We start from the raw sequence: 229,363 nt of genomic DNA, 5'->3' as shown, positions 1-229,363 counted from the left end.
GCCACGGTCTGCCCCGCACCGTTGACATTGGCCGGGGTGAGCCCGGCCGCGGCAATCGCGGCCAAGACCTCGACGGGGTCGCCACCTAGCACGGCGCTCATTCCGGTCGGGGTGACGGCGGCCGCCTTTGCCATTCCATTGGCACGTTCCCGGACGAAGGTCATCGCCGCCGTCTCGTTCAAAAGCCCGGTCAGCGCGGATGCGGTAATTTCGCCTACCGAATGACCCGCGGCAAGAGCGTGAGGATTAGCGCTGCTGAGCAGCTGATCGCCGAGCAGCGCCCGGCCAGCAATCAAGCCCGCGGCCACGATCAGCGGCTGCGCGATGGCGGTGTCTTTAATGGTCTCAGCGTCAGAGCTGGTACCGTGTGCAGCTAAGTCAACACCGGCGACCTCGCTGAGCGCGGCTAATTGTTCCGCAACGCCAGGCAACTCGAGCCAAGGAGCGAGGAAGCCGGGGGACTGGGCGCCCTGTCCAGGGCAGAGGATTGCAAACACGTTATCTAGCTTTCCAAAAAGAACCGGATTTTCCGGTGTTTGTCGACACCAAGCTGCTGCAGGCATCTTGTAGGTTGTCTACAAAAAGTATCAGTAGTTGCCACGAAAGCAGTCCGAGTTTTAGTTGACTGTCCATCATTGGGCTTTCATGGGTTGTGCCAGTCTACCGACCGCAAGGGCGGTTTGCAGGACAAAAGCCTCCCGGGGCAGCAGCGGATCCCAACCGGTAACATCGGTCACCCGCCGCAAGCGGTAACGCACCGTGTTGGCGTGGACGAATAGCTCGCGGGCAGTTGCTTCAAGCGAATGGCCCAGGGCGAGGTAGCTGCTGAGCGTCTCGACCAGCCCATTTGAAGCCGCTAACAGCGGACGATAGATCCCTCGCACCAAGGCTCGCCGCGCATCGTCGTCACCGTTCATCACCCGCTCAGGCCATAGGTCATTAGCGGCAGCGGGGCGGGGCGCTTGGGGCCAGGCGCGGATCGCTGCCAGCCCGGCGAAGGCTGCCCTAGCCGAATGGCTGGCTTCCACGAGCGAAGCCGCCTCCGGGCCGTAAACCACCGGACCCTGGCCGAATAGTTCGCTAATTCGGAAGTAGGCGCTTTCAGAATCGTTCACCCCGCCAAGCACCACGATCAACCGGTCACCTTGGATGCCCACTAAGGCGTCTTCGGCGTGTCGGCTGGCCGCTCGACGCAACTCGTTGACAAAGCCTTGGCCAGCTCCCTCCGGCGCCGAGCCGACCATCACGGTGAACCGGTCGTCTGATTTCCAACCGAGGGCGGCAATCCGGGAACGCAGCACATCGGTATTCTCGCCGCGCAGGATCGCATCGACGATCAACGATTCCAGACGGGTGTCCCACGCGCCACGTGATTCGGCCGCCCGCGCATAGACATCCGCAGCCGCAAACGCCACCTCCCGGGCGTAACGCAAAACGGCTTCCCGCAGTGCAGCCTCATCGCCGGGGGCGGCTAAATCGGGGACTTGGTCTTCGACTGTCTGAACCACAATCCGAATTACCTGGAGCGCTTTTTGCAGGCTAATCGAACTAGCTAGCTCGGTTGGTGCGTTTCCAAAAATATCGGTGAGAACCCAGGCCGGTGAGGCGGGCTTTTCATAGTAGCTAACGAACGAAGCGATGCCGTTTTGGGCCAGCAGGCCCAGGGCGCTGCGCTCTTCGGCGTCCAGGCGACGGAACCACGGCAGCGAGACGTCGAGTTGTTTGGTCGTGGTAGTGGAAAGGATGCCAATGCTGGAGCGTAGTTTAGCCAAGGTCTGCGGATTACTCAGGGCACTAACCTTGGCAGGTTTTAAAGAAGGCATGAAGAGAGTCTAGACCTAGTTCTTGTATGAATCTAACAATCATTCAGTTGTTATGGAGGAATAAGCTCAACTATTTTGTGTGAATCCGACAAGCCTTGTCGAGAACGACGGAGGCCTCGAAGGGCAGTCGAAGACTCGTGATCAGCCTTGACCGGCCTTGATCAGGTCTTGAGAAGTTCCCATCGTCCTTCTGAAACGAGTTTTACCTCAGTGTTCTCGACCCGGATCGCTGATTGATCATCGAGGGCATAGGCAGGCCCCGGAATATTCCGTGCCCACCGCTGCGCGTGTTCGATGGTGTGATCCGGCCAACCGGGATAGTCGAGGTGAGGAAATATTGAGAAATCGACCAAGCCGAGCGTTTCGTCGCCTTGCTCGGGACGCCAATTGAGGAACTCCCGGCCAACTCTTGGTGTCAGCGCCATGCTGCCTGCGCTGACACCAAGCCACACGGTTTCCTGCAACTCGGGCAACAGTTGCCCAAGACCTGATTGTTTGATCCAGTGGCTGAGATAACTGGCTTCGCCGCCATCGACGAGCAGTGCGTCGGCATCTCGCACCCAGCGGGTCCAGCGTTCCTCATCGATGCTTGGTAAAGCAGTTAGTTCTAGCACACCAATCGACTTCCAACCCAGACCGCACAAACCTCCTGGGGCGTCCCAGCCATCTGCAATGGTTTTCCAGACCGTCTGGGCTGAACACATCGGCTGACCCCATTGTGCGGTGGGTACCACGAGCGCGCTGGACTCCTCGATAGGCTTGTCCAAAAGTTCGGTCAATGCCTCACGGATGCTCGCGTTGGTGACTCCTCCGGAGGTGAGTAGCAGTTTCACTGGCTTGGTCCATCGCTCGGTGCCGAGGAGCCATTCGCCCGGCGATAGCGTTCATAGATCACGTTTGGGCTGAAGACTCGACTTTCCACCAGGTCCAAGGTGATTGGCGTGGGAACGGCGGGAAGCAAAGGTGTGCCACCGCCGACGATAATCGGATACCGAAAAATCCCCAGTTCGTCGACCAGGCCAGCCTCGATCGCCGGGCCTGCCAACTCCGCGCCACTGATCTCGATATCCTTATCGGTGGATGCCCGAAGGCTCTCGATCTCTTCACTCAGCGTTCCGGTGGCGAGGCGCGCATTCCCTTCGACTCGATCCAGGCTACGGCTGAAGACGACTTTCGGTAGCGCTTTCCAGACCTCAGCGAATTCTGCGTCGAGCGGTGTTCTAATCAGCGTTGGATCGGTCTCCCAGACTTGCATTGTCTGGTACATTCGTCGGCCCAAGAGGCAGCCGCCAAGTTGGCTGACTCGGGCGAGATGGAAGGCGAACAACTCATCGCTCGGTACTGTCCAGCCGATACCGCCACTGCGGTCGTTGATATACCCATCAATCGATACACCCATCGATACCAACAGCATCTCGCTCCTTCGCGGTCCGGGAATCAGCGGCCGGTAGTTTGTCCTTGGCAGAACGATGCCCCGGTCAGAACAGCCGGAACTCGCGAGCCGCTGAGGTGCTCTTATCCTACTCCGCGCGGATTTTCTCGGCACGGCCTTCAGGAGCACAGTTATCCAGGGTTTAATGCAGTCTGGCCTCAGTGAATCGTGGATTCACTGAGGCCAGATAACGGCACCTTGGTACGGCCTGCTGAACTAGCTATCGCCGCCAGCGTTGCCGGTAGTGCCAGCGTTCACATCAAGCAGCCGGTACTTTTCGATTGCCTGCGTAGGAGCCTGCCAATCGATCTCACCGCGACGCGCCAGCATTTCTAGCGCTCGCACCACGATGGAGTGCGAATCGATCTTGAAGAAACGACGAGCCGCGGCCCTAGTATCCGAGAAGCCGAAGCCATCGGCGCCCAGGGTGGCAAACTCATTCGGCACGAATTGGCGAATCTGATCCGGTACCGCCTTCATATGATCGGTCACCGCGACAATCGGACCGGTCGCGCCAGCCAATTGCTGGGTGACAAAGGGGGTGCGAGCCTGAGCTGCCGGGTTGAGGAACTGTTCCTCTTCCGCAGCGAGGCCATCGCGACGCAATTCGGTCCAGGAAGTGACCGACCAGACGTCCGCCGAGACACCCCATTCCTCAGCGAGGATCTGCTGTGCTTCGAGCGCCCACGGTACCGCCACGCCACTAGCTAGCAGCTGTGTGCGCGGACCATCGATCTTGGCCGGGGCGAGCAGGTAGATACCCTTCACGATGCCATTCACGTCGAGTTCTTCGGGAGCTGCCGGCTGCAGGATCGGCTCGTTGTAGACGGTCAAGTAGTACATCACGTTCCGCTGCTCTTCGGTCAGCGAGCCGTCCTTGCCGTACATCCGCTCCAGACCGGAACGCATGATGTGACCGATTTCGTAACCATAGGCCGGGTCGTAGCTGACCACCGCAGGGTTAGTCGAAGCCAGAATCAGCGAATGACCATCCGCGTGTTGCAGACCTTCACCCGTCAGCGTGGTGCGGCCAGCGGTGGCCCCAATCACGAAGCCGCGGGTCATCTGATCGGCCGCAGCCCAAAGCCCGTCACCGGTGCGCTGGAAGCCGAACATCGAGTAGAAAACATAAATCGGGATCAGCGGTTCGCCGTGAGTAGCGTAGGAAGTCCCCGCTGCGGTGAAGGCCGCAACAGAGCCAGCTTCATTAATGCCTGCGTGCACAATCTGACCGGCCGGGGATTCCTTGTAGGCCAACACCAGATCCCGGTCCACCGAGAGATAATTCTGACCCTTCGGGTTGTAGATCTTAGCGGTCGGGAAGAACGAGTCCATGCCGAAAGTACGTGCCTCATCAGGGATGATCGGCACCACTCGCTTGCCGAATTCCTTGTCCCGCATTAGGTCCTTGAGTAAACGGACGAAGGCCATCGTGGTGGCAGCTAGCTGTTTGCCGGAACCACGATTGGCTACCTCATAAGCCTTATCGCCCGGCAGCGTCAGCTCGGTGTGCTGGTGCCGACGCTCGGGCAGGAAGCCGCCGAGTGCCTGACGTCGCTCCATCAAGTACTTGATCTCCGGCGCATCCATCCCCGGGTGGTAGTAAGGCGGGCTGTAGGGATCGGCCTCGAGCTGCTCATCGGTGATCGGGATCCGCAGGTGATCTCGGAAATCCTTGAGGTCTTGCAGAGTGAGCTTCTTCATCTGGTGGGTCGCATTGCGGCCCTCGAAGTGGGTGCCCAAGCCGTAACCCTTGACGGTGTGCGCCAGAATCACAGTTGGCTTGCCCTTGAACTCCACGGCAGCCTTGTACGCAGCGTAAACCTTGCGATAGTCATGACCGCCGCGCTTGAGGTTCCAGATCTCTTCATCGGTCATATCGGCGACCATTTCCTTGGTCTGCGGGGACTTTCCGAAGAAGTGCTCGCGGACGAAACCGCCGGACTCTGCCTTATAGGTCTGATAGTCGCCGTCGACAGTGGTGTTCATGATGTCGACCAACGCGCCGTCGTCGTCCTTGGCCAGCAGGCTATCCCACTCGCGGCCCCAGACCACCTTGATCACATTCCAACCGGCGCCACGGAAGAAAGCTTCAAGTTCTTGCATAATCTTGCCGTTGCCGCGCACCGGACCGTCAAGGCGCTGCAGATTGCAGTTGATCACGAAGTTAAGGTTGTCCAGCTTGTCATTGGCAGCGAGCTGCAGCAGGCCACGGGATTCCGGCTCGTCCATTTCGCCGTCACCCAGGAAAGCCCAGACCTGAGCATCGGAGGTGTCTTTGATGCCGCGGTTCTCCAGATAGCGGTTGGACTGCGCCTGGTAGATCGCATTCATCGGACCGATGCCCATTGAAACGGTGGGGAATTCCCAGAACTCAGGCATTAGTCGTGGGTGCGGGTAGGAGGAGAGTCCGTGACCTTCTTTGGATTTCTCCTGACGGAACCCGTCGAGATCTTCCTCGCTCAATCGGCCTTCCATGAAGGCGCGGGCGTACATGCCGGGGGAGGCGTGACCCTGGAAATACACTTGGTCGCCGCCGCTGGGGTGGTCTTTGCCGCGGAAGAAGTGATTAAAGCCCACTTCGTAGAGCGTTGCCGCGCCAGCGTAGGTGGAGATGTGCCCACCGACACCAATGCTGGGCTTCTGCGCCCGGTGCACCATTACGGCAGCATTCCAGCGCAGCCAGGCGCGGTATTTACGTTCGATTTCCTCGTCGCCGGGGAACTCGGGTTCCTGATCGGCGGGGATGGTGTTGACGTAGTCGGTGGTGGTCACCATCGGCACACCGACGCTTTGCGCTCCGGCGCGCTGCAGCAAGGAACGCATAATGAATTGCGCCCGTTCGGTGCCCTGTTCCTTAATCAGCGAATCAAGGGACTCAATCCACTCAGCCGTTTCCTCCGGATCTCGGTCAGGCAGCTGATTCGTCAACACGCTCAGAATGTGAGAATTTTCTTCCCCAGCAGTCACGTTCAACCTCTCTTGTGAAGCATGCTTTTGCAACATTGGTCTGAAGCATTCATGGGTTTAACCCATCGTTTACTCTAGTCCTCCAAGGCGAGGGATGCGTAGCTGAGGGCCGGACTATGAAGCGAGCGGCGGCGGGATTCCGGGCATTTGAGAACATACTGAGGCCGAGCCGCGGGGCTACCTGAGGCCTTGCTGAGCGGTTCCGAGCTATTGCGGAGTGGCAACGAGGGACTTGAAGCTGGCGGGATTAGGGTGTTGTCTTGTGATCAAACACATACTGCAGAAAGGTTCGGTAAACACCGTGAGCGAGGCCGACGCCGGCACATCGGCGAATGTGGCGGTACCACTTGGGTTCAAAGCAGGCGATCTGATTCAGGAGTTCGGATACGACGAGGACATTGATTTTGACCTCCGTGACGATATTGAGGATCTGATCGGTTCCGAGCTTCTCGAGGAAGATGATCACGAGGTTGTCGATGCGGTTTTACTTTGGCATCGGGCCGACGACGGCGATTTAGTGGATGCGCTGATGGATGTGCTGACTTCCTTAGAGGACGGCGGAGTGGTCTGGGTCCTGAGCCCCAAGTCGGGACGCGAGGGCTACTTGCCGCCCGCTGAGATTCAGGAAGCTGCGCCCACCGCTGGCTTGCATGTCACCTCCTCGGTGGGTGTTTCGGAAGACTGGGCGGCTACTCGCTTGGTTCCCCGCCGCAATAAATGACAATGCTCAAGCCCGGCGCCAGGCTCCCTGATTTCAACCTTGAGAATCAGTTTGGCGAGCGAGTCCTGAGCGATGGCTTGCTAGGCCGTCGGTTGCTGCTGGTCTTTTACCCCTTCGCCTTCTCGCCTACTTGCGGTTCCGAATGGTTTGAGTTGAAGGAACATGCGGAGAGCTTCACCGCTGCCGCGGTAAGCGTGCTCGGTGTCTCGACAGATACCAAGTATGCACTCAGAGCATATGCTGAGGCCGCCGAACTCCCTTTTGAGTTCTTAAGCGACTTCTGGCCGCACGGTGAGGTGTCCCGGGCCTTTGGCGTCTTTAACGAGACACGCGGGATGGCCGAACGCGGCAGCTTTCTGTTCGATGAGTTAGGTCTGCTGCAGGTCAGTTTCGGCAGCCCGAGCAGCACCGCCCGTAGCTGGGAAAGCTACCAGGATGCCCTGACCGCTTTGGCTGCGAAGTGAGCGATGCCAGGGTCCGGCGGCCAGGTCTGGGCTTGACCGGCTTCGTGGCGACCGACGGTGCCGATTCGAGCGTCGAACTGACCGAGCCGCAACGCGAACTCCTCGAACAAGCCGTTGCGCAGTTGCAGGGGCGGCAAATCGCTTTACTGACCGGTGCCGGCCTGAGCACAGACTCGGGCATCCCGGATTATCGAGGTCCTGGAGCGCCGGTTCGCAATCCTCTGACCTATCAGCAGTTCACCCAGGATGAGTCGCTCCGCCGTCGTTATTGGGCGCGAAACCAGTTAGGTTGGCGGCACTTGCACCATGCCAAGCCAAATTCCGGTCATTTTGCGGCTGCCCGGTTGGAGGCACGCGGCCTGCTGAGCGGGACCATCACCCAGAATGTCGATAGGTTGCATGAGGATGCCGGGGCGAGGAACGTGGTTGATTTACATGGCCGCTTCGATCGAGTGATCTGCCTCAACTGCGAAACCGAGTTCGGCCGGAATCAGATCGCCCTGCTGATTGACCAGGCCAATCCTGGTTTCGTGGAGAGGGCAGAGGCGAGCGGGGAGATCGACTTAGCTCCCGATGCCGACGCCGAACTGGATAGCGCCGAGCTGATCGACTCGTTCCACATTCTGGCTTGTCCGGTCTGCGGGGGCATGCTGAAACCAGATTTTGTCTTTTTCGGCGAGAATGTGCCGAAGGAACGAGTTGAGCGAAGCTTTGAGATCCTCAATCGGGCGGAAGTGTTGTTGGTCGCCGGTTCATCGCTCACCGTAATGAGCGGACTGAGGTTTCCACGACGCGCGGTGAAGGACGGCAAATCGGTGGTGATTATTAACCGCGGCCAGACCCGAGGCGACGATCTCGCAACGCTGAAAATCGATCTCGGAGTCGGTGCAGCATTGGAGTACCTCGCCAATGAGCTGCCCGATTTGCGATAAACAAGTCAACATCGGGTAGAGTAGTACTTCGTTGCGCGGCACAGCCGAACAACGATCAAGCACTATGGGTCTTTAGCTCAGCTGGTAGAGCGCCACGTTTACACCGTGGATGTCATCGGTTCGATCCCGGTAGGACCCACCAACGAAGCCGCCGTTCAGACGTATTACACGTCAAAACGGCGGTTTGTGGTTTAAGACTTGCAATTCACCGTTGGCAAACGAAATACCCAAAACCGTAGAAGGACAATCAGGGTCAGCTCACTTTATGAATTGCTGAGTCCTCGAACCGGAGCATCGCGGGCCAGCAGCGCCCAGATCTGAGTGTCGTCGAAACCGTCCTCGAGTTGCCAGGCTTGCCGCATCGTGCCGTCCAAGGTCATCCCGAGTCGCTCGGCGGTCGCCGCGGAACGAACATTAGTGGCTCGGCAATGCCATTCAATCCGGTGGATACCGCGCTGATTAAACGCCCAGTCAATAAGGAACTGACAGGATCTAGTGATCAGGCCATTGCCCTGAGCTGAGGGCTCGAGCCAGCAACCCAACTCGGCGGTGCGTCGCTTTGCGTCGAAGGCCACAAACATCACGCCTCCCACCAAGATTTCGTTCAGCCAGATCCCGATCAGCCGGCCACCGTCCTCGGCGCTCGCCCGGGCATATTTGGAGAGCGTGCCACGGGCCGCTTCAACCCCGTCAGCGACGAAGGAAGGCCCCACCCATGGCCGGATATGCTCCCGCGCCCGATCCATATGTGCAGAGAACTCCTCGGCATGCCAAGGTTCAAGAGCCCGGAGTACGGTACCCGGAGCGAGTTGATGGCTCAACATAACATCCACCCGCTAAGCAATTGCGGGGTCTCGGGGCTGAAAGTCTGGAATTTTCAGACCAGACCGTTCGTCGTCCCAGGCCATCGCGCTGATTCGCCATTCGTCCCCGGTGCGAATTAAGTGAACTGTCTTCATGCCATGTTCCAGGTGCTCTTCACCCGCCTCGGTCCAGGATTTCGAATACCGGCACCAGGCTTGGGCGATGTCCCCGAAGACCTCGATCTGGCTGGACACCAGCCATTCCCGAAAGTTCTCGAATCGACCCGAGCTAAGTAGCTCAATTCGTGGCGCGATGAACTCCTCAACCGAGTAAATCGCTGGCTGCTGGCCGCAGGTACGGACGATGATCGCCTCCGGTAGCAACACCTCGCGGAGTAGTTCTGCCCGCTGCGCCGCCTCTGTACCGGAGACAAAAGCGCTGAGGAACCTTTCGACGACCGCAGAAATCGCGGAGTTCGTGCTGGCCTCGGATTCTTGCTGAGGTGGTGTCACAGATACCCGCTCTCGACGATTCGACGTGTGATTGCAATGGTCAGAACTCAGTCTATGAGTACTCAAAGCTATTCCACCAGCTTTCCGCACGTCCTGACACCTTGCTTGCTTTGCCCTCGACGATCGTCCCTACTGCGGCCTGCCGCGATCTCGACGAAGCCGCAGCGCGGGAAAAATTGCTATCAATGCCACCGCCGCGAGAGCTAAGAAGATGTCTGAATAGGCGTCCGCCTCGACGGACGCTAGCGGGTTCAGCGTCGCTCCGGGAGCCGACTGTCGCCAGGATAAGAGTACGCTGAAAAGTGCCGGCCCCGTTCCCGCTCCGAGGAACTGCGCACTTTGGAAGATGCCGATGCCGCCTCTGGCAAGCTCGCTAGGCAGCAGCTGACTAACCGCGTTAGTGGTGAGAGTCACCACCAGAGCGAAGCCGGTACCAAGGATGGTAACGGCGAGCGCAGCGAGCAGGGGAGGGCGCCCGGCGACCGTCGACATGAGCAGCATCGCCAGTGCAATGAGAGCCAAGCCAATAATGCTCACCGAGCCTTCGTTGGCGCCAGCTTTGCCGAGGCGGCCAGCCAAAACGGAGGTCAGTGCTAAGGCAATGCCTCCCGGGACCATCACTAAACTTCCCTCGCCCGCGCTCAGCCCGTTCACATTGATAATCAGCAGCGGGATCAATACCAAGGCTGAGAGGTTAGCTACCATCGCCAAAAAGATCACTCCGGCAGCGCCGAGGAATCCCCGTTGACGGAATAGCGCTGGAGACACGAAAGGATCTGCTGCGCTGCGACTGCGCAGGGCGACCAGGCTCAGCCCGATCGCTCCGAGCAGCAGTGGTGCCCACGAGGTGGGTTTCGTAAACCCACCGACCCCTTCAGCCTGGGTAACACCGAAAAGCAAGGCTCCAGTGCTCAGCCCTAATAATGCTCCGCCGATCAGATTCAGTCGGGCTCGGGAACGCGGCCGGGCCTGCCCGAGCACGGTGCGGAGGGCAGGGACGAGGGCGAGAGCGGCGAGAAACATGATCCAGAACAATGCCCGCCAGCCCAACAGCTGCCCTAGACCGCCCCCGATTGCGGGCCCGAGCGCGGCCCCGATTCCGCCCGCTGCCGCGATAGCGCCAACCCCAAGCGGGACCTCTCGGCGGGGTAGCAATCGCGAGGCGGCGACAATAGCGAGTACCGGAATAGCGGCTCCACCGAACCCACTCAGTACCCGTCCAATAACAAGCGTGAGGAGAGATGGTGCGAGCGCGCAGATCAAGCTGCCCGCAGCGTAGGCCAGGATCGCTGCGATAAAAACGCGCTGCAAGGACCATCGATCGGCCAGTCGCCCATACAGTGGGATACCGATGGCGCAGGCCAGTAGGAAACCGGTGACCACCCAGCTTGCTTGCGCGGTTGAGCTGGCAAATTCCCTGGTGATGGCGGGAAGGACCAGAGCAACCATGTCGCTGGCAATCGGAATCAACAGCATTGCTGGCATCAATACGGTCAGCAGGCGCGCCAGAGAGGGAGGCACTGGGATTGGTTTTTGGGCGGGCATATTTTGTCCTCGCAGCAGCGAATCCGGCTACCGAGAGATGGAGAATTGTTGTTCAAAGCGCGCGGTGTAGATATCGGTGCCCTTGTACTCAGAAACCAGTTCGGCTCCGGCGAACGCTGGTCCATTCTCCGAAGGGAGCTGGCCGACACCTGCCCGGCTGCCAAGCGGCAGCAGAATCATCGGGTAGTCATGGGGTAGGTAGGTCTCCGTCGGCTCTCTTCCGGCCAGCTGAGCGAGGATGTTCTGTGCGACAACTGCTGCATGTTGCCCGGCATAACCAGCCATCTTGGCTTCAGCGATATTGGTGATATCCCCAATGGCATAGACATGGCGATGCTCTCCGACGCTGAGGTCTGGGTTCACCGCCACCTCAGCACGGTCGGTGAGCTTGGTGAGCTTGCCATCATCGAGGTAGCCGGTGTTCAAAACGGCGCCATAAGCGCGGAAGTAGATGTCGGCCTCAATTATTTGGCCCTTGTCGGTGGTTGCTGAAATGGCCGCCAGAGTGCCAGCGGCAGCATCAGAAAGTTTCTCAATCCGGGTGCCGGTGAGTATCTCGATTTTCAGGGCACCGAGCTGCTGCAGCAGCGATTCTTGAACTTCAGGGAGGAAGGCCGGGAGCAACTTTGAACCTGGTTCGACCACGGTGATGAGCTTATTGGGCCAGACCTCGCGGATCTCTGCGGCGAGTTCCAGGCCGACCGGCCCACCGCCAAGGATCAGCACCCGTGGGGCTTGAGCGAGGGCCTGATGAGTCGCCTGGAAATCGGTCAGCGCCGCCGCGGTTTGATCGGAACTGGGATTGGCCGGATACGGGTAGCTCGAACCGGTAGCCAGCACGATGTAATCGGCCTCAACCCGATCACCCGAGGCTAAACTCACGCCGCCGGGGTCGACAGAGATGGCTTTGTCTCTAAGGTGCTTTCCTCGAGGCAAAATCTGTTCGAGCGGGAAGAAGATATTTGCCGCCCAGTCGGGGCGGGTGAGTGCCCGGAGAGAGCCAGCAATATTGACAAAGGCATCGCGCGGGTCGATGAGGGTGACCTCGGCGTGGTCCTGAAGCTGATGCGCCAGGGCGCTGCCGCCGTAGCCTGCGCCGACGATGACGATTCGTTGAGACATCCGATAAGGCTCCTTGTTGATGGCTATCGGTCATCCAATAGCGGTCTTCTGGTACCTTTCAAGGCTCGGATCAGAAGTCATCAGCAGCCAGACCGCTCTGAGACTAGCCCCATTACGGCCACCCTCGGGGCCATTCTGGCGGCGTAGGATGCAGAGATGGGCACACCTTTGGGAGACTTCATCCGCGCCAAGCGCGATGCCACGTCACCAGCAGATCTGGGCTTGCCCGATGACGGCCGACGTCGTGCGCCGGGTCTGCGGAGGATCGAACTCGCCACCCGCGCTGGGATGAGCGTCGAGTATCTTACCCGGATCGAGCAAGGCCGAGACCGCAATCCGACTCTTCCGGTGCTGCGCGCCATTGCGGACGGGCTAAGCCTTAATGTGGCGGAGCGACGGCATCTGACCTTCCTCGCTAAGATCGCTGGCGGGGCCTGCGTTGGCCAACGCCAGCTCAATCCCGCCCCGTTACGTCAAGAAGTTAGGCCTGCAACCCTCGAAACTCTCCGGCTGCTCGAGCCGGCTGGGGTCGCGATGGTTACCAATAAATTGGGCGATGTGCTGGCCCACACCAGCGCCTTTAATCGGCTGCTGCAGCCCACCGGCTTACTGGACGCTGAAGATCCGAATCTGCTTCGCTACCTTTTCACTGATCCCCGGGCTCAGCAGGCGCTGCTCAACTGGGAATATGTGGCCGATGTACAGACCTTCGACCTTTGGCATGCCCCTACCCTCACCGCCGCAGAGTGGCTCAAAGCTGAGATAGCGGCTCAGGCAGGCCCAGAATTTACCGCCCGGCTCAGCCGAAATCTCCCGCCGGAATCGCGGCCCTGGCAGATCCGTCTACCCGGCGGCATCGTCACGAAGTGGCAACGTGAAGTGCTAGAGACGCCAGCCGAGCCGGAGCAACAGATTGTGATCCTGATCCCAGCGGATGAGCAAACGCGGAATGCCTTTGCGCAAGGTCAACTTGAACAAGACCATTCTGAACAGGACCGCTGGGGTCAGGTAACACCGCTTCGCGCCGTTTGAAGGTAGTCCCAAGCAGATGCTAGGAGCCGTGAGCAGCTCGGTGCGACGGAGCTACTCCACCAGTTTCCCGGCCACCGAATCATCGGCGCTGGCGTAAGCGAGGTCTCGGAAGGAGTCGGGTGCCTCTTTAGCAGCCTCGAAGCTCACGCCGTTGTTCGGTTCCCAGACCATATTCCCGCGCAGCGCCTCGTCTTGTTCCGGGAAATCTTCTCGGTTATGGCAGCCCCGGGTTTCCCTGCGTTCTAATGCGCATTCCAAGGTGGCTCTGGCAGCCAAGAGCGAACCAAGCAGGTCAAAAGCATGAGCCAAGTCATCGAATCCGGCAATGTCTGGATAAGCAGTAACCTGGGGGAGCCGCGCTTCGAGTTCCTCGAGCTTGGCCAGCCCCGCCCTCAAGCCTGCTTCGCTGCGCACGACTCCCGCGTGCTCGGTCATCAGATCGCGGACCGCTCGCTGCATCCGACGTGGACTTTCCTTACCATCACCGTTCAGTAGGCCTTGCATTTCGGCGCGGGCGGCTTCCACGGCGGCCGGGTCACGCTGCACCTGGCTCCGGTTTCGTGAATACTCGGCTACTTCCTCGCCGACAATCCGGCCATAAACCATTAGCTCAATCAAAGAATTGCCGCCGAGTCGATTAGCCCCGTGCAGGCCGCTTGAAGCTTCCCCAATGGCGTAGAAGCCCTCAACACCGGTGCCGTGATCTTCCGGCCGAACCCAAACCCCGCCCATTGAATAGTGTGCGGTGGGTGCAACCTCGATCGGAGTTTCGGTGATGTCGAGCATTTGCAAGTCGATCAAGCTCCGGAATAATCGAGGCAACTTGGCCCGAATCTGCTCTTTCGGCAGATGCGAAACGTCGAGATAGACGCCACCTTTTTTGGTGCCGCGTCCCGCGGCGATCTCGGTGTAATTAGCTAAGGCGACCCGATCCCGGGTGGAAAGCTCCATCCGTTCAGGATCATAACGATCCATGAAGCGCTCGCCCTGCGCGTTACGCAGCACGCCGCCTTCGCCGCGAGCCGCTTCGGAAACCAGGGTGCCCGCCGCATCCTCTGGTTCCAGTAGGCCGGAGGGGTGGAACTGGACCAATTCAGCATCGCGGATCTTGCCACCGGCGAGAGCAGCGAGGCGGAAGGAGTCGCCGGTGTTTTCGTCGCGACGCGAGGAGGTGTAACGCCAGATTCTGGTGTGGCCACCAGCGGCTAGGATGACGGCATCGGCGTGAATAACCACCGGAGTTCCATCGATCACATCAAAACCGTAAGCACCAAAAACCACCCCGTCGCTGACCAGAATCCGAGTGATGTACATCGTGTCCACAATCTCAACCCCAGCGGAGCTGGCCCGGTTCACCAAGGTGCGCTGAATCTCCAGGCCGGTGTAGTCCCCGGCGAAACAAGTCCGACGGTACCGGTGCGCCCCGAAGAAACGCTGACTCAGCCGGCCGTCGGCCTCCCTGGCAAAGGGCATTCCCCAACGTTCCAGGTCTGCAATGCCACGGGCGGCGTTCTTAGCGACGATTTCCACAATCTCCGGGTCAGCCAGATAGTAGGACTCGCGTAGCGTGTCTGCGGCGTGTTGCTGCCAGCTGTCCTCAGGATCCATCGTGCCCAGGGCGGCATTGATGCCACCGGCAGCGAGTGTGGTGTGAGCGTCGTGCTTACGACGTTTGCCGACCGCAAGTACCTTCACACCCCGTTCGGCGAGTTCGATGGCGGCGCGCAGCCCCGCGCCACCGGTGCCAATGACCAGCACATTGGTAGCTAATTGACGTTCAGAATTGGTCGATGTCTTCATACTGTCAATGCTAGAAATCTTGACATGATTACTCCAATGAATAATTTGAGTAGTTATCATGCATTTATGCTATTGACATGAACCTCGAACAGCTTCGCAGCTTTGACGCGGTCGCACGGATTGGCCACTTCACCAGAGCCGCCGAGCAACTGCATTTAGCGCAACCGTCCTTGAGTAGACAGATAGCCACCCTTGAACATGATTTGGGCGCCGAGCTTTTCCATCGGGTCCGAGGCCACATCACCCTTACCGCTGCTGGCGAGCGTTTGCTGCCGCTGGCCCGTCGGATGCTCGCCGACGCTGAATTGGCGCGTCTGGAAATGGCTGAATTGGCGGATCTGCGTCGGGGAGCGGTGCGACTGGGGGCAACCCCGACCTTGTGCATCAGCCTGGTGCCCGAGGTACTCGCCGCCTTTCGACAGAAATTTCCGGGTATTGAGCTGCGCATTACCGAGCGGGGCTCGAACGGTCTAGCCGAGGAACTTGAGGAGGGGGCATTGGACCTTGCCTTGATGACCGCAACCGAAAGTATCGCGCCTTCCGCGATGAGCCTGAATCGACTTCCGCTGCTGAACGAGCAACTAGTGGTGATTGGGGCGGTATCTGATACAAATTTATCCTCGCGTCAGATCATCAGTCTTGAAGAACTCGCGACCTTCCCGCAGATCGCTTTTCACCGCAGCTACGATTTGCGGCAAGCCACCGACGCCGCCTTCCGAGCCGCCCATCTCGCACCCTGGAACGCAGTTGAAGGGGCCGAAATGGATGCCGTGCTGCGCTTTGTCGAGCGCGGTATTGGGGTGGCTGTGGTGCCCGCTATGGTGCTCCTGGACAGACCGAAGCTGCACTCCTTGCGGCTCAGTCAACCGCAATTGAGTAGGACGATCAGTCTGGCTCATCGTCCCGACTTCAGGCTCAGCCGAGCCGCTCTCGCGATGCAGCAATTGATTGTTTCAACCATTGAGCAGATTACCTCGGTTGGCGCCCCGCTCGCTGAGCTACTCAGCAAAGCTGATTGAGGATGAGTGACGGGGGAGTTGCTGTTAGGCCACGTTTTGACTAAGCGTCGAGAGCTCGTCTAGATCAAGGGATAGCATCTGGAGAGAACTGTTTTTCGATTCATTAGATCCAGAGGTCATCATGTCGGACTTTCCGCAACTACCTGGCGCGCAACCGCAGAATAATCAGCCCTATCAACCGGCTCCAGGTAACCAGCCCGCAGGCTACCCGCAACAGGGACAGAACGCCTATCCACAATCCGGGCAGCAATCCGGACAGTACCCCTATCAGCAGGCCAATTACCGAGGCGGCTACCCATCAGCAGGCTATCAGCCCGCGCCACCGTCCGGGGCGGGGAACGCGCTCGGCATTGTGGCCTTGGTACTCGGGATTATTGCGCTGGCCTTGTCCTGGATCCCTTTCGTCGGATTAATCAGCGTGTTGCTAGGCCTGGCCGCGCTGATTTGCGGTGGCATCGCGTTGGCTCGGAAGGGTGCCGCCAAAGTGATGCCCGCGATTGGCGCTTCGCTTGGTTTGGTAGCCATGGTGGTGGCAATTGTGGTGACGATTGTGACCACCATTGCGATTGGTAATGCAGTGCAGCAAAGCGTCGATCTGCCTTCTGGGTTCCCGACTAGCCTGCCTACTGAGCTCAATAAGGAACACAGCTTCAAGTTGGTAGTCAGTTCAGATGTTGCCGCCGAGATCAGCTATTCGGCGGCTAATGAGAGCGAGAGCAAAATCCCGGTGAACGGAAGCTGGGAGAAGGCCATCGCCGGTAAATCAGTATTGGGACTTGCCACGATTTCGGTGAGTGCCAAGGAATACACCGGTAATGGCAAGTTGAGCTGCGAAATTTTCGTCGACGGCCAGAGCGTGGACAAGAAGTCAGGCGTTGACTATGTCAGTTGCTTCGGCTCGCTGAAGTAATGCCTGAGCTGACCCTGGCAGTAGGGACGTTTTGCTCAGTGCTAAGCCTAGGTTGTCAGCTCGGGCACTAAAAAACTCCTGACCGTCGTTATTGGGGGATACGACGGTCAGGAGTCATGTTTAAGCATAGTCCGGCTTGGCCAGGATGCAAACCCGGCACGGCATGTCGTGAGCTTTTTTGGGACTGAATGTTGCGAAAACCTCAGAGGGGCTGCCACGGTCCGATGATGCGTGCGAATATGGGGATCCGATGAGCTACTTGAGCAGTGTCCCGGAACAGCTGGATTTCAGCCAAAATAAAAGACCTTCTGCGCTGACTATTGGGGGATGCCAGCGCAGAAGGCCATAAATAAATATACAAGCTTTTGCATACAAGTCAAATCGCTTCCGTCCACCGAGAGTTGCGTGGCGTCACGTAGCGGTACCAGACCGGCAAAGCGCTTCGAAGGGCACTAGGCTTTAACTGTTAGGACTTTTATGATCCATGGAGGAAGAATGTCTGCACAGATCGGTGTAACCGGACTGGCCGTAATGGGCGCGAATTTGGCTCGAAATCTGGCCCGGAATGGCTTCACAGTAGCCTTGCACAACCGTTCGGTGAGCCGAACCGATGAACTTTTGGCCAAACACGGCAGCGAGGGCGACTTCGTCCGCACCGAAACCCTGGAAGAGCTGGTCGGTGCCCTGGAGAAGCCGCGTCGGGTGCTGATTATGGTCAAGGCTGGAGCGCCGGTTGACTCCGTGGTGGATCAGCTAGTTCCGCTGCTTGAAGAGGGCGATATCGTCATCGACGCCGGAAACTCACATTTTGAGGATACCCGCCGTCGGGAGGCAGCGCTCGCCAAGCAGGGCCTGCACTTCGTTGGCATTGGCGTCTCCGGTGGTGAGGAAGGGGCGCTGAACGGCCCGTCGATTATGCCCGGTGGCTCGCAGGAGTCATACCAGGCGCTCGGGCCGTTGCTGGAGAAAATTTCCGCTCACGTCGACGGCCAGCCTTGTTGCGCCTGGATTGGCACCGACGGTGCCGGTCATTTCGTCAAGATGGTGCATAACGGCATTGAATATGCCGATATGCAGGTGATCGGTGAGGCTTACGACCTACTGCGCAGCGGTGCCGGCCTGGAGCCTGCGGAACAGGCCGAAGTGTTCTCGGAATGGAACAAGGGTGAACTTTCCTCGTTCCTGATCGAAATCACCGCCGAAGTGCTTGGCCACGTTGACGCTAAAACCGGGAAGCCGTTTGTCGATGTGCTGGTTGACCAGGCCGGGCAAAAAGGTACCGGGCGCTGGACGGTGATCTCGGCGCTTGAACTCGGCTCACCAACTTCGGGCATCGCTGAGTCGGTCTTCGCACGCGCGTTGTCATCTAAAGCATCCCAACGGGTCGAAGCACAGCAGTTGCTAGTCGCGGAGACGAGCGAAGTGAGTATTCCGGAGAGCTTTGTCGAGGATGTTCGGCAAGCGCTCTACGCCTCCAAATTGGTCAGCTACGCTCAGGGGCTCGATATGCTCACCGGTGCTGCAGCCGAGTACAACTGGGATTTGAAACTTGACGAGATCGCTTCGCTCTGGCGTGGCGGCTGCATCATTCGTGCTGAACTGCTCAAAGACATCACCAAGGCTTATGCTGCCGAGGAGAAACCGGCCAATCTGCTCTTCGCCCCGGCTTTTGCGGAGGCCATTGCACAAGCATTGCCGGCCTGGCGTCGAGTGGTCTCGATTGCTGTCCAGCTGGGCATTCCGGTGCCGGTTTTCTCGGCCTCGCTCGCCTACTATGACGGGCTGCGCCGCAAGCGGCTACCCGCTGCGTTGACCCAGGGCTTGCGCGACCTCTTCGGTGCGCACACCTACCAGCGTGTCGACGCCGAGGGCACCTTCCACACCCTATGGGGCGAGGACAAGTCTGAAATCGAAGCCGTCGATAGTCACTAGCTTCCTGGTGTACGGCTGAGGGCCTGGGGTTCGCTCGCGAGCGAACCCCAGGCCCTCAGTTCTTGTTTCGAGTTAGATATACATTGCCGGATCGATATATTCAGCCGGATCAACTGCCGGAGCGGTCTCTCGCTTCGCATCTCGATGCCGCCAGGTAGCCGGGATGCCGGTCAGAATCGACTCTGCCGGGGCATCCTTGACCACCACGGCATTTGCGCCGATTGCGCTGTCTGAGCCAATCACGACCGGGCCGAGCACCTTGGCGCCAGCGCCAACGGTGACTCGATCTCCTAGCGTGGGGTGGCGTTTCACCTTCGCTAGCGAGCGTCCGCCCAGGGTGACGCCCTGGTAGAGCATGACATCATCGCCAATTTCGGTGGTCTCGCCAATCACCACACCCATTCCGTGATCAATGAAAAAGCGCCGGCCAATGGTGGCCCCGGGGTGAATTTCAATTCCGGTCAGCGCCCTGGTCAGCTGGGAGAGCGCCCGCGCCGGGAATCGCAGCGCAGGGTTCTGCCACATCTTATGGGTCAGTCGATGCACCCAAATGGCGTGCAGACCTGAATAGATGAAAAAGTTCTCCGCCGTGCCGCGGGCCGCCGGATCGTGGGAGCCAGCAGCTTGCAGGTCTTCGCGCAGTCTGGCGAAGAATGTCATCTTTAGCCTCGGATATCGTCGTACAGAACGGTGGAGATGTAGCGCTCACCGAAGTCGCAGACCACTGCGACGATCAGTTTCCCGGCATTTTCCGGTCGCTTTGCCAATTCTAGAGCAGCCCACACAATGGCGCCGGAGGAGATGCCACCGAGAATGCCTTCCTCGGTACCCAACGCCCGCGCAATCCGTAGTGAATCCTCGATGGTGGCGTCGAAAACCTCATCGTAGACCTCGGTGTCCAATACCTCGGGAACAAAGTTAGCGCCGAGACCCTGGATCTTGTGCGGTCCGGGGCTGCCACCGTTCAGGATGGGGGAGTCTTTCGGCTCTACAGCGACAATCTGCACGTCCGGCTTGCGTTCTTTCAGCACCTGGCCGACGCCGGTAATAGTACCGCCGGTACCAACACCCGAGACGAAAATATCGACAGCACCGTCGGTGTCTTGCCAGATCTCTTCGGCGGTGGTGGCACGGTGGACAGCCGGGTTTGCCTGGTTAGCGAACTGCTGGGCCCAAATAGCATTCTCGGTGCTGGCGACGATCTCCTGCGCCTTTTCAACCGCACCGCGCATGCCCTCAGAACCCGGGGTGAGCACGATTTCCGCACCATAAGCACGCAACATCACTCGACGTTCGGTAGACATGGTTTCCGGCATCGTCAGAATAACCTTGTAGCCACGGGCCGCGCCGACCATGGCCAGCGCAATGCCGGTGTTTCCAGAGGTGCCTTCTACGACGGTGCCACCGGGTTTTAGCGCCCCGGAAGCTTCAGCGGCGTCGATGATGGCCTTACCGATGCGATCCTTCACACTGTTTGCCGGATTATAAAATTCCAGCTTGACCGCGACCGTGGCGTCCAAGCCCTCGGTCAGGCGGTTGAGTTTCACCAGGGGGGTGCGTCCAACGAGTTCGGTGACGTTTTCGTAGATGGCTGCCATCGGATTCCTATCTGAGTCGCTTTGGGTCGTGCCTAGCTGGTCTGCTTGAAGTCCTTGCAAATTTTAGCCAGCCGAGCCGCTCTCGCCTAAGCCACTAGCCACGAAGAGTAATATTTCCGGGCTTTCGCCAGCTTCGGATTAATGATCACCTGGCAATAACCTTGCTCAGGGTGCTTGGCGTAGAAATTCTGGTGATATTCTTCGGCTCGGTGGAAGGTTGGCAGCCGGGTGACCTCGGTGACGATCGGATCGTTCCAGAGCGTTTGTGCCCGAGCTATGGCCGCTTGAAAACTCGCTTGCTGCTCGCCGTCAACATAGAACATCGAGGAACGGTATTGGGTGCCAACATCGTAGCCCTGCCGGTTGAGGGTGGTGGGATCGTGAGAAACGAAGAACAGGTCGAGGATCACCTCTTCCGGAACAATTGTCTCGTCAAAGCTCACCGCAACCACCTCGGCGTGTCCGGTCACACCCGAGCAGACCGACTCGTAGTCTGGGTGGCTGGTGTAGCCGCCGGTATAGCCCGAAACAACCTCAGTGACGCCAAGGGTTTTTTGATAGATCGCGTCCAGGCACCAGAAACAGCCGCCGCCTAATACAAAAGTCTTCACAGTACTCTCAATGTTCCTCGACGACAGAAGATTCCCGTGGCTGTTCCGATCAGCGACATAGGATGGGGCTATGGACCAGCTTGAACCCGAAGAAAGCCAGTCAGCGGAGCCCGAATACCAGGCTCAGACGGCGACTCTTGCCGAAGTGCAGCTTGCCGTGGAGGAGTTATGGCCGGAGTCCTTGGCTGAAGAATGGGACGCTGTCGGACTTGTGGTGGGCAGACCCGCCGCCCAGGTGCGGAAGATACTCTTCGCGGTAGATCCAACTCTCGAGGTGGTCGATGAGGCCCTTGAATGGGGTGCCGATCTGATCATTACCCACCATCCCTTGCTCTTAAAGGGCGTGACTTCGGTCGCCGCTAACACCGGTAAGGGGCAGGTGGTGCATGCCTTGATCGAATCCGGCTGCGCCCTGTTGGCGGTGCACACCAATGGCGATTCCGCGGTGGGCGGTGTCTCCGACGTGATTGCTGATGCCTTGGGTCTAGAAGAGGTAAAACCCTTGCAGGCGGCCCGGCACGGTCTGCCGGAAGAAGGCATCGGCCGGATCGGAGACTTGCCACAGGCAATGCAACTGGGCGATTTCGCTGCCCTGGTCTTTAGCGTGCTGCCGGCAGTGGCCGGTGGCGTGAAGGTTGCGGGGGATCGGCAGGGGCTGGTGCGCCGCGTCGCGGTGTGCGGAGGAGCCGGGGACTCGCTATTGGAATTGGTGCAGAACCTGGGTGCTGACGTCTACCTGACCGCAGATTTACGTCATCATCCCGCCTCTGAAGCACGCGAGGGGCGCCCTGGTGGCCGACCCTACCTCGTTGATCTCTCCCACTTCGCCTCGGAATGGCTGTGGCTACCGGCGGCCGCTCAAGCTTTGGGGAACGTACTCGGGGATCAAGGATTTGATGTCGAGTTGCGTGTCAGCCAGGTCAACACCGATCCCTGGGATTTCATTTTGACTCCCGGGGAGGGCTGAGAGGCCGTAGGCTTAGAACACTGGTTTTTATGGAGAAGAGGGTACTGATGGCGAAAGCTGCTCCGGCTGAGCAATTGAGGTTATTGGATTTGCAGGCGTTGGACGGCCGAGTCAAAAGCCTCGACAAACAGGCAAAAACCTTAAAGGCCGATCCACGGCTGACTCAGTTACAGGCCGAGGTGGCGGCGGCCCAGTCAGCGCTCGGCCAAATAAGCATTGAACTTTCAGACACTCAGCTCGAATTGAAGCGCTCCGAGGGCGATGTCGAACAAGTTGTCAGCAGAATGGAACGCGACGAAGCCAGGCTGAATGCCGGCGGACTGTCGAAAGACCTGATGGCGTTACAGGCGGACCTCGCCTCATTAGCTAAGCGTCGTTCTGATCTAGAAGATGCCGAACTGGAAGTGATGGAGCGGCTCGAGGATGTCACCGGCCGCCAAGCCACCCAACAATCAGTGGTGCAGGGCTTGCAGGGGCAATTAGAGCTTGTCCAGAGCGAGATAGATGCTGCACTCGCTGAGGTGCTGGCAGACCGCGAGGAAACTCAACAGAAACGCACCGAACTGGCTGAAACTTTTGAGGCAAGCTTGCTTGGCGTCTATCAGAAAACCCTTGAACGCCGTGGCATTGGCGCAGCTCGTCTTTTCCACGGTACTTCGGAGGGATCAGGTATGCAGCTGAGCCCCGGTGACCTGGCAGATATTTCTAAAGCGGCTGACGACGACATCGTGTTCTGCCCGGACTCCGGCTGCATCCTGGTGCGCTCCGGCGAGTGGAGCTAACTCGGTCCTCAGCAGGCCGCCGGAATCTTCGATGGGCCCAGCATCAGTAACTCTATCTAGTTCTTGTCTAGTGCCTGACTAGTTCTGTTCTAGTTCTGTTTTAGTTTGCCGATTTTGCCTTAGCAAAGCTCACGCCCGCTGCCAGGATCAGGTTCAGACTATGAGGCTTCTTTGCTGTTCCCGGGGTAAGTTCAGCGTTGAAATACCGTTGGGCTACCTTGAGTAGCTCGCGCGGGGTCTGCGGAGCTGATCCGCGCCGTCGCAATAGCAAGCCCGCCAGTTCGCCTCTGGTGTGTTTTGCGAAGTGAGAGACCACTGTCCGCTTGCCGTTTCGTTCCTGGAAGACATTGACTTCGACGGTGTTCTCAGCGGGCGGGGCCCAGGCCGCGGTGTAGTTGCTGGAACGGCAATCGACAACTAATTCATTGCTGGCTCGCTCGTCCATGGCCTTACTGAGAAGTGGCCGCCAAAACGATGCCAGTCTGCCCAGCCCAGGCAGACTAACCGACATCGACAATCGATAGGCGGGAATCCGATCGCCGAACCGGACGACGCCCCAGAGTCCTGAGATGATCAGCACCGCTTCGTCGGCCCGGGCACGTTGCGCTTGCGTCATTGCCTGGTAACCCAAGGCGTCGTAAAGAACGCCGCTATAAACCTGGTGCGCCGGAGCAGCAGCCTCCTCTAAAAGCCGAGTGTTGCGCGCGACTTCCGCCGCCAGGGAGGGGCCGACGCCGAGATGCTTTAGCGCCTCGGGGTGCAGGGAAGCTTGCCGTAGCGCTTCGAGGACTTGCTTGCGCGGCTCTGAGAGTTCGGGGAAGGACAGTTCCGTTAGCTCGACCGTGCGGCTATCGACGGCAGCAGTCTTACCTTCAGAGGGCGGCAGCAAGATCAACACGAGACGAGCTTAGTCGTTTCGCTGGCATGATTTTGACGGCGTGAGACGGATCACTGGAATAGCTTCTGTGATTGCGATGTTGCGCAGAGCAAGTGGACCACGGTGCTGGTGATGCCCCGCAAGCTGTTGTTCTGCTCAGCAATAATACGATTTGACCTCGTCGAAAGTGCCTCAATGAATCTCTTTAGCCCGCTTGACCTCGGACCGCTGACTCTGCCCAACCGGATCGCGATGGCGCCTTTGACGCGCCTGCGTGCCGGTTCAGATGGAGTGCCCGGTGAGTTGATTGCTGAGCATTATGCGCAGCGCGCCAGCTTGGGTCTGCTGATCAGTGAGGGCACCTACCCGAGCTTCGAATCTCAGTCCTACGCTGGTCAGCCGGGAATCGTCAGTGAGCAGCAGGTGGCCGGCTGGGCCAGGGTTGCCGAGGCGGTACATCAGGCTGGCGGTCGGATCTTTATGCAATTGATGAACGGCGGGCGCACTGGCCATTCAAAGATCAGCGGTGTTGATCGCACTGTCGCGCCGAGTGCTATAGCTATTTCCGGTGAAGTTCGAGTGGGCGCTGAAAAACTGCCGCACCAGACGCCGCACGCCTTAACCACCGCTGAAGTTGAGCAGGTTCGCGATGAGTTTGCGGCAGCTGCGCGTCGAGCCATTGAGGCGGGTTTTGACGGTGTGGAAATTCATGCTGCCAACGGCTATCTAGTTCACCAGTTCTTAGGCCCCTCATCGAATGTTCGGGAGGACCGCTATGGCGGATCGGCGGAGGCAAGGGCCCAGTTCGGCATTGAGGTTGCTACTGCCGTCGCTGCCGAGATTGGCGCTGAACGAGTAGGCATTCGGCTGTCCCCAGAGCACAATATCCAGGATGTTTTTGAAACCGATGCGGCGGAAACCGCCGCTACCTATCACGCACTTTTGGCCGGAATTGCGCCCTTGGACTTGGCATATTTGAGCATCTTGCACCAGGATCCAGAGGGCGAGTTAGTGCAGGACCTGCGGTCTCGTTTTACTGGCGTTTTCATGATTAACAGTGGCTTTAGCTCGCTGACTTCACGGCAGGAGGCGCGGATGGTGGTCGCTGAGAACATTGCCGACGTGATCGCGGTTGGCAGACCGGTGATCGCGAACCCGGATCTTGCGGAGCGCTGGATGGGGGACCACCCGGAGAACGAGGCAAATCCGGCGACGTTCTACGCGGCTGGAGCTGAGGGGTATAACGACTACCCGCTGCTGAGCGCTTAGTCGGGGGGCCGGACCCTGGCATCATGGGCGCCTTCCAGAACGTGAGATTGACCACGATGGTCATTGAGCGTTCTCAGCTCACTTTAGAATTGATAAGGCTTTTATTCGAAAGTGTTCTGACTGACTTCAATGAGGAAGGCGCCCCTAAGTGACTGCAAACCCCGAGCTGGCCTACCAAAGCTGGGCAAAACGGGAGGCGATGGCTGAAGCCATGATCCCGCTGATCGGTCAGTTGTACCGCGAGAACAACGTACTGACCAGTGTCTATGGACGGTCGTTAATCAACCAGTCGGTGGTCGACATTCTCAAGGCGCATCGCTGGGCCCGGCAGATTGATGACGTCGAGCTGCCGATTGAGGACACCCTGCCATTGCTGCAAGGTCTGGCAAAGCTCGACTTGGGCGCTGCTTCCATTGATCTGGCGAAGTTGAGTCGCAACTTCAAGGCACAAAACGCCGAGCTTGATAGTTTCCTACGCACCGAACTTGCCGAGGTGGTGAATCAGCGCGGTAATGATTCACGCAGTAGCACCGATGTGGTGCTCTACGGTTTCGGCCGGATCGGCCGATTACTGGCCCGAATCTTGATTGAGCACGCCGGTGGCGGGAACGGTCTGCGCTTGCGTGCCATCGTGGTTCGTAAGGGCTCAGAGCAGGATCTAGTGAAGCGCGCCAGCTTGCTCCGCCGCGATTCGGTGCACGGTCCCTTCGACGGCACCATTACCGTCGACCAGGAAAACAACACCATTCTGGCCAATGGCACCTTGATTCAGGTCATCTATGCGGATAACCCGGCCGCGGTGAACTACACCGCCTACGGCATTGAGAATGCTCTGGTAGTGGATAATACCGGGCGTTGGCGCGATGCTGAAGGCCTCTCTCAGCACTTGCAGAGCAGGGGAGTGGCGCGCGTACTGCTCACCGCCCCGGGCAAGGGTGATTTGAAGAACATTGTGCATGGTATTAATCACCAGAGCATCTCCGCCAGCGACAAGATCATCACCGCGGCCTCTTGCACAACGAACGCGATCACCCCGGTGCTGAAGGTCATCAACGATAAATTCGGGATTGCGCACGGCCACGTGGAGACCGTGCACTCTTTTACTAACGATCAGAACCTCACCGATAACTTCCACAAGGGAGACCGGCGCGGACGGTCGGCAGCCTTGAATATGGTATTGACCGAGACCGGAGCGGCTAAGGCGGTGGCGAAGGCGCTACCTGAATTGCTCGGCAAACTGACCGGTAATTCGATCCGGGTACCAACCCCGGACGTCTCGATGGCTATTCTGAACCTCAACTTGGAACAGGAGACCAGCAAGGAAGAAATCAACGGCTACCTTCGCGATATCTCCTTACACTCCGAACTGCACCGGCAAATTGACTACATCGATTCTCCGGAAGTTGTTTCCACCGATTTCGTGGGTTCCCGGCGGGCTGGCATTGTCGATGGTCTAGCAACTATTTCCAATGGCAAAAACCTAGTGCTCTACGTCTGGTACGACAATGAATTCGGTTATAGCTGCCAGGTTGTTCGGGTGATGGAGGAAATGGCGGGCGTACACCCCAAGCCTTTTCCTCGTACCGAAAGCTGAGCTTAGCTTCCATATCTCAAACAGCTTCGCCCAGAATTCTGTCGGTGCTGGGCGATAATCTAGAGAAATGACGACGGCAAAAGGCTATTTGGCGGGGCGGGCGAGAGCCATCGCTCGCTTCGCCTCAGCTTTAGCCATGCTGGCAAAAGTGTTGAGCATAGCCGCTCCCGCCGGGGCCACCGTACTTTTCTTCTGGGCACGGGACAACGCTTCGCTGTTCTGGCTGGCGGCGGGTATTCTGGCGCTCAGCTTGCTGGTGCAGTTGAGCAGTTCGTTCTGGGAGCGTCGGGTCGCCGCGCGGCAATTGGTGAGCAGCAATCTGCTGAACACTTATATTTCTCAAATGGCCGCAGCGGTGGCCGAGATGCCAGCGCAATCGGCGGCGGAACGGGTTGGCACCCTCAATGAGCTCGGCCGCTACGCGGTGACCGCCTTGGTGAACGTGTTTCACGATGCCAAAGATGTCAGGGCAATTGCCTATGCGCTCACGCCGCAGAATGACCGGCTGGAAGTCTTTCGTTACGCCGGAGTTCGGCAACCCACCGGTTCCTTTGTCCGCGGTGATGCGGGGCGAGGAGATAAGGCACTTGACTTTCTCCGCAATTCGAACTCCTCATACTTATTCATTCCGGACCTCAAGAAGGAAAAGCCGGAGGACTATGGGGGCAGCGGCCGCGGCTATCGCACCTTTATCTCGGTGCGCATCGACAGCACCAATGAAGTGCACGGCATGCTCACGCTGGACGCCGCCGATGTCGGTGACCTGACCGAGGACGACCGGCATGTGGTTCAGGTGTTTGCGAATATTCTGGCGATTGCCTTTGCCGAGACTATGTACCGGGAAATGCGGACAAGCCTGCGGTCAGCCGATAGAATGATCCTGAAGGAGGAGGGAACATGACGGCTATTTCTTTTGGTAGTGTGAAGCCGCTTCACCCACGTTCGGCGAAGCTTCCCGATCTCTCCGACCCGCAGGTTGTCGCTGAGATTTACGCGCAGGCCGAGGAGTCAGCTAAGGCGTCAATGCGTCGTAAGCGGTTCTGGGGCTTGTTCGCAAGCACCAAACCGGTTCGAGGCTGAGCGGGCGAGCCGCTAGAATTGAAGTTCGGATGGGATAGCCAGACGATCGCGCGCTGCTCTGCGGAGTGGCTCGAGGAACGTCCGGGCTCCACAGAGCAGAGTGGTGGGTAACGCCCACTCGGGGTAACCCGCAGGCTAGTGCCACAGAAAACAGACCGCCTTCTTCGGAAGGTAAGGGTGAAACGGCGGTGTAAGAGACCACCAGCCGCCCAGGTGACTGGGCGGGCTAGGTAAACCCCACTCGGAGCAAGGCCAGACAGGTCACGCTGAGGGCTGCTCGCCCGAGTGACCGGGTAGGCTGCTAGAGGGCATCGGCAACGGTGTCCGTAGATGGATGATCGTCGTCGCGGTGCTGGTAACGGCACCGCTTCACAGAACCCGGCGTATCGGCTATCCCATCCGCTCTTGACCTCTAATTTCGCTTGGAATCACGGGAAAATGCCCCTACATGTAGGGGATCCAGTCCAATTTTGTGACCTGACGACTTCCGCGCATTTCAGCGTATTTTGTCAAAAAAGTAGACTATTCTCATTCCCCCTGATTACCACTGGCGAACCACTTAGTTCCTGCCTCAAAACGACAAGCGTAGAATCTTGGCATGTGTGGGCGGACCGGTCAGAGTGAAGAGTAAGCAGGATATGAAGGATCGGCTAAGGATGCTGGCCGACTCGAAGTATTGGGCTTGGGTAACGAAGTTTTGGGCGGAGTTTGATCAGCGTATCCGGTCGGGAATTTCAATGCTGGACAGATACGGGAGCCCCTAATCATCCGCGAGCAGATCATTGATGGTGAACCGCAGGGGCAGCATTGATATGGCTTGGTGGGGTCCCCAGCCGGTTTGGGCGAAGGAGAAGAAGCAGGCCGTCTGTGCCGTCAGAAATCCGCATCAAAATAACCGCAGGCACTGGTTGGCTGGCGAACTTCATCTTGCAATGCGTCTCGATGTACTCAGCGCGCTGCGCGAAGGGTAGCTCTTCCATCCGGCCAGGCTCTCAAACCGGTCTGACACTTTAGACTTGAAAACGTGGAAATCATCGGCACCGTGCGCAAAGACAACGAAACCCAAGACATCACCGCCGAAGGCGCCGACTACGAAGCCGCCAGAGCCGCACTAGACGCTGCCACCCGAGGGATGGACGCTCATCGTCATCAATGCCGACCCCACCCGCTAAAGACCGCCTGCCGCCTACTGGAGTACTCACACACTTGGTAGGCGGCATGTCTGTGGTTTGATGAGTTGTGATCAACTCTGCATCTGAATTCATCCGCTGGTTAGACGCGCCAGCCTCAGTCGAACGCACAAACTACCTGTACCGTGAGGAAGCGAAGACCTCGGTCTGGTTGCAAATCATCGAGGAATATCCTCGCGCTCATCGAGCAGTCATTCGTAACCGGAACGTGCCACTAGAGGCCCTGGAGAAACTCCGAAATGACGGCGACTACGGAGTGCAATGGTGGGTTCGCAGCACTGGTATTTGGCAGAAGTCGTACCCCGACGATGAAAAGCCGTTTGACTTCAACGAGGACGAACTCGTCAACTATGACCTGACAGCTCTTGAACGGAGACTTCTGTGGGAGGGGTTGATGCAATGGGGTGGGCCAGCTCGGTGCTCCGAAGAACTCGCTGTCGCCATGGGGTTCGAGTCCGTCGCCGATCTATACGAAGAAGGTCGCCGAATCCGCGCGTCACTCCGAGCCCACGAGCCGATGAAGCATGTTGATTGGACCAGAGCGATGATCGCGGCAGAGATCATATTCATCAGCAGCTCTCTTGGTGCCGCGTCTGATTGGGACGGGGTCACTGGCATTAATGATGCGGACACGTTTAAAACGATTCGAGATCTCCAGCAGCATCTCGTCATTTGGCCGCCAATCGGCACATATTCCCCGCCTAAGTGACTGGAGACCGCCTGCATCAAGATCGCTGCCCTTAATGACGAAAAGCCCCTGCGCAAGGCGGGGGGCAGAGCTAAGATTGTTCAGCTCTCGGGTGCCTGCGTCCTCTCTCAACGGCAGCATCTCTGAGAGTTTTCGCAGCTCTGTTCTTTTGGTTCTTGCTTAGGCCACTGAAAGAAATCGATACATGAGCAGCAGGCAGTCCATCTGTGCCACCAACGCAAATATTCGTCAGACCGGTCTTTGCAGATTCGTCGGTAGCTACTGACCATGTGTCAACGGAGTCACCAACATTTGCGGTATGCCAATCAAAAGACACCTTCGCATCGAGGATCCTTTCTCCCTATGCTGTAAGAGTCCCGAGTCTTGGCGACACCTAGCAGCCCACCAATCCACGGCCACTTCCGATCCAATTGCCGGACGAGCCCGAAGTAGGCGGCAGATGTGACAGCAGTCAAGCCCGCAATTAAGGCTGGCTCCACGGTGGTGTCTACCTGGATACCCAGGCTGAGCAGCCAAGCAATAAAAGCTCCGATAATGATCGGCACATAGGTGCGAATAAAGGATGCTGGGGTGGGGTTGGTCCCTTATCGGCTCCGTTCTTGATGTTGCCCGGGCCTTGCCTGGTGGAGATGCCGTCCAGCGTTGCGCAGGTCATCGATTCGTCTGCCCGCTGACGATTGGCGACCGGCTGGACTGCTTGGGTGAGTGCTTTCCGGACGTCGATAGTCCGAGCTGCGAACTGTGCAGTGCAAGCTTTGTAGCTCATCCCCATCCCAGTGATCAGCACTTTCTGTGCAGCTCGCCCCGCGCCCGGATTCACTATTAGCACCAGCCAAGCAGCACCTTGACTTCAGAGTCGCCGGGCAAGTCCCGCCCCCATTTGGCTTAAGCCAAACTTCCAGCGGCAAGCTCTTGAGTTAGGAAAACTTCCAATAACTTCCAATAAAACTTCCAATTACTTCCGTTTGATGTCCGGCCCAGTCTGCCTAGGCTGGACAAAGATCCACTCATCGGTGTTTTGGAAGGACATAGACATGAAGAGAAGAATCTTTGCCGTACTGGCAACTCTGGCATTGCTGGTGGGGGTGAGCGGCGCGATAGCATCGCCAGCGAATGCGGCTTCGTCAAAGTGTGCCAATACGCTAGTGGGAACAAATAATGTCTTGGCTTGCTCAGTATGGAGCAACAATTATGTACAGGGCAGAGTCGATATTTTGGTACCACCCGGTGTCGTTATCGTTCCGGGCAACGTACCGTATGTCTATTACCTCAACGGTGCGCAGTTGGCTAGCGGTCAGGTGCCTTTCCTCTTTGGGAACCCGGGTTCATATGGTCCAACAATTCAGGTTCCGCATGGTTCGTACTTCCAGGCGGTTTTCTACATGGGTAATCAAAAGGTTTATACGCCGACAATCAAGGTACCTTGAGCAAACCTGAGGTGTTGCCCTGTGCAGATCAATGCTGACTTATCGTCCGAGGGATCCTAGCGGATCCCTCGGACGTGCCTCTGCTGCACAGGCGTATCAGTGATTCTTCATTGGTTGTGTCAGTGGCCGAGGAGGGCGCAACGCCGAATGACTTCAGCTTCGTTCGCTCTCTCCGAGCCCAGCAATTTGTTGTGAAGCTGCTCTCGAATTTGAGCAGGACGCTTAGCTAGCGCTTACTCCCGAGACTGAGGAGATCCAGCTGGCCCCATTAGGTACTGAGGTGTAGTAAGAGTCAGCGTTCGGGTCGGTACCACCGCTGCCGCTGGTTGATGCTACGCCAACCACCTTGCCGTTGATCACCAAGGGGCCGCCGGAGTCGCCCTTCCAAGCCTGACCGTCAACGCCGTAGTGACCGATGGCAACGCCACCATAAGCGTCCGTGTCTAGGCCTGCCACCTCGACCTGAGCGGTTTTCAAGTTCGGTGCGGCAGGACCGTTAGTGGTTTCCCGACCCCAGCCGTAGATCCGGCCGAGGGTGCCCTGGCTGGGATTGCTTGCGCCCAGCTTGGCGAAGGTTGTGTTGTACGGGCTGGAGAGCTCAACCAGCGCGAGGTCGCCGCCGCTCCAAGTGACTACTCGCTTGCTGGAAATCAAAGTTCCTTGGCCGAGTGCGCCACTGCCAACGCGAACGCTCACCGTGCCTCCAACACAGTGCTTCGCGGTGAGCACCCAGGTGGAGGAAATCAGTGAGGAAGTGCAGTTGAACTGCCCATTGACGTAGAGCTGCGTGGCATAGGGGACACTGCTGTAATTGGCGACGCTGCCACCAACAATCTCCGGTGCCGGTTGCACGGCCTGGGCTTGGGCTGCACCGACAACGCCGCCGGTAGCGACTAATCCGGCGAGTGCGGCTGCGGAAACGAACTTGGTAAATTTCATCTATCTCTCCTTGTGGGGGGATGACAACCTACGTTGATAAGTGCGCTTTGTGGCACTTATAGCTGGCAAGTTTAGGTGGGCCTTACTCTGGATGGAGCAAATTCCAGCAAGTTCCCAGCCTTTCAGGTGCTGGTTGTCAGCAAGCGAATGTGCGGTATCTATTGGGTATCTATTGGCTTAGGCGATTGCTGCTGGCTGGCTCTGAGGCTTTCATGCAGGACAGCCAGCAGCAATCAAAATCGCGGTTCAGCGAGCTTGGCTAGGCTTAGTGACGGCTGATTTTTGCGTAGAGTTCGGCTGTCAGTTCGTTACTGACTAGCTGAGGGGCAATGGCTCTGCTGCGTTCTGCAATAGCGCCAGAGCTGGCGCCCACCGCTCCTGCTTTGTATCGCAAATGAGACCAATCGTCGTAACCGGCAAGGCTTTGCTGGTTGCCGCCCTCGCCGTTGATATCCACTGATACCGGAGCTGCGTCGATCACCCCATTACCGTTCCAGTCGATGGGCCCGCTGGCGTCGCCGCTAGTTACCACTGTCTTGCCGAGCCCGTTCTTGTAGCTGGTTTTGAAACCGGCACCGGCCGCGCCAAGACCTGCTGATTCATCGAGCGCCGACTCGTTCAAGGTAGCCGCGGCGGTGGAGGAGTAGCTGTAAAGCTTGCCGCCGCCAGAGAGCGGAATGCCATCGATTTGATAGGCGTAATTGAGGATGCTCAGATAGTTCGGCTTGCGGTTGATGTTGTCACCACCACCGTGGCCTAAGCCGAGCGTGTGTCCTAGTTCGTGAACAAAGGTGCCAGCCTTACCATCGTCGGAGATGTTCTTCCAATAGGTCTTGCCGACGGTAACTAGGAACGTATCGCCGGGCTGGTAGCCCTGTCCGCTGCTGGAACCGCTGCCATATTTATCCGCCCACCACATATAACGGAAGATCGGTTTACGAGCCGCAGCAAGATTGCTGCTCTTGGCGTTCGCCACGGTCGAGACACCAGCGACAGTGGTCACATTTGCGATCTCATTCCCGCCACCTAGGTTGTACCGGGCCGCCGGCGCGGCGGAGCCAGCGTCAAGGTGAATATTGATCCCAGTGCTACCGTCGGGGTTTTGCACCGGGGCGTCGGCGAAGATCTGCACGATCTTGTCATACACCGCGACGCTCGGCAGTTCGCCTGGAAGGTAGTCGGTCTCTACGAAGATGTCCTTTTTCCGTGGATCTGCCCCCAATGCAGGCAGATCCACATCAATCACACCGTCCCCGTCGGAGTCATATCCATCGGTTTCCCAAAGATCGGGCAAGCCATCCCCATCAGTATCGGTGACCGCCTCGGCGCCGGGCGCCTTATTGGGGCTTTGGGCAAGGGCAACTGCTGGGGCCGTCGTTAGGGCGACTGCCAGGGTCGCGGCAACTATCAGTTTGCTCTGCAGTTTCACGAAAATTCCCTCCAATTCATTAACCGATTTAGTGTTGCGAATGCTGTGCAACTCCTTTGGTTCTTTCATGGAAACCTGGGAAACTGCTGGATGCTACAGTAATCTCGCAACTGTTTGTCACATTTTTAGTTGGCCGAAATTTTGTTTGCTAAATCGCTTAAGTTTTTCCAGATTGCAATAGCAATAAGCTAACGTGTCCACTGATAAGCCGCTATACGGCCCGATCTGTGGCAGAGCGAAGGCCGGTTTTCCACCATAATTGGCGGAAAACCGGCCTGTTCGCTAATTACAGGGGGCCCGGCAGCCGAATTGCTGGCCGAGGCTAGTCCTTCTTGAACTTGTCGGTAAGGTTTCCGGCCGCGTCCTTCAGCTTATCGCCGAGATCTTGGGCGGTGTCCTTGATTTTTTCCCCGACATCCTTCAAACCGGCCTCGCCCTGATCTGCCACGCCTTCGGCTCGCAGATCTTGATTATCGGTGGCCTCACCAATTTTCTCCTTGGCCTGGCCAGTCAGGTCCTGCGCTTTGTTCTCTGCCTTGTCGAAAAGACCCATGATCTTCTTCCTTCCAGTGCTTGAACAACGAGTTAGTCACTCGCCCTACTGTTGTGCAGGTGCTTTCCACGTTATCGATCTAGCCTGAACGTGCGCTGTGAAAGCGCGACGCTGAGACATTTGTCTTATCACACCCGGTTTGTCCACATAGCTCCCTGATGTTGAGTACAGGGCTGCAATCGGCACTCTCTCTTCCTTACCCTGAAACCGTGAATCGAAACTCACCCCAGTGGCGGTGCAAGCGGCAATACGAGCGGCAATACAAGTGGCAATACAAGGGCGTTCGACGGTTTTCGGTGAGGAAGATTGTCGCTGGGGTGGTCTTCTTATTCCTACTGGGAGCGGGGCTTGGCTGCTGGCAAACCAGCCAAGAGCTGCCGAACTGGCTGGCAGCGGAAAAGGCTCCTGTCGAGCTATCGCCGTTCTCCGAGGCAGGACCGGGTCCGGTTTTTAGTGTTCGCAGCACCGCGGCTTTAGCTCTGCTACAGAGACTTCCGGTGCGTGAGAGGGCCAGTAAGTCCGGATACCGACGTGAGGAATTTGGTGAAGCCTGGACCGATCTGGATCACAATAGCTGCGACACCCGCAATGACATTTTGCGTAGAGACTTACAAGATGTTGAAGTAACACCTCACGCGGCTTGCCTGGTGGCCGCCGGGCGACTGTCCGATCCTTATACCGGGCAACAGCTCACCTTCCGAAGGGGCCCGAGCAGCTCGAGCTCGGTCCAGATTGATCATGTGGTGGCGCTCAGCGATGCTTGGCAAAAAGGTGCTCAGCAGCTCAGCCCGGCGCAGCGCCTGGCCTTCGCCAACGACCCGCTGAACCTGATGGCGGTAGATGGTCCTAGTAATCAGGAGAAAAGCGACGCCGACGCAGCCGGTTGGCTACCGAAAAATGTTGCCTTCCGCTGCGAGTACGTGGCCCGGCAGATCTCGGTCAAGGCCGCCTATCGCCTTTGGCTGGATGCAGCGGAGAAAGCGGCGATGCTTTCAGTGCTCAGAAGTTGCCCTGTGCAAAGCACTTTCGCCTCCGGCTTCTCCTGAGATTGTGAGTTAGCTGAAGATGTCAGTAAATCCGCGTGAGGGACTGGTAAGCAACACAAAACAGGTCCATCCTGAAAATATGAATGAGATGCTCAACCCGGTAGAACTAGCGCAACAAAACCTCAAGGAGGCCGAGCGCCAGCTTCATAAGGCACAGGCAGACTACGCGAGTGGCGAGCTAACCGAGGCGCGCCTCCAACAACTGGAAAAACTGCATGCTGCTTGTTCGGATGATTTGCAGCGGGTGATCCGGGAAAACTGAAGGCTCCGCTAGAGCGATAGGTAGCCTTTGCCTACCTGCCAGGCTCCGCCGTGCTCGATCCGGCCAGCCACTACCTGCTGCAGGATGGTGTCGCGCGGTAAATCGCTGACCTGAGAGAAATCTCGGCGGCGAAAGGTGAAATAGACAGCATCGCTAGGGGTATCCACTAACTCGCCATAATGGCTGAAGAGTGCCGCAAAGCGGACAATATTTGACTCCGCCGGCAAATTCGCGGACAGATAGGGGTCCAGCAGCCAGGAAATACAGTTGGCAAGCCTTACCGGCTGCGCAGGAAAATACCTCGCGAAGAAGTCCTTTGCCTTCGCAAGGGAGTCTTGAACGGCAGAGGGGCTTAGTGGGCTGCCTTGGATCTCCGGGATGTGAATGCCGAGAATGTGTTCTCCCGATTGCAATCCGGGGAGTGCGGCCGGCCCTGGATGGATCTGGAACTGCAACCGGCCTAACTGATAAAGCGTTCCGGTGGCGTGCTCGGTCAGCCAGCGCCAGGTCTGCAAGCCGAAGCGCCCATTAGTGACCCGCGAAATTGCGATATGGCGGCCAATATCGGCAATGGTGGCTTGCACCACCTGATCGGGGATGCCCTGCTGCTGATACCAGGCAAGTTGTTCCGGCAGAAAGCGCAGCAAGGCGTTCATCCACACCAGCTCCTCCTGATCACCTGAGGGTGGTGGCTCGCCAATGCTGCCGAGCCTATCTCGCAAGATCTGCAGAGCTTGGAAAACCGGCGCGGTCGGTTCCTGAGCTAGTAGTTCGCTGACCTCCCGCTGATCCGCAGGACGAATCTCGGCAAGTTTCAGGAGCGACTGAATATCCATCGCTCAGTGTCCGAAAGGATCTGGATCGACACCCGGCATCCAGCTCAGTCCCGGCACGCCCCAGCCGTGTTCCTTGGCGACTCGTCGGGCTTTCCGTTTATACCTGTCGACCAGTTTGTCGACATACAGTTTGCCGTCAAGGTGGTCGTACTCATGTTGCATGCAACGCGCGAACCAACCGGTTGCCTCAAATTCAATTTTCTCGCCGAAACCGTCATAGCCGCTGATTCGTACCCACTCCGCCCGCTTGAGCGGAAAATGATAGCCAGGTACTGACAAGCAGCCTTCGGCCTCGTCATCAGGATCAGGCGAATTGCCCGAAACTTTCCCGGTCACCAATGAAGGGTTAACCAAGACGCCTTGGGGGGCGACGCCGTCCTCATTGTCCATTGCGTAAACAAAGACCCTCAAGCCGATGCCAATTTGCGGTGCGGCCAAACCAGCACCATTGGCGGCGGTATTAGTCTCATGCATATCAGCAATGAGGGTGCGCAACTCATCGTTGAAGTCGGTAACTTCAGCGGCCCGACGATGCAGCACTGGATTGCCTTGGATCACTACCGGATGGATGGTCATTAGCGCTCTCCAGTGAGATCGCGGCCAATGACTTCGTGCATGATCTCATTAGTACCGCCAAAGATGGTCAGTAGCCGTGCAGCTAGGAAGGCTTGTGCCACCGGGTATTCCAAAATGTAACCGTAACCGCCATGCAGTTGAAGACAGCGGTCGGTGACAGCCTTGACCCGTTCGCTCGCCCAAAGTTTCACTTTTGCCGCTGAGACAGCGTCCAACTCACCCTGATTGAAGGCATTAATGGCCTGATCTACATAACTTTCGGTGGCTTCCACCTCAGTTTGTAAATCGGCGAGTACGAAGCGAGTGTTTTGAAAATCTGCGACTCGCTCGCCAAAGGCGGTGCGTTCCTTGGTGTAGAGAACGGTGGCATCGACGATGGAGCGGGCGACGGCCGAGCCGGCTACCGCGATCGCCAGCCGTCCCTGTGGGAGCTGATGGGCCACATATTCAAGGCCGCGCCCCAGCTCACCGACCAAATCGCCGCCGGGAACCCTGACATTTTCAAAGAAGAGTTCGGCCGTGTCAGAGGCTTTGAGCCCCATTTTGTCCAGTTGCTTGCCGGTGTTGTAGCCCTCGCCTTTGCGGACCATGAACAGCGAAAATGAGTCCGCCTGGCCGCGGCCGCTACTGCCGTCCGTGCGGGCCAGTACGAGCGCGGCATCGCCTGAAATACCATTGCCAATGAAAGTCTTCTGACCGCTAATCAGCCAGTCATCACCGTCACGCACCGCCCGAGTGCGAATGCTGCGTAGATCAGAGCCCGCGCCGGGCTCTGTCATGGCGATTGAACTGACGATCTCTCCGGAAGCCATGCCAGGCAACCAACGCTGCTTGAGTTCATCGGAGCCATAGGCGAGTAGGTGCGGCAGCACCATATCATCGTGCAAGTGAAAGGCTAAGCTGACCGAAAAATGGTTGGCTCGGGCGAACTCTTCGTCAAGAACGGCGCGGAAACGGTAGTCCGTCATGCCCATTCCGCCGAACTCCTCAGGAATCGCTAGACCGAGCAGGCCCTGCTCACCGGCGCTGGTCCATAGTCCGCGGTCCATCAGTCGGGCGGCGTCCCATTGTGCATAGTGCGGGGCGATCTCGCGCTGATTGAATTCTCGGGCAACTTCGCGGAATAACTCGTGATCTTCCTCGAAAAGCGAGCGCTTCATCTCCAGGGCCTCTCAAATAGGTCAGCAGGGTTTATTCAGCACGAAGGCCGCACCGGTAAACCGATGCGGCCTTCGCTTGAGAATGCTTTTGCACTCCTTGGGGTGAGATACGGGACTTGAACCCGCGACCCTCTGAACCACAATCAGATGCTCTACCAACTGAGCTAATCCCACCAGGTGCGTTCCCGCAGCGACAATTAGTCTACAGCTTTCGAGGCGGTGCTCATAACCGAGGCTGAAATCTGTTGTGATGTCGCGGTATCCGGGCCGGGCGCGGGTACAAAAACTGCCTCTCGGTAGTAGCGCAGTTCGTTGATCGAGTCGACGATATCGCCCAGCGCGCGGTGTCCGCCGAGTTTGGCCGGCGACTGGAAGTAAGCGCGAGGGTACCAGCGTCGTGCCAGTTCCTTAATTGTTGAAACGTCAATGATTCGATAGTGCAAATGTTCGATCACCCGAGGCATATCTCGGGCCAGGAAGCCCCGGTCGGTGCCTACAGTATTACCACCGAGCTGCGCTTTACCCGGATCCGGAACGTGCTCGGTGATGTAGGCGAGCACCTTGTCCTCGGCCTCTTTCATGCTGCTACCGTGAGGGAGCTCATCTAGCAACTTCGAGGTGGTGTGCATCTGCCTGACGAAATCGTTCATCTGCGCTAACGCGGCGTCGTCAGGTTTGATCACCACGTCGACGCCATCACCAAGAATATTGAGCTCAGAATCGGTTACCAGCACGGCAACTTCAATGAGCGCATCAGCTGCCAAGTCGAGCCCGGTCATTTCACAGTCGATCCAGACAATGCGATCAGCAGATATAGAGGAATTAGCCACCCGTCTAATGTACCGTGCGGTTTGACGCCGCGCTTTCGACGGACTGGTCTAAAATGGTCTGAGCTTTACTGCTTTCCTGTACTTCTTTGTGTTTTCCTGGTTTTCCGGCACTGTCGGCGAGCTGGGAGCACACCGCCAGATCGGATACCTGATATGACAACGCCTGAGTCAGCAACTGGAGCAGGCGCGCGCCAGAAGACCGAAGCGGTGTCAGCGGGAGGTAGTGAGACAGCGCTGCCAAATGACTATTGGAAGCCACTGACCGCTGGGCTGATTGGCTCACTATTGATGATGTTTGGCTCGGTTGGCATTGGCTGGCTGGCGCAGTCCTCGGCTCTGGTAAGGAATCCTTTTTTCATTTGGATGCGCGCCGAGCCGGTCGGCATCGCCATCTCGGTCGCCTGTATTGCGGTGGGCGGTATGGTATTGGTGCGGGCTTGGCTCAGGCTGGGCCAACGGTTCAAAAGCTGGCCTCCGGAGTCAGGACCAGTGGTTAAGAAGGCGATCATCTTCTGGTCCCTACCTTTGATGCTGACCATCCCACTGTTCAGCCGTGATGTTTACGCCTATATCGGCCAAGGGCGGCTGATGCAGGCCAATCTTGATCCCTATGTCAATGGGATTTCTGCGATCTCGAACTGGTACCAGCTGGGAGCGGATAAATTATGGGCCGAGGCTCCCACTCCTTACGGGCCGGTTTTCCTCTGGATTGAGCAGTTCGTGGTCTCGATTAGTGGCGGGATCCCCGAAGTATCAGTCTTCCTTTTCCGTTTGTGTTCAGCTGTCGGTGTAGTGCTTTGCATGATCTATGTACCCCGGCTCGCGGTGCTGCACGGCGTTAACCCGCATCGGGCGCTCTGGCTGAGCGTTGCCAATCCGCTGCTCCTGGTGAACTTCCTAGCTGCAGTGCACAACGATGCACTGATGATCGGCCTGGCCATTGCCGGGCTCTATTATTCAGCGACGAAGCGAAATGTGCTCGGGATCGTGCTGATCACGGTCTCGATAGCGATTAAGCCGATCACCATCATCCTGCTGCCCTTCGTGGGGTTGCTGTGGGCTGGTAAGAAGGCGAACTGGCCGCGGAAGTTTATCTACTGGGGGCTCACCGCGGCGCTCTCGCTCGGCATTCTGGCCGTACTCGGTTGGATTAACGGCTTCTGGTTTGGCTGGATTAATGGTCTCTCCGCGCCGGGTAGCGTCTGGATTTGGTACGCCCCGGTGGGTGCCATCGGCTGGGTGATCGCAAGCCTGACCAACACCTTCGGCTGGGACGGTTGGGCGCTGGCCCGGCAATTCTGGCTGGCTGCCAAGGTGGTCGCCGTCGGCATTGTGGTGTGGTTGATGTTCCGGGGGAGTTACGAGCGCATCATGCGCCGTGCCGCGCTCGCGTTAGGCGCCGTGGTGCTACTGTCCTCGATGATTCAAAGTTGGTATGTGGTCTGGTTGATTCCGTTGTTTGCGATCACCGGCATCCGTAATGACTGGCAGGTCAAGACGCTTTATTTCGTGCTGTCCTTCTTCATGATCTACGCCATCTCGGATCAGCTGAACGTCTACCCCTACCTGCAGCAGGGGGAGTCCTGGATCAATTTGGATAGCGCGCGATTTGCGGCCGCGCTTATTGCTCTAGGCTTCGCCATCTATGTGGTGTTCATTGACCGAAAGACCCGAGAGCTGTTCTTGAGCAGCAGCCGCTCTGGCCGCGAGATTATCTAGTCGCCACGAGTCGTAGCCGATTGTTCAGGGCCTGACGGACCGAATGTTTCGCTCGGCTTGGTTGCTCAGCCCTGTTTTCTTCAAGACAGCTGGCTCAGTTCTTTCCGGCCGGCTCTAGCCAACAGAATGACCTGACGGATCGCCCAGCCTAGCAGTACCAGCAGGGCGATATTACGCAGCGTGAGGACGACGGCGATAACCGGATTGAGCTCGTAGAGCTGCACATAGAAGATCGGGTATACCAAGGTTGTCAGCGCCGCGATAGCGAGCATGAGATACCCCGGGAATCGCCAGCCACGACGATTAATGAAAAGGCCTACCGCCACGATCGCGACCAGCCAGAGCTGGAATTGCGGTGAACCAACTTTGTTGAACACGATGAATGACGCGACCAGGGCGAGGGATCCGGCTGCGATCAGTTGGGACACCTCAGCGCCGCGACGCAGAGCCCAGAGTAGGAGCAGCAGAATCACCAGGGCAGCCAGGGCTAGCAGCGGATTCATCACCGCGCCGATGGCCTCGCTCATACCGCCGCGTACCTCTCGGGTATTGATGATCACATCTTCAAAAACGTAAGTATCACCGAGATGGAGGATTGCCTGCCAGAGGCCGGGGGTGGTGAACGGCGCTTCCAATTGCATGCCGCGCCCGCCCTGGGCATTGAGGAAGCCAAGTAGGTATTGCAGACCGCCGCCCGTCGCCACTATTGCCACCACTACGGCAGTCACCGCAACGCCAGAGAGGATTACTTTGAGCCGGTGCTTGCTGGCTACCACGACGGCGAAAAGAACCGCGGCTGGCCAGACTTTGATCCAGGTGGCCAGGCTGAGTAAAGCTGAGGCGAGATATGGTCGCGCTCCGACGATGAGTAAGGCTGTGATCACCATCGGCGCGGTCAAACCGTCGATCCGTCCGACCGCGACGGCGCCGAGTATCGCGGTTGCGCCAAGCCACCAGTAAGCTGCAAAGTATCCGTTGCTGCTGCCAGATTTAGTCAAGGTTCGAACCGCCATGAAGTTCAGCGCGGCGAAGAGCAGGAACCAGGCTAGCTGGTAGAGGTAGTGACCGAAGACAGCGCTCAGCACGATGGGGAGCAGTGCACCAACCGGGTAGACCCAAGCCTGACTGATGCCTTGCCAAACGCCGTTCTGGATACCTTCAAACGCCCAGGCCCGGTAATAGCCGATATCGCTCAAAACTTGGCCGCTGACGATGAGCGGTGAGAGTAGGGCAAGGATCAGCAGGTGCAGGACGCCGAAGCTGAGCCAAAGCGCCCGTGGTTGGTGAAATTTATGCTGCAAGGTCTCAGACAAGCGCCGGTCCTACTACTGGGAGTGAATGCTTCAGAACATAGGAAGGATAGCATCGCGGCTCTTCAACAGTGCCTATCTCAGCCGTTTGAGGGCTTCGCGCTGTGAGAGTGGGCTGAGCGTGGAAGTCCGCGCGGCGACGAAGGCGCTGACCCACTGAGGATCCGTTTTTGAGTATTCTCGTAGTGCCCAGCCAATGGCTTTCCGAATGAAGAACTCTTTATCTGCTGCGTTGGCGTCAATGACCGAGCTGAGCAGATCTAAATCGGTAGCAGTTTTGAGTTGTAGCTGAGAAATAATCGATAGCCGCCGGAACCAGAAATCCGAAGCTACGCTCCATCGACGAATCAATGGCTTCATCGTCGCTGGCTGACTTTTCAGTAGCTCCTGGATTCGATGTGACACTTCATCGACGTAATCCCACCATGCGCCCGTGCTGACCATCTCTTCGTAAAGCGGCAAGAAATTCAGATTGCCGCGGGCTGGCTTGAGCGCGGTGAGGGCCAGGGCCACATACCGCAGCTCGCGGTACTCGGCCTCGCGCCAGAGCACCTCAGCCGTCGCGAGTAACTGCTCAGCCGACGCGAAGGGGAAAGCGCGCACCGCGGCACTGGTGAGTTTTCGAACCTGCGGCATCGGAACCCCGAGGTAAGGCATTGAGGACTTCATATACGCCTGCATTTTGATCGCCCGATCGGGGTCGGCTAGTTCTCGGAGGTCTTGCTCGACCTGATCGATGAGTCGTTGCTGCATCTAATTATTAAACATCTTGTTATTAAACATTGGCCGGCGAGCAATGGTCGTCAACTAGTGACCGCTGAACAATAAAGGTGACTAATGACGGTGATTGCTGCGTAAAGTGGTGGCATGGTCGAGTTGAAGTCCAGTAAGGAAATTCAGGCGCTGCGTGAAGCGGGTCGAGTGGTTGCGCAGGCCCTGGCTGCGGTGCGAGAACAGGCTCTGATTGGTACCTCGCTCAAAGAACTGGATGAAGTCGCTGCCACGGTGATCGCGGAGGCGGGGGCGAAGCCAGCCTTTTTGAATTACCATCCGCGCTGGGCACCAAGCCCTTTTAGCGGGGTGATCTGCGCTAGCGTGAACGACGCTATTGTGCACGGTGTGCCGAGCGATTATCGGATTTCCGACGGCGACTTAGTGTCTATAGACTGCGGTGCTTTCTTGGACGGTTGGTGCGGCGACTCAGCAATAAGTTTTATTGTCGGCGCCATCAATCCGGCTGACCAGGCGCTTATCGACACCTGTGACACGGCGCTAGCGCGGGGGATTGAGCAAGCCCGAGTGGGGAATCGGATTGGTGACATTGCCGCCGCAATCGGTGCCACAGCGGTTGCGGCGGGCTACGGCATTCTGGCCGACCACGGAGGGCACGGCGTCGGCCGGGCGATGCATGAGGAACCGCACGTTCCCAATCAGGGCAACGCTGGTCGTGGGTTGATCCTAGAGGCCGGATTAGTTATTGCTATTGAACCAATGCTGATCGCTGGCGGTTCCGGTGACTACCGTTATGACGCCGATGGCTGGACACTTCGCTCGCCCGGTGGCCAGCGGGCTGCGCACAGTGAGCATACCGTTGCGATTACCGATCAGGGACCGATAGTGCTGACCGCTTTATAGGCTCTCGGCTAGATTCATGGCTCATTAGCCGGTGCCGTCTGGTGGTTGCTGTGACTGTCGCGAAGCGCGCGAATCCAGTACCTCAGGCTGAGTCCAAAGCCGATGATCAGGCCGAAGCCTGTGATGATATTCGGCCAACGCGAGGTGAGGGCCCCAATGATGACGTTGAAAATCCCCACCGCGATTAAGATCAGCGCCACCGCGATCAGCAGGTAATACCATTTGGGGTTCATTTATCCAGTGTATTCCGAGCAACTCCCAGTTAGCTGTCGACCTTAGCTATTAACCCACCTCATTCAGCTATGCTCGCATCATGCTGAAGCTGGCCCGTGTCATTACTGAAGTATTTGCACCAACCGTACTGGTTACCGTCTTCTTGCTGGCGACTGGCGGACTGACCGCCGGTTGGTTCGGACTGTTGAGCGGATTCGTAGCCGCCATCTTCACTGCGCTGGGGCCATTCGCTGGGATCGTCGTGGCCACCCGTAAAGGAAAACTCAGCGACCACCATGTGGGGGAGCGGAAGCAGCGCGCCCCCATTATTATCGCTTCCTTGGTTTCCTCAACGGTCGGGCTGCTGGTGCTTTTGCTGATGCAAGCCCCGAGAATCTCAGTTATTGGTCTGCTTGCTGTCAGCCTCGGCATGATCGTCGTCGGCGTTGTTAACGTCTTCTGGAAACTTTCAGTCCATACCGCGGTGGCAGCCTTCTTCGTCCTCGGGATGGCAGATGTGCTGGGGCTCTGGTGGTATCTGAGTGTTGTCGTGGTGCTGGCAGTGGCCTGGTCGCGCGTAGTCCTCAAGGATCACACAGTGGCTCAGGTGTGCGCTGGTGCGCTGGCCGGTGCTGCGGTCGGGGTCTGTTTTGTTTTTATCCTCTAAGGCGGAGAGGCTAACCGGGCCGGTCAACTAGCCTCAGAGACTGCTGATCGCGGCGAGGTGCTATTACGGTTACCGATCGGCTGAGGAGCCGGCACCCGCTTTGGCGGCAGCGGCGATAAGTACGGCTAAGATCAGCCCTAAAATTAGTCCCCACGTCATGCTGCTCAGTAGTAGGCCGATAAATGCACCGAGTAATAGTCCAACCATGAGTGAGGCTAGCCAGCGTTTTAGCACCTAACTCGACCGGCGGGTATTTGCGGAGCTAGTTGAATAGATTTTCCCAGCATCAGCTATCTCAATTTCCGTCGCGCTGGTTGTACTCCAGATTCAACCTGAGGTTGCTGTAACTTAAGCGATGCTGCCGCTAAGAGCAGCAGCATGGCGGTGATTACTTCTGATGTGATGAGACGAAAATTTGGCTCTTTGAAAAAGAATTGAGCGGCTGCCGTGAGAAGACAAAGACCCGCGATGGTGCACAGCACAATTGGTTTGCTGAAGAATTTTATGAAGCCCACTGAATAAGACTACCGTAATTTCACGCTGATTTGATCTACTGCCGTAGCCGTTCCTTCTGCGGGCCGAGGAGGGAACGAATCGACCTGCGATGAGGGTAGTAATGCCGAGGAAGAAATCGAAAGTTCGATTGCCAGTTGGCTTCCTTTGTGGTTCTTGGGGCCCCGGAGTGAACAAGATTACTCAATTACTGGCCACCTCAGCAGATTCGCGTGTCAGTAAAATTCCGGTATCGATTTTAGTATCGATTAAGGTATTAGATTTCGGTATCGCTCAGTTGTAACCGGGCGAAGTTTAACCTTCGCTGAGTATCTTGAGCGCTCAGCAGGAGATTTCGAGATCGATTTTAGCCATTGCTGTCGAGTTCTGCGTGATATAGCCTTTCGTCACCATGCTAGTCGATTGTCGAGGGGAAAATGGGGAACTATGAAGAACCTCCGGAGAAGTAGGTTCATCGCGCTGATTGCAACCCATTCCCTCCCGCATTCAAGCGGTTCCTAACTAACTGTGACTAACCGCGACTAACCGCGCCGTAGTCACATCAAACTCAAGGGGTAATCATGAAAGCGTTAAGACGAACAATAGCTTCAATGACAGCATTATTACTGCTCGGTGCTGGCGCTGTGATGGCCGCAGCACCGGCATCAGCAGCTACCCACGGCATCGTGGTGAACCAGTGCTACGGCGTCAAGGAGAAGACTGTGCGGTTCACTAACTCTCCTGCATTTGTGGAAATCTGGAGATCGACCAGAGACGGGGTTACAGCATGTGCCATGCTGTACGACAACCAAGCTGGTAGCCATTCGCTGAGGATCGTTCTGACCCGCCCCAATGGGGACTACTCATCTGACAGCGGAACCTTTGCCTATTACGCCGGTGGCGTCGTACAAAAGAACATGGCTGGTAAATGCGCAACAGTCTCCGGTACGGTATCGTCCGCTCCGTTCAGCTTTATTGCTTGCTACAACTAATGCAGCAATTCCACAGTTCCAAAATTCAATAATTCGACTAATGAAGCCTGTTGCCTGCTGGGACGTGAGTTACCTTGGGCAGCAGGCTTCATTGGCTTATCGCTTTTGTCCAGTTAGTCCGAGGGGCGCTCATGAAAACCTTAACGCTGTGGCTACGGCAATTAAGAAGGCAGTAATCAGTAGACCAGCAGCCGTGAGTGGGCGATGGCTGAGCCACGCACAGTACCCCGCAGGCAAAGAGATGAGTGCCCGGACAGGAATCGAATCTGCGACCAGGAGATTAGAAGGCTTAAATTTATCCCTTACAAATAAAGGGATTCCGGCGTCTAGGTGTCCAGATAGTGTCCATCACTTCAGGCTTTCCGGAGCATATGATCCACCGAACGGGCCGACTCCTGCAAGTCATCACTAAGAAGCTAGGAGCTGCAAGAATTCGCTAATGCTAAGTTTCACCTATGGAAGTGATAGCGAACATAATAATATTTTCTGGATTAGCCGGCCTTGTAAGCGCAGGCTGGTGGTTAATTTCACTTACCGTAACCTGTACAGAGGGTCAATCGGCTAGTGGCATGACCTTAACTAAGTTCGAGATGCAGGCGTCAAAGCGTAGACCGTGGCTGCCCTGGCTGCGGCACACGCAGAGCGTTCGGCGACCCAGCAACGTTGGACACAGCTGGAGGATTGCGGACCGGCGATTCGGGCCGGAACTTCGCAGGGCACTTCGGGCACACAATAAATACTATCGCCGGACATTGCTACCAATAGTCGTCGAGTTTCTTTCAGTCGAACTAGTGATCGTCCTATTGGCATTCTTTGGTGGATATTCCATCGTCACCACCTATACGTCTTTAGGGCTGATTTTTATCGTAATGGCTCAGGCGGGGTTTACGTACACGAGGTTTAGCACGCGGTGGCTTAGACGCTTCCCGTCAACCTGGAAAATAATTCACGTTTCAAACAAGGCTGCTGGGTTCTTTGTGCAAGACTCGACGAAGGGTGATGAACGGTCACCGGTCGCGACTCTTTGGGCTATTGAAATTGAATTGGTCGAACACCTTCAAGTTAGTCCATCGTCAAGATGGAGCAGTCAGGAGCGGGCAAGGAACTGGCTAGCGCTGCTAAAGCCGAGATTGATCGAGCTGTCAACCATGGGGGACCCGCTAACCAGAACTGCGTCAAGGGTAGAAATGCTCAAATGGATTGATAACGTGCTCCACGACCTTACCGTCCCAGCACAAGGCCAGGAACATTCAAAGGGCCTCGACAAAGACTTGGCTGCAATTCGAGCGACTAGACCGAGTCGCACAGCCAACGTCACAAGCTGGATCATCGCTGGATTTGGCATCTTTATGGTCACGATGGCATTCCTAATGGAATGGCTCGGGACGAGATCCGGACGTTCGCAGTTCCTCGAGTGGCTTCCAACTGCGGCAGCGGCGATACCAGGAATCAGTACGTGGGTTGCTGCCATATTTGGTGTCGCCTTTGGCTTATACCAGTGGATTGCCGCCTATCGTCGGCGGGCCCGTTGATGGCCACTGAGCCGGTGAAGTCGACAGTCAGAACCTTCGCGGAATTGGCCGGGTGGTTCGCGAGCGTGCCGTTAAGCCTGCTGGTGGCAACCTAACAACTAGTTCGGACGTGCTGGCTAAAGCCGTGCAAGAGCCAAGGGGTGAATAGATTGGGTGCAGGTCAAGAGAGGTCATGAGCGAAACGGACGATACAAAGACTGTTAGGGTCGCATATCTGCGCTATCTCAGAGATGAATTTCGCCATTACTGGCCATACGGATCTGTCAGGTCGTCGGAACCAAGCGAGCGTCAAAGCTTTGAGAAGGCGAAAAAGCTTATTGTCGACCTTGAAGCCAAGATTAGAGAAGGTCCTGCACTATGAGCCAGGGGGCGTGCACGCCCCCTGGCAAGTATCCGAAGACAAAACACCGGGCAGCCGGGAGGCACTGAAAGGATTTTATCGCTATTAGCTGGATAAAAGCTTGTGGCATGGCTTACATTTTGAGTGTCCATAGGGATTCGTCCCACGATCCGCTCGAGGAGTAAATATGAACATCAAGAAATCATTGACCGCAACCGTCCTAGCTATAGGACTTGCCGCTGGTGCGGGCTTGAGTGCCGCAGCCACCGCCGAGGCCTCAACGCTTTGGCAGACGAAGCAGAGCACTTCCGCAGCCTGCTGGGAAGCCGTAAACACGAAAGTGGTTGACCTCATGCGCCGCGGGAACAAGATCGAATCCACAAACTGCTCGGGCCTCTCGGGCGGTGGCTACTGGGGAATCATTCTCTATTCGCCCAAATAACTAGCGAATGACAAGTCGGCGCCGCGCGATCTCGCGCGGCGCCGACCCATTCAAGGCTCCACCCCCGTCGCCACCACACCCCTCTACGACCAAGGGGAACGCTAATGGCTGAAATCGACTGGAAACTCGCCGTACGTGAGCATTCTCGACCAGGCTCGTCTTGAAGTCGCAGACAGCGGTGCCCTGATTGCTACCTTGCCCGACGCTGATCCGCACGGGGACACCGTCGAGATCTGGCAGACAATCGACCACCAGCTAGCCAAGCTCGCTTCCTTTGGTGGCGGTGCGAGCGATTTGGTCTTCGACATTGAGTTAGTGGCCAAACTGAACAAGATTAGTACCCCCGACCGGGCACATATTATGGATTTCGCACTATTGCCGAACGTCTTGGCGTCAGTGAGCGCTGGTTAATCCGGAATGCTAAGCAAGGCCCCACGTTCTGCCAATTGCCGGGTGGGACAATGCGCTATGACGACAAGGACATTGAGATCTGGCTACGACAAAGAAAAGTCGCTTAGAAAGTGTCCAAAAAGTGTCCACCATGCTGTCGTAGACCGCCATCATCCGTCAATATTTGACTGAAAATAATGTCAGTTCTGGCGGATAAATAGAGCCCTTCTCCTCTTGTAAACAAAGGGAAGCGGGGAGTGCCCCGGACAGGAATCGAACCTGCGACCAAGAGATTAGAAGGCTCCTGCTCTATCCGCTGAGCTACCGAGGCGAGTGCTGTCTTCGACAAAGCACCATACCACTCTACCGAATGTCAGCGACTTCTCCTCCACATCGCCCCGTGCTGCAGGAATTCGCACATAGCGCCAATCACCTCTGGAGGGTGTGGCGATGGCGACGCAGACTGAAGACAGCGCTTGAGATGGATAAGCGACGGAAACTGACGAAAGGTTCTCGCCATGAGTGATGTAGTGACTGTTCGAGGGTTTGTGGCCAGCGAGGTCAAAACTATTCTCACCGAACAAGGCTGGCCGGTGGCAAGTTTCAGATTAGGCTCAACTGAACGAAGATACGACCGAACGAAATCGCAGTGGGTGGACGCTGGAACGAACTGGTACTCGGTATCGATGTTCCGCGGTTTAGCGCAGAACGCATCCTGCAGCGTGGTCAAAGGCGAGAGAGTCATCGTCACCGGCAAACTAAAGCTCCGACAATGGGTGAACGGAGAACGTCGTGGAATAGCGCCAGAGATTGACGCTGAGGCGGTGGGGCACGACCTCTTCTGGGGGACGGCCAAGTTCAAGCGGACCACTCACACTTTTGAGCTACCCAGTTCTAAAGAGTCGCCGGCCGAAGCGGGGAATCAAGGAACCGATGGCGATTTGAGCGAGGCTGAGAGCCGGGATAGACCGCAGGGCGACCTGAGCGACGCTGAGGAAGAATTCGGTGATGAAGCAGATGCCGAGGCTCAGACGGAGGCAGGCGCTGCTGAAGAGGAGACCGAGCCAGCTTTCTAAGACTAGCTTTCGCTCGATGTTGAATCGGAGCTGAGGCAATACAGAGATTCGGAAATAGTACAGAGATAGGGAACAAAGGTCGGTTGAAACAGGCTGCGACCTGCTTCGAGCAACCGAGGATAGGCTTGACCTAAAGTCAACCTGAGGTTCTAGGTTGATGCTGTGACTATTGATGAAGACGTGGCGAAATTGGACAACGGGGCAGTGGCAACAAAGCAATCAGTGTGGTCACCCCAATACTTGCTGACAACTATTGGGATATTTTCGGTGGTCGTGTTGACCGCTTTCGAATCCCTCGCGGTGACCACGATCATGCCAGCGGTAAGCGCGGAGCTCTCAGGAAGCACACTGTACGGCTTGGTGTTCGCGATGACCTATGCCACCGGGGTGATCGGAATGGTTGCCGCTGGTTCATGGTCGGATCGGCGTGGCCCGCGAGGTCCGCTGTTCGCGGCCTTGAGCGTATTCGCCGTTGGGCTATTGCTGGCTGGTGCGGCGAACTCCATGACGCTGTTGGTGATGGCTCGCGCCATCCAGGGCGTGGGCAGTGGCGCGATTAGTGTGGTGATCTACGTACTGCTGGCCCGGATCTACCCCAAGCAGCTGTTGCCGAAAATATTCGCTGCTTTTTCCGTGGCTTGGGCGGTTCCCTCGGTCGTCGGCCCGTTTATTGCTGGAGTGATTGCTGACCACCTGCATTGGCGCTGGGTGTTCCTCGGAGTGTTAATCCTTTTGCCTATTGCACTCTTGCTGATGCTGCCCGGGATTCGTGCCAATGCTGCTCAGATGGGACCGGGCAATGCTGGAGCACCGTGGGGTAAACGGTTATTGTGGGCATTCGCCGCCGCTCTGGCAACACTTGTTCTGGGCCTGGCCGCCCAGTTCTCCGGGCTGATAGCGGTAGCCCTGGTTGTCGTGGGTCTTGGGGGAGTTGTGCTGTCTGTCCGTCCGCTGCTCCCAGCCGGAACTTTAAGGGCTCAACGGGGTTTGCCGAGTGTGATTTTAATGCGTGGAATGTTGGCGGCGGCTTTCTTTAGCGCCGAGGTGTACTTGGTCTTAGCGTTGGTCAAGAGATACGGATTGAGTCCGACGGCGGCCGGGCTGGCGCTGACCGTGGGAGGGATCTCCTGGACGGTGGCCTCGGTGACGCAGTCCAGGCTGACCGAGCAGGTCTCGCATCAGCGAGCGGTGCAGGGCGGCAGCATCTCGCTGTGTTTTTCTTTAGTTCTTGTGGTGATTTCGGTCTTGTTCGGGGCACCGGCACCGGTGCTTATTGTGGCTTGGATATTTGCCGGTGCAGGTATGGGCTTTGGGCTGGCCCGGTTGAGCACAATGGGGTTGAGCCAAGCGTCGAAGAGCAATCAAGGCGCGATTTCATCCGCAATGTCGATGATTGATTCCATCGGAGCTGCCGCGGCGCTCGCCGTTGTCGGTGTGGTTTTTGGGACTCTGTCCGCACAGCCGGGCGAGGCTGCCGTAGCAGGAATCTGGCCAGTGATCGGAACCCTGGCAATATCGGCTGCGATAGCCGTTGTTGGCGTGTTTATTTCTTATCGAACCGGGCCGGACAAATCTCTCATGACAGAATGAATGAGTGACTCAGATCGAAAGAAGCCGGAGAGCTTCGAACTCTCGCTCGGCAGTTAGTGCAGTGATACCTGCGGTGGTGGTTGTGGCGGCTATTTTTGGCTTGGTGGGATGCTCAGCGCCCAGCCCCGAAACATCCCCTGAAGAGACCGCCCCAGCCGCTGCAGCATTGGCAACCAGGTCACCAGGCGTGGTTGGTTCCATGGTGACTAAAGTGAATGATGCTCTCACTTCTTTGGCGGCGAAGTCACCGAAGCCGAGCCAAGATGAGGTGCGCAGCACCCTTCAAGGCCTCGGAGTCGAAGCAAAAGACGTGGAAGTTTCAATCTCGAAAACTCCCACTGGTCTCGATGTAGATGCCATTCAGGGTTCGGTCAAGGTCGAGAAATCCTGTGTGATTGGTCAAGTAAGAGAAGGCAAGGTTGCCGTGACCTTGCAGCCGGTGCTGAGCACCGGAAAGTGCTTTGTCGGTGATCAGGGCTAGGCTAAGCCTGGCCGATTCAGCGATTGGCGTTCGGGTTTCCCGCTGATTAGTCGTTGACTATGCGGGTCTTCCTGCCAGGATTGCTGCCGACTGGGGTGGCCGCTGTGTGGTCCGTTGTGAGTTAGTGGCTCTCACCCACTAGCCTTGAAGCATGGCGGAATTTATTTACACCATGACCAAGGCCCGCAAAGCGGTGGGCGATAAGGTCATCCTCGACGATGTCAGCATGTCTTTTTTCCCGGGTGCCAAAATTGGCGTCGTGGGACCGAACGGGGCTGGTAAGTCAACCATCCTGAAAATTATGGCCGGTCTGGATACCCCCTCAAACGGCGAAGCCCGACTGAGCCCGGGGTACACGGTAGGTATCCTGCTCCAGGAACCGCCGCTGAACGAAGAGAAGACTGTCTTAGGCAATGTCCAAGAGGGCGTCGGCGAGATCTATCAGAAGATTCAACGGTTCAATCAGATCTCGGAAGAGATGGCGAACCCGGATGCGGATTACGACGCCTTATTGGAAGAGATGGGGAAGCTGCAGGAAGCCATTGATGCCGCCGACGCCTGGGACTTAGATTCGCAGCTCGAGCAAGCAATGGATGCTCTGCGCTGCCCGCCCGGCGATGCGGATGTCACAGTGCTTTCCGGTGGCGAGCGTCGCCGAGTGGCGTTGTGTAAGTTGCTCTTGCAAAAGCCGGATTTGCTGTTGCTTGACGAGCCCACTAACCATCTGGATGCTGAGAGCGTGCTCTGGCTTGAGCAGCACCTTTCTAGTTACCCCGGCGCGGTGCTCGCAGTCACCCACGACCGTTACTTCCTAGATCACGTCGCGGAATGGATCGCGGAAGTGGATCGCGGGCATCTCTATCCATATGAGGGCAACTACTCCACCTACCTGGAGAAGAAACGCGCAAGACTCGAAATCCAGGGCAAAAAGGACGCGAAGCAAGCCAAACGACTCAGCGAAGAGCTGGAATGGGTGCGGTCCAATGCCAAGGGAAGGCAGACCAAGTCGAAAGCGCGCTTGGCCCGATACGAGGAGATGGCCGCAGAAGCGGACCGTACCCGAAAACTCGACTTCGAAGAAATTCAGATTCCGCCGGGACCGAGGCTTGGCTCGTTGGTCCTTGAAGCCACCAATCTGCAGAAGGGGTTCGGCGATCGAGAACTGATTAACGGGCTATCCTTCTCATTGCCACGCAACGGCATTGTGGGAGTAATCGGCCCGAACGGTGTGGGTAAGACCACCCTGTTCAAAACTATTGTCGGCTTAGAGCCGCTCGACGGGGGAAGCCTGAAGATCGGTGACTCGGTCCGGGTTTCCTACGTCGATCAGAGCCGTGGCGGCATTGATCCGGAGAAGAATCTCTGGGAAGTTGTCTCGGACGGTTTGGACTTCATTAAGGTCGGCAACGTCGAAATGCCTTCCCGTGCTTATGTCTCAGCCTTCGGTTTCAAAGGACCGGATCAGCAGAAGAAAGCCGGAGTGCTCTCCGGTGGTGAGCGCAACCGTTTGAACCTCGCGCTGACCCTCAAACAGGGCGGAAATTTGCTGCTGCTCGACGAACCAACTAACGACCTCGATGTCGAGACGCTTTCCAGTCTGGAAAATGCGCTTCTCGAATTCCCTGGTTGCGCTGTCGTGGTTTCGCACGACCGCTGGTTCCTAGACCGAGTGGCAACTCATATCCTGGCCTACGAAGGCACCGAGGAAAATCCGGCCAACTGGTACTGGTTCGAAGGCAACTTTGAGTCTTATGAAGAGAATAAGATCGAGCGCTTAGGTGCGGATGCGGCGAGGCCTCACCGCGTGACCTATCGGAAGCTCACGCGCGACTAAGCCGCATGTAGCGATTCCGTAATCCGGGATTGCCTATTGGTCCGCGACAATCCGCTGTCGCAGACCAATAGGCAATCCCGATATCCTTAAGCCAGTACGATTAAGCCAGTACGATCGGTTCCCCATCGCGGGTCTAGAACGAGGTGCCGTCCTCGGCTTTGAGCAGCTGCTCAGGAACTCGGATCATACCTTCCTGCGCGACCGAGGCAACCAGCACGCCCTCCCGGTTGAAGAACTTACCGATATTGAGTCCGCGGGCTCCGGAAGCGCTCGGCGATGCAGCAACGTAGAGCAGCCAGTCATCAACACGAACCGGGCGGTGCCACCACATGGCGTGATCGAGGCTGGCCACCGACATGCCGGGGGTGGTCCAGGTCAAGCCGTGCGGCCGCAGTGAGGGTTCCAGCAAAGTGTAGTCACTGGCAAAAGCGAGCGCGGCGCGATGCAGGTTTGCGTCCTCAGGGAAGGCTCCGATGGCCTTCAACCACACCGCTTGATACGGTCTGCGGTCATCGTCTGCATTCTTCAGATATAGGTTATTGCCGACATGTCTAATATCGAAGGGACGCTGGAACGTCGCTCTCGCCAGGGGATGATCCAGGTGCCCTAGCAGTTTTTCTGCACTGGGCAGGCTTTCCGGATCTGGGATGCCTTCGGGGATGGTGTCCTGATGATCAATTCCGAAATCAGGCTCTTGGAAAGAAGCAATCATGGACAGGATGGGTTCGCCGTTCTGATAGGCATGAATCCGTCGAGCCGAGAAGGAACGTCCATCTCGCAGCCTTTGCACTCCGAAAGTGATTGGCTGGTCTGCATCACCGGCTCGCAAGAAGTAGCCGTGCAAGGAATGCACCGCTCGGCTCGCCTGTACCGTGCGGGTGCCAGCTATCAGCGACTGGGCCAGCACCTGACCCCCGAATACCCGGTGCGAATATCGTTTTTGTGAGCTACCGACGAAAATATCCTCATCGGTGCGTGCGCCGCCAGCGTCGCTGAGATTCAATAACTCTAAGAGGTCATGCAGCGGGGCTAGTGCATCGTCAGTCATGCTCCTAAGCCTATCCGTTGACTGACCGAGCAAGGAGCGACTGAGCTTTCTCAGGCGCGGACCGAGCCGCAACTCTCTTCCAGGCTGCCACCTGATCGATGGACGGTATGCCACCCCTGCCGATCCGATCCGGTCAGCGGTATCAATAGGGGCTTAGCAATATCGATAGGAGGCTGAATCGATAGGAGGCTGAATCGATAGGAGGCTTACTCAATCGGGGTCGAACGCCTTCAGCCCGCTGAGTTGGCAAGCTACTATCTCTTAGACCAGGATATTTACGTGTTTTGCAGCACACTTTTTGGTCTGTGGGGTGAGCTTTGCGAAGATGAGGCATGAGCAGTATTCGCTTCGCAGACCCTCGGACATTAGCCGATTTTCGAACTTTTGTTAGTCGTGCCCGAGCGGTGGACGATGGGGCCATTCGTCTGCAGTCGACCGGCCCAGTATTGGCTGCCTGGACCTGTTCGATGCGGCCAAGGCTTTTAGGCGAAGGAACCCCGACCATTCTCGGTCTGCGGACGATGGCATTGGCAGCCGCCGATCATCCGGCAAAAGATTTCGCCAGTACCGACGGTACAGAAAATTCCAAAAGTTCCGACAGTACCGCCGGTTCCAACAGCTCCGACAACTCCGAAAATTCCGCAAGCTTCGACTGCACTGTCTCCTTGGCCTCGGTATCCGACAGACTGGCGCGGCTCGACGAAACGGACGTCGAATTACCACTGCCCACCGTAACCGTGAATGAATCGTGGGCGGCACTCAGCGCGCCCCGCTCCGATTGGCTGGAGCAGGCAGTGCTGGCCAGCGAAACGCTGATAGCAGTCGCCAAGGAGGGGGTCCGCGAAATCGCGCAGATTATTCCGGTCAACCCGGGCGCGTTGATCGTCAATAACGCGAGAGCTTCAGTCTGGGGCAGAGCAATGGCAAACTATCCGGAACTGCCCGGAGGGGCAGCTTTTGCAGGCTTCGCGCTAGGATTCTGGGCACCGCAGAGTCAGGTTAGGCTGTACCGTTCCGGGCGCTGGCTAAGACTAAGTAGCCCAGCTGGTCACGTCTTGATTCGTCCTGCGGCCGCTCTCTAAAACAGCTCTTAATAGCAAAAACTAAGGCCCAGTGGGGTCGCTGAACTATCCAGAATTCACCATCGAATGAGCTGCCCGGTCCAGATAATCCCAGAGCGTGGCGTCATGTAACGGCGGTAGATCCAGCGTGTCTAAGGCCTCTCGCATGAGTTTCAGCCAACGATCCCTGGCCTGCGGGGTGACCGCAAAAGGGGCGTGCCGCATCCTCAGCCTGGGATGCCCCCGCTCCTCCAGATAAGTGCGTGGGCCGCCCCAATACTGCTCCAAGAACAACAGCATCCGCCGCTCAGCCGGTGCCAGATCTTCCTCGGGGTACATCGGCCGGAGGATTTCGTCGGCCGCCACCCGGAGATAGAACTCATGTACCAGGGCGGCGAAGGTCTGATGACCGCCGACGGCTTCGTAGAAGTTCTCCGGCGGCGCTTGGAAACCTCCCACCGGCACGAGTTTGGCGAGCGGTTCACCGAAACGGGATGGGATGGGTGTGCCAGGAGTGTTCTCGGTCATTCGCCTGCCCTTTGCGCTGGTTTCTCTGACTTAGCTGGTTCATTGGAGTGTTCCGACTCAGTGCTACGCTCCGGCAAAGCAGAGCGCGGGGGCAACGGAGAGTGCGGGCTACTTGCTTCTTCGGACTCGTCGGGGTCCTGATAGTCACCCTGCGAGCGATTTCCGACGCGCAGAATCTCACCGTTGCGCAGGTACCAGATGGCACCATCTTTGGCCCGTACCCGGGTGATTCGCAAACCCACCGATTCAACTTCGCCGACAACTTCGGAGGTCTCAATGACATCGCCAATGCCGTACTGGTCCTCAATAGTGATGAAAATTCCAGCCAGGAAGTCTCTGATCAATTGTTGACAGCCGAAGCCAACCGCGACGCCGACAATACCCAGGCTCGCTAGCAGTGGACCGACATTGACTTCGAAGGCAAGCAGAATATACAAGCCAACGATGACCACCACCACAACGCTCAGCAGCGAGGACAGGATAGAACCGACCGTTTCCGCTCGCTGCACCCGGCGTTCGGAGTCCAGCGGTCGCAGCACGGGCTGTACCCAGCGCAGTCCCCGTTTATGAAAGACCGCACTGCCTTCGCGCACTCGGCGCACTAAGCGTCCGATCACGAACCTGCCGATCCACCAAACCAGCAATCCAATCACGATGCTGATAGCCGTTTTAGTCAGGCCTCTGAGTACCGGGTCGTCTAGCCAATTCACTTAAGTTTGCGCTCCTCTCAGAGCAGATTGAAGCTCTGCCTTTTCCATTCTTGCAGCATTACGCTGAGTAGTATGCGACTTCTCATTCTCGGCGGAACCATGTTTCTCTCTCGTACGGTGGCACGACTGGCGGTGAAGCGCGGGCACCAGGTGACGGCGTTGGCTAGGGGCACACACCCGGTTCCGAAGGGTGTGCAGTTGGTCACTGCCGACCGAGAGCAAGGCGCCGACGCATACCGGTCTTTACTAGCTTCACTAGCAGATGAGCAGACTTGGGACGCAGTACTGGATGTCTCGCGAATACCCAATCAGGTGGAATCCGCTGTGACAGCGCTATCGACACGCACAAAACACTGGGCCTTCGTCTCAACAGTCTCCGTCTACGCTGATCATTCGACGCCGTCGGGCAACGAATCGGATCAATTGCTAGCTGAATGGTCCGAGGACCAGGACCCGCTCGAACACTACGGTGAAGCGAAGGTCTCCTGCGAGAAGATTCTGCGTGAGGCGCTCAGCCCGGAACAGCTTCTGGTGGCCCGGCCAGGATTGATCTGTGGACCTGGCGACCCGAGCGACCGCTACGGTTACTGGCCAGCCAGGTTCGCCCGCGATAATGAACCGGTGTTGGCCCCCGCAGTAGCCGCAAGCGCGAAAACTCAGGTGATTGATGTCAGAGATTTCGCTGCTTGGTTGCTGGACGGCATGGAGAACGCCCTGGCTGGGACATACGACGTGGTCGGTGATGAGGTGCCAATGCAGACCCTGCTGGGGGCTGCGCTGGAAGCCAGCGGCTACCGCGGGCAGATACGTTTGGCACCGGAGGAGTGGCTGCTGGAACAGGGCGTGAACTATTGGGCAGGTGAAGATTCTCTGCCGCTCTGGCTACCAGCAGAAGCGGCCGGCATGTTCCAGCGCGACGGCTCGGCCGCTCGCCGAGTCGGCCTGCGCCCCAGACCTTTTGACGAAACGCTTAAAGCCGTTTTGCAGGACGAACGATCTCGCGGCCTAACTCGGGAACGTCGCGCTGGTCTGAGCGCGGCGAAAGAAAAGGCTCTGATAGCAGAGCTGCCGTGAAACGGCATGCCATTCAGGCTTGCTGGGCCACCTGATGATGCACCGGAAAGTTGACGCTACGAGCAATAAAACATTTCGACGAGGCTTCGGCGTGCAGCTGCTCGGCCAGTTCGGCTTGGCTCGGATCGGCTAAACCAACCTGAGGGCGTAGCGTTACCGATTCGAATTGCCCACTGCCGTCGGGATTCAGAATCATCGTTCCTTCGGCCCGGTCAAGGTAGGAGGTCACCACCACTCCATGCGTCACAGCTACGTGCAAATAGGAAAGCATGTGGCATTCGCTGAGCGCGCTGAGCAGCAACAATTCCGGGTTCCAACGATCCTTATCACCATGAAAAGTGGCGTCAGCCGAACCGAGAATTTGCGGAAGATCGGCGGAGTTTATGGTGTGATCCCGGCCGTAGGCACGGTAAGTCGCGGTGCCTTCGCCCCGATTGCCGGTCCACTCGGTATGCACTTCATAGTGATGTTGATTAAGCGCCATAACTTGATCCTATCCTCGCAGGAACCTCTCTCGTCACCAATGTTCCGCCCCGGAGAAATTGCTGGGCAGCGGGTCGTAGCCCAGCTGTTGCTTGGCTCTTTCCAGGGAGTAAGTGTGCTCATGTGCTAGCTGATGGACAGCATAGCTGCTTGGTAGCGACCGGCTACGAAGCTTGGCCGGAAGTCTCTCCGCGCCCGCGGCGAGAGTCAGTGCCAAGCGGAGCGACACCGGACGGATCACCGGAGAGCGCCCACGGCGATTGAGTAACTCGGTGATGGCCGTAGCCAGCGGGAGCGGCTCTGCATCGGTGATATTGAAGACCCCCACCGTGCTGCTGAGCACCGCACCGCTCACCGCTGCGCAGAGATTATCGATATGCGTCAATGCGTGCAGCGCTTGGCCACCGCGGGGCAATGCCAGCGAGTTGCCCCGCACAGCGGCCTCGATTCGGGGCAGCAAAGTATTATCTCCCGGTCCATAGACAGCATGCGGACGAAGCGCAATGGTTTGTGAGAATTCGGCGACTGCCCGCTCCGCCGCGAATTTGGAAAGCGCGTAACTCCCCAGTAACCGATGTCCCAATGCCGCATCTTCGGTAACGTGGTGATGCGGGCCAGCCGAGTCATAAACGCTTGAGGAAGAGAGCAGCACCATCCGGGCATCAGGAAAGGCTTTGCGGACCGCGAGAGTGCCGTCACGATTGATTCTCAGCGCCTTGGCAAGCGAGGATTGATCGTCGACCAGGGCTGCGCAATGCACCACTACGTCGACGGAGTCGACCGGGGGAGCCGAGAAGAGGTCCCAGCTCAGATACCGTGAGCCTTTCGGGCTAAGCCAGCCGGGCAGAGTGCGACCGGTGCCAATCACGTGATGGCCGTGGTCGCTGAGTCTGCTGGCTATCGCGCCGCCAATAAACCCGCTGGCCCCGGTCACCAGAATCTTCATCGTGTCACGAGAAGTCGTTGATAAGCGGGGATGAGCACTCTGCGCGCGGCTTGTCTTGAGCTAATCCGCAACGGACCTGATTCGCTCACTACGTTGAGCAGTGCATCCAGGACCAGGCGGGTCTGCGCCATCGCCAGTGGCGCCCCCAAGCAGAAGTGCACGCCGCCGCCAAACCATAGTTGCTTGAGTTCGGCGGCCGAATTCCTTTGCGGATCGAACGTTCCTGAGAGCTGATTGATTCGGAATCCCAGTAGGATCAGCCGCTCACCCGGCGCTACCCGCAGTCTGCCCAGGGTTGCTGCACTGCGAGCGTGCCTGAGCATGACTAACACGGGGGTGGTCACCCGCAGCCCTTCGGCAATGCTGGCCTCGCTCAATTGGCGCGCAGCAGCAACGCGAGGAAGCCAACCTGAGTCGATCAGCAGCGCAATCAGTCGGGGAATATAGGCGGTGAGAGTCTCGGTACCGGTGAGCGCGAAGGCACCCACGGCGCCCAGGGCCTCCTGCTCGCTCAGGCCAAGTTCACGCATTCGTCCGGGGATGGTTTCCGGGTCACCACTTTGATAGGCGCTCTTTGCAGCACCGGTCAACCCTTCCATTAACTCCCGAGCCTGCCGAAGCTGTTGCTCCGATAGGCCGAGATTCCGCAGCCGAACCGAGCCGCTGATCCGGTGAATCTGTTGGTAAAAAGCGTCGTCGTGCACTTGGCCGGCGGGTAGGCCGACCAGTTGAGAGATAACTTCTGAGGAGAGCAGGTGAGACTTTTGTACCAAGTCGACCGCTTGTCCGGAGGCGAGTTGCTGGGTGAGCGTGGCCAGATGAGGCGCTAAGGCCTTGCGGCTGAGGGCTTCGACGAACCCCGGCGCGAACAACGGCGAGAGTTTTCGGCGCAGCTGGGCATGGTCCTGACCGGACATATTGAGTAGTACTTTTTCGCCCAGCACTGGCGTCCAAAGATCGGAAGAGGTGCCAGGACCGTTTTTGGCAAAGGTTTCGGGCTGTTTGAGCACCTCGCGAACGAGCTGGGCATCCTTGACCAGGATCCCCAACTTAGGTACCCGGAGTAGCCCTCCGGGAACGGCTTGCAAGGCTGGGTAGCTCAACGGGTGGGCGGCTCGTTGCACCTTGGATTCCCATCGCGCGGCCAATCGCGGACTGGCGCTGGCTGGCCGATCGGTCACTGTGCTCATAACCTGGCCACCATCAGGCCAAGTGAGATTCCGCCGGCCAGGCCGACCAGACCGACGAGGCTGCCCGGGCCAATGTGCCCTGCCTCGCGCGCTAGCTTGAGTTGCAAGGGGAGGGTTACCGAGGCGAGGTTACCGTGCTGGCTCACCGTGTCGAGGCAGTGTGCGGTGGAAAGACCGAGGGTCGCCATCACCGGGGCTAAAATCGGCGCTGCCACCTGGTGAATGGCCATGAAGTCCAATTGATCGAGGCTCAGGCCGAGATTGCGCAGCCCTTTTGCAACAGGTTCCGGTCCGAGTTCCAGGAAGGCCTCGCGGAGCGCGGCGCCATCCATATCGAAGTAGCTGCCATGGCGGGCGTGCGGATCCATCGAGCCGCCGGTACCCAGGGTGCCTATCTGCCAATGGCGAGAGTCAGCCACGAAATGTCCGCCGAGCAGATGTGCGGCGAGCGGCGGCTGGTCACCGTCTTCGGTTGCTGAGACCACGGTGCGTTCTAAGATGACGGCCGCTCCGCCGTCGCTCATGGTGTACCCGGGAAATGACCTGAGGAATTGCTCTTTATTTTCCAGCTCCCAGCGCACCGCATGACTTGGTTGCTCGCCGCTAACTACCAGCACGCGGCCGTATTGGCCGGTGCGGATCAGCGCATCTGCTACCTGTAAAGCGTTGAGCACTGAGTTGCAGGCATTTTTCACGTCCATAACAGGGCAAGTGAGTCCCAGTTTGGCTGCCACAATATGACTGGTGGCAGGTTCGATCAGGTCTTGGCTGGCCGAAGCGAAAATCAGTAGTTCGATGGGCTGATCGTCGCTGAGTAAGGCATGTCGGGCCGCGGCTACCGCGAGATCTGAAGTTTGCCAGCCGTCTGGGCGAAGGTGCACCTGCTCGACGCCGGTAATCCTTGAGATCAGACCCCAGGGCAGGCTGAGCCTCGGATTCTGCCGGCGGAGTCTTTCCTCTGTGTCTTCGGTGCTCCGGGTTTCGGCGGGCAAATATACCCCGACTGAGGATATCCGCGAGGCTATTCTGCTGCTGTTGTGCATCGTCCCTCACAGCTCGAACTTAGCGATCATGGGTTGAGCTATCGAATTGATAATACCATCGAGAAGCTGCCAGACCAGGCGTTGCCGATACGGTAGATGACGATAATAGACGGCAAGAAATTCAATTTCCGGCTCCGCGCCCCTGGAGCGCTTAAAAGCCGGAACCCCCGAGGAGGCGTGCACGGTGACCGAGTGCTGCCACGCGGTTTCAGTAATCAGCACATTGAGCATTCGATAGAGCCCTAACTCCTGAGGTTTGTTCAGATCGTAGCCAAGGAAAGGGGCAGCTAGATACCCTTCGGCAATGAAATAGCCGATCACCCCGTCGATCCGCCCCTCTCGCTCCAGCACCAGGTAGTTCAGCATGCCATGCAGGGCACTGCGCGCAACGAAGTCTTCGGTGTATTGAGGACTGTAACTGGAGTATTTCTCGATGTAGAGCATTCGGTAGAGCTCAATCATTCTGCGACTCTCCGCCTTGGACGGTTCGGTCACGGCGCGCACTTGGTACTCGGAGGAGCTGAACAGCAACTCGTCTCGACGGTAGTCTCGACGGCGCGCGAACTCCCGATTAATTGTCGGCACGAACAGCACGCTACGGGCCGGAATTAGTCGGTAGCCCGCGTTTCGCAACTGTTCGGGGAAGTCATTATCCCGGCCATGTACACTGCGCCAGGCAATGGCTAGCCCAGGGTGTTCGGTGCGTAAATGATCGGTGAGCCGGAGTAGTTCGGTTGAGTTGATCGGGGGATGCAGATTGGTGGAAATGAGCGCATTGTTCACCAGCAGCAGCTGATCGATACCTCCCCATTGCAGCGCCCGGCCCAGCAGGCGAATGAGCGGCCTGAGTAATGCCTCAAGGCGCGGGGAGTGCAGTTCAGCTAGTTCGTCCTGGGCAAAGCCAATGTAGTGGCCATAGGGGGAGAGTAGATAGGTCTGATGCTGCTCCCGGGTGCTTCGCTCGGTGGAACGGCTGGGCTGCTGCTCTGGCAGTGTAATCGGCAGGAAGCGACCGTCGGCTCGTATTTCCGCCAGCCTGGTGCTGGCGTTGCTAATGCCGATGCTGCGACCGGTCCGTGGGTCGCGGAGCGCCGTAAAGGCTTGTTTCCGCCACCGGTCACCTGGTGCGCTCGTGCTTGGCTGTTCAGTGGTTCCCTGCACGAGAGGGGGCACTGGGCCGTCGTATTGCAGATCGTAAGTGCTGGCCTCCAGCGGACTGAACCGGTGCTGAAAGGCACTGCCAAGCAGTGAGCCGGCTACTCTGAGCTGCTGATGTATCGGCACCGTGCCGCGCAGCGCAGAGCGAGCTTTTAGCCACTCTGAAGGCTTGCGTAAAGATTGTTCAGTGGCGGCCAGGCTCAGTTTCTTAGCCCGGGGGCTGGCCGATAATGGCGGCCCGTCGCTTAGCAGGGCATCGGCAAGATTGCCCTCCAGCAGGTGCAAGCCGCTGGTCGGGCGTGGGTTGCACTCAATAGCCATCGGCCCGCTTGCAGTATCGATCAGGTCGAGGCTGAGGAATCCGGTGTAATTCAGTTCGTTCGCCAAGCGCTTGGCTAGTGCGGTCGCCTGTAGATACTTTCGGTCGCTGTTCGGAATCGGCTGAAAGTACCTGCCAGCCCCGCTGCCGCCGGTGCGCCAACGTGGCAGGTAGACAGAGAGGGCGCGTGGTTCGCCTTGCCGGAAGACGCCGCTCAGGCAGAATTCCTCACCAGTGAGAAACTCCTGGACTAGCCAGGGCCGACTTGCGGTAACTGTCGGCAGCTTCGGTAGTTGAGCACCCGGAGGGACGATCAGCGTACCTGCACCAAAGCGAGAATAGGCGGGTTTGAGTACTATGGCCGGTGAATTCACTGGGCTGCCTAGCCGTCCTCGGGATAGCTGGCCGAACTGAGCCAGCGAGTCGATCTGGATGGTTTGTGGGGCACTGAAGCCCAGCCGGGCTATCAATTCAATAAACCGCACCTTGTGATGCAACTGATTCAATACCGAGATATCTGCCGCGAAAAGGCGCTCGCGGAGTCGCCGAAGAGCGCCACCTTTTGCTGCCTCGGCGAGCCAGAAAACTTCTTCACAGCTGGGGAGCACCAATTCTGCGTCAAAGTGAAGGATCATTTCTTCGATACTGGCGGCGAAGGCCTGCGGGTTCCAACGCGGCGAGGGAAGTCGATAGCTCGCCGAGACAAAGGGGCTGGCCGCCAAGAGATTGGTGCTACTTTCAGCCGCGATGACTCGATAGCCAGCCTCGCCAAAATGCCGGGCTAGTTCACCAGCAATGGGTGCCCGACCGCCGGTCAGGACGACGCTTTTCACGAGGCGGCCAGTTGAGAGAATATTCGCCGCAGCTTGGCCCCCGGTAGCGGGGCCTGCCAATCCACGAACGTCAGCGTAGGTAGTGCGAGGTGATGGCTATCAAAGAGCCTGCCTAGTTCGCGCCGTACCGAGGCGATGGCCGCTGCCGAGGGGTTTTTTAACGCGATCAGCAGCCCCGATTCACGCTGCCTTAGCGACCAATCGTCAAACTCCGAGCTAGCCAGCGCCATACTTCGTCGGATCAAGTCCGGGAAAAGCTTCACGCCGTCGAAGCTGAGCACCGCGTCGGCGCGGCCATCAACAGCGGCGAGGGTGAGTGCCTGGTTGCCGCAATCGCAGGGGTGATCGGCAAGCCGAAGGACGTCGTCTAAGCGATAGCGCAAGATGAACTGAGTGCTTCTGGTGAAATCGGTAATGATCGGGCTGAACCTGGTGTGTTCAGCGTCAAGCCAGTCCTTCTCGAAAAAGACATGCTGTTCGTTCAGGTGCAGCTTGCCCCGGCGACAGCTAAAGCCCAGCAAACCCTCGGTTGCCTGGTAGACCTGGGCGGGTCGCACTCGAAAAGCTCGCTCGAGTAGCTCGGCTGTTGCGTCGTCGAGTTCCTCAGCGACCGAAATTAACTGGCGAGGCGTGATGTGCAGCTCCTCGTTTAGCTGCTGCCTTGCGAGTTCGGCGAGCACCGACGCCGGGCCGACCAGCAGATCCGGTGGCCGTTGCTCGAGTTTCTGCAGGTGATCTTCAAGCGGCTCGAGGAGGTCGTAGAAATCGAAGCTGACCCGACTGCTGCGCACCGTATTGTAGAGATTGCTGTCGGCCCGAAGCAGGAAGCCAATCCGCAATGCGGGTCGCCAAGGCTGGACGAGCTGTCGCAGGGATTCGGTGCTGAGTAGTCTGGCTAAAATGGTGCCTGCCCAGAGCAGGCGCTCGCGGGAGCTGAGCAGAAACACTCCTTGTTTACCCGAGGTTCCGCTGGAAAGGCCGACGGTCAGGCCAGCCAACTCGGGTCTGAAGTCCCTACTTCGCTCGCTCTGCTTAGCAGCCGATAGTGCTTTCTCAAGCCCTATGCCCTGGCTGTTGTAGCTGCTGAAATCGGCCAGCAGCGTAGCCTTGTCAATCACCGGGAGCGAAGCCCAGTCGAGGGTCCGAGTCCGCAGCATTCTACTGAGTCGTTTGTGCTGCCAGCGCAGCAGTGCGGTGCGGTTGCCAAAGCGATATCCCCAACGCGTCCGGCAGAACGCTGCTAACGCGGCGAACTGCTCTCGGCGTGTGGCCAGGGTGCTCCGCCAGTGCTCAATCCGTCGATCCGCAGACTGGTCCATGGCAGCAGTCTAAACGCTTCGACAGACAATTGATCCATTCGAAAGTCTTAATCCTGAAAGTTATGGCCTGCCACCGGGGCAGGCCATAACTTTCAGTGACTGTATCTGACTATGTATGACTCTGTTTTAGCGGTCGGCGGCCTGTGCCTTGAGCGCGCGAACCACGGCGTCTCGGTTCTCGACGACCAGGCGACGAAGCGCTGGAGTTTCCTCGCCTAGCTCGTCAAGGAACTTGTCGGTGGCATCTAGAGTTGCCTGCGATACCAGCTGGACGGGGTAGAGACCATTGACGATGGTCGAGGAAATCTCATGTGATTTCTCCGCCCAAACCTGGCGAATTGCACCGAAGTATTCGTCCACGAATGGCTCAAGCAGGCGGGTGTCGCTGACCCGATTGAAACCGGTGATCGCCGAGCTTTGCGCCGCATTGGGCAAATTACCGTCCACCACGACTTGCTGCCAGACGCTTCGCTTTGCTTCCGGCGTCGGAATTGCGGCCGAGGCAGCGGCTGCAGCGAGCTGACCGTTCTGGGTGGGGTCACGCTCAAGTTCAGTGTTGATGTCAGCCTGCGCCAAGCGGCCACCGGCGACCAGCGAACTGAGCAGATCCCAGCGCAGATCTTGGTCGATCTCTAGTCCGTCCAATTGATACTTACCGCTCAGCAGGTCCGCGACGACGTCGAGTTGCTCGGCGGTACGTGCCAAGGCCGCATAGGCTTTAACGAACTGCAGTTGCGAGTCGGAACCGGGTGCAGCCTGGGTGAAGAGCGACCACAAGGCATCGGCGGCGGCAATTACCGTCTCGTGTTGAGCTTCGGGGCTGACGTAGAGGCTGAGCGTGGTCTGCAGTTGGCGTAGCAGCACGGTGACCACCGAGGAATCAGATTCGGAGCCAATATTGGCGAGGATCAGATCCACATAGCCACGAGCTGGCGTTTCACCATCCCGGGCAGCATCCCAAGCGGAGGCCCAGACCAGGGTGCGTGGCAGCGACTCCGCAAAGTCCTTGAGGTGAGCCGTTGCGGTAGCCAATGAGGCCTCGTCGAGACGGATCTTCGCATAAGCCAGATCGTCGTCATTCAACAGGATCAACGCTGGGCGGTCCAAGCCAATCAGCTCAGCGACCTCGGTGCGCTCGCCGGCGACATCGAGTTCCACTCGATGGCTGCGTACAAGTTTTCCGTTCTCATCGAGGTTGTAGAAACCAACGGCGAGACGGTGCGGTCGAATCGTTGGGTAGTCAGCAACCGCTGACTGCAAGATCGCGAAGCCCGTGATCTTGCCGTCGGCTTCGCCGATCTCCGCCCGTAGCGTGTTCACCCCGGCGGTTTCCAACCAAAGCTTTGACCATTCCTTCAAATCACGACCGCTGGAGACCTCGAGTTCGGAAAGCAGGTCTCGCAGTTCGGTGTTACCCCAGGAATGCTTGGCGAAGTACTCGCGCACCCCGGCCATGAACTCCTCTTGACCGACCCAGGCCACCAGCTGACGCAAAACGGAAGCGCCCTTGGCATAGGTGATGCCGTCAAAGTTGACCTGAACATCTTCCAAATCGCGGATCTCCGCCACGATCGGGTGCGTCGAAGGTAACTGATCCTGGCGATAAGCCCACGACTTTTCCAACGAGGCGAAGGTGGTCCACGCCTGCACGAATTCGGTGTTTTCCGCAGCTGCCAAGGTCGACATAAATTCGGCAAAGGACTCATTGAGCCACAGATCATTCCACCAACGCATGGTGACCAGATCGCCAAACCACATATGCGCGAGTTCGTGCAGGATGGTGATGGCTCGGCGCTCCACCAGAGCTTCAGTGACTTTAGAGCGGAAAACATAGTTCTCCAGGAAGGTCACCGCACCAGCGTTTTCCATTGCACCAGCATTGAACTCGGGCACGAAGAGCTGATCGTATTTAGCGAAAGGATAAGCGGTACCGAATTGTTTTTCGAAGAACTCGAAACCTTGCCGGGTCAGCGTGAAGACATTCTCGGCATCCAGGTATTGCATCAGGGATTTACGCGCGAACACGCCGAGCGGGATAATCCGTCCATCGGCGCTGGTCAGTTCGCTGCGGACGCTCTGATACGGCCCGGCGATCAGCGCGGTGACATAAGAAGAAAGCCGCGGAGTGGGCTCAAAAGTCCAAGTGCTGCGGGCGCCACCGTCGTCTCCGGCGGCGGTTTCGACCGGGGCCGGAGTGGGGGAGTTGGAGACGACGTCCCAATGCGCCGGAGCGGTGACGGTGAAGCTGAACGTCGCTTTGAGATCGGGTTGCTCGAAAACCGCGAACATCCGTCGAGAGTCTGGCACCTCAAACTGGCTGTATAGGTAGACCTCTTGGTCGACCGGGTCGACGAAGCGGTGCAGGCCTTCGCCGGTGTTGGTGTAAAGCGCATCGGCAACCACCGTGAGCGTGTTCTGCTCAGCGAGGTTGGGCAGCTTGATATACACCCCGTCCGAGACCTCAGCCGGGTCAAGTACGACGCCGTTGAGCGTCACCGAGTGCACGGTATCAGTAATCGCGTCAATAAAACTGCTGGCACCGTCTTTGGCACTGAAACGTACAGTCGTGGTGGAACCAAAAACCCGCTCGCCGCGGGTCAGGTCTAGCTCGACGTGATACGAATCGACACTGAGCAACTCCGCACGAGTGCGCGCTTCTTCCCGCGTCAGGTTCATTCCTGGCATTATCAGCCTTTCAATGAGATAACTCCCGGAGATTACCGGGCAGAGATGAAGCCATTCTTTCATCATGCTGACAGACTGGAGTAATGGCACTTAATCTAGCGATCGTCGGCGACGGAGCAATTGCCACCGACCTGCGCGGCTACCTGACAGCGCATCAGCAACTGCGGCTGCTCGGGCTGCTGAGCCGACACGAACTTTCAGCCGAAACTCAGCAGCAAGGCGTGCCCAGGCTGAGCTTTGAACAGGTTCTCGAGTCAGCTGATGTTGTGGTTGAGGCTGCTGGCGTGAAGGCTGTAGCCGAGTATGGTCCACGGATTATTGATGCTGGAAAAGACTTCCTGGTGACATCTATCGGCGCCTTTGCGGACTCTGCCACCCGAAGAGCGGTTTTGGAAGGCGGGCCAGGACGAGCTTTTCCCACCACCGGCGCAATTGGTGGCCTCGACCTTCTCAGCGCTGCCGCGGCGAGCGGGGGAATTGATTGGGTGCAGCTGGAAACCCGTAAGCAGCCAGCAGCGCTAAAGCAGGCTTGGATGTCCGAGCAGGAACTCGAAGACCTGCTGGACGCTGTTGAGCCAAGCATTATTTTTAGTGGCTCACCGGCCGAAGCGATCACTAAATTTCCGGCCTCGCTCAATGTGGCTGTTGCGCTGGGGCTGGCGGTTGGGGACCTGGCCAAGGTGCGGGTCAGCCTGGTTGCCGATCCAGCGGCCAGGCTGACCGAACACCTGATCACCGCGAGTGGCGGATCGGGGGAGTACCATTTCCAGATTCGTAATCAACCGAATCCTCGGCAACCCAGCAGCAGCGGGCTGACCGCGCGGTCCTTGCTCGCTGGGCTGCTCCGCTTGGCTGAGCCCGCCGGGAAGTTCATTTGAGCGGGTTTCCAGATGACTGAGCAACGGTTCGATCGACGTTTCTTGGGTTTTGGTATTGGTTTTCCTTGGGCCGTCGCCTTTTGCTTTGCTGCAGTGGCCCTATTTTTGCGCCGTGGTGTTCCAGAGCCAATGGGACTTCACTGGGATGGTTCAGATGCCGATCTGACAATTAGTTTTCCCGCTTTTGTTGTGTGTACAGCTATCGCGATCGGCGTGGTTGGTTCGCTTTGTGGCGTGCTTGCCGGAGCGCGCTTGCAACGCCGATGGTTACGTCGCGTGCTGATGGGCCTTGCGGTTGCCCTGAGCCTCTTTTTGGCTACTGTCGGTGCGGCCTTTTTGATGGGGCAACAGGGCCTGAAAACGGCTGACGGCGGAACAATCGACTCGATCGTGCTCGCGCTGGGTGGTGGTGCTGCACTGGCACTCGGGGTGATCATGATGTTCGTCTACCAGCCCACACCGCTCTGGACTCCTCGCGACGATCAGGCACTTTTGGAAGCTCAGGCCGCACTCCTCGGTCAACCCGCTCTGAGCTTCTGGATCATCGCGCGAAGCTCAAGCTATGTTTTTCTAGTCATGATCCTTTTATTGCTTGGCAGTCTTCTGTTATTGCTTTCACCGTGGCTGGCCTTGGGTCTTGCGGTCGTGGTGCTGTTCGTGATGGCTAATCTATCGGCCCGGCTGGAAATCAGCTCGACCTCCCAGCCGCAGCGACTGCTCAAGCTGAAAATTGCCGGCTTATTGCCCGTCTGCACGATCCCGATGGAACGAATTAGCTCCGTGGAGATGACAAAAATTGATCTGTGGCGGCTCGGAGGTCCTGGCTGGCGGCGGCAGCCTGGCAAACAGCGATTTATCGCCCGGAGCGGTTATGCCGTCCGGGTACAACTAGGTGCCGATGCGGAGCTGCTGGTGGGAGTCCGAAACGAAGCCCATGCCCAGGAAGTACTCGAATATCTACAGGCTATCGAGGGTGCTGCTTAGTCTGCCCGCCGTTGCCCCACTGACGGTGCAGGACCGCGGCTGTGGTTAGAGGCGCAGCACGCGATAGGCTGAGATTTATGACGACCCCGCGCATTCACATTGGAACCGACCATGCCGGCCTGGAGCTAAGCGCTCACCTGATTAGGCACCTTACCGAGCGTGGTTATCAGGTTGTAGACCATGGTCCGCAAAGTTATGACGCTGAAGATGACTACCCGGTCTTCTGCATTCATGCGGCACAAGCAGTGATGGCAGATACCGCCGCCGGGGTTTTTGCGCTCGGCATTGTTTTAGGTGGTTCGGGGAACGGTGAGCAGATTGCCGCCAATAAGGTGAGGGGTATTCGCGCCGCCTTGGTCTGGAACGAAGAAACTGCCAAACTCGCCCGAGAGCATAATGATGCAAATGTGGTGGCCGTGGGCGGTCGGCAGCACAGCGTCGAGGAAGCCACCTCGCTGATTGAGATCTTCCTCGCCGAACCCTTTAGCGAGGCTGAGCGTCATGTCCGGCGAATTGGAAAAATCGCCGGCTTCGAACAAACCGGTGAGATCAGCGAATAACGCGCCACGGAAAATCAGCGATGCCTGAAGGACACACCATTCACAGGCTGGCCCGTCAGTTCAACGATGTGTTCTCCGGTCAGCCAGTTCTTGCAAGTAGCCCGCAAGGTCGGTTCAGCTCCGGTGCGGAGAAAATCGATGGCAGACTCTTGGTCTCCGCCCATGCACATGGCAAGCAACTTTTTATCAGTTTTGATCATGAGCTAACCCTGAGAGTGCACCTAGGACTTTACGGTGCCTGGGATTTCGGCGGGGATGAAAGCTTCAGGGGCGCTTCAAGCATTGGAGCGCCCCGCCGAATCGGTGAGCGAGAGCTAGCTGCCAGCGATGAAGGCTATTGTGGGCCCCCCGCCCCGGTCGGTGCGGTGCGGTTGCGTTTGCAAACCGAGCATGGCTGGGCAGATTTGCGGGGGCCGAGCGCTTGTGAATTGCTGACCGAGCAAGAGCTGGTGGCGCAAATCGCCAAACTCGGACCGGACCCGCTGCGCGATGCAGCCGATGCCGGCCAGCAATTTGGCCGCAATGTACTTGCCAAGAAAAGTGCTAGTGCTATCGCGGGGCTGCTCATGGATCAGTCGGTAGTCGCCGGAATTGGCAATATTTACCGTGCAGAGTTGTTGTTCCGCAATGGTATTGATCCGTGGCAACCGGGCAGCTCTCTTCAGCCGGGGCAAGTCGCGGCGTTGTGGGCAGACGCCGTGTTGTTGCTTGCCCGTGGGGTCCAAGCAGGCAAAATCATCACCACTGAAAGGGCCGAGCAGCGATCCTCCGGTGCGCTGAATTATGTTTACCAGCGACAAGGAGAACGCTGCTTGCACTGCCCGCAAACGGTATTAATGACCGAGCTGGCGGGCCGCAAACTTTACTATTGCCCAGGCTGTCAGCAGCCGGGCAATAGCTGATCGGCGGTCGGCCTTTCTCAGTAGTTAGGCGCGGCTGGCAGGTGAAAATACTGTTCCAAAGTTGGGATCTTGCTTTGCACCAGGTCAGCGGAAATGGTTGTTCCGACATAGCGCAGATGCCACGGCTCATAGGCGTAACCGGTGGTTCCGGTGTAACCGTTCGGGTAACGCACAATGAACCCGTAACGCCAGGCGTTGTTTCGTACCCACGAACCGGCCGGAGTGTTTTCAAAGCAAGCCTGCAGGCTGCAAGAGCCGGAGACATCACCAATATCGAAACTCAAGCCGGTCTGATGCTCGCTATAGCCTGGCCTGGCAGAGATCAAATCAGCCTGTTGCTGTCCGTAGAGCTTGACATAGTTGGCGTAGAGGCCCTGCTGCGTAGCGTAGGAGCGGTAACCGCTCACCGTGGTTAGCTTGACCCCGGCGCTGGCTGCCGCATTGATCATCACTTGGGCCTTTGCCGCTGCAGTTGTTTCTAGCTGAATGCTACCGATTGTGGTCAGTGAGGCGGGTGCGTAGCTAATCGGGCTGAGCGGGCGTTTCTTGTTGACCACGATGGTACTGAAAAAACTGCGTGCCCCGCTGGCCGCCGTCCAGGTAATATAACCGCCTTGAAAGTTTTGTCGGCAGCTTCCAGCGCTACACATTTCATCACTGCTCGGGTAACCCAGGTAACCGTTTTGGGTGCCGGCGTTTTTCCAGGCGGTGCGGATGGCGCCGTGGGTGATGTGGGCGCCGGTGTTGGCGGTCCAGTGGATGGAGGCGTTTTGGAAGGCTTGGTAGCAGCCGCCGTTTTTGAAGCCGCAGATTTCGTCGGTGATGGGGTAGCCTGCGTAGCTGTTTTGGGCGCCGATGTTTTTCCAGGCGGTGCGGATGGCGCCGTGGGTGATGTGGGCGCCGGTGTTGGCGGTCCAGTGGATGGAGGCGTTTTGGAAGGCTTGGTAGCAGCCGCCGTTTTTGAAGCCGCAGATTTCGTCGGTGATGGGGTAGCCTGCGTAGCTGTTTTGGGCGCCGATGTTTTTCCAGGCGGTGCGGATGGCGCCGTGGGTGATGTGGGCGCCGGTGCTGGCGGTCCAGTGGATGGAGCCATTCTGATAGGCCCGGGCGCAGCCGCCGTCCCGTAAACCACAGACCACAGCGGCGCTCGGGGCACCCAAATAGCCAGCCACCCCAGGTGCTGCATAGGCCTTGGCGATGGCAGTCTCGCCGGGGCTGGCTGCAGAAGCGGTAGGAACTGCGATGAATAGGGTGGCAAGGGCTACAAAGAAACTGGTGAGTGCTGTTGCGGTCTTCAAAGTACTCCCTAATTGCGAGGATCGAGTAGGAGAATCTCGCGCTTAAATTCCATGTCTTCTTTTCAGCGTAACGGGAGAAACTGAGTTATAAGGTAAATGTAATAAACATTTGATAATTAAATTTCGATTTCTCAAGCGGAGCTCTTGAGCAAGAAAACGCTGAAAGCCGGGAACTGCTCATTCCACAGACACTGGAGGGGATGACGGGAATCGAACCCGCGTAATCAGTTTGGAAGACTGAGGCTCTACCATTGAGCTACATCCCCGAAGGACAGAGATAACTACATCATACCTAGCCGCTAGGCTGTCAAGCTGGGACCCTCGTGAGCTGTGTTTTTGAGCGCAAAATCACCGATTTCTACGAAGAAAATCATTCCGATGTGCACAGCGGGCCTTGAGGCCGTAGACTTGTCGAGCGTCGCGGGGCGTAGCGTAGTGGCTAGCGCGCCTGCTTTGGGAGCAGGAGACCGCAGGTTCGAGTCCTGTCGCCCCGACACAGCAAGATCAGCAAGACCCCAAAGTGAAAAACATCCATCTCAGGAGTAATACTCAGTGAAGAGCGCTGTCGAAAACCTCTCGCCCACCCGGGTCAAGCTCGACGTCGAAGTTTCTTTTGACGAACTGAAGCCAAGCATCGATGAGGCCTACAAGACCATCTCGGAGCAGGTTCAGATTCCGGGCTTCCGCAAGGGCAAAGTGCCGAATCGGTTAATCGATCAGCGAGTGGGCCGTGGTTACGTGCTGGAGACCGCAGTTAACGAAGGTCTGAATGGCTGGTACCAGAGCGCCGTGGCCGAGACCGGTATTCGCCCGCTCTCTCGTCCCGAGGTGGAAATCACCGAAGTGCCCGACCCTTCTGCCACCGAGGGCGAACTGAAGTTCCAGGTTGAGGTGGATGTTCGCCCCGAGGTTGAGCTTCCGGAATACTCAGGTATCGCCGTTGAGGTGACCAGTGCCGAGAAGTCCGAGGCCGACGTCGATAAGGCACTCGACGATCTGCGCGGCCGTTTCGGAACCCTGGTCCCGGCCGAGCGTCCGGCCGCAAATGACGACTTCGTTACTATCGACATCCTGGCCAAGATTGATGGCGCAGAAGTTGATTCCGCTACCGGCCTTTCCTACCAGGTCGGCGCCGGCACCATGCTGGAAGGCCTCGATGAAGCAATCACGGGGCTGAGCGCTGGCGAGGAAGCGATCTTTGACACCAAGTTGGTCGGCGGTGAGCACGCCGGCGAAGAGGCGCAAGTTACCGTCAAGGTGACCGCAGTCAAACTGCGGGAGCTGCCCACCGCGGACGATGACTTCGCTCAGTTGGCCAGCGAATTCGATACCCTCGCCGAGCTTCGCGAAGACTTGGAGACCCAGGTCAACCAGTCCAAGACAGTTGAGCAGGGCGTAGAAGCTCGCGATAAGGTGCTCGAGAAGCTCGTTGAGCTAATTGAGGTGCCGGTACCGGAGTCCGTGATTGAGGATCAGCTGGAACAGCACTTCAACCCGGCCAACTCTCACGGCGAAGAAGAGCACGACACCGAGGAGCACCGCGCCGAGGTCCGCGAGAATGCGGCGCGTTCTTTCAAGAACGAAATCATCCTGGATGCGGTGGCCGATAAGGAAGAGATCGAGGTCTCTCAGGCTGAGTTGATTGACTACATCGTCAACTCCGCTGGTCAGTACGGCATGGACCCGAACCAGTTCGCCCAGATGCTTGACCAGTCAGGTCAGGTGCCTTTGGTTGTCGGCGAGGTTCGCCGTCGCAAGGCTCTCGCGGTAGTTCTCGGTCAGGCAAAGGTGACCGATGCAGCAGGCGCCGAGGTTGACTTGTCCGAGTTCGTGAAGCCCGCTGTGGATCCGGCACTTGAATCGGCTCTCAACGAGGCCGCCGGGGTAGCCGGCGAATCAGAGGGGCCCGAGGACGTGCCGGTCGGACCCGCTGGCGACGACCCGGGCGCCGCGCGCTTCTAAGCTCTCAGTTTTACTAGGTCGTTGCCCGAGCCGGGCAACGACCTAGTGTTTTTAAAATGGCCTAGTGCTTTTAAGTCGATAAACCAAGATTCCTCCGGGCATCGCAGTCGCCAGTTCGGTGTCGTTCGTGGAATTCCGAAAGCCTGTCTGTTGCGCACGGTTTTCGCCGCGCAGCCATTGGTAGAACCGGGCTTCAGCCGAGGGCGAATCTGCCCACGGCAGGGCGACTGCGCCGTCAGCGAACAGCACCGTTTTGCGGAAGATATCGCGGCCGGAAAAGGCTACTGTCCATGTAGCGATACAGGTCAAATGAGATGAGTGAGAAACCATGACTGAACTGGTAAATTCCGTTCCTGCGACTCCGCGGATGGCAGGCGAGCCCGGCGGCCAGGACGATTACGTATACAATCGACTGCTCAAACAGCGCACCATTTGGTTGGGCTCTGAGGTTCGCGATGACAATGCCAATATGATCTGTTCGCAGATGCTATTGCTGGCCTCGGAGGATCAAGAGAAGGACATCTACCTCTACATCAACTCCCCGGGCGGTTCGGTAACGGCTGGGATGGCGATCTACGACACCATGCAGTTCATCCCGAACGATGTGGTCACGGTGGCCACCGGCTTGGCCGCTTCGATGGGGCAGTTCCTGCTCTCTTCCGGCACCAAAGGCAAGCGCCATGCCACTCCTAATGCGCGTATTCTGATGCATCAGCCCTCCGGTGGCATTGGCGGAACCGCCTCGGACATCAAAATCCAGGCCGAACTGATCTTGCACATGAAGAAGGTGATGGCCGAACTGACCGCAGAGCAGACCGGGCAAACCGTTGAGCAGATCCTCAAAGATAACGATCGGGATAAGTGGTTCACCGCGGAAGAAGCTCTGGAATACGGTTTCTTCGATAAGATCAGCGCTCACGCCGGCTCGGTTGCCGGTGGCGGCGGAACGAACGCGAAGTAGAAAGAGAATCATGACTAGCAATTTCACCGCCGCAGGTCCCGCCGCAATGTGGACGCAGAACGTCGCCAACGTGCAGATGGGTGGGGCGGCAGCTAATCTGCCCAGCTCGCGCTATGTGCTCCCGCAGTTCGAAGAACGCACCCCTTACGGGTTCAAGCGTCAAGATCCGTACACCAAGCTCTTCGAAGATCGCATCATCTTCCTGGGCGTGCAGGTGGACGACGCCAGTGCCGATGACATTATGGCGCAGCTGCTGGTGCTCGAATCCACCGATCCGGATCGTGACATCACCCTCTACATCAACTCTCCCGGTGGCTCGTTTACCGCGATGACGGCTATTTACGACACCATGCAGTACATTCGGCCCGAGATCCAGACTGTCTGCCTGGGCCAAGCGGCTAGCGCAGCCGCTGTGCTGTTGGCGGCTGGCACACCGGGGAAGCGGTTGGCTCTGCCAAACGCGCGGGTGCTGATCCATCAGCCCGCGCTATCTGGTGGGCAGGGCGGCCAGGCTTCGGATCTCGAAATCCAGGCCAATGAGGTGATGCGGATGCGCACCTGGTTGGAAGAAACTTTAGCTCAGCACTCCGGGCGGACGCCTGAGCAGCTGAACAACGATATTGAGCGGGACAAGATCCTGACCGCAGCGGAGGCGCTGGATTACGGACTGATTGATCAGGTGCTGGAGTCGCGCAAGCTCAAGCCAGCGGCTATCGCCAAGTAGTCAGCGCGTTCTAGTTTCGAACATCAGCGCCGGGGTGAGTCATATTTATGGCTCGCCCCGGCGTTTGACGTAGCATCGGGCGGAAATTGCCATAGAGTTGAATGGTAAGTGGTTTTTGCGAAAGGGATTGTGATGGCTCGTATGGGTGAGAGCACGGATCTGCTCAAGTGTTCTTTCTGCGGAAAGAGCCAGAAACAGGTGCGCAAACTAATTGCTGGCCCCGGTGTTTACATCTGTGATGAGTGCATCGAGTTGTGCAATGAGATCATCGAAGAGGAACTTGCCGAGGTCGCCGATCTGGGTAGCTTCGAGTTACCGAAGCCGAAGGAAATCTTCAACTTCCTGCAGGAATATGTCATCGGCCAGGAACCGGCGAAGCGTTCCCTTTCGGTTGCTGTTTACAACCACTACAAGCGTATTCAGGCCGGTTCCAAGGGCCAGGCACTAGCCGATGGCAGCCATCACGACGATGTCGAGATCGCCAAATCGAATATCTTGCTGATCGGGCCGACCGGCTGTGGCAAAACCTATCTCGCGCAGACCCTAGCCCGACGGCTCAATGTGCCGTTCGCGGTCGCCGACGCCACCGCCCTCACGGAGGCGGGGTACGTCGGTGAGGACGTCGAGAACATCCTGTTGAAGCTCATCCAGGCCGCCGATTACGATGTCAAAAAGGCCGAACAGGGCATTATTTATATTGACGAAATCGACAAGATCTCACGTAAGAGCGAAAACCCTTCGATCACCCGGGATGTCTCCGGTGAGGGCGTGCAACAAGCACTCTTGAAGATTCTTGAAGGCACTGTCGCTTCGGTGCCACCGCAGGGCGGGCGGAAGCACCCGCATCAGGAATTCATCCAGATTGATACCACTAATGTGCTCTTCATCGTGGCCGGTGCCTTTGCTGGTCTGGAGGAGATTATTGGTGCCAGAGCTGGAAAGAAAGGCATTGGCTTCGGTGCTCCGCTCGGTGCGCTTTCCGGTGAGGAAGCCAGCTATGGCGATGTGATGCCGGAGGACCTGCTGAAGTTCGGCTTGATTCCCGAATTCATTGGGCGGCTTCCGGTGATCACCACGGTTTCTCATCTGGATCGTGATGCGCTGATTCAGATCCTCACCGAGCCGAAAAACGCTCTGATCAAGCAGTATCAGAAGATGTTCCACTTGGACGGGGTGGAACTCAGCTTCGAGGACGAGGCCCTGGACGCTATTGCCGATCAGGCGTTGGAGCGTGGCACCGGTGCCCGTGGGCTGCGCGCAATCCTGGAGGAAGTGCTGCTACCGGTGATGTTTGAGCTTCCGAGCCGCGATGACATTGCTTCTGCCGTTGTCACCGCCGAGTCGGTCAAGGAGAGCGGCCAGCTAACTCTCATCCCGCATGATGTGGTGGCTAAGCGTAGGAATAAGTCGGCCTAGCCTCGGCGGATTCGGATCGGAGTGCGATGAGTCAGCAGCCTTACGGCGCCCAACAATATCCCTCGCCCTACGGTCAGCCAGCTGCTCCTTACGGCGCAGCGGCGCTGCAGGGTGCCAGAGCGACAACGGCGGGTAAACAACTTCTCGTGTGGTTGCTGGACGGGGTGATCTTTGGTTTACCGTTGACCCTGCTAAGTTTCCTCTCCTTTCTGCCGTTGATCTTCACCACAATCGAGATTGCCAATGACCACTCGCGTCGCCACAATTTGGACGAGTTAAGTAGTTCCCAGGCGGCTAGCATCTTTGGCAGCATCGCTATTGCGATAGTGGCTACCGGGGTATTGCTACTTGTTTATTACTTCATCTATTGGTGGCTGATCGCCACCAAAGGACGCACTCCTGGTATGTCGATCATGGGTCTCCGCTTGGTTTCAATCGAGACCGGTCAGCCGATTGGCTGGGGTCAAGCGTTCTTGCGCGGCCTGGTAGTTGTCCTCGGCTCCCAACTGACCGGTGGTATTGGCGGTCTGCTTTTTTGGCTTTCGCCGCTTTTCGACTCGACCACCGGTTGGGCGCAAAGCTGGCAGGACAAGCTGGTCAAGGCAGTGATTATTGATACTAAGAACGGTCGGGATACTTTTAACCAGGCTTAGGAATTCCCTGTTTAGGAATGCACTGTGCAACCGCTGCGTTGAAGCTGCTGTAACCACTGTCGAAGGAGATCAATCATGTCTGAAACCGCCCGCCTAAGCGAGGAAACACAAAAAGCCAATAAGGCCGATTTTTGGTTCGACCCGATTTGCCCCTTCGCCTGGGTGACCTCGCGTTGGATCGGCGAGGTGGAGAAAGTTCGCGGTATTCAGGTTGACTGGCACGTGATGAGCCTTTCGGTGCTGAACGAGAACAAAGAGGATCTCTCAGACTTTTACAAGTCGTTGATGCAGCGCGGCTGGGCTCCAGTGCGGGTGGTGATAGCGGCCCAGCAATTGCACGGCGAGGCAGTGGTCAAACCGCTTTACGATGCACTTGGTAAGCGAATCCACAACGAGGGTGTTTCGGATTACCTTGAAGCGATCAAGGGTGCGCTGGCCGAGGTTGGCTTGCCTGCCGAATTGATCGACTACGCTGAAAAGGACGATTACGACGAGCAGTTGCGCGCCAGCCACGAAGCCGGGATATCCCAGGTTGGCCAGGAAGTTGGCACCCCGGTGGTTTCTTTCAACGGCACCGCTTTCTTCGGCCCGGTGCTGACCCGCATCCCGCGCGGTGAGGAAGCTGGTCGAATCTGGGACGCGGCAGTGACCCTCGGTGAATTCCCGTACTTCTTCGAGCTAAAGCGAACCAGGACCGAGTCACCGCAGTTCGACTAAGCTATCTGAACGTTTTCGACGCTTAAACATCGAGTGTGCAGATCTACACCTGAAGACGCGTGCTTAGCGTGTAGATCTGCACACTCGATGTGCGATGAGGGCCGTTGCGCGGGGCTAGGCTTGGGCGGCTTCCTCAGCCTCGGCGAGCACGACGTCAGCGACGGCGAGCTCATCGCCATTAACCAGTTCGAGCTCGCGGGCATTAGCCGCTGCCTTGAGATCAACCAGACCGTTGCGGAGCCGTTCCAGTTCAGTGGCCGGAGCGCTCACCCGGGCACTCAGTACTTCGGTGCGTTGCTTGACCTTAGCCTCGGATTTGGCCTTGCGGATGCCGCTCAGCGCGCTGCCCAAGGTGCTGAGCATTTTGGTGTCGCCATCCACCACCTGGACGGCCGCTGGCCAGCTCGCCTGGTGCACCGATCCGGTCCGCCACCAGGACCACACTTCTTCGGTGGCGAACGGAATGAAGGGCGCGAACAGCCGAAGCAGGGTATCCAGAGTGGTGGCCAGAGCCGCCAGAACGCTGGCTTGCTCTGTCTCACCGGAGGCACCGTAGGCTCGGTCCTTGATCAGTTCGACATAATCGTCGGTGAACGACCAGAAGAAGCTCTCGGAGATCTGCAGCGCCCGAGCATAGTCATAGCCGTCGAACGCCGTCGAGGCCTGTTCCACGACCTCCGCCAACTGTGCCAGCAGCGCCCGATCCAAGGGATTACTCAGTACTGAGAGATTCGATTCGGAGATCACGTTTTGCTCGGTGGCGCCAAGATTTAGGACAAACTTTGAGGCGTTGAGCAGTTTGATCGCGAGCCGTCGGCCGATCTTAATCTGACCGGTATCAAAGGCGGTGTCGACGCCCAAACGAGCTGAGGCGGCCCAGTAACGCACCGCATCGGCGCCGAACTGGTCGAGGGTATCGGTTGGCACCACCACATTGCCCTTTGACTTCGACATCTTCTTCCGGTCCGGGTCGAGCACCCAGCCGGAAATCGGCGCGTGTCGCCAAGGTGCTTTGCCTTGAAGAGCATCGGCACGCACCATCGAGGAGAACAGCCAGGTTCGGATGATCTCGTGAGCCTGTGGTCGCATGTCAAAGGGGAACACACTGTTGAAGAGCTTTTCGTCACGGCTCCAGCCGCCCACCAACTGGGGGGTCAGTGAGGACGTCGCCCAAGTGTCGAGCACATCTGGATCACCGGTGAATCCGCCGGGTTGATCGCGTTGCGTTTCGGCATAACCTGGCGCGGGCTCGGCGGCGGGGTCGACTGGGAGAGCGTCATCCGCTGGCAGGATCGGGTGATCGTAATCCGGCTCTCCCGAAGCGTCCAGGGGATACCAAGCCGGAATCGGTACGCCGAAGAACCGTTGCCGAGAAACTAGCCAATCGCCGTTGAGTCCCTCGACCCAGTTCTCATAGCGAGCCCGCATAAATGAAGGGTGGAACTCCACATCTTTACCGCGTTCGATGAGTCGTTCACGGCGCTCGGCGTCGCGGCCACCATTGCGGATGTACCACTGGCGGCTGGTGACTACCTCGAGCGGCTTATCGCCCTTTTCGTAGAAGTTCACCGGGTGGATAATGGGCTTGGGCTCGCCGTCCAGGTCCCCACTGTCGCGCAGTTGCTGAACAATTGTCTCCTTGGCGCTGAAGGTGGTTTTGCCAGCCAGAGCCTCGTAATGTGCCACGCCTTCGCCGCTAATCCAGCTCGGCGTCTCCGCCACAATCCGGCCGTCACGGCCGACGATGGGGCGAGTGGGAAGTTGCAGTTCGCGCCACCAAGTGACATCGGTCAGGTCGCCGAAAGTACACACCATGACCAGGCCAGAACCCTTATCTGGCTTGGCCAAGGGGTGTGCCTTTACCTCGAGTTCGACGCCGAACAGCGGGGAAGTGACTTTAGTGCCGAAGAGTGGCTGATACCGCTCGTCGTCGGGGTGGGCGACCAGTGCAACTGCGGCCGGAATGAGTTCGGGGCGAGTGGTTTCAATGTAGACCGGCTCGCCACCGGGGCGATGGAAAGCCACCCGATGGAAGGCGCCCGGGCGTTCCCGATCCTCAAGTTCTGCTTGCGCTACCGCGGTGCGGAAGGTGACGTCCCAGAGCGTGGGTGCCTCAGCCATATAGGCGTCGCCGGCAGCGAGGTTCGCCAAGAACGCGCGCTGGCTGATCGCCCGGGAGGCGTCATCGATGGTGCGATAGGTCAGCGACCAATCAACCGATAAGCCCAGCGTGCTGAAGAGGTCCTCAAAGACCTTTTCGTCGTCGATGGCGAGTTCTTCACAGAGCTCGATGAAGTTGCGACGAGAGATCTGAATGAAGTCTCGCTCGTTTTTAGCTGGCTCGGCTGGGGGAGTGAAGTCAGGGTCGTAAGCAATGGATGGGTTGCAGCGCACGCCATAGTAATTCTGCACGCGGCGCTCGGTGGGCAGGCCGTTATCGTCCCAACCCAGGGGATAGAAAACATTCTTACCGCGCATCCGCTGGTAGCGAGCAATCACGTCGGTCTGGGTGTAAGAGAACATGTGACCGACGTGCAGTGAACCGGAAGCGGTCGGCGGCGGTGTATCGATCGAGAAGACCTGCTCACGAGAAGTCTCGGTATCGAATTTGTAGGTACCTTGTTCTCGCCAGCGAGCCGAGAGCTTATTCTCCAGTCCTTCGAGCGCCGGTTTGTCGGGAACAGTACTGGTCGGGTTTGCGGGCGTGTCTATACCCGGAATGTTTTCAGCCATACTTGATTCTTTCATGGCTGGCGGCGAGTCGAGACACCAGTTCCTTGCTCCGCCCCCGACCTTCCATCAACCGCCGATTCCTCTTGCCTTTCCGAGTTGTCCCATTGATTGTCCTCCCACCCCTTCTGACTACTTCTGCCGCACGATCCTGAACTACCTGTACCTCGTTGCCCCCCAACCGTTCGTGGCCTCCCGACTGTCCCACTGAGTGATGCTGTACCCGTCGGATGCAGAGAGACGCTGGGCCTGCCTAGGTGTGGGTCAGCTACCAGACCCTAATGACTTGTCCGCTTTCGATGCCTTCGATGGCGCGCACAAAGGCATTAGCAACGGCGCTGCCTTCAACGGGGGTGGCCCCGGGGAAGGCCGGTCCGTAGGCCTGCCAGGATTCTTGCAGCACGGTCGGGCTCACTGAGTTAATCCGAAGTCCACGTGGCAGCGCGCCGGCGGCGTTGCGGACGAAGCCGTCCACAGCCGCATTGGCAACCGATGCCGCGGTGCCCTGCGGCACCGGGATTTCGCCAAGAATTCCGGAGATCAGGGTGATCGAACCGCCGTCAGTAAGTAATGGGGTGGCAGCTTGGGCTACCGCGATTTGACCAAGCGCCTTCGCCTGAAGCGCCTGAGAAAAGTCCTCGGCGGTCAGTTCCGCGAGCGGTTTGAAGGGCGTACCACCGGCGGTGACTACGACAGCGTCGTACTTAATGCCCTGTTGCTTTGCGGCCTCGAAGAATTCGCTCACCGAGCCTAGCGATGAGGTGTCCAAAGCAGGACTGCTGCTTCGGCTCACGCCGGTCACCTGGTGTCCGCGCGCCGTCAGGGCTGTTTCGACTGCGCCGCCGACAGTACCGCTATTACCTACCAATAAGATCTGCATTTTTGCTCCTTAGCTAGCACGAGATGAACCATAACTGTGTCCTTTCGGCCAACCGAGGGGGTAACAAAATAATTCCAGCGCTAGGCTGAATGTGTGAACACTTCAGCGAGCAATAACCCCGTCCCCAACGCCACCGACCCGCGCGGAGCGGTTCGCAGTGCGGTCGTCACCGGGGCTAGCACCGGAATTGGGCAGGCAGCCGCCAAGGCGCTGGCTGCCCAAGGTTGGAAAGTATTCGCGGTGGCCCGACGGGCTGACCGATTGAGTGAGCTCGCTCAGCAAAGCGGTGTGATAGCCATCCCCACCGACATTACCGACGATGCTGCGGTAGCCAGCTTGGTACAACAGGTCACCGAGGCCGGGGGCATCGATACCTTGATCAATATTTCTGGCGGAGCTCGAGGTGCGGACAAGCTTGCCGAAGCCAAAGCTGAAGACTGGGACTGGATGTACCGGGTGAACGTTATTGGCACTATGAAACTTACCCAGGCATTCCTGCCGATCTTGCGCGCAGGCCGTAGCGGGACAGTCCTCAACCTCACCTCCACAGCGGCCCTGGTCGCCTATGAAGGTGGATCAGGTTACAACGCGGCAAAGTTCGCCGAGCGAGCACTCACCCAGGCACTACGCCTAGAAGAGGTGGAGCACAACTTACGGGTTATCGAGGTGCTGCCGGGAATGGTGCAGACCGAGGAATTCGCACTCAACCGCCTAGCCGGTGATCGTGAAGCAGCCGCCAAGGTCTACCAAGGGGTGGCCGAGCCGCTGACCGCCGAGGACGTCGCCGAAGTGGTTCGCTATGCGGTGTCCTTGCCGCATCATGTGAATCTCGACGAGATTGTGCTGCGGCCGGTAGCTCAGGCGGCGGCCTATAAGGTAGTTCGGAACTCCTAGTTCGAGCTCCGCTCGATCAGCCGCACTTCTCCGGAATGGAGAGTCGAGCGGAGACCGCGCTGTGATCGCTTCCGCCGACCGCCTGCATAGTGTAGTCGCTGGCAGTCAGACCGGGGCTGATTGCCAAATGATCGAGGGTAACGATCGGAATCAGCCCGGCGAGCGGTGTGAAAGTTGGTATTATTCGTTTCCAATTCACGCTCGCGACGTCGCTCAGGCTCGCTTTCGTGAGTAACTCGCGAAACTCCTGATGGTCCAGACTGGCGTTGAAATCACCCAGCAGAATTCTTTGGTTTTCGCCCGAGGGAAGTTGACCTAGCGTCTTGAGGTCTGAACGCCACTGCGCCGTTGTTGCGGAACCCGGGATCATGGTGTGCACATTCGTCACCTCAAGGGCAAGACCGGAAACCTCATTGATGCGAAGCCTGGCTTGAACCATTTCATGAGGCGTATTCGCTACTGGTGCCAACTGCTCTAGTGGAAATTTTGAGTACAGCGCACTGCCACCCGGACCGCGGACCTGGCTGGTGATTTTGTGGGGGAGTAGCTGATCGATTCCGGCGGCAGCTAGTCGTTTTTCCAGATCGCCACCGAACTCCTGCAGTGCCAACAGCCCGATCCGGTTTTCGCGCACTAACTGGACGATGCGATCGGCGTCGGCCTGTCCATAACGGGTGTTGAGGGACATTGAGCCAATCTCAATCCTCGAACCGGCTGCGCAAGGCTCAGCACGATTGGCATCGAGCGGGAAAAGCCAAAACAACTGGCCGAGCAGCAATATCGCACACAGCGCGCTCAGCCACTTGGCCCGGCCACAAAGCGCCAAAATAAGGGCTGCCGCTGCCGGGATGACGAACCAAGGCAGCAGCGCGAGCAGCGAAATCGCCAACTCCGGCAACTGCCAAGGCAGGATTCGCAGCCCGCTGGGAATTGCCACTAGCAGAGCCAGAAAAGCCGCCGGCAGCACTAGCCAAAGACGAGGGCGGTGGCGGGCAGGCATCTTCCAAGCTTATGGCTTAGACTTATTTCAACAGCTTTGACCCGGCTATCACCGGTGAGCTTCCGGAAGAACGCGGCCTGTGGAACCTTGGCGGCAAGTAGAACCGGACGGGTAAGCCCGTGATAGCAGTTATGAGCGGCCATCAACTCGGTGAACTGAGCGGGTGGCAAGCGAGGTGGTACCGCGGTGCTTGATCGAAAGGGGTCTTGTGCCGTCCTTGCATCCTGAAACCGAACGACCGCAGGATGTCACGATGCCGCACTACCCGAAGTCATCTCTGGGAACCTCATCAGCAGGCCAAGATCAGCACGCCCCAACGAGCGTTGGAGTTCCCACGAACATCTCCTTTCCCTCGGTGGAAGAGCAGATTCTCAAGTACTGGAATGAAGACGGCACCTTCCAAGCGAGCATCGACAATCGCCCGGCCGGAGAAAACGGTTCGAACGAGTTCGTCTTCTACGACGGCCCGCCCTTTGCCAACGGTCTGCCGCACTACGGGCACCTGCTCACCGGTTATGCCAAAGACCTGGTGGCTCGTTATCAAACTCAGCGCGGTCGCCGGGTCGAGCGCCGCTTCGGCTGGGACACGCACGGACTGCCAGCTGAGCTGGAGGCGATGAAGCAGCTCGGCATCACCGAGAAGTACGAAATCGAGTCGATGGGCATCGACAAGTTCAACGACGCCGTCCGCGAATCGGTGATGAAATACACCAAGGAATGGCGCGAGTATGTCACTCGGCAGGCTCGCTGGGTGGACTTCGATAATGACTACAAGACGCTCAACGTCGAATACATGGAATCGGTCATCTGGGCTTTCAAGCAGCTGCATGAAAAGGGCCTGACCTACCAAGGTTTCCGGGTGCTGCCCTACTGCTGGAAGGACGAGACACCGCTGTCTAACCACGAACTGCGGATGGACGACGACGTCTATAAAATGCGTCAGGATCAAACTGTCACGGTTGGGTTTCCACTTAAGTTAGGGGAGTCCGAACTTTCTCAGGAACTAGCTGGAGTGCAGGCATTAGCTTGGACCACTACGCCCTGGACCTTGCCGAGTAACCAAGCGCTTGCCGTTGGGCCGGAGATCCTTTATGTAGTAGTTCCCGGACAGATAGAAGGCAGGCCCGGCCAGAAGTACCTACTTGCCGAAGCGCTGCTTGGCGGTTATGCCAAGGACCTGGGCTATGAATCCGCCGATGCTGCCGCGGAGGCTGTGCTGAGCCGACACTTTGGTAAGGAGCTGCGAGATCTGTATTACGAACCGCTGTGGCCGGATTTCCGAGACTTCTTTAGGGAGTTTACGGAGGTCGTTGAGGATGAGACGACATCGACGCCGTTGTCACCGGTAAAAACTCGAAGCGTCGCCAATGGCTTCAGAATCCTGGTTGACGACTTTGTTACTACTACTGATGGCACCGGCGTCGTCCATATGGCACCCGCCTATGGCGAGGACGATCAACGCATCTGTTATGCAAATGGCATCTCAGTTGGCCTATCGGTAGACGAGGGTGCGCGCTTTGAGGACATGTTCGAAGGCGGTGCGCTGTCCAGCATCGTTGGGCTGCAAGTTTTTGAAGCCAATAAGCCGATCATCAAGGTGTTGCGCGATTCCGGGCGCCTGGTTCGCGAAGCCAGCTACGAGCACAGCTACCCGCACTGCTGGCGCTGTCGCAATCCTTTGATCTACAAAGCCGTTTCCTCCTGGTACGTCGAGGTTACCCAGTTCAAGGATCGAATGATCGAACTGAACCAGGAGATCAACTGGATCCCCGGCAACGTCAAAGACGGCCAGTTCGGTAAATGGCTGGAGAACGCCCGGGATTGGTCGATCAGCCGTAACCGGTTCTGGGGCAGCCCAATCCCGGTCTGGCAGTCTGATGATCCCAAGTTCCCACGCACCGACGTCTATGGCTCGCTGGCCGAGTTGGAGGCAGACTTCGGCCGCTTGCCCTTGAATAAGGACGGTCAGGTTGATCTGCACCGGCCCTTCATCGACGAGCTGACCCGGCCGAACCCCGATGACCCGAGCGGCAAGGCCACGATGCGCCGGGTCGAGGACGTTTTGGATGTCTGGTTCGATTCCGGCTCGATGCCCTATGGCCAGGTGCATTTCCCCTTCGAAAATGAGGAGTGGTTCAACACCCACCACCCGGCAGATTTCATTGTCGAATACATCGGCCAGACCCGCGGCTGGTTCTATATGCTGCACATCCTGGCTACCGCGATCTTCGAACGGCCCGCCTTCAAGAACGTGATCAGCCACGGCATCGTGCTTGGCTCGGACGGTCAGAAGATGTCCAAGAGCCTGCAGAATTACCCGGATGTTTCCGAGGTGCTCGATCGCGATGGTTCGGATGCGATGCGCTGGTTCCTGATGGCGTCCCCGATCCTGCGCGGTGGTAATTTGATCGTTACCGAGCAGGGTATTCGCGATGGCGTGCGTCAGGTGATCCTGCCGCTCTGGAACGTCTACAGCTTCTTCACCCTCTACACCAATGCCGCAAATCAGGGCGAAGGCTATGACGCTCAACTGCGGTATGACGGCTACCAAGACAGTTTGGACCGATACTTGGTGTCCAATACTGCGACCATGGTGGAAGCTATCACCGAGGCCTTGGATGCTTATGAGATTTCCGATGCATGCGATGTGCTGCGCAGCTACCTGGATATGCTCAGCAACTGGTATGTTCGGCGGTCCCGGCAGCGCTTCTTCGACGAGGACCAGGACGCTTTCGATGCGCTCTACACCGCGCTGGAGGCACTCTGCCGGGCCGCGGCTCCGCTGTTGCCGTTGGTCACCGAGGAGATCTGGCGCGGGTTGACCGGTGGACGTTCGGTACACCTGACCGACTGGCCGCTGGCCGACGGGTCCGGGGCCGAGCAGTTCCGCGCCGATAAGGAGCTAGTCTCGGCGATGGAAGTTGTCCGACAGGTTTGCTCGGTCGGCTCTTCGCTGCGTAAGGCTGCCAAGCTGCGGGTGCGTTTGCCGTTGCAGGAGCTCACGGTGGTGGTGCCCGCCGCCGATGCGCTAGAACCCTTTGCGGAGATCGTTGCCGATGAGCTGAACCTCAAGAATGTACGTTTCCTCGACGCAGCATCTGCTTCGCTCGCCGAATTCGGTATTGAGCAGCGGCTCGCGGTCAACGCCCGGGCCGTGGGCCCACGCTTGGGCAAGGACGTGCAATTGGCGATTAAGGGTGCCAAAAGCGGCGACTGGTCGGTGGATGATGCCGGTTTGGTCACCGCCGGTGGTTTGGCCCTGCAGGAGGGTGAATACAGCCTGGAAACGGCGGTTTCGGAACAGCAATCGGGCAGCACCTCGGTCGCGCTACTGCCTGGTGGCTTCCTGGTGCTCAACACCGAGGTGACTCCGGAACTGGAGGCCGAGGGCGTTGCTCGGGACCTGGTGCGCAGCATCCAGCAAGCTCGGAAAGACGCTGAGCTGCAGGTCAGCGATCGGATTGTCACCACGGTCAGTGCTCCGCAGAGCGTGATCGACGCACTCGAGGCGAACGCCGAGTTAGTGCGCACCGAGACGCTTTCGGCACGCTTGGAATTGGTGCCCGGGGATGAAGAAACCGTGATCACGGTGGCCCGGACGCACGCCGAAGACAGCGTTGAGGACGTAGCAGAGAACCTGGTGAAGGGTGTGCGGGCATGATTGACGAATATTCGGTGGAGAGCGTTTACGCCGAACTGCTGAGCCGGGCCCCGGAAAATAAAATGGAGCCGCGATTGGCTCCGCTGTTCCGCGCGATGGAAGTATTGGGGGAGCCGCAAAAGGCCTATCCGGTGATTCATCTCACCGGCACCAATGGCAAAACCTCCACGGCTCGGATGATCGAAGCTGGCCTGCGCGCGCACGGACTCAGCATCGGGCGCTACACCAGCCCGCATCTCAGCTCGGTCACTGAACGGATCAGCATCAATGGTGAACCGGTTTCCGATGAGACTTTCGTGCGGATTTGGGACGAGATCCGACCTTACCTGCAAATCGTCGATGATGAGTTGGAAACTGCGGGGGAGCCCCGGCTGACCTACTTTGAATCGCTGACCATTCTCGGCTTCGCAATTTTTGCCGATCAGCCTGTTGATGTGGTGGTCCTTGAGGTCGGTCTCGGCGGCATTACTGACGCCACCAACGTTGCCGACGGCGCCGTCGCGGTGGTAACGCCCATCTCACTGGACCACACCGAACTACTCGGTGATACCACCCGCGATATCGCCTTGGAAAAAGCCGGAATCATTAAGCCCGGTGCTTTCTTGGTCAGCTCGGCGCAGCCCAGTGATGCGGCTCAGGTGTTACTGGAGAAGGCACAGGAAGTGGGGGCTCAGTTCCGCTTTGAAGGAGTCGAATTCGGCGTCGCGGAGCGAGCAGTCGCCGTTGGCGGCCAGCTGATTACCGTGCAAGGCCTGGCAGCTCGTTACCCTGATCTACAGCTGCCCTTGCACGGTGCCCATCAAGCGGAGAATGCCGCCGTCGCTGTCGCCGCGCTGGAAGCTTTCTTCGGTGGCGGCGAAAAGGAATTGGATCTCGCGGTGCTGCAGGAGGCTTTTGCTTCGGTGACTTCGCCCGGCAGGCTAGAGGTGCTGCGTACCGCGCCGACCGTCGTGGTGGATGCTGCACACAACCCGGCTGGCATTAAAGCCACCGCTGAGGCGCTGGAGGAGGCCTTTAGCTTTAGCAAGCTGGTGGTGGTGCTGGGCGTGCTGAAGGAAAAGGATGCTTTACAGATCCTGGAGCAGCTCAGGGAGTCGCTTGACGAATTCGCCGAGGAGATCTGCTTGACGCAATCCGATTCCCCGCGTGCTATTCCGGCGGGAGAGCTGGCCGAGCTGGCGCTCGACGCGGGCTTCGAGGAAGAGAATATCCATATTGCCGAGCGGCTTGACGATGCACTGGAATGGGCGGTTGAGCGAGCCGAGGCTAATAACGATCTCTCCGGTGCGGTTTTGCTGACCGGTTCGATTACCTTAGTGGCCGAGGCCAGAATTCTGCTCGGGAAGGCGTAGTGGTGTCCGATTCATCGTCGTCAACCTCCGGTGGGCAGTCTGCGCCGCAACGGAAAACGCCGCTGCGGCAAACTAAGGCCCAGCGCGAATGGCGTCCCGGCACGCCCAAGAAACGTCGATCCACCAAGATCATGTTTGCCTCGACGGTGCTCAGCTTGGAAGCCTTCGTAGCATTCTTCGCAACCTTGGTGATCTTTGGCTTGCGCTCTCACGAAATCCCAGGCGTGACGATTTTGATTGTTGGCCTGGCACTGAGCGTGGTGCTAATCGGCACCTGCGCCTTTCTCAAAAAACAGTGGGCGCTCTGGCTGGGCTGGGCTCTGCAATTGGTCCTGATAGCACTGGGCTTTTTCGAGCCAATGATGTTCGTTATCGGCCCGCTCTTCGCCCTCTCCTGGTGGTATGGCTTGCGCACCGGTGCTCGGTTGGATCGGGAGAGCGCGGACCGGGAGAAGGCACAAAAGGCTTGGGAGTTAGAACACCCCGAAAGCTAGGCTCAGGGCGGTGCCCAGCACCCTCTAAACTAAAAGTAGATCAACTAAAATTATTTTCAAGGAGTCACTATGAGCGTTGAGCGCACTCTTGTCCTGGTCAAGCCCGACGGCGTGAGCCGCAATCTTTCCGGTGCGATTCTCGCCCGGGTTGAGGCTAAGGGATACCGGCTCGCCGAGCTGAAGAAGACCGCGGCCAGCCGCGAGCAGCTTGAACAACACTACGCCGAACACGTCGGCAAGCCGTTCTACGAGCCATTGCTCGATTTCATGCTCTCCGGCCCCGTAGTGGCCGCTATCTTCGAAGGCGAACGGGTGATCGAAGGCTTCCGTTCCCTCGCCGGTGCCACCGATCCGACAGTTGCCGCGCCCGGCACGATTCGTGGTGACCTGGGACGCGACTGGGGGCTCAAGGTCCAACAGAACCTGGTGCACGGCTCCGACTCAGTGGAATCCGCCGAGCGGGAAATCGCCATCTGGTTCTAGGATTGGGACGCTCCCGTAGTGTCGACTTCGCCTTTCCGCTGAGTTCGTGGTTTTGTCTCGGATTCGCCAGTAATTACTAGCGAATCCGAGACAAAACCACGAACTCGCGCCGGGGCGCCGGGGCTATGGGACGTAGCTGAGGAAGCTGAGGGTTCGATCGGCGAACTCGCCCGGATTGTCGAGCATCACATTGTGGCCGGCACGGGCAACGTCGATAATCCGAACGTCGGCCTGTAGTCGTTGCAGTGGCAGTCGATCGAATTCGGATTCCTCGCCGAGCAAGACCAGCCTGGGTGCCGTGATCCCATTGAGTAAATCGGTGAGCTTCGGATTGCGCGGGGTGGCAAAGGACGCCGCTGCCCCCTGCAATGCCTCCGCCGAGGCAAGCCGTAGCGTCGAGCTCCAAAACTCACCAGCCAATGCTTCTAGTTCCCGCCGTCGTTGTACGCCCTCCGACCCAGTCAGCCCTTCTCGGGCGCACCGCACTACCTCGCTGCCCGTGGCGTCGAGGTTGGGTTCGACCAGTATCAGCTTCCGCAAGCGCCCTGCCAGCCGGGCCGCGAGCAAAATCGCCACGGCGCCGCCCATGCTGTGGCCGAGCAGATCGAACTGCTCCACCCCGGCGTGCTCGAGGACCTCAGCGACACACTGGGCGAAATCCTCAAAACCATAGCCATAGCTTTCCGGCCGGTCGCTCAGACCAAAGCCGGGCAAATCTATCAAGATTTTTCGCACCGGATGCAAACTTGGCTGCGCACAGAACTCGGCGAAATAGGGAATCGAACTGGCACCGTAACCGTGAATAAAGACCAGCGTCTGCGGACCAACGCCAAAATCCAAATAGCGGACAGATTTTCCTCCCGGGAGCACCGGGGCTGCTTGAATGCTCATTTTCTCTCTTCCTTGCCGATAGCGAGTCCTTCCCCGGGAAGGGTGGCACGTTGACGCTAGTGGTAGCGTCAAATCGTGAGCCAAGCAGACCAGCAGAAGTTACTATCGATCAGCGAATTTGCCGCAGAACTTGGTGTCAGTGTGCGGGTGCTGCGGCACTACGACGCCGAAGGGGTGCTCGCTCCAGCGCAGCGGGATTACACGGGTGTGCGACTCTATGCCCCGGAACAGCTCGATCGGGCGAGGAACGTCGTTGACTTGGTGGCTGCGGGTCTGCCTCTGCGACTGGTGAGGTCGTTGCTGATCGGCGTCGATGAGTCGGGCGACATCGCCGAGCAACATCAGGATGAGGCCGCCTTGGCGGAGATTGAGGACCATTACCAGCGGATGTGCCGCTGCGTGGAGTGCATCCAGCAGCGACGCGACGCCCTCGGCGCCTACCTAGAACGTGTCAGCCAGCGAAGGTAAAGTCACTGTTGTGAGAACCAAACTACGGCAGCTGGTAGCCGCCGACCACGACGTTGTCTTTGAGATGATGGCTGATCCAGTAGCGGTCAGGATGGCCGCTTTCACGGCTGAGGATCCGGGGGACCGGGCAGCTTTTGATGCACACCTGGCGCGTACATCAAAGATCGTCGGGGCAAGGCATTGGGCAGTTGTCAACGACAATGACGAGCTCGTCGGCACCATTTCCACTTTTCCTTCAGAGGTTGGTTGCCCGGAGGTGACTTACTGGATTGTCCGGGAGCATTGGGGGCAAGGGCACGCCACCGAGGCGCTGAGACTGGTGCTCGCTCAGACCGAGCGACCTGTGCGGGCGCGGGCGGCGGCGGATAACGTAGCGTCGCGCCGCGTTCTGGAGAAGGTGGGATTTATTGTTGTAGGCCAGGATACTGGTTTCGCTAACGCCCGGAAAGCTCAGATAGAGGAGGTCATTCTCCGACTCGAATGACAGACGACTCAAGTGACTGACGACTTGCGTGACAGGGGTGGCTGACAGTTACTCGGTGCGAAGTAGTTCAAAGCTCGAGCGTCAGTGCAATGCTGCTAACCTAGAGTTGTGAAGAAATTTAGTGGAGCGTGGCGGCTGTCTTAGCAGCCCACTTTTTGCTCTACTGAGCCAACCCCGGGGCTGCCTAGGCAGCCCTTTTTTGCGCCCGCTGTAGTCGGCGTGAGGGGTGTCGGCAGCTCCTTATCAAGGAGAAACCATGGATTCATTTGAAAGCACCAGCACCCGGAGTGAGCAACTAGCTCGAGACTTGATTCTCCACCCGGAGTCCTACCGTGTGCTCACCGGCGACCGACCGACTGGGCGATTGCACCTCGGTCACTATTTCGGCAGTATCGCTGAGCGAGTCAGACTAGCCAACCTGGGGATCGAGGTTTTTCTGGTGCTCGCCGACTACCAGGTGATCACCGATCGTGAAAGCGCCCAGGGAGTACGCGAGAACGTGCACAACGCGGTGCTTGATTACCTGGCCGCTGGAATTGATCCGGAACGATCAACTATTTTTACCCACTCCGCGGTTCCCGCGCTAAACCAGTTGCTGCTGCCCTTTCTCAGCCTGGTCAGCGAAGCCGAACTACACCGAAACCCCACCGTGAAAGCCGAGTTGGCGGCTTCTGGACGGACCCTCAGTGGTTTGCTGCTGACCTACCCCGTGCACCAGGCCGCAGACATCTTGTTCTGCCAGGGGAATGTGGTTCCGGTCGGTAAAGATAACCTGCCTCACGTTGAAATTACCCGCTCCATTGCACGTCGCTTTAATGAACGATACGGCGAGGTGTTCCGCATCCCTGAGGCGCTGCTCACCGACACCCCTGAGTTGCCTGGTCTGGACGGTCGGAAAATGTCGAAGAGCTACGGCAACGGCATTGCACTTAGCATGACCGCGGATCAGACCACGGCGGTTATCCGCAAAGCGCAGACCGACGGGCTTCGGCTGATCAGCTACGATCCGCAGCGTCGTCCCGGGGTTTCGGCGTTACTGGACACCGCAGCGGTCTGTCTTGGCCTGAGTCCGCAAGCTGTCGCCGAGCAATTGGGTGAGGCGGGGGCGGGCGCGTTGAAGAACGTTACCAGCGAGGCGGTCAACGACTATTTCGCCCCGTTCCGAGCACGTCGCGCGGAACTCGCCAAGCAGGCAGGACTCGTCACTGAGGTGCTTCGGACTGGCAACACGCGAGCCAATCAGCAGGCCGAGGAAACCCTGCACCGGGTTCGAAGCGCAATGGGCATGGTGTACTGAGCGGGCTCCGAAAGCTGAAAAATTCTCGCGCCAGCAAACTCAGGCGTTGCTGGTGAAGAAGAGATTGACGAAGCGGAAGAAGATGCTGGCAATTACCCCAAGATAGACGAGCACGACGATGGTCCAGCCCCAGTTGGAGAGGAATTTCACCAGGCCTGCGGGTGCCGGAATCACGCCATGAACGAGATTGCGGATGGTCGTCCAGACAAAGAGCGGGATCATCATGGCCCAGACCACCATGCACCAAGGGCACAGGATAGCGATCACGTAAAGCGCTTGGAACCAAAGCCAGCAGATGAAGATCATGCCGAGGGTAACGCCGATCTGGAAACACACCCAGTACCAGCGTGCGAACTTCGCACCCGCGAGCATCGACATGCCGACAGCAAAAACGATGCCGAAGCAGACAATGCCAATAAAGGGGTTGGGGAAGCCGAAAAGGGCCGCCTGCGGTTGCTCCATCACCTTGCCGCAGGAGACGAAGGCGTTAAAGTCGCACGTCAGTACCGCATTGGCGTTCTTATAGAGTTCCAAACGGTCCAGCACCAGGGCCGCTGCGGCCAGAAAAGAGACAAAGCTGGTGATCAGAAGCAGGAAGGCGAAGGGGCGATCCCCAACGATCCAGGGCTTTTTGCCGGTCAGATTGCTAGCAGCAGATGAGGAGGCCATGGGGCTGATTGTAGCCTGTGAAACTGAAGGCCTGGCACAGCCAGCGCGGCGCAGGCGCCAAGTCGAGAAGGCGTGTGAGAGAATGAACACGGCTGAGGTTGTGCCACAAGCAACGCTCAGTCCGACTGTTTGCCTCATTACCGCCAGGTGTTGATATAAAAATATCCGCCGCGGCTCAGGAGGGGGCTTATGGTCGGCATTTCGGAGCTGATGCACCTATCAGTTGGTGCCGTCCGAGATGTAATCCACTGATTTCGGTCAATGCCTGCGGGTGTTGACAACTGAGCCTTCGCTCGTGCCGATTGTGGCGACACAGCGAAGGCTGGAGCACAGCCGCATGGAAATTGAAGAAAACGAAGTCACACCGGCAGTCGAAACGGCACCGGAGCAGCCCGTTGTGAAGCGCACTCGTCGCAAATCGGCAAAAAAGATCGAAGAGAGTACCAGCACTAGCGGCGCCGAGGCTGCTGAGACGCAGGAAACACCAAGCGCCGAGGTTGCCGCCGAGGAGGCTCCGGTCAAGAAGACCAGAAGGACGACTCGAAGCAAAAAGGCAGCCGAAGCAACCGCAGAGGGCAGCTCGACCGAACCAGAGTTGATCGCCGAGGACAGCACTGCGTCGCAGACAGAGGCTGCGCCGGTTAAAAAGCGCTCCACCACCAAACGGGCTACTACCCGGAAAAAAGATGTCAAAGTAGACGACCAGGCAAGCGCCGAAGCGGCTCCCGAGGAGCAGCCAAGTGTTGAAACCTCCAGCACGGTTCAGGGGACCGCCAACGATTCGGTGACCGTTCAGCCGACGAGCACTGTGGCAGCCGGGCTGTTCTTAGAACCCGCCTCCGCGCCGACATCGTTGCTCTTTCACGCCCCCGATCTATCGCTTGCTTTGCCGAGTCGCGAGCCAGCCGAACGGGGCAACAACGATGAGGCAGACCAGGAGCAGGGGAGTCCGGAGGGAGCGGAGGAAGGCGGCCGTCGGCGCCGCTCTCGGAACCGCCGAAATAAGGGCGGAAACGTCGATACCGAGGCTTCCGAGTCCAGCACCGAGGACGAAGCCGCCGACTCAGAGACCACTGAGCTTGGCACCTCGCGCCGTCGGCGCCGTCGTCGCCGTGGGGACGCTGATCTTGAGCTAACTGGTGGCGGTGAGGATGATCCGCCCAACACGATTACTCGGGTCCGGGCACCTCGCCAGCCCTCCGAAGCGGGTTCGAATCGGGTCACCTCGGTGCGGGGCTCTACTCGTTTGGAAGCGAAGAAGCAGCGGCGTCGCGAGTCACGGGACACCGGTCGGCGCCGTCAGGTAATCACCGAAGCAGAATTCCTGGCTCGGCGCGAATCGGTCGACCGAGTGATGGTGGTGCGGCAGCGCGATGAGCGTATCCAGATCGGCGTTCTTGAGGACGGTATTCTGGCCGAGCACTTTGTCTCCAAAACTCAGCAAGATTCGCTGATCGGCAATGTCTACTTGGGCAAGGTGCAGAACGTGCTGCCCAGCATGGAAGCGGCTTTCGTTGATATCGGTAGGGGCCGTAACGCGGTGCTGTACGCCGGCGAGGTGGACTGGGAGGCAGCCAATCTAGACGGCCAGCCACGACGGATTGAGCACGCTTTGAAGAGCGGCGATTCGGTTCTGGTGCAGGTGACCAAGGACCCGGTTGGACACAAAGGTGCCCGACTAACCTCACAGATCTCCTTGCCCGGCCGATACTTGGTCTACGTCCCGGGTGGTTCGATGACCGGGATTTCGCGTAAACTCCCCGACGTCGAGCGCAACCGGTTGAAGCGAATCTTGAAGGACAACCTGCCTGAGAACGCTGGCGTTATTGTCCGCACCGCTGCAGAAGGTGCCAGCGAAGAAGAACTCACTCACGATATCAATCGTCTGCGCGCGCAGTGGGAGAACATTGAGTCCCGCGCGAGCTCAAGCAAGACCCTGGCCCCTGAAATGCTCTATGGTGAGCCGGATCTGACAATTAAAGTGGTTCGCGATGTGTTCAACGAGGACTTCAGCAAGCTGATCATCTCGGGTGAGCAAGCGTGGGACACCGTCGAAGCCTATGTCACCTACGTGGCACCGGACCTGCTTGACCGGCTGGAAAAGTGGGACAGCTCAGAGGACATTTTTGCCTCCTACCGGATTGACGAGCAGATCTCGAAGGCGCTGGAACGCAAGGTGTTCCTGCCCTCCGGAGGCTCATTAGTGATCGACCGCACCGAAGCAATGACAGTGGTCGATGTGAACACCGGAAAATTCACCGGCTCCGGCGGCAATCTAGAAGAAACTGTCACCAAGAACAACCTGGAGGCAGCCGAAGAAGTTGTCCGGCAATTGCGACTGCGGGACATTGGCGGCATTATCGTTATTGACTTCATCGATATGGTGTTGGAATCCAACCGAGACCTGGTGTTGCGTCGGCTGGTGGAGTGTTTGGGACGCGACCGGACCAAACACCAGGTCGCTGAGGTCACTTCACTCGGCCTGGTGCAGATGACCCGTAAGCGAATGGGTACTGGTTTGCTTGAGGTTTTTGGCGAGCAGTGCGAGGTCTGTGCGGGTCGGGGAGTGGTCACCCACGCCGAACCCGTGGAGCACCGTTCGGTACATAGCGCTGCGGCAGAACAGCATCAGCCTCGAAACGAACAGCAGCGGCCCTCACGCGGTGAGAAGAAGCGAAGTCGTAACCGTCAGCAGAATCAGCCCGAACCTGAGGTTGAGGAATTGAGCGAACAGGAACGTGCTGCGAAGGCTTCAGCGGCTCGGACCGCATTAGCGAATATTGCTGCCGCTGCCCAAGCCGCTCATCACGACCTCGATCAGCATGTTGGAGACGCCAATGCAGTGCCGATGGCAGAGTCGACGGCCGCGGATCAGGAACCGGCAGAGCGGAGCACCTCAGCAACTTCGGTGCAGTCGGTTGGCGAAGCTAGTGAAGTTGTTGAGGTTACCGAAACTGCCGATGCTAACTCTCCGGTACTGACCTTTGGCGCGGAACAGGTTGTTATTCCGCACCGAAAGTCAGCTGAGAATGCTGAACCCCAAAGTTCGCTGTCACTAGAGTCCCTCACTGATGTGTTCGATCACTTGACCCCGGCGGCCGAGTCCAATACGGCCCGCAAGCCACGGAGCCGCAGGCACCGGGCAGCAGGCCGAGCGCAGGGCGCCGCGAACAGTACCGAGGTCCAATCGATTGAGGGCGAGTCAACTGGGGCGGTAGTGAACTCGAGCCCGCCCCGGCGCACTGCTCAGCAAGACTCGGCACAGCAAAACGCTGCGCAGCAAAAAACGGAGCAGAATACCGATTCGGCGGAGCCTTTGATTCTCGGCGTTGGGGTGCCAGCAGCCGATCTCTAAGCCATCGAGTTCGGATGGCTCGGGTTGCCGGTGCTTGATCGGGCCGAGGTGAAGGCCCTTGTGCGTCGCCACGGTGCCGTGCGATTATTACGTTGATCGTCTTTAGTGTTCAGGAGGTGAGACCCATGAAACCAGTATTTGCCGTGGGTGTTCCCTCGCTGTTCACGATCACGCGACTGGCTTAGTCGACGTGGGAGTGCCTTACGGTTCACTCCTGAAAGGCGACTTCAATGAACACAACACCTTCTTCAACCAAGCCAATTACGCCAGGCCGGCAAGCCCAAGCGGTTCTGCCAGTTCCGGACAACAGAAACAGCCTTGCCCTGGTCTTAGCCGGTGGCGGAGCGGCCGGGAATGCCTGGCAACTCGGTCTCATTGCCGGTGTAGCAGAGGCCGGTATCGATCTCAGCGCAGCCGATCTGCTGATCGGCACCTCTTCCGGCTCGACGGTGGCTGCTCAGATTAGTAGCGGTATCAGCCCCGCTGAGCTTTATGCAGCCATTCTGTCCGAGCCAGAGCATCGGCCCTCGAGCAAGCTCAGGCCCGAGCAACACAGACCCGGACAGCACAGCGCTGCCACCGCGCAAGCAGTACAGTATATGGATTGGTCAGCCGGAATTATCGCCGCCGCTCAAGACGCAGCTGATATGCGTCGTCGGATGGGGGCGGCGGCGCTGGGTCGAGACGACTCAGACGGCAGCTTGCAGCTCCGCTGGCGCAGCACTGTTGCAGCCAGACTCCCCAAACAGGACTGGCCATTGCAAGCGGTGCTGATCACGGCTGTCAACGCCCAGACCGGCGAACCAGAGGTATTTGACCGGAACAGCGGCGTGGAGCTGGTTGATGCTGTCGCGGCCAGTACTAGCAATGGTTTCGGCGGTAGCTATCGGATCGGCGCCAAACGCTATATCAATGGTGGTTATCGACGTAATGAAAACGCCGATTTGGCCGCTGGACACCGCCGAGTGCTGATCCTTTCGCCGTTCGCCGGCAAATCGCGGACACCAAGCGAGTGGCGAATGGATCTGGCTAGCCAGGTGGAGGAACTGCTCGCTAGCGGCAGCAGAGTGCAGACGGTTTTTCCAGCTGTGGGCGCGGGAGATGTTTTCAATGCTAGCGCTGCGGATCCGGCCACTCGCCAACAGGCTGCCCGGGGCGGCTATCAGCAGGGCCTTGGCTTACAGCAACTGATCGCTGAACTTTGAGCCAAGGGTTGATGAGCAGCCACTCATCCTGATTGCTACCTTGAGTGCAACCCTGAGTGCTACCTTGAGTACGAGCCGGATGGGTCGTGGTGTTGGAGCTTCAACGCCACGGCCCATCCAATCCAATCCGGCGCGATCGGATATCGATCTTGCCGAACGGCTGGCAAATTAAGATCTAACTGCTAAAAACCAAACTGCCCGGGCGTGGCGAGCTGGCGGGGCTTAGTGAAGGCCGTTAGAATGGTAAGGCGCGGTTTACCGTGCCGCTGCGCCTGATGAAGAAGTCAGCATTTGCAGCACAAGCGCTCAATAGCGTATCCTAGACTGTCGGTGCATCCGCCGTTAGTGGGTTGTGTCTGCAGGCTGTATCTCAGCAAGCAAGACCTTGAGGCGAATGGCACAGCGGAAAAGCCTCCGCGCATAAATTTGTAAGCAATAAAAGCTAGATATAACGTCGAGAGAAGTGAGTTCCCCAGTGGTGTACGCGATTGTCCGCGCAGGCGGCCGCCAAGAGAAGGTTTCCGTAGGAGACTTCGTTACCCTAAACCGCGTCCCCGGTGGGGCTGGCAGCACCATTGAGCTGCCCGCTGTGCTCCTGGTCGATGGTGAGAAGATCACCTCGGACGCCAAAGATCTGGCCAAGATCAAGGTCAAGGCTGAAATCCTTGAAGATCTCCGTGGCCCGAAGATCGTGATCCAGAAGTTCAAGAACAAGACCGGTTACAAGAAGCGCCAAGGCCATCGCCAGGCACTCACCAAGGTCAAAGTCACTTCCATCGCCTAAGGCCTCTGGCCCAACGCACTTACTAGACAGGTAGAAAAATGGCACATAAAAAGGGCGCGAGTTCCACTCGCAACGGTCGCGATTCGAACGCTCAGTACTTGGGCGTGAAGCGCTTCGGCGGTCAGGTTGTCTCCGCAGGCGAGATCATCGTTCGCCAGCGCGGCACCCACTTCCACCCGGGCAACGGTGTTGGTCGCGGCAAGGACGATACCTTGTTCGCGCTGGAAGCCGGTGCTGTTGAATTCGGCAGCCGTGGCGGTCGCCGGGTAGTCAACATCGTCGCTGCAGTCTAAGCAGCTTCTGAATTTCTCATGGTGGGGCGAGCCAGGTGGCTCGCCCCACCTTTGTTTTAAGCAAGATCTAGAATGGAAAGCACCGAGTTCGCGTATCGGTGCTCTATCCCGGCCTCTCACTAAGGAGAACCAGTGGCAAACTTCGTCGACCGAGTAGTACTTCATGTCTCGGGCGGAGCTGGTGGCCATGGCTGTGTTTCGGTCAAGCGGGAGAAGTTCAAACCGCTGGGCGGCCCAGATGGTGGTAACGGCGGTAATGGCGGCGATGTGATCCTGCGCGTCTCCCACCAGACCACCACGCTGCTTGACTATCACCATGCACCGCACCGGCACGCTGGAAACGGTGGCCCGGGGATGGGGGACTGGCGCGCCGGAAAACACGGCGAAACGCTGATTTTGCCAGTTCCGGACGGCACCGTGATCAAGACCAAGGATGGCGAATTGCTCGCCGATCTGGTGGGCGAAGGCACTGAGTACATTGCCGCTGCTGGTGGTCAGGGCGGCTTGGGCAATGCTTCACTTTCCTCCCAGAAACGCAAGGCACCAGGCTTCGCCCTGTTAGGTATCGATGGCGATGCCAGCGATATCGTGCTGGAACTGAAAAGCATCGCGGATATTGCGCTGGTCGGCTTTCCCTCCGCCGGTAAGTCCTCGCTGATCGCGGCGATGAGCGCGGCACGGCCCAAAATTGCCGATTATCCTTTCACCACCTTGGTGCCGAACCTCGGCGTAGTCGAGGCCGGTGACGTTCGATTCACCATTGCCGACGTGCCCGGTCTGATCGAAGGCGCTTCGGAAGGCAAGGGACTCGGCCATAACTTCCTCCGCCATGTGGAGCGTTGCGCGGCGCTGGTACACGTCTTGGATTGTGCCACTTTGGAAAGCGATCGGGATCCGCTTTCCGATCTGGCCATTATTGAAGCCGAGCTTGAGAAGTATGCCGTCGATATGAGTTATGCCGGTGCGGACGGCGAGGTGGTGCCGCTCAATCAGCGGCCTAAGCTGGTCGCGCTGAATAAGATCGACACCCCTGATGGCAAGGAAATGGCCGATTTCGTCCGTGCGGATTTGGAAGAGCGCGGCTACCGGGTCTTTGAGATCTCGGCGGTCTCCCACGAGGGCCTGCGTCCGCTTTCCTTCGCGATGGCTGAGCTGGTTGCCGCAGCGCGAAATCAGGCCACCGTGGCGCCGCCGACGGTAACCCCCCAGGTCTTGCGGCCCCGTGCGGTGAACCGCAAGGAATTCGTAATCCGGGCTGAGGAGCGCAACCTGGAACCGCTCTACCGAGTGCTCGGGGATAAACCGGAGCGCTGGGTCAAACAGACAGACTTCACCAATGAGGAAGCAATCGGTTATTTGGCCGACCGGCTCGCCAAGCTCGGTATCGAGGATCAGCTCTTCAAGGAGGGTGCGAAGCCGGGGGATACCGTGGTGATCGGCGAGGACGGCAAAGATTCAGTGGTCTTCGACTGGGAGCCCACTTTGATGACAGGTGCCGAATTGCTGGCCGGTCCGCGTGGCACCGACTTGCGTTTCGCTGACGTCGGCGACCGCCCAACGCGCAGCCAGAAGCGCGAGGAATATCAAGATCGACGGGACGCCAAAGCAGCTGCCCGCGCCGAGTTGGAATCTGAGCGCAAGGCCGGCATCTGGACCGAATCGGTCGATGCTCGGCGGTCGGCGCAGCAGCAGACCGAGAGCCACGACGGCGATGATGGCTAGCCAGGAGGGCGGTCGCAGCACGCTCGCGACGGCATCGCGGATTGTTGTCAAGGTCGGTTCTTCTTCGCTGACTTCGCTCAACGGCGGGCTTTCTGAACAGGCGCTGGGCGCGCTGGTCGATGTGCTGGCGGAACGCAGGAATCGCGGTACCGAGGTTATTCTGGTTTCTTCAGGTGCCATTGCCGCCGGTTTGGCACCGTTAGGGCTGTCCCGGCGTCCAAAAGATCTGGCGACCCAACAGTCCGCGGCCAGCGTTGGCCAAGGCCTGCTGATGGCTCGGTACACCGAGGCCTTTGCGGCGCATGGAGTAACCGTCAGCCAAGTGTTGCTCACCGCCGATGATTTGACCCGCAGAACTCAGTACGCCAACGCCTACCGGGCTTTGGAACGCCTGCTGAACCTTGGTGTGCTGCCGATCGTGAACGAAAACGACACGGTCGCCACCCATGAGATCCGTTTTGGCGACAATGATCGCTTAGCCGCGCTGGTTGCGCATTTAGTCAAGGCCGACGCGATGCTGCTGCTCTCCGATGTCGACGCGCTTTACGACGCCCCGCCCGGGCAGGGCGGCCAGCGGATTGCCGAGATCTCCGAGCCCGCCGAACTGGAGTCACTGAGCATTGGCAGCACCGGAGCCGCTGGTCTGGGGACTGGCGGGATGGCAACTAAAGTTCAAGCAGCCAGCATTGCGGCTGGCTTCGGCACCCCCGCGCTGATCACCTCCACGGCCCAGGCTGCCGCGGCGCTGGCCGGTGAGCATGTCGGCACCTGGTTCAGCATGCATGGTGTGCGCCGTCCGATCAGATTGCTCTGGCTCGCGCACCTGGCCAGTACTCATGGCACCCTGACACTCGATGACGGTGCGGTGCGGGCGATCAGGGAACGGCATAAGTCCCTGCTGCCGGCCGGAATCAAAGCGATCTCGGGGGATTTTGAAGCCGGTGATGCGGTCGAACTACTGGATTTGCAGGGCCGAGCCTTCGCCCGGGGACTGGTCAATTATGAAGCCTCAGAACTACCGCAAATGCTGGGCCGACGCACTAAGGAACTAGCGGCGGAACTTGGCAGTGACTATTTACGCGAAGTGGTCCATGTCGATGACCTGGTATTGCTCTAAAATTTCCAAACCCGCTCGGTATCACAGCTAGAATAGGCGCATGACAGAGCTGGTAAGCGAGACCGAAACGGCCCGAAGCGAGGCTTCGGCGGATCAGATTCAGAGCGCTGTGCATGCGATAGCTGATCGTTCGCGTGCCGCTTCCAGAAAGCTCGCCCGGGCCAATCGTGCATGGAAGGATCGCGCGCTGCTGGCCATCGCTGAGGCGCTTAAAGCACATCAGCCGGGCTTACTTGAGGCGAATGCCCGCGACCTAGAACTGGCCCGCGCTGAACAGCTCGCCGCTGCACTGCAGGACCGAATGAAGCTGACTCCGGCACGCATCGATCAGCTCATTGCCGCGCTGCACAACCTGGCGTCACTGCCGGATCCGGTTGGCACCGTGGTGCGTGGTCAGACGCTTCCGAATGGTTTGCGGCTGCGCCAAGTGCAGGTTCCTATGGGGGTGGTGGCCGCGATTTACGAGGCCCGGCCGAACGTCACCATCGACATCGCCGGATTAGCCTTGAAAAGCGGTAATGCGGTGATTTTGCGCGGTGGTAGCGCCGTCGCCCAAACCAATAGTGAGTTACTTTCGGTGATCCGTGATGCGCTTGAAACGGTTGGGCTACCCGCCGATTTGGTGCAGAGTGTTGATCACTATGGGCGAGCCGGTGCTGCCGTGCTGATGAAGGCTCGCGGCCGAGTGGATGTACTGATCCCGCGCGGCGGACATGAACTCATCCAGACCGTGGTGAACGAGTCTTCCGTCCCGGTGATTGAAACCGGCGAGGGCAATGTACATATCTATCTTGATGAATCTGCTTCGGTCAATTCGGCGGTCGAGATCGTACTGAATTCAAAGACTCAACGCCCCAGCGTCTGCAACACCGTGGAGACCCTGCTGGTGCATCAAAAATTCTCTGGCCTGAGCGAGGTGCTCAAGGCACTCGCCGAGGCCGGGGTTCGCTTGCACGCGGATTCCCGAGTGCTTGCCGAGTTGCCGACCGGTCTTGTTGCCACCGAAGCTACCGATGAAGACTGGGCCACTGAGTATATGGACCTGGATCTCGCCGTCGGCATGGTTGACTCGATGGACCAAGCCATTAGCCATATTCGGCGTTGGAGCACTGGGCACACCGAGGCAATACTTTCCAATGACCTGAGCAATACCGAGCGATTCGTCGCGGAGATTGATTCTGCTGCGGTGATCGTCAATGCATCTACCAGGTTCACCGACGGCGGTGAGCTGGGGCTCGGTGCCGAGGTAGGTATTTCCACCCAGAAATTGCACGCGCGTGGACCGATGGGGCTCAGTGAATTGACCACCACCAAGTGGATTGTGCATGGCGAGGGCCAGGTACGCGGCTGAGCCGCGTAACATAGAGTCGAGATCATCAACGTCGTCCTTTCAGGATTTATAGGAGAACTACCATGCTGAGCCAGTTGGCCGGAGCCGCAACCATCGTCGTCGCTGAACACGAAGCACCCGCTGAACTGTTCATGCCGTTCTGGATGTTCGGTGTGTCGATCTTTGCGATCTTGCTGATCCTGATGCTGATCACGGTTTCCTTCACCAACCTTGGGAATCGTCATGAAGCGGTAGAAGAGACTATTGACCCCAATAAGCAGCACACCAATAAGCACGACCACGGTCAGGGCAGGACGGCCTCCCATCGCTGAACTGCTTCCGGTGCGTGAGGTGAGTGAGCCGGAGAGTAAGCGGCGTTTTCGCCTGGGTGTGATGGGTGGCACCTTCGATCCCATCCATCACGGTCACCTGGTGGCAGCCAGTGAGGTTGCCGCTCGATTCGAACTGGACGAAGTGGTTTTTGTGCCGACTGGGCAACCTTGGCAGAAAACCAGTGATCCCGGCCGAAAAGTCAGTGAAGCTGAGCATCGCTACCTGATGACCGTCATTGCCACAGCAGCTAACCCGCGATTTACGGTGAGCCGAGTTGATATCGAGCGACCAGGCTTGACCTACACGATCGACACGCTTCGAGACCTGCGAAGGCTGCGCCCAGAGGCAGATTTGTTCTTCATTACCGGCGCGGACGCTATGGCTCAGATCATGTCGTGGAAAGATAGTGATGAGCTTTGGTCTTTGGCCCACTTCGTGGGGGTCACTCGGCCGGGGCATGTACTGGATGATGCGGGTCGTAAGGATGTCAGCCTGCTCGAGGTGCCAGCGATGGCGATCTCCTCGACAGATTGCCGGAATCGGGTCGCATCGCATCATCCAGTGTGGTACCTGGTACCGGACGGTGTGGTGCAGTACATCGGGAAGTACGGCCTGTACCAAGATAAGTAATGATTCAAGGAAACGGACAGTGAAAGACGCAGCATGAGTCAGGACGCCGAGCAGCCTCGCAGCCGTAGAGAGCTACGGCGCCACCAGGGTCTCACCGACTCGGGGGCGCAAGAAGCCGCCGAAAGTGAGTACCCTTCGGTGCCGCTGCTGTCGTCATCGTCAACATCTGCGGCGGACGTCGAGCAGCTACCAGAGCAAGATCCGCCAAGCCGACAACCGGGCGCACATTCCGCACCTGGACAACAGACCCGGCAGGCGCTGAGAGCGGCCGAACGTGCGCGGCTGGCCGCTTTAGCCGATCAGACCCCCGCGGAAGTAACCCCTCAGGCGATCTCCTCGTCACCACCAGCGTCGACTGAGCAGCAAGCTGGCAAGGAAGAGCCGAGCGCCGTTGCTTCACACTCCCGGCGGGCCTTAGCCGCACCACCCGATGCGCAGGGTGAGCGGCGTCCTGAACGTCGATCCCAGGTGCGTGCCAGAGATCGGGCGGCATTGCGAGCCTACCGGGAGGTTGCTGAGGAGGCGAAGCCAGCCGAGCCGTTGCCCTCCAGGCGATTGTTGCGTCAGCAAATGCTGGAAGCTGATCGGGCTCCGATCACCAATGCACAACCTGTTGTTCCCTCTAGCGGCAGTCATCCGGCGACCGAAACGTCGTCGACGCAGCCGGGTGCTGCGTCCTTGCCCACCACTGCCGGCGAAGCAGAGCAGCCGGAACTGAGCATCAGCGCCGCATTGGCAGCTCGTGAAGAGTCATTGCAGGCTGCGTACAGCAATGAGCAATTGGCCCGTGAGCAACAGCTCGCCCGGGAGCAACTCGTTGCCGCTGCCATGGAACACACCGGCTCCCTGCCGCCGGTGGAGGACCCGCTTAAAGTCGACGTCGAGCTACTGGCACAGCAGAAGGCTCTGGCGGAACGCGCGGCTATTCTCAATGAACGTGCGCAGGCGCGAGCTAAGCTGGCCGAGGAGAGCGCGGGCGCGCGACAGCAACTCAATGACCCAACCACGGCGCATAATCTGGCGATGGTCACCCCGCTGCAGTTCGTTAAAGTACCGGGGGTGGAGCGACCGGTACTCAGGCCGCCGACGACTTCTCACGTCCCGGTTGTAGCCCCGCAGGCTGCCACCGCTTTGCCGCGCCCGATCAAACCGCCCTCGGTTCCGCCGCGGGGCGCCGCCAGCCAGCTCAGCGCGCAGCCCACCGGGCCGGTGAATCTGGGTTCTCCTGGGCAGGTGTTGCGTCGGGCCGAGGAAGTGGCGCAACTGCGTACTCGCCCGCAGGGGACAGGTGAGGCGGAAGCAGAGGCGGTGCCAATGCCCGCTAATAGTGCGCACGGCTTGGAACCGCTGGACGCGGTCACCGCTGGTCTTGGTAGGATTCGACGGACCAGACTGTGGCAATGGGGCGCCGGTATTGTTTGCGGCGGGGCTTTGATTGCAGGATTAATCATGATCATCTCAACCATGGCTCGATGAGCCGAGTAGGAGCACATTGACTGCCACCGAGAGTTCTCTCAGCTTGGTCCGAGCAGCTGCGAAAGCCGCGTCGGAAAAACTAGCCGAAGACATCGTTGCCCTTGACGTCAGCGATCAGCTGGCCATTACCGATATTTTCTTGATTGCCTCGGCCTCAAGCGAGCGCCAAGTCAATGCCATTGTGGACGGCATTGAGGAAGAGCTTCTGCAGCGGGACCTGCGACCGGTGCGCCGGGAGGGGCGCTCGGAGGGGCGTTGGGTGCTGCTCGACTATGTCGAGGTGGTGGTTCACGTGCAGCATGAAGAGGATCGGGTTTTCTATGCCCTGGATCGGCTTTGGAAAGACTGCCCGGTAGTGGACCTGCAACTCGACTCATGAGTCGGGTGCTGTTCTGGCGACACGGGCAAACCGCGTGGAACCAGGCGGGACGGTTTCAAGGGCAGACAGATATCGCCCTTGACGAGGTGGGTCATGAACAGGCCCGACGTGCTGCTAAGCTGCTCGCCAGCTTAGCGCCGACGGCCATCCTGAGTTCGGATCTGCAACGCACCCAGCAGACTGCCGGTTATTTGGCGGCTGCAACCTCCCTGACGCCGCATACTGATGCGCGGCTGCGTGAGACCTATGCCGGGAGTTGGGAAGGTCTGAGCTTCGCGCAGATCGACGCGCAGTTCCCTCAGGAGTCTCAAGCCTGGAAGACCGGCGCGGTCGACGTCCGGCCGGGCGGCGGTGAGACCCGGCTTGAAGTGGGTGCCAGAGTGTCGGCTGCGGTTAATGAGGCGGTTGCGGGCTTAGCCGCCGAGGAATTGCTTATTGTGGTCACCCACGGTGGCGCAATCCGTTCCGGGCTTTCCGCGCTGCTGCAGCTACCCACTGATTTCTGGGGTGTGCTCTCCGGTGCGGCAAATTGCCAATGGTCGGTGCTTGAAGAGCACCAGGGCCCGTTGCGCTGGCGATTGACCGAGCATAACGCCGGTTCACTTCCGGAACCGGTGGTACTCCAGGAAGGCTGAGATTCAGAGCGGTCGGCAGTAGCTTCCTGATGGCCCAGCCAGAGCCATCATCGTGTCTTCGAGACCGGCTCAGGGCCCGGGGCGTGGCCGATTTGGCAAGCTGAAAATGCTGTTCTAAGATAGACAAGTTGCTTCGGCAACTTGGGGCTGTGGCGCAGCTGGTAGCGCACCTGCATGGCATGCAGGGGGTCAGGGGTTCGAGTCCCCTCAGCTCCACATTTTAGAGAGGACATACCGTTTCGGTAGGTCCTCTCTTTTTGTGCAACTCTGAAATTCTTATTGCGTGGGATACTCCTCTCTGTCATAGCTCCCGGATAGTGTGGAAGACGACGAAGTCAAGCGAGATGATCGGCGCGCATAAGCGCAGGAGACGAGATATGACCCCCACGACCAAAGAGACACAACGAGCAGAATTGCACAAGACGATTTGGCGGATCGCCAATGACTTGCGGGGCAGTGTCGACGGGTGGGATTTCAAGAGCTATGTACTTGGCATTCTTTTTTATCGATTCATTTCCGAGAATCTCACCGCATATATCAATAACGGAGAACACGAGGCAGGCGAAACAGGATTCGGTTACGCCACATTGTCAGATTCTATTGCAGAGGTAGCGCGAGATGTGACTGTGGCGGAAAAGGGATTTTACATCCTCCCCTCCGAGCTGTTCCAGAACGTCCGCAAGCGCGCCGCGAACGACGCCAACCTGAACGAGACCCTCGCTCGTGTCTTCAAGAACATCGAAGGCTCCGCCGTCGGCACCGATGCTGAGGATGACCTCAAAGGCCTGTTCGACGACCTCGATGTCAACAGTTCCAAGCTCGGTAACACGGTCGCTAAGCGCAACGAGAAGCTCGTGAAACTGCTGGATGCGATTGGTGACCTGCCGCTGGGGAACTTCGAGGATAACTCGATCGACCTGTTCGGTGACGCCTACGAGTACCTCATGCAGATGTATGCCTCCAGCGCGGGCAAGTCCGGTGGCGAGTACTACACACCCCAGGAAGTCTCAGAGCTCCTCGCCCGCATCACCGTGGCTGGTAAGACCCAGGTGAACAAGGTCTACGACCCCGCCGTCGGATCCGGATCACTGCTGCTGAAGTTCGCGAAAGTCCTCGGCAAAGAAAACGTGCGACAGGGCTTCTACGGTCAGGAGATCAACCTGACCACCTACAACCTTGCCAGAATCAACATGTTCCTGCACGACGTGAACTACGAGAAGTTCAACATCGCCCACGGAGACACCCTCACCGACCCAGCCCACTGGGATGACGAACCGTTCGAAGCGATCGTCTCCAACCCGCCCTACTCGATCAAGTGGGACGGCGACGCCAACCCGCTGCTGATCAACGACCCGCGCTTCGCCCCCGCTGGTGTGCTCGCACCGAAGTCGAAGGCCGACCTCGCCTTCACGATGCACATCCTGTCGTGGCTCGCCGTCAACGGGACCGCGGCCATTGTCGAGTTCCCTGGTGTGCTCTACCGAGGCGGCGCGGAACGGAAGATCCGCAAGTACCTCATCGACAACAACTACGTTGACGCCGTCATCCAGCTCCCACCGGATCTGTTCTTCGGCACCACGATTGCCACCTGCATCATCGTGCTCAAGAAATCCAAGACCGACAACGCAGTACTCTTCATCGACGCTTCAGACCAGTTCAAACGCACCGGCAACAAGAACAAGCTCACCGAGGTCAACCAGCAGCACATCCTCGACACCTTCACCGCCCGGGAAAGTGTCGACCACGTCGCCACCCTCGTGTCGAACGAAGGCATCACGGCCAACGATTACAACATCGCCGTCTCCTCGTATGTTGAAGCTGAAGACACCCGCGAGATCGTCGACATCACGGAACTTAACGCCGAGATCGCCAGCATCGTCGCCCGCCAGGCCGAGCTCCGCACCTCCATCGACGCCATCGTCGCAGATCTGGAGGGCACGGCGTGAGTCGGATCGACAAACTGATCGCAGAGCTTTGCCCGGACGGAGTTCGTTACGTTGAGGTCGCTCAGCTCTTCAATCTTAGGAACGGGTACACCCCGTCAAAATCAAATGCTTCCTTCTGGTCGGACGGAAATGTTCCTTGGTTTCGCATGGAGGACATACGAGCCAACGGTGGCGTACTTGATCACGCACTCCAACGGGTTCCAGGAGTTGCAGTCAAGGGCGGAAAGCTGTTCCCCGCAAACTCACTACTTGTCGCCACCTCTGCGACGATCGGCGAACACGCTCTTGTGACCGTGCCTCACCTTTCAAATCAGAGATTTACCTCGCTTTCGATCAAGTCGGACTATGCCGACCAGATCGACATGAAATTTATGTATTACTACGGTTTCGTTCTCGATGAGTGGTGCCGCAACAACACCACTACGTCCAGTTTCGCTTCAGTGGACATGACCGGATTCAAGAGGTTCAGGTTCCCCGTGCCGCCCCTCGAGGTGCAGAGGGAAGTTGTGCGAATATTGGACCAGTTCACTCAGTTGGAAGCGGAGTTGGAAGCGGAGTTGGAAGCGCGCCGCCGCCAATACGAGCACTACCGCAATGATCTCCTGATGGGTGACGGGGTGAAACGCCATCAGGCTCGGCTGGACGAGCTTTTCGACCTGCGCGCGGGGAAATTCATCACTGCTTCTGAGATCGTCCCGCTTCCCGACTCGAGACATACCGTCCCGTGTTTTGGCGGAGGAGGTCTACGAGGGTATGTCGCGTCACCAAATCAACGGGGCGATCTTGTGGTGATTGGTCGACAAGGTGCACTTTGCGGGAATGTTAAACGCGCGGATGGCGAGTTTTATGCAACTGAACATGCTGTCGTTGTCACTCCGCGTGATGGCGTGGATATTCGATGGGCATTCCACTTACTCACAAGCATGAATCTGAATCAGTATGCTTCGAAGTCCGCACAGCCGGGACTTGCGGTGGGCACGCTCAATCAACTTGTAGTCGACGTGCCTCGGGCTAATGAGCAACTGTGCATCGGCTCTGTTCTCGACAAATTCGACGCGCTCGTCAACGACCTCAGCGTTGGTCTTCCTGCGGAGCTTGCCGCGCGTCGTAAGCAGTATGAGTACTACCGTGACAAGCTGCTGGCCTTCAAGGAGGCTGTCTAGATGACGAGCCGTCATGAAACAGTCGCGAGCTTGGCCGACGAGGTATTGCAGGGTCTTGCCGATTCGCGTAGCGCCCTGATTTACGCTCCAAACACGGTCGGTAAAACTCGGCTGGCTCAGCACCTTAAGGAGGATGACCCAGAGGGCGTCGTACTCTATAACTCTTTTGTCGAGGACTTATTCACCTGGGACAACGAGCGAGTGGTGCTTAGGATGAATCTGGAGTCGGAGCTACTAGCGACGATCGTGACGCAAGGCCTCGATGGTGCGATCATCGATAACTTCCAAGCCTTCACGAGCGGCAGAATTGAACCAAGGCTTGACTTCGAAAATGGAGAGATTAGCTTTGGCATACACAAGGGTGATGACACCTCGGCGGATGGCATTAAAATATCTCGAGCCGAGGAAAGCATATTTGTTTGGAGCGTTTACTACTCTGTTTTGAGCGAAGCGATTGAGACGCTTCGTGATAACCCCGAGCTGCGTTCTACGGATGACTATGACCAATTAACGCTCGCTGTCATAGATGATCCGGTGTCATCCATGGACGATGTGCGTATCGTATCAGTGGCGCTTGAGTTGTCGGGGCTCATTAAGCGAGCGGCAGAGATCAACTTGAGATTCGTGATCGCCACTCATCACGCTCTCTTCTTCAATGTTCTGTTCAATTCGCTCCGTCGGAGGAGTGACCGGGCGTACGTTCTTGCCCGAGGGCCTGTCACCGGGTGGACGCTTGCTAAGCAGTCAAAGGATTCGCCTTTCAGCTATCACCTAGGGATTATCGAAGAAATTCAAGGGGCGATCTTTGCGAATGCGATTGAGCGAGCCCACTTCAATCAGTTCCGAGCACTGCTCGAGAAGACGGCAAACTTCCTCGGATACACCGGAGGTTGGGGCGATCTCCTGGTCGGGCCGGATGCCCCCCTGGTGGTGAAGGTTCTTAATCTGTACAGCCATGACCGATTCGCTGATATCGATACCTCTGAGGTGGCCGCAGAGTACAAGGAAGCATTTAGGAGCGAGTTTCAGGAGTTTTTGAAGGCGTTCAGATGGGCGGTAGCGGCATGAGTGACGCTACTCCACGCAAGTATGACCCGATTGCCGTGTCGTCCGAGAGTACGGTTGTTGCTGAGTACATCCCTGACGTGGCGGGTGCTGGGTCGTATCAGTCTGAGGCGGAGCTTGAGCGTGAGTTGATCCGGCTGTTGCAGTCTCAGGCGTACGAGTATCTGCCGATCAGATCGGAAACGCAACTCGTCGCTAACCTCCGTGCCCAGCTCGAAGCCCTGAACTCGCTGACGTTCTCTGATGCGGAGTGGGAGCAGTTCTTCTCGGAGCGGATTGCTGGCGCGAACGACGGCATCGTCGAGAAAACGGTGCGGATTCAGGAGGATCACGTTCAGCTGCTGAAGCGTGATGACGGTTCGGTGAAGAACATCCTGCTGATCGACAAGCAGGACATTCACAACAATCGCCTGCAGGTGATCAACCAGTACGAGATCGGTCAGGGCGAAGGCAGCTCGGCTCGTTCGAATCGTTACGACGTGACGGTGCTGCTGAACGGGCTGCCGATGGTGCACATCGAGCTGAAGCGGCGTGGCGTCGACATCCGTGAGGCGTTCAATCAGATCGACCGGTACCAGCGTGACAGTTTCTGGGCAGGTTCCGGGCTCTTCGAGTATGTGCAGTTGTTCGTGATTTCTAACGGGACGCTCACGAAGTATTACTCCAACACCACTCGTCGCCAGCATCTGAGCGAGGCTGCCGGTTCCAAGCGAGTGCGGAAGACGTCGAACTCGTTCGAGTTCACGTCGTGGTGGGCAGATGCGCAGAACAAGCCGATTCAGGAGCTGTCGGCGTTCGCGAAGACGTTCTTCGCCAAGCATGCGCTACTGAACATTCTGACGAAGTACTGCGTGCTCACCGCTGACCGGATGCTGCTGGTGATGCGCCCGTACCAGATCGTGGCGACCGAGCGGATTCTGCAGAAGATCGACATCTCCACCAACTACAAGACTCTCGGGACCGTCGCTGCGGGCGGATACGTGTGGCACACCACCGGGTCTGGCAAAACACTGACGTCGTTCAAGGCCGCGCAGCTTGCGTCGAAGCTGCCGAGCGTGGACAAGGTGTTGTTCGTCGTGGATCGTAAGGATCTGGACTACCAGACGATGCGGGAGTATGACCGGTTCGAGAAGGGCGCGGCGAACTCGAACACCTCGACTGCGGTGCTGAAGAAGCAGCTCGAAGACCCGGGTGCGCGGATCATCATCACGACGATCCAGAAGCTCTCAACGTTCATCGCCGCGAACAAGGGCCATGCCATCTATGACGGGCATGTTGTGATCATTTTCGACGAGTGTCACCGGTCGCAGTTCGGCGACATGCACACCGCGATCACGAAGGCCTTCAAGCGATACAACCTCTTCGGCTTCACCGGTACGCCGATCTTCTCCGCCAACTCCGGCAGCGGCGGGAACCCACAGCTCAAGACCACCGAGCAGGCGTTCGGTGAAAAGCTGCATACGTACACGATCGTCGATGCGATTACCGACAAGAACGTGCTCCCCTTCCGGATCGGCTATGTGAACACGATCAAGGTTGGCAATCCCGACAACAGCCAGGTGTCTGCGATCGACAAAGAGAGCGTCCTGCTCGACTCGCGCCGCATCTCCGACATCGTGAAGTACACGCTCGAGCACTTCGATCAGAAGACGAAACGCTCCTCTATATTTGAGCACTCCGTTGTCACGAACGTGTCTGAGTCCATACGCACAAAGCGGCAGGCGGCGGCCGTACGAGAGCGGAAGAGGGTGCGTGGTTTCAATGCGATCTTTGCGACCGCCTCTATCGATGCTGCTCGCCGCTACTACAATCACTTCCAGATGCAGCAAGTACAGCTGCCACCGGATCGTCGGTTGAAGATCGGCCTCATCTACTCCTACGGCGCGAACGACGCCGTCGAAGACGGCATCCTCGACGAAGAGGCATTCGACACCGACGCGTTGTCGACCGACTCCCGGAGCTTCCTTGAGGATGCGATCCAGGACTACAACGATATCTTCGGGACCAGCTACGACACGAGCGCCGACCGCTTCCAGAATTACTACAAAGACCTTTCGCAACGGTTGAAGAACCGGGATCTCGATCTGGTCATCGTAGTGAACATGTTCCTCACCGGCTTTGACGCGACCACGATGAATACCTTGTTCGTCGACAAAAACCTGCGTGCGCACGGACTGATCCAGGCGTATTCGCGCACGAACCGCATCCTCAACTCCGTAAAGACCTATGGCAACATCGTCAGCTTCCGTGACCTCGAAGACGAGACAAACGATGCGATTGCGCTGTTCGGAAACAAGGACGCCCGCGGTGTCGTGCTTCTCAAACCGTACGGCGAGTACTACAACGACTACGCCGAGAAAGTCACCGAACTACTCAGCACCTTCCCCCTCGGTCAGCCGATTATCGGCGAGGCTGCTCAGAAGGAGTTCATTAAGCTGTTCGGCGCGATCCTGCGCCTGCAGAATATCCTCACTTCGTTCGACGAGTTCATCGGCAACGCAATCCTCACCGACCGCCAGGGTCAGGATTACCGCAGCGTCTACCTCGACCTGTATGCGGAGTTCGGCAAGGACAAGGACGCCGACAAGGAACAGATCAATGACGACATCGTCTTCGAGATCGAGCTGATCAAGCAGGTCGAGATCAACGTCGACTACATCCTCATGCTCGTGCAGAAGTACCGCGACGAACGCGGAGACGGTGACGACAAGGAGATCCGCGCCGAAATCTCTCGCGCCGTGGACGCCAGCCCGACCCTGCGAAACAAAAAAGACCTCATCGAGGACTTCGTCGACTCGCTCTCTGTGGACGGCGAGATCGACCAGGAGTGGAGCGCGTTCATCGCTGCCAAGCGCCAGGCCGAACTCGGGACGATTATCGCCGACGAGAATCTTCGTGCAGAGGAGACCCGCGCGTTCGTCGAGACCGCATTCCGCGACGGCCAGATCCGCACCAGCGGCACCGCCATCACAAAGGTGCTGCCACCGATCTCGCGGTTCGCCACAGATGGTGGACACGGCGAGAAGAAGCAACGTGTGATCCAGAAGCTCGGCACGTTCTTTGAGCGGTTCTTCGGGCTCACCGCGGGAGAATGAAAGGACTGACGATGAACAAGCATCCGAGGGGATCTGAATGGCGTAAGTGGGATCTCCATGTCCACGCGCCTGGGAACAAAATGAACGACGGATACGCCGCTAATAGCGGCGAGCCGGACCTCGCGAAGTTCTGTCAGATTCTTCACGATTCGGATGTTGCGGCAGTTGCGGTCGCGGACTACTTCTCGCTCGACAGCTATTTCGCGGTCAGACAAAAGTACACCGAGATGTTCCCCGACGACGACAAGTTGCTGCTGCCGAATCTGGAACTACGGCTACCTGTTGCCGTCAATCGGGAGGGCCAAAATGTCAATCTCCATCTGATCTTTCGTCCGACGCTGACGAAGGACGAGGCCGATAAGTTTCTTGGACACCTGACGACGGAAGGAACTTCAGGTGCCACAAAGACCCGAACGACCTGCAAGGACCTTGCGACGTCCGATCAGTTCAATAGCGCGACAGTCTCTCTCGACAACATCGAGCGGGCCATTAAAGATACGTTTGGCGAGCATGCTGTCCATCGCAGCGAACGTCCCCAGCATGTGCTGATTGTTGCTTCGGCAAAGGGCGACGGGATCCGTGTTGGAGGCAACAACGGCATCCAACGTAAGCGCTTGCTCAGTGATGAGATTGACAAGTACTCAGATGGGTTTTATGCCAACGCCAGTTCCAAATCGCGAGAGTACTTTCTCAACGCGAATCGATTGGAAGGTGACGAGAAGACCGTTCCGAAACCGGTATTTGATGGTTGCGATGCTCACTCATTCGAAGACCTGGAAACCGGGTTGGGGAAGCATATTACGGACAGCGGCTCGCACCGGAACATTACATGGATCAAAGCGGATCCAACTTTTGCGGGTTTGCTCCAGACCTTGATTGAACCCGACGAACGGGTAGCCATTCAAGTGGCTGAGCCCGACCTGAAAGAGCCGTAAAAAGTCATTAGCAAAGTGACCTTCTCTGGGACGGACGACTTCCCGACTGAGGTGCTGTTCAATAGAAACCTTAACTCGTTTATTGGTAGCCGGTCGTCTGGCAAGTCCGCCTTACTCGCATTTATTTCTCATGCTGTAAACCCGCAAGAAACGGCTCGTATCCAGGCCGAAGCATCGGGCTTGGGTGAGAACGAGGTAGGACCAGCCGCAGGCTTCACTTGGGCAGAAGTCAGTGGTGTCAGGTGCGAGGTCGAGTGGGAATCCGGTAGCGCCACCGCGGGTAAGGTCATATACATTCCACAGAACTCGCTGTACACCCTCAGCGAACAGCCGGATGAGATCACCAAGAAGATCGCTCCGGCGCTCTTCCGCACCTACCCGACAGTCAAGACTGCATATGACAGTGCGATGGGCAAGGTTACCGCTTCCAACACGGCCATCAAGGCGGCAATTGACGAGTGGTTTTCATTAGAGGATCGGATCGAAGCTCTTATCCAGGAGATCAAGGATCTTGGCGACAAAGTGGCCATTACCGTTGAGCGAGATCGACTGCAAGGTGAGATCGATCGGATCAAGGCTGCTGCGAAGCTGACCGATGAAGAGGTCTCGAAGTATCAAGGGATCGCCGCACAGATCGACAGTAAGGAAGTTCGGCTCAAAGAGATCACTGTCGAACTTGACCAGCTTTCATCTTTCGTCGTTCTGCCGGATGATTCGACTGCTGCGACAATCCTCCCGCAGACTGTTCAAGCCACAGTGACCGTGCGGCCCTCCGCGGTCGAAGTTCCGGAATTGGTCGTTTCAAGAATCGAGGAGCTGAAGGCTCGTGCCGCAAACGAGCTCGTTGCGAAGATCGAGGCGATGCTCGTCGAGACGGTAACAACCATACAGGCGGAGCGCACGACGCTGAGGACCGAGATCCAACGCCTCAAGAAAGACAACGCTGACCTGATCACCAAGCATGAGGCCAACGAGGAGCTGGCAGGAGTCGTCGCGGATCACAAGAAGCAGGCAGCGAGTCTCGAAGAGATCGCCAAGCGCGAGAAGTCGCGTGATCAGCTTTTTACTGATCAGGTTGCTACGGTTGCAAAGGCGGATAAGGGCATCGAGGACCGTGCTGCAGCGCTCGTGACTCTTGAGTCAGCCTTCGACACGCAGGAACGGCTGCTAACCGATCTCAAGTTTGGGATCGAGACCGACGTGACTCAGGAAGCGGTCGCGCACGCGTCGATCGGATTCAACCAACGTAGCACCAACGACTACGTCAAGAGCAAGGGGGAGGTCGTCTCATATTCGGATGCTCAGGCAGACCCGGGGAAGTTCATGAGAGCTCTCCGTGACGGCACGGTGGTGCTCAACAAGGGTTATGAGCCGAGTTCTGTGACAGCTGAGGTGCTTTCGGTGACTAAGGAAGTCCGCTTTTCTGCTGAATTGGATGGCGACCGAATCGGTGGCTTTACGCGCTCGTCAATGACCCCCGGAAAGCAAGCGCTCTTCGCGCTTACGTTAATTCTGAATGAGTCCCAGGAGCCGTGGCCATTGCTAGTCGACCAGCCTGAAGATGACCTGGATAGCCGCTCGATCTACGAGACTATCGTTCCTTACCTCGCGAAACGTAAACGAGAGCGCCAGATCATCATGGTCAGTCACAATGCGAACCTCGTCATTGGTGCCGACTCGGAGCAGGTCATAGTTGCCAACCGACACGGCGACGATCGCAAGAATGCTGACGGCCGCACGTTCGAGTACTTCACGGGGGCGCTGGAACACTCTCAGCCGCTCAACAAGTCCAGCGATACGACGCTGGGCCGTTTCGGAATTCGCGAGCACGCCTGCGAGATCCTTGACGGTGGCGAAGAGGCGTTCCGGAAGCGCCGCGAGAAGTACAAGCTTCAGCTCGGCTTGTGATGCCGTTCGTCTGGCGGACGGCTGTCTCTGTTCGTGACCATGCGCAGTCCATGTCATCGGGTTCATTGCGTTCCGAGTAGGTCGTTGCTGCGTCGGTATGAGGCACTGCGTGTTGACACGCCGTTGTCCCGAATATGCCTCAAGACCTGGCTTGCGCTGACTCCGACGGTCTCGCCCACGGCGGCGAGAGAGCCCCGGCTTGTGGAGCTCGATCATCCGTTCGATGTCCTCTTGCGCGGCAGGCTGAAGCCGCAGGGCGACGCCTCGGCGCTTCAAAACGGCACTGATCTTGACGCGATGGCAGTTGAACTCTATTGCTAGTTTGTAGACCACCTCTCCCATTGCGGAGCGCTCAGTGATTTGGCGAACCCGCTCGTCGGAGACCCACGGCTGTGCCCTGCGTCTAGCGGTGATGGTCCGCTCGGCCCGATTTGGGCGGGCCCGCGCCGAGGGAATCGATGCGCCTTCGGCAGTTCATTTGCATGCTAGTCCCCTCAGCTCCACCAAAACATTGAAGGTCTGCCACTACGGCAGACCTTCAATGCGTTAACGCGAAAGATTTCATTACCTGCCACTAGTTTCCATAACGGAAACTCAGATGCTACTGTTTCCACTATGGAAACTAACGATCCCGGCAAGGGTGTCTCGCCGGAAGAAGCGAGAGAACTGTTGAACCTTGCCAAGGGGGAGGAGTCTGCTACCAAGAATCCGCAGCTCTCTTGGTGGTTCTTTATTGTCCAGGCCGTTGCGTTGGCGATGATCTTTATTGCGCAAGTGTTCCCGGCTCCGTTTTCCAGCGGAGTGGCCATCCTAGGCATCTTGGTGGCCCTGATATTGGGTATTCGCAATGTCTTCTACCGGCGTGGCTATGGAGTGGTCGGCTTGGACGGCGACGCAGCTTTCCCGTACCTGCTGATTATGTTGGTACTCGCTGGCATCCCGGCGGTGCTGGCCATCGGTTTTGAGGAGTGGTGGCTATGGTTGGTGGCCGGCGTGCTGGCCGGCTTGGTGACCCTGGAGATGGGGCGCCGTTACCGCAAAGCAACAGGCAATGCCTGAACCGGTCTTTGACGAGCTCATCCACGCGCCACAGCGATTGCGGATCTGTGCCGTCGTCGCAGCTGCCTCTAGTGTTGAGTTCAGCGAATTGCAGTCACGATTGGATATTTCAAAATCGGCGCTCAGCAAGCATGTTTCGCAGTTGGTCGAGGCAGGGTATCTTAGAGAATCAAAGATCAGTCGCGTTGGGCGATCTCGGCTGAGTCTCTCATTGACCTCGGTTGGCCGGAGGGCTTACTTCGGACATCTCGAGGCGTTGAAACAAATCACCGGGTGATGACTCTCGGTGCCAGCAACGGCCGATTTACTCGGCCATAGGATAAGGCTTGTTATGGGGAAACATCGTCTATCACCGCTCGCCATTAGCGCGCTCCGGCATGCGGACCATCGGATTAGCACCACAGCCCTTGCCGATCAAGCCCTCGGCTACGAGGCCTGTCTCACCGCGATGAGCTGTCTCGCGCCAGTAGACAGCTTCTATATTGGCATTTACGAATCGGCGACCGTGCTGCGCGTCGATTTCATCGCAGAGAGCGGCGTTAGATTAGCAGGACATGAAATTCCTTTTGGGGAATACGGTTTGTCGCAACGAATAAAGCAAACCGCGCAGCTCTATTCATGGCACGAGGATAATGGGAAAATTTTGCGCCGTGGGGTGAAGTTCGGTGACCTTAGCCGAGCCACTCAAGATGCGCTGGTCTATCCGCTGATCGACCATCAAGGCGTGCCTTATGGGCTGATGGCCTTTCTGAGCTATCAAGAAAAAGTCTTCGATAAGGAATGCATTGCGGTGGGCGAGTGGCTGGCGGCGGCGCTAGCGATCAACCGAGATAACCAGTATGACCGGGAGCGTCGGTTGGCCCTTGACGTACTTTATCCGGAATACGAGCCTCCTCGAGGTCTGGTGGCTAATAGCTATCTTCGAGATATTGAGAATTTACTGGTCCCACTGGGTGAGAATCTAAAAAACGCGGAGCGGGGTATTGATGTGGATCGAAATCTGCGAAGCGCTCTGGAGATTTACCAAGAACTTCTGTCAATGACCAAACTTCATGGCGAGTGCTATCTAAAGGGACCGCTGGTCAGTGTTCTGGAGTTGACCGAGCGTGAAGTGGAAATCGCTCGATTAGTCAGCGAACGACGATTGTCGAACGCCCAAATTGCCGCAGAACTTTATATCTCAGAACGTACGGTCAAGGGGCACATGACAAAGATTATGGCAAAACTGGGTGTCCGGCGACGCAGTGACATTAGGCTGCCATCACAGGGTTGATACCCCGGTCGATACCCTGCGGGTACCTAAAAACGATACTTGACCGGGATTTACGCGCTCAGCAAAACTTCTTATAACCTCCAAACCGGGGGAATCATTATTACTGAGGAGTAATTAATGCGTAAATTATTGGCTACCGCAGTCGCGGTCGCGGCAGTTTCCATTCCATTGGTCACCGCTTCTACCGCTAATGCCAGTATTGTTAGTGGTGGGTATTACACCACCTCTGGCGCCTGTAACCAGGCAGGTAAGAACATTGTTTCGAACCCGAACGGCAAATTTGTTTCGTGGACTTGCGTCCGAACTACCGGCTCTGCGCCCTGGCACTTGCTGCTAGAGACCTAAGCAGCTAAGTTTGGATGGCGGCATTGTTGCCGCCATCCAAACACCGAGTCGAAGAGGCTGTGACTAGCCTTGCCGGGTCGCAGCGCATTGAGCGGGGTGGCGCGAGCCGCCGAGCGAGTTCGGCAGGGAGTCTCTAGGCTTCGACCATTCATGAAGTTGTTCCCACGTGAATGGTGGGGGAGAGCCCGACAGCTTTGACGGGTTCTTCCTCGTGTTGGAACAATCAAATCCGGTCGAATCCAGTTATAAGATAGCTGAGCTGGAGTTCAGGCAGCAGATTAATCGAGCTGGATGACCGACAAAATATTGCCGGCAGGATCCTTAAACCAGGCGATCAGCGGACCACCTTGGCGCATGATGCCATCCTCATCCACTCCCGGATATTCCTCAAAGACCGCCCCGCGTTCGCGGAGCTCGGAAACCGTGGCCACAATATCGGCGGTGGGGAAATTCAGGGCAGTGTAGCTCGCCGGTTCGTGATTCGGCTTAGGGTAAATCAAGTGATTTCGACCGGCCAGGTCCAGTTGTAGCATGCCATTCGACTCCGATACGGGAAGTCCGAGTTTTTCGCTATAGAACACCTTGGCCGCGGGGATATCGTCAGTAGAGAATCCGCTGAAGGTTTGGGATGCTTCGAACATGAGGGCTCCTTAGCTAGCTAGATAAGATCAGCCTATGCCGCAGCACCGGATCGGGCCATAGCGGGCGGAGTTCGTTGGCGGTTCGGACTAGGCTTACAGGGTGAATAGCAGCTTCGCCTTTGACCGTTTACGAAGGTCCCCAGATCTGGAGGCAGCAAATCTGTTCGCCTGGGATGCCTCCGACCTGTTGCTGATCGATGAAGCGGAAAAATACTCAGCCTTAGTAACTGCCAAGCAGTTAGTGGTGATCGGCGATAACTATGGTGCGCTGAGTCTGGCACTGGCAGCTCGTTACAATCTACCCAGCATTCGCGTCCATCAGGATCTTTACACCTCGGAGCTGGCCTTACAGAGAAACGCTCAGGAACTTGGCTTAGGCGCCGATTTTCGCCAGCTCCCGCTTGGTGCCGAACTGCTGCAGGGGGCGAAAGTCATTATCCTGCAGTTGCCTCGCTCGCTGGCCGAACTTGAGGAAATTGCCCAGCAGATAGCGCGCTACGCCGATGCCGAGGCGGTACTGCTTGCTGCCGGGCGGCTGAAACACATGAGTCTGGCGATGAATCAGGTGCTGGCCAAATATTTCAAGCAGGTGCGCGCGGGGCTCGCCCGCCAGAAATCACGCCTGCTCACCGCTGAGCAGCCAAGCCTGCCGGAACAGTTCCCCGCGTTCCCGCAGCAAAGCTATCTTGCCGAACTCGAGCTACAGCTCCGTGTCCATGGCGCGGTATTCGCGGGTGTGAAGCTTGATATTGGTACCCGCTACCTCTTAACGCACTTTTCCCCCGAGCTGCCCGAGAACAACATCACGGCGGTCGACCTTGGTTGCGGTAGCGGGGTGCTCGCTGCAGTTCTGGCCAGGCGTCAACCCCGGTGGCGGATTATTGCCACCGATCGTTCCTCCGCGGCGGTTGAATCAGCGCGGGCCACGGCAGCAGCCAATGAATTGACGATTGAAGTTCTGCGCGATGATGCCGCAGCTAGCTTGCCTTCAGCAAGCGTCGATCTGATAGTTCTTAATCCGCCTTTTCACGCCGGTTCGGCAGTGCACAGCGGGGTGGCCCATCGCTTATTCGAGGCGGCATCACGGTTACTCAAACCGAATGGACAGCTTTGGACGGTCTACAACCGGCACCTTGCGTATCGTCAGGCACTCAGCAAAGTCATTGGTCGCACCGAACTGGTCGCTCAGAACGCGAAGTTCGTGGTGACGAAGAGCTTTCGCGAGCTCGACGCTTAGCCTCTCAGCTTTCGTCGAGTACCGCGGCTAAGGTGTGCTCGCCGAGGGCAAGGAATTCGGCGCTGTCATCTGACTGGGTGAGCATCACGGTGGCCAGGTTCAGCGCCCAAGCGCGGGCGCGCTGCCACAGCTCGAGATCATCGATGATCTGCGGTTTCAACAAATCCCTGAACCGCTCCCGGTCAGTTTTTTCGAAGAGCATCCAGCCTGCTGCCAGGTCAATGGCCGGATCACCACAGCCCATGTCTCCGAAATCGATAATGGCGGCGATCTGGCCCTCGCTGATCAGAATATTTGCCGAGTGCAGGTCGCCGTGGAGCCAAAAAGGTTCGGCTTGCCATTCGGGAACCCGCAGAGCATGCTGCCAGCAGGTCATGATCTCCTGATAACGCTCAAAGCGCCCCGGGGTCACCCGCTCGCGAAATGCGGGGTCTCGCTGTCGTAGCGGCACCCCGCGGACTGGATTGCGCGGTGCGTTAGGCGGTGCTGGGCGATGGATGGCGTTGATGAACTCGGCCAGTTGCGTCGCGAGTCCGCCGTGCTCGCTTGGCGCGGACCGGATGGCTGGCTCCCCGTCGAACCAGGGTGTGATGCTCCATGCCCAGGGGAAGGTGGCGCTGGGTCTGCCGAGTCGCAGCGGGACCGGCAACTTCAGGCTGCTGAGCTGAGCGATCTGGCCTAGGTATTGTTGCTCATTGAGGATCAACTGGGCAGCGATCTCGCGTCGGGGCAACCGAATGAGCAAATCTTTTCCGAGTCGAAAGACGCTGTTGTCCCAACCATTCGCTAGGGTGTGAATTGGTAGGTGTGCTAGATCCGGGTGTTGTTCGCGAAGTAACTGGGCTACTAGTATTTCGTTGAGCTCCACTTCGGCGGCTGGCATGTTTGCCATTGAGAGGGTTTCCTATCAGTCGCTACCACGACCGAGAATACCTTGTCGCTGCTGTAGTCAAGGGATTTCGACGATTAAGGACAGGATTAGATTGCCAGAAGCTAAGGCGTTGATTCGCAGACGGGGTACCAATCTACCGCGCATGGGTGAATTCAATTTTTCGGTCATCCTGGATGCCATCCGTCGCAGCCCAGACGGCCTCAGCCGGGTTGAGTTGGCTGGCATCGTCGGCTTGGCGGCACAGACTGTTTCGAATATTTGTCGTCGCTTGTTGAACCAAAATCTCATCGTCGAGGCCGGGAAATACGGCCACGGTCCGGGCAAACCTCGCACCATCTTGAAGCTCAACCCGGACGGCATGTATGCGGTTGGCGTGCATTTGGACCCGGTCGAGATGAATTATGCCTTGCTTGATTTGACCGGGGAAGTGGTGGTGCATCGCACCCTACCGGTCACTCCGGATGCTGATTCCGCTGAGGCAGTTCGAGTGATGGCTGCCGAGATCGAGTCGATTCTCGATGAGGCTGGGATTGACCGCTCAAAGGTGGCTGGTGTCGGAGTAGCGGCCCCGGGGCCGATCGACGGTCCAGCTGGTGCCGTTATTAATCCTCCACACCTACCCCGCTGGGGCCGGGTGGAACTGCGCGAAGATCTGCATCGGGCACTAAAACTGCCGGTACTGCTGGATAAGGATGTCACTGCGGCAGTAGCCGCAGAAATCTGGGCCGGTGGCCAGTCCGGAACCGGTAGTTTTGCTTTCATTTATTTAGGTACTGGCATCGGCGCCGGGATCGTGCTCGACGACGACGTGATTCGTGGCAGTTCGGGCAATGCCGGCGAGGTGGGGCATATTATCGCCGACCCGGACGGACCACCTTGCGACTGCGGCCGTCGCGGCTGCATCAAAGTCACCTGCATGCCTGAAAATATTCTCGAAGAAGCAGCCAAAGCCGGAATTTCGGCGGTGACCAAGCTAAAAGACGCCAGCCTGCAGGAAGGTATTGCTGCACTGGTACGAGCTGCCAAAGAGGGTGACGTCACAGCCAATGCATTACTTGACCGAGTGGCAGAGCGATTTGGCACCGCAGTATCGGTGCTGACCAACCTGCTTGATGTCGACCACGTGGTCTTTGGTGGCCCGTTCTGGCAGCATTTCGAGGCCAAGTTCCTCGAAAAGTTGCCAGAACTACTCAATCAATTGAGCGTTATTTCCGCTGTGCACGGCTTGGAAGTTGTCGGCACCAGCGTTAGCCACGATGTCGGCGCGGTCGGTGCGGCTTGCCTGGTACTGGAAGACACTTTTGGTCCTAACGCCAATAGCCTGGTGCTCGCCGAAGGGGAGTAACCCCCCCGGTCTAGGCTGGGCGCCCGCGGGTTCGATTAGCCGAGTCCCAGCAGTTCCACTGAGCGTTGACGCATGTCCATTTTGCGTACCTTGCCGGTCACCGTCATCGGGAATTCGTCGACCAGCAAAACATAGCGCGGCACCTTGTGTCGGGAGAGCTTGCCAGCACAGAACTCCGCCACTGCGGCTTGATCCAGCGGCGCTGCTGCCGTCTTGAGCTTAATCCAGGCACAGAGCTCTTCACCATATTGCGGATCAGGGACACCGACCACCTGGACGTCGGCAATGCTCGGATGGGTGTAGAGGAACTCTTCGATCTCGCGGGGGTAGAGGTTCTCACCGCCACGGATCACCATGTCCTTGATCCGGCCGACAATATTGACATAGCCATCCTCACGCATTTCGGCAAGATCCCCGGTGTGCATCCAACGGGCGGCATCAATTGCCTCGGCGGTTTTCTCCGGATTTTGCCAATACCCGAGCATCACCGAATAACCACGGGTGCAAAACTCACCAGGAGTCCCACGAGGCACGGTGAGCCCGGTGAGCGGATCAACGATCTTCACCTCCAGATGCGGATGTACCCGACCAACCGTCGCGGTACGCCGCTCCACGTCGTCCTCCGGGCGGGTTTGCATCGACACCGGCGAAGTTTCCGTCATGCCATAGGCAATGGAGACCTGCTCCATATGCATTTCGGTCATACAGCGTTTCATCACCTCTACCGGGCACGGCGAACCGGCCATAATGCCGGTTCGTAGCGTCGAGAGATCATAATCGGCAAAATTCGGCAGGTTTTGCTCGGCGATGAACATCGTCGGCACCCCATAGAGCGCTGTGCACTTTTCGTCCTGCACGGCCTGCAAGGTGAGTGCTGGATCGAAGGTGGGCGCCGGTATCACAATGGCTGCACCGTGACTGGTGGCGCCAAGATTGCACATCACCATGCCAAAGCAATGGTAGAACGGTACCGGTACGCAGATCCGATCCTGTTGGCTAATAGCAATGGTTTCAGTGACAAAGTAGCCGTTGTTCAGGATGTTGTGATGACTCAGCGTGGCACCTTTGGGATAACCCGTGGTGCCTGAAGTGTACTGAATATTGATTGCATCATCGGCACTCAACTCAGTCATCCTGCGGATCAGCGCTGTGCCATCCTGGTCGGTGCCGGCCTCAATCGTCTGTTCCCAGCTTGGCTCCGCAATGTAGATCACCTCGCGCAACTCCGGGCACTCGGGTCGCACCGCGGTAATCAGTTCAGCAAAAGCTGAGCTTTTATAAGCGGTCTGCGAAATCAGCAGCCGCATCCCGGACTGGTTAATGGCATAAGCCAACTCGTGTTGCCGGTAGGAGGGGTTGACATTGACCAGAATGGCCCCGATTTTCGCGGTCGCGTATTGCACTATCACCCACTCCGCGCAGTTGACCGCCCAGATGCCCACCCGGTCGCCTTTGGCGATCCCCTTTGCCAGAAGACCCAGCGCTAATGCGTCCACTTCCTGGTTAAGTGCCGAATAACTCCATCGCCGTCCGGTCGCCACCTCAATGAGCGCCTCAGCATCAGGGAATTGCTGCGCAATTCGGTTGAAGTTTTCACCGATGGTTTCGCCTAGCAGGGCTGTTTGGGATGTTCCTGAGCTGTAGGAAAGCGCCTTTGCCGTCATGAATGACACCGTATAACGCACAGACCGCAATGGGTAGTGCTGCCCATTGCGACACCCGGCTATGGTTGGATTGGATTAGTTCGGATGAACCTGATCAAAAGAAAGCAGTGGAACAGTACGTGAACCAGATGACTGCGGCAGCCCGTATCGAAGCCCAGGAGCTGCAAGGGGCACAAGCCTTGCTCAATGCCGTTTCGCATAGTTTTGAGAATAAGGTCGTCGGCCAGAATCGGCTGCGCGAGACGCTGTTGATCGGGTTGATGACGGGCGGGCACATTCTCTTGGAAAGCGTGCCAGGATTGGCCAAAACCACTGCGGCGCAAACCCTTGCCGATACCGTGAGCGCCCAGTTCCGCCGCATCCAGTGCACTCCTGATCTGCTGCCTAGCGACATTGTTGGAACTCAGGTCTATGACGCGGCGAAAGGGGTGTTTAGTACTCAACTTGGACCGGTGCACGCCAACTTGGTGCTGTTGGATGAGATCAACCGTTCCAGCGCGAAAACCCAGAGCGCCATGCTCGAAGCAATGCAGGAGCGGCAAACCAGCATTGGCGGTGTGGTGTACCCGTTGCCAGACCCCTTTTTGGTCTTGGCCACACAGAACCCGATTGAGCAAGAGGGCACCTACGTTCTGCCAGAAGCCCAGATGGATCGCTTTATGCTCAAGGACGTGCTGGATTACCCTTCTCCGGCTGAGGAAGCTGAAGTGATCAGGAGAATTGACGCTGGAGTCTTTCTCGCCGAGGCCAAGCAGACGGCGGTGGCCAGTCTTGATGACGTGCGTCGATTGCAGGCGCTCACGCATCGGGTCTACATTGATCCGGCGATCGTGCGCTACATTGTCGGCCTGGTCTATGTCACCAGACATGCGGCCCAGTACATTGACCCGCAGCTGGCCGAATATATTGAATTCGGTGCTAGCCCGCGTGCCAGCATTGCTTTTTCGCAGGCCGCCCGGGCGCTAGCCCTGTTGAAAGGCCGGGATCATGTGATCCCGGAGGACATCAAGGAACTTGCCCATCGAGTGCTGCGGCATCGCATTATTCTCGGCTTCGCTGCGGTCGCCGAACAGGTGCAGGTAGAGAGCGTGATCGACGCAATTCTCGGCTCAGTGCAGACCCCGTAGTCAAATGGCACAGCTTTTGCAGAAGGTGAAGTCGAAGATGTTTATCTTCGCGCACCGTAAAGCGCGGGGCATGCTGAACGGTGAATACGACGCCATCTTTCGCGGCCGTAGCCTGGACTTTGACGACCTACGGGGTTATGTCCCAGGTGATGAAATTCGAGACATCGACTGGAAAGCCACCGCGCGCCACGGCTCCCCTTTAGTGAAACGCTATGTGGCGATCCGCAAGCAGACCGTATTGCTGGTCGCCGACACTGGGCGGAATATGGCAGCAGTGGCGAGCGGCGGCGAGACCAAAAAAGACATTATGGTGATGGCCCTGGGAGTGATCGGTTATCTAGCGATCAAGCATGGCGATACTGTTGGCCTGGTTTACGGTGATGCCGAGCAGACCGCGATGCTCCCAGCACGCGGTACCGAGGCGCATTTAGAAGCTTTACTACAGCGCGTTGACTCAACGACCAGTCTGTCCTCCGGACGATCTGAACTGACCGCTCAGCTCAGCTTCATCGCAAAGAATGTCCGGCAACGGCGGCTAATTTTCGTGGTGGCCGATGAGCATCCGGTGACTGCCGAGCAGGAACGGTTACTGCGCAGGCTGCGAGCGCAACACGAGGTGCTTTGGCTGGTGGTATCGGATGCCGATTTGAGCGGTGCCGACGCTCTTCGTAGAGATAGTTTCGACGTTGAGAGGCTGGATCCGGTGGTGTCGATTTTGACTAAAGATCCCCGCCTTGCCGCCGAATACACCGCTGCCGTCGGGCAGCGCCGTGCGCAGATCGTCGAGGCTATGGCACGCCAGGGAATCCCTTTGGAGTGGCTGGGGCACAGCAGCGAGGTTATGACAACCTTGTTTTCTCTGCTGGAGAGGCAACGACGTGCCGGGCGATAACAATACGCAAGGGTTCTTCCCACCGCTTGACTATGCCGCGCTCTGGCTGGTACTCGGCATTGTGCTGCTCGTGCTCATCGCAGCCTGGTATTTTTCCGCTTTTTATACGACCAGGGAGCGACCGGAGGTGGGCAGTATCCCGCTACCGCCCAGGAAACTGCTCTCACTTCGGCAACGTTACCTGAGCCAAATAGATCACGTCGCTGCACAGCACCATGCCGGGCAGCTTTCGGCACGCAATGCCCATCAGAAGCTCAGTATCTTGGTGCGTGCCTTCGCCCAAGAACTCACTGGAGTGAAAACCGAAAGAATGACGCTCAGTGAACTTCGGGCAGCTGGGCTGCCGGTCGTCGGGAACGCGGTGGAGTTGTTTTACCCGGCCGAATTCGGGGTTCAGGATGCGCAGAGCCTTGGGCACTCGGTCGATATTGCTCGAGAGCTGGTGGCACGATGGTCTTAACCTGGTGGTGGCTGATTCCAGTGATCTTGCTGGCCTTCGCCGCGCTGGCGTTCTTCGCTTTGCGCGGCAATCGTCAGGATCAGCAGAGAATGCCGGTGGCGCATGCCGAGCGGTTGACCGCGTTACCAGGCTATGCACGCGCCCTGGCGAGGCGCAGATGGTGGACCTTAGCTGCCTTAGTTGCGCTGCTGGTGTTGGTGCTTGCTGGTGTTCTTGCGGTAGCCCGCCCGGCAGAGCAGAACAGTATCCGGCCGGAGCAGAGCAACCGAGACATTGTGCTCTGCCTTGATGTCTCCGGTTCGATGATTAATACCGATGCCAAGCTGGTTGAGGTGTTCAGCGGTCTGGCTAAGGACTTTCGGGGTGAGCGGCTGGGCATGGTGATTTTCGATTCCTCTGCGGTGCAGGTTTTCCCGCTCACCGACGATTACGACTTCATTAATGAGCAGCTTAAAGACGCAAGTAATTCGTTGCAGAATCAAAGCAATTCCACCGGCTTTTTCGAAGGCACTTACAGTGGCAAAGGTTCTTCGCTGATTGGTGATGGTCTGGCCAGTTGCGTGAATAGTTTCCCAAAGCTCGGCAATGAGGCCCGTTCCCGTTCGATCATCTTCGCCACCGACAATATGCTGGTGGGCAAGCCGTTGTTCAGCCTGTCGGAATCTGCAGACCTGGCCAGCAAAAACAATGTCCGGATTTACGGCATCAACCCCAATGGTCCTGAGGCTTCGTCCTCCCGGGTCAAGGCGGGCCAGCAAATGCAGGCGGCGGTGAAGGGAACCGGCGGTGAGTACTACGTGCTGGGAGACGAAAATGCGGCCCGCGAGATTGTCGACAAAGTGCAGGCCACCGAGGCGAATAAACTGCAAGGGCGCCCGCAAGTGGTTTCCCACGACCGTCCGGAACTCTGGCTACTGATCGCGGGCGCGGCGGTTATTGCTTTGCTGCTGGCTAGTTGGAGGCTGCGACGATGAGCTTTAGTCCGGTAATCTTCTGGTGGTTACTGATTCCGCTCGGTGTGGCTGCGGTACTGGTCTGCCTGTGGTTTGGTTTTCGTGGGACCGAGCGGCTGGCCTGGATCCGACGCGCTGCACTTGCCTTACTGCTCACCCTGACGATGCTGAGGCCTGGCGTGGGTGGTGCTGATCTGAGCGCCGCCTCGGCGCAACTCGACGTATTCTTTGTCACCGACACCACGAGTTCGGTGATGGCTGAGGACTACGGTTCGGGAAAGCCGCGGCTGGACGGCATGAAAGCGGATCTGCTGGCCATTGCCGATAAACTGCCGGGTGCGCACCTGTCTCTGATTGGCTTTGACCAGCAAGCAGTAGTGAGGTTGCCGCTGACCAGCGATCAGAATGCTTTTGAGAACGCGGTGGAGGTGCTTGGTCCGGAAATCACCCTTTATTCTCGCGGTTCTTCGGTTACCGTGGCGGCTGAGATCCTGCGCAGCAGACTGCAGGCCGCGCAAAAAGCTCATCCCGAACGGGCCCGGGTGGTTTTCTACTTGGGCGACGGCGAACAGACTGCAAATACCCCAGCTCAGCCTTTTGACATTCCGGCAGGTCTGATCTCAGGTGGTGCGGTGCTCGGCTATGGCACCGCTGAAGGTGGCCGGATGAAGCGGAATAGCGGCTTTGGCGCTGCGCCGGGGCCGGGCTACATTCAGGACAATTCGCCCGGCGGGCAAGGCGACGCAATCTCTAAGATTGATGAAAAGCAACTCGGTCAGATCGCCGGGCAACTGTCGGTGAAGTATCTCCACCGACAAGCCGGAGACGGTATTGATAATGCGGTGGCCGGGGTCACCGGTGCGGCAATGAAAATTGAGGGCAACTCAAGTAGCCGGGCTCAGTATGAGTTGTACTGGATTTTCGGTTTGGGGGTGCTGGGCTTGGCCGGTTGGGAGCTATTCGATACGCTACGACAATGGCGGCAGATCCGGCCGGTGCGCCAGCGGAGTGCTGAAGGGAGGGCGCAATGAGTGCCACTTTGATTCCGAACAAAGTTCCTGAGACGATCCCATCGGAGCCTGCACCCACGCCGAAACCCGCCCGGCTGGTGCTGCGTCGCCGCTTGCTGATCTTCACTATTCCCTTGGTTTTACTGGTTCTGTTGATCGCTGGCAAGTTCCTCAGTGTCTCAATCGCTTCAGCCCAGTTGAATGCTGCTTTCGCCAGGGGAGACGCCGCCGGGGTGCACTCAGCGGCCGGGGTTCTGAAGTTCGCGAATCTACTTGAGCCCTATAAAGCCTGGTTTAACGACGGGGACGGCTACGTGCTGCAGGGCGATTTCGAGGCTGCTAAAGGCCAGTTCGAAGAGGCACTAAGACTCGCCCCGGAGAAAGAATCCTGCAAGGTGAGGGTCAACCTGGTTCTCACCCTGGAGAAGCTCGGTGATGCAAAAAAGGCTGCCGGGGACCAAAGCGGTGCTAAGGCGCTTTACGACAATGGCCTCGCTGTGACAGACCAAGCACCCGAAGGATGTTTCCAGCAGGGCAGCGAGGGCAATCAGCAGGGTGAGGGCCAAAGCTTGCAGGAGTCCAAAGAACGGCTCAATGAGAAGTCGCAAAACTCAGGCCAGAATCAACAGGACCCCGGGCAGCCGAATCAGAGCCCGAACTCGCCGGCTGATCCGTCAAAACTCGAGCAGCTGAAGCAACAACAGAAAGAAGCTCAGAAGGATCGTACTGACGGCAAGCAGGGCAGCGGCAATGTGGGGAACCTGCCGGATGATCCGAACGGGAAGCAGTGGTAAGCCGTGAGAGTGGAACCCATGAGGTATGAGGTTCGGCTGCGGGCTGTCCGGATGTCCAGATAGCGCGGTCAGAGCGCGTATTCTAAGTGCATGACCGCACTTTCACTGCCCTGGATCAGCGCTATCTTCGCTATTCTGGCAGGCCTAATTCACTGTTATTTCTGGTTCTTGGAGTCGGTGCGTTGGCGCCAGCCGGCGGCTTGGCAGCGGTTTGGTGTGAAAAATCAGGACGAAGCAGACACCCTCGCCGAGATGGCCTTCAACCAGGGGTACTACAATCTGGTGATTGGCATTGGCAGCATCGTCGGCGCCGTGCTGCTCTTTACCGGTGTTCCAGCGCTGATGTTGTTTGCTGCCGGTTTAGTGGTGATGGCCTGTGCCACCATGGTAGTCGCGGCGGTAATTCTGTTGATCAGCAAACCCGGGTTCCTTGTCCCGGTCCTCATCCAAGGCGTGGCTCCAATCATTGCATTATTCGGTTTTTTCATGATGCATGCGGTGTGAGTCGCACTTTTTCTTGCAAATGCTCGTAAGACTTTGTCTTAATTCGACTGAAGTTTGCTCTAGGTCGATGAGATTCCTAGAGTAGAGAGCGTACTAATTGTCAGCGACCCTCGTCAGCGAGGGTGTGGGTGCCCCCGTGTGGGCCTGACATTTGCCCGGTTCGTCCGAGTGTTCCTGCTAGCTGGAACGCTGCTCGGATGGCTGCCACCTTGGCATGCCTCAGCAACTTAGGATTGCAAATGTCCCCACCCAGTATTCTTGTTGACCCCCTCGAAAAAATCTCAGCCCAGCACCGGGCACCGGTTGCGCTCTCCTACGAGCTATTTCCACCCCGTACGCCAGCGGCTGTCGATGGCCTCTGGACCACAATCCGTGAATTGGAGAGCACCAATCCGGATTACGTCTCGGTCACCTATGGTGCCAGCGGATCAAACCGGGACACCGCCGTGGAACTGCTTCACAACCTGCTCAGCCAGACCACGCTAAGGCCGCTGGCACATCTGACCTGCATCGGCAACACCGCCGATGAATTAGCTGGCATCATCACCGAGTTGCTAGATGCCGGTGTACGCGGCATCTTGGCGCTCCGCGGTGATCATCCGAACGATGGCACCGAGGAGCATCCGGCCGGGGCGCTGAACTTTGCCCAGGACCTGGTGGAGCTAATTCGTCGAGTGGAACAACGTCGATCAGCGATGCTGGCGGCGGGGAAAGTGGCCATTGGAGTAGCGGCGTACCCGACCACCCATCCGGAGTCACCCAGTCAGCAGCACGATATTGAGGTTTTGCTGGCCAAGCAGCGCTCGGGGGCTGACTTCGCTATCACCCAGGTCTTTTTCCACCCGGAACAATACGCCGAATTGGTTCTCAAAGCGCGCCGGGCTGGCGTGAGCATCCCGATCATCCCCGGGGTGATGCCGTTTACTTCGCTCAGACGACTTCAACGACTGGCCGAACTTACCGGCGTCCAACCGGATGAGCGATTACTTGCTGCGCTAGCCTCGGCTGGCGACGACGCCGAACGCCGTCGGATCGGCGTCAGCGCTACCACCGAGCTCGCCAAGGCGGTGCTGGACGTCGGCGCGCCGGGAATTCACCTCTACACCTTCAACCAGCATCAAGCCGCGCTTGAGGTGCTGGACCGCCTTGACTTAGTCAGGCCCTCAGCGCCAACTTCCAAAAAACGGCAGCTCGGCGCAAAAACCACCCTAGACTCCCATTCCAATCTCGGCTCTTCGCACTAAGGACACATCATGACCGCAACCACTAACTTTCCCACCGCCTCAATTTTGGGCTACCCACGAATTGGACGACGCCGCGAACTTAAAAAAGCAGTTGAAGCTTATTGGGCCGGGAAAATCAGCCTCGGTGAGCTTGATACCGCTGCCAAAGAGGTGCAGCTGACCACCCTTAACCGGCTCCGCGACCTAGGTCTTGACCAGCCAGACGCTATCCCGGGCACTTTCTCCTACTATGATCAGGTGCTCGACACAGCTGCGCACTTGGGAGCCATCCCGGCGCGCTTCGGTGAGCTGCTTGATCACAATGGCGCGCTGGGGCTTGACGGTTATTTCACCCTGGCCCGCGGCAATGCTGAACAGCAGCCCCTTGAAATGACCAAATGGTTTGACTCCAATTACCACTATCTGGTCCCTGAGATCGCCCCGGATACCCATTTTTCGGTGACCTCGAATCGACTCATCGAGGACTTTGAATTCGCACTGGCTAATGGCGTGCGGACCCGGCCCTATCTGGTCGGTCCGGTGACTTTCTTACTGCTCAGCAAAGCTGCCGATAACGCTCCGGCAGATTTCTCCCCGCTCGCTAAGCTTGACGAAATACTGCCGATTTATGCTGAGCTCCTGCAGCGCTTGGCCCGCGCTGGCGCGGAGTGGGTGCAACTTGACGAGCCGGCGCTCGTGGTGGATGGAGAGTTGCCGGTCGAGCAGCTACAGGCCGCGGTAACAACTGCTTATCAGCAACTAGCTGCGGCCCCGGCTCGACCGAAGCTGTTGCTCAGCACCCCCTATGGTTCGCTCGACGCGCTGCTGGAAACCGTTGCGGCAGCGCCGGTGGAAGCCCTTCACCTGGACCTTTTCAAAGGCAAAGTTCCCGCCGATCTGCCCGGGCTGAAGAATGCACTGGCCGGTAAGACGCTGGTGGCAGGCCTGGTGGACGGGCATAATATTTGGCGAAATGATCTGGCCGCGGCGGCAGCGAAGCTCGACACGCTCAGCTCTGCGGGCATTAACCTTGCGGTGTCGACCTCGACCTCGACCTTCCATGTGCCGCACGACGCCGCTGAGGAGATTCAGCTCAATGAGCAGCTGCGTAGCTGGCTGGCTTTCGCCGACCAGAAAGTCGGCGAGGTGATCACCTTGGCTGGCTATCTGGCTGACGCCGCCTCGGCGCAGCAAGCAATCAGTGACGCTAGCCTGATCATCGCTGGACGCTCGCAAACACCCGGTGTGCAACGCAGCGAGGTGCGTCAGCGGCTGGCAGCGCTGAGCGCCGCAGACTTCAGCCGTGACGACTATGCGAATCGAGCTAAGGCGCAGCAAGAGCAGCTGCAACTGCCGCTGCTGCCGACCACCACGATTGGGTCTTTCCCGCAGACCGGCGAGATCCGCTCTGCCCGAGCGCGAGCCAATCGTGGCGAACTGGATGATGCTCAGTACCAGCAACTGATGCGGGAGGAGATTCGTCGAGTGGTTGAGCTTCAGGAAGGCCTCGGGTTCGATGTTCTGGTGCATGGCGAACCGGAGCGCAACGATATGGTGCAGTATTTCGCTGAGAATCTTGAAGGCTTTGACGTCACGGTGCACGGCTGGGTTCAGTCTTATGGCAGCCGCTGTACCCGGCCCTCGATCCTGTGGGGAGACGTCACGCGCAGTCAGCCGATCACCGTGGAGTGGGCAGCTTTTGCGCAATCCTTGACCGAGAAGCCAATGAAAGGGATGCTCACGGGGCCGGTGACTATTTTGGCGTGGTCCTTTGTGCGCGATGATCAGCCGCTTAAAGACACCGCCAATCAGGTAGCCCTGGCGCTCCGTGACGAAATCGCCGATCTCGAGGCGGCCGGGATCAAGATCATTCAGGTCGATGAGCCGGCGCTACGTGAACTGCTGCCATTGCGGAAGGCTGATCAGCCCGAATACCTCGATTGGTCAGTGCAAGCTTTCCGGTTGGCCACCTCGGGGGCCACCACTAGCACTCAGGTACACACCCATCTGTGCTATTCGGAGTTCGGCGTGGTGATTGACGCGATCGATGGCTTGGATGCTGACGTCACCTCCATTGAGGCCGCGCGGTCACGGATGGAAGTGGTCAATGACCTGCAGAGTCATGGCTTTGGCCGGGGCGTTGGACCCGGTGTCTACGATATCCACTCGCCTCGCGTGCCGGGCGAGGCGGAGGTGAGCGAGCTCTTGCGCACCGCCGTCGACCATGTGCCGGCCCGCCAGCTCTGGGTGAACCCTGACTGCGGATTAAAAACCCGTGGCTATATCGAGACCGAAGAATCGCTGCGGAATTTGGTGGCTGCCACCAAGGAAGTTCGTGCTCAATTGGTCTAGCAATGATGCTCGAGAGCCACAGCCTTCCAAAATGATTTGGCAGGCTGTGGCTCTTAGCGTTTTGCGGAGTATCTTGGGGCTATGAGCAATGATGCCGTTGAGTCACTAAGGTCGGTTTTTAACTCCGGAGTCAGTCGCAAGCTGGAGTGGCGGTTGACCAAACTTGAGGCGCTTCGCACCATGCTGACTGAACGCACCGCCGAATTTACCGAGGCGCTACATCAGGATCTGAGGAAACATCCGGATGAAGCCTGGATGACCGAAATTGGCTTCGTCTGCACCGAAATCAGTCATACCGTGAAGAATCTGCGGCGTTGGCTGGAGCCAGAGCGCGCTTCCGTGCCGGTGTCTCTGCTACCGGCCAGCGCCCAGATCGTCAATGATCCGCTTGGCGTAGTGCTGGTGATTGCGCCCTGGAACTACCCGGTGCAACTGGCCTTAGTGCCGGTGCTCGGTGCTCTGGCTGCCGGAAACACGGTGCTGCTTAAACCAAGTGAATTAGCTCCCGCTACCTCAGCCGTATTAGCCGAATGGTTACCGAAATACCTTGGCGATGCTGTTGCCGTGCTGGAAGGTGGCGTGCCCGAGACGACCGAGCTGCTGAAAGAGCGCTTTGACCACATTTTCTATACCGGGAACGGTCAAGTTGCCAGGATAGTGATGACCGCTGCTGCGCAGCATCTGACCCCGGTCACCCTTGAGCTGGGTGGCAAATCGCCTGTCTATCTTGACGAATCGGTTGATCTGCGCGCCGCCGCGCAGCGGATCGCCTGGGGTAAGTACCTCAACGCCGGGCAGACCTGCGTTGCCCCGGACTACGTGTTGGGCACCGAAAAAGTGCTGGATCGCTTGGCGGCGATCCTGCCGAAAGCCATTAATTCGTTGTTCCGGGGCGACCCTCGGAACAGTGATGATTATGGTCGGATCATCAACGAGCGGCATTTCGAGCGTCTTGAGAGACTGCTTGAGGGTGCCGAGCTGGTAACCGGGGGAGAGTGCGATGCCACGGAGAACTACCTGGCGCCCACCGTGCTCAGGGCCGAGGCTGAGTCGCCGGTGATGCAGCAGGAGATTTTCGGGCCGCTGCTGCCATTAGTGACGGTGCGCGATGAGCAGGACGCCATTCGGTTCATTAATGAGCGTGATAAGCCGTTGGCGCTCTATGTCTTCACCGAGCGGAAGCAGAGCAAACAGAACTTTATTGAAAACACCTCCTCGGGCGCGCTTTGCTTTGGCGTTCCGGCCGCGCATTTATTGGTCCCTGGCCTGCCATTTGGAGGCGTGGGTCCCAGCGGCATGGGCGCCTATCATGGTAAACATTCGCTGGAGACCTTTAGCCACCGCAAAGCGGTATTTGATAAGCCGCTCAAACCGGACACCATGAAGTTGATCTATCCGCCTTTCAACGCTTTGAAACACCAAGTGGTGACCAAGGTGATCGCACCGGCAGGATAGCTCGCTCTGCGGGCACACCACCCAGCAGGTGAGTTAGCGGGTGGCTACCGCATCGGCGAAGGCTTGGCTGAGCAGTTCAACGAACAGGCTGAGCGTCGCGGCATTCTTGCGGCTGGTTCTTCCAACTGCTGGGCTCGGCTGCTTAGCGACCGAAGAATCTTGCGGCAGCAGGGCAAAGACCGTTCTAGCTAGGCGGATCTCAGGCACATCAACCACCACGAATTTCTCCTGGCTGTGCCGCAATACCAGTTCTGGGACCAATGAAGCTCCGAGCCCTGCTGCGGTGAGTGCCAGCCCGGCATTGAAGTCATCGCAGTAAGCGGCTACCTGCGGATGAAGATTGCAAGAGGCAAAGAGCCTTTCGATCACGGTGGCATCCGGAGTTCCCGGATGGTGCATTACCCAGGGCATTTCGGTGAGCTGAGAGGTCGACATCTGGGCACCGTCGCGAATACCCCAACCCGGTGGCAGCACCACCTTGAACACATCATCTGCCACCCATTGCCGGTTCAGAGTATGCGGCCAGGCTAGTCCACTTTGGCCAACTTGATAGACCAAGGCGATGTCGAGTTCGCCGCCACTGCGGAGGCCTTGGATGGTCTGCGCCGGCTCGCCAACCCATAACCGTAGTTCTAGACCGATGTCTTTCCAGGCCTGAGTTCGGAGCACGCTGGGTAGTACATAGTTGGCTAGCGAGGGAAAGATGCCGAGTCGAAGCTCCTCGGTGTTGCCACCGGGGGAGCGGGTAGCAGCGGCCAGCAGAGCATCCAGATCGGTCAGTACCTTGGCAGCATGCCGAGCCATCACCTGAGCGGCGTCCGTTGCCTGCACCGCCCGTGCGGAGCGTTCGAAAAGGACCACTCCGGTGTCGCGTTCCAGCGCAGCCATCTGTTGTGACACCGCCGAGGCCGTATAACCCAGTTGAGTAGCCGCAGCGGCAAAGCTCCCACGACGGGTCACTTCAAGCAGCGTCCGGAGGTGCACCGGGTTGACCATCGGTACGCTGCCTTTCTGTCGATTGAGGTGCTGAAGAAATGCTCCCTCGATTCTAGGCGGTCTGAACCCATCCAGCAGCAGCGCGGCGCCGAACGAGTGATGAGAGGCCATCTATTCAGGAGGATCATGCCAGTGATTGATCACACCCAAGGCAAGCCCGAGCAGCTCCACCCCGAGCCAACAATTGAGCAGCGAAAGTCACGTTCGCTTGCCGTGGTGGGTAGCGGAATTTCCGGTTTGTTGGCCGCCTGGGTGCTCAGCGATTCTGATCATGTAACGCTTTTTGAAGCCGATCCGCGGCTTGGCGGCCACGCCCATACCCATGAATTGGCAGACGGCACCGCCGTCGATTCTGGCTTTATCGTCTTTAATGAAAAGACCTATCCAACGCTCATCCGGCTTTTCAAGCAGTTATCGGTGCCAAGCAAACCGACCACAATGTCAATGTCGGTCAGTTGTGCTGGTTGTGGTTTGGAGTACGCCGGAGCGAAGGGTTTCCCCGGGCTCTTTCCAAGTTGGCAGGTTTTGCGGCGACCTCGATACCTCAGAATGCTCCTGGAGGTGCTCAGGTTCCACCGCCAAGCTAGAGCGCTTTTGGCGAGCAACGAGCGGCAGACCTTGGGAGATTTCCTGGCCCTTGAAAACTTCAGTGATTATTTCCGTAGCCATTTCATTACCCCAGTTGTTTCGGCAGTATGGTCTTGTGATGCGGCCACCGCGCAACAGTACCCGGCTCGATACCTCTTCGAGTTCCTTTCTCATCACGGCATGCTGGGGATCAAGGGTTCCCCACAGTGGCGGACGGTCGACGGTGGTTCGCAAGAATATGTGCGCCGAATCGCTAAAGGGATCAGCACTATCAAGCTGTCGGCACCGGTGAGTTCGGTGACTGAGACAGCGCACGGGGTGCGGCTCGCCTGGACTGAGGACGAGAGACAGCATGAGCAGACCTTTGACGCGGTGGTGATCGCAACCCATCCCGATCAGGCTCTTCGCCTTCTCGCCGGGAACGCGTCAACGCAGCAGCGTGAGGTGCTGGCGGCCATGCCGTATTCAACTAATGAGACCTGGCTGCACACGGATGGCTCGGTGTTGCCCAGCTCGGAAAACGCTAGTGCTTCCTGGAATTATCGCCTTCCTGACTGCGCGGCCACACCTGAGAAAGTATTGGTTAGCTACGACCTCAGCAGATTGCAGTCGCTGGATTCCTCGGCGGGGCGTCTTGTCGTGAGCCTGGGTGAAGCTGGCCGGATCTCGGAGGCGAAGGTGATCGAGAAGATGACTTATCACCATCCGCAATATTCTCCCGGGTCATTGAATGCTCAGCGGCAGTTAGCCGATATTTGCACCGACCGAGTGGTTTTTGCCGGGGCCTACCATGGCTGGGGCTTCCACGAAGATGGTGCCCTCTCCGGTTGGCGAGCAGCCCAGAGATTGGGGGGAGAATGGCCACGCTAGGAGTGGGAGCCTTATACGCGATTACGGTCAAGCACGTTCGGCGGGAGCCGCTGCTCAATTCCTTTGCTTACCGTAGCTATCAGTGGTTCATCGATCCGGAAAACCCGCCTAAACTTCCGTGGTGGCTGGCACCTTTCGCTCAGTTTCGCTCCCGAGATCATCTGGGCAGCCCAGAGAAAACCATCGGCGCGAACCTACGCGATTATCTGGCCAAACACGGCGTAACCGCTGAAGGGCCGATCAGCATGTTGAGTAACGCTGCGGTGCTCGGCTATGTTTTCAATCCGCTCTCCTTATTCTGGTGTCACCACCACGATGGATCACTGGCCTGCATCGTCGCAGAAGTTCACAATACTTATGGTCAGCGACATGTCTATTTGCTCGGCCCGGAGGCAAGTACAAAAGCCAGAATCCCCAAAGAGTTCTATGTTTCGCCGTTTTACCCCGTCGATGGTGAGTACCTCATGAGCCTGCCCGAGCCAACGCAGCGGGCTCAGCTATCCATCGTGTTGGAACGAGCGGAGCAGAAACCCTTCGTGGCCACCGTCTTGGGGCACCGAATCCCAGCTACACCTCGTAACATCAGCCGTATGTTGTTAGATATTCCACTAGCACCGCTGCGAGTGAGTGTGCAGATTTTCTACCAAGGCGTGAAGCTTTGGTGGCGGAAACTTCCCGTGCAACCCAGGCCGCGACTTGCGCCCCAACCCGAGTATCAGACGAAACAGTCACCACCCCAGTCGGTTCAGACCATCCAGGAGGCCCTCAAATGACGCACACGATTCCATCCGGAAAAGTGCGTGCCGATCTTTGGCCCGACGTAGCGCAAGCACCGTCGTCGTTGCGAGCCCGAGCGGGCGGCCCGATCGCAAAGTCTCTGTTCCAGGGTGCGATCAAAAGGCTACCTTTGGAGGTTCGTTTCCCTGATGGTTCGGTTCTCGGCCTGGGCGGTCCGAGGATGGTGATTGCTGATCCAAGCAGTTTCTATGCTCGGCTGGCCCACAATGGTTTGATCGGCCTGGGAGAGGCCTATATGGCTCACGAATGGGAAGCTGAGGATCTGGCCGCCGTGATGACTGTTTTCGCGGCCAGGGTATCGAAATTGATTCCGCAGCCCCTGCAAGCACTGCGCGGTGCAATTCTGCCGCACCAGCCGCACCGCGAGCGCAATACGGTGAGCAACTCGCGGAACAATATCTCCCGGCACTACGACCTCTCCAACGAGCTTTTCGCCGAGTTTTTAGATGAAACCATGAGCTACTCCTCCGCCTACTTCGCTGATTTGGATGCTCCCGACTTTCATCTGCTCGCCAGCGCGCAACAGGCAAAGATTGACCGGCTGCTTGACCTGGCCGGCGTCACCGAGGGCAGCCATGTCTTAGAAATCGGTACTGGTTGGGGTGAACTGGCGCTGCGAGCCGCCCAACGTGGTGCTCGGGTCTATTCCGTCACCTTGAGCAGCGAGCAGAAAGAACTGGCGGAGCGGCGTATCGCCAGGGCGGGTTTTTCCGATTCGGTTCAGATTGAGCTGCTGGACTACCGGAAAGTGCAGGGAACGTTTGACGCCATCGTTTCAGTGGAAATGATTGAAGCGGTGGGCTTCGAGTTCATGCCGGATTATTTTCAAACCTTGGCGGCCCGGCTGAGACCTGGTGGGGCGGTCGGATTGCAGGCGATCACTATCGGTCATGAGCGGATGTTGGCCACTCGAAATAGCTATACCTGGGTGCACAAGTATATTTTCCCGGGCGGGATGATTCCCTCGGCAGAGTTGATTGCCGAGCAGAGCGCGCTGAACGGGTTGACGGTAGAGAACCGGATGGCTTTCGGCCAGCACTACGCGCAGACGCTCCGACTGTGGGATGAACAGTTCAGCCGGAATGCCGCGCAAGTGGATGAGCTCGGCTTCGACGAGACGTTCCGCCGGATGTGGCACTTCTACTTGGCCTATTCGCGGGCTGGCTTCGCTTCGGGCTACCTCGACGTACAGCAGTTCCAGCTGCGTAAATCGAAGGGATAAGGGGAACTGCCATGACTGCTTTGATCGCCCAGCAGCTTGCCGATCTTCTTGAACCGTTGATCGGCGGCGAGTTACCAGTACGAATCGTCGCTTGGGATGGCTCCGCAACAGCAGCACATGAGGGAGATGATCGGCCGATTGTGCGGCTTAATTCGCCTGCCGTACTCCGCCGTCAGCTCTGGGGACCGGGGGAGCTGGCGCTCTCGCAGTCATATGTGCTGGGTGAACTGGAAGTCTCGGGAGGACTGTATCCGGCACTGCGGCGGGTCTGGGAGGTAGTTCAGCAACGCCGGCTGAGCGCTTTGAAGGTCACTCCGGCACTGCTGGCTAAGCTAGCCGTAATCGCACGCTCTGCCGGCGCAATCGGTCCACGATTGGCAGCTCCTGATTCGCAAGCGAAACTGGTCGGTCGATTGCATTCGAAGCTGCGTGATAAGCGGGCGATTAGTCATCACTATGACCTCTCTAACGACTTCTACGGGCTGATTCTCGATCAGCGAATGGCCTACTCTTCCGGTTATTGGCAAGATGGCGCAAATAATCTTTTCGATGCGCAGGGTGCAAAGTGCCGATTGGTGGGGGAGAAGCTTGAGCTGAAGCCGGGGATGCGAGTGCTGGACATTGGTTGTGGCTGGGGATCGTTGTCAATCGAGTTAGCTGAGCAGTTCGACGTCGAGATGGTAGGCGTCACAATTTCTGCGGAACAGCGCGCCTTTGCTATCGAACGCTCCAAACGGCGTGGGGTCGCCGAGCAAGTGGAGATCCGATTGCAGGATTACCGTGAGATTACTGGCGGCCCCTTTGACGCCGTGGTTTCGCTGGAAATGGGGGAGCACGTCGGGCAGCGGAACTACCCGAGCTATGTGACGGCGATTCGGGAAAACCTGAAGGCTGGCGGCACAGCGCTAGTGCAACAGATGTCCCGGCGCGGTAAATACCCTGGCGGTGGGCCTTTTATTGAAGCCTTCATCGCCCCGGATATGCACATGCGTCCCTTAGGGGAGACGATCGGTTTCTTTGAAGCGGGTGGGCTGGAAGTACTGGGCGTGCAGTCGCTGCGGAAAGACTATGTGCAAACCATTGCAGCGTGGCGAGCAAGCTTCGATAAGAATATCGATGCCGCTGTGGAGATGATGGGTTCGGAGGTCGCCAGGGTGTGGGAACTTTATCTCGCGGGCGGAGAGCTCACCTTTGCTCAGGGCCGGATGGGCGTTGATCAAATCCTAATGCGCAAACCAGAGGGTTCGCGGCTCTAGTGGCCGGGGAGAAACGCTCTAGCTGCGACACGCCGACTCGCAGGTGACACGCCCGGAAATTTAAGTGATTAAGTACTCCACACCCTGTGGAAAGAGCTCCTTAAAACCACGGATTTACGCGGATTTTTTTGACGCCGCCTGTGGACTATTGGTGCATAAAATGACATACTTGTAATACATCATCTTGGGGTCCAAGCAAACGGCCTCCACTATATGTAGTATCGACTTACGGATCTGGAACAGCAGCCAAAGCTCATTCACTTGGTGGAAGAACGAGGCTGAGGAACCAGCAAAGTGATACCTAAAGGAAGTCAAGGCGGTCAGTTAGCTGATCGCGCGAAGGGGACGAAGACCATGACCGTTACGGTTTATACCAAGCCAGCTTGCGTGCAGTGCAACGCAACTTACCGGGCTCTGGATAAAAAGGGTATTACCTACCAGAGCGTCGACCTCTCCCAGGACCCCGAAGCCCTCGAGCGTGTTCGTGCGCTCGGTTACCTGCAGGCTCCGGTCGTAGTGACCGAGCAGGACCACTGGTCAGGTTTCCGCCCGGACAAAATCGAAGAACTCGCCCAGGCCGGCGACGTCAGCACCAGCTCCGTCGCTTAGCTCGCTTCGGCGTCGTCCGGCTAGCTAGCTCGGCGACGCCGTCCCTTGAAGCGGGGGTGAAGCAAAGGCAATGAATCCAACCAGCAGCAACGTGATCTATTTCTCTTCGGTATCAGGCAATACTCACCGCTTCGTTGACAAGCTCAGGGTCAAAGCGGCCAGATTGCCGGTGATGACCAAAGATGAAACCACTCTGGCACTTGAACCTTATGTTCTAGTTCTCCCCACCTACGGTGGAGAGACCGGGCACGGGGCAGTGCCCAAGCAAGTGATCAAATTCCTCAACGTCGAGCAAAACCGATCACTGATCCGCGGCGTGATAGCCGCCGGAAATACGAATTTCGGGGAGACCTACTGTCTAGCCGGCGACATTGTGGCCAGCAAGTGTCAGGTACCCCTTCTTTATCGATTTGAGCTTATGGGCACAGCGGAAGATGTGGACCGAGTTCACCAGGGATTGGAACAGTTTTGGGCACAACCATGACAAACACGGCAGAAAAAGTGACTTCGATCAGCGAAGAAGACGCGGTGGATAGCGCGCCGGGCCAGCACGCAACTAAGGACGGCAAGCAGGAACTGCCCAAGGCCTATCAGGGTCTCGGCTACCACGAGCTCAACGCGATGCTCAACCTTTACGACGCCGAGGGCAAGATCCAGTTCGACGCCGACCGCGAAGCCGCGCACCAGTACTTCCTGCAGCATGTGAACAACAACACGGTGTTCTTCCACGATCTGGAAGAGAAACTCGACTACCTGGTGAAGAACCAGTACTACGAGCGGGAAACTCTCGACCAGTACACGATGAACTTCATCCGTGAGCTCTACAACCGTGCCTATAAGAAGAAGTTCCGCTTCGAGACCTTCCTGGGCGCCTTCAAGTTCTACACCTCCTACACGCTGAAAACCTTCGACGGCAAGCGCTTCCTGGAGCGTTATGAAGACCGTGTCTGCATGGTCGCTCTACACCTGGCCCGTGGCAACGAAGACCTCGCCACCAAGTTGGTTGATGAAATCATCGACGGTCGTTTCCAACCAGCCACGCCAACCTTCCTGAACGCCGGTAAGGCTCAGCGTGGCGAATTGGTCTCCTGCTTCTTGCTTCGTATCGAAGACAATATGGAGTCGATCGGCCGTTCCATCAACTCGGCACTGCAGCTTTCCAAGCGTGGCGGCGGTGTGGCTTTCGCCCTGACAAACATCCGCGAGGTTGGCGCGCCGATCAAGCAGATCGAGAACCAGTCCTCGGGCGTCATTCCGGTAATGAAGCTTCTCGAAGACAGCTTCTCCTACGCTAACCAGCTCGGTGCCCGTCAAGGTGCCGGTGCTGTTTACCTGCACGCCCACCACCCAGACATCAACCGTTTCCTCGATACCAAGCGCGAGAATGCGGACGAGAAGATTCGCATCAAGACCCTTTCGCTCGGCGTTGTGGTGCCGGACATCACCTTCGAGCTCGCCAAGCGGGACGAGGACATGTACTTGTTCTCCCCGTACGACGTCGAAAAGGTCTACGGCATGCCGTTCTCCGATATCTCGGTGACCGAGAAGTACTACGAAATGGTCGATGATTCGCGGATCAAGAAGACCAAGATCAAGGCCCGCGAGTTCTTCCAGACCCTTGCCGAGATCCAGTTCGAATCCGGCTACCCGTACATCATGTTCGAGGACACCGTGAACCGGGCGAACCCGATCGAGGGCAAGATCATTATGAGCAACCTCTGCTCTGAGATCCTGCAGGTTTCCAAGCCCACCGTGTACAACGATGACCTCTCTTACGCCGAGACCGGCAAGGACATCTCCTGCAACCTGGGCTCGCTGAACATCGCCAAGACGATGGATTCACCCGACTTCGGTACCACGATTGAGACCTCGATCCGTGCGCTCTCAGCGGTATCTGATATGTCAGACATTAAGTCAGTACCCTCCATCGCCCTGGGCAACTCCGCTTCGCACGCCATTGGCCTCGGCCAGATGAACCTACACGGCTACCTGGCTCGCGAGCGAGTGCATTACGGCTCGGAAGAGGGCTTAGACTTCACCAATATCTACTTCTACACGGTGGTCTACCACGCACTGCGGGCCTCTAACCTGCTCGCCATTGAAACCGGTCAGAAGTTCGGTGGTTTCGAGAACTCAAAGTACGCCTCGGGTGAGTTCTTCGATAAGTACACCGATCAGGAATGGGTCCCGCAGACCGAGCGGGTTCGTGAGCTCTTCGCTAAGGTGCACATCCCGACTCAGGATGACTGGCGTGAATTGAAGGCTTCCATTATGGAGCACGGTATTTACAACCAGAACCTGCAAGCGGTGCCGCCGACCGGCTCGATCAGCTACATCAATAACTCGACCTCCTCGATCCACCCGGTGGCTTCGAAGATCGAGATCCGCAAAGAAGGCAAGATCGGTCGCGTTTACTACCCGGCGCCGTACCTGACCAATGACAACCTGGAGTACTACCAGGATGCCTACGAGATCGGTTACGAGAAGATCATCGACACCTACGCGGCGGCTACCCAGCACGTCGACCAAGGCTTGTCGCTGACCCTGTTCTTCAAGGACACCGCCACCACGCGCGATATTAACAAGGCTCAGATCTACGCCTGGCGCAAGGGTATCAAGACGGTCTACTACATCCGGCTCCGCCAGCTCGCGCTGGAAGGAACCGAAGTTGAGGGCTGCGTTAGCTGCATGCTCTAAACAGCGAATACGACTTTTGAGCCGCCGGGCGGGTAGGGCAGCCAGGGTAGGCTCGGGCGCTTGCAGCGACGCTCCGACGAAGTCGTGTGCGGCGCGAAACGGGCGAGGCTGCCTTGCCCGCCCGGCTATAGGAAATCTTGAAAGAGGAAGTTCATGACACCCGATAAGCTCAAACTGGTCGATCACGTCCAGGCGATCAACTGGAACCGGATTCCGGACGAGAAAGACGTCGAGGTCTGGAACCGGCTGGTCAATAACTTCTGGCTGCCGGAGAAGGTGCCGCTTTCCAACGACGTCCAGTCGTGGGCGACGCTGACCCCGGATGAGCAACAGCTCACCATGCGGGTGTTCACTGGGTTGACTCTGCTGGACACCATTCAGGGCACCGTGGGCGCGGTCAGCTTGATCCCTGACGCGATCACCCCGCACGAAGAGGCGGTGTACACCAACATCGCTTTTATGGAGTCGGTGCACGCCAAGAGCTATTCGTCGATCTTCTCCACGCTGTGTTCCACCAAGGAAATTGATGAAGCCTTCCGCTGGTCGGTGGAGAACGAGAACCTGCAGAAAAAAGCACAGATCGTGATGGACTACTACCAGGGTGATGATCCGCTGAAGCGTAAGGTCGCCTCCACTCTGCTGGAGTCCTTCCTGTTCTACTCGGGCTTTTACCTGCCGATGTATTGGTCCTCCCGGGCCAAGCTCACCAACACCGCCGATCTGATCCGTTTGATCATCCGTGATGAAGCGGTGCACGGTTATTACATTGGCTATAAGTTCCAGAAGGGTCTGGAGAAAGTCTCAGAGGAGAAGCGCGAGGAGATCAAGGCTTACACCTTCGATCTGCTCTACGAACTCTACGAGAACGAAATCCAGTACACCCACGACCTCTACGATTCCGTGGGCTTGGCCGAGGACGTCAAGAAGTTCCTGCACTACAACGCCAATAAAGCGCTGATGAACCTGGGCTACGAGGCGATGTTCCCGGCTACCGTGACCGACGTGAACCCGGCGATCCTCTCGGCACTCTCCCCGAACGCCGACGAGAACCACGACTTCTTCTCCGGTTCGGGTTCTTCCTACGTGATCGGTAAAGCCGTGAACACCGAAGACGAGGACTGGGACTTCTAAGGTTCTGTTGACTTCCTAGCATGCGCTGCCCGGTTGGCCCCGTCCACCGGGCAGTCTTGTTTAATGGGGCAAACTGGCGGAGCCCATTGAAACGGGGGATTAAGTGGCTTGGGTAAGCGGCAAGGAAATTTTCGACGCCTACGATGTTGGCAGCCTGACTTAGCAGAACCTAAGTCGAGTGTGAAAAGATGGAACCTCAAGCGCGGCTAGGGAAGAATGGGGCATCGGGATGGAGTTCTTTACCTCCTTGCCCTTCGGTTTAGCCTTCCTTTCGCTCTTCTGCATTGTGATGGCGCGCGCCAATGCCACCTATTGGCTCGGCCGTGGAGCCGCTGCCGGTGGTCGCAAGACTAAACTCAAGAAGTACTTGGATTCTGCGCCAATGGCCCGGGCGGAGGCCATTGTGGCGCGCTGGGGTGCCCCCGCTGTCGCGCTCTGCTTCCTCACCATTGGCTTACAAACAGCAATTAACCTTGCGGCTGGCGTCGGCCGGATGCCCTACCCGAGCAGGTATTTGCCCGCCGTGGTGACCGGATCGGTGATTTGGGCCTTGCTCTATGCGACAGTTGGCCTCGCAGTAGTTGACGCGGCGATTGCTGCTTTTGGCGGCGAACCAGCTGCGCTGCTCCTGCTGCTCGGTGTAGCGGCGGTCATTATTGTGGTGGTCTTGCTGCGGCGCCGGGCGGCAGCAGCAAAGCGCTAAGAGCTAGACGGTAAGATCAGTCAAGTGCAGACTGAGGAAAACGCCTATTACATCCGGCTCGGCGAGGGCCACTACCGATCGACCATTCACGCCCAAGGGGCCTGGAACCCGCACGAGCAACACATGGCACCGGCTTCCGGAATTATGGTTCGCGAGCTGGAGGCGTTTCAACCTCGTCCCGATCTTCGGATGGCCAGGATCAGCTTCGATATTCTCGGTTTGATTCCGGCCGGTGAGTTCAGCATCGAATGCAAAGTGCTGCGGCCGGGAAAAACCATTGAATTAGTGCAGGCGGAGATGGTGGCGAACGGTAGGGCGGCGATTAGGGCCACCGCTTGGCGGTTGCAAAAATCCGATACAAGCGCCGTTGCAGGGCTCGGTGATGAGCCGATGCCGCCCCTGGCCGAAGCGACCGTGCCTGCCGGCCTCACCGAATGGCCCGGCGGCTACATCCGATCCATTGAAATGCAGTCCATCCCGGGCTCGGTCCCTGGGCGCGGCCGCTCCTGGCTGCGCAGCAAGTATCCAATGGTCGACGGCGAGACAACCGCAGACTTGGTCAAACTGATTGGTGTCGCGGACACCGCGAACGGCATTGCTCCGAGAATTGCACCGGGTGATGGTACTTACGTTTACCCGAACACAGATTTATCACTGCACCTTTATCGACAGCCGCAAGGTCAATGGCTCGGCCTGGATACCTCGGTGACCTTCGGCGATGACGGAATAGGGTTGACCTCCTCGGTGCTTAATGATGAGCAGGGTCCATTCGGACGTGCCGAGCAGATCTTGACTGTCCGGGCCCTCAAGCCAAGCGAATAACTGAGCTAGCGAGAGGAAGAACGAGATGGCTAAGGCAATCTGGAATGGCGAGATTATCGCCGAGTCGGACGATATTGAACTTGTCGAAGGGAACCATTATTTTCCGCTAGCAGCGGTGCGCTCAGAGCTGCTCGAACCGAGTGAAACCCACAGCAGTTGTCATTGGAAGGGCGAAGCAAGTTACTTCACCCTCAACGTCAACGGGGAACGCAATACAGACGCGGCCTGGTATTACCCGGAACCACTAAAAGGTGCCGAAGCGGTCACCGATCGGGTGGCCTTCTGGAAGGGCGTGACGATCACTGACTGAGCACTCCGGGTCGATTGAACTGATCGACCAGATTGATTCTCTTGATGCGGAGGCGGATCTGCAGCGCGGCCTGGATTTACTCGCTGAAGTTAAGGCCGGCCGACGCGGCAGCACGCTACGGTTTTACCGGCCTAGGCCGACGATGGCTTTCGGCCAGCGCGACGCGAACCTGCCCGGTTTTGCCGCTGCGGCCGAGGCCTCGCGTAGTCACGGCTTTGAGCCGTTGGTGCGACGCGCTGGCGGCCGCGCGATGGCGTATCACCAAGGCTGCCTGGTGATTGACCACCTCGAAGTCGATGCAGAAGCAGTGCTCGGTTCGCGCCGTCGGTTTAGCGAGTTCGGCGAGCTATTCGCTGCTGCATTGCGTTCTCTCGACGTCGACGCCGCAGTTGGCGAGATTCCGGGGGAGTACTGTCCCGGTGAATTCAGCGTGCATGGCAGCTATCCAGCACGAGCCGGAGCTGAACTGGAGCAAATCAAGTTGGTCGGCACCGCGCAACGGGTAGTCTCTGGGGCCTGGCTATTTAGCTCAGCAATCGTGGTGCAGGACGCCTCACCGCTGCGTGCTGCCCTGGTAGATGTCTACCGGGAGCTGGGTCTGGATTGGTCTCCAAAAACGGCCGGGGCAGCAGAAGACCTCCAACCCGGCCTGACCGTTGAAGCGGTCAAAATGGCCGTGTTGGAGGCCTACGGTCTGTAAAAACTAGACTGCTACTAGATGCTTACTAGACGGCGATCCGTTGCTGCACTTCGGCCAGCGACGGGTTAGTCGCCGAAGAACCGTCGGGGAAGATCACGGTTGGCACTGTCTGGTTGCCGTCGTTGAGTTTCTCGACCAGTTCAGCGGTACCAGGAACTTCTTCAATGTTGATCTCTTGATAACCGATGCCTTGGGCGTCCAACTGTGTTTTCAAACGTCGGCAGTAGCCACACCATGAGGTGGAGAACATTGTGATCGTGCCGTTCTCCGGGGTGTAATCCTCAGCCATCTCGCTCCTCTTCTCGATTCATCCGAACCCTTTAGTTGAACAACCAGAAGGTCCAGCCGGATATTCCGGATCAGTCCTCTTGCTCGGCCTGTTCGGCATCCCAGCGCCGGAAGTCGAGAGAAAGATAGAGTGCCAAGGCGGCGGAGTTACTTTCCTTAACTCGGACCGCAACTTCCTGATAGCCAGCGTTGAACAGCTTTTCACCCGAGAGCAACACTAGACGTTCCGCGAGCCCCTGACGTCGGTGATCGCGATCTGTGACAAGTTCGATCAGAAACGGTGCCTCGGGAGTGCCTTCATGGTTTGAGCGCTCTACCACCAGAATTCCGGCAATGATGTTGCCATCTTCATCCAGGGCAACTTGTGAGGCGTCGGTGAGTAAGGTGCCGAACTTGCCGTCAAAGCTGGCTGCAATACTTTCAGTCGCCGCTTCTAGGGACTTTTCGGCCTGGCCCTTATCGTAGGCGCTGAAGTACAACTGGCCCAGCGCAGCAATATCCTCCGTGCTGAGGGAGCGCGTGGTGATGTTCAGGTCTAGTTGCAACGGAGAGGTCCGCGCAATCAGAATGACTTTGCCGCTCATGGTTCGCTCCTTCTTTTGGGATGTTGCTGTCTCAACAGTTGCCCACGGCGGACTGTCTAGAGCAGCCCCATCGAACTCTAATGCCATGCTAGACGGGTTTGTCCATTCGATGCTACGTGATGACTTGGAAAGTAGCTGGGAAAATGCTGGGTAAAAAATCCTGGACATTTTCCTGATTCGAATATATATTCCAATCAGGAAAATTGTTGTTCTCTTCGGGGCAGGGGTGTTGAAAATGGGCACTTTTAGTGAGTCAATCAGCGTGCAGAATGGACCCGGCTGTCGTCCCGTCAAACTCTCTTGGCGTGGCGAGAATTACCAAGTGGTAGCTGGTAGACGTAGGCCTTTTGTGCTGTCGGGTTATCTCAAAGCGGCCGGGGGAGTGGGCTCTGCTGAGTACGAGTTGTGGGAGCTTGAAGTGACTCATCCTGAACGCTCGCGTCGAACCATGAGTGTTACGCACCGTGTGGGCGGCGAGAATTGGCGACTCATTCGGTTAACTGAGCAGTCTCGTCGATCCTTTGGCTCGCTGGCTGCCCTCTAGCTGCGAGCGCCCTCGGCAACTTCCCTACGCCGAGCAAAGCTGGGCGCATGTTCTGGTCTCGGGCCAAAACCTATCAGTCGTGGTGGTATCTTTCGCGCCAAAGGGAAGTGTTTTACTGCAAAAAGTATGGAACGCGGGAAGCCTGCTGAGTTGCCGCTGACTGCTGGGCCAAAAACCGCTGCGTGCAACATTCTTTGCAACCCTTGGATCACGGCCATTGGTAGCCAGCGGCGTCGCTGAATGGCGGCTAAGGTGTTGAGTGGAACCTGGCCTCGCAATAATGGTTTGGCTAGCATTCGGCCAGCGGCCACGGCGTCTTGGATGGCCAAATTTATGCCAACGCCACCGGCTGGAGACATGGCATGCGCTGCATCGCCGATAGCAAGGAATCCTGGTTTGTACCAATGTGGCAAGCGGTTCAGTTTCACGTCGAGGAAATGTAGCTCATCAATGCTCTCGATTTCCTCAACGCGATCGGAGAAATTGGGCATTGCCTTGGCCAGCCGTCGCCTAAATGATTCGATGCCAGCTGCTCGCAACTCTGGCCCGCTACCCTTTGCGCCGAAATAGGCGACTTGAAAATAGTCTGGTCGGGTCAGCGAAAGCCAAAGCCCGTCCTCACCAATGCGGGGAATAAGCGTGCTGATGGCGCTTTGTTCGTCGGTGTTGCGAGAGATCCTGAACCACCAAGTATCAAAGGGTGTTGGGTACTCGATGGGAACTAGTCCGGCAAAGCTACGCAAAGTCGAGTGTCGTCCGTCACAGGCTACCGTGAGCGTTGCGCGAATTTCGCCGGTCTCACCATTCTTCTTCTGGTAGCGCACGCCGTCAGCGCTCCCGCCGTGTAGCACCACTTCGGTTGCCGTGGTATTCATCATGAGTTGAAAGTTTGGTTCCTGCTGAGCGGCCTCAACCAGTAAATTCAGCAAGTCCCACTGTGGCACCATCGCTACGTAGTTGTAGGGAGCTCGGAGTGAATCGAAATCCCCAAAGGTGATGGTCTGGCCTTTACCGTCGGGGATCTGCACATTGCCTAGTCTGCTTTGCGGGAGTTTGCGAAAGCGTTCGCCTAGGCCGAGTTCGTCGAGGACGCGCAAAGTTGCCGGATGGACGGTATCGCCGCGGAAGTCGCGAAAGAAGTCGCAGTGTTTTTCGAGCACCGTCACTTTAAGGCCGGCGCGGGCCAGAATGAGGCCCAGCATCACTCCCGCCGGCCCGCCGCCAGCAATGACACAATCTCGACGCTCCATCGCAATCACCTCTAATTCATCACTTGATGAATTAAGTAAACTCCTCTCACACCGAGATGTCTACACCTGACTGCTACTTAGCCGTAAGTCTTCCGCGAGCATTCGAGGACTGTGCCAGCTAGGCTTTGAAGATGAGCTATTCCGATGATCCAGAATCGATGGTTGAGATAGCGCTTGAAGACGAGGAAAGAGAGCTCCTGCGTCATGGTCTGCTCCAATGGCTTGGTCCGGCTCATTGCTCGGAGTCGATGGCTGTGGCGATGGGGTTCGACGGGGTAGATGATCTATATGTGCAGGGTGAAAGGATCACAAAAGCTCTGCGCACCCGTTCGCAACTCAGCCGATTTGATTGGACTCGAACGCTGTTGGCGACCGAAATTGTCTTCGCTAGTGACGTCGTCGGAGCAGCCTGGGATTGGGAGGCTGTCGCTCCTTTTAGCGATCATTATTCGCTAAAAATTCTGCGGAAGATACAGCGCAAGTTGCTCACACATCTCGTTCCGCTGAGCCCGCGGAGGGTTCGAGAAGTGAGTGCTGAGAGTTATCACTTACTCGGCACGGAGAGGTTATGGTTGCGGCCGCTTAAGCTCACCGACGCGAAGGACCTTGCGGAGATCTATGCCGATCCCGAGGTGGCTCGCTACATCGGCGGGGCGGCACTTGACCTCACCGGAACGCATCAGCAACTGAGCCGTTTTGAAGCCGAGTGGGGCAATAGGGGAGTTGGCCAAAGCGCGGTGCTAGAACTGGCGAGTAAGCGGCTGATCGGTAGAATCGGCCTGCACTATTGGGATGTTTGGGGTGAGCTCGAGCTGGGGTATGCGCTAGAAACTGCTTCTCAAGGAAAAGGGTACGCAGCCGAGGGAGCCGCTGCCTGGATTGACTGGGCCGAGCAGAATCTTAAACAGGAGTATTTGATCGCCGTGATTAATCCGGAGAATAAACCCAGTATCAAGCTCGCCCGCAGGCTTGGCTTCGAGCATTCACGGGTGGACGTAACTCCCAGTGGAAGCCTAGTTCACATTTATCGCCGAGATCTTGCCCATCTGGCTCCAACTAAGGTTTAGCGAATCGCCTCGCCGTTCCGGCACAGAGGCTGGCCAGCAAATAGCCTGCTGCGATTAGCCAAATTGCTCCATGGAACCCCTGATACCAATCCGAGTTGAGTTGTAACACTAAGCCGACAACAGCAATCCCTACCAACACACCAAGTTGTCGGTTTGTGTTAAGTGCTGCGCCAGCATGATTGGCATGTTCATCGCCAGCAGCCTTAACGGTCGCCGCCGTCATCGCTGCGGTGACTAGGCCGGCGCCGCTATTCGCTAAGCCGAGAGCCAGAGCAATATGCCAGTAAGGTGTGCCAGCTTGCACGAATAAGAGTGTCAGGCTAGCAACTCCGGCCTGCAGTAGACAGCACATCATGATGGTCTCATTACTGACCCGATGGTGAATCCGGGTGTAGATGATATTCCCCAACGGGAAGCAAGCGGTCATTGGCAACAATTGCAGTCCAGCCTCAAAGGCGCTGAGGTGACGGGCTTCCTGGAAGAAAATGCCCATCAGGTAGAGGCTTCCATAGAGGGAACCGCTGTAAAGGAAGCCGACAATATTAGGTATTGCGAAGCCTGGCCGGGTAAAAAGCCGCCATGGTAGGAGCTGGGCCCGAGAGCGGCGCTGCTGAAGGATGAGGAGCCCGCCGCCACCGAAGAAGATCGCTATCGCAGCCAGCGCCGAACCGTCGGTCAGGCCCGTACTGTGGCCTTGAATGAGCAGATAGGCTGCCGCGGCAACAGTGCAAAGAAGCAGCAGGTGACCGAGTGGGGAGATGGCTACAGCATTGCCCTTAGTAGCTGGAATTACCTTGAGGGTAAGAAAAATTCCGAGTAGCACTACCGGGATATTAATCAGAAATATGCTTCGCCAGCTTGCGCTGCTCACCAGTAAGCCGCCTACCGTGGGCCCGATTGCCGCGGAGGCGGCGACCATTGCCGACCAGAGTCCCAACATCTTCGCCCGTTGGCCGGGGTTGGTGAAGGTGCCAATAAGTAGCGCTAGTGAACTCGGCATAAAGAGTGCAGCACCGAGGCCTTCCAAGGCGCGAGCGGCAATCAGCCAACCCTCATTAGGTGCAGTAGCGCAGCCTATGGAGGCCGCCAGGAAAACGCACATGCCGATCAGATAGAGCCGTCGGCTGCCGAAGCTGGTGGCCAGGCTGCCGGCCAATAAAAGCAGAGCGGCAAAACTCAGCACATAACTGTCAACCACCCAGGTCAGTGAACTTATTGAGCTGCCAAAATCGTCGCCGATGGCAACGGTCGCCACGTTGACCACTGTTGAATCCAGTGACGCCATTACGAATCCGGAGGCGAGAGCTGCCAAGACGAGGCCATTGCGAGGGATTGCGGTGTTCACGAAACTCCTTAAGCGGACGAATGCATTCCGTTTAAGCATGCCATATAAGCGGAGTGAGTTCGTCCACTTTGCTATACTCAGGACATGACAGCTTCGGTTTCTGCCCGAGAACTTGTGCTTGGTGAACACCAGCCGCGGGCCGACGCTGAACGAAACGTCGAGGCTCTGCTGAGGGCAACTCGCGAACTGGTCATCGCCGGTGATCTGAATCCGAGTGCCGCGGAGATAGCGGAGCGGGCCGGCGTTGGAATTGGCACCCTTTATCGCCGGGCTGTTCGCAAGGAAATGTTGCTCGCCGCCGTATTGGTGGATCTTCTACAGGAAATTGCCGATCGGGCGAAGCAGCAAGCGACTGCTGATTCCTGGTCAGCTTTCAAAAGTTTCGCTGCTGATTACATCGAGATCCGACAGGTGACTTGTTCCATTAGCCACGCCTTGGAGCAGGAGTTCGACGGGGCAGTGCGGGATGCTGTGCAGAGAACCCGACGGGCCTTTGAGGAACTCGCCGAGAACCTGCAAAACGCCGAATTACTGGATCCCGCTATGTCTGCGGAGGACATGATGATTTTGCTGGCCTCAGTCGATATCACCGAAACCACTTTGGGTTTACCCGCCGACGCTGAACGTCGGCAACGTATCCTGGAACGTATCCTGGACAGCCTAAAGATCGTTTCGTAAAAATATCTGAAAATTTTTCGGCAAAGATGTCGAAAGTCCGGGCGGTGCTTCGACGTAGTATCAGACGAGCCACTTGGCGCGACTAGATCGATCCGAATCTCTGTGAGGAGCAGTCATGAAATACGTCATCCTGATTTATTCGAACCCGCAGCCTTGGGGGCACCCGACCGCTAACTACCTGCCCGCCTATCAAGATCTCTCGGCTGAGCAACGCGCCCAGATGGACCGCGAATTCGACGAATTGCTCAACGAGCTCAGTAGTAACGGGGAACTGGTAGGGGGCGAAGCCCTGGGAGACCCCAGCACCTCAAAGCTTTACCGTTGGGATCAGAACGGCACCAAGCTTGCCACCGACGGCCCCTACGCCGAAGTTAAGGAGCACCTCGCTGGCTTTTTCTTAATTGACGTTACCTCCCAGCAACGCGCCGAGGAAATCGCGGCACAGTTTTCCGGGCCCGGTGAGACGGTTGAGCTCCGACCGGCGATGGGGCCGGGTAGCGACGGCTAATGAGTTCCTTTGAGGACGTGTGGCGCAGCGAAGCGCCACACGTCCTTCACGCCCTACTCAACCGTTACCAGGACTTCGAAGGCTGTGAAGACGCGCTCCAGGAAGCACTGCTCGAAGCCAGTCAACAGTGGCCTATCGTCGGCATCCCGGAGTATCCACGGGGCTGGTTGATTACCACTGCCTCGCGCCGTTACCTTGACCTGCTGCGTCGTGATAACGCCCGGCAGGCCCGTGAGGTGCTTGCCGCGGCGACCGAATTGGAGTCGACGCCATCAGCGACCGACGATACCTTGCAGCTGTTCTTCCTCTGCGTGCATCCAGCGCTATCACCCAGTTCACAAGTTGCGCTCATTCTGCGCGCTCTTGGCGGTCTGACCACGGCACAAATTGCTGCCGCCTTCCTGGTGCCGGAGCGCACCATGGGGCAAAGAATCAGTAGGGCGAAAGCAACGTTGCGAGAACGAGGCGTGAGTTTTCAAAGTGCGGCAGACTCGGCAAGTCTTGCCGGGGTTGGAGGCCCTGGAGCTGAGCGGCTCAGCTTGGTTCGGCACTCGCTCTATCTGGTGTTTAACGAAGGTTATACCTCCAGCACTGGTGAGAGCTTGCTGAATATCTCGCTCGCCGACGAAGCCATGAGGCTTTGCCGGGAACTGCTCAGGCAGCTACCTGAGGACGCGGAGACGGCAGGGCTTCTGGCTTTGATGCTGTTGCTGAATTCAAGGCGCGTGGCGCGGCTCGATCAGCGCGGCGATTTAATACCGTTAGCCGAGCAGGATCGCAGTCAGTGGGACCGTCATCAAATTCTTGAGGCCGTTGAATTGCTGGAGCGGACACTCCCTGGTGGGCACGTTGGCCGGTTTCAGCTCGAGGCCGCAATCTCTGCCGTACACGCAGAGGCGCCCAGCGCCGAAGAGACCGACTGGCCGCAAATTGTGCTGCTCTATGAAATGCTCGATCGAATCGCACCAAGTCCACTCGCGAGCTTAGGGCACGCGGTTGCCCTCGCGATGGTTCACGGACCCGAGGCAGGACTAGCTCAGATAGCGGACCTTAGCTTTACAGCTGATCTAGGTACCCATCATCGGACTTTTGCGGTGCGCGGACATTTGCTCGAGATGGCGGGCAGCTATGCCGAGGCGCTGCAGGCATACCAAGAGGCAGCCCGACTCACCCGCAGCCTGGCCGAACAGAGATATCTCAACACTCGCGCGACCGAAGTGGCAGCGAAAGTGAAACTCTAAGCTCAGTCGTTTGGCTTGATGCCTCATCGGAGGAGCATCAATGCACCATCAGATCGAGCAGGAATCGAGAAGCTCTTGGGGCTAAGGGCGAACTAGGGTGTGATGAGCGGCGGCGCTTGACTAGGAGCCTCGTCGATAAGATTGAGGGCAAGCATTGCCCCACCGAAGCAGATACAAGAAAATCAGATCACGCATAACGTACAGTTTGGCCGCAACAGGCTGAGCACACTGACGGGGCAATTCGAGCCTCCGCCGAGAGAAAGAGACCAGATGAGCAAAGACGCAGGCACGGCGACCTCCCACCGAGCTGATAATCATGATCTGATTCGGGTGCAGGGCGCTCGGGTGAATAATCTCAAGAATGTCAGCGTTGACATTCCGAAGCGGCGGCTTACGGTTTTCACTGGAGTCTCAGGTTCAGGGAAGAGCTCCTTGGTTTTCGCCACCATCGCAGCTGAATCCCAACGGATGATTAACGAGACCTACAGCACCTTCATTCAGGCCTTTATGCCCAGTTTGGCTCGTCCGGATGTTGATGTTTTGGAGGGTATCACCACCGCGATCATTGTCGATCAAGAACGGATGGGAGCAAATTCCCGCTCCACCGTCGGCACCGTCACGGATGCTAATGCCATGTTGCGAATGCTGTTCAGCAGGTTGGGGGAGCCACATATTGGCTCGCCCAACGCTTTCTCCTTCAATGTGCCTTCGATTAGTGGGGCAGGGGCGGTAACCCTGGAAAAGGCCGGGAAAACTGTGAAGGAGCGCCGCAGCTTCAGTATCACCGGAGGTATGTGCCCGCGCTGCGAAGGTATGGGCACCGTCAACGACATTGATTTGCGCCAGCTTTATGATGAGACGAAGTCTCTCAATCAAGGAGCTCTAACCATTCCCGGCTATACCGCGGACGGTTGGGGTGTGAAGATCTTCACCGGCTCGGGTTTCCTTGACGCGGACAAAGCGATTCGCGACTACACCAAAAAAGAACTTGACGACTTCCTCTATAAGGAGCCAGTCAAGGTCAAAGTCGGCGATATCAACATGACCTATGAGGGACTAATCCCCAAGGTTCAGAAGTCAATGTTGAGCAAGGACAAGGAGGCAATGCAACCGCATATCAGGTCCTTTGTGGAGCGAGCCGTGACTTTCATCTCTTGCCCTGAATGTCACGGCACCCGGCTGAGTGAAGGAGCCCGTTCCTCGAAGATCGCTGGTATTAGCATTGCCGATGCCTGTGCGATGCAGATCAGCGATCTGGCCCGGTGGGTGAAGGAACTCAAAGAGGCATCGGTTGCCCCATTGCTGGCGACTCTGCAAGCTCTGCTCGATTCCTTTGTGAACATCGGTCTCGGTTATCTTTCGCTGGATCGTCCTTCTGGAACGCTTTCCGGCGGCGAGGCGCAACGTACCAAGATGATCCGGCACCTGGGATCTTCGCTCACCGATGTCACCTATGTCTTTGACGAGCCCACCATTGGTCTGCATCCGCACGATATTCAACGGATGAATGAGTTGCTGCTGCAGCTACGGGACAAAGGCAATACGGTCCTGGTGGTTGAGCACAAACCGGAAGCTATTGCGATTGCGGATCACGTTGTTGATCTGGGGCCGCGCGCCGGCAGTGCTGGTGGTGAGATCTGTTTTGAGGGCAGTCTCGAGGCGCTACGGGCCAGCGGCACCCTGACCGGACGCCACCTGGATGATAAAGCGGCCCTCAAGGAGTCATTGCGCTCGGCTAACGGGACACTTGAGATTCGCGGTGCAAACTCGCACAACCTGCAAGACGTCGACGTGGATATTCCGCTGGGGGTCTTGGTGGTGGTGACCGGCGTCGCTGGCTCGGGCAAGAGTTCGCTGATCCATGGTTCGTTGGATCATCGGGAGGAAGTAGTTTCCATCGACCAGGGAGCGATCAAGGGCAATCGGCGTAGCAGTCCGGCAACGTATACCGGCCTGCTTGAGCCAATCCGTAAGGTTTTTGCCAAGGTCAATGGGGTGAAGCCTTCGCTGTTCAGCGCCAATTCCGAAGGTGCCTGCCCGGTCTGTAAGGGGTCAGGGGTGATTTCCACCGACCTCGGCTTTATGGACACCGTGGAGACACCCTGCGAAGAGTGCCAAGGCAAGGGATTCCGGGCCGAAGTACTGGAGTACAAGCTCGGCGGTCGCGATATCAATGAGGTGCTGGCGATGTCGGTGCTTGAGGCGGAAGACTTCTTCGGTAGCGGCGAAGCGAAAATCCCTGCGGCGCATGCCATCTTGCAGCGCCTGGTCGATGTAGGACTTGGCTATCTCAGTATCGGCCAGCCGCTTTCTACGCTTTCCGGCGGCGAACGGCAGCGGCTCAAGCTGGCCACCCGGATGGGGGAGAAGGGCGGCATTTATGTGCTCGATGAACCAACTACCGGGCTGCACTTGGCTGATGTCGAACAGCTGCTTGCACTGCTGGATCGCCTGGTTGACTCCGGCAAGTCAGTGATTGTGATTGAGCACCATCAGGCCGTAATGGCGCATGCTGACTGGATTATCGATCTCGGCCCCGGGGCAGGCCATGATGGCGGCAGAGTGGTGTTTGAGGGCACTCCCGCTGATTTGGTAGCCGATGCTGCTACTTTGACTGGCGAACACTTGGCTGCTTACGTAGCAGGTTAGACCGGCTATTTTAGGCGATTATAGAAGAGTGCCGCTGTTCTTTCCCGATTGGGAAGAACAGCGGCACTCTTCTATTTAGCTACTCAGCATAAGCGCTGTTCGGCTCGGCCTGATGGCCGACTTCGATTAGCTGTGCTTGTGCTGGCGTTTCCGGGAGCGGACTGTCAGGCCCACCAACAGAATGCCGACCAGCAGCAGCGCGCCGCCGATGGCCAGGAACGAAGTATTCTCCGCGCCTGTATTGGCGAGACCTTGACCGGAGCTCGATCCGTCACCAGGGTCACCCACATTAGCGGCAGCGGTGCTGCTGGTGCTAACCGAGGTCGGAGCGGCACTGGTGCTGCTCGTGCTGGTCGGCGTGGTGGAACTGGTGCTGGTCGGCGTCGAGGTGCTGGTCGGAGTGGCCGTGGTGGTCGGCGTCGGGGTGACGTCGGCTGTCTGCCAGGTAGCAGCGGCCGCAACGGTGCTCTGTACCTTAGCGCTGGTGGCCAGCATCAACGACTGATAAGCAGCGCCGTCGGGGGAGCGCAAGAAGGTGCCCGCCGGCAGGGTGGTCTCGCCACTCAACGACAAAGTAGCCGAGCCAGCTGCGGCGTCTTGCGGCACTTTGAGGAAGACCTGATCGCCATCGCTGACAGTCTGCACAGCTGCACCATCGGCATCAACGACGCTGGAGCCAGCAGGACCACCGGTGACAGTGATGGTGGCGGAGTCTTGAGCCGAGCCAGTGTGCACCGTGTAAGCACCGATGTTGGTACCGGCTTTGCCATCGGCAGTGTCCGGGGTAATCGACAGGGTAGTGGCCGGTTCAGCTACTTGGCCTACATTGTTCACCAGGTAGTTGTAGATCTTCAGAACTTCAGGATCGGCCTTCTCAGCATTGAGAGTGGTGCGGTCCGAGAAGTACCAGACGGCAACCTGGGTGGCCGCAATCGCTTGTTCCTGGGTTGCATTAGCCCCTGCCGCGGCATTAACTTCGGCCAGCGTCTTCGCTGGTGCGCCGTTGTTAATTACCCAGTTGACCTGGGCCATCCAGCTAAGGTCAGCAACCGGACGCGGGTAGGTGGTGCCATCGTCCCGGGTGCGCGGTGAGGCTGACCAGGGCTGGTAGGTGAAGGAATTCGGACTAACCGGTCCTTCTGATTTGTTCTCGACACAGAACGCCCAGACGGTGCTGCCATCAGAGAGCTTGACCGGATAGAGTTCGACCGGCTCGTCGTCGTTGAGCACGCCGTCATCGTAGATGATTGGTTGTTCAGTGAAGTTATCTCCGGGATACGGACTATTCGCTAGATTGTCGGAAACTCCGGTCAGCGTGGCATCTGCTGCCTGCGCTGAGGCGGGTAGACCCGTGAGGGTAAGTGCTATCACTCCGGCCGCAATCAGGCTGTTACGTCCCCAATGCGACACACGAAAGCTTGCTTTCGTCTTCATACGATTTACCTTTGATTGAAATGGAATTAGCCAAGATTTAAGTGGCCCGAGGTAACATTGTACGGTATGTCTGAGATTTGGTTCGAACGTTCCATATTTAGCTTCGGTGTGAAATTGTATTAAATGTTATTTACTCGAGTAACTTGCTTCTCTCGGGTTTGATTGCTCGGTCGTCGACACCTGCGCGGGGGAGAACGCCTACGGAGAGGTGTCGTTGAACTCAGCTTTGGCTGATGACAAGTACGATCAGAGTGATGAGCACTAGCGTCGGTAGCGCCTATTCGTTGAGGGCCGAGGAATATGCATCTCTTTTTGGGTCTATGGTCACCGTGCATCCGGTTGACCGTGAGTTGGTGAGGAACTGGGCGTCTGCCATTGAAGGAGAGGTGCTTGACGCTGGTTGCGGACCAGGGCAGTGGACGAAGTTCCTCCATGATCTAGGCCTCAGCGCAAGCGGCCTGGATCAGGTCCCAGAATTTATCGATCGAGCCCGGAGCGCTTATCCGGAGGTTCAGTTTCAGCTTGGCAGCATTGATGGCCTGCAGCGGCGAAATGACTCTTTGGCGGGTGTGCTCTCCTGGTATTCGCTGATTCACTACGATCCTGCAGATATTCAGCGGCCTTTGGCGGAGTTCAACCGCACCATTCGACCGGGTGGTGCACTATTGATCGGGTTTTTTGACGGCGAAACGGTAGAGGAGTTCGACCACGCAGTAGCGAAGGCCTATCGCTGGTCTGTCGACGCGCTCACCGCGGAACTTGAAGCCGCGGGTTTTGAGGTGCTTGAGAGTCATCGTCGCGCTAGCCAAGGTCAGCGCCCGCACGCAGCCGTCCTGGCTCAAAAGTTGGCGATTTGCAATCTCACCTAAACCTGGGGCTCGGCCCAAGAAAGGCTGAGAACTATTACCGACAACGATAAGGCTGGTGGGCTGATGTCAAGCAAACCTCAACTTTCCGGTCTTCATCACCTGAAGATTCCGGTCTCGAATCTGACCGAGAGCCTGCGGTGGTACGCCTCAGTTTTGGGTGCCGAACGGATTCCCGAGTTTGATCACATCGGGATCGACGGTGAGACTTTCGCCTACATAACTTCGATCCCTGGCATTCCCACCCTCATTGAGTTGCGACTTGCACCACCGCTGGCTCAGCGCATGTCTGGTTTTGATCCTATTGTTTTTTCTGTAGACACCTTAGAAAGTCTATGTAGCTGGCGGGACCATCTGGACAACTTAGCCGTTGCCAATTCGGCCATTCTGCGGGGAATAATTGGTTGGTTGCTGGTCTGTCATGATCCGGATGGGTTGTCCATTCGCTTTCACACAAATGAAACTCATGACTTTGACGCCGATAAAGCTGACACACAGTCGCCATGGGTCAGGGGAGTGGGGGATTAGGATTCCTCGATTGGTAACCAAAGTTCGGTGGTGGCGGTGCTAAAGTCCTCGGACCGCTCGAGCACTGAAACCATTGATGGGCCGGGCCTTAGTCGCCAAGGGTTAGCCGGGAACCAGTCAGTGGCAGTGGCGGCCCAGGTTTCTTGCAGCGCCGCAGGATATTGACCCGAGGTTTTGAATACTGCCCATTTTCCAGCTGCTAATTCAATGACATCGAGTTCCGTAGGAATTGCCGTTTCTGGGCTGACAGAGACCCCATGCAGGTAGCTGAGCTGGCTGCCTTCTACGTAATCCGGATCGACGTCGGCAGTTATTGCGAGTAGCCCTTCCGGCTGGGCATTTGCCAACGCCTTCAGCTGCCCGTGCACCTCCGGTGGCAGGGCTGCAATATGTGCTTGGATATGCGGGTTGGCACCTTGATAAATCAGCGGCACCCTGGCAGCGTAGCCAACCAAGCGGGTGGCGGGCAGGTCAGTTATTCGAGCGTCCATTGGGGTGTTTCCTTCTATCGTGATTCTTAGCCGAAGCTTCGGTTGGGATCGAAGGGGACCGCCGTGTTCACGTACTTCGGCAACGCTTGAGCCGTGTACTGCACGGAAGGCGCGGCCGAAGGCTTCGGTTGATGAATAGCCGTACTGAACTGCAATGTCGAGCAAGCGGCGCTCACCTAGCACGTCGGCGACGGCGACCGTCATCCGTCGACGTCGCAAATACTCTGCCAGCGGCATACCGAAAAGTGAGGAAAACATCCTCCGCAGATGGTATTCAGTGCTGCCTTGTGCGCGGGCAAAGCTCGCTAAATCAAGCTCTTGCTGATCTAGCGAGTCTTCAACAAGCTCCAGCAACTGACTCAATGTGACGATCACGGCGGCCTCCCTTCAAGATCAAGCCTAGGTAGCTATGTCTTGCCGTACCCGATAGTACGGGTTTGGTTTCATCGGATGCGGCTAGTTCCAATCCAGTCAGATTTCAGCTGCTTCCGGGGATATTCCCAGTAAGTCGGTGTAATTTCCAGGATGTTTATAACATTTAATTGAGTGTAAACCAGACGATCATTGATAAACGAAAGTGCATCGCAACGTTTGAGGCCCTGCGAATCATTAACGTCTTTTGGTCTGAGCGATCGTGGCAAGATTCACGCCGAAGCAAAATAATAGGGGGAGAAATGACAGCCAAGCAGAGGTTAAGCAAGACTATTGGCATAGTGTCCGTGCTACTGGTCTTGACCGGGCTACTTGCAGGATGCAGCGGCAAGACGCTTAAATTCAATGGTACTGAGGTAGATAAGCCCGACGATGTGGTCAAGCTGATCGATAATCAATGGGCTCAGTATGTTGCATCCGGGGCAAAAGTTTCTAAGGCGGACAGCTCACGCTGCTATTTTCAGACTAACGATGATGTAGTCAATGACAGCATGCTCTGCGGGCCGATTGCCCGATTAGGTCAGGACCAAGTCGGCTGGGATCAAGTCAAGTTGAAGGGTGATTTGTACGGCGAGAAGATCACCTTGACGGCGGCTTCGGACTTCTCATTCTCTGCTCTGAAGGTGGAGTCTGCGCTTTACCGACCTGATGGCAAGACCGTAGACGAGTCAGTACAACTTACCGAGCCCGATGCGCCCGAAGCAGAGCTTGGAAAGCTCAAAATCGTCGCCGGCGCCGTGCCGACGGCGTCGGCGACCAGCGGCGCGGATGCACTAAAACATCAGTTGACGACACCATCTTCCACTCTCACTTTTGGTGAGGTCAAGATTAGCGATCGGGTAGGCGGAGCCGATGACAGGGTCAAGGCGCCAGCTGGCAGCAAATTCGTCTCCTTCCCGGTAACTCAGCAGGGCAACAGCTCACCCTTTAGCTCCGACGTAAAGAAAACGACGTCTTTTTACATTGTTTCTGGAACTAATAGGTACGAAGTGGCGGATCTAAAAGGTCCGACGGTTGCGATTGCGGTCCCAGGAGACGGCAAAGGGACCATGATAGAAGCTAGCTACGACGGCCTGAGTCAGACTTATGACCTTGACAAGGCAGCACGGGTAGGGGAGAAGGCTGCCGGTTATTACGTCGATCTTCAAGCCGATGCAAAGAAGGATGACGCCCACGGCGCGAAGCTGCTTTGGGGCGACGCCCAAAATAAGAAGGCTCCCTTTGGTATCTTCGACTACAACAGTGATGCTGACCGTGCGCCCTACATTGAGGGGCAAGGTTGGGCGGCCGATGGGATGATTTGGCTGGGAGTCAGCATCTCTGCAAGCAGCCAGCTAGGCGCCGAGGAATTCAGTAGTTACTCCAACGGAAAAACGGATTACAAAAACTTTGTGGCCACTGTGGAGGGGAAAAATTATCAAGCATCGAAGGTTGAAAAAGCTACTGGGCTTTTCAGCGGAGCCGATCAAATCTACTTCCAGATTCCAGCTGCTGCGAACGCTGTGCAAATCAAAGGCACGATTGAGGATTCCGCCAGCCGATCGAGCTACAGCACCAAAGGGCCGCTTAGCCTGAAAGCAACGTACAGCTACCCGTCGACTACCTTCAGTTTTGCGCCACAAAGCGCAAAGTGAATTGTGCCTTGTCGGGTTACATAGTGCCCTATCGACACCAGATACAAAGTGCCGATAATCTACATTATGTAAAGTAAAATACGAATCATTGCTGTGGAGCTCGCAAGTAGTCGGTCCAGGTGCTCCTTCATAGCTTGAAGCATTGATGTGCCTCTGTCTCCACTTTTGAATCAGGCAAATGCCGGGTGCGGTGTTGATCTTGACCTGCTGTCTGCGTAGACGCCTAGCCAAGTCCGGCGAGCTAAAAAGATTGATCGTTCTCCAGCGAGGCTGGTATAAAGGCTCGTAGCTTATCCTTTTGCGTGAGATTCTCATGCGCGAGATGTTGTCCGTCGTCATTCCTATGCAAAGTATTAGCTACGCTCGTCTCATTTGTTTTGACTACTTTTTTGATCGATAAGGAGAAGAATAATGACAGAACGACAAGAATCCTTCGCACTGCCGGGGCGACGCGCCATTCTTAGCAGTGGCCTCGCAATCGCCGGACTCACTGTTGCAGGAGTCGCGGCCGCCCCATCGGCTCAGGCCGCTAGCTATGTTCGCCCCGTACGGGACCCTGCCAAACACCCAATCACCGCAGCGTGGAGGAAGCCGGGCTCATGGGCCGCTGGATACCACACCGGAGTCGATATCGGCTGCCCCGTCGGCACTCCTGTTTACGCAACGATAGGCGGCGACGTCCGCACCGGCCGGGCAAACTGGGGATCCGCCTACGGCACGATGATTCTCATCAACGACAATGTTGATGGCTCCGACTGGGGCTACTGCCACTTATCGCGCTCTGTAGTGAAGGAAGGCCAACGCGTCGCCACAAACCAGTTGATCGGGTACTCCGGCAACACGGGAAACACAACAGGTCCACACCTTCACCTAGAGCGGCGGCCACGTTATGGCGGATATGGTTCGGACTTGAACCCCAATCTCTGGCCGTAAAACTCGCTGCGGCCTCCAGTAGCGCCCTCCCCTCTAAACGGCGGCGCTCGGGCCCAGATTTTGTTTGTTCGTCACTCCCCCAACAATTTTTGATGAGACGCTTTTCACGGGGCGCCAAATCCTTTGCGTGGAATTTTTTTCAGGCTAGGCAGGAACATCGCGAACGTTCCTGCCTAGCCTGCTGTGGTCTCCACCTGAATTGCTCGCCATCCTGCGTCGGCGGCGAAGCAGGATGGGTCGCACTTAGCACCAGCAATGGTATGTGTAATTGATGCGGTGAACGTTCGCCGCGGCCACCTCTGATGTAGCACCGCGATTCTTAGAGGAGGGCGGCGACCTTCTCTGCGGTCGCTTTAGCAGATCCGGGATTTTGACCGGTGACGAGATTGCCGTCCACAACGGTGTAAGAGACGAAAGGCAGCTTGGCTTTCTCGTAGAGTGCTCCGCGTTCCTTCGCCCGTTCCTCGGCGTTGTATGGGACGAGTTTATCGACGCGGGCAAGGACTTCCTCAGCCCAGGCAAAGCCGGTCATCTTCTTACCTGCGATGAGATAGGACCCGTCGGAGAGCTTGGTGTCGAGTAGTCCACAGTAGCCGTGACAAACGGAGGAAACGATGCCGCCACGTTCGTAAATCTCGCGGGTGATCCTCTGGAGGCCTTCGCTGCCGGGGAAATCGTACATGACGGCGTGGCCGCCGGTGAAGTAGATAGCGTCAAAGTCGCCCGCGTCGAACTGGTCTGCGCTGAGCGTGTGCTCCAACATGGCCATCTTCGCGGCGTCGGTATGCCAGGCCTTGGCGGTCTTGTCGTAGTTGGGGAACCTCAGGGCGCGCGGTTCGAGCGGTACCTCTCCCCCGGCCGGGCTGACCAGGGTCTGTTCAAATCCGGCATCCTCGAACACCTGCCAGGCGTGGGTCAATTCGGAAAGCCACAGGCCGGTAGGGTGCCCGGGGTCGTCGTAATGGCCGACGTTGGTGACGACGTTGAGGATGCGCTTGGGCATACCCGCCTTCTTTCTCTCGTACGGAGCAACTGGTCGCGCCGACTCTCGCTAGTGCTTTGTCGTTTTGACCTCGTGGCTGAGAATTATCTCCTACGACGGCGGTGGCCCCGGCGCCAACTTGAGGATGCTCGGGGCCACCGCCGTGCTGCTGAGATCTACTGCAACGCGGTTTTGAGTGCGTCGATCGCGAGGCGCCGGGCGACGTTCGCGGCTTTAGTATCGCGCAGGCTGTCCAGGAGTAGGAAGTCGTGGACCATTCCTTGTACTCGAACCGAGGTGACGTCAACACCTGCCTCGCGCAACTTATTGGCATACAGCTCACCCTCATCGCGCAGTACGTCGGCCTCGTCGGTAATCACCAAAGTAGGCGGCAGTCCTTTAAGGTCCTCAAGCGACGCCTGCAATGGAGCGGCGTATTTCTCGGCTCGCTTGGATAGATCGGTGGTGTAGGCATCCCAGAACCACTTCATGCCCTCGCGGGTGAGGTAGTAGCCCTCGTCGAACTGCAGGTAGGAGGGGGTGTCGAAATCGGCGTTGGTGACCGGGTAAAGGAGCACCTGAGCCTTGAGGTCGATCCCGCCGCGATCCTTGTTCATGAGAGCGAAGACCGCGGACATGCAGCCCCCGACCGACTCGCCGGTGACGGCAATGCGGGAGGTATCCAGACCGTAATCGGCGCCATGCTTGAGAACCCACTGGCCGACCGCGTAGTTTTGCTCGACTTGAGTCGGATAGCCTTTCTCAGGCGCGCGATCGTAGACCGGGAACACTCCCGCTGCGCCGGCGCCGACAGCGAGCTCGCGGAAGAGCCGGTCGTGGGTATGCTCGTCGCCGAAAACCCATCCGGCACCATGAATGTAGAAAACTACTGGCAGTAGACTGCCGTCGGCGGCGCCACCTTTGGGCCGAATGATACGGGTTCGGACTGTGCCCCATTCACCAGTGTCAATCTCAACCCACTCTTCGTCGACATCTGGACGCTCGACTCCATCCCCGCTTTGCAGGTCCGCGAGTATCTTGCGGCCCTGCTCCGGCGGGACCTCGTAGATCCGAGGATGCGGGTCGGTAAGCTCGCACAGTTCTTGTGCCTCGGGCTCAAGGTAAGGGGTGACGGGGGGAGGTAGTTCAGTCATAATGGTCTCCAGTCTGCGCATTGCGCTCCGAGAAGCAATACCCTAGATGTGTGTACCGCTAACATCGACGGTATCGCGGCCTCCTCATCGAGTCAACAGGGCTCGCGCTGGGCCTCGACGGTGCCGCGACCTCGGCTGAATCAATGCTGGGAGCCGGTTGAGAACACCGCCAGCAGGGATGCGCGCACCTGTGCTGCGACCTTCTCGATTGAGGGCGCGGTGAGCTTGCGGTCAAGATAGAGAAACGCCAGGCCGTGTACGAGGCCCCAACCGCCGAGCGCGAGGTTCAGCGGGTCGGAACCGGGGAAAACTCCCGCGATCGCTGTCGCGAGTAATTCGTGAACCTCTGCCGCGGCTCGTACGCGCTCCTCGTCATGAATATTGCACTCGTTGCCGAACATTAAGCGAAACAAGGCCGGTCGGCGCAACGCGAACTCGACATAGGCTACGCCGAAATCTGCCAGTTCCTCGAGCGAGGATGGCTGGGGTCGATCGCGGGTCAGGTCAGCCTTGAGGTTGCGCAACCCCTCTGCCGCCAGCGCTGACTCCAGAGCCTCGCGCCCGGAGAAGTGGCGGTAAGGCGCTGTCGCCGAAACCCCCGCCTCGCGGGCCACCGCACGGATCGAGAACGTCTCCCCTCTCTCCAGCATCTCCATAGCGATGGAGATGAGCGTGGCGCGCAAGTCCCCGTGATGGTAACTACTTTTGGCTGGTTCGGACATGTCGGGCACTACCTTTTCGTGGCTCTGCGGCTTGGCTAGATTCAGTATCGCGCTATTGGCGCGCTCCGAGATGTGGAAACGCCGATAGCTGACCGCCGGGATGAGGTGAGCCACGGCGGACCCGCCAATATTGACTCTGCTCGGAGAGCAATCTACCTTTAATGTAAGCATCGTATACATAGTAGTAAAGGGCCGAAACGCCCCGATCGAAAAAGGCTCGAAGGTGGGCGTGGTGGAGGCTGACTAAGCACTTACCGGCGCCAAGCACCGCCTAAGGGGCAACACATCGCCCGACGAGTCACCAGCGAAGAGGGAGAAATGCAGACCATACTCGGAGCCAATGGCCAGATCGCCGAAGAGCTCACTCGCTACATCCATGACAACATCACCCGCGACATCCGCCTTGTCAGCCGCAACCCTCGAAAGATTCACCAAACTGACCATCTTTACCAAGCTAATCTCCTCGACGCCGCCGCCACTAGCACGGCAGTAGAGGGCAGTTCTGTCGCCTACCTGGCCGTCGGCTTACCCATGAACTCTTCACTATGGGAGCAGCAGTTTCCTACGATGATGGCCAACACCATCGCCGCCTGCCAGAAACACGGCGTCAAACTGGTGTTCTTCGACAACACCTACATGTATCCGCAAACCGCCGCGCAGCAGGTCGAGGACACCTCTTTTGCTCCCCTCGGCCGCAAGGCGGCCGTGCGGGCAGAGATAGCGAATATGCTCCTAGACGAGATGCGAACTGGCAGCATTGAAGCCGTCATCTGCCGCGCTCCCGAGTTTTATGGGCCGGGTAAGACGCAGAGCTTCACCAACACCGCAATCTTCAACCGGATCAAACAAGGAAAGCGGCCAATGGTCCCCCTCAACGCTCACGTACGGCGGAGCATTATCTGGACCCCGGACGCGAGCCGAGCGATGGGCCTGATCGGCAACACGCCTGACGCCTATGGCCAGACTTGGCACCTGCCCATCGACCCCAATCGCCTCAGCTATGCCGAGATGATCGAGATGGCCTCTGAGGTGATTGGTCGAAGAATCTCCTATTACACGGTGCCGGAGACGGCCTTTAAGATTCTTGGCCTCTTCAGTTCTTCTGCCAAAGAAGTGCAAGAACTGCTACCTCGATATCGCCAGGACAATATCTTCGACTCGTCGAAGTTCGCCGCCCGCTTCCCCGGCTTCAACATCACGAGCTACCGCGATGGAATCACCAAAATCCTCGATGAGCGCCTGGTTTGATTCAATTTTGGCTCGCAGATCTAAATTAGGTGCCAACCCTCAAAGCTTGAGCGCCGCCGGCCTGGATTGATCTGTAAGGTTTGGTTGCGTTTTCCTATAGTCAGACTTCGATGATCACGTCTAGTTCATTGCGAAGTTCTGGATTGCCACCGCGCACGAGGATGTGGCGGCGCTTTAGTTCTGCTCGATAGAGGCACAGCGGGCCATCTGGTACGAGATCCTTAACTGAGAGCTGCTTCGCTGGTGGCACTCGAGCGTTGAGGATTCGGAGGCCGGATATTATTTCATCGGCGGGTGCACGGACGGCCTCACCGTCGGCGTAGGCGGCCTCTGCCCGACCTATCTCCACGGAGGAGTCGAACGCGGTGATGGCGACGGCGGGGTTGCCAGTGATGTTGCGGGAATGTCGCGCATCGGGAGAGGAAACCCAATACACTCTCTCGATACCGACCGCAGCGAAGAAGACCGGGGTGACCCAGGGTGCTCCGTCTTCGCCGGTTGTAGCGATCACTAAGTAAAGATTGGTTGCGAGGAGTTGTTCGAACTCCGTCCGACCCGGGATCATTGGAGACTTACCGGAGCGAACGGGCTGTACGGAACCCGGAGTACTTCAGCAAAGCGTTCCAGAAGCATCGGATCGCCCTCGAGCTGCACCGCTCCGCTCTTGATGGCGGTAACCGCGTCTAGCTCTCCGGCGAGTAAATCGCGGATCTGCGGACCAGCAGTGATCACGAGGTCGGGGTCCTCCGCAGCGCCCGGCCCCACCATGATGATGCCGTCACGCATGATGACGTTAATCTCAACATCGCCGACCCGTATGGTGTACCTCGTGTTCCAGGCCTTCGGCGCGATTCCGTCACCGGCTGCCACCCTGAGGGCCGCGACCAGTGACGCCGTGGTGACAATCTCTCCCTCGCGCGGTGAGCGCATACCACCCGCTCCCCAACGAGACAGAGCATCCAATACCGGTATCAGCTCTTTACCTCTCGGGGTGAGGCCATAAACGATTGAACGCTCCCCCTCGGAGGCAACTGCTCGTGCGAGAAGACTTTCCTCTTCAAGTTCCTTCAGCCGTCCTGCAAGTGTATTGGTGGGTATGCCGGGAAGTCCCGCCAAAAGATCTGAGTAACGCCGAGGCCCAACACTCAGATCACGCAGGATCAGCAACGTCCAGCGTTGCCCCACGATCTCGGCTGCCCGTGCTAATCCGCAGAACTGCCCGTACCTTTGGTTCGTCATGAAATCAAGCTTAGCACTTGACTTCATAAAATGAAGCATGCTTTAGTTTATGCATCAAGGCTCCATCTTTACCCTTGTCTGAGGAAACGATGAAGGAGAAAATCATGGGAACGGTCATTATGCACGACGTTGTTTCATTAGATGGATTCATCGCTGACGAAAGTGACAACGTCGGCTCACTTCACGACTGGTACTTCAGTGGCGACACCCCGATCACTCCGATTGACGACGAGGAGTACGACCATTCCAGCACCGGCAGCCCGTTTCGGGTTTCGCGGGTCTCGGCCGATTATGTCCGCTCCATGTGGGATAGCATCGGCACCATTGTGATGGGTCGGCACCTGTTCGACATGATGAACGGTTGGGAAGGGCACCCGCCCGCTGGGGATCACGTGGTTGTCGTCTCTCACCGGCCCAAACCTGAGGGCTGGCATCCGGAGGCATCGTTCCACTTCATCGACAACATTGATGCTGCCATTGCCAAGGCCAAGGAGTTGGCTGGCGAGCGAGTTGTTGCGGTGAATGCCGGAGACGTAGGTTCCCAGGTTCTCGCTGCCGGACTTGTCGACGAGGTCGCGATGGATCTCGTCCCGGTGGTCTTCGGCAAGGGTAAACGGTTCTTCGGTGGCATTGACAACCAAAAACTGCTCGAAGATCCACATGTGGTTATCCAAGGCGAACGAGTGCTGCACTTACGCTTCAGAGTTCGCGCCTAGTTAAGATAGGAACCCGGGCGCCGACAGCTGTGCGGCGTCGAATCTTCTCATCCAATCGGCTATGGGCGCAAAGCGTCGATGATCAGTTCAAGGATGCGATCAGCTTGCCTCAAGCCGGCGTCTCCGGCGGGTACCCGCCAGAGTGCACCGAGCAGCAACAGCACATCGGATGGATCTGCGCCTGGGCGGAGATCCCCGTTCTCGGCCGCCGCCGTGAGTAGCCGGTTAATCGCGGAGATTACTGGACCATAGGAAGTCTCGGTCATTGATTGATGAGCGGCCGCCGAGAGCGCCTCCCCCAGTCCATGCTTAACCCGGATCAGCGCCGCGCTCCTGCGCGCCCATTCCCGGAAAGCATCTAACGGCTCCTGTTCCTCCAGCGACCGCTCCACCTTCTCAGCCAAGCTGTCTATCTCCGAGCTATTGACGGCCAACAGCAACGCTTCTCTATTCGGGAAATGCCGGTAAAGCGTCCCTGGTCCAATGCTCGCCCGCTTGGCGATGGAGTTGAGCGATGCATTCGGGTTCTCGGTAAGAGCTTGGTAAGCAACCTCAAGGATATGGGCGCGATTTCTTAGGGCGTCCGCCCGCTGCACCTCGGCCGGCCGAGAGTTTGCCATCTCACTCACTCCTTGCTAATCGGAGAGTTCTCCGTTACGCTCGTCAATATCAAACGGAGAGATCTCCGATACGACCTATTCAAGGCGTTTTAAGGCAACGAGTCAAGATGAGGAATGAAGCTATGTCGCAGGTACTTGTCACTGGTGGTTCCGGCTACATCGGAGGTTGGTGTATCCTCGCCGCTCTCGAAGCAGGCCATGGCGTCCGCACCACGGTTCGCGATACTCACAAAGGTGATGCACTTCGCGCGCAGCTGCATAGCGCCACTGAATTCGATGATGCTCGCCTGGAGATCGTCCAGGCAGATCTCAAGAGCGATACTGGATGGGCGGAGGCGATGAACCACATTGATTTCGTCTTGCATGTCGCCTCCCCGACGCTACGAAACGGTGCAGAGGTCAACGAAGACGAGATGATTTCAACGGCTCGCGAGGGGGTTCTCCGCGTTCTCAGGGTTTCGAGAGATGCCGCAGTGAAACGGGTGGTATTGACAAGCGCATCAGGTGCAGTTGTCTATGGTCACCCGAAAGAAGATAAATTAGCACCCTTTACCGAGAAGGACTGGACTAATGTCGAGGCCAGTATTGCCCCGTACCAAAAATCTAAGACCCTCGCCGAGCGCGCAGCCTGGGACTTCATCGACAAAGAGGGCGGCGGCCTGGAGCTTTCGGCCATCAATCCGACCGGAGTTATCGGGCCGATGCTCGGCGATGACAACCCACCCTCTTTACGGACGATTCGCGCCTTGCTCACCGGCGAGTTGCCGATCTGTCCGCCCTTCGGCACCGGCTGGGTAGACGTTCGCGACGTCGCCGAATTGCATTTGCTGGCGATGACCGATCCGGCGGCGGCTGGCGAGCGATTCCTCGCGACCTCGGGCGGCAGTCTTCGTGTTGTGGAAATCGCTCAGCTGCTCCGTGAGCATCTCGGCGAAGCTGCTGCAAAGGTTCCGAGCCGTGAGATGCCGCTCTTCATTGCGCGTGCGTTGAGCTTCTTTGTGCCTCAACTCCGCGCCATCCGCTTTCAGCTGGGGCATGACTTCCCATCATCAGGGGCAAAAGCCGAGCAGACTCTGGGCTGGAAGCCGAGACCCATTACGGAGTCCGTGCTGGATTGCGCAGAGAGTATCTTGTACCACCAAGCTACTGCCAGGTGATAGCCCCTTCCTCTTTCCGGTAAGAAGCAGGGCAAGCCAAAGCGCCAAAACCTTGGAGATGAGCTTCTTGTGCGATTGCTGATTGGGTTATTGGCTGCCCGGGCACCGTTGACACTGCATCACGGAGAGAGTTTAATTAGGTGATCACTTAATTAAGGAGTTGATGAAGTGCCCGCGACAGACTCTCTCAGCATGGTGTTCGCCGCCCTAGCGGATCCGACTCGCCGCGAGATCTTGAGCAGGCTCGCACAGGGCTCCGCGACAGTGAGCGAGGTCGCGGAGCCATTCAAGATGAGCGCCCCAGCAATTTCTCAACACCTCAAGGTGCTAGAACGTGCCGGTCTGGTGAAACGGACCGCCCACGCACAGTGGCGCACGATCTCCATGCTGACGGAGCCCCTTGACCAGGCGTCGGTGTGGGTCGAAAAGCATCGCCGGGATTGGAATCATCGTCTCGACTTACTGGAGACGCATCTCGAATCCATGAAAAAAGCATCCCAAAACAAGGAAGTAGGAACGTGAAGATGAATGATGAGTCACTCTCAGAAAAGCGCCAGTTTACGATCACGCGGACCTTTGAAGTGCCCCGCGAGCTGCTCTGGAAAGCCTGGACGGACGAGCAAGAGGTGACTGAGTGGCTGCGTCCACTGGGCGTGACCGCCGATACCGTCTCCTTCGACGTCCGAGTTTCTGGTCGCTACCGATACACGATGAAAAACGCGGAGACTGGCGAGCAATTCCCGACCGGCGGCGAGTATCTCGAAGTCACTCCATTCGATCGACTCGTCTTTACTTGGGGTGCGCCGGACGCCCCCGTCGAGGGTACCCCAGTGATCACTCTTAGCTTTATCCCCCAGGGTGAACGTACTGAGCTTGTCTTCCATTTGCGCGGTTACGACGGCAAGCCGGGTGACGGTTTCGTGTACGACGGCTGGACCTCCACTCTGACAAATATTGAGCGCCACCTTTCGGGCGAGCTGAGAGGATAGCCTCATGAATATCAGGATGGACAATATTGGCATTGTCGTTGAGGACCTCAGCACGGTGATTGAGTTTTTTACTGAACTTGGTCTCGAACTTGAAGGACGCGCGATGGCAGAGGGTGAATGGGCGGGGCGGGTGACCGGGCTCGGTAATCAACGCGTCGAGGTTGCCATGATGAAGACCCCTGACGGACATGGTCGGCTCGAACTGTCCCACTTCCTGGAGCCAGCCGTCGTCGCAGACAATAGAAGGAGCCCGGTGAACGCGCTCGGATATCTCCGGGTGATGTTCGAAGTTGAGGATCTCGACGGCACGCTTGACCGACTATCACCCTACGGCGCAGAGCTAGTGAGTGAAGAAGTAGTGCAATACGAGAACATCTATCGCCTCTGCTACATCCGCGGCCCGGAAGGCATTCTCATCGGTCTGGCGCAGAGCTTACAGGGCTGATCAAAGCGACAAGTGCTGATTTAGCTCTTGGGGTCCAAGAGCTCAGCCAGTCGTTGAGTATCCGCCAGGTAGCGTTCATAAGGAAAGCCGCTGTTAGTCAGCGCTTGCTTGAGCTCTTCGATCATCGGTCGTCCCGCCTGGTGGAAGCGCTGAGACCCCCTCTCGGTCAGCCCGACGAGCTTTCGGCGGCCGTGCTCCGGATCGGCCTCAATTGCCACTAATCCATCGGCGGCCAAGGGTTGTAATGCTCGGCTAATCGCAGGATCTGACATCGCCAGCGATTCGGCCAGCCGGTGCTGGGTCATTGGCAGCTGATCTTCTAGAGTGCCGAGCAGTCTGAGTTGACTGTAAGTTAGCGAGCCGGAAGCCTGCATCCGGGCGCGAGCCTGTTCGCCAAGGAGGGCAACCACTCGGTGTAATAAATCGGCAAGTCCGTCATCCATACATCGATCATAGCTTAATCTTGCATAAACAATATTAACCATGCAACATAGATCTTATGGTGACTACTACTTACCTCCTCAGAGCCGCTACTCCCCTACTCTTCCCGCTGATCGCCGTGATTGGCGCGACTTTTCATGCCCGTCGAAAGAGCCTGAAACTCTCCTCCGCCGAGATCTGGTTTCGCTGGTGGGCTATCGTCGCTTTGGGCGGCGGCGGATTGTGGATGACATTGTCTTTCCTGTTCATCCCGGATTTCATGTCGGAGATGATCGGATTCACGCTCTCCCCCTTTGCCACCGAGATTGCCTTTGCCAACTTAGGCATAGCGGTCACCGGGTTCAGAGCACTCAAGGCCTCATACCGGGAGCGGGTGACGATCGGGATCGGCTCCGGTATGTTCCTTTGGGGTGCGACGCTGGGCCATCTCAATCAATGGCTCGCCAACGGTGATACCGCGCCCGGTAATGTTGGCGCAGTGCTCATCTACGATGTCGCCATCCCCTTGCTGATTTTGGTCTTTGCTCGGCTGTCGCACATCACAAAGCTGAACGAGCCGGACAAGCCTGCGCGCGGTGGCCTAGCCAAGACACGGATCGCGACGGAACCCGTTACCCACACCCCGTGATCGGGAGAGACTAGCGGCGCTCTCGGCACAGCTCAGTTGAGGATTTCGCCACGTTCTTCAGGCGTCTTGGAGATCAACCGCTCGCGCCACAACTGCAATGCCTCAGGGGTGAGCCTGGTCCAATCGTTGATCTCGCGAATAATTCGCAACGGCTCGGCGCTGCGAAAGGAGCGGGTCGGATTCCCGGGGAACTTCTTATCCGTGACGTTTGGATCATCCTCAAAGGCGCCTATGGGTTCGACCTGATAAACGTGGGGCTCTCCCCCGCCCTTCAGCTCTACCGCAAGCTCGGCGGCGAGACCTGCGCCATCACGTAAGGCCGTGAAGTAGACATGGTTCATCACTACCTCGGGTCGGTAGTTCGACTGAAACCCGGCGATAAGCAAATCGCCTGGGCTTAGAACCGCGGTAGTGCCATGAAAAAACGGACCACTCTCGAGCATCTCAGTCATCTTCTCAGGCTATAACGTCTTGCCGTTCGCCGAGAGCCTGCCGGGCCAATCGGGCGCTTCCAGCTAGGCTGAATTAATGACACGAGATTGGGAATCGATTAGCTCACCAGTTGCTGGTTCAATCGAACTCGGAACGGCTGCCTGAGGGTATGCGCAGTAGTCGGCGGGTTGATCCGCAACTGGATCTCGACGAGTTGCCAGCAGAGATACGGGCAAAACTCGAAGAGACCATCATTGGTGCTGCTCTCAAGCTGATGCATTCAGGGCAGGAGATCGGCGTGCTTGAGTTCCGCTCGTTGGTCTTAGCGGGCACAATCGTCGACTCCAGCGCTGAAGAACCAGAACAGGATCCAGTTCCTGATGGCGTGAAAGTGATAGCCACCGCCATTCCGCTCGCGTCCGCTGCACGGCGTCGGCTTTCCGACGAATTTGGCGAAAACTATATTGTGCTCGATCTCAGCAAAGCGCCCGCCAGTTCAGAGGTGCTATTAATTCACCCGGTTAGTCCACAGCTGCTCGGGATACTTCGCCAACAGTTTCCGCAAGCGCGGGTCATCATTACCGAAATTGACGACGAAGAACTGGGTGTGAATTATTCAGGCCCGGTGGGTCGCCTTCTTGAAGCCGGCGCTGACGCCTATCTGCCGCCCCAATCGATTACCGAGGTTGCCGCCCAGGTGCATGCCTATCTCAGCAGGCAGGAGCGTGCGACTTTAGAATCCGCGAAGCCAAGTCAGCAGGAACTCCCGCAATAAACACTAACCAGACGCTGGCGTCAGGATAGCGGCAGCGGAAAAGACGCGGGAAACTGAGGAGAGCAGGAAATAAGGAGTGCAACAATGATCGAAATACCTAAGTATCCAATCGGTGCGCCATGCTGGGTTGAGTCTCTGCAGCCAGACGTCAATACTGCCGTGACTTTCTATAGTGAATTGTTCGGCTGGAGTTTCCAGGACAGCGGGTCAAGGGAGTATCACGTTGCTCGGCTCAATGGTCGTCGGGTGGCTGGGATGGCTCAGGCCCCGGCGATGCTGGATCGCGGCGCCTGGGTGAGTTATGTCTTGGTTGCAGACCTTGACGAAGTTGTGTCCAAGGCCCAGCAAGTCGGCGGTAGTTTGATCGTAGGCCCGTTAAAAGGCCCATCAGATGAACGCAGCGCCTTACTTTCGGACCCAAGCGGGGCGGTGTTCGGGGTGCGGCAAGGTAGCAGTCCGACCGTGGCAGAGCTTTCCCAAGCGTCAGGGACCTGGCAGAAAACCGCGCTGCACTCCCCCAATTTAGCTGCGGCAGCTACCTTCTACGGCGCAGTTTTTGGCTGGCGCTTCGAGGCAAAGCCTGATTCTGAGATCACTCAGCTGCGCCTCGCGGCTGCCGAAGATGAGTTAGCTGATTTAGGCTCAACCGATGAAGTGATTGCTGTGGCGACTGAGTCTCCGGCAGCAGCTGGCGTTCCGGCGCACTGGGCTGTCAACGTCCAAATCACCGATGCGGATGACTTCGCTGCTCGCGTGCTGGAACTCGGCGGGTCCTTGTTAATGCCCCCTTCGGACGCTCCGGGGTTTCGTAACGTGATCTTCGCCGACCCCAATGGCGGCGTTCTCGGAGCAAGTCAACTCATTTAAATGGCGCTCATAGATGACACCAATATTCTCGCCGATGAGCTCCGTAAACATGTGACACCACGTACTGCTCGCTCCCCCGAGACGGTCAGTTGTGCTGTTGTCCGAAGATGGAGATCCGGGATCGATTCCGCCCCGGAAACCTAAATATCAGGATTCTGTAGTCAGCTGGGTTCAGTCGGTGCACCGAAGGCCTCGAGGAAGGTTTCAACGCCGGCCCGGACTGGAGCTATCACGGTTTCGGGATCGAGGCGGACGGAGCCGAAGCCGCTGCGAATGATCAGATCATCGCCGACGAGGGCCATCAAATGGCGGGCGGCTCGATCAGGGTCGGCTAGCCGAAGCAGTCCAATAGCCGCCATCTGCGCGAGCTTGCCGGCCAGTCGATCGATGGTCCGGTCTCGGTTACTGTTCCTGATCTCATCAAGCAGTTCGGGAAAACGGTGCCGTTCCGCGAGTTGAAGCCGCATCACCGCGACCCCGTCGTCGTCTAGTAGGCAGCCGACAAGTGCGTTTCCGAGTCGCTCCAACTCGCTGCTCAAGTTCTTGGGGCGCACATCAATTGAATCAATAACATCATTCACTCGAGTGTTTGATCGATGGGAAGCATCGGCGATGACCTCGGTGAATAAGCCCGCTTTGTCTCCGAAGTGAGTATAGATGGTCGGTTTGGCCACCCCCGCTTCCTTGGCTATCTCGTCCACGCTCGCGTCGGCGTATCCATCGCGGCCAAAGACCCTCAGTGCTGCACGCACAATCTCCTCGCGTTTACTTCCTCGAGTGGTGCGGGACGGGGTGGACTCATCAGGGCGCATGACTTAACTTTACCAACTGGTGGTCAAAACTGAACTGGTGCGTATACTGAACTCATGAGTTCAATTGAAGATACTGCTCAGTCTACTGTTCGTCGGATTGGACCGATCGCGGCGACCCTCATTCCTGGAGGCATTCTCTCCCTGCTTTCCGCGACCATCATAGGCATTGCGGTACCCGAAATTGCCGCTGATTTTCCGGCGGACGCAGAACAGGTACATTGGGTGGCCACCGCCGCGTTACTCGCTGCAGGAGTAGCAATACCGATTAGTGGATGGGCTTCCGGTAGGTTCGGCATCCGCCGCACCTGGTTAGTCGCGCTCAGCCTGCTGACAGTAAGTTCGGTGGCCGTCGCCTTGGCGCCATCATTGCCGTTACTGATTGTCTTCCGGATTATTCAGGGCCTTGGCGCTGGTGCGCTCGAACCGGTGATGTTGACCGCGCTCGCCCGGGCTGCTGGCCCCGCGCGGATGGGCAGAGTGATGGGCATTGCGGGCGCATCCATGTCGCTCGGCCCTTTAGTCGGACCATTGCTTGGCGGGCTTCTGGTTGAATCGATCGGCTGGCGCTGGATTTTCGCCATTATCGCCACTGCGGCGATCGTGATCCTTGTCGCCTCCGCTTTTATCCTGCCCCGGGACGAACCGGGGAATGCCGCTCTCGATCTGCTCGGTCTCCTGTTTTTATCGGCAGCTTCGGTTCTGCTGCTTGCTGGTCTTTCGCGGGCCGCGACCGCGAGTGGAGTTGACGGTGGAGTCTGGGCGTTGCTCGGTGGCGGAATTGTGGCACTTCTGTTCTTTGTCTGGTGGCTGCGTCGTCGCGGCGAACAGGCAATTATTGATCCCAGCACTTTCCGGGCCCGTGGCTTCGCCCCTGGGGTGCTGATCATGCTTTTGGTCGGAGCTGCAATTTATCCCTTGCTCTTCGGCTTGCCCCAGTTCTACCGCGAGGCCGTCGGCTTAGCGCCGGTAGCGGCTGGCCTTCTCATTGGCCCTTATGCGATTGGCACTCTTACCGCGATGCCAATGACCGGCCGTCTCAGTGACCGGATTGGCGCCAGGCCCCTAGTGGTCTTCGGCGCGATTCTCACCGCGCTGGCCGCCACGCTCTTCGTTCTCGCCGGCGCAGCCGCCCCGCTGTGGTGGTTCGCGCTGCTCTCGCTGCTCATCGGTCTCGGCACCGGCAGCGTCGGCGGCCCCACAGTGGGGGCAACCTATCGTGCTCTGACAGCGGAGAAAATTCCCAGTGGCAGCACAGTGCTTTTCGTCTCGAATCAGATCGGCGGCGCGTTAGGCATCGCCATCTTTGCCGGAATCATCACGCTCAGCAGTCCCAGCGGAACCTGGACGTCGCAGCTTGGTACTCTTCCGTTGGTGCTGCCAGTGATAGCCTGCCTGGCAATTGCGCTGCTCGCCATTAGGCTTGATCGAGCGAGGTGAAACGAGCAGAGCAACAACGGAGTTGGCCGATTAGCTAATCGGTGGAGGAGGCCAGGCGATGGGAAAATCTGTCCGCAAAGATCAGCGGCTGACAGTTGAGAAACGCACCATTGACGTGGTGCCCGATGCCGAACGCCACGGTACGCCACACAGCCAATTCACCCTGTGGTTTGGGGCGAATATGCAGATCACCGCCATTGTTGACGGGGCTTTAGCGGTGGTTTTCGGCGCGGATGCGCTGTGGGCGATCATTGGCCTGCTGATCGGAAACCTGCTGGGCGGCGTAGTGATGGCACTGCATGCGGCTCAGGGACCACGCCTGGGCTTGCCGCAGATGATCTCCAGCCGGGCCCAGTTCGGCGTACGTGGGGCCGCGATACCACTGCTGCTGGTGATCTTGATGTACCTCGGCTTTGCCGCTACCGGTACAGTGCTCACCGGCCAGGCGATCAACAAGATCTTGGGAGTAGATGTCCCTGCGGTCGGCATTTTGATCTTCGGCGCGCTCACCGCAATTGTCGCCATTTTCGGCTATCGGTTGATTCACTTGATTGGCCGGATTGCCACCGTGACCGGGATTATCGGCTTTGCTTATTTGGCTGGCTGCTTGTTCGTCAAGTACGACGTGCTGCAGCACCTTAATGTGATTTCCTTTGAGATGCCCACCTTTCTGCTCGCGATTGCGCTAGGTGCTGGCTGGCAGCTCACTTTCGGGCCCTACGTTGCAGACTATTCGCGATACCTGCCCAGAGAAACCCCGGAGAGCCGGACTTTCTGGTCGACTTTCGCGGGCAGCGTGATCGGCTCGCAGTGCGCCATGTCGCTTGGTGCGTTGGTGGCAGCGGTCGCTGGAAAGGCTTTCCTGGCCGATCAGGTCGGGTTTATCGGTCAGTTGGCCGGTCCGGCAGCCATCGCCATCGTGCTCTACCTAGTCATTGTGGTGGGGAAGCTCACGGTGAACGTACTCAATGCTTACGGTGGATTCATGTCGGCCCTTACTGCGGTGACAGCCTTTCGAAGCAGAACCAGCGTCTCCCCCATCACCAGGGGGATCTACATTATTGGTTTCGTGGTGGTTTCGATGCTTATTGCGCTGGTTGCCAGTGCTGATTTTCTCGATAATTTCCGGAACTTTGTGCTGCTGCTTCTGATGGTCTTCACTCCTTGGTCGGCCATCAATCTGGTCGACTATTACCTGATCTCCAAGGAACGTATCGACATCCCGGCGCTGTATGACGCTCAGGGCCGATATGGCGCCTGGAACGTCAGAGCGCTGCTCGTCTATGCGTTGGGTATCGTCGTGCAAATCCCGTTCCTAGCGCAGAAGCTCTACACCGGCCCGCTCACCGAACTCCTGGGTGGCGCAGATATCTCCTGGCTGGTTGGCCTTTTGATAACAGCGCTGCTCTACTATTTCGTGGCCAGGCGGACGAGTCGGCCACCGGCTCAAATGATCTACCCGGAAGACAACTAGCGCGCTGGATCCTCAGGATACAGTTGCTCTTGTAGATCTATTCGGGAGGCCTTTTGTCTTATCTTGTTGATTTCGAAACTGTTTCGACGGTGGGGTTGGAGTCCTCCCCTGTTGCTGATGCGCTTGCTGGGCTACGAGCCAATGAGGCGCGCTATTTCCGAAACAAATACGATCACGCCTTTACCGTGAGCCCAGCAGAGCAGGCTCCTGAGGTGGTCGAGCGGATTGCCCACATTCTCAAGGAAGAGCGTGGCTTGGAGATCGCGGCAACCCCGCTCGAGGCTACCAGCTTTGAGGTGGAAGGCCTGCGGATGGACTACGTGTTCTACCAGTCCGGTCTGTCAATTAACGTGATGTACAGCATTGCCGACGGCGGCAAGCGAGCGGTTGGGTTCAAGCTTGCCGACGGAATGGAGGTCCCCGAAGAATTGGCGGCCAGTTTCAAGTTTGCCCGGCAGAAATCGAAGCTGGCCGGAGTTATTCGTGGCTCCTACTTCGTCATTAAGGGGCAATACTGATGCGCCCCTTCTTAGATAAGTCAGTCCCCGAGGCCTGGCAGGCGATTACCGCTTACTCGGCTGTGGTCAGCAAAGCAGCAGCGGAACGTGGTCTAACTGAGCAAGAAACCGAGTTGATCAAGGTCAGGGCCTCACAGCTCAATGGCTGTACCTTCTGTCTGGATCTGCATTGCCGGCAGGCTCGATTGGCTGGAGTTCCTCAACAGAAGCTCGATGTCTTGCCTGCCTGGCGGGAAACTGAGGTGTTCACCGAGCGCGAAGCCGCCGTGTTAGGAGTTACCGAGGCGGCAACTTCACTCCCCCTGACAGATGATTCTCAGGCCGATTTAGCGGCGGCAAGGGGCGTACTTGGTGAGGATTGTTTTGTGGCGGCCGAATGGGTGGCGATCACCATTAACGCTTTCAACCGGCTGTCCATCCTGAGCGAGCATCCCGTGCGGCCACGCGACGCCGAAGGCAAACTCATTCACTAATTTTATTCTCGCCGCATTCTCGCAGCGAAGCCCTTCCTGCGGGCGAGGCGCTCTGATAGCAGACGGTACATTTTTGACCTGACGGAAACCCATTGACCCTTCGGAGTTCCGGGTGTACCGTCATTTTGTGTCTTAGTGTGATTGCAATCACACTAAGACACAAAAGATGTGGATAAAAACTAGTTCTGTTTTGATCGAATAATGAATTATATTCTGCCATTGCTCGAAAGATAGTCAGATTGAGCGATAGTCGTCTCTTGTGACTACCACAGTGTCGAAGATTGCTCGTTCTGGTGTGTAGCTCAGGCGAGCATTCTGATGAACGCCTAAGCCAATGCCGTTCGACAACGCCGTTGAACGGGATCCCAACTATTTAGGAGTATTTTTGTTCAGCTTCAAGAAAACCTCGCTCGCTTTTGCCCTGCCGCTCCTTATTGCCGGCTCTACCGCTGTCGGGGCTTTAGCCGATGCGGCTCCTGCGGCCGCCGCAAACGGTACGATCAATATCTATTCCGGCGCCGTCTATGAGGGCGCAAACTTCACCCAGGTGAGCGCTTCCTGGAAGGTGCCCACGACCGCCACCTGTAGCTCGACAGAGGACTCGACTGCTTATATCTGGGTCGGTTTGGGCGGTTTGAGCGGAGCTGATAACGATAAGCTCGAGCAGATCGGCACCGCCCAATGGTGCCGAGATGGGCAGAAGCATTACGGTCTGTTCGCAGAATTCTTTCCGGATGGCCCAATAGCCGGCGATGGTTATGAATATCCGGACTATCCGGTGGCCGCTGGCGATAATGTTACCGCCACTGTCACTAAGGCTGATGATGACGACTTCACCATCACCGAGACGAACCATACCCAGAACTGGACCTTTAGCCGCACCGGTCACTCGCAAACCCAGGGTGGCGGTACCGGCCAGGGTACTGCCGAAGTAGTTGCCGAAGATCCAGGTGGTTCGTTGAGCAACTTTGGTTCCGTGAGCTTCAGCGGAATCTCTGCCAGCGCCTCCGATGTTTCAAATCCGAGCTACCAGCTCAAGGATATGAAGGATGGCTCTGGGCCCACCAAGGCCACCGCAACGTCAACCTCAAGCGGGGTCAAGGTCACTTGGCAGCACATCTGAGCTAGGGCTTAGAAACGTCTAGCGATGGGGTGGACGGCGAGGCACCTCGCCGTCCACCCCATCGCTCTACTCTGACTGTGTTGGCTAGCTCAGCTGAAATGCTGAGGCTCGTTTCGAGTTCTTGCGTTGTATGGCAACCATTCGGGGTCTCCTCCAGGCACTCCCCGGCTGACAAAATTCGCTAGTGCACCGCCGAAGGATTGCCAGAGCGCAGTGCGACGTTCCGGTACTTCCCCGAGCATTGGGCTGTCCTGGAAACTGTCGAAATTGCCGAACAAGAACGGCAACTCCCCGCAGTGAGTTGCACCGAGACTGGCGGGATCCGGTTCCGGTAGGTAGTCCCATTGATAGAGATAGCTGCGGTTACCGCGCTCTGTATGACGATGAGCCAGCTCCACAGCACCGCGTTGGAACACTTGCTCGGTCTGCACCGCAGTGACGATTTCCGCAGGTTTCGCTTGCGGTAGCCGGGTCTCGTGTTGGCGATAGAGTTCAACCGCTTTTTCACCGTAAATGCTTTCCAAAAAGGCTCTCCCGGCCGCTTGATCCAAGCCTTGGATCTGCGGGTTGAAAGCGAAGAACGCTGTCATTTCGTGGCGGGTCGAGCCAAGCAAGATATCAATGCCATCCAGTAAGCCGCTGTCCACAGTCTGTCGCCAGTTCTGAGCGGTGCCAGGGCCGCCCGCTACCGGGTACATCGGTGGCGCTACGCTACCCGGCCCCGCCACTGCCCGAGCCAGTTCCGCATAACCGACCAGCAGCCTTTCGACCGGCAGCTGCCGCAGCTGAGCTGCCGGATTCGCCCGCTCTTCAACTCCCAAAAGACCCAAGTATTTACGCGCATGCGATGCCGCCAGCTCGGGGTCCTGAGGTTCAAGTCCCCAAGGGCTGCTTTGGACGATTACCCGCTTGATCATGCCGCGACTTGCTGGTTGGGCAGCCAGCTGGAAACTGGAGAAGGCGCCAGCGGACTGGCCGCCAACCGTAATCTTCTTCGGATCCCCGCCGAAGTACCCGATGTTTTCGACCACCCAGTTCAAGGCCGCCGCTTGGTCCTGCGAGCCAAGGTTCTCAGCGCCAATCTCCGGTAGCCAGAGGTAGCCGAGTGGGCCTAAGCGATAATTGGCCGTTACCACCACCATATTGCCCAATTCGGCTAAGTGGGCCCCGTGGTACCAATCCCAGCCACCGGAGCCGCTGCTAAAACCACCGCCATGAAACCAGAGCAGAACTGCTCTGGGCGAGTCGTCCGAGAGTGCTTGCGAGGGAGTCCAGACATTCAGCGTCAGTGAGCCGTCTTCGGCCCAGTCAGGATGACGTTCTCCCATTACAAGCTCGAGTCGGGAAGGCCCCTGAGGCATCGCCGGCCCTGCGCTACTTGCATCTCGGATACCCGGCCAAGCAGGCGGCGGCTGTGGGGCGGCAAAGCGTCTCTCGTGCACCGGAGAAGCGGCGTAGGGAATGCCGAGAAACGCCGCTACCCCACTTCGAGAAAAACCCCGTAGCTTGCCTGAGGCCAAGGTAACAATGGACTGATTGATGCCAGTCTTCATATCCGCTCCCGTGAAGATTCACTCCACCTGCAGGATATCGCGCAAAAAACTTGCCGTCCGCACCGGGGCGATGCGGTGCGGACGGCAAGCATGGGCGGCTAAGCTCAGCCGGTAGATTTCACCGACTGAAAGACCTTCATCATTTGATCGAATTCAGGGGTCTTGGTGAATTCTTTCGCCTCAGCCAGGGTGTTGATCTTTTTTCCGGCGAGTGGGTCAGTGGTTTTCTGGGCGAAGCTATAGGGCATGCCGGTGAACGTTACGTATTCCTTGGCCGCCGAATCGAAGAAGTTGTCCGGCACTCCGCAACCACCCGGAATCAGGCCAAGCGGTCGTGGGGTTCCGGAAAGCTCAACTGAGAGGCCCAGCCCTGAGCTTTTGTTAAGATCCTGATAGACCACGAACTGCACTGCCACCGGCCCGCCATTGAGCGCGCTCAGGCTGGCGTCGGCGGGGGCAGTGGCAATCACCCAAGCCTTCCGCTGCGGTGCCGCGCTGGTGGCGCAACCGGTCGCCGGATTGCTGACGATCGGTGCATTGGCTGAGGGGTTGGTTTTTGCCGGGTTCAGTTTGGCGCGACCGATATTTCCGGTGAAACTATTGAAGTTGTTATAGATAATCCACTTAGCGCCGTATGGATCGTCGGTTAACACTCCGGCTTGTGGATCAGCAGCCAGCTTGTAACCACTCGGCAGATCGAAATTTAGCTTGCCATCGGGCGTGGTGACAGAGGTAGCGTTTGGTATCACCGGCACTACAACGGCTGGCAGCGCAACATTCTGCGAGGGCGTTGAGGTTGGGCTTGCGGGCTTTCCCGAGCCATCCGCGCCAACTGTGACGTGAGCATTATTCGGCAATAAGGACAATCCACCGATCACCAAGGCAGTGGCCGCGGCGGCCGCCAAGCCCGCTCCGGCGAGCCGGTAGCCTCGACGTCTGCTAGTGAGAGCTATTACCGGTGGGCCAATCGGCTCCGCGGTGGCGACATTATCATTCGTTTCACTAGCCGGTTTCTGGTCGAGCTCATCGGCCGCGAGTGGGTCCATCTTTCTGAGAATTAATTCGATCGAGTCCATTTCAGTGCTCTCCTTGAGTCTTGTTTCCCCGAGATAGCGCGTAGGCAAAGGCTTTTCTAGCCCGGTAAAGTCGAACGCTCGCAGCTGATTCCGAACAGCCCAGGACGATGGCAATATCCCGGATACTGAGGTCATCCCAATAAGCCAGAATGAGAATCTCGCGTTCTTTATCCCGTAAAAGATTCAGTGCTTCAGCTCGTCCACGAGGTTGCGGATCTAGACCGTTCCGCGCCTTAGCGCGCTCTGCCTCGATCAGCCGCTCCTGTAACTCCTGAGCTCGCTGACGCGCTTGATAAGCATTTCCAATAACGTTGCGTGCCACCGAAAGAAGCCAAGGCAACGAGGTCTCCGGGATCTCGCTGTACTTTTGCCAGGCTATCCGGAAGACATCGGCGGTGAGTTCTTGAGCGGTCTCCTCGGACGAAATTCTACGACGTATAAAATTCAGTACCTTCTGTTGATACTGGCCGTGTAATTGTTCAAAGGTACGCTCACGCTCCATCAACACCTGGTTTCCTCGCTTCCTTCAATGTCAACGGCTTCTGCCGTCGACTGTTCAGTTTGCTGGTAACCGGGTTTTATTACATTTGACGGAAAAGTCAACTGAAAGGTTTCAGTGGTCGACGTTCCTTGCGAACCAATCCAGGATGAGCGTCAAACTCTCTTGGTCAAGCTTGGTACCAATTTCGTTATAACCAGTACCGGGCGCCTTGGAGAGTTCAGCTATGCTGCGAGTTTCTTCTTTGAGGATGTGGTTGGCATTTGCCGGAAAGGCGAAACTGATATTTGGCTTCCCCGCCGCGGCCTGCTGCAGTGGTTCACCGTCCGCCCGAGTATCAATCTGGATGTCTTTCCTACCAATCAGCACCAGGGTCGGCACATTTACCTTGGCAAGCGAATCGGTCGCTGATTCCTGCCAGAGCTCGCGCGCCAACGGCAAATTGGCGGGTGCCTCGAAACTGGCAAGCACCGCTTTGACACCATCGGGCAAAGTGGCGTCCGGATCCATCGCCTGGCCGGCAGAGAAACGCTGAGTAGCTTCCCGGACCTGCTTCATCATGCCTTTGCCGCCGGGCAGAGGGGCTAGCTGTAGCTGCAATTGTGAAAGCAGTACAGCCTCAATAGGGCGGCCTGGCGGAGCTGCCAGCACCAGGCCACGGAGTTCCGGGCTTAGATTGCTAATGGTGTAGTGCAAAAGGTGCAGGGTGCCCTCACTATTACCGAGTCCGATGATCCTCGTCGGGTCCACAAACTCTAGTGCCGCAAGTGCCTGGATAGCCGCAGACAGCTCATCCAAATGCGACTGCATACTGAGCCGTCCGAAGAGTTTCTGAGCATTATCAAGACGGTGCGGCCCGGACACCCGTTTGTTATAACGTAGCGAAGCAATACCGGACTCGGCGAGGGCTTCCGCTAAAAGGCGAGCACTACCGTTGTTGCCCGGCAACAAGGGCGAGCACCAGTCGCGGTCAGTAGGCCCGCTACCGGCAACAAAAATCACCGCGGGAAAAACACCGTCGCCGTCCGGGCGAACAGCAGTACCCGCCATCCCTATACCATCGAGTTGCCAGCTGATTTCGGTGGAACGCATGGGCACAGTCTGACAGCGAAAGCTAGTTGCGACAAGCAATGATCTCGCAGGTTCGAACTCTGGCGATCTAGCCTGGTCCGGCTGACGTTCCTGGCTCGCAACGGCCCCCGCCACCCTGGCCCGTTACCTCAGCACTGCTTGGCGACAACGCCAGCAACGCTAAGCTAACGGGCCAGCTGTCTTTTCAGCTCGGAATTCAGACTTAAGCCCGAGGGCATGGCTGCTGTAGCTCCCCTGAGCGATGACCGTCATAATCCGCGTAATAATTTTTTTGCCCTTGTCAGCCATGCCGGGCAGTTCTATGCTTCGGAGTGTGACCTAGGTAACATTGCAATGGTAATTTACTTTTACACGGGAGTGAACATGAAACGAACTTCTCGGTCCGCGGTGTCAGCTTTTTTGACCACTGCGACCGCCGTAGTGGTTTTGACCGCGGCAAGCGTCTCAACCACCGGTGTCACCGCCAATGCGGTAACCACTAGCACTAACTGCGCAACTGGCACCCTTTCATACTCGTATAAGGATGCCGAGGCGGCGGCCAACACAGTCGACCCCGACACCACCCCTTCCTCCGTACCGACAACGACGTCGAAAGTTCGGAATGCGAATTGGAAACTCGTCAATAAGTCCTCCGGCGCAACGTTGAGCCAGGGACTAACAGACGCGAGCAACGGCAGCTTTAGCGCCTGCTATGACTCCTCCATTCCAAGCAGCTCGATCAAGATTGTCTTCGAGTCGGCCAGCACCAATTTGTGGCGAGTAGTCACTAAGAACAAGTCCAACGCCAGCACCTACTTCGATGAGCACAATCTGACCAGTGCCAACTTCGGCGGATTGAATGTTGACTCGGCGAAAGCTGGTGCCTTCAAGATCGTTGACACGCTCTCCAGCCTCTGGGGTATTAACGGAAACAACAGTACCGATTGCTGGGTGGCCAATCAGGCCAATGGACAGTGCAAGGCGATTACCTTCGCCTGGGGCGACGCTATCGATAACGGAACTAACACCGATGCCGGAACGGCTTACTGGGACCTCAGCGGCACCAAATTTGTGGTGATTGGCAGCACTTCGACACAATCGATGCACACTATTGTGCACGAGGCTGGACATGCCTGGCAGTACTTGTTGAATAAGGGTTTCCCAACGGTGACCAATTGCGGTGATCACCATTTTGAAACCGTCTCTTCAAAGACTTGCGCCTGGACCGAAGGCTGGGCAGACGCGGTGGCGGCCTGGACGCTAGGCGATCACCGTTACGTTTTCGACGATGGCTATTACGTAAACCTGACGCCGAATTCCAACTGGGCAACTGGACCGGCTGTCCAGGGGCACATCGGCTCGACACTGCTGCAACTGTGGGCCGGTCCGGATCAGCAGACCTGGGACGGCACCATTAAGGCAATGAACGGCACAGTGATCTCCTGCTTCAAGCAGTACTACGCCGCTCGCCCCGCTGCCGGACTCGCCACCGACAGCGCAGTACAGCAAATCCTGAGCAATAACACGCTAAGCGCCAACGATACCTCAAGCTGTTCGTGACTTAGTAAAAGGGGTGTGGGCTGGTTCCTGGGAACCGCCCCACACCCCTTTTACGGATCTCACCAAAAGGAGGGGCTGAGCCCGTGAGTTGGGCACAGTATTGAATTGGGAACCGTACAAAGCCGCCTCAGGCCGCCCATCACTACGCCGAGTGGATGATTTGGATCAGATTCCCGCAGCTGTCATCGAAGACCGCTGTGCTGATTGAATCCATCTCAATCGGTTGCTGAGTAAATTTCACCCCGAGCGCGCTCAAGCGCTCATATTCGGCCTGCACGTCGGCGACTTCGAAGGCAGTCATCGGAATGCCATCGTCAATCAGGGCATCTCGATAAGGCTTCACTGCGGGGTGCCCTGAGGGTTCGAGTACCAACTCGACGCCATCCGGATCTTCCGCCGAAACCACCGTAAGCCAGCGATCCTCACCGACCGGAACATCGGTCTTCTTCACGAAACCGAGCACCTCGGTGTAAAACTGCAAGGCCTTCGCCTGGTCGTCGACAAAAAGGCTGGTCAGGTGAATCCTCATGATTTGTGCTCCGTTTCTTCGGGTGAAATCCAACGTTCGGTGATGCTCTGCAATGGCCCAACGTTCAGATCGTGATATTTGTAGCGCCCTTCACGACGGCTCTCGACCAAGCCTGCCTGCTCAAGCACCGCAAGGTGCTGCGATACTGCTTGACGACTCATCCTGAGTTGATGCTTAACACTCAACCGAGTGCAGAGCTCAAAAAGTGTCTGTCCAGAGCGCTCGGCTAACTCGTCCAGGATGGTGCGGCGAGTCGAATCAGCCAAAGCCTTGAAGAGCTCATCAGCCATAATCTGACTATAGGCAAGCCTCTGCTTGCCTGTCAAATGCTATCGGCTTAGTTCTAAGCAAGCAGCTGACAGCCAGTAGCCAAGGACAGCAGCTCCGGCGGGTAGCTACTTCACTTTCCTGATGCACTGTGGCGTCCCACTGAGTACGCAGCCGCCCTACACGCGGACTATTCAGCTACGCTCGCTGGCCAGACCTTCGGCCGACGCTGCTGCCATGGCATGCCCTGTTCGAACTGACCGGCGATATTGAAGAGCAGATCTTCTCGTCCGAAAGCAGCCCAAAATTGCGCCGCAATGGGTAGCCCGGTGGCCGCATCCTGAGCTAGCGGCAATGAGATGGCCGGGGTACCGGTGAGATTGGCCGCCACCGTGAAAGGTGCCTCGTCTAGTACATGCCGGATCCAAGCCGGTCCGTCGAGTTCACTCTGCCCGGCGTTATATTCGCCCAGTTCAGGTGCCAGTTGAGGCAGGGTCGGACTCAGGATCAGGTGGTGGCGTTCGAAGTGTTTGGCCACACTCCGCGATACTAAATTCACCGCCTCCTCGGCCCGGACCAGATCAGTTGCAGTCAAGGACTTGCCATAGCGGTATAGGGCGAGCATTGCCGGTTCGACCGTGGACTCGTCGATCAGTCGACCGGTCGCTTCGGCAACGCCAGCTATCCAGGGTGCCGCGTGTGCCGCCCAGATCACAGTAATTGCCTCGACATACGCTTGCCAGCTGAGGCCCAGAGCAAGGCTGAAAGGTTCCACCGAATGTCCAAGTCGCTCTGCCGTTCGAGCCACCTCGTCAATGGCGGCCGCAATCTGCGGCGAACTTTTGCTACCGTTGGCCGGATCGACCAGCAGGCCGATGCGTAGCGTTACAGGTTCGGCACCGAGTTCATCTAGATAGGCGCGACGCGGCGGCGCGATCACGAAGGGATCTCCGGGCGCCGCGCCCTGTACGGCATCGAGCAAGGCTGCGCTATCGCGCACGGTTCGGCTAACCGCAAACTGTGCCGCCATGCCGTTCATGGTCTCCGCGGCAGGTGCATGGCTAGTGCGGCCACGGCTCGGCTTGAGGCCGACCAGGCCATTCTGCGCCGCTGGGATTCGGATTGAGCCAGCGGCGTCGGTGGCGTGCGCCAGCGGAACAATTCCGGCTGCGACCGCTGCGGCTGAGCCGCCACTCGAACCGCCAACACCGTGCCGTAGATTCCAGGGGTTAGCGGTGGCACCGTCCTTCGCTGATTCTGTAGTGGTACTAGCGGCGAACTCTGGCATTGTGGTTCGGCCAATCATATTGAGCCCGGCTCGTCGAAAACGCACGGCCAGGGCTGAGTCCTGCTGAGCGGTCAAGCCCGCGGCAAGCCTAGAGCCGAACTCCACTTGCCGGCCAGCTAGGGTAGTTGCCATGTCCTTGAGTAAAAAAGGCACCCCGGAAAAGGTCGTTTCGGCAGTTGTCTCGAGGACAGCTTGGTCATCCTCCCAAAGCTCTACGACGGCATTGATTTTTGGATTGATCTGCGCTGCGGCATCACGTGCTAAAACCGACAGCTCAGCCGCAGTGACCTGTCGAGCTCTCACTAATTCCGCGAGAGCGAGGCCGTCAAGAGCTGAATATTCATCGAGATTCATCGGAGTTCCTTGGTGTAATAACTGAGGAAGAGCAATATTCCGGAGGACAGATAACGTTCGGCGGCCCGCGCGGTGCTCGTCTCAGTGTGGAAGGTCACCACAAGTTGCGGCGCACCAATGGTCAAGGCGATCAGTTGCTGGGCGGCTAGCGAGCGATCAGGGATAGCCAATAAGCCGCGCTGTTCGAGGGTCCAGAAAGCCTCCATCAGCGGCTCGTTGATCATTTCATCGTTAATGCTGGCCCAAAGCGCCGCCAGCTGAGGAAATCTTTCTGCTTCGCCGATCACCAGTCTGCGCAGGCTGATGATCTCCTCGCCGAGCACTGCCTCGGCTGCCGCTGCGAGGAAACGCTCAAGCAGTGCTGACATCTCTTGATGTTCGGAGACCTGTCGAAACGGCAGGCTACCGGCCAGCACCGGCAACTCCTGATAAGCCGCACTGAGTGCCTCTGCGACGACACCCAGAAACAACCTTTCCTTATTGTCGAAATGCCGGTAGATGGTTGGCTTGGAGACCTTCGCCGCCTCGGCAATGGCGTCCACCGAGGCACCCGAAAAACCATGCCGATGGAACTCCCGCAAGGCCATCCGGGCAATAGTTTGCCGCTTACTGGCTGATGAGCGATCTCTCGGTTGGAAAATCGGCAGGCCTTGATCGTCGCTGTCAAGAAGTTCGCGAGTATCTGAAGTGCTCATAATTAGACGATACCACTAAGTTTCGTCTACAACACTAATTGGTATAGTTTGAACACATCGAAAGGAAAATCATGACCACTGATGTGCATGCCCACCTATGGAGCGAGGAGTATCTCGAATTACTGGCACGACTAGGCCGACCAGATCTCGATGCCCACCGGGGTCTATCGGCGGGTGCCAGCGTCGAGGAACTGCGCGGCAGATTCAAACAAATGGACTCGGCTGGAATCGATCGGCAAATCCTGTCAGTGACACCGCTGGCACCACATTTCCAAGACCTGAACTCGGCAGTGGAAGCAGCCCGATTCTCCAACCAGGAGTACGCCGAGCTGGTTGAGAGGCATCCCGATCGTTTTGCCGCCTTCGCTTCCCTGCCGTTACCTCATGTGGAGGAAGCTCTGATCGAGCTTGACCATGCACTCGACGAGTTGGGAATGATTGGCGTCGCAGTCACCACCGATATTCTGGGTGCTTCGCTGAGTGACCCCGGCTTTGAACCGATCTTCGCGGCCCTCAATGAGCGAAAGTCCGTGCTGTATGTCCATCCCGCCGGGATGGATGCGCATAGCCAGCTGATCCGCGGACGATCAATGCGCTGGTCCGCTGGTGCTCCCATCGAGGACACCATTGCGGTGGTTGATTTGCTGCTCTCGGGTTTTCCGTCACGCTACCCCGAGCTGAGAATCATCGCTTCTCACCTGGGTGGCGGCCTGCCAATGATTCTGCAACGCCTTGATCGCCAGCAGCCCTGGGAATCACCGCAGACCCCCGAGCCGCCAAGTACAGCGGCCCATCGGCTTTGGTTTGACACGGTAGCCCATGGCGATCGGGACGTCCTTGAGTTAGCGGCACGAAAATTCGGGGTCGGCAGGTTGCTGCTAGGCACCGATTTTCCCTACCAATCAGGATCGGCCTTCCTCGAAGCGAGCGGATTCATTCGCGATAGCTTTAACACCGTGCAGGCTCAACAGATCCTTTCAGGCAATGCCGCGAGGATTTTCAGCCAGGGCTAAGCCCCCGGTCAAGAATCCAAATTTGCACCTTCTAACGCGGTGCGGGGCTCTCCTCGTCCCACCACTGCAGCACTCGGAGGGCGTAAAAAGTCAACCACTTCGAGGGCTCCCCCGGCGGCACATCGACGTCGAACCAGACTCGGCCAGGATGCCGCCACTCTTGCAGCCAACGGCCATCGGGCTGCTGGGCCTGACGCACCAGGTCGATGGCCTCGCTCAGTCGCGGGTCAGCAGCAATGCCGTCGTGCAGTGCAGCTGTGCGAAAATAATCCACCGCCCGCAAGGCGCTGTAAAACCATCGAAAAGGATAGGCGAACCGAGCCACCCAAGGGCCGACCATCTCACCGCTGCCGAGCCGATACAGCAAACTGCGCTGGAGCAGATACTCTTCCGCAGCGTGCCGGGTTACGCTCAGCTCATCGGCATCGGCATGCTTGGCCTGATAGTAAAGAATTCCGCTCAGCGAGTTAAGTGTGGAGTGAAACGATGAACGGGTGGCGCCTGTTACCCATTCACAATTCCAGCCTCCGTCGGTGAGCTGGTGCTCAATAAACCAGGTGGCGAGGCCGCTAACATCTGCCCCTAACCAAGCTCCATTGGCAAGGGTCCAGGCATTGATGCAGCAGTCGACCTCGCCGCCCCAATAAGGCAATTCGTCATATTCCCAGCGGCTATTCTTAGCAAGCAACTCGGCTGTAGCGGAGAGCGCATGAGCTGGCAGCCCCCAGTCTCGCAGGCTGTTCAGCGTCCAAGTGGTTGCCGTCCAGGGCTGCCCCGCCCCGTCAGCGGCCTCCGGACCAGCAAAGTCAAAATCTGCCGGAAAGAATGCGCCACCGGCCCATTGACCATCGGCGTCTTGTAAGGCTAGAAGCTTTGCGGCGAATCCCTCGGTTCGCAGCCTCGCCCTGCTTGCCTCCCAGACTTCCTCGGGCTCGTTGAGTAAGTCACGCTGCACTTGCCAGCGCAGCACCGGGTCGGAATCCAATAACCAATCACGCAGCTGAGCTGGAAGGGTCATAACCGGCAGGCTATCAGCCCACAAAAGCCGCTAGCAATGATTTTTGGCCCGGTAAAGAACCCCCACCAGCTGACAATTCACTGCTACTTCGCTGGCAATTCACCGGGAAAACGAGCGACGGCCTTGACTCTTTGAGGAGCAGCGGCCAAGCTGCAAGCAATGATTTATCATGATTGAAATTTAAATATATAAGTCATATCTAATCATTTACTCGCGGTCTAGCGAACCGCACTCCAGAGAGGATCGTCATGGTCAATACAACGTTCAAACGCTGGTTTCGAGGATCTAGTGCGCTGATCACGGCAACCGCGGTGTTACTGCTTTTGGTTCCTGGTCAAGCGTCCGCCCAAAATTTTGGCGGCAATGTCAGCTTCGACTGGAAGATCGCCAACACTCCGGCCGCGGGTCTGACCGATATCAGCTTCCACACCACTCTGAATACCGCAACCGCTCATGTCGCCGGCAACTATGCGGCACATCAATACAACTTTCAAAATCAGCAGGATGTCGGGTACACCGGCTTGCAACCTCGCCCCGATAAAAATGGGAAGCAGCGGATGTTGGCTATTTTCTCAAGCTTCATCGCCGGCACCACGTCGACCGATACTGGCTATTGCAGCGACGGCGCTGACGGCGGTGCAGGAGTGAGTTGCAAGGCGGAATTCGACGCCGTGTACGGCCATGAGTACACGCTCACCGTGGCCCGCACGGGCGCCGACACCTGGACCGGCACTGCCAAAGACTTGATCACCGGGCTAAGCACGCATATTGGCACCTATAAACTTCCCGCTGGCAGTGGCAACCTGAAGGGCTCCCAGGTTGGTTTCATTGAAAACTACGACACTCAAAGTTGCGCCACGGTGCCGCGTATCGATGTCACGATCGGTCGGCCAACCAGCTCAACCGGATTGGTCGGCACTGTCGGAAATCCAAAGGAATACGGCAACTGCCTTGGTCAGGCGAACTATCAAGCGGGGATGGTGGGCAATAATCTGCACATCACCCGTGGCTGGTCCTAGGGATTAGCCTGTGGCGGTTGCGGCTAGCTTGAGCTAGCCGCAACCGCCACAGAATGCCGCTGGTCGCTAAATCATTCGGTCAAAATTGCGTCCAGGAAGGCATCTAATTGCCTTACCACATCAATTTTGTGGGGTTCCAACAACCACTGGAGTTGTAGGCCATCCCAAAGCGCCACTAGTGAAACTGCGGTGAGATGAGGGTCAAATCCCGTTCGTAACTGCCCCTGCCGTGCCAGTAGCGTGAGTGTCTCGGTGTACTCATGGCGCAAATTCGCAAAGCGTTCCACGAAGTAGTCGCGAGCCGGGTGGCCTTGCATTGTCGCCTCAGCGGAGAGCACAGAGTAAAGCCCAATCAAAGTAGCCAATTCCTCATTGGCCCTCGCCTGAGCAATGATCTGAGTGCGGAACTCTGCTGCGCTCTGCGGAGCGTCTTGGTTTAGTCCATCGGCGTCGCGCTGCCTCAGGGTAGCAAGCAGAATCTCCTCCTTGGTGGCGAAATGATGAGTCAGATTCGACAGGCTAACTCCCGCCTTGAGCGCCACCTCGCGCAAGGAACTACCGTAGTAGCCACATTCCGCATAGACCTGTGCGGCGGCTTCGAGTATCTTTCGCCGCCGATCCGCTGTTTTGGCATATGGTCCGCGTCGGCGCAGCTGTTGCAGCAGCTCAGCTTCCGAGATTTCATGCTCTTCCATGGTGTTTCTACTGTGCCACAACTTGGTGTTACTTCAAATTAGGTCACTCTTCCCATTTTCATGTTATCTTCGTCTCATTGCTCATTGCTCATTGAGTTTGAGTTTGAGTTCAATAGCACACGGTTCACACGACGAAGTGGGTCAGATGTCCTCAATTACCCGGCGAAGCGCCCTCGCGCTCGGCCTATCCGCAGGAACTGCCGCGCTATTAGGCGCTTGTTCCACTCCGGGCACCAACTCGGTCAATTCCGTAGCTACCATTCCAGCGGCTCAGCCCGGCGAAAAGATCACCTTGACCTATTGGGCCTGGCTAAAAGATCTGCAAAAGGTCTGCGATGTCTGGAACGCTCAGCACCCACTGATCCAAGTTGAGGCGGTGTGGACTCCGGGCGGCAACTCCGGGGGTTATCAAAAGATGTACTCAGCGCTGGCTGCCGGTGGTGGTCCGGACCTCGCCCAAGTTGAGCTCCGGTCGATCCCCGAATTCATGTTGGTCAATGGCCTAGTTGACGTTTCCCGCTACGGCGCAAAGCAGTACGCCGAGCGGTACGACCCCACGCTATGGAATCAAGTGAGTTATCTCGATGGCGTCTACGGCATTCCCCAAGACGCCGGGCCAATGGCGCTCTATTACCGGCAGGATCTGTTCCAAAAGATCGGTGCCACGCCACCGACGAGCTGGCAAGATTGGGCGACAATCGCCGCCGAACTACGAAAAGCCGGAAGTTACATTGACTGCTTCGCGCTGGCTGATTCATCCTGGTTCGCCGCACTGGCAACCCAAGCCGGCGCTAGCTGGCTAAAGGCCGAGCACGATGGCTGGACTATCAATATGACCGATCGGGCCACTCTTGAAGTGGCCGAATTCTTTGACCGGGCGATCGACAAAGATTTGGTAACAACTAACTATGGCCAGTACTCAGCCCCCTGGTTCGCCGCCGCTGCTAACGGTCAGATCGCTAGCTTGAGCAGCGCCAGCTGGGGCGACGCCTTGCTCCAGGGCGTCAGCGGCGCCTCAGGCAAGTGGCGAGTAGCAGCGCTACCGCGCTGGACCGGAAAGGGCTTTGGTTCCAGCTATGTCGGCGGTTCCACCGCAGCGGTTTTCGCGCATAGCAAGCATCCGCAAGAGGCTCTGGAATTCGCGGTCTGGATGACGACCAGTCGCGAAGGTATCGATGCAATGATTGCCAATAGCGGGATCGGATGGTCACCCAGCAAGGACTACATCGGTGCGCAGCGGCAACAGCCCTCGGCCTTTTTCGGTGGCCAGGACTACAACCAGCAAATTTTCCTACCCGCCACCAAGCAACAAAATCCGGACTGGTCCTGGTGGCCACTGACTCAGCAGTCATTTGAGATTCTCTCCGACGGCTTCCGGAAAAAAGCCTCCGGAACTTCGCTCGTCAGTTCGGTAAAACTAGCCGAGCAGAACATCATCGAGGCCTTCAAAAACAAAGGTCTCAGCATTCGGAAGGTGACCTCATGAGCAGCCGGAAAACCGCCAGCCGCCAGCTCACGGCTGCCCCCTGGTTACTGCTGGCGCCCTTTTTGGCGCTGTTCGTGCTGACCTTTGTGCTGCCCATTCTGGTCGCCATCGGCAGCAGCTTCACCAAGGTCACCCGGAACGGCCTGTTCGGCGAACAAGGCGTGCAGACCGACTTCGCTTGGTTTAGTAACTACGCGCAAGCGCTCGCTAATGGCAACTTCCTTGCCTCAATCGGTCGCATGCTCCTGTTCGGCGTCGTGCAAGTGACCTTGATGATCGCGCTTTGTACGCTTTTAGCATTACTGCTGGAGTCCGCTTCGGCGCGCTGGCCAGGGTTCTTCCGTGCCGTCTATTTCCTGCCCTATGGCATCCCCGGGGTGATCGCCACCATCCTGTGGTCATTCCTCTACGTGCCAGGACTCAGCCCGCTGGTTGATCTCGGCAAGGTCTTCGGTTTACAGCTGGATTTCCTTGGCGCAGGCAGCGTGCTCTGGTCAATCGCCAATATCGTCACCTGGACGTACACCGGCTACAACATGATGATCATTGTCGCGCAACTTAAATCGATTCCTACCGAAGTTTACGAGGCAGCCAAGGTGGACGGTGCAAGTCCGTGGCGAGTGGCCCGCAGTATTCAGCTTCCGCTGATTAGGCCCGCCCTGGTGCTCACCACGGTGTTTTCGATCATTGGCACCCTACAACTTTTTGTCGAACCGCAGGTCCTCAAGAGTGTGGCACCGACAATTGACAGCGAGTACACCCCAAACCTCAGTGCTTATGCAACTGCCTTCGCCTACAACGACTACAACGTAGCCGCCGCCCAAGCAGTGCTGATCGCTCTGGTCGCCTTCCTGCTGTCCTTTATCTTCCTCCGCCTGACGAACAGGAAATCCCGATGAGCGCCACCAGAGCTTCAGCTACCGATCGGTCCGCAGGAAAGTCAACCTCAACTACCATCCTGGTCACCGCCGTCTTGGTCTTAGTCGCCGTCTATTTTCTGGTCCCGGTTTACTGGGTCGTGGTGGCAGCTACCAAAAGTACCCAAGACCTCTTTGCCAGCAATGGTTTCCTGCTGGGCGGAACCTTCTCGCTCTGGCAAAACATTAGCCAGGTACTCAGTTATGACAACGGGATTTTCCTTCGCTGGTTCCTCAACTCGGTGCTTTATGCCGGGGTGGGTGCCCTCATCGCCACCTACCTGGCTGCGGCCGGTGGCTACGCTCTCGCCAAGTACCAGTTTCGCGGCAAGAACCTGGTTTTCGGCACCATTCTCGGTGGTGTTCTGGTGCCGGGGACGGCCACCGCGCTACCAATGTTCTTACTCTTCAGCCAGCTCGGCCTGGCAAACACTTACTGGTCGGTGCTGATTCCTTCCCTTGTTTCGCCTTTTGGTCTCTTTTTATGCCGAATTTACGCGGACTCCACTGTCGATACCGCGCTACTCGAGGCGGCCAGAATCGACGGCGCTGGTGAACTTCGCATTTTCCACACCCTGGGGCTTCGCATCCTCTCCCCCGCTCTGGTCACGGTTTTCCTGTTCCAATTGGTGGGCATCTGGAACAATTTTTTCCTGCCGCTGATCATGCTCTCCGATAATTCGCTCTACCCGATCACGCTTGGCCTGAATAATTGGCGCAGTCAGGTCGACCGGCTGCCCGCTTTCTACGAACTAACCACCGGAGGCGTCCTGCTCTCCATCATTCCGCTGGCAATTGCCATGATTGTGCTGCAGCGTTTCTGGCGTGGCGGCCTAACCGAAGGAGCCGTTAAGTGAGTTATTTGATCGATCGGGGTCCCGGTGAGGGTAATCGTTCCGCTGCTCGGGCCCGGCTGAGCAGCGACGCCGCCGAGCTCTCGCTCAACGGAGATTGGAAGTTTCGGCTACTGTCGGCCGCTCCCACCGAGCACAATCAGGGCTGGCTGTTGGGCGAAGGAGAACAAGCCGAGGACTTCGCCGCCGCCGGCTTTGACGACGCCGACTGGGACACTCTTCCGGTACCCGCGCACTGGGTGTTGCACGGCGAGGGTAAGTATGGTCGACCGATCTACACCAATGTGCAATTTCCTTTCCCCATCGATCCGCCATTCGTACCCGATGAAAACCCCACCGGTGACTACCGGCGACACTTTGTACTGCCCCAAGACTGGACCCCCAGTGGCCGCACCCTGCTACGTTTTGATGGCGTGGAATCCACCTACCGATTGTGGCTGAACGGCATCGAAATCGGCGTTGCTAAGGGCAGTCGCCTAGTCCAGGAATTCGACGTCACTGAGGCCTTGCGGCCCGAACAGAACCTGCTCGCGGTGCGCGTGCATCAGTGGTCGGCGGCGAGCTATTTAGAGGATCAAGATCAGTGGTGGCTGCCCGGTATTTTCCGCGACGTGACTCTGCTGCACCGGCCCCAAGGCGGCATCGAGGACCTCTGGGTACGTGCCGATTATCTTGAGGGCAGGGGCCGGATCCAGGTTGAGATCAGCCCGGGGGCGCAGTTCCCGATCACGCTGAGTGTGCCTGAACTAGGCCTAGAGCAGAACTGGCAGAGCGCCGCCGACGTCACGGATGTCCTCCTAGATGACGTCGAGGCCTGGAGTGCCGAAGTTCCACGGCTTTACCAGCTGCAACTCAGCAACTCGGTGGAGACGGTGACGCTGCGGATCGGCTTCCGGACTGTACAGATCGTTGGTGATCAGTTCCTGGTCAATGGTCGCCCGGTGATGTTCCACGGCGTCAATCGCCACGAAACTCATCCGATCAGGGGTCGGGTTTTCGACGAGGACCATGCCCGCGCGGATCTTGAACAGATGAAACGCTTCAATATCAACGCCATTCGAACCAGTCATTACCCACCGCATCCGCGGGTTTTAGACCTCGCGGACGAACTGGGCTTCTGGGTTATCGATGAATGCGATCTCGAAACTCACGGCTTTGAGAAGGATGGTTGGGTACAAAATCCGAGCGACGATGCGCAGTGGCGTGAGGCTTATCTGGACCGGATCGAGCGCACTGTGGAGCGGGATAAGAACCACCCCAGCGTGGTGATCTGGTCCCTCGGCAATGAATCAGGCACCGGCAGTAACTTGGCGGCGATGTCCGCCTGGGTCCATCGCCGTGATCCGGGACGGCCGGTGCACTACGAGGGTGACTACACCGGCGCCTACACGGATATTTATTCCAGAATGTACGCCTCGGTACCGGAAGTTGTCTCGATCGCCACCGGCAGCACCGAGCCGTTATTGGGTTGCTCCCCCGCAGAGGCTAGTCGGCAGCGGCAGAAGCCTTTTATCCAGTGCGAATATGTGCACGCAATGGGGAACGGGCCCGGGGCGATCGATCAGTATCAGGCGCTCTTCGACCGTTTTCCCAGTCTGCATGGCGGCTTTGTCTGGGAATGGCGTGATCATGGTTTGCTGAGCCAGAACTCCGACGGCGAATCCTTTTACGCCTATGGCGGGGACTTCGGCGAGGTGGTGCATGATGGCAACTTCGTGATGGACGGCCTTATCCTCAGTGATGACACCCCTACCCCGGGCCTGCATGAATTCAAGGCAGTGGTGCAACCGCTGCGCTTCGACTTCGCTGACAATGCACTGGTGATTAGCAATCGACGACACAGCGCCGACAGCTCTGATCTTGAGCTGAGCTGGCGTTTCGAGCTGGACGGCGAACAACTCTCGAGCGGGAAGTTCACCTTGACTCAGCCGATAGCGGCCGGGGAATCGCAGCGCGTGGCTCTGCCGAAGGCGCCTGAGTTAACTGAGCCGTCAGATGGCCCCGGGGGCGCCATCTCAGGCGGTGGCGAGCTGGTTTTCACTGTAGTGGCTGCGCTCCGGGACGATACTGCCTGGGCCGCCAAGGGGCATCCTGTGGCCAGCGCGCAACACCTGGTGAGCGGCCATCCCCGGGCGTTATCTTCGCTGCCGTCTATCAAAACCTCAGCTACCGCTGGCACTACCGGCGCGATGGGAGTGCCAGCGAGAAGTTGGCTCGGCGTGGCTGGTTTCGAGCACGGCCGATTAGTTGAACTGGCCGGTCTGCAGGTTAACGGCCCACAACTCGAACTGTGGCGGGCGCCCACCGATAACGACGAGGGAGGTATCTCGGGGAGCTATGATCGAGACGATCCCTGGAGCATCCGCAGCATTGACACCTCACAGCCCTCGACCGCCCAGCAATGGCGGACTGCCGGTCTTGACCGGCTGAGGCATCGCGTCGAATCGGTACACAGCGGCGAAAACTTTGTCAGCACCAGCATCCGCTCCGCAGCGGCAGATTCAAGTCTTTGGGTGCGCAGCACGGTGTCCTGGCGCGAACTTCAGCATCACGGCAAGAACGCCCTGCTACTGAGTATCGACATCGAGCCCTCGGCGGGCTGGAAAATGCTCTGGCCGCGAATCGGCGTGCGCTTCGAGTTGCCAGCGACCGTCGATGGCGCCCGCTGGTTCGGCCTCGGCCCGGAGGAGTCCTACCCAGACAGTCAGCGCGCCGCCCAGTTAGGAAAATACCGCCGCCACATCGATGAGTTGTCAGAAAACTACGCCCGGCCCCAAGAAACCGGGCATCGCTCAGCACTGCGACACCTTGAGCTGCTCAGTCAGGACCAGACAGTGCTCAGCATCGCGGCGCTCGCCGATCAGAACGGCAGGCTGCCTGGCTTCACGCTGTCCCGGCATACTGCCCAACAAGTGGCGGCTGCTCAACACCCCTTTGAACTGCCATCGTCGAACTCCAGCTTCTTCTATCTTGACGCGGCGCAGCACGGCCTGGGCTCAGCGGCCTGCGGTCCGGATGTCTGGCCAGAGTTCGCTCTGCGAGCCCAAGCTCGATCGATGAATTTCCTGATCAGTTAGCGACGCTGGGCTGCCTATCGAAGCTGCCCAGCAACGCCGTCATACTCGGTCGAACTGTGTTGGATTTTTAAGCCTGAACGATCAAAACCGATAGCATTCTTGGTGTGCCTTCTGACAATCCTGCGCTGACCACTGCCGAGGGAAAGCTGTTTCGTTACGGCAAAGAACACCGACTACTGGGTGGTGCGATCCACTACTTCAGGGTGCACCCCAGCCAATGGGCTGATCGGCTGGACAGACTCAAAGCGCTGGGCGCAAACACCCTAGATACATATGTGGCCTGGAACTTCCACCAACGCCAACCCGATGCTGATCCGGACTTTACCGGTTGGGCGAATCTTGAGCGTTTCATTGAACTGGCCGCCGAACGCGAGCTAGACGTGATGGTACGCCCCGGCCCTTATATCTGCGCGGAGTGGGATAACGGAGGGTTCCCGGGCTGGCTGACCGGTACCCCCGGGATCGGCCTGCGCAGTACCGAACGGACTTATCAGGAGGCGGTGCAACGCTGGTTTGATGTGCTGCTCCCCCGGCTCACCCCGCTGCAAGCTAGCCAGGGCGGCCCCATCGTGGCCTTTCAGGCCGAAAACGAATACGGCAGCTACGGTGATGATCCAGAATACGTCGCTTGGACCAAGCAGATCCTGCACGAACGCGGTGTGACGGAGCTGATTTTCAGCGCCGATGGCGGGAACGATTTCTATCTAGATGGCGGCTCGATCGACGGCATGCTGGCCACCGGCACGCTCGGCAGCCGAGGCGCTGAAGCAGTGCACACCTGGCAACGCCGCCGGCCGGGTGAACACTTCATTGCAGCGGAGTTTTGGAACGGCTGGTTTGACCACTGGGGCGAACAGCACCACCGGCGGGATGCTCAAGACGCGGCCGCGAACGTCGCCGAAATCCTCGATGCTGGCGGCTCGGTCTGCCTCTACATGGCGCACGGCGGCAGCAACTTCGAACTCAACTCGGGAGCCAACCACGACGGCGCACTGCAACCCACGGTAACTAGCTACGACTCCGATGCACCAATTGCCGAAGACGGCAGGCTCACCGAGAAATTTCATGCAATCCGGGAGGTCTTTGGGCGTTTCAATCAGCTGCCAGAGCTCGGCGAACTCGCTGAGCCGCCGCGCACACTGCCTTTGAGCAGCCTAGACCTGGCGCCTGGGCTTAGCCTGCTCGAAGCGGCAAGGAGCTTTTCCGGCACGGTTTCCTCGGTGCGACCACAAAGTTTTGAAGAACTCGGCTGCTATCAGGGGCTAGTGCTCTACCGTGCTCAGCCGATTCTGCCCCGCGGCGAGTTCACGCTACGAGTTTCCGGTCTACACGATCGAGCGATTGTCTTTGTGGACGGTGAACAGCTCGGAGTCTTTGAAGCAACCGAGCATGAACCACTACGCCTCAGCGGCGCCGGGGAACGTGCCGTAGTCGAAGTGCTGGTGGAGAACCAAGGGCGGATCAACTACGGTCATCTGCTCGGTCAGTCAAAAGGCATCGACGGCTTACTGATCAATCAACGGCTCAGCTTTGGCTGGGAACAAACTCCATTAGCGCTTGATGAACTTGATCAACGACGCTTGGCCGAGCTCACAGCCGTTGGGCACCGTGACGGCTCGGCCGCCGGTTTCTTCAGCGCCAATCTCGAAGTCACAGAGCCGCTGGATACTCACTTGGCACTGCCGGGCTCGGTCAAGGGATTCGTTTGGGTGAACGGATTTCTGCTCGGTCGTTATTGGAATCGCGGACCGCAGCAGACGCTTTATCTGCCTGCTGGGCTATTACAACCCGGTAGTAATCGGCTGAGTATCTTGGAACTCGAAAAAGCTGGATCGAGCGTCGAGCTGCTTGGTGCAGCTCGACTTGGCTCTGTCGGCGGCGGCATCGAATACTGATCTTCAGGGGATCACTACCGCTCCGCTGAGCGCGGCCGCGTGGCCGGTCGCCCGCGGGTTCTGGGTGCCTAGACAGCGCACAAGCAGGGTATGTGAGCTGCTCGGGTTAAGACCGCCGAAGGCAGCCGCCACTCGCACGCCATTACGTACCGCACCGAATAAATCGACAGTGATCGGTGCTTGTCCGTCAATACTGACCTCGATGAGGCCTTGACCCGGACCGTAGGCGGACTGCAAATAGACCCTGCTGCCGGTGAATCGAAGCGTGGCGGTGCCGCCGGTCGTTGTAGTGTAGGCATCGAGGCTACCGATCGTCCACCCCGTCGAGTAGCTCCATTGATTCTGCCCACTGCCGCTCGCACTGTGCTTCACCGTGCTGCCCAGCGGACCAAAGCGGAACTGCTGAGTGTGACCTCGGGTACCAGTCGTCGGCACCGCCATCACAACTTTATTCGGAGTGCTGCTGAAAACCGTTTTCTCGGCGTACTCCAGCACGGTGCCTGCCTGGCGATTCACGGAAAGATTTACTACCTGGCCGTGCCGGGAGGGCTCAGCAACGGTGACCACCAGATCTGTGCCACCGAATTGATTGGGCTGTTCTCCGGCGACAACTGCCGCGGGTTGATCGACGCTGAGATCCCCAGCGCTGCCCGCTGCGAAGAAATTGGCCATGCTGAGATTGTTTTGGCTAACCGCAATGGCTTGCACCGCATTGTTATTAGCGAGCACAGTGAAACCCTTCGCGGCCGCCCTGCTTTGCGTGCTAGCTGCGCTCGCTCCCGGCAGCAGCGCATAGGCATAGCTGGCACCGCTCGGGTTCGTGCCGTGGTCTAGATAGATCGTTTGGTAGCTATCGCTCACCTGGTCAGTTGGGCCGTTGACGTTGACGGTACGCCAACTCCCGCTCCGCGTCTCGCGGAGCAGACTGAGCGGTTGGGGCTGCAGGAAGAGGTACCCACCAACATTGGGCAAATGCGCCCAACTCGGGTTGTTGATCGTTTGCACACTGCCTAGATTGCCGGGCTGCACCACTCCGTCTACGGTGAGTGGTTGATTATTTCCAGTTTGCAGTTTGCGTGACTCTACAGTTGAATGTACCCGCTGTCCTTGGCTTGCGGTGATTCCGCTGCCCAAGGCCACCACAAGATCGTCAAGGGCAAACCACGACTTCTTAGCCACCAGATCGCCGTCATAAGCCTTGTGATCCATTCCGGCGGTACCGAGGCGATCCAGCCAGCCGACACCACCGGCCCAGGCCTGAGTCGCAGCCGGAATGCCGGTGCCGGAAACGCCGCCATTCTCCCGCACCTGCAGGCCATTAGTCACGCCGGGCAAGTGATATGGATCGCTCGTGGCCCAGTAATTATCAGCGAAGCTCCGACGATCGGTGCTGACAAAGGTCTGCAGCATGCCATCGCCTTGGTACCAGCCAGTGTTGTTTTCGCCATTCCCCCATTCGTAGCGGCCCATTCGCTTGGAAGAAAGCGAAAACGCCGCCGCCCAACTCCCGCGATGATGCACCACCCGATCCTGGTCCGGAGTTTGCAGATGCCGTTGCAAGGCGGTGCTACCGAGCACGGCGTTATCACTCAGCACTGCTTTGAGCTGTCGGGCCCGGTTCAGCGAGTTACCGATCAGCGGGCTGACCGTGTTGTCACGCTGTAGCCAGCCCTTCACCAATGCCTTCAGCTGCGTCGAATATTCGGTTGAGCTGCTGGCTAGCTGGACAATCGCTCCGGCCAGGGTGTGCCCAGCTAGCTGCCCGGTGTTCTCACGGCGAGAAACCGCTCGCCCCCGCACCGCATCCATTAGCTGAGCGTCAAAGACAAACCAAGCGTAATTAGCCAGCGCCGCGTCGTAGAGAGTACGTACCTTGGGGTCGGTGACCGCCCAGGGTGTGCCGGCTAAGAGGGTGAGGATATCGGCCAGGCCATCAATAGTCACCAGACCATAGGAGCCGACATAGGCGAGTTTACTGTGCTGCACGAAGGAGCCATCAAGGTAGAACCCGTCCCCGGCGCTGACATAGCCGAACACCGAATTGGCGCCGGAGCCAGCCGTGTCACTGAGTGCGTCCCGCCCCACCGACACGCGAGTTGAGTCTTCGATGATTAGGCCGTGCCGGATCACAATATGCGCCTTATCGGTGCGATTCGCACCGGTCTCCTTGAGCGTCGGGCTATTGGTGCGCAGATTGGGATTGCCGACGAACTTAGCAATAAAACCATCGATCGAACTCTTCTGCGCGGCGCTCAGCTTTGGGTAAAGCAGCACCCCCAGGTCGGCGAGCAGATTGGGCATGCCAATCTCCCAGAACCACCAGTTCCCGGTCTCCGCGCTGTTCTGGCTGTACTTAGTGCCCCAAAAGCTTAGGCCAGAAAGCACATCCGCGAGCAGCGTGGCATTACCTTGCAAACTGCTGCTCGGCGCCGACCAGGCAATCGCCATAGTGCGCAGCCGGTCGAGACTATTATTGGCTTTTTCCGGGGAGTCAAAGGGGCTCAGATCGCTCCAGAGATAGTTTCTAGAAGCTGACTTTTCGAGACTTGACCAATAGCCCTGGGCTTTCGAATCCGAGGCCAGCACGGCGGCGGCAATGTCCTGATCTGTGGTATCCAGCAGACCCCCGTTGAGGATCTCAACGCGCCGTGCCCGGGCCGTCTCGAAATCAGTGGCAGCCCAGGCGATTGGCGCGGCGGCGAAGCTCCAAAGCGCCAGACCCGAGGCCGTTCCGGCCGAAAGCTGTAAAAAGTGACGTCTGCGCAGCTCCATGACTGCTCCTCTCTGTGAGACCCCAAGACTTCGATGCGAGGAGCTCGGTGTTGCATTAGAACTACCAGAACGAGACTTTGTTGAACATCAACTGAACAGATTCACAGACTGAGCAGCAAGATGAATCCCACTCCGCTCAGCTACCGCCCTGAACTTGAGCAGAACTAGGGCTATGGCTGTGAAAACGTTTCACAAACTAGTCGAAATGTTTCGCTTTCTTGAGGGCTGGCCGGGCCGCACTTCGCAGCCGGGCCAGCCCTCAGAAATTCCTTTTCTATTGCCCGGCCAGCACTTCGTTCAGCCGTTCCGCGAAAGCTTCCGGGTGATCGACAAAGCCGGTATGGTCACCTGCGAAACTCACCAAATCAGCGTCCAAGCCCGCGGCCAGAGCCTGCGAAGTGCGGTCGCAGAGCTGCCCGACTGACTCCTCACCAAGACCGACCATTATCCGGGTGCCGCCTTCGCGCAGGCCTTGCAGGTTCGGCTGCCAGTGCGTTGTTGCTTTCATCTCATGGAGGAAGAAATGCCGATGTTCGGCGAGCTGTTCCGCAGACTGTTCGCCGCCAAACATTTGCTCCATCACCTCCGGCGGCAGCTCGAGCCCGGCAACGCGGAAGAATTCGGTCCAGGCGGCAAGGCTGCCCTGTTCCTTAAAAGCGGTGATGATCTGCTCGGTACCGACTCTTTGCTGTTCGCGGTCAGCCAGTAACTCCACCAGAGGAGGCTCGTGAGCAATCACGGTATGCACCCGATCTGGATAAGCCTCGGCAAAAGCGAGCGTAGTGACTGCGCCGCCACTGGAACCAAAGAGGGCCAAGGTGTCTACTTTGAGTTCCTCAAGTACCCGAGCCAGATCAGCGGCCCGGAGTTCAGGGCTGGAGTCCGTTTCTGGATCGGCCAGCTGGCTGCCCGCCACACCACGAGGATCCATGGTCAGCACGGTGTGGTTAGTCGCGAGCAACTCAGCCAGGGGCGTGAAAGCGGCTGCCTCCATCGGTGCGCCAAGCAGCGCCAGCCAGGGACCACTGCCCCGGACTTCGTAGTATAAATCGGTGTCGGCGAGGTGCAGGGTGCCGGTTTTGACGGTGTTCTCGGACATTGCTATTTCCTTCCATGCTGGGCCGTGGCCCTTGGTGTTATGTGGGAATGTACTACGTGTATTGGCTCAGCGCCCGCTCCGCCGAGAAGTTTTGACCCGCTGTTGTGGCTCGAAGTGCTCCTCAGCAAGATGCTGGGAGCCAATGCGGTAAGTAGCAGCGTCAGGGCAGTTGGCACCAGGAGCGCAATGCTCAAATTGCTCGCCGCAGCGAGATAACCGATCACCGTCGGTCCCAGCAGTCCACCGGTAAAAGAGATGGTGCTCGCCCAGGAGATGGCCTTGGGATCGTCACTCTGTGCACCAATCGCACTGATCACCATAGGCCAGATCAGCGCCATACCGGCGCCGACCACGCTCCAGCCGAGCACGGCCAGACCAAGCCGCAGTTCAGATCCTCCAGGGATCGCACTAGTCAATAAAATCAGCAGGAATCCAGTCAGTGCAGTCATCCCGGAGAGCCGGAAAGCTCGGCGAAGTCCAAGCCGGGTGCGGAGCAAATCACCGAAGAATCTGGTCACCATCATGGTCAAGAAAAATCCCAGGTACGGCAGCGGAGCGAGCGCCGCACTGGCCCCCAGAGTTCGGCTGGCATGCACGCCAGCCCAGTCCGTGGCCGCGCTTTCGGCCAAGAAGGCAGCCGTCCCGAGCAGGCCGAAACTCATTAGTCGCCAGCGTCCGATGGCGTTGGCTGCCGGTGCGGCGGCCGGTTCGCGCTCCGGCAGCGCAGCAGCCCGCGAAGCTCTGGCAACTAGAATCAGGTTCAACGAAGTCAGCAAGCCAGCGGCAGCACACATCAGCGCGACAACCGAGACCCCTAGCTGCAAACTGAGACTGACCAGAGCGGCACCACTGACGGCGCCAACGGTCCAGGTGGCATGCAATCTCGACATCATCGCCTGGCCGGTAGCGCGTTCGACGGCGACCGCTTGCAGGCTCAGCGCAATATTGAGGCAGCCCGAACCTAGGCCGAGCAGCAGAACCGTGGCAAGCAGTTGCCCTGTACTCACTGCCAGTGCGGGTCCCAGTAAAGCTGCGCTAGCCAGTGGCGCACTGAAAGCTAAGAGAGTGGATCCGCCAAATCGCTTGGCGAACTGACCGGCCAGCGGCATCGCCAGCATCGAACCGACCGCCAGGGACAGCAAAATATTACTCAGCTGGGCCGGTCCCAGGTTCAGTCGGAGATCGGTGGCGGCTATTGTCGCTCCCCAGGAAGCGTTGAGCATGCCTGAAAGTAGGTAAAGCAAAGTCACCGTTTTCCGCTGCGACATTTTTCGCTGTGTCATGGTGATCACCCCTTCAACTTTTGAGTGCTTACTTTCAAGCTTCTTCGGCTTTCTCCGCACCGTCCAACACTCATTCGCGAAGGATTTACCCAGAAAATGAGTGAATCTGGGTTAGATTGAGCAGATGCCGCAAGATCTCGATATCCGGCTGCTGCGCTACTACGTCGTGGTGGCCGAAGAATTGCACTTCAGCCGCGCAGCCCAGCGTCTTTTTATCGCTCAGCAGGCGTTGAGCAGGGATATTCAACGCCTTGAGAGCATCCTCGGGATGACCCTGATCAACCGGACTACTCGACGAGTCTCACTCACTTCGGCAGGCCGTAAGCTGCTGGGCCGGGCCCGCGAAATTGTGGCGCTACACGATCTGGCCTTGCAAGAATTGGTCAGCGAGCTCAGCCCGTTAACCGTCGATGTGGTCGGTCCGGGGCTGACGCCGAGCCGCATTCTGAGCCGGGCTCGGGAACTCGCTCCCCGGGGCGAGTTTTTCGCCAGATACCTGACCGGGGCGGAGGAAGCAACCCCGCTACTGCTCTCCGGTGATCTTGATGTCACCTTTGGCCGTAACCCCAAGCTCCCCGGCAGTCTGCAACAACAAATCATTCGCTACGAACGGCTTTGCGTCTTACTGCCTTTGACGCATCCGCTCGCCCAGCTTAACCAGATCCCGCTTGAAACCCTGCGCGGCGAAGGCTTGTGTTTCCGCGCCGGAGATCAAGCTACCCAGGGCTGGGAGCACGCAGCATTGCAATTATTGGCTGGCCTCGGTATCGACGCCATTGACGCACACCCGCACGTGCAGGGCGTGGAAGAATTGGCGCAGCACCTGCACAGCAGGAATGCCCCTATTCTGACGCTCAGCACCCAGCCAGAGGTGCCGGGCGGGGTTTATCGACCGTTAGTCGATCCGGTAGCGCTCTTTCCCTGGACAATGATTTGGCGACGCGGGGCTGACCCCAACGCTATTGAAGCGTTACTGAGTGCCGCCCAAGAGCTCGGTGATGAATTCGATTGGCTCACCATGCCGTCCGAGGCTTGGTTACCCCAACCGGAACGCGATCAGCACTGAAACCACCCTGGAGCTAGTGCTGGCTCAGGCGCCGAAGCGTCCGCGCGATTCAAGCGGAATGAGCGGCTTTTCGGCCCGCACCTTGAGTTCCTGCACTGCCCAAGTATTGCCATCAGGGTCGGCGAAACCGAAGAACGTGCCGCCGTCATCCGGACTGAAGACCATTAGTTCACTGGCCTCAACGCCGCGCGAAAGCAATTCATCCCGAGCAGCGCTAGCGTCCGAAACCACCAATTGAACCCCGCGCAGCGATCCTGGCGCCATCTCATTCTGGGCAGGCAAGTCACCGATCACAATGGAGCAGCCGGATCCCGGCGGGGTGAGTTGGACAACATGCATATGCTCATTCTGCGTATCATGGTCGAGCTGGAATCCGAGTTGATCACGGTAGAACGCTACCGCGCGATCGATATCGCTCACCGGCACCACAATGACTTCTAGCGTCCAGTCCACTGTTCCTCCTTCTAAGGTTTATATCGAGAATCCTAAGCCGAGCCCTAGTAGCTGTCATCGGCTGGCAAATTAAAACTTGTTAAAACTTGCTGACAACTTTTCTGACAGATTTGCTGACAAACTAGCTGATATGCAGCTTGAGAATCAGGCCCGCCTACGCTTCCGGGAAGGGCTCGAGGCCGAACGAGACAGCCGTTTCAAAGCCAGCTCCCTGACTGGGCTAGCTACGCTGACTAGGCTGGCCAGCGAGGCAGCGCCAATAACCGTTGTGTTGGTAGAAGGCATTAGCGATCAGAGCGCGGTGACCACCTTATTAGAGCGCCACTCGACGAGCCAACAACTCGCTGAAAGTCTAGTGTTATCGATGGGCGGAGCCACCAATATCGGACATTTCTTCCGCCTGCTCGGCCCGGCAGGTCTGGATCTCCGGCTGGCTGGACTTTTTGACCGGGCCGAAGCCGGTTTCTTTCAACGAGCCTTGGGTTTGACGACAACCGCGCAGAAAGGGCCCGAAACCTCACCAGCAGCATTACCTGCATTACCTGAAATAACTGGAACAACAGCACTAACAGCACTAACTGAACACGGTTTCTTTGCTTGTCAGGACGATTTGGAGGCCGAATTAATTCGTGCCTTAGGCGCTGCCCGGGTGCTTCAGCTGATCGAGCGTGAGGGCGATCTTCGTTCCTGGCTGAGCTTCCGAAATCAACCTGCGCAACGCGAACGCCCCGAAGCCAAACAGTTACAGCGCTTCATGGGTACCACGAGCGGACGCAAAGAACATTACGCAGTGGTGCTGTCCGAGGCCCTGGCCGAGCCGATCATCCCGCAACCGCTCCGCGCTTTGTTGGACTTTCTCTGAACTGGCGGCGCGGCAACGAACTGCCGATCTAGCTGCCAGCAGCCGCTCCGAAGTGTCCGCTAGCTCACAGCGCATCAAGCTAATAGTCAATAGAATCAAAGCAGCCTAGGAGAGGACATCATGACGACCGTCGCAGATACCATTGTGCAAACTTTAGAGGCTAGCGGAGTGCAGCGCGTTTATGGCATTCCTGGTGATTCACTCAACGGCTTTACCGATGCCTTGCGGCAGAGTCCGATCGACTGGGTGCATGTTCGGCATGAGGAAGCAGCAGCCTTCGCGGCCGCCGCTGAGGCTGAGCTGAGTGGTGAGTTGGCGGTCTGCGCCGGCAGCTGCGGGCCAGGTAATCTGCATTTGATCAATGGTTTGTTCGACGCCCAGCGTTCCCGGGTGCCGGTGCTGGCCATCGCCGCGCACATTCCAAGTTCCGAGATTGGCACCGGATACTTCCAGGAAACCCATCCGCAAGAACTCTTCCGTGAATGCAGCGTCTACGTCGAGCAGGTCTCCAGCCCCGAGCAAATGCCGCGGGTATTGAACATTGCGATTCGGGCCGCGGTGGAGCAACGTGGCGTGGCGGTGATCGTGATTTCCGGCGATGTGGCACTGGCGAAGGCCAGTGAGCAGGCGGTGAGTGCGATCAGGGCAAGCAGCTCTGAAACAGTGCCCAGCGCCGAAGAGCTAGCTGCTGCTGCCGAAATATTGAATTCCAGCGAGAAGATCACCATTCTGGCGGGTGCCGGGGTACGCGACGCACACCAGGAAGTGGTTGAGTTGGCGAGCGTACTCAAGGCACCTATTGTGCATGCCCTGCGCGGGAAGGAGTTCATTGAATACAACAACCCTTATGACGTCGGGATGACGGGGTTGCTCGGCTTTGCCTCGGGTTATCGGGCGATGGAGTCCTGCGAGACTCTGCTGATTCTCGGATCGGATTTTCCTTACCCACAGTTCTACCCGGAGAAGGTCAAGATCATTCAGCTTGACCTGCGCGGTGAAAATCTCGGCAAGCGGACCCGTCTTGACCTGGGGCTACGTGGCGGAGTGCGAGAGACTATTTCAGCGCTACTCCCCCAGCTCAACGCGAAATCGCGGAGCAAACACCTCGATGCTGCATTGAGCCACTATGCGAAAACCCGCCAACGGCTCGATGAGCTGGCCACGCCGCGCGCTAAGAATAAGGCAATTCATCCGCAATATCTGGCCCGATTGGTTGACGAACTGGCCAGTGAGAACGCGGTGTTCATCCCGGACGTCGGATCACCGGTGGTCTGGGCAGCACGATACTTGAGCATGAACGGTCAGCGACGGCTGATTGGCTCTTTTAGCCACGGCAGCATGGCGAACGCACTTTCGCAGTCAATCGGCGCGCAAGCTAGCCAACCGGAACGGCAGGTGGTCGCGCTAGCCGGTGATGGTGGGCTAGCCATGTTGCTCGGCGAGCTGATCACGTTGACCCAGAACAAATTGCCGGTCAAGGTGGTGGTCTTCAATAACTCCTCGCTCAACTTTGTCGAATTAGAGATGAAGGCAGCCGGTTTCATTAACTACGGCACCGAACTGGTAAACCCCAATTTTGCCTCGGTGGCGGATGCCCTCGGCATCAAGGGCATCCGGGTAGAGGATTCTGCCGATCTTGAAAAGGCATTAGCGGAGGCCTTTGCGCATGACGGCCCGGCGTTGATCGATGTAGTCACCGAACGCCAAGAGCTCTCAATGCCGCCAGCGATCACCGCTGAACAGGTCAAGGGGTTTGCCCTGTACGCGCTACGTACGGTGATGTCTGGCCGAGGCGACGAACTAGTTGATCTGGCAAAGAGCAACGCCCGCCAGATTCTTTAGCCAAATTCTTTGGTCGGCTTCTTTGGTCGGCTTTCTAAACCGGCGGCTTGGTTACTCGCCCGCCTCGAGTTGCTGGATTGTTCGGGAGAGAAGGCAAAACTCATTGCCTTCGGGATCGGCCAGCACCTCCCAGCTGGCGTCCTTACCCTGACCGACATCCACCCGCCGGGCACCTAGCGCCAGCAGCCGGTCCAGCTCCTCAGCGGTCGAAACGCCATCTGCGCGCAGGTCAATATGCAAGCGATTGTGCCCGACTTTAGGCTCGGTTACCGGGAAAATATCAATACCGGGCAACCTGCCGTCCTCTGGCGCAATGCAGACACCACCATATTCTTCGTCGACGACCTTCCAGCTAAGGACAGCGCACCAGAACTCAGCAAGCATCCGTGGCTGCAGGGCGTGAATGACAATATTTGCTAAACGGCTAGGCATGGCACCACGATAGCCGACTAGCTCTGGCTGCGAGCCTAGCTAGTTGAACTGGTAGAAAAAGCAGAATCAAAAGCGGCTTCGCTAGGGGTGATCCGAGCTAGTTTCTTCACCAGTTCCAGCGCCTCAGGTGCACCGATCAAACGGTCCATCCCGGCGTCCTCCCACTCAATACTGGTCGGTCCGGTGTAGCCAATCGAATTGAGCATCCTGAAAACTTTGTCCCAAGGCACATCGCCGTGACCGGCGCTGACGAAGTCCCAACCACGGTGTGGGTCGCCCCAGGGCAACAGCGAACCCATTCGACCGTTCCGACCGTTGAGCTGCTTTGTCGATTCTTTGACGTGAACATGATAAATCCGCTCGCGGAAATCGTCGAGGAAGGTGACCGGGTCCAAATCCTGCCAGATGAAATGTGATGGGTCGAAGTTCAGTCCAAAGCCCGGGCGGTGGCCGATGGCGTCAAGAGTTGCCTTAGTGGTCCAATAGTCGAAGGCAATCTCGGAGGGGTGAACCTCGAGTGCAAAACGCACACCAACCTCATCAAAGACATCAATAATCGGGTTCCAGCGATCAGCGAAGTCCTGATACCCGCGGGTGATCATGCTTTCCGGCACTGGCGGAAACATCGCCACGGTCTTCCAAATCGCCGATCCAGTAAAGCCTGTGACAGTTTTGACGCCGAGTCGAGCAGCAGCACGAGCCGTCATCTTCATTTCTTCGGCGGCTCGCTGCCGGACGCCCTCGGCCTCGCCGTCACCCCACACTCGGGCCGAGACGATGCCTTGGTGACGTTCATCGATGGGATCGTCGCACACCGCTTGGCCATTCAAGTGATTAGAGATAGCGAATACCTTGAGGCCGTGCTGCTCAAGAATGTCCAGCCGATTCTGCAGGTAGGAATCATCTTCTACGAGCCGCCAAACATCAAGATGGTCACCCCAGGAGGCGATCTCCAAGCCGTCAAAGCCCCACTCTGAAGCTCGGCGCGCTACGTCCTCAAAAGGTAGATCGGCCCATTGACCGGTAAACAGAGTGATCGGACGAGCCATCGGCGCACACTACTTTCGATTGATTTCAGCTTACTTATGACGCTATCTATGCATAAGTAGCGTGTCAATGATGGCACCCTCTGGCAGGGTTCGGACTACCGGTCTATCGTTACCCCATGACCTCGGTTGCAGAATATATCGAAGCCCTCCCCGATCATCAGCGCGCCTTAGGCGAGCAACTCGAACAGTTGCTCACTGCCGGGCTGCCGGCCGCAGCGGCTCGACTATGGCATAGCCATCCGGTCTGGATGGTCGGGAAACAACCCATCGCGGGCTTCAAAGCATTTCCTCAGTACATCACCCTGTTGCTTTGGCAAGGTCAGCGAATCAAAGACGAGAGCAAGCTACTTAGTCCCTCAGGTTCCGCAGAGATGGCAGTACTCAAACTAAGCAGCCTTGATGAACTCGATTCGGAGTTACTGGCGAGCTGGCTCAGCCAACTCGCCAGGCTCTGAATTCACTCGCCCTCAGTAGAGCCCGTTCAGCCAGCTCTGCCAGGCCGCGCCGTTCGCCTCAGCATCGAACTCGTGCACGGTCAACCCCACTACCGAACCGAAGGCATTCCGGCCGAAGAACCGGTACAACGCCTTCTCGGTACGCACCCCGGCAAAGTGTTCGGTGGAGTAATCAAGCACCCCGGTGATCTCGCCGAGCCCAGGCACTGTGAATCCAATCGAGTCGCCAAGTTGCGCGTCCTGCGCTCCAATGGCTGCCTTCAAGGTCAGGAAGGCTTCCGGACTGCCCGAGGCTTCGGGCCCTTGCACCTCGGCATAGGAAGCCTGCTGACCGGCAAAATATTTCACGTATTCGGCCAGGGTGTGCTGATAGAAATCGGTGTGCTTACGGACACCGTCATATTGGTTCGCCCAACTATCGTCATCCATATCCTGCAGGAAGATGCCGGCGTGCATATAACGTACCCAGGTTTTGCCATCGGCACGCTCCTCAATCTGATAATCCAGGGTGTTATAGAAACCCCCGTCACCCTCCATGTGGTTGGCAAAATGCTTTGCTGGCTCCCAGGCTGTCACCACACTTCCCCAGGGGCCGGCACCACCGAGTTTGGGTTCTATTTCGGTGGGCCAGAGCCAGCCGGAATTTCCGCTCGTCACGGCGTCCCAGACTTGCTCCGGCGTGCCGTCAATTGGTGTTTCGGTGCGAACTTCGAAGCTCCTGCTCATGGTGTTACTCCTGACTTTCTTTATTGATCTGCTTTATGGTTCTGGTTGCTGTTCTGCTTGCTGTTAATGGTCTTTACTGCTTTAACGCTGGGGTGTAGAGCAAAGGCGATCCGATGTTTTCGCGCACCAGGGCTTTGCTCGTCGTGATATTTCGCTGCTAACAAAGCAAGCTGTTGAGCCAGCTCCTCAGTGAAAGCGGCACGGCTAGCGGGACTGGCAAAACTGACTTCGCCGTCAAGTGCAAAAGTAGCGAGCTGCTGACCGGCAGCCTCGGCCCCTTTCATCAACATGCCGACGTCTGTAATCAGTCTTGAAGCCACCGCTATCAACCAGCGTGCAGAGAACTGATCGGCGGCCTCACCGGGATTGGGCTGCAGCACAGCTAGCGCGCCCGGAGAGATCACGAAACTCGCTGCGCTAGCTTGCAGGATACGCTCGTTGACATTACCTTTACGTCGCTCTTCTACCAGCTCAGCCAAGCCGTACTGCTCAAGCGTCTTAAGGTGGTAGTTCACCTTTTGCCTCGCTAGGCCTAGCTTTTTAGCCAGCATCGAAGCCGAGGCTGGCTGACGCAGTTCGGCCAGCAACATCGACCGAATAGGGTCCAAGCACGCCTCTGCGACCGCCGGATCGTCAATCACCGCAAGCTCTTCCATGGCTTAAGCATGTAACCGACAATAATATTTGTCAAGAAATATTGTTGTGTCGGATATTCTTAGGTAGTCCGCTATTGAACCTTTGCCAGGGTCAGCCCGTTTGTTAGGTGTGGAGGGAAAATGAGTTCATCGAGCGCTGATGCCCAGCAGCAACTACTGGAGGCGCTGCACCAAGCGCATGCCGCCGAACTGAGCAGGTTCGTCGCCCGCCTGACCGGGGATCATGCTCAGGCCGAGGACATCACACAGGAAACACTCTTTCGTGCCTGGCAGCGGCCAGCGGTTTTGGCCCGTCCCCAGCCAGCTGTCCGGGCCTGGCTTTTCACTGTTGCCCGGAACTTGGTGGTGGATGACTGGCGGAGTGCGCGCAAGAGACATGAAATCGGCACCGATCAGCCGCCGGAGGAGCATCAACCGGATAGCACCGACCGAGTTCTCGACTCCTGGCTCATTTCAGAAGCGCTCACCGTGCTTTCGACTGAGCACCGTCAAATCTTATTGCACGGCTATTACCGTTCCCTCTCGGTGCGGGAGATTGCCCTGGAACTGGGAATCCCTGAGGGAACAGTTAAATCTAGGATGCATTACGCACTGCGGGCGATGAAATTAGCCCTGCAGGAACGGGGGGTTACTCAATGAGCCGGTTCAGTTCGAAATCTCAGCATGATGACAGCTTCAATGATTGGGATGCGGCCTATGTCTTGGGCAGCCTCTCCCCCAAGGAACGTCATCAGTATGAAGAGCATTTGGCCCGCTGTGCGCTCTGTCGCGAAGCGGTCTCCCAGCTGGCTGGCATACCGGGCATTCTCGGTACGGTGCCAGCCGAACAGGCGATCCAGGTGCTCACTCAAGATGCCATCCCGCCAGCTGCTACACAGACTCTGCCGGAGCTGGCCAGCCGGGTGCGCCGCGGCAGGCTGCGCCGCCGGGTGCTGATTGCCACCGCGGGTCTCGCGGTGGCAGCCTGCGCCGTGGGCACCACCGCGGTATTGCTGCCCCGCGAGAGTCACAGCCAAATCCAGCAAGCGCTGGCAATCCCACTGAATTTCGCTTCGGTAAGCGCCGCCAATTTCACTGTGACCGGTAAGGCACTCTCAATGGGTTGGGGAACACAGCTCGAATGGGTTTGCGAGCACTCGGAGAAGACAACTAATACGCCACCTAATGCCCTAAACTACGACAGTTCGGTCCCCAGCCCCTATCAATTAGTGGTGACCGATAAATCGGGCAAGGAAACCGTCGCCGCAAGTTGGCAAGCCACCGATCAGTCGGAGATCTTCCCGGTCACTACGATTGCACTGCCAATCACGCAGATAGCCAAGATTGAGGTCCGGCTAAGCAGTACCGGTCAGGTAGCAGCCCGCGCCAATCTGTGAGCAAAGTTCCACGCAGCCCGCTTCGAAGCTCAGTCAGTTGTACTAACCCGCTCCGTAGCCTTTGTGGTAGTGGCACTGGTCATGTCGGTAGGGGTCGTGTTGGCGCTGATAGTGGTGGCCCGGAAGCTGGCACTGTCCGGATCGTAGCGCGCAACCACGGTGCTGCTATCGAGCTGGCAAGCTAGTTCAACATCTCCCTGATACCCAATACCGGCTAGCTCTAGACCGCTCGCCGAACGGCCAATCACAGTTCCCAAATCCGCGGGTATACCGCTGAGCCCGGCCAGCGCAATGGCGGCCTGATCGGAAAGCTGAACCGCGGTTCCGGCGAGCTGACTGAGTTGCTCGATCAGAACGGCCGCCCCCAATAGATCTTCGATGGCCGGCCGCAACGAACCATCCGGCCAGCGTTCACCGGCGGCAATGCTGAGCACCTTGGCTGGCTGCTGCCGGTGCAGGTAACCCGCAGTCGCGGTGACATTTCGGAAACAACTGGCGTAGACCTGGGCGCCACGTTCGGCCAGTGCGGCGCTAATGGTTGCGCCGTTAGGTGAGGGCAGTACCAGCCGAGCGGGCAGCTTTTCTCGCGACGCGACAATGGATTGCGGCGATAAGCTCAGCCCGGCGCTACCGTCACCGCGGCGGGCTGCCAGTTCCGCTCCCCGCTCTCGGGCATAGCTGGCACTAAGTTTTGCATTACCCGGGCTATCCGCACCATCTGCACTATCTGCACTATCTGCAAAGGGCAGCACTTCGATGCCGCGCTCCACCGCAAGGCATACCGTAGTCGAGAAGCTGAGAATATCGTGCACCACAGCGGGCACGCCTGCTTCACACTGGGCCAACGCCCCGGAGAGTCCCCAGGCAAAGTCTATTTCCATCTATCTGCCGTTTCGTTGATCAGTTTTCTTTTCTTGACAGGCTCTGCTGTTAGCCTGCCAGCATGGAACCAAAAGCATCAACTGTCTCAGCCAGCTCAGGAACCACGACCGGTCGGGTGGTCTACGCCTTGATTGCCGATCTGATTTTAGTGCTTGTTTTCGCTGCCATTGGTCGAGCGAGTCACCAGGAAGACAATCCGGTCATTGGCGTCCTGAACACCGCGTGGCCATTCTTGGCGGGGCTGCTGCTGGGCTGGTTAGTAGGCAGGGTCTGGCGTGCACCGCTGCGGATCTGGCCGCACGGGGTATGCCTTTGGTTGATTACTGTACTGGCCGGAATGGTGTTAAGGGTTCTCAGCGGGAAAACAGCCGAGTTCAGTTTCATCCTGGTCGCCAGTGCGGTATTGGGTATCTTCCTACTCGCGCATCGTGCACTGGCCAGCTTGATTCTCCGACGCCGAAGCGAGCCCTTAGACAAGCAGGTAGGTTAGTCTGGAACCGTGATTACCGCATTTGTTTTGATCAAAACCAGCGTTGACCGGATTCCCGAAGCCGCACAGCAGATTTCAGAGATCGACGGCATCAGCGAGGTGTACTCGGTGACCGGCGACTGGGACTTGATCGCGGTCGCTCGAGTGGCCCACCAAGAAGACCTGGCTGATGTGATCGCGGACAGACTCTCCAAGGTTGAGGGTGTTCAGGCGACCACCACTCACATCTCTTTCCGCGCCTACTCCCGGCACGATCTAGACGCCGCGTTCTCACTGGGCTTCGAGCACTAGGCTTCGATCCCTGAAACATAAGCTGCGCAGACAGTAATACTTCAATACTTCAGGCGTCAGTTGCTGGCGCTGAATTCTGCCCATCGACGTAACACATCATCTGCGCCACCGTCATCAATCGAGCGCTCAGCACGCCGCAGAGCTGCACTCAGCCGATCATTGAGCGAGCCTTCGGCATCGCGGTCGAGCGCGACTAAACCGGCGGCGGCATTGAGCAGCACCGCATCGCGCACCGGCCCGGGCGCACCGGCTAACACGTCCCTGGCTACTTGAGCATTAAAGGCGGTGTCCTGGCCGCGCAAATCCGCCACCGTAGCTCTATCGATTCCCAACTCAAGCGGGTCGAACTGCTGCTCGGTGACCTCACCGTTACGGATCTCCCAAATGGTTGACGGACTCGTCGTGGTCAATTCGTCCAAACCGTCGTCGCCCCGGAAGACCATGCCGCGGCTGCCGTGCGCGGCCAGCACACCCGCGACTAGCGGTGCCATTCGGGCATCAGCAACGCCGACTGCCGAGGCACTGGTTCGCGCCGGATTAGTCAACGGGCCAAGGAAATTCAGTGCGGTTGGAATCGCCATTTCCCGTCTCGGTACCGCTGTGTATTTGAACGAAGGGTGGAACACCTGGGCAAAACAGAAGGTAATACCGACTTCCCCTGCCGCCCGGGCCACCGCATCGACAGAGAGATCCAGCCGAACGCCGAGGGCTTCGAGAACATCCGCTGAACCAGCTGCGGAGGAGGAAGCCCGATTGCCGTGCTTGACCACGCGTGCACCGGCACCGGCGCAGACCAGGGCGGCCATCGTGGAGATATTGACAGTATTTAGCCGATCACCACCGGTTCCCACGATATCCAGCGCTTCACCGTCGACCTCCAGCGGCCGGGCGTGCGCAATCATCGCTTTTGCCAGGCCGGAAATCTCTGCAATGGTTTCACCCTTGGCCCGGAGCGCCACCAAGAAACCGGCGATCTGAGCATCGGTAGCATTGCCCGACATAATGGTGTTCATCGCCCAACCGGTCTGCTCCGAGCTCAGATCATGACCATTGATAAGTTCGGTCAACAACAACGGCCAGCTCGGCGCGGGGGCATTTGCGGAGGGCATCACCCTATGATGCTATCCAGGTCTACCGTTGCGGAGCCAATATGACCCAAGGTCGGCGCCACGGAACTTCCGTGAGTTTTCGCACGTTTGTAGAAAAAGATCAGTTCAAAGGCATTTCGCATTGGGCACTGAGCAGTTTTATAGACATAATGTCTATGTGACGTCTGTGACCCAAACCCCAAGCGCCCCGGCACACCCCACCCTGAACCGGCCAAACATGGTTTCGGTGGGAACCGTCGTCTGGCTCTCCAGTGAGCTGATGTTCTTTGCCGGGCTATTTGCCATGTACTTTACGCTTCGCTCTACCTCAGGCTCCTTGTGGGCAGAAGAGGCAGCCAAGCTGAACTTCCCGTTCGCGCTGATCAACACCATCGTCTTGGTCTCCAGCTCCTTCAGCTGCCAGATGGGTGTTTTCGCTGCGGAACGCCTGCAGGCTCGCCGCACCGGCGGCCCGCTCGGCTTCGCTCGTTGGGGCATGGTCGAGTGGTTCTTCCTGACCTTCCTGCTGGGCGGCATCTTCGTGGCCGGTCAGGCTACCGAATACGCCATGCTGGTCACCGAGCACGTCACGCTCTCCTCGAACGCTTATGGTTCCGCCTTCTACATGACCACAGGGTTCCACGGCCTGCACGTGCTTGGCGGCCTGATTGCCTTCCTCTTCATCATCGGCCGCGCTTATGCTGCCAAGAAGTTCGGTCACTTCGAGGCCACCAGCGCCATTGTCACCTCCTACTACTGGCACTTTGTCGACGTGGTCTGGATCGGGCTGTTCTTGGTCATCTATGTGCTCAAGTAAGCTGAGTTTTCTACAAGTGCAAGAATTCGTAAACAGGCCCTCGAAAGCCCGTCAGAACAGAAGTAAAGGAAGCACCCGGTGAAGGCACTTTCACTCAAAAGGCGGCACCCCCTAGCCGTTCTCGCACTGCTCTTAATGGGGTTGCTACTCACCGGTGGCCTTTATACCCTCGCCACCTCGGTCAATCAGGCAAAGGCCGAGACCACGACCTACAGCGCTGAGGACGTCGAGCAGGGTGAGAAACTCTTCATCGCCAACTGCGCGACCTGCCATGGAATGGGTGCTAGCGGTTCAAAGGACGGCCCCTCGCTGGTTGGCGTGGGCGCCGCTTCGGTTGATTTCCAGGTGGGCACCGGCCGGATGCCGTTGCAGGCTCAGGGCCCGCAGGCGCCGCAAAAGCCTCAGCAGTTCAATGCTGAGCAGACCAAGCAACTGGCCGCCTATGTCGCCAGCCTCGGTGCCGGACCGTCAGTGCCCGCTGCTGAATTCCTCGACGGCAAGGGTGACGCGGCCGAGGGCGGCGAATTGTTCCGAGTGAACTGCGCCATGTGTCATAACGCCGCCGCCGCTGGTGGCGCCTTGACCCAGGGAAAGTTTGCGCCTTCGCTGGCCGGTGTTACTCCCGAGCACATCTACGAGGCAATGATCACCGGCCCGCAGAACATGCCGGTCTTCAACGACGCGAACATCACCCCGGAGCAGAAGCGCAATATCATCACCTTCTTGCAGACCATCGAAGCCAACGGTTCGCCCGGTGGTAACGACCTGGGCGCGCTTGGCCCAGTCTCCGAAGGTCTCTTCGTCTGGATCGCTGGCCTTGGCCTGGTGATCGCCTTCACTATTTGGTTGACCTCACGGACCTCCTAAACTCTGCCCGGTAGCCGGGCGCACTTTTACAGAATTAACGATTTCCCGGACAACGGGACGACAGAAGGGTCAGGAACAATGGGCAACCATAGTGACGACCATCCGGCCAAGCCGGAAGGCACATCGGAGGTCGAAGCTAAGGCTGGTCAGACGGTGTTGGACAAGTTCGAGAATCCCGGACTTCCGCCGCACCGTCCCAGACTGGCTGATACGGAACCTCGGGCGGCAAAACGAGCCGAGCGCCAAGTGGTGGTGCTTTTCCTGATCTCGGTGATCGGAACACTGCTGTTTTTCTTCGCCTACTTTGGGGTTCACCTAGATCAGTCGATCGGTGCGCTGCGCTTGCAGAACATGCTGCTCGGCTTGGGCACCGCCTTCGCAATGCTCGGTATCGGTACCGGCATTGTGCATTGGGCCAAGACCCTGATGCCCGATCATGAAGTCAGTGAAGAGCGCCATGAGCTGCGCAGCGAAGCGGATCGCCAGGACGCCGTCGAGATCGCTGACACCATCATCGAGGAAGCTGGCATTAAGCGTCGTCCTCTGATCCGCAACACTCTGATCGGTGCTATCGCACTCGCACCGTTGCCAGCCATCGTGATGTTCCGGGACCTCGACCTGAACCCGGACGTCAATAAGCTGCGACACACCATGTGGAAAGAGGGCACTCGGTTGGTCAAGGACCCGACCGGCACCCCTATCAAGGCAGCCGATGTCACCATTGGCTCGGCCTTCCACGTGATTCCGGAAGGCCTTAACGAACTCGAAGAAGGCAAGCTCAACGAGAAGGCCAAGGCAGTTGTGCTGCTGATGCGGCTCAACCCGGACGAGCTGCATCCCTCCCCCGGCCGTGAGGATTGGGGTTACAACGGCATCGTTGCCTACTCCAAGATCTGCACCCACGTGGGCTGCCCGGTGGCGCTTTACGAACAGCAGACTCACCATTTGCTTTGCCCCTGCCACCAGTCGACCTTCGACCTGACGCAGGAATGTAAGGTCATCTTCGGCCCGGCGAAGCGGCCGCTGCCGCAGTTGCCGATCAAGGTTGACGCCGAGGGCTACCTGGTCGCGCAGAGCGATTTCCATGAACCTGTCGGCCCGAGCTACTGGGAGCGTGGCTAAGCATGAGCACTGCAACGACTACTCACTCCACGGCTAGCGCCGAACCGGAGTTCGTGCCGTCGACCAAGGTCGGCCGGATCACCAACTTCGTTGATCAGCGAGTCGGCGGTTCCGGCATTCTGAAGGAATTCGGTCGCAAGGTCTTTCCCGATCACTGGACCTTCATGTTCGGTGAGGTGGCGCTTTACTCCTTCATCATCCTGCTGCTCTCCGGCACCTTCCTGACCTTCTTCTTCGACCCGTCCATGGCGGAAACCCACTACCAGGGTTCCTATGTGCCAATGAAGGGTCTGGAGATGTCGGTGGCCTATAACTCCTCCTTGAATATCTCCTTTGATATTCGCGGCGGTCTGTTCATTCGCCAGGTCCACCACTGGGCCGCGTTGCTTTTCGTCGCCTCGGTGGCCGTGCACATGTTGCGTGTGTTCTTCACCGGCGCCTTCCGTAAGCCGCGTGAACTCAACTGGGTGGTCGGTGGGACCTTGGTGATCTTGTCGATGGCTGCGGGCTTCACCGGCTACTCACTTCCCGATGATCTGCTCTCCGGCAACGGTCTGCGCATTATTGACGGCGTGATTAAATCCATTCCGATCGTCGGCTCCTACATTTCGTTCTTCCTCTTCGGTGGCGAATTCCCAGGAACCGCAATTATCGGCAGGCTTTACGTGCTGCACATTCTGTTGATCCCAGCGATTATCCTGCTGATGATCGTGATCCACCTCTTTATGGTGGTGGTGCACAAGCACACCCAGTACCCTGGCCCGGGTCGTAACGACAATAACGTCGTCGGTTACCCGCTTGGCCCGGTCTACGCGGCCAAGGCTGGTGGCTTCTTCTTCATCGTCTTCGGCATCATTGCCTTGATGGCGGCCTTCTTCACGATCAACCCGATCTGGAACTACGGCCCCTACGACCCCTCCCCGGTTTCCGCAGGCACCCAGCCTGACTGGTACATCGGCTGGGTTGATGGAGCCTTGCGTTTGATGCCTGGCTGGCTTTGGGACTTCCCCTTCGAGTGGAACATTCCGCTGCCCTGGGGCACCAACACGCTGACCTTGAACGTACTGCTGCCAGCCCTGGTGCCGGCCGGCATTGTTTTCACGGTCCTCTTCACCTACCCCTGGATCGAGCGTTGGATCACCAAGGACGATAAGGAACATCACGTTCTGGACCGGCCGCGCAACGCACCGACCCGGACCGCTATCGGGATGGCCGGTTTCACCTTCTACTGTGTGATGTGGGCGGCCGCTAGCTCCGACTTGATCGCAACGCACTTCCATGTTTCGCTCAACGACGTGACGTACTGGCTGCGGACGCTGTTCTTCATTGGCCCGATCATTGCCTTCCAGGTCACCAAGCGGATTGCTCTTGCGTTGCAGCGTAAGGACCGAGAGATCGTCTTGCACGGCCGCGAGACCGGTCGGATTATTCGACTGCCGCACGGTGAGTACAAGGAAAAGCACGCCCAACTGGACGAGTACAAGCTGTACCGACTGGTTAGCTTCGATTCCAAGAAGGTCATTCCGGGTCAGCCCAATGAAAAGGGCATTGTGGTGCGGAAGGAAAAGCGTCGTGCTTGGCTTTCCCGCTTCTTCTTCGAGGATAGGGTCGCTCCGGTCACTCCGGCCGAGCACCGCGCCGCCCTGGAGCATGCCGCTCACGAGGAGCATGCCGATCATGAGGCTCTCGAGGGTTCTCACGATAAGTCATTGACCCACTAGGGTTGGCACTCAGCTGTGGCACCGATTCAATCGAATCGGTGCCACAGTTCGTTAACAGCTGGGATTGAGCAATGAAGGAACAGGGCTGCCTCTTCGGAGGGCGGTGGCGGTGTACCTGACGGAAGTGGTGCTGGCGGTGCGATGCGTGAGCAGATGACATAGCGATACCGGACGGTGGCGCCGTGCTTGCGGTTGCTGGCCACCAGAATTCCATCGGGTCCGCAGAGTCCGGGTAGTCGGTTCTGAAAGCTCTGGTCGGGCTAGAGGCGTTGTGTATCCTACGGGACGAGATCGATGCGGCACTGGTACCGGGTGCGTGGAAGGCAGCAGCTTTCAAGTGATTCGGCGGGTGTGAGATAGACCAGAGCTCCTGGGTGCTATGCGTTTTGGTGCAACTCCTTGGCAACCTGGGCTGGAATTCGGCACTGAAACCGCTTTGCGCACATTAGGACTGGAGACGCCAGTTTGACTAATTGCCAGCTAAATTTCAGGAATGTCGGGTTAGCTGTTAATGGGCCGCATTGAGCTGCTCTGACTAGTGGCCAACAAAGCATCGCTATGGAGGAACTAATGATCTTGACAAAGACCCGGAACCGACGACTGAGTAAATCTCGTCTGTTGCCCCTGTCCGGGGTGCTTGTTGCGGCTCTCATGCTCGGAGCAAGTGCCGGAACGGTAAGCGCAGCTGAACTAAACACTGATCCTTTAGCTCAGTTGTCAAAGATTGGACTGTACAATCCAGCTGGCGCTACGTCTGAAGTGCAGGGCAAAGTTGCACTTAAGCCACAGTCACCGTCTGCTGCAACTGCGAATATAGGCCTCAAAGTGATCGGGCCAGATGCGCAGTCGAGTTTGACTATGAAACCTGTAGGCGACTTCAAGTCGGCCTCGTCTATCGGGGCAGCGGTTTACCAGGGATCGGCGGATTTCAGTTACGTTTTGACTGACGGAACTTCAGGCGCCACTGCCGGTTATAGCGTCATCCACTCTCAGAACGCACCGACGACGTACAGCTACGAAATCAACATTGGCGGGCGACCCGCTGTCCTCGCTCTGACGCCGGGTGGCTCCATCCTTGTGTCGGATCATGCTGGTAAAGCAAACAATCTTATCGCTCCAGCATGGGCGAGGGATGCTACCGGAAAGCCACTCAAAACTAGCTACTCTGTTTCAAAGAACGTACTGACTCAGACTATTGATTTCTCCGGAGCTCAATTCCCCGTAATTGCTGATCCTAGGTTCCAAAAGGATTGGCTTAACAACACCATAGAATTCACACGCACGGAAACATCAACCGCTGCCGACAGTGCGGGCGGATTCGCGCTTATCTGCGGTTCTGCAGTTGGTTTCTTGCCGCTGGCAGGTGTGTGTGGCGTGCTTGCTGGCGCGTCAGTTGTTGTCGCTAATGAAGCGAGGAATCAAGGCAAGTGCCTTGGCATTCGCTGGGGAAACGGGATCCCCCTTCCAGCGTACCCCTACCCCGTTATTGTAGATTGCTACGCTTAAGCCCAACAAGACAAACCTTAGGAAGGTGACCCGGCCATGAACGTTACCAAGGAAGTTCGACGCTTGGCTTTTAGAACGCAGCTATTGAGCTTGACCTTAGCTGTGTTCGCTACCTCTCTCGTCTTGCTATCTCTCCAGTACGTTTTTTTCCCTGGCGAGAAGTCATTCATTGTGCTGTCGTCAACGGTTATTCCGGTCATGTGGGTCTTTTTCATCGGATTCCTCATCGCTCGAGCTCGGCAGAATACGAGACACCGAAGTTAGCTTCTCAAGCTCTCACTAGCTGCTCCGTTCCCGGTACAGGAGCGGAGCAGCTGCTTTTAACAACCTTTCGCTGAGCAAGTTAGGGTCTTGGCTGTAAGATTGGACGCTTCGAACTTTTCCTGGTGGCAGAAGACATGTATGTGCGCTTGAAGGTTACAGGCGACGGCTGAGCGCCACAGCTGAAACACCTCCTGCACTCAATATCCCGTGCACTCAATGCAGCTGGGTACTCGGTACATCTAACCCGCGGCCACGGCCTCAGCAACCAGGACCACCGCTGTCCTCAATAGCTCTCCCGAACAACCGGGCTGCCCTATCGTGGTGCTATGACCAGCAAACTTGATGAAGTAGTGCTTGACTCGCAGCAGCCTAAAGTTCTCGCCGAATTCTGGTGCGCAGTGCTCAACTGGCGGATCCTGGAGGAAAGCCCGGGCGGTATTAGTATCGCGCCACTTGATAAGGATTGGCCGTGCATTGGCATCTACTCCGTGGCTGGACCCAAGCGCACCAAGAATCGTTTACATTTCGATCTGCGTGCTAATGGACTCAGCACCGAGGAAGAACTGGAGCGACTGCTAGCTCTCGGGGCCCGGCACGCTGACATTGGCCAGGGCGAAACTCCGGGCTGGTTTGTGCTGGCGGACCCTGAGGGAAACGAATTCTGCCTGATGGCCCATTCGGTTCAGGATCTGGCTAAGTTAGCCGAAACCCACTAAGAGCCCTAGAACAGGTTCTGAGCCTCGTTTGAGATTACGACGATTTATCTACGCCGGTTTGCCGCATAAGGCCGGGAGGTACGCGCTCCGGGCCGCTGGAGTGGTACCCAAAGCTTGTAACGGTCCGCTCGGTAGTAGGAGACCGAGTAGTCAACCACGATGCCTGAGACGAAGGCGTGACGCTGGATCTTCAACAGCGGCGCACCGTTCTCCACTTTGAGCTGCCTGGCGATGGCTGGAGCCGCTGCGGCGGCCTCAATCATATCTTCGCCCCATTCCATTACCAGTCCGTAGCGCTCCCCCAGCACGTTGTATAGCGAGGTTGGCGGCGGGTCATCAGTGATGCCCGGCACCCGGTATCCCGGAATGAAGTTCTCATCAACGCTCATCGGTTCGCCATCCGCCAAGAGCAGGCGTC

The 229,363-nt window shown here is 57.8% G+C and carries 221 protein-coding genes, 6 tRNA genes, 1 other RNA gene and 1 pseudogene (2 of these 229 only partly in view); 144 read left to right on the top strand and 85 right to left on the bottom strand.

Annotated features, from left to right (window positions below; genetic code table 11):
* The 5 genes from UM93_RS06175 to aceE form a co-directional block, all read right to left on the bottom strand.
* A protein-coding gene (locus UM93_RS06175; protein ID WP_045074390.1) for an ACP S-malonyltransferase crosses the window boundary here: on the bottom strand, positions 1-497 show its 5' portion. 457 nt of this gene lie to the left of the window's left edge; the window shows 497 of its 954 coding nt (coding positions 1-497); the start codon lies at positions 495-497; its stop codon lies off the left edge, out of view.
* A 135-nt stretch (positions 498-632) separates the two neighbouring features.
* On the bottom strand, positions 633-1,823 hold the full coding sequence (locus UM93_RS06170) for a PucR family transcriptional regulator (RefSeq protein ID WP_045074389.1): 1,191 nt from the start codon (positions 1,821-1,823) through the stop codon (positions 633-635).
* A gap of 161 nt (positions 1,824-1,984) precedes the next feature.
* Positions 1,985-2,656, bottom strand: a complete 672-nt coding sequence (locus tag UM93_RS06165) for a Type 1 glutamine amidotransferase-like domain-containing protein (protein WP_045074387.1) — start codon at positions 2,654-2,656, stop codon at positions 1,985-1,987.
* Positions 2,653-3,237: a dihydrofolate reductase family protein gene (locus tag UM93_RS06160; RefSeq protein WP_045074386.1), complete on the bottom strand. Its 585-nt coding sequence runs from the start codon at positions 3,235-3,237 to the stop codon at positions 2,653-2,655. Before UM93_RS06160 ends, UM93_RS06165 begins: the two co-directional genes overlap by 4 nt.
* A 234-nt stretch (positions 3,238-3,471) precedes the next feature.
* Positions 3,472-6,261: a pyruvate dehydrogenase (acetyl-transferring), homodimeric type gene (gene aceE / locus UM93_RS06155; protein WP_234399391.1), complete on the bottom strand. Its 2,790-nt coding sequence runs from the start codon at positions 6,259-6,261 to the stop codon at positions 3,472-3,474.
* A gap of 265 nt (positions 6,262-6,526) precedes the next feature.
* On the opposite strand from aceE, the gene UM93_RS06150 reads away from it, so the two are divergent.
* The 4 genes from UM93_RS06150 (at position 6,527) to UM93_RS06135 (ending at position 8,484) form a co-directional block, all read left to right on the top strand.
* A complete protein-coding gene (locus UM93_RS06150) occupies positions 6,527-6,946 on the top strand; it encodes a DUF3052 domain-containing protein (RefSeq protein WP_045076981.1) in 420 nt (139 codons plus the stop codon).
* Positions 6,943-7,410 (top strand): redoxin domain-containing protein, encoded by a 468-nt coding sequence (locus tag UM93_RS06145; protein WP_045074384.1) that lies wholly within the window; start codon positions 6,943-6,945, stop codon positions 7,408-7,410. Before UM93_RS06150 ends, UM93_RS06145 begins: the two co-directional genes overlap by 4 nt.
* Positions 7,407-8,342 carry an NAD-dependent protein deacetylase gene (locus UM93_RS06140; protein ID WP_045074383.1) on the top strand — a complete coding sequence of 312 codons (936 nt, stop codon included), beginning with the start codon at positions 7,407-7,409 and terminating at the stop codon, positions 8,340-8,342. The genes UM93_RS06145 and UM93_RS06140 overlap by 4 nt, the downstream gene beginning before the upstream one ends.
* Before the next feature lie 66 nt (positions 8,343-8,408).
* Positions 8,409-8,484 (top strand) — tRNA-Val (locus UM93_RS06135).
* A gap of 121 nt (positions 8,485-8,605) precedes the next feature.
* Here the strand turns inward: UM93_RS06135 and UM93_RS06130 are convergent.
* From UM93_RS06130 to UM93_RS06115, 4 genes are all read right to left on the bottom strand, one after another.
* Positions 8,606-9,166: a GNAT family N-acetyltransferase gene (locus UM93_RS06130; RefSeq protein WP_045074381.1), complete on the bottom strand. Its 561-nt coding sequence runs from the start codon at positions 9,164-9,166 to the stop codon at positions 8,606-8,608.
* 12 nt (positions 9,167-9,178) lie between these two features.
* Positions 9,179-9,658, bottom strand: a complete 480-nt coding sequence (locus UM93_RS06125) for a nuclear transport factor 2 family protein (protein ID WP_045074380.1) — start codon at positions 9,656-9,658, stop codon at positions 9,179-9,181.
* Between the two features lie 129 nt (positions 9,659-9,787).
* Positions 9,788-11,179 (bottom strand): MFS transporter, encoded by a 1,392-nt coding sequence (locus tag UM93_RS06120; RefSeq protein ID WP_199921813.1) that lies wholly within the window; start codon positions 11,177-11,179, stop codon positions 9,788-9,790.
* Between the two features lie 51 nt (positions 11,180-11,230).
* A complete protein-coding gene (locus UM93_RS06115) occupies positions 11,231-12,325 on the bottom strand; it encodes an NAD(P)/FAD-dependent oxidoreductase (RefSeq protein WP_045074376.1) in 1,095 nt (364 codons plus the stop codon).
* A gap of 156 nt (positions 12,326-12,481) precedes the next feature.
* Here UM93_RS06115 and UM93_RS06110 point away from each other — a divergent pair, with 156 nt between their 5' ends.
* A complete protein-coding gene (locus UM93_RS06110) occupies positions 12,482-13,357 on the top strand; it encodes a helix-turn-helix domain-containing protein (protein ID WP_082057032.1) in 876 nt (291 codons plus the stop codon).
* 51 nt (positions 13,358-13,408) lie between these two features.
* Here the strand turns inward: UM93_RS06110 and UM93_RS06105 are convergent, their stop codons facing one another.
* Positions 13,409-15,157, bottom strand: a complete 1,749-nt coding sequence (locus UM93_RS06105; RefSeq protein ID WP_045074374.1) for an L-aspartate oxidase — start codon at positions 15,155-15,157, stop codon at positions 13,409-13,411.
* Between the two features lie 77 nt (positions 15,158-15,234).
* Here UM93_RS06105 and UM93_RS06100 point away from each other — a divergent pair, with 77 nt between their 5' ends.
* From UM93_RS06100 to gndA, 3 genes are all read left to right on the top strand, one after another.
* Positions 15,235-16,176 carry a LysR family transcriptional regulator gene (locus UM93_RS06100; RefSeq protein ID WP_045074373.1) on the top strand — a complete coding sequence of 314 codons (942 nt, stop codon included), beginning with the start codon at positions 15,235-15,237 and terminating at the stop codon, positions 16,174-16,176.
* A gap of 121 nt (positions 16,177-16,297) precedes the next feature.
* Entirely contained in the window at positions 16,298-17,086 is a 789-nt protein-coding gene (locus UM93_RS17075; protein WP_052663655.1) for a DUF308 domain-containing protein, read from the top strand.
* Positions 17,087-17,581: 495 nt separating this feature from the next.
* Entirely contained in the window at positions 17,582-19,018 is a 1,437-nt protein-coding gene (gndA, locus tag UM93_RS06090) for an NADP-dependent phosphogluconate dehydrogenase (protein ID WP_045074371.1), read from the top strand.
* 72 nt (positions 19,019-19,090) lie between these two features.
* Here gndA and epsC read toward each other — a convergent pair whose 3' ends face one another.
* From epsC to msrA, 3 genes are all read right to left on the bottom strand, one after another.
* Complete coding sequence (gene epsC / locus UM93_RS06085; protein ID WP_045074369.1) at positions 19,091-19,678, bottom strand: serine O-acetyltransferase EpsC; 588 nt, start codon at positions 19,676-19,678, stop codon at positions 19,091-19,093.
* A 2-nt stretch (positions 19,679-19,680) separates the two neighbouring features.
* Complete coding sequence (gene cysK, locus UM93_RS06080) at positions 19,681-20,616, bottom strand: cysteine synthase A (RefSeq protein ID WP_045074368.1); 936 nt, start codon at positions 20,614-20,616, stop codon at positions 19,681-19,683.
* An 86-nt stretch (positions 20,617-20,702) separates the two neighbouring features.
* A complete protein-coding gene (msrA, locus tag UM93_RS06075; protein ID WP_045074366.1) occupies positions 20,703-21,227 on the bottom strand; it encodes a peptide-methionine (S)-S-oxide reductase MsrA in 525 nt (174 codons plus the stop codon).
* Between the two features lie 70 nt (positions 21,228-21,297).
* Here msrA and UM93_RS06070 point away from each other — a divergent pair, with 70 nt between their 5' ends.
* Both UM93_RS06070 and UM93_RS06065 read left to right on the top strand, forming a co-directional pair.
* Positions 21,298-22,194 carry a Nif3-like dinuclear metal center hexameric protein gene (locus tag UM93_RS06070; protein ID WP_045074364.1) on the top strand — a complete coding sequence of 299 codons (897 nt, stop codon included), beginning with the start codon at positions 21,298-21,300 and terminating at the stop codon, positions 22,192-22,194.
* Between the two features lie 47 nt (positions 22,195-22,241).
* Positions 22,242-22,976 carry a zinc ribbon domain-containing protein gene (locus tag UM93_RS06065; protein WP_045074363.1) on the top strand — a complete coding sequence of 245 codons (735 nt, stop codon included), beginning with the start codon at positions 22,242-22,244 and terminating at the stop codon, positions 22,974-22,976.
* Positions 22,977-23,076: 100 nt separating this feature from the next.
* Here UM93_RS06065 and UM93_RS06060 read toward each other — a convergent pair whose 3' ends face one another.
* The gene (locus tag UM93_RS06060) at positions 23,077-23,874 is read right to left on the bottom strand and encodes a YaaA family protein (RefSeq protein WP_045074361.1); all 798 of its coding nucleotides are present in this window, start codon (positions 23,872-23,874) and stop codon (positions 23,077-23,079) included.
* A 174-nt stretch (positions 23,875-24,048) separates the two neighbouring features.
* On the opposite strand from UM93_RS06060, the gene UM93_RS06055 reads away from it, so the two are divergent.
* The 5 genes from UM93_RS06055 to rnpB all read left to right on the top strand — a co-directional run bounded on the left by UM93_RS06055 (position 24,049) and on the right by rnpB (position 28,198).
* Positions 24,049-25,122, top strand: a complete 1,074-nt coding sequence (locus UM93_RS06055; protein ID WP_045074359.1) for an alkene reductase — start codon at positions 24,049-24,051, stop codon at positions 25,120-25,122.
* A gap of 148 nt (positions 25,123-25,270) precedes the next feature.
* The gene (locus tag UM93_RS06050; protein WP_082057031.1) at positions 25,271-26,716 is read left to right on the top strand and encodes a glyceraldehyde-3-phosphate dehydrogenase; all 1,446 of its coding nucleotides are present in this window, start codon (positions 25,271-25,273) and stop codon (positions 26,714-26,716) included.
* A gap of 67 nt (positions 26,717-26,783) precedes the next feature.
* Complete coding sequence (locus UM93_RS06045; RefSeq protein ID WP_045074358.1) at positions 26,784-27,617, top strand: GAF domain-containing protein; 834 nt, start codon at positions 26,784-26,786, stop codon at positions 27,615-27,617.
* Positions 27,614-27,796, top strand: coding sequence for a hypothetical protein (locus tag UM93_RS06040; protein ID WP_045074356.1), 183 nt, complete (start codon positions 27,614-27,616; stop codon positions 27,794-27,796). The genes UM93_RS06045 and UM93_RS06040 overlap by 4 nt, the downstream gene beginning before the upstream one ends.
* 30 nt (positions 27,797-27,826) lie before the next feature.
* Positions 27,827-28,198: RNase P RNA component class A (gene rnpB / locus UM93_RS17365), an RNA gene on the top strand.
* A gap of 377 nt (positions 28,199-28,575) precedes the next feature.
* Here the strand turns inward: rnpB and UM93_RS17920 are convergent.
* Positions 28,576-28,776, bottom strand: coding sequence for a hypothetical protein (locus UM93_RS17920; RefSeq protein WP_157874111.1), 201 nt, complete (start codon positions 28,774-28,776; stop codon positions 28,576-28,578).
* 44 nt (positions 28,777-28,820) lie between these two features.
* Here UM93_RS17920 and UM93_RS06030 point away from each other — a divergent pair, with 44 nt between their 5' ends.
* From UM93_RS06030 to UM93_RS17675, 3 genes are all read left to right on the top strand, one after another.
* Entirely contained in the window at positions 28,821-29,009 is a 189-nt protein-coding gene (locus UM93_RS06030) for a hypothetical protein (protein ID WP_045074353.1), read from the top strand.
* Positions 29,010-29,035: 26 nt separating this feature from the next.
* Positions 29,036-29,695, top strand: a complete 660-nt coding sequence (locus tag UM93_RS17070; protein WP_052663654.1) for a hypothetical protein — start codon at positions 29,036-29,038, stop codon at positions 29,693-29,695.
* A 1,034-nt stretch (positions 29,696-30,729) separates the two neighbouring features.
* Positions 30,730-31,122: a hypothetical protein gene (locus tag UM93_RS17675; RefSeq protein ID WP_157874110.1), complete on the top strand. Its 393-nt coding sequence runs from the start codon at positions 30,730-30,732 to the stop codon at positions 31,120-31,122.
* Positions 31,123-31,344: 222 nt separating this feature from the next.
* On the opposite strand, the gene UM93_RS06010 is transcribed toward UM93_RS17675, so the two are convergent.
* The 3 genes from UM93_RS06010 to UM93_RS06000 all read right to left on the bottom strand — a co-directional run bounded on the left by UM93_RS06010 (position 31,345) and on the right by UM93_RS06000 (position 34,043).
* Positions 31,345-32,061, bottom strand: a complete 717-nt coding sequence (locus UM93_RS06010; RefSeq protein WP_045074347.1) for a S1 family peptidase — start codon at positions 32,059-32,061, stop codon at positions 31,345-31,347.
* Between the two features lie 265 nt (positions 32,062-32,326).
* Positions 32,327-33,559, bottom strand: coding sequence for a hypothetical protein (locus UM93_RS06005; protein ID WP_052663653.1), 1,233 nt, complete (start codon positions 33,557-33,559; stop codon positions 32,327-32,329).
* A gap of 253 nt (positions 33,560-33,812) precedes the next feature.
* A complete protein-coding gene (locus UM93_RS06000) occupies positions 33,813-34,043 on the bottom strand; it encodes a CsbD family protein (RefSeq protein ID WP_045074345.1) in 231 nt (76 codons plus the stop codon).
* Between the two features lie 209 nt (positions 34,044-34,252).
* On the opposite strand from UM93_RS06000, the gene UM93_RS05995 reads away from it, so the two are divergent.
* Entirely contained in the window at positions 34,253-35,089 is an 837-nt protein-coding gene (locus UM93_RS05995; protein WP_234399390.1) for an HNH endonuclease family protein, read from the top strand.
* 79 nt (positions 35,090-35,168) lie between these two features.
* Positions 35,169-35,351, top strand: coding sequence for a hypothetical protein (locus UM93_RS05990; RefSeq protein ID WP_045074341.1), 183 nt, complete (start codon positions 35,169-35,171; stop codon positions 35,349-35,351).
* A gap of 8 nt (positions 35,352-35,359) precedes the next feature.
* Here the strand turns inward: UM93_RS05990 and UM93_RS05985 are convergent, their stop codons facing one another.
* The 5 genes from UM93_RS05985 to orn all read right to left on the bottom strand — a co-directional run bounded on the left by UM93_RS05985 (position 35,360) and on the right by orn (position 38,753).
* Positions 35,360-36,187 (bottom strand): acyltransferase domain-containing protein, encoded by an 828-nt coding sequence (locus tag UM93_RS05985; protein ID WP_045074340.1) that lies wholly within the window; start codon positions 36,185-36,187, stop codon positions 35,360-35,362.
* A gap of 3 nt (positions 36,188-36,190) precedes the next feature.
* A complete protein-coding gene (gene def, locus UM93_RS05980) occupies positions 36,191-36,763 on the bottom strand; it encodes a peptide deformylase (protein WP_045074338.1) in 573 nt (190 codons plus the stop codon).
* Positions 36,763-37,923, bottom strand: a complete 1,161-nt coding sequence (locus tag UM93_RS05975) for an acyl-CoA dehydrogenase family protein (protein WP_045074336.1) — start codon at positions 37,921-37,923, stop codon at positions 36,763-36,765. The genes def and UM93_RS05975 overlap by 1 nt, the downstream gene beginning before the upstream one ends.
* A 98-nt stretch (positions 37,924-38,021) precedes the next feature.
* Positions 38,022-38,097 (bottom strand) — tRNA-His (locus UM93_RS05970).
* A 23-nt stretch (positions 38,098-38,120) separates the two neighbouring features.
* The gene (orn, locus tag UM93_RS05965) at positions 38,121-38,753 is read right to left on the bottom strand and encodes an oligoribonuclease (protein ID WP_267884338.1); all 633 of its coding nucleotides are present in this window, start codon (positions 38,751-38,753) and stop codon (positions 38,121-38,123) included.
* 153 nt (positions 38,754-38,906) lie between these two features.
* Here orn and mptB point away from each other — a divergent pair, with 153 nt between their 5' ends.
* A complete protein-coding gene (mptB, locus tag UM93_RS05960) occupies positions 38,907-40,472 on the top strand; it encodes a polyprenol phosphomannose-dependent alpha 1,6 mannosyltransferase MptB (protein ID WP_045074333.1) in 1,566 nt (521 codons plus the stop codon).
* A gap of 80 nt (positions 40,473-40,552) precedes the next feature.
* Here mptB and UM93_RS05955 read toward each other — a convergent pair whose 3' ends face one another.
* Entirely contained in the window at positions 40,553-41,785 is a 1,233-nt protein-coding gene (locus UM93_RS05955) for a glycosyltransferase 87 family protein (RefSeq protein WP_045074331.1), read from the bottom strand.
* 72 nt (positions 41,786-41,857) lie between these two features.
* Positions 41,858-42,535, bottom strand: coding sequence for a DNA alkylation repair protein (locus tag UM93_RS05950; RefSeq protein ID WP_045074330.1), 678 nt, complete (start codon positions 42,533-42,535; stop codon positions 41,858-41,860).
* A gap of 114 nt (positions 42,536-42,649) precedes the next feature.
* Here UM93_RS05950 and map point away from each other — a divergent pair, with 114 nt between their 5' ends.
* Entirely contained in the window at positions 42,650-43,417 is a 768-nt protein-coding gene (gene map, locus UM93_RS05945; protein WP_045074328.1) for a type I methionyl aminopeptidase, read from the top strand.
* Between the two features lie 14 nt (positions 43,418-43,431).
* Here the strand turns inward: map and UM93_RS05940 are convergent, their stop codons facing one another.
* Positions 43,432-43,650 (bottom strand): hypothetical protein, encoded by a 219-nt coding sequence (locus UM93_RS05940; protein WP_045074327.1) that lies wholly within the window; start codon positions 43,648-43,650, stop codon positions 43,432-43,434.
* A gap of 80 nt (positions 43,651-43,730) precedes the next feature.
* Here UM93_RS05940 and UM93_RS05935 point away from each other — a divergent pair, with 80 nt between their 5' ends.
* The 4 genes from UM93_RS05935 (at position 43,731) to UM93_RS05905 (ending at position 48,506) form a co-directional block, all read left to right on the top strand.
* The gene (locus tag UM93_RS05935) at positions 43,731-44,297 is read left to right on the top strand and encodes a hypothetical protein (protein ID WP_045074325.1); all 567 of its coding nucleotides are present in this window, start codon (positions 43,731-43,733) and stop codon (positions 44,295-44,297) included.
* Between the two features lie 1,103 nt (positions 44,298-45,400).
* Positions 45,401-45,781: a hypothetical protein gene (locus UM93_RS05920; protein WP_045074320.1), complete on the top strand. Its 381-nt coding sequence runs from the start codon at positions 45,401-45,403 to the stop codon at positions 45,779-45,781.
* Positions 45,782-47,840: 2,059 nt separating this feature from the next.
* Positions 47,841-48,095: a hypothetical protein gene (locus UM93_RS05910; protein WP_045074317.1), complete on the top strand. Its 255-nt coding sequence runs from the start codon at positions 47,841-47,843 to the stop codon at positions 48,093-48,095.
* Between the two features lie 135 nt (positions 48,096-48,230).
* A complete protein-coding gene (locus tag UM93_RS05905; RefSeq protein WP_045074315.1) occupies positions 48,231-48,506 on the top strand; it encodes a hypothetical protein in 276 nt (91 codons plus the stop codon).
* 237 nt (positions 48,507-48,743) lie between these two features.
* Here UM93_RS05905 and UM93_RS05900 read toward each other — a convergent pair.
* Positions 48,744-48,816: transfer RNA gene (locus UM93_RS05900), tRNA-Arg, on the bottom strand.
* Between the two features lie 187 nt (positions 48,817-49,003).
* Between UM93_RS05900 and UM93_RS05895 the strand changes: the two genes are divergently transcribed.
* Together UM93_RS05895 and UM93_RS05890 are read left to right on the top strand one after the other, a co-directional pair.
* A complete protein-coding gene (locus UM93_RS05895) occupies positions 49,004-49,561 on the top strand; it encodes a single-stranded DNA-binding protein (RefSeq protein ID WP_045074313.1) in 558 nt (185 codons plus the stop codon).
* 162 nt (positions 49,562-49,723) lie between these two features.
* Positions 49,724-51,151: an MFS transporter gene (locus UM93_RS05890; RefSeq protein ID WP_234399389.1), complete on the top strand. Its 1,428-nt coding sequence runs from the start codon at positions 49,724-49,726 to the stop codon at positions 51,149-51,151.
* Between the two features lie 9 nt (positions 51,152-51,160).
* Here UM93_RS05890 and UM93_RS05885 read toward each other — a convergent pair whose 3' ends face one another.
* Entirely contained in the window at positions 51,161-51,352 is a 192-nt protein-coding gene (locus tag UM93_RS05885) for a hypothetical protein (RefSeq protein WP_045074311.1), read from the bottom strand.
* Between UM93_RS05885 and UM93_RS05880 the strand changes: the two genes are divergently transcribed.
* A complete protein-coding gene (locus tag UM93_RS05880; RefSeq protein ID WP_045074310.1) occupies positions 51,351-51,632 on the top strand; it encodes a DUF6993 domain-containing protein in 282 nt (93 codons plus the stop codon). The two genes, UM93_RS05885 and UM93_RS05880, sit on opposite strands and share 2 nt — an antisense overlap.
* A gap of 151 nt (positions 51,633-51,783) precedes the next feature.
* On the top strand, positions 51,784-53,466 hold the full coding sequence (gene ettA / locus UM93_RS05875; RefSeq protein WP_045074308.1) for an energy-dependent translational throttle protein EttA: 1,683 nt from the start codon (positions 51,784-51,786) through the stop codon (positions 53,464-53,466).
* A 133-nt stretch (positions 53,467-53,599) separates the two neighbouring features.
* On the opposite strand, the gene UM93_RS05870 is transcribed toward ettA, so the two are convergent.
* On the bottom strand, positions 53,600-54,514 hold the full coding sequence (locus tag UM93_RS05870) for an acyl-CoA thioesterase (RefSeq protein ID WP_045074306.1): 915 nt from the start codon (positions 54,512-54,514) through the stop codon (positions 53,600-53,602).
* Between the two features lie 332 nt (positions 54,515-54,846).
* On the opposite strand from UM93_RS05870, the gene UM93_RS05865 reads away from it, so the two are divergent.
* Positions 54,847-55,596, top strand: a complete 750-nt coding sequence (locus tag UM93_RS05865; RefSeq protein ID WP_045074305.1) for a DUF8185 domain-containing protein — start codon at positions 54,847-54,849, stop codon at positions 55,594-55,596.
* A 45-nt stretch (positions 55,597-55,641) separates the two neighbouring features.
* Here UM93_RS05865 and UM93_RS05860 read toward each other — a convergent pair whose 3' ends face one another.
* Entirely contained in the window at positions 55,642-56,103 is a 462-nt protein-coding gene (locus tag UM93_RS05860) for a globin (protein WP_082057029.1), read from the bottom strand.
* Positions 56,100-56,813 carry a mechanosensitive ion channel family protein gene (locus tag UM93_RS05855; protein WP_045074303.1) on the bottom strand — a complete coding sequence of 238 codons (714 nt, stop codon included), beginning with the start codon at positions 56,811-56,813 and terminating at the stop codon, positions 56,100-56,102. Before UM93_RS05855 ends, UM93_RS05860 begins: the two co-directional genes overlap by 4 nt.
* A 72-nt stretch (positions 56,814-56,885) precedes the next feature.
* On the opposite strand from UM93_RS05855, the gene UM93_RS05850 reads away from it, so the two are divergent.
* Complete coding sequence (locus UM93_RS05850; RefSeq protein ID WP_045074302.1) at positions 56,886-57,887, top strand: NAD-dependent epimerase/dehydratase family protein; 1,002 nt, start codon at positions 56,886-56,888, stop codon at positions 57,885-57,887.
* Positions 57,888-57,900: 13 nt separating this feature from the next.
* Here UM93_RS05850 and UM93_RS05845 read toward each other — a convergent pair whose 3' ends face one another.
* The 7 genes from UM93_RS05845 to pepN form a co-directional block, all read right to left on the bottom strand.
* Positions 57,901-58,371 (bottom strand): OsmC family protein, encoded by a 471-nt coding sequence (locus tag UM93_RS05845; protein WP_045074300.1) that lies wholly within the window; start codon positions 58,369-58,371, stop codon positions 57,901-57,903.
* Positions 58,372-58,404: 33 nt separating this feature from the next.
* Complete coding sequence (locus UM93_RS05840) at positions 58,405-59,316, bottom strand: NAD-dependent epimerase/dehydratase family protein (RefSeq protein WP_045074298.1); 912 nt, start codon at positions 59,314-59,316, stop codon at positions 58,405-58,407.
* Positions 59,313-60,506 carry a cytochrome P450 gene (locus UM93_RS05835; protein WP_045074297.1) on the bottom strand — a complete coding sequence of 398 codons (1,194 nt, stop codon included), beginning with the start codon at positions 60,504-60,506 and terminating at the stop codon, positions 59,313-59,315. The genes UM93_RS05840 and UM93_RS05835 overlap by 4 nt, the downstream gene beginning before the upstream one ends.
* On the bottom strand, positions 60,503-61,498 hold the full coding sequence (locus tag UM93_RS05830; protein ID WP_234399388.1) for a 3-oxoacyl-ACP synthase III family protein: 996 nt from the start codon (positions 61,496-61,498) through the stop codon (positions 60,503-60,505). Before UM93_RS05830 ends, UM93_RS05835 begins: the two co-directional genes overlap by 4 nt.
* A gap of 57 nt (positions 61,499-61,555) precedes the next feature.
* A complete protein-coding gene (locus UM93_RS05825; RefSeq protein ID WP_045074293.1) occupies positions 61,556-63,859 on the bottom strand; it encodes a GNAT family N-acetyltransferase in 2,304 nt (767 codons plus the stop codon).
* Positions 63,856-65,178, bottom strand: coding sequence for a F390 synthetase-related protein (locus UM93_RS05820; protein WP_052663652.1), 1,323 nt, complete (start codon positions 65,176-65,178; stop codon positions 63,856-63,858). The genes UM93_RS05825 and UM93_RS05820 overlap by 4 nt, the downstream gene beginning before the upstream one ends.
* Positions 65,179-65,304: 126 nt before the next feature.
* Positions 65,305-67,854, bottom strand: a complete 2,550-nt coding sequence (gene pepN / locus UM93_RS05815; RefSeq protein WP_045074292.1) for an aminopeptidase N — start codon at positions 67,852-67,854, stop codon at positions 65,305-65,307.
* Between the two features lie 92 nt (positions 67,855-67,946).
* Here pepN and UM93_RS05810 point away from each other — a divergent pair, with 92 nt between their 5' ends.
* From UM93_RS05810 to UM93_RS05795, 4 genes are all read left to right on the top strand, one after another.
* Positions 67,947-68,741, top strand: coding sequence for an aspartate dehydrogenase domain-containing protein (locus UM93_RS05810; protein WP_045074290.1), 795 nt, complete (start codon positions 67,947-67,949; stop codon positions 68,739-68,741).
* Positions 68,742-68,753: 12 nt separating this feature from the next.
* Positions 68,754-69,725: a hypothetical protein gene (locus tag UM93_RS17065; RefSeq protein WP_052663651.1), complete on the top strand. Its 972-nt coding sequence runs from the start codon at positions 68,754-68,756 to the stop codon at positions 69,723-69,725.
* A 77-nt stretch (positions 69,726-69,802) separates the two neighbouring features.
* Complete coding sequence (locus UM93_RS05800) at positions 69,803-70,285, top strand: ribose-5-phosphate isomerase (RefSeq protein ID WP_045074289.1); 483 nt, start codon at positions 69,803-69,805, stop codon at positions 70,283-70,285.
* 20 nt (positions 70,286-70,305) lie between these two features.
* Positions 70,306-71,187 carry an Fpg/Nei family DNA glycosylase gene (locus UM93_RS05795; RefSeq protein ID WP_045074287.1) on the top strand — a complete coding sequence of 294 codons (882 nt, stop codon included), beginning with the start codon at positions 70,306-70,308 and terminating at the stop codon, positions 71,185-71,187.
* A 17-nt stretch (positions 71,188-71,204) separates the two neighbouring features.
* Here the strand turns inward: UM93_RS05795 and UM93_RS17060 are convergent, their stop codons facing one another.
* Positions 71,205-72,485: a D-alanyl-D-alanine carboxypeptidase family protein gene (locus tag UM93_RS17060; protein ID WP_052663650.1), complete on the bottom strand. Its 1,281-nt coding sequence runs from the start codon at positions 72,483-72,485 to the stop codon at positions 71,205-71,207.
* A 192-nt stretch (positions 72,486-72,677) separates the two neighbouring features.
* A tRNA-Gly gene (locus UM93_RS05780) sits at positions 72,678-72,751 on the bottom strand.
* A gap of 155 nt (positions 72,752-72,906) precedes the next feature.
* On the opposite strand from UM93_RS05780, the gene UM93_RS05775 reads away from it, so the two are divergent.
* The 7 genes from UM93_RS05775 to UM93_RS05740 all read left to right on the top strand — a co-directional run bounded on the left by UM93_RS05775 (position 72,907) and on the right by UM93_RS05740 (position 78,918).
* Positions 72,907-72,979, top strand: a tRNA-Pro gene (locus tag UM93_RS05775).
* A gap of 58 nt (positions 72,980-73,037) precedes the next feature.
* Positions 73,038-74,447 (top strand): trigger factor, encoded by a 1,410-nt coding sequence (tig, locus tag UM93_RS05770; RefSeq protein ID WP_045074286.1) that lies wholly within the window; start codon positions 73,038-73,040, stop codon positions 74,445-74,447.
* Between the two features lie 328 nt (positions 74,448-74,775).
* A complete protein-coding gene (locus UM93_RS05760) occupies positions 74,776-75,408 on the top strand; it encodes an ATP-dependent Clp protease proteolytic subunit (protein WP_422784950.1) in 633 nt (210 codons plus the stop codon).
* A gap of 46 nt (positions 75,409-75,454) precedes the next feature.
* Complete coding sequence (locus UM93_RS05755; RefSeq protein WP_324606751.1) at positions 75,455-76,132, top strand: ATP-dependent Clp protease proteolytic subunit; 678 nt, start codon at positions 75,455-75,457, stop codon at positions 76,130-76,132.
* A gap of 132 nt (positions 76,133-76,264) precedes the next feature.
* Positions 76,265-77,548: an ATP-dependent Clp protease ATP-binding subunit ClpX gene (clpX, locus tag UM93_RS05750; protein WP_045076958.1), complete on the top strand. Its 1,284-nt coding sequence runs from the start codon at positions 76,265-76,267 to the stop codon at positions 77,546-77,548.
* A gap of 26 nt (positions 77,549-77,574) precedes the next feature.
* Positions 77,575-78,201, top strand: a complete 627-nt coding sequence (locus UM93_RS17055; protein WP_052663649.1) for an RDD family protein — start codon at positions 77,575-77,577, stop codon at positions 78,199-78,201.
* A gap of 75 nt (positions 78,202-78,276) precedes the next feature.
* Positions 78,277-78,918 carry a mycothiol-dependent nitroreductase Rv2466c family protein gene (locus UM93_RS05740; protein ID WP_045074283.1) on the top strand — a complete coding sequence of 214 codons (642 nt, stop codon included), beginning with the start codon at positions 78,277-78,279 and terminating at the stop codon, positions 78,916-78,918.
* Positions 78,919-79,032: 114 nt separating this feature from the next.
* Here the strand turns inward: UM93_RS05740 and valS are convergent, their stop codons facing one another.
* Both valS and UM93_RS05730 read right to left on the bottom strand, forming a co-directional pair.
* A complete protein-coding gene (gene valS / locus UM93_RS05735; protein WP_045074281.1) occupies positions 79,033-81,651 on the bottom strand; it encodes a valine--tRNA ligase in 2,619 nt (872 codons plus the stop codon).
* 265 nt (positions 81,652-81,916) lie between these two features.
* Positions 81,917-82,528: a short chain dehydrogenase gene (locus UM93_RS05730; protein WP_045074280.1), complete on the bottom strand. Its 612-nt coding sequence runs from the start codon at positions 82,526-82,528 to the stop codon at positions 81,917-81,919.
* Positions 82,529-82,621: 93 nt separating this feature from the next.
* On the opposite strand from UM93_RS05730, the gene UM93_RS05725 reads away from it, so the two are divergent.
* On the top strand, positions 82,622-83,422 hold the full coding sequence (locus tag UM93_RS05725) for an SDR family oxidoreductase (RefSeq protein ID WP_045074278.1): 801 nt from the start codon (positions 82,622-82,624) through the stop codon (positions 83,420-83,422).
* Positions 83,423-83,438: 16 nt separating this feature from the next.
* On the opposite strand, the gene UM93_RS05720 is transcribed toward UM93_RS05725, so the two are convergent.
* Complete coding sequence (locus UM93_RS05720) at positions 83,439-84,422, bottom strand: endonuclease/exonuclease/phosphatase family protein (protein WP_045074276.1); 984 nt, start codon at positions 84,420-84,422, stop codon at positions 83,439-83,441.
* A 253-nt stretch (positions 84,423-84,675) separates the two neighbouring features.
* Between UM93_RS05720 and ileS the strand changes: the two genes are divergently transcribed.
* The 4 genes from ileS (at position 84,676) to ndk (ending at position 90,412) form a co-directional block, all read left to right on the top strand.
* Positions 84,676-88,083 (top strand): isoleucine--tRNA ligase, encoded by a 3,408-nt coding sequence (gene ileS, locus UM93_RS05715; protein WP_045074275.1) that lies wholly within the window; start codon positions 84,676-84,678, stop codon positions 88,081-88,083.
* Entirely contained in the window at positions 88,080-89,435 is a 1,356-nt protein-coding gene (locus tag UM93_RS05710; RefSeq protein ID WP_045074273.1) for a bifunctional folylpolyglutamate synthase/dihydrofolate synthase, read from the top strand. Before ileS ends, UM93_RS05710 begins: the two co-directional genes overlap by 4 nt.
* A 2-nt stretch (positions 89,436-89,437) precedes the next feature.
* Positions 89,438-89,929 carry a DUF4233 domain-containing protein gene (locus UM93_RS05705; RefSeq protein ID WP_234399387.1) on the top strand — a complete coding sequence of 164 codons (492 nt, stop codon included), beginning with the start codon at positions 89,438-89,440 and terminating at the stop codon, positions 89,927-89,929.
* 69 nt (positions 89,930-89,998) lie between these two features.
* On the top strand, positions 89,999-90,412 hold the full coding sequence (gene ndk / locus UM93_RS05700) for a nucleoside-diphosphate kinase (RefSeq protein WP_045074271.1): 414 nt from the start codon (positions 89,999-90,001) through the stop codon (positions 90,410-90,412).
* Positions 90,413-90,535: 123 nt separating this feature from the next.
* On the opposite strand, the gene UM93_RS05695 is transcribed toward ndk, so the two are convergent.
* Positions 90,536-91,303 carry an alpha/beta fold hydrolase gene (locus tag UM93_RS05695; protein ID WP_052663647.1) on the bottom strand — a complete coding sequence of 256 codons (768 nt, stop codon included), beginning with the start codon at positions 91,301-91,303 and terminating at the stop codon, positions 90,536-90,538.
* Positions 91,304-91,378: 75 nt separating this feature from the next.
* Between UM93_RS05695 and UM93_RS05690 the strand changes: the two genes are divergently transcribed.
* The 3 genes from UM93_RS05690 (at position 91,379) to trpS (ending at position 93,552) form a co-directional block, all read left to right on the top strand.
* Positions 91,379-91,771: a MerR family transcriptional regulator gene (locus tag UM93_RS05690; protein ID WP_045074270.1), complete on the top strand. Its 393-nt coding sequence runs from the start codon at positions 91,379-91,381 to the stop codon at positions 91,769-91,771.
* A 10-nt stretch (positions 91,772-91,781) separates the two neighbouring features.
* The gene (locus UM93_RS05685) at positions 91,782-92,255 is read left to right on the top strand and encodes a GNAT family N-acetyltransferase (RefSeq protein WP_082057027.1); all 474 of its coding nucleotides are present in this window, start codon (positions 91,782-91,784) and stop codon (positions 92,253-92,255) included.
* 256 nt (positions 92,256-92,511) lie between these two features.
* Positions 92,512-93,552, top strand: coding sequence for a tryptophan--tRNA ligase (gene trpS, locus UM93_RS05680; RefSeq protein ID WP_045074268.1), 1,041 nt, complete (start codon positions 92,512-92,514; stop codon positions 93,550-93,552).
* A gap of 39 nt (positions 93,553-93,591) precedes the next feature.
* Here the strand turns inward: trpS and UM93_RS05675 are convergent, their stop codons facing one another.
* Positions 93,592-94,221 carry a vitamin K epoxide reductase family protein gene (locus tag UM93_RS05675; RefSeq protein WP_045074267.1) on the bottom strand — a complete coding sequence of 210 codons (630 nt, stop codon included), beginning with the start codon at positions 94,219-94,221 and terminating at the stop codon, positions 93,592-93,594.
* Between the two features lie 337 nt (positions 94,222-94,558).
* Here UM93_RS05675 and UM93_RS05670 point away from each other — a divergent pair, with 337 nt between their 5' ends.
* The 23 genes and pseudogenes from UM93_RS05670 to UM93_RS05560 all read left to right on the top strand — a co-directional run bounded on the left by UM93_RS05670 (position 94,559) and on the right by UM93_RS05560 (position 120,269).
* A complete protein-coding gene (locus UM93_RS05670; RefSeq protein ID WP_045074265.1) occupies positions 94,559-97,576 on the top strand; it encodes an Rne/Rng family ribonuclease in 3,018 nt (1,005 codons plus the stop codon).
* Positions 97,577-97,806: 230 nt separating this feature from the next.
* On the top strand, positions 97,807-98,781 hold the full coding sequence (locus UM93_RS05665) for a patatin-like phospholipase family protein (protein WP_045074263.1): 975 nt from the start codon (positions 97,807-97,809) through the stop codon (positions 98,779-98,781).
* A gap of 475 nt (positions 98,782-99,256) precedes the next feature.
* Complete coding sequence (rplU, locus tag UM93_RS05660; RefSeq protein WP_045074262.1) at positions 99,257-99,565, top strand: 50S ribosomal protein L21; 309 nt, start codon at positions 99,257-99,259, stop codon at positions 99,563-99,565.
* Positions 99,566-99,603: 38 nt separating this feature from the next.
* Positions 99,604-99,858 (top strand): 50S ribosomal protein L27, encoded by a 255-nt coding sequence (rpmA, locus tag UM93_RS05655; RefSeq protein ID WP_045074260.1) that lies wholly within the window; start codon positions 99,604-99,606, stop codon positions 99,856-99,858.
* A gap of 132 nt (positions 99,859-99,990) precedes the next feature.
* Positions 99,991-101,580 (top strand): GTPase ObgE, encoded by a 1,590-nt coding sequence (gene obgE / locus UM93_RS05650; protein WP_045074258.1) that lies wholly within the window; start codon positions 99,991-99,993, stop codon positions 101,578-101,580.
* On the top strand, positions 101,570-102,697 hold the full coding sequence (gene proB / locus UM93_RS05645; RefSeq protein WP_157874109.1) for a glutamate 5-kinase: 1,128 nt from the start codon (positions 101,570-101,572) through the stop codon (positions 102,695-102,697). Before obgE ends, proB begins: the two co-directional genes overlap by 11 nt.
* A 40-nt stretch (positions 102,698-102,737) precedes the next feature.
* The gene (locus UM93_RS05640) at positions 102,738-104,048 is read left to right on the top strand and encodes a glutamate-5-semialdehyde dehydrogenase (protein ID WP_045074255.1); all 1,311 of its coding nucleotides are present in this window, start codon (positions 102,738-102,740) and stop codon (positions 104,046-104,048) included.
* 62 nt (positions 104,049-104,110) lie between these two features.
* A complete protein-coding gene (locus UM93_RS05635; protein WP_045074253.1) occupies positions 104,111-104,359 on the top strand; it encodes a hypothetical protein in 249 nt (82 codons plus the stop codon).
* 10 nt (positions 104,360-104,369) lie between these two features.
* Positions 104,370-104,990 carry a nicotinate-nucleotide adenylyltransferase gene (gene nadD, locus UM93_RS05630; protein ID WP_324606746.1) on the top strand — a complete coding sequence of 207 codons (621 nt, stop codon included), beginning with the start codon at positions 104,370-104,372 and terminating at the stop codon, positions 104,988-104,990.
* Between the two features lie 33 nt (positions 104,991-105,023).
* A complete protein-coding gene (locus tag UM93_RS05625) occupies positions 105,024-106,466 on the top strand; it encodes a hypothetical protein (RefSeq protein WP_052663646.1) in 1,443 nt (480 codons plus the stop codon).
* 16 nt (positions 106,467-106,482) lie between these two features.
* Positions 106,483-106,845: a ribosome silencing factor gene (gene rsfS, locus UM93_RS05620; protein ID WP_045074250.1), complete on the top strand. Its 363-nt coding sequence runs from the start codon at positions 106,483-106,485 to the stop codon at positions 106,843-106,845.
* Entirely contained in the window at positions 106,842-107,480 is a 639-nt protein-coding gene (locus UM93_RS05615) for a histidine phosphatase family protein (protein ID WP_045074248.1), read from the top strand. The genes rsfS and UM93_RS05615 overlap by 4 nt, the downstream gene beginning before the upstream one ends.
* Positions 107,481-107,623: 143 nt before the next feature.
* Positions 107,624-107,696 (top strand) — tRNA-Ala (locus tag UM93_RS05610).
* Positions 107,697-107,857: 161 nt separating this feature from the next.
* Positions 107,858-109,426, top strand: coding sequence for a type I restriction-modification system subunit M (locus UM93_RS05605; protein ID WP_045074247.1), 1,569 nt, complete (start codon positions 107,858-107,860; stop codon positions 109,424-109,426).
* Positions 109,423-110,589 carry a restriction endonuclease subunit S gene (locus UM93_RS05600; RefSeq protein WP_045074245.1) on the top strand — a complete coding sequence of 389 codons (1,167 nt, stop codon included), beginning with the start codon at positions 109,423-109,425 and terminating at the stop codon, positions 110,587-110,589. Before UM93_RS05605 ends, UM93_RS05600 begins: the two co-directional genes overlap by 4 nt.
* Positions 110,590-111,657 (top strand): ATP-binding protein, encoded by a 1,068-nt coding sequence (locus tag UM93_RS05595; protein ID WP_052663645.1) that lies wholly within the window; start codon positions 110,590-110,592, stop codon positions 111,655-111,657.
* Positions 111,654-114,749: a type I restriction endonuclease subunit R gene (locus UM93_RS05590; protein ID WP_045076945.1), complete on the top strand. Its 3,096-nt coding sequence runs from the start codon at positions 111,654-111,656 to the stop codon at positions 114,747-114,749. Before UM93_RS05595 ends, UM93_RS05590 begins: the two co-directional genes overlap by 4 nt.
* Before the next feature lie 11 nt (positions 114,750-114,760).
* On the top strand, positions 114,761-115,684 hold the full coding sequence (locus UM93_RS05585; protein ID WP_157874108.1) for a hypothetical protein: 924 nt from the start codon (positions 114,761-114,763) through the stop codon (positions 115,682-115,684).
* A 1,353-nt stretch (positions 115,685-117,037) separates the two neighbouring features.
* A pseudogene (locus UM93_RS18175) lies at positions 117,038-117,592 on the top strand (TrlF family ATPase); the annotation flags it as partial.
* Positions 117,593-118,207: 615 nt separating this feature from the next.
* Positions 118,208-118,651 carry a hypothetical protein gene (locus UM93_RS05575; protein ID WP_045074240.1) on the top strand — a complete coding sequence of 148 codons (444 nt, stop codon included), beginning with the start codon at positions 118,208-118,210 and terminating at the stop codon, positions 118,649-118,651.
* Positions 118,644-118,928 (top strand): transcriptional regulator, encoded by a 285-nt coding sequence (locus UM93_RS05570; protein ID WP_045074238.1) that lies wholly within the window; start codon positions 118,644-118,646, stop codon positions 118,926-118,928. Before UM93_RS05575 ends, UM93_RS05570 begins: the two co-directional genes overlap by 8 nt.
* Positions 118,929-118,982: 54 nt before the next feature.
* Positions 118,983-119,924 (top strand): helix-turn-helix transcriptional regulator, encoded by a 942-nt coding sequence (locus tag UM93_RS17915; protein ID WP_045074236.1) that lies wholly within the window; start codon positions 118,983-118,985, stop codon positions 119,922-119,924.
* 117 nt (positions 119,925-120,041) lie between these two features.
* Entirely contained in the window at positions 120,042-120,269 is a 228-nt protein-coding gene (locus tag UM93_RS05560) for a hypothetical protein (protein ID WP_045074235.1), read from the top strand.
* A 278-nt stretch (positions 120,270-120,547) separates the two neighbouring features.
* Here UM93_RS05560 and UM93_RS05555 read toward each other — a convergent pair whose 3' ends face one another.
* Entirely contained in the window at positions 120,548-120,910 is a 363-nt protein-coding gene (locus UM93_RS05555; RefSeq protein ID WP_045074233.1) for a VOC family protein, read from the bottom strand.
* A gap of 100 nt (positions 120,911-121,010) precedes the next feature.
* Here UM93_RS05555 and UM93_RS05550 point away from each other — a divergent pair, with 100 nt between their 5' ends.
* The gene (locus UM93_RS05550) at positions 121,011-122,147 is read left to right on the top strand and encodes a class I SAM-dependent methyltransferase (protein ID WP_045074231.1); all 1,137 of its coding nucleotides are present in this window, start codon (positions 121,011-121,013) and stop codon (positions 122,145-122,147) included.
* Positions 122,148-122,151: 4 nt separating this feature from the next.
* Here the strand turns inward: UM93_RS05550 and UM93_RS05545 are convergent, their stop codons facing one another.
* Complete coding sequence (locus UM93_RS05545) at positions 122,152-123,039, bottom strand: aminoglycoside phosphotransferase family protein (protein ID WP_045074230.1); 888 nt, start codon at positions 123,037-123,039, stop codon at positions 122,152-122,154.
* A gap of 142 nt (positions 123,040-123,181) precedes the next feature.
* Here UM93_RS05545 and UM93_RS05540 point away from each other — a divergent pair, with 142 nt between their 5' ends.
* Positions 123,182-124,384 carry an ROK family transcriptional regulator gene (locus UM93_RS05540; protein WP_045074228.1) on the top strand — a complete coding sequence of 401 codons (1,203 nt, stop codon included), beginning with the start codon at positions 123,182-123,184 and terminating at the stop codon, positions 124,382-124,384.
* A gap of 35 nt (positions 124,385-124,419) precedes the next feature.
* Here the strand turns inward: UM93_RS05540 and UM93_RS05535 are convergent, their stop codons facing one another.
* The gene (locus tag UM93_RS05535; RefSeq protein ID WP_045074226.1) at positions 124,420-126,048 is read right to left on the bottom strand and encodes an AMP-binding protein; all 1,629 of its coding nucleotides are present in this window, start codon (positions 126,046-126,048) and stop codon (positions 124,420-124,422) included.
* A gap of 128 nt (positions 126,049-126,176) precedes the next feature.
* On the opposite strand from UM93_RS05535, the gene UM93_RS05530 reads away from it, so the two are divergent.
* The 10 genes from UM93_RS05530 to UM93_RS05485 all read left to right on the top strand — a co-directional run bounded on the left by UM93_RS05530 (position 126,177) and on the right by UM93_RS05485 (position 136,818).
* The gene (locus tag UM93_RS05530) at positions 126,177-127,175 is read left to right on the top strand and encodes an AAA family ATPase (protein ID WP_199921812.1); all 999 of its coding nucleotides are present in this window, start codon (positions 126,177-126,179) and stop codon (positions 127,173-127,175) included.
* A gap of 4 nt (positions 127,176-127,179) precedes the next feature.
* On the top strand, positions 127,180-128,067 hold the full coding sequence (locus tag UM93_RS05525; protein WP_045074224.1) for a DUF58 domain-containing protein: 888 nt from the start codon (positions 127,180-127,182) through the stop codon (positions 128,065-128,067).
* A complete protein-coding gene (locus UM93_RS05520) occupies positions 128,054-128,527 on the top strand; it encodes a hypothetical protein (RefSeq protein ID WP_045074223.1) in 474 nt (157 codons plus the stop codon). The genes UM93_RS05525 and UM93_RS05520 overlap by 14 nt, the downstream gene beginning before the upstream one ends.
* A complete protein-coding gene (locus UM93_RS05515) occupies positions 128,518-129,501 on the top strand; it encodes a VWA domain-containing protein (RefSeq protein ID WP_045074221.1) in 984 nt (327 codons plus the stop codon). Before UM93_RS05520 ends, UM93_RS05515 begins: the two co-directional genes overlap by 10 nt.
* Entirely contained in the window at positions 129,498-130,511 is a 1,014-nt protein-coding gene (locus UM93_RS05510; RefSeq protein ID WP_052663644.1) for a VWA domain-containing protein, read from the top strand. The genes UM93_RS05515 and UM93_RS05510 overlap by 4 nt, the downstream gene beginning before the upstream one ends.
* Positions 130,508-131,284 (top strand): tetratricopeptide repeat protein, encoded by a 777-nt coding sequence (locus tag UM93_RS05505; protein ID WP_052663643.1) that lies wholly within the window; start codon positions 130,508-130,510, stop codon positions 131,282-131,284. Before UM93_RS05510 ends, UM93_RS05505 begins: the two co-directional genes overlap by 4 nt.
* Before the next feature lie 90 nt (positions 131,285-131,374).
* Complete coding sequence (locus tag UM93_RS05500) at positions 131,375-131,788, top strand: DUF1304 domain-containing protein (protein ID WP_045074218.1); 414 nt, start codon at positions 131,375-131,377, stop codon at positions 131,786-131,788.
* A 239-nt stretch (positions 131,789-132,027) separates the two neighbouring features.
* Positions 132,028-133,032, top strand: a complete 1,005-nt coding sequence (locus UM93_RS05495; protein WP_045074217.1) for a methylenetetrahydrofolate reductase — start codon at positions 132,028-132,030, stop codon at positions 133,030-133,032.
* Between the two features lie 9 nt (positions 133,033-133,041).
* Positions 133,042-135,363, top strand: a complete 2,322-nt coding sequence (gene metE / locus UM93_RS05490) for a 5-methyltetrahydropteroyltriglutamate--homocysteine S-methyltransferase (protein WP_045074215.1) — start codon at positions 133,042-133,044, stop codon at positions 135,361-135,363.
* Between the two features lie 81 nt (positions 135,364-135,444).
* Positions 135,445-136,818: an aldehyde dehydrogenase family protein gene (locus tag UM93_RS05485; RefSeq protein WP_045074213.1), complete on the top strand. Its 1,374-nt coding sequence runs from the start codon at positions 135,445-135,447 to the stop codon at positions 136,816-136,818.
* Between the two features lie 33 nt (positions 136,819-136,851).
* Here the strand turns inward: UM93_RS05485 and UM93_RS05480 are convergent, their stop codons facing one another.
* The gene (locus UM93_RS05480) at positions 136,852-137,814 is read right to left on the bottom strand and encodes a LysR family transcriptional regulator (RefSeq protein ID WP_082057246.1); all 963 of its coding nucleotides are present in this window, start codon (positions 137,812-137,814) and stop codon (positions 136,852-136,854) included.
* Positions 137,815-137,940: 126 nt separating this feature from the next.
* Here UM93_RS05480 and UM93_RS05475 point away from each other — a divergent pair, with 126 nt between their 5' ends.
* From UM93_RS05475 to UM93_RS05420, 12 genes are all read left to right on the top strand, one after another.
* Positions 137,941-139,272: an NAD(P)/FAD-dependent oxidoreductase gene (locus tag UM93_RS05475; RefSeq protein ID WP_082057026.1), complete on the top strand. Its 1,332-nt coding sequence runs from the start codon at positions 137,941-137,943 to the stop codon at positions 139,270-139,272.
* Positions 139,260-140,045, top strand: coding sequence for a DUF1365 domain-containing protein (locus UM93_RS05470; RefSeq protein ID WP_045074211.1), 786 nt, complete (start codon positions 139,260-139,262; stop codon positions 140,043-140,045). Before UM93_RS05475 ends, UM93_RS05470 begins: the two co-directional genes overlap by 13 nt.
* Positions 140,042-141,292, top strand: coding sequence for an SAM-dependent methyltransferase (locus UM93_RS05465; protein WP_045074209.1), 1,251 nt, complete (start codon positions 140,042-140,044; stop codon positions 141,290-141,292). The genes UM93_RS05470 and UM93_RS05465 overlap by 4 nt, the downstream gene beginning before the upstream one ends.
* 11 nt (positions 141,293-141,303) lie before the next feature.
* Positions 141,304-142,548 carry an SAM-dependent methyltransferase gene (locus UM93_RS05460; protein WP_045074207.1) on the top strand — a complete coding sequence of 415 codons (1,245 nt, stop codon included), beginning with the start codon at positions 141,304-141,306 and terminating at the stop codon, positions 142,546-142,548.
* Between the two features lie 354 nt (positions 142,549-142,902).
* Positions 142,903-143,157 (top strand): glutaredoxin-like protein NrdH, encoded by a 255-nt coding sequence (nrdH, locus tag UM93_RS05455; protein WP_045074206.1) that lies wholly within the window; start codon positions 142,903-142,905, stop codon positions 143,155-143,157.
* A gap of 70 nt (positions 143,158-143,227) precedes the next feature.
* Positions 143,228-143,641, top strand: a complete 414-nt coding sequence (nrdI, locus tag UM93_RS05450) for a class Ib ribonucleoside-diphosphate reductase assembly flavoprotein NrdI (protein WP_045074204.1) — start codon at positions 143,228-143,230, stop codon at positions 143,639-143,641.
* Positions 143,642-143,733: 92 nt separating this feature from the next.
* Positions 143,734-145,854 (top strand): class 1b ribonucleoside-diphosphate reductase subunit alpha, encoded by a 2,121-nt coding sequence (nrdE, locus tag UM93_RS05445; protein WP_045076934.1) that lies wholly within the window; start codon positions 143,734-143,736, stop codon positions 145,852-145,854.
* 153 nt (positions 145,855-146,007) lie between these two features.
* On the top strand, positions 146,008-146,985 hold the full coding sequence (gene nrdF / locus UM93_RS05440; RefSeq protein WP_045074202.1) for a class 1b ribonucleoside-diphosphate reductase subunit beta: 978 nt from the start codon (positions 146,008-146,010) through the stop codon (positions 146,983-146,985).
* A gap of 229 nt (positions 146,986-147,214) precedes the next feature.
* Positions 147,215-147,688: a DedA family protein gene (locus UM93_RS05435; RefSeq protein WP_045074201.1), complete on the top strand. Its 474-nt coding sequence runs from the start codon at positions 147,215-147,217 to the stop codon at positions 147,686-147,688.
* A gap of 24 nt (positions 147,689-147,712) precedes the next feature.
* Positions 147,713-148,510 (top strand): thioesterase family protein, encoded by a 798-nt coding sequence (locus UM93_RS05430; protein WP_234399386.1) that lies wholly within the window; start codon positions 147,713-147,715, stop codon positions 148,508-148,510.
* Positions 148,511-148,535: 25 nt separating this feature from the next.
* Complete coding sequence (locus UM93_RS05425) at positions 148,536-148,820, top strand: DUF427 domain-containing protein (protein ID WP_045074199.1); 285 nt, start codon at positions 148,536-148,538, stop codon at positions 148,818-148,820.
* Positions 148,813-149,520 carry a lipoate--protein ligase family protein gene (locus tag UM93_RS05420; protein WP_045074198.1) on the top strand — a complete coding sequence of 236 codons (708 nt, stop codon included), beginning with the start codon at positions 148,813-148,815 and terminating at the stop codon, positions 149,518-149,520. The genes UM93_RS05425 and UM93_RS05420 overlap by 8 nt, the downstream gene beginning before the upstream one ends.
* Positions 149,521-149,545: 25 nt before the next feature.
* On the opposite strand, the gene UM93_RS05415 is transcribed toward UM93_RS05420, so the two are convergent.
* Positions 149,546-149,809, bottom strand: coding sequence for a mycoredoxin (locus tag UM93_RS05415; RefSeq protein WP_045074197.1), 264 nt, complete (start codon positions 149,807-149,809; stop codon positions 149,546-149,548).
* 70 nt (positions 149,810-149,879) lie between these two features.
* Complete coding sequence (locus UM93_RS05410) at positions 149,880-150,392, bottom strand: GNAT family N-acetyltransferase (protein WP_045074195.1); 513 nt, start codon at positions 150,390-150,392, stop codon at positions 149,880-149,882.
* A 235-nt stretch (positions 150,393-150,627) separates the two neighbouring features.
* Between UM93_RS05410 and UM93_RS05405 the strand changes: the two genes are divergently transcribed.
* Entirely contained in the window at positions 150,628-150,936 is a 309-nt protein-coding gene (locus UM93_RS05405) for a hypothetical protein (RefSeq protein WP_045074194.1), read from the top strand.
* Here the strand turns inward: UM93_RS05405 and UM93_RS05400 are convergent.
* Positions 150,933-152,186 (bottom strand): FAD-dependent oxidoreductase, encoded by a 1,254-nt coding sequence (locus UM93_RS05400; RefSeq protein ID WP_045076931.1) that lies wholly within the window; start codon positions 152,184-152,186, stop codon positions 150,933-150,935. The genes UM93_RS05405 and UM93_RS05400 overlap by 4 nt on opposite strands.
* Positions 152,187-152,317: 131 nt before the next feature.
* On the opposite strand from UM93_RS05400, the gene UM93_RS17430 reads away from it, so the two are divergent.
* Positions 152,318-153,253: a GNAT family N-acetyltransferase gene (locus tag UM93_RS17430; protein WP_082057025.1), complete on the top strand. Its 936-nt coding sequence runs from the start codon at positions 152,318-152,320 to the stop codon at positions 153,251-153,253.
* Here the strand turns inward: UM93_RS17430 and UM93_RS05385 are convergent.
* Positions 153,243-154,598: an MFS transporter gene (locus UM93_RS05385; protein ID WP_052663642.1), complete on the bottom strand. Its 1,356-nt coding sequence runs from the start codon at positions 154,596-154,598 to the stop codon at positions 153,243-153,245. The genes UM93_RS17430 and UM93_RS05385 overlap by 11 nt on opposite strands.
* Positions 154,599-154,682: 84 nt before the next feature.
* Between UM93_RS05385 and UM93_RS05380 the strand changes: the two genes are divergently transcribed.
* From UM93_RS05380 to UM93_RS05365, 4 genes are all read left to right on the top strand, one after another.
* Complete coding sequence (locus UM93_RS05380; RefSeq protein WP_045074190.1) at positions 154,683-155,276, top strand: TetR family transcriptional regulator; 594 nt, start codon at positions 154,683-154,685, stop codon at positions 155,274-155,276.
* Positions 155,277-155,391: 115 nt separating this feature from the next.
* Positions 155,392-155,784 (top strand): YciI family protein, encoded by a 393-nt coding sequence (locus UM93_RS05375; RefSeq protein WP_045074188.1) that lies wholly within the window; start codon positions 155,392-155,394, stop codon positions 155,782-155,784.
* Positions 155,784-157,025 carry an RNA polymerase sigma factor gene (locus UM93_RS05370; protein WP_045074187.1) on the top strand — a complete coding sequence of 414 codons (1,242 nt, stop codon included), beginning with the start codon at positions 155,784-155,786 and terminating at the stop codon, positions 157,023-157,025. The genes UM93_RS05375 and UM93_RS05370 overlap by 1 nt, the downstream gene beginning before the upstream one ends.
* Before the next feature lie 270 nt (positions 157,026-157,295).
* Positions 157,296-159,674, top strand: a complete 2,379-nt coding sequence (locus UM93_RS05365) for an ATP-binding cassette domain-containing protein (RefSeq protein ID WP_045074185.1) — start codon at positions 157,296-157,298, stop codon at positions 159,672-159,674.
* Positions 159,675-159,800: 126 nt separating this feature from the next.
* Here UM93_RS05365 and UM93_RS05360 read toward each other — a convergent pair whose 3' ends face one another.
* Positions 159,801-161,108: a thioester domain-containing protein gene (locus UM93_RS05360; protein WP_045074183.1), complete on the bottom strand. Its 1,308-nt coding sequence runs from the start codon at positions 161,106-161,108 to the stop codon at positions 159,801-159,803.
* A 233-nt stretch (positions 161,109-161,341) separates the two neighbouring features.
* On the opposite strand from UM93_RS05360, the gene UM93_RS05355 reads away from it, so the two are divergent.
* Both UM93_RS05355 and UM93_RS05350 read left to right on the top strand, forming a co-directional pair.
* Positions 161,342-161,977: a class I SAM-dependent methyltransferase gene (locus UM93_RS05355; protein ID WP_045074181.1), complete on the top strand. Its 636-nt coding sequence runs from the start codon at positions 161,342-161,344 to the stop codon at positions 161,975-161,977.
* Between the two features lie 63 nt (positions 161,978-162,040).
* On the top strand, positions 162,041-162,502 hold the full coding sequence (locus UM93_RS05350) for a VOC family protein (RefSeq protein WP_045074179.1): 462 nt from the start codon (positions 162,041-162,043) through the stop codon (positions 162,500-162,502).
* On the opposite strand, the gene UM93_RS05345 is transcribed toward UM93_RS05350, so the two are convergent.
* Positions 162,499-163,368: an AraC family transcriptional regulator gene (locus UM93_RS05345; RefSeq protein ID WP_045074177.1), complete on the bottom strand. Its 870-nt coding sequence runs from the start codon at positions 163,366-163,368 to the stop codon at positions 162,499-162,501. The genes UM93_RS05350 and UM93_RS05345 overlap by 4 nt on opposite strands.
* A gap of 299 nt (positions 163,369-163,667) precedes the next feature.
* On the opposite strand from UM93_RS05345, the gene UM93_RS05340 reads away from it, so the two are divergent.
* Together UM93_RS05340 and UM93_RS17425 are read left to right on the top strand one after the other, a co-directional pair.
* Positions 163,668-165,059 (top strand): hypothetical protein, encoded by a 1,392-nt coding sequence (locus UM93_RS05340; RefSeq protein ID WP_157874107.1) that lies wholly within the window; start codon positions 163,668-163,670, stop codon positions 165,057-165,059.
* A 411-nt stretch (positions 165,060-165,470) separates the two neighbouring features.
* The gene (locus UM93_RS17425) at positions 165,471-165,992 is read left to right on the top strand and encodes a M23 family metallopeptidase (RefSeq protein WP_082057024.1); all 522 of its coding nucleotides are present in this window, start codon (positions 165,471-165,473) and stop codon (positions 165,990-165,992) included.
* 319 nt (positions 165,993-166,311) lie between these two features.
* Here UM93_RS17425 and UM93_RS05335 read toward each other — a convergent pair whose 3' ends face one another.
* From UM93_RS05335 to UM93_RS05325, 3 genes are all read right to left on the bottom strand, one after another.
* A complete protein-coding gene (locus UM93_RS05335; RefSeq protein WP_045074174.1) occupies positions 166,312-166,995 on the bottom strand; it encodes a type 1 glutamine amidotransferase domain-containing protein in 684 nt (227 codons plus the stop codon).
* A 155-nt stretch (positions 166,996-167,150) separates the two neighbouring features.
* Positions 167,151-168,149, bottom strand: a complete 999-nt coding sequence (locus tag UM93_RS05330) for an alpha/beta hydrolase (protein WP_234399385.1) — start codon at positions 168,147-168,149, stop codon at positions 167,151-167,153.
* A 119-nt stretch (positions 168,150-168,268) separates the two neighbouring features.
* Positions 168,269-169,021: a TetR/AcrR family transcriptional regulator gene (locus UM93_RS05325; RefSeq protein WP_234399384.1), complete on the bottom strand. Its 753-nt coding sequence runs from the start codon at positions 169,019-169,021 to the stop codon at positions 168,269-168,271.
* A gap of 147 nt (positions 169,022-169,168) precedes the next feature.
* Here UM93_RS05325 and UM93_RS05320 point away from each other — a divergent pair, with 147 nt between their 5' ends.
* A complete protein-coding gene (locus tag UM93_RS05320) occupies positions 169,169-170,098 on the top strand; it encodes an NAD-dependent epimerase/dehydratase family protein (protein ID WP_045074172.1) in 930 nt (309 codons plus the stop codon).
* Between the two features lie 100 nt (positions 170,099-170,198).
* On the opposite strand, the gene UM93_RS17050 is transcribed toward UM93_RS05320, so the two are convergent.
* The gene (locus UM93_RS17050; protein WP_052663641.1) at positions 170,199-170,663 is read right to left on the bottom strand and encodes a pyridoxamine 5'-phosphate oxidase family protein; all 465 of its coding nucleotides are present in this window, start codon (positions 170,661-170,663) and stop codon (positions 170,199-170,201) included.
* Positions 170,660-171,337 (bottom strand): winged helix-turn-helix transcriptional regulator, encoded by a 678-nt coding sequence (locus tag UM93_RS05310; protein WP_045076919.1) that lies wholly within the window; start codon positions 171,335-171,337, stop codon positions 170,660-170,662. The genes UM93_RS17050 and UM93_RS05310 overlap by 4 nt, the downstream gene beginning before the upstream one ends.
* Before the next feature lie 104 nt (positions 171,338-171,441).
* Between UM93_RS05310 and UM93_RS05305 the strand changes: the two genes are divergently transcribed.
* Positions 171,442-172,053, top strand: coding sequence for a dihydrofolate reductase family protein (locus UM93_RS05305; protein WP_045076917.1), 612 nt, complete (start codon positions 171,442-171,444; stop codon positions 172,051-172,053).
* Positions 172,054-172,112: 59 nt separating this feature from the next.
* On the opposite strand, the gene UM93_RS05300 is transcribed toward UM93_RS05305, so the two are convergent.
* Complete coding sequence (locus tag UM93_RS05300) at positions 172,113-172,673, bottom strand: TetR/AcrR family transcriptional regulator (protein ID WP_045074171.1); 561 nt, start codon at positions 172,671-172,673, stop codon at positions 172,113-172,115.
* A gap of 122 nt (positions 172,674-172,795) precedes the next feature.
* Between UM93_RS05300 and UM93_RS05295 the strand changes: the two genes are divergently transcribed.
* From UM93_RS05295 to UM93_RS05280, 4 genes are all read left to right on the top strand, one after another.
* Positions 172,796-173,830 (top strand): NAD-dependent epimerase/dehydratase family protein, encoded by a 1,035-nt coding sequence (locus UM93_RS05295; protein WP_045074170.1) that lies wholly within the window; start codon positions 172,796-172,798, stop codon positions 173,828-173,830.
* Positions 173,831-173,998: 168 nt separating this feature from the next.
* On the top strand, positions 173,999-174,352 hold the full coding sequence (locus tag UM93_RS05290; RefSeq protein ID WP_045074168.1) for an ArsR/SmtB family transcription factor: 354 nt from the start codon (positions 173,999-174,001) through the stop codon (positions 174,350-174,352).
* A gap of 2 nt (positions 174,353-174,354) precedes the next feature.
* Positions 174,355-174,819 (top strand): SRPBCC family protein, encoded by a 465-nt coding sequence (locus tag UM93_RS05285; protein ID WP_045074166.1) that lies wholly within the window; start codon positions 174,355-174,357, stop codon positions 174,817-174,819.
* Positions 174,820-174,823: 4 nt separating this feature from the next.
* Complete coding sequence (locus tag UM93_RS05280) at positions 174,824-175,264, top strand: VOC family protein (RefSeq protein WP_045074164.1); 441 nt, start codon at positions 174,824-174,826, stop codon at positions 175,262-175,264.
* 20 nt (positions 175,265-175,284) lie between these two features.
* On the opposite strand, the gene UM93_RS05275 is transcribed toward UM93_RS05280, so the two are convergent.
* Entirely contained in the window at positions 175,285-175,707 is a 423-nt protein-coding gene (locus tag UM93_RS05275) for a MarR family winged helix-turn-helix transcriptional regulator (protein ID WP_045074162.1), read from the bottom strand.
* Between the two features lie 56 nt (positions 175,708-175,763).
* Between UM93_RS05275 and UM93_RS05270 the strand changes: the two genes are divergently transcribed.
* Complete coding sequence (locus UM93_RS05270) at positions 175,764-176,333, top strand: DUF6790 family protein (protein ID WP_045074160.1); 570 nt, start codon at positions 175,764-175,766, stop codon at positions 176,331-176,333.
* Between the two features lie 32 nt (positions 176,334-176,365).
* Here UM93_RS05270 and arr read toward each other — a convergent pair whose 3' ends face one another.
* Positions 176,366-176,785: an NAD(+)--rifampin ADP-ribosyltransferase gene (arr, locus tag UM93_RS05265; RefSeq protein ID WP_045074158.1), complete on the bottom strand. Its 420-nt coding sequence runs from the start codon at positions 176,783-176,785 to the stop codon at positions 176,366-176,368.
* A 149-nt stretch (positions 176,786-176,934) separates the two neighbouring features.
* Here arr and UM93_RS05260 point away from each other — a divergent pair, with 149 nt between their 5' ends.
* On the top strand, positions 176,935-177,540 hold the full coding sequence (locus tag UM93_RS05260) for a response regulator transcription factor (RefSeq protein ID WP_045074157.1): 606 nt from the start codon (positions 176,935-176,937) through the stop codon (positions 177,538-177,540).
* Positions 177,541-177,624: 84 nt separating this feature from the next.
* Positions 177,625-178,407: a VOC family protein gene (locus UM93_RS05255; protein WP_045074155.1), complete on the top strand. Its 783-nt coding sequence runs from the start codon at positions 177,625-177,627 to the stop codon at positions 178,405-178,407.
* A gap of 161 nt (positions 178,408-178,568) precedes the next feature.
* Here the strand turns inward: UM93_RS05255 and UM93_RS05250 are convergent, their stop codons facing one another.
* The gene (locus tag UM93_RS05250) at positions 178,569-179,219 is read right to left on the bottom strand and encodes a TetR/AcrR family transcriptional regulator (protein WP_045074153.1); all 651 of its coding nucleotides are present in this window, start codon (positions 179,217-179,219) and stop codon (positions 178,569-178,571) included.
* A gap of 54 nt (positions 179,220-179,273) precedes the next feature.
* Between UM93_RS05250 and UM93_RS05245 the strand changes: the two genes are divergently transcribed.
* The 5 genes from UM93_RS05245 (at position 179,274) to UM93_RS05225 (ending at position 184,244) form a co-directional block, all read left to right on the top strand.
* Complete coding sequence (locus UM93_RS05245; protein ID WP_052663640.1) at positions 179,274-180,656, top strand: DHA2 family efflux MFS transporter permease subunit; 1,383 nt, start codon at positions 179,274-179,276, stop codon at positions 180,654-180,656.
* Between the two features lie 58 nt (positions 180,657-180,714).
* A complete protein-coding gene (locus UM93_RS05240; RefSeq protein ID WP_045074152.1) occupies positions 180,715-182,130 on the top strand; it encodes a purine-cytosine permease family protein in 1,416 nt (471 codons plus the stop codon).
* A 53-nt stretch (positions 182,131-182,183) separates the two neighbouring features.
* Positions 182,184-182,648: a hypothetical protein gene (locus UM93_RS05235; RefSeq protein WP_045074150.1), complete on the top strand. Its 465-nt coding sequence runs from the start codon at positions 182,184-182,186 to the stop codon at positions 182,646-182,648.
* Positions 182,648-183,121, top strand: coding sequence for a carboxymuconolactone decarboxylase family protein (locus tag UM93_RS05230; protein ID WP_045074148.1), 474 nt, complete (start codon positions 182,648-182,650; stop codon positions 183,119-183,121). The genes UM93_RS05235 and UM93_RS05230 overlap by 1 nt, the downstream gene beginning before the upstream one ends.
* A gap of 334 nt (positions 183,122-183,455) precedes the next feature.
* Complete coding sequence (locus tag UM93_RS05225; protein WP_052663639.1) at positions 183,456-184,244, top strand: G1 family glutamic endopeptidase; 789 nt, start codon at positions 183,456-183,458, stop codon at positions 184,242-184,244.
* An 89-nt stretch (positions 184,245-184,333) separates the two neighbouring features.
* Here UM93_RS05225 and UM93_RS05220 read toward each other — a convergent pair whose 3' ends face one another.
* The 4 genes from UM93_RS05220 to UM93_RS05205 form a co-directional block, all read right to left on the bottom strand.
* Positions 184,334-185,797, bottom strand: coding sequence for a carboxylesterase family protein (locus tag UM93_RS05220; protein ID WP_045074146.1), 1,464 nt, complete (start codon positions 185,795-185,797; stop codon positions 184,334-184,336).
* 104 nt (positions 185,798-185,901) lie between these two features.
* Complete coding sequence (locus tag UM93_RS05215; protein ID WP_157874105.1) at positions 185,902-186,843, bottom strand: hypothetical protein; 942 nt, start codon at positions 186,841-186,843, stop codon at positions 185,902-185,904.
* A 31-nt stretch (positions 186,844-186,874) separates the two neighbouring features.
* Positions 186,875-187,375, bottom strand: a complete 501-nt coding sequence (locus tag UM93_RS05210) for an RNA polymerase sigma factor (RefSeq protein WP_234399414.1) — start codon at positions 187,373-187,375, stop codon at positions 186,875-186,877.
* Positions 187,376-187,486: 111 nt separating this feature from the next.
* The gene (locus UM93_RS05205) at positions 187,487-188,464 is read right to left on the bottom strand and encodes an alpha/beta hydrolase family protein (protein WP_045074140.1); all 978 of its coding nucleotides are present in this window, start codon (positions 188,462-188,464) and stop codon (positions 187,487-187,489) included.
* 363 nt (positions 188,465-188,827) lie between these two features.
* Here UM93_RS05205 and UM93_RS05200 point away from each other — a divergent pair, with 363 nt between their 5' ends.
* Complete coding sequence (locus tag UM93_RS05200) at positions 188,828-190,003, top strand: hypothetical protein (protein WP_045076911.1); 1,176 nt, start codon at positions 188,828-188,830, stop codon at positions 190,001-190,003.
* Between the two features lie 142 nt (positions 190,004-190,145).
* Here UM93_RS05200 and UM93_RS05195 read toward each other — a convergent pair whose 3' ends face one another.
* From UM93_RS05195 to UM93_RS05180, 4 genes are all read right to left on the bottom strand, one after another.
* Positions 190,146-190,532 carry a VOC family protein gene (locus UM93_RS05195; RefSeq protein ID WP_045074139.1) on the bottom strand — a complete coding sequence of 129 codons (387 nt, stop codon included), beginning with the start codon at positions 190,530-190,532 and terminating at the stop codon, positions 190,146-190,148.
* A complete protein-coding gene (locus tag UM93_RS05190; protein WP_045074137.1) occupies positions 190,529-190,822 on the bottom strand; it encodes an ArsR/SmtB family transcription factor in 294 nt (97 codons plus the stop codon). Before UM93_RS05190 ends, UM93_RS05195 begins: the two co-directional genes overlap by 4 nt.
* Before the next feature lie 167 nt (positions 190,823-190,989).
* Positions 190,990-192,441 carry an amidase gene (locus tag UM93_RS05185; RefSeq protein WP_045074136.1) on the bottom strand — a complete coding sequence of 484 codons (1,452 nt, stop codon included), beginning with the start codon at positions 192,439-192,441 and terminating at the stop codon, positions 190,990-190,992.
* Positions 192,438-193,136: a TetR/AcrR family transcriptional regulator gene (locus tag UM93_RS05180; RefSeq protein ID WP_045074134.1), complete on the bottom strand. Its 699-nt coding sequence runs from the start codon at positions 193,134-193,136 to the stop codon at positions 192,438-192,440. Before UM93_RS05180 ends, UM93_RS05185 begins: the two co-directional genes overlap by 4 nt.
* 71 nt (positions 193,137-193,207) lie before the next feature.
* Here UM93_RS05180 and UM93_RS05175 point away from each other — a divergent pair, with 71 nt between their 5' ends.
* Positions 193,208-194,149: an amidohydrolase family protein gene (locus UM93_RS05175; protein WP_045074132.1), complete on the top strand. Its 942-nt coding sequence runs from the start codon at positions 193,208-193,210 to the stop codon at positions 194,147-194,149.
* 31 nt (positions 194,150-194,180) lie between these two features.
* On the opposite strand, the gene UM93_RS05170 is transcribed toward UM93_RS05175, so the two are convergent.
* A complete protein-coding gene (locus UM93_RS05170) occupies positions 194,181-195,167 on the bottom strand; it encodes a hypothetical protein (RefSeq protein ID WP_045074125.1) in 987 nt (328 codons plus the stop codon).
* 248 nt (positions 195,168-195,415) lie between these two features.
* Between UM93_RS05170 and UM93_RS05165 the strand changes: the two genes are divergently transcribed.
* Complete coding sequence (locus UM93_RS05165; RefSeq protein ID WP_045074123.1) at positions 195,416-196,186, top strand: hypothetical protein; 771 nt, start codon at positions 195,416-195,418, stop codon at positions 196,184-196,186.
* A gap of 71 nt (positions 196,187-196,257) precedes the next feature.
* Here the strand turns inward: UM93_RS05165 and UM93_RS05160 are convergent, their stop codons facing one another.
* A complete protein-coding gene (locus UM93_RS05160; RefSeq protein ID WP_052663637.1) occupies positions 196,258-196,881 on the bottom strand; it encodes a TetR/AcrR family transcriptional regulator in 624 nt (207 codons plus the stop codon).
* Between the two features lie 145 nt (positions 196,882-197,026).
* Between UM93_RS05160 and UM93_RS05155 the strand changes: the two genes are divergently transcribed.
* The 5 genes from UM93_RS05155 (at position 197,027) to UM93_RS05135 (ending at position 205,110) form a co-directional block, all read left to right on the top strand.
* Positions 197,027-198,367 (top strand): ABC transporter substrate-binding protein, encoded by a 1,341-nt coding sequence (locus tag UM93_RS05155; RefSeq protein WP_045074121.1) that lies wholly within the window; start codon positions 197,027-197,029, stop codon positions 198,365-198,367.
* Positions 198,364-199,266: a carbohydrate ABC transporter permease gene (locus UM93_RS05150; RefSeq protein WP_045074120.1), complete on the top strand. Its 903-nt coding sequence runs from the start codon at positions 198,364-198,366 to the stop codon at positions 199,264-199,266. Before UM93_RS05155 ends, UM93_RS05150 begins: the two co-directional genes overlap by 4 nt.
* Positions 199,263-200,141 (top strand): carbohydrate ABC transporter permease, encoded by an 879-nt coding sequence (locus UM93_RS05145; RefSeq protein ID WP_045074118.1) that lies wholly within the window; start codon positions 199,263-199,265, stop codon positions 200,139-200,141. Before UM93_RS05150 ends, UM93_RS05145 begins: the two co-directional genes overlap by 4 nt.
* Positions 200,138-203,215, top strand: a complete 3,078-nt coding sequence (locus UM93_RS05140; RefSeq protein ID WP_045074116.1) for a glycoside hydrolase family 2 TIM barrel-domain containing protein — start codon at positions 200,138-200,140, stop codon at positions 203,213-203,215. Before UM93_RS05145 ends, UM93_RS05140 begins: the two co-directional genes overlap by 4 nt.
* A gap of 104 nt (positions 203,216-203,319) precedes the next feature.
* On the top strand, positions 203,320-205,110 hold the full coding sequence (locus tag UM93_RS05135; RefSeq protein ID WP_045074115.1) for a glycoside hydrolase family 35 protein: 1,791 nt from the start codon (positions 203,320-203,322) through the stop codon (positions 205,108-205,110).
* A gap of 3 nt (positions 205,111-205,113) precedes the next feature.
* Here the strand turns inward: UM93_RS05135 and UM93_RS05130 are convergent, their stop codons facing one another.
* The 3 genes from UM93_RS05130 to UM93_RS05120 form a co-directional block, all read right to left on the bottom strand.
* A complete protein-coding gene (locus UM93_RS05130) occupies positions 205,114-207,882 on the bottom strand; it encodes a polysaccharide lyase 8 family protein (RefSeq protein WP_052663636.1) in 2,769 nt (922 codons plus the stop codon).
* A 274-nt stretch (positions 207,883-208,156) separates the two neighbouring features.
* A complete protein-coding gene (locus UM93_RS05125) occupies positions 208,157-208,981 on the bottom strand; it encodes an alpha/beta fold hydrolase (protein WP_045074113.1) in 825 nt (274 codons plus the stop codon).
* Between the two features lie 2 nt (positions 208,982-208,983).
* Entirely contained in the window at positions 208,984-210,264 is a 1,281-nt protein-coding gene (locus UM93_RS05120; RefSeq protein WP_157874104.1) for an MFS transporter, read from the bottom strand.
* A gap of 124 nt (positions 210,265-210,388) precedes the next feature.
* On the opposite strand from UM93_RS05120, the gene UM93_RS05115 reads away from it, so the two are divergent.
* Positions 210,389-211,330: a LysR family transcriptional regulator gene (locus UM93_RS05115; protein ID WP_045074112.1), complete on the top strand. Its 942-nt coding sequence runs from the start codon at positions 210,389-210,391 to the stop codon at positions 211,328-211,330.
* A gap of 24 nt (positions 211,331-211,354) precedes the next feature.
* On the opposite strand, the gene UM93_RS05110 is transcribed toward UM93_RS05115, so the two are convergent.
* Complete coding sequence (locus UM93_RS05110) at positions 211,355-211,783, bottom strand: VOC family protein (RefSeq protein WP_045074111.1); 429 nt, start codon at positions 211,781-211,783, stop codon at positions 211,355-211,357.
* Between the two features lie 130 nt (positions 211,784-211,913).
* Here UM93_RS05110 and UM93_RS05105 point away from each other — a divergent pair, with 130 nt between their 5' ends.
* Together UM93_RS05105 and poxB are read left to right on the top strand one after the other, a co-directional pair.
* On the top strand, positions 211,914-212,645 hold the full coding sequence (locus UM93_RS05105; protein WP_199921811.1) for a TOPRIM nucleotidyl transferase/hydrolase domain-containing protein: 732 nt from the start codon (positions 211,914-211,916) through the stop codon (positions 212,643-212,645).
* A 120-nt stretch (positions 212,646-212,765) separates the two neighbouring features.
* Positions 212,766-214,487 carry a ubiquinone-dependent pyruvate dehydrogenase gene (poxB, locus tag UM93_RS05100; RefSeq protein ID WP_045074109.1) on the top strand — a complete coding sequence of 574 codons (1,722 nt, stop codon included), beginning with the start codon at positions 212,766-212,768 and terminating at the stop codon, positions 214,485-214,487.
* 51 nt (positions 214,488-214,538) lie between these two features.
* Here poxB and UM93_RS05095 read toward each other — a convergent pair whose 3' ends face one another.
* Both UM93_RS05095 and UM93_RS05090 read right to left on the bottom strand, forming a co-directional pair.
* Complete coding sequence (locus UM93_RS05095; protein ID WP_045074108.1) at positions 214,539-214,919, bottom strand: VOC family protein; 381 nt, start codon at positions 214,917-214,919, stop codon at positions 214,539-214,541.
* Between the two features lie 35 nt (positions 214,920-214,954).
* Positions 214,955-215,968 (bottom strand): sugar phosphate isomerase/epimerase family protein, encoded by a 1,014-nt coding sequence (locus tag UM93_RS05090; RefSeq protein WP_045074106.1) that lies wholly within the window; start codon positions 215,966-215,968, stop codon positions 214,955-214,957.
* A 116-nt stretch (positions 215,969-216,084) separates the two neighbouring features.
* Between UM93_RS05090 and UM93_RS05085 the strand changes: the two genes are divergently transcribed.
* Positions 216,085-216,423 (top strand): DUF1801 domain-containing protein, encoded by a 339-nt coding sequence (locus UM93_RS05085; protein WP_045074104.1) that lies wholly within the window; start codon positions 216,085-216,087, stop codon positions 216,421-216,423.
* Between the two features lie 12 nt (positions 216,424-216,435).
* Here the strand turns inward: UM93_RS05085 and UM93_RS05080 are convergent, their stop codons facing one another.
* Together UM93_RS05080 and UM93_RS05075 are read right to left on the bottom strand one after the other, a co-directional pair.
* Positions 216,436-217,149, bottom strand: a complete 714-nt coding sequence (locus UM93_RS05080; protein ID WP_045074103.1) for an SRPBCC family protein — start codon at positions 217,147-217,149, stop codon at positions 216,436-216,438.
* 20 nt (positions 217,150-217,169) lie between these two features.
* Positions 217,170-217,805, bottom strand: a complete 636-nt coding sequence (locus UM93_RS05075; RefSeq protein WP_045074101.1) for a winged helix-turn-helix domain-containing protein — start codon at positions 217,803-217,805, stop codon at positions 217,170-217,172.
* Positions 217,806-217,925: 120 nt separating this feature from the next.
* On the opposite strand from UM93_RS05075, the gene UM93_RS05070 reads away from it, so the two are divergent.
* Both UM93_RS05070 and UM93_RS05065 read left to right on the top strand, forming a co-directional pair.
* Positions 217,926-218,444 carry a sigma-70 family RNA polymerase sigma factor gene (locus UM93_RS05070; protein WP_045074099.1) on the top strand — a complete coding sequence of 173 codons (519 nt, stop codon included), beginning with the start codon at positions 217,926-217,928 and terminating at the stop codon, positions 218,442-218,444.
* Positions 218,441-219,181 carry an anti-sigma factor family protein gene (locus UM93_RS05065; protein WP_045074097.1) on the top strand — a complete coding sequence of 247 codons (741 nt, stop codon included), beginning with the start codon at positions 218,441-218,443 and terminating at the stop codon, positions 219,179-219,181. Before UM93_RS05070 ends, UM93_RS05065 begins: the two co-directional genes overlap by 4 nt.
* Before the next feature lie 29 nt (positions 219,182-219,210).
* On the opposite strand, the gene UM93_RS05060 is transcribed toward UM93_RS05065, so the two are convergent.
* Positions 219,211-220,062: a 2-phosphosulfolactate phosphatase gene (locus tag UM93_RS05060; protein WP_052663634.1), complete on the bottom strand. Its 852-nt coding sequence runs from the start codon at positions 220,060-220,062 to the stop codon at positions 219,211-219,213.
* A gap of 62 nt (positions 220,063-220,124) precedes the next feature.
* Here UM93_RS05060 and UM93_RS05055 point away from each other — a divergent pair, with 62 nt between their 5' ends.
* The gene (locus tag UM93_RS05055) at positions 220,125-220,553 is read left to right on the top strand and encodes a DUF3054 domain-containing protein (protein ID WP_045074095.1); all 429 of its coding nucleotides are present in this window, start codon (positions 220,125-220,127) and stop codon (positions 220,551-220,553) included.
* Between the two features lie 9 nt (positions 220,554-220,562).
* Positions 220,563-220,844: an Lrp/AsnC family transcriptional regulator gene (locus UM93_RS05050; RefSeq protein WP_045074093.1), complete on the top strand. Its 282-nt coding sequence runs from the start codon at positions 220,563-220,565 to the stop codon at positions 220,842-220,844.
* Between the two features lie 56 nt (positions 220,845-220,900).
* Here the strand turns inward: UM93_RS05050 and trpD are convergent, their stop codons facing one another.
* Entirely contained in the window at positions 220,901-221,956 is a 1,056-nt protein-coding gene (gene trpD / locus UM93_RS05045; RefSeq protein ID WP_199921810.1) for an anthranilate phosphoribosyltransferase, read from the bottom strand.
* 154 nt (positions 221,957-222,110) lie between these two features.
* Between trpD and ctaE the strand changes: the two genes are divergently transcribed.
* From ctaE to UM93_RS05010, 6 genes are all read left to right on the top strand, one after another.
* Complete coding sequence (gene ctaE / locus UM93_RS05040) at positions 222,111-222,749, top strand: aa3-type cytochrome oxidase subunit III (RefSeq protein WP_479692205.1); 639 nt, start codon at positions 222,111-222,113, stop codon at positions 222,747-222,749.
* Positions 222,750-222,827: 78 nt separating this feature from the next.
* Positions 222,828-223,616, top strand: a complete 789-nt coding sequence (gene qcrC / locus UM93_RS05035) for a cytochrome bc1 complex diheme cytochrome c subunit (RefSeq protein ID WP_045074086.1) — start codon at positions 222,828-222,830, stop codon at positions 223,614-223,616.
* Positions 223,617-223,694: 78 nt separating this feature from the next.
* Complete coding sequence (gene qcrA, locus UM93_RS05030; protein ID WP_045074084.1) at positions 223,695-224,738, top strand: cytochrome bc1 complex Rieske iron-sulfur subunit; 1,044 nt, start codon at positions 223,695-223,697, stop codon at positions 224,736-224,738.
* Between the two features lie 2 nt (positions 224,739-224,740).
* A complete protein-coding gene (gene qcrB, locus UM93_RS05025; RefSeq protein ID WP_045074082.1) occupies positions 224,741-226,459 on the top strand; it encodes a cytochrome bc1 complex cytochrome b subunit in 1,719 nt (572 codons plus the stop codon).
* Positions 226,460-227,029: 570 nt separating this feature from the next.
* The gene (locus UM93_RS05020) at positions 227,030-227,965 is read left to right on the top strand and encodes a hypothetical protein (RefSeq protein ID WP_157874103.1); all 936 of its coding nucleotides are present in this window, start codon (positions 227,030-227,032) and stop codon (positions 227,963-227,965) included.
* A gap of 590 nt (positions 227,966-228,555) precedes the next feature.
* Entirely contained in the window at positions 228,556-228,945 is a 390-nt protein-coding gene (locus tag UM93_RS05010) for a VOC family protein (RefSeq protein ID WP_045074077.1), read from the top strand.
* 44 nt (positions 228,946-228,989) lie between these two features.
* On the opposite strand, the gene UM93_RS05005 is transcribed toward UM93_RS05010, so the two are convergent.
* Positions 228,990-229,363, bottom strand: partial view of a GntR family transcriptional regulator gene (locus UM93_RS05005; protein WP_045074075.1) — the end only. It continues 415 nt past the right edge of the window; 374 of the gene's 789 nt are visible here — the last part of the coding sequence; its start codon lies off the right edge, out of view — the gene reads right to left on this strand; its stop codon occupies positions 228,990-228,992.

The organism is Psychromicrobium lacuslunae, from assembly GCF_000950575.1.
Classification (GTDB): domain Bacteria; phylum Actinomycetota; class Actinomycetes; order Actinomycetales; family Micrococcaceae; genus Renibacterium; species Renibacterium lacuslunae.
The sequence above is the reverse complement of the archived record's forward strand: the minus strand, read 5'-3'. Positions and strand labels throughout refer to the sequence as shown.

Coding starts and splice junctions, on each gene's coding strand:
- UM93_RS06170 (WP_045074389.1), bottom strand. CDS start 1,823: ATGCCTTCTTTAAAACCTGCCAAGGTTAGTGCCCTGAGTAATCCGCAG.
- UM93_RS06160 (WP_045074386.1), bottom strand. CDS start 3,237: ATGCTGTTGGTATCGATGGGTGTATCGATTGATGGGTATATCAACGAC.
- aceE (WP_234399391.1), bottom strand. CDS start 6,261: ATGTTGCAAAAGCATGCTTCACAAGAGAGGTTGAACGTGACTGCTGGG.
- UM93_RS06145 (WP_045074384.1), top strand. CDS start 6,943: ATGACAATGCTCAAGCCCGGCGCCAGGCTCCCTGATTTCAACCTTGAG.
- UM93_RS06130 (WP_045074381.1), bottom strand. CDS start 9,166: ATGTTGAGCCATCAACTCGCTCCGGGTACCGTACTCCGGGCTCTTGAA.
- UM93_RS06115 (WP_045074376.1), bottom strand. CDS start 12,325: ATGTCTCAACGAATCGTCATCGTCGGCGCAGGCTACGGCGGCAGCGCC.
- UM93_RS06110 (WP_082057032.1), top strand. CDS start 12,482: ATGGGCACACCTTTGGGAGACTTCATCCGCGCCAAGCGCGATGCCACG.
- UM93_RS06105 (WP_045074374.1), bottom strand. CDS start 15,157: ATGAAGACATCGACCAATTCTGAACGTCAATTAGCTACCAATGTGCTG.
- UM93_RS06100 (WP_045074373.1), top strand. CDS start 15,235: ATGAACCTCGAACAGCTTCGCAGCTTTGACGCGGTCGCACGGATTGGC.
- UM93_RS17075 (WP_052663655.1), top strand. CDS start 16,298: ATGTCGGACTTTCCGCAACTACCTGGCGCGCAACCGCAGAATAATCAG.
- gndA (WP_045074371.1), top strand. CDS start 17,582: ATGTCTGCACAGATCGGTGTAACCGGACTGGCCGTAATGGGCGCGAAT.
- epsC (WP_045074369.1), bottom strand. CDS start 19,678: ATGACATTCTTCGCCAGACTGCGCGAAGACCTGCAAGCTGCTGGCTCC.
- cysK (WP_045074368.1), bottom strand. CDS start 20,616: ATGGCAGCCATCTACGAAAACGTCACCGAACTCGTTGGACGCACCCCC.
- UM93_RS06070 (WP_045074364.1), top strand. CDS start 21,298: ATGGACCAGCTTGAACCCGAAGAAAGCCAGTCAGCGGAGCCCGAATAC.
- UM93_RS06065 (WP_045074363.1), top strand. CDS start 22,242: ATGGCGAAAGCTGCTCCGGCTGAGCAATTGAGGTTATTGGATTTGCAG.
- UM93_RS06055 (WP_045074359.1), top strand. CDS start 24,049: ATGAATCTCTTTAGCCCGCTTGACCTCGGACCGCTGACTCTGCCCAAC.
- UM93_RS06045 (WP_045074358.1), top strand. CDS start 26,784: ATGACGACGGCAAAAGGCTATTTGGCGGGGCGGGCGAGAGCCATCGCT.
- UM93_RS06040 (WP_045074356.1), top strand. CDS start 27,614: ATGACGGCTATTTCTTTTGGTAGTGTGAAGCCGCTTCACCCACGTTCG.
- UM93_RS17920 (WP_157874111.1), bottom strand. CDS start 28,776: ATGGAAGAGCTACCCTTCGCGCAGCGCGCTGAGTACATCGAGACGCAT.
- UM93_RS17675 (WP_157874110.1), top strand. CDS start 30,730: ATGAAGAGAAGAATCTTTGCCGTACTGGCAACTCTGGCATTGCTGGTG.
- UM93_RS06010 (WP_045074347.1), bottom strand. CDS start 32,061: ATGAAATTTACCAAGTTCGTTTCCGCAGCCGCACTCGCCGGATTAGTC.
- UM93_RS06005 (WP_052663653.1), bottom strand. CDS start 33,559: ATGAAAGAACCAAAGGAGTTGCACAGCATTCGCAACACTAAATCGGTT.
- UM93_RS06000 (WP_045074345.1), bottom strand. CDS start 34,043: ATGGGTCTTTTCGACAAGGCAGAGAACAAAGCGCAGGACCTGACTGGC.
- UM93_RS05990 (WP_045074341.1), top strand. CDS start 35,169: ATGAATGAGATGCTCAACCCGGTAGAACTAGCGCAACAAAACCTCAAG.
- UM93_RS05985 (WP_045074340.1), bottom strand. CDS start 36,187: ATGGATATTCAGTCGCTCCTGAAACTTGCCGAGATTCGTCCTGCGGAT.
- def (WP_045074338.1), bottom strand. CDS start 36,763: ATGACCATCCATCCGGTAGTGATCCAAGGCAATCCAGTGCTGCATCGT.
- UM93_RS05975 (WP_045074336.1), bottom strand. CDS start 37,923: ATGAAGCGCTCGCTTTTCGAGGAAGATCACGAGTTATTCCGCGAAGTT.
- mptB (WP_045074333.1), top strand. CDS start 38,907: ATGACAACGCCTGAGTCAGCAACTGGAGCAGGCGCGCGCCAGAAGACC.
- UM93_RS05950 (WP_045074330.1), bottom strand. CDS start 42,535: ATGCAGCAACGACTCATCGATCAGGTCGAGCAAGACCTCCGAGAACTA.
- map (WP_045074328.1), top strand. CDS start 42,650: ATGGTCGAGTTGAAGTCCAGTAAGGAAATTCAGGCGCTGCGTGAAGCG.
- UM93_RS05940 (WP_045074327.1), bottom strand. CDS start 43,650: ATGAACCCCAAATGGTATTACCTGCTGATCGCGGTGGCGCTGATCTTA.
- UM93_RS05935 (WP_045074325.1), top strand. CDS start 43,731: ATGCTGAAGCTGGCCCGTGTCATTACTGAAGTATTTGCACCAACCGTA.
- UM93_RS05920 (WP_045074320.1), top strand. CDS start 45,401: ATGACAGCATTATTACTGCTCGGTGCTGGCGCTGTGATGGCCGCAGCA.
- UM93_RS05910 (WP_045074317.1), top strand. CDS start 47,841: ATGAACATCAAGAAATCATTGACCGCAACCGTCCTAGCTATAGGACTT.
- UM93_RS05895 (WP_045074313.1), top strand. CDS start 49,004: ATGAGTGATGTAGTGACTGTTCGAGGGTTTGTGGCCAGCGAGGTCAAA.
- UM93_RS05880 (WP_045074310.1), top strand. CDS start 51,351: ATGGTGACTAAAGTGAATGATGCTCTCACTTCTTTGGCGGCGAAGTCA.
- UM93_RS05885 (WP_045074311.1), bottom strand. CDS start 51,352: ATGGAACCAACCACGCCTGGTGACCTGGTTGCCAATGCTGCAGCGGCT.
- ettA (WP_045074308.1), top strand. CDS start 51,784: ATGGCGGAATTTATTTACACCATGACCAAGGCCCGCAAAGCGGTGGGC.
- UM93_RS05870 (WP_045074306.1), bottom strand. CDS start 54,514: ATGACTGACGATGCACTAGCCCCGCTGCATGACCTCTTAGAGTTATTG.
- UM93_RS05865 (WP_045074305.1), top strand. CDS start 54,847: ATGAGCAGTATTCGCTTCGCAGACCCTCGGACATTAGCCGATTTTCGA.
- UM93_RS05860 (WP_082057029.1), bottom strand. CDS start 56,103: ATGACCGAGAACACTCCTGGCACACCCATCCCATCCCGTTTCGGTGAA.
- UM93_RS05850 (WP_045074302.1), top strand. CDS start 56,886: ATGCGACTTCTCATTCTCGGCGGAACCATGTTTCTCTCTCGTACGGTG.
- UM93_RS05845 (WP_045074300.1), bottom strand. CDS start 58,371: ATGGCGCTTAATCAACATCACTATGAAGTGCATACCGAGTGGACCGGC.
- UM93_RS05840 (WP_045074298.1), bottom strand. CDS start 59,316: ATGAAGATTCTGGTGACCGGGGCCAGCGGGTTTATTGGCGGCGCGATA.
- UM93_RS05835 (WP_045074297.1), bottom strand. CDS start 60,506: ATGAGCACAGTGACCGATCGGCCAGCCAGCGCCAGTCCGCGATTGGCC.
- UM93_RS05820 (WP_052663652.1), bottom strand. CDS start 65,178: ATGGACCAGTCTGCGGATCGACGGATTGAGCACTGGCGGAGCACCCTG.
- pepN (WP_045074292.1), bottom strand. CDS start 67,854: ATGAACCTGACGCGGGAAGAAGCGCGCACTCGTGCGGAGTTGCTCAGT.
- UM93_RS05810 (WP_045074290.1), top strand. CDS start 67,947: ATGGCACTTAATCTAGCGATCGTCGGCGACGGAGCAATTGCCACCGAC.
- UM93_RS17065 (WP_052663651.1), top strand. CDS start 68,754: ATGACTGAGCAACGGTTCGATCGACGTTTCTTGGGTTTTGGTATTGGT.
- UM93_RS05800 (WP_045074289.1), top strand. CDS start 69,803: ATGACGACCCCGCGCATTCACATTGGAACCGACCATGCCGGCCTGGAG.
- UM93_RS05795 (WP_045074287.1), top strand. CDS start 70,306: ATGCCTGAAGGACACACCATTCACAGGCTGGCCCGTCAGTTCAACGAT.
- UM93_RS05760 (WP_422784950.1), top strand. CDS start 74,776: ATGACTGAACTGGTAAATTCCGTTCCTGCGACTCCGCGGATGGCAGGC.
- UM93_RS05755 (WP_324606751.1), top strand. CDS start 75,455: ATGTGGACGCAGAACGTCGCCAACGTGCAGATGGGTGGGGCGGCAGCT.
- clpX (WP_045076958.1), top strand. CDS start 76,265: ATGGCTCGTATGGGTGAGAGCACGGATCTGCTCAAGTGTTCTTTCTGC.
- UM93_RS17055 (WP_052663649.1), top strand. CDS start 77,575: ATGAGTCAGCAGCCTTACGGCGCCCAACAATATCCCTCGCCCTACGGT.
- UM93_RS05740 (WP_045074283.1), top strand. CDS start 78,277: ATGTCTGAAACCGCCCGCCTAAGCGAGGAAACACAAAAAGCCAATAAG.
- valS (WP_045074281.1), bottom strand. CDS start 81,651: ATGGCTGAAAACATTCCGGGTATAGACACGCCCGCAAACCCGACCAGT.
- UM93_RS05730 (WP_045074280.1), bottom strand. CDS start 82,528: ATGCAGATCTTATTGGTAGGTAATAGCGGTACTGTCGGCGGCGCAGTC.
- UM93_RS05720 (WP_045074276.1), bottom strand. CDS start 84,422: ATGCCTGCCCGCCACCGCCCTCGTCTTTGGCTAGTGCTGCCGGCGGCT.
- ileS (WP_045074275.1), top strand. CDS start 84,676: ATGCCGCACTACCCGAAGTCATCTCTGGGAACCTCATCAGCAGGCCAA.
- UM93_RS05710 (WP_045074273.1), top strand. CDS start 88,080: ATGATTGACGAATATTCGGTGGAGAGCGTTTACGCCGAACTGCTGAGC.
- ndk (WP_045074271.1), top strand. CDS start 89,999: ATGAGCGTTGAGCGCACTCTTGTCCTGGTCAAGCCCGACGGCGTGAGC.
- UM93_RS05695 (WP_052663647.1), bottom strand. CDS start 91,303: ATGAGCATTCAAGCAGCCCCGGTGCTCCCGGGAGGAAAATCTGTCCGC.
- trpS (WP_045074268.1), top strand. CDS start 92,512: ATGGATTCATTTGAAAGCACCAGCACCCGGAGTGAGCAACTAGCTCGA.
- UM93_RS05675 (WP_045074267.1), bottom strand. CDS start 94,221: ATGGCCTCCTCATCTGCTGCTAGCAATCTGACCGGCAAAAAGCCCTGG.
- UM93_RS05670 (WP_045074265.1), top strand. CDS start 94,559: ATGGAAATTGAAGAAAACGAAGTCACACCGGCAGTCGAAACGGCACCG.
- UM93_RS05665 (WP_045074263.1), top strand. CDS start 97,807: ATGAACACAACACCTTCTTCAACCAAGCCAATTACGCCAGGCCGGCAA.
- rpmA (WP_045074260.1), top strand. CDS start 99,604: ATGGCACATAAAAAGGGCGCGAGTTCCACTCGCAACGGTCGCGATTCG.
- proB (WP_157874109.1), top strand. CDS start 101,570: ATGATGGCTAGCCAGGAGGGCGGTCGCAGCACGCTCGCGACGGCATCG.
- UM93_RS05640 (WP_045074255.1), top strand. CDS start 102,738: ATGACAGAGCTGGTAAGCGAGACCGAAACGGCCCGAAGCGAGGCTTCG.
- UM93_RS05635 (WP_045074253.1), top strand. CDS start 104,111: ATGCTGAGCCAGTTGGCCGGAGCCGCAACCATCGTCGTCGCTGAACAC.
- UM93_RS05625 (WP_052663646.1), top strand. CDS start 105,024: ATGAGTCAGGACGCCGAGCAGCCTCGCAGCCGTAGAGAGCTACGGCGC.
- UM93_RS05615 (WP_045074248.1), top strand. CDS start 106,842: ATGAGTCGGGTGCTGTTCTGGCGACACGGGCAAACCGCGTGGAACCAG.
- UM93_RS05605 (WP_045074247.1), top strand. CDS start 107,858: ATGACCCCCACGACCAAAGAGACACAACGAGCAGAATTGCACAAGACG.
- UM93_RS05595 (WP_052663645.1), top strand. CDS start 110,590: ATGACGAGCCGTCATGAAACAGTCGCGAGCTTGGCCGACGAGGTATTG.
- UM93_RS05590 (WP_045076945.1), top strand. CDS start 111,654: ATGAGTGACGCTACTCCACGCAAGTATGACCCGATTGCCGTGTCGTCC.
- UM93_RS05585 (WP_157874108.1), top strand. CDS start 114,761: ATGAACAAGCATCCGAGGGGATCTGAATGGCGTAAGTGGGATCTCCAT.
- UM93_RS05575 (WP_045074240.1), top strand. CDS start 118,208: ATGGAAACTAACGATCCCGGCAAGGGTGTCTCGCCGGAAGAAGCGAGA.
- UM93_RS05570 (WP_045074238.1), top strand. CDS start 118,644: ATGCCTGAACCGGTCTTTGACGAGCTCATCCACGCGCCACAGCGATTG.
- UM93_RS17915 (WP_045074236.1), top strand. CDS start 118,983: ATGGGGAAACATCGTCTATCACCGCTCGCCATTAGCGCGCTCCGGCAT.
- UM93_RS05560 (WP_045074235.1), top strand. CDS start 120,042: ATGCGTAAATTATTGGCTACCGCAGTCGCGGTCGCGGCAGTTTCCATT.
- UM93_RS05555 (WP_045074233.1), bottom strand. CDS start 120,910: ATGTTCGAAGCATCCCAAACCTTCAGCGGATTCTCTACTGACGATATC.
- UM93_RS05545 (WP_045074230.1), bottom strand. CDS start 123,039: ATGGCAAACATGCCAGCCGCCGAAGTGGAGCTCAACGAAATACTAGTA.
- UM93_RS05540 (WP_045074228.1), top strand. CDS start 123,182: ATGGGTGAATTCAATTTTTCGGTCATCCTGGATGCCATCCGTCGCAGC.
- UM93_RS05535 (WP_045074226.1), bottom strand. CDS start 126,048: ATGACGGCAAAGGCGCTTTCCTACAGCTCAGGAACATCCCAAACAGCC.
- UM93_RS05530 (WP_199921812.1), top strand. CDS start 126,177: ATGACTGCGGCAGCCCGTATCGAAGCCCAGGAGCTGCAAGGGGCACAA.
- UM93_RS05525 (WP_045074224.1), top strand. CDS start 127,180: ATGGCACAGCTTTTGCAGAAGGTGAAGTCGAAGATGTTTATCTTCGCG.
- UM93_RS05515 (WP_045074221.1), top strand. CDS start 128,518: ATGGTCTTAACCTGGTGGTGGCTGATTCCAGTGATCTTGCTGGCCTTC.
- UM93_RS05510 (WP_052663644.1), top strand. CDS start 129,498: ATGAGCTTTAGTCCGGTAATCTTCTGGTGGTTACTGATTCCGCTCGGT.
- UM93_RS05505 (WP_052663643.1), top strand. CDS start 130,508: ATGAGTGCCACTTTGATTCCGAACAAAGTTCCTGAGACGATCCCATCG.
- UM93_RS05500 (WP_045074218.1), top strand. CDS start 131,375: ATGACCGCACTTTCACTGCCCTGGATCAGCGCTATCTTCGCTATTCTG.
- UM93_RS05495 (WP_045074217.1), top strand. CDS start 132,028: ATGTCCCCACCCAGTATTCTTGTTGACCCCCTCGAAAAAATCTCAGCC.
- metE (WP_045074215.1), top strand. CDS start 133,042: ATGACCGCAACCACTAACTTTCCCACCGCCTCAATTTTGGGCTACCCA.
- UM93_RS05485 (WP_045074213.1), top strand. CDS start 135,445: ATGAGCAATGATGCCGTTGAGTCACTAAGGTCGGTTTTTAACTCCGGA.
- UM93_RS05480 (WP_082057246.1), bottom strand. CDS start 137,814: ATGGTCAACCCGGTGCACCTCCGGACGCTGCTTGAAGTGACCCGTCGT.
- UM93_RS05475 (WP_082057026.1), top strand. CDS start 137,941: ATGCCAGTGATTGATCACACCCAAGGCAAGCCCGAGCAGCTCCACCCC.
- UM93_RS05470 (WP_045074211.1), top strand. CDS start 139,260: ATGGCCACGCTAGGAGTGGGAGCCTTATACGCGATTACGGTCAAGCAC.
- UM93_RS05465 (WP_045074209.1), top strand. CDS start 140,042: ATGACGCACACGATTCCATCCGGAAAAGTGCGTGCCGATCTTTGGCCC.
- UM93_RS05460 (WP_045074207.1), top strand. CDS start 141,304: ATGACTGCTTTGATCGCCCAGCAGCTTGCCGATCTTCTTGAACCGTTG.
- nrdH (WP_045074206.1), top strand. CDS start 142,903: ATGACCGTTACGGTTTATACCAAGCCAGCTTGCGTGCAGTGCAACGCA.
- nrdI (WP_045074204.1), top strand. CDS start 143,228: ATGAATCCAACCAGCAGCAACGTGATCTATTTCTCTTCGGTATCAGGC.
- nrdF (WP_045074202.1), top strand. CDS start 146,008: ATGACACCCGATAAGCTCAAACTGGTCGATCACGTCCAGGCGATCAAC.
- UM93_RS05435 (WP_045074201.1), top strand. CDS start 147,215: ATGGAGTTCTTTACCTCCTTGCCCTTCGGTTTAGCCTTCCTTTCGCTC.
- UM93_RS05425 (WP_045074199.1), top strand. CDS start 148,536: ATGGCTAAGGCAATCTGGAATGGCGAGATTATCGCCGAGTCGGACGAT.
- UM93_RS05415 (WP_045074197.1), bottom strand. CDS start 149,809: ATGGCTGAGGATTACACCCCGGAGAACGGCACGATCACAATGTTCTCC.
- UM93_RS05410 (WP_045074195.1), bottom strand. CDS start 150,392: ATGAGCGGCAAAGTCATTCTGATTGCGCGGACCTCTCCGTTGCAACTA.
- UM93_RS05405 (WP_045074194.1), top strand. CDS start 150,628: ATGGGCACTTTTAGTGAGTCAATCAGCGTGCAGAATGGACCCGGCTGT.
- UM93_RS05400 (WP_045076931.1), bottom strand. CDS start 152,186: ATGGAGCGTCGAGATTGTGTCATTGCTGGCGGCGGGCCGGCGGGAGTG.
- UM93_RS17430 (WP_082057025.1), top strand. CDS start 152,318: ATGAGCTATTCCGATGATCCAGAATCGATGGTTGAGATAGCGCTTGAA.
- UM93_RS05380 (WP_045074190.1), top strand. CDS start 154,683: ATGACAGCTTCGGTTTCTGCCCGAGAACTTGTGCTTGGTGAACACCAG.
- UM93_RS05375 (WP_045074188.1), top strand. CDS start 155,392: ATGAAATACGTCATCCTGATTTATTCGAACCCGCAGCCTTGGGGGCAC.
- UM93_RS05370 (WP_045074187.1), top strand. CDS start 155,784: ATGAGTTCCTTTGAGGACGTGTGGCGCAGCGAAGCGCCACACGTCCTT.
- UM93_RS05365 (WP_045074185.1), top strand. CDS start 157,296: ATGAGCAAAGACGCAGGCACGGCGACCTCCCACCGAGCTGATAATCAT.
- UM93_RS05360 (WP_045074183.1), bottom strand. CDS start 161,108: ATGAAGACGAAAGCAAGCTTTCGTGTGTCGCATTGGGGACGTAACAGC.
- UM93_RS05355 (WP_045074181.1), top strand. CDS start 161,342: ATGACAAGTACGATCAGAGTGATGAGCACTAGCGTCGGTAGCGCCTAT.
- UM93_RS05350 (WP_045074179.1), top strand. CDS start 162,041: ATGTCAAGCAAACCTCAACTTTCCGGTCTTCATCACCTGAAGATTCCG.
- UM93_RS05340 (WP_157874107.1), top strand. CDS start 163,668: ATGACAGCCAAGCAGAGGTTAAGCAAGACTATTGGCATAGTGTCCGTG.
- UM93_RS17425 (WP_082057024.1), top strand. CDS start 165,471: ATGACAGAACGACAAGAATCCTTCGCACTGCCGGGGCGACGCGCCATT.
- UM93_RS05335 (WP_045074174.1), bottom strand. CDS start 166,995: ATGCCCAAGCGCATCCTCAACGTCGTCACCAACGTCGGCCATTACGAC.
- UM93_RS05330 (WP_234399385.1), bottom strand. CDS start 168,149: ATGCGCAGACTGGAGACCATTATGACTGAACTACCTCCCCCCGTCACC.
- UM93_RS05325 (WP_234399384.1), bottom strand. CDS start 169,021: ATGCTTACATTAAAGGTAGATTGCTCTCCGAGCAGAGTCAATATTGGC.
- UM93_RS05320 (WP_045074172.1), top strand. CDS start 169,169: ATGCAGACCATACTCGGAGCCAATGGCCAGATCGCCGAAGAGCTCACT.
- UM93_RS17050 (WP_052663641.1), bottom strand. CDS start 170,663: ATGATCCCGGGTCGGACGGAGTTCGAACAACTCCTCGCAACCAATCTT.
- UM93_RS05310 (WP_045076919.1), bottom strand. CDS start 171,337: ATGACGAACCAAAGGTACGGGCAGTTCTGCGGATTAGCACGGGCAGCC.
- UM93_RS05305 (WP_045076917.1), top strand. CDS start 171,442: ATGGGAACGGTCATTATGCACGACGTTGTTTCATTAGATGGATTCATC.
- UM93_RS05300 (WP_045074171.1), bottom strand. CDS start 172,673: ATGGCAAACTCTCGGCCGGCCGAGGTGCAGCGGGCGGACGCCCTAAGA.
- UM93_RS05295 (WP_045074170.1), top strand. CDS start 172,796: ATGTCGCAGGTACTTGTCACTGGTGGTTCCGGCTACATCGGAGGTTGG.
- UM93_RS05285 (WP_045074166.1), top strand. CDS start 174,355: ATGAATGATGAGTCACTCTCAGAAAAGCGCCAGTTTACGATCACGCGG.
- UM93_RS05280 (WP_045074164.1), top strand. CDS start 174,824: ATGAATATCAGGATGGACAATATTGGCATTGTCGTTGAGGACCTCAGC.
- UM93_RS05275 (WP_045074162.1), bottom strand. CDS start 175,707: ATGGATGACGGACTTGCCGATTTATTACACCGAGTGGTTGCCCTCCTT.
- UM93_RS05270 (WP_045074160.1), top strand. CDS start 175,764: ATGGTGACTACTACTTACCTCCTCAGAGCCGCTACTCCCCTACTCTTC.
- arr (WP_045074158.1), bottom strand. CDS start 176,785: ATGACTGAGATGCTCGAGAGTGGTCCGTTTTTTCATGGCACTACCGCG.
- UM93_RS05260 (WP_045074157.1), top strand. CDS start 176,935: ATGCGCAGTAGTCGGCGGGTTGATCCGCAACTGGATCTCGACGAGTTG.
- UM93_RS05255 (WP_045074155.1), top strand. CDS start 177,625: ATGATCGAAATACCTAAGTATCCAATCGGTGCGCCATGCTGGGTTGAG.
- UM93_RS05250 (WP_045074153.1), bottom strand. CDS start 179,219: ATGCGCCCTGATGAGTCCACCCCGTCCCGCACCACTCGAGGAAGTAAA.
- UM93_RS05245 (WP_052663640.1), top strand. CDS start 179,274: ATGAGTTCAATTGAAGATACTGCTCAGTCTACTGTTCGTCGGATTGGA.
- UM93_RS05240 (WP_045074152.1), top strand. CDS start 180,715: ATGGGAAAATCTGTCCGCAAAGATCAGCGGCTGACAGTTGAGAAACGC.
- UM93_RS05230 (WP_045074148.1), top strand. CDS start 182,648: ATGCGCCCCTTCTTAGATAAGTCAGTCCCCGAGGCCTGGCAGGCGATT.
- UM93_RS05225 (WP_052663639.1), top strand. CDS start 183,456: ATGCCGTTCGACAACGCCGTTGAACGGGATCCCAACTATTTAGGAGTA.
- UM93_RS05220 (WP_045074146.1), bottom strand. CDS start 185,797: ATGAAGACTGGCATCAATCAGTCCATTGTTACCTTGGCCTCAGGCAAG.
- UM93_RS05215 (WP_157874105.1), bottom strand. CDS start 186,843: ATGGACCCACTCGCGGCCGATGAGCTCGACCAGAAACCGGCTAGTGAA.
- UM93_RS05210 (WP_234399414.1), bottom strand. CDS start 187,375: ATGGAGCGTGAGCGTACCTTTGAACAATTACACGGCCAGTATCAACAG.
- UM93_RS05205 (WP_045074140.1), bottom strand. CDS start 188,464: ATGCGTTCCACCGAAATCAGCTGGCAACTCGATGGTATAGGGATGGCG.
- UM93_RS05200 (WP_045076911.1), top strand. CDS start 188,828: ATGAAACGAACTTCTCGGTCCGCGGTGTCAGCTTTTTTGACCACTGCG.
- UM93_RS05195 (WP_045074139.1), bottom strand. CDS start 190,532: ATGAGGATTCACCTGACCAGCCTTTTTGTCGACGACCAGGCGAAGGCC.
- UM93_RS05190 (WP_045074137.1), bottom strand. CDS start 190,822: ATGGCTGATGAGCTCTTCAAGGCTTTGGCTGATTCGACTCGCCGCACC.
- UM93_RS05185 (WP_045074136.1), bottom strand. CDS start 192,441: ATGAATCTCGATGAATATTCAGCTCTTGACGGCCTCGCTCTCGCGGAA.
- UM93_RS05180 (WP_045074134.1), bottom strand. CDS start 193,136: ATGAGCACTTCAGATACTCGCGAACTTCTTGACAGCGACGATCAAGGC.
- UM93_RS05175 (WP_045074132.1), top strand. CDS start 193,208: ATGACCACTGATGTGCATGCCCACCTATGGAGCGAGGAGTATCTCGAA.
- UM93_RS05170 (WP_045074125.1), bottom strand. CDS start 195,167: ATGACCCTTCCAGCTCAGCTGCGTGATTGGTTATTGGATTCCGACCCG.
- UM93_RS05165 (WP_045074123.1), top strand. CDS start 195,416: ATGGTCAATACAACGTTCAAACGCTGGTTTCGAGGATCTAGTGCGCTG.
- UM93_RS05160 (WP_052663637.1), bottom strand. CDS start 196,881: ATGGAAGAGCATGAAATCTCGGAAGCTGAGCTGCTGCAACAGCTGCGC.
- UM93_RS05155 (WP_045074121.1), top strand. CDS start 197,027: ATGTCCTCAATTACCCGGCGAAGCGCCCTCGCGCTCGGCCTATCCGCA.
- UM93_RS05150 (WP_045074120.1), top strand. CDS start 198,364: ATGAGCAGCCGGAAAACCGCCAGCCGCCAGCTCACGGCTGCCCCCTGG.
- UM93_RS05145 (WP_045074118.1), top strand. CDS start 199,263: ATGAGCGCCACCAGAGCTTCAGCTACCGATCGGTCCGCAGGAAAGTCA.
- UM93_RS05130 (WP_052663636.1), bottom strand. CDS start 207,882: ATGGAGCTGCGCAGACGTCACTTTTTACAGCTTTCGGCCGGAACGGCC.
- UM93_RS05125 (WP_045074113.1), bottom strand. CDS start 208,981: ATGTCCGAGAACACCGTCAAAACCGGCACCCTGCACCTCGCCGACACC.
- UM93_RS05120 (WP_157874104.1), bottom strand. CDS start 210,264: ATGACACAGCGAAAAATGTCGCAGCGGAAAACGGTGACTTTGCTTTAC.
- UM93_RS05115 (WP_045074112.1), top strand. CDS start 210,389: ATGCCGCAAGATCTCGATATCCGGCTGCTGCGCTACTACGTCGTGGTG.
- UM93_RS05105 (WP_199921811.1), top strand. CDS start 211,914: ATGCAGCTTGAGAATCAGGCCCGCCTACGCTTCCGGGAAGGGCTCGAG.
- poxB (WP_045074109.1), top strand. CDS start 212,766: ATGACGACCGTCGCAGATACCATTGTGCAAACTTTAGAGGCTAGCGGA.
- UM93_RS05095 (WP_045074108.1), bottom strand. CDS start 214,919: ATGCCTAGCCGTTTAGCAAATATTGTCATTCACGCCCTGCAGCCACGG.
- UM93_RS05090 (WP_045074106.1), bottom strand. CDS start 215,968: ATGGCTCGTCCGATCACTCTGTTTACCGGTCAATGGGCCGATCTACCT.
- UM93_RS05085 (WP_045074104.1), top strand. CDS start 216,085: ATGACCTCGGTTGCAGAATATATCGAAGCCCTCCCCGATCATCAGCGC.
- UM93_RS05080 (WP_045074103.1), bottom strand. CDS start 217,149: ATGAGCAGGAGCTTCGAAGTTCGCACCGAAACACCAATTGACGGCACG.
- UM93_RS05075 (WP_045074101.1), bottom strand. CDS start 217,805: ATGGAAGAGCTTGCGGTGATTGACGATCCGGCGGTCGCAGAGGCGTGC.
- UM93_RS05070 (WP_045074099.1), top strand. CDS start 217,926: ATGAGTTCATCGAGCGCTGATGCCCAGCAGCAACTACTGGAGGCGCTG.
- UM93_RS05065 (WP_045074097.1), top strand. CDS start 218,441: ATGAGCCGGTTCAGTTCGAAATCTCAGCATGATGACAGCTTCAATGAT.
- UM93_RS05060 (WP_052663634.1), bottom strand. CDS start 220,062: ATGGAAATAGACTTTGCCTGGGGACTCTCCGGGGCGTTGGCCCAGTGT.
- UM93_RS05055 (WP_045074095.1), top strand. CDS start 220,125: ATGGAACCAAAAGCATCAACTGTCTCAGCCAGCTCAGGAACCACGACC.
- qcrA (WP_045074084.1), top strand. CDS start 223,695: ATGGGCAACCATAGTGACGACCATCCGGCCAAGCCGGAAGGCACATCG.
- qcrB (WP_045074082.1), top strand. CDS start 224,741: ATGAGCACTGCAACGACTACTCACTCCACGGCTAGCGCCGAACCGGAG.
- UM93_RS05020 (WP_157874103.1), top strand. CDS start 227,030: ATGATCTTGACAAAGACCCGGAACCGACGACTGAGTAAATCTCGTCTG.
- UM93_RS05010 (WP_045074077.1), top strand. CDS start 228,556: ATGACCAGCAAACTTGATGAAGTAGTGCTTGACTCGCAGCAGCCTAAA.